At 71.5% G+C, this 225,964-nt stretch carries 213 protein-coding genes, 2 tRNA genes and 1 riboswitch (2 of these 216 cut by a window edge); of the genes, 72 read left to right on the top strand and 143 right to left on the bottom strand.

Annotated features, from left to right (window positions below):
- The 3 genes from ACFYZ3_RS07010 to ACFYZ3_RS07000 form a co-directional block, all read left to right on the top strand.
- Positions 1 to 301, top strand: partial view of a protein kinase gene (locus ACFYZ3_RS07010; RefSeq protein ID WP_388514460.1) — the end only. The gene continues 1,088 nt to the left of window position 1, outside the view; 301 of the gene's 1,389 nt are visible here — the last part of the coding sequence; the start codon falls outside the window, past its left edge; it ends in the stop codon at positions 299 to 301.
- A 150-nt stretch (positions 302 to 451) separates the two neighbouring features.
- Entirely contained in the window at positions 452 to 829 is a 378-nt protein-coding gene (locus ACFYZ3_RS07005) for a peptidase inhibitor family I36 protein (protein ID WP_388514458.1), read from the top strand.
- A gap of 4 nt (positions 830 to 833) precedes the next feature.
- Positions 834 to 1,742 (top strand): hypothetical protein, encoded by a 909-nt coding sequence (locus ACFYZ3_RS07000; protein ID WP_388514457.1) that lies wholly within the window; start codon positions 834 to 836, stop codon positions 1,740 to 1,742.
- Positions 1,743 to 1,789: 47 nt separating this feature from the next.
- Here ACFYZ3_RS07000 and purH read toward each other — a convergent pair whose 3' ends face one another.
- Both purH and purN read right to left on the bottom strand, forming a co-directional pair.
- Entirely contained in the window at positions 1,790 to 3,361 is a 1,572-nt protein-coding gene (gene purH, locus ACFYZ3_RS06995) for a bifunctional phosphoribosylaminoimidazolecarboxamide formyltransferase/IMP cyclohydrolase (protein ID WP_388514456.1), read from the bottom strand.
- A complete protein-coding gene (gene purN, locus ACFYZ3_RS06990) occupies positions 3,358 to 4,005 on the bottom strand; it encodes a phosphoribosylglycinamide formyltransferase (protein ID WP_388514454.1) in 648 nt (215 codons plus the stop codon). Before purN ends, purH begins: the two co-directional genes overlap by 4 nt.
- Positions 4,006 to 4,300: 295 nt before the next feature.
- On the opposite strand from purN, the gene ACFYZ3_RS06985 reads away from it, so the two are divergent.
- The gene (locus ACFYZ3_RS06985; RefSeq protein ID WP_388514453.1) at positions 4,301 to 5,098 is read left to right on the top strand and encodes a hypothetical protein; all 798 of its coding nucleotides are present in this window, start codon (positions 4,301 to 4,303) and stop codon (positions 5,096 to 5,098) included.
- Between the two features lie 121 nt (positions 5,099 to 5,219).
- On the opposite strand, the gene ACFYZ3_RS06980 is transcribed toward ACFYZ3_RS06985, so the two are convergent.
- The gene (locus ACFYZ3_RS06980; protein WP_388514452.1) at positions 5,220 to 6,872 is read right to left on the bottom strand and encodes a DUF6350 family protein; all 1,653 of its coding nucleotides are present in this window, start codon (positions 6,870 to 6,872) and stop codon (positions 5,220 to 5,222) included.
- Positions 6,873 to 6,968: 96 nt separating this feature from the next.
- On the opposite strand from ACFYZ3_RS06980, the gene ACFYZ3_RS06975 reads away from it, so the two are divergent.
- A complete protein-coding gene (locus tag ACFYZ3_RS06975; protein WP_388514451.1) occupies positions 6,969 to 8,081 on the top strand; it encodes a helix-turn-helix domain-containing protein in 1,113 nt (370 codons plus the stop codon).
- A gap of 111 nt (positions 8,082 to 8,192) precedes the next feature.
- On the opposite strand, the gene sucD is transcribed toward ACFYZ3_RS06975, so the two are convergent.
- The 6 genes from sucD to ACFYZ3_RS06945 all read right to left on the bottom strand — a co-directional run bounded on the left by sucD (position 8,193) and on the right by ACFYZ3_RS06945 (position 17,090).
- Positions 8,193 to 9,077, bottom strand: a complete 885-nt coding sequence (gene sucD / locus ACFYZ3_RS06970) for a succinate--CoA ligase subunit alpha (protein ID WP_003974163.1) — start codon at positions 9,075 to 9,077, stop codon at positions 8,193 to 8,195.
- Positions 9,078 to 9,105: 28 nt separating this feature from the next.
- On the bottom strand, positions 9,106 to 10,290 hold the full coding sequence (sucC, locus tag ACFYZ3_RS06965) for an ADP-forming succinate--CoA ligase subunit beta (RefSeq protein ID WP_030145559.1): 1,185 nt from the start codon (positions 10,288 to 10,290) through the stop codon (positions 9,106 to 9,108).
- Between the two features lie 718 nt (positions 10,291 to 11,008).
- Positions 11,009 to 11,983 carry a hypothetical protein gene (locus ACFYZ3_RS06960; RefSeq protein ID WP_388514449.1) on the bottom strand — a complete coding sequence of 325 codons (975 nt, stop codon included), beginning with the start codon at positions 11,981 to 11,983 and terminating at the stop codon, positions 11,009 to 11,011.
- Positions 11,984 to 12,153: 170 nt separating this feature from the next.
- Positions 12,154 to 13,398: a VWA domain-containing protein gene (locus ACFYZ3_RS06955; protein WP_388514447.1), complete on the bottom strand. Its 1,245-nt coding sequence runs from the start codon at positions 13,396 to 13,398 to the stop codon at positions 12,154 to 12,156.
- Positions 13,395 to 15,866, bottom strand: a complete 2,472-nt coding sequence (locus ACFYZ3_RS06950; protein WP_388514446.1) for a DUF5682 family protein — start codon at positions 15,864 to 15,866, stop codon at positions 13,395 to 13,397. The genes ACFYZ3_RS06955 and ACFYZ3_RS06950 overlap by 4 nt, the downstream gene beginning before the upstream one ends.
- Before the next feature lie 102 nt (positions 15,867 to 15,968).
- On the bottom strand, positions 15,969 to 17,090 hold the full coding sequence (locus tag ACFYZ3_RS06945) for an AAA family ATPase (RefSeq protein ID WP_388514445.1): 1,122 nt from the start codon (positions 17,088 to 17,090) through the stop codon (positions 15,969 to 15,971).
- An 83-nt stretch (positions 17,091 to 17,173) separates the two neighbouring features.
- On the opposite strand from ACFYZ3_RS06945, the gene ACFYZ3_RS06940 reads away from it, so the two are divergent.
- Positions 17,174 to 18,313, top strand: a complete 1,140-nt coding sequence (locus ACFYZ3_RS06940; RefSeq protein ID WP_388514444.1) for a hypothetical protein — start codon at positions 17,174 to 17,176, stop codon at positions 18,311 to 18,313.
- 35 nt (positions 18,314 to 18,348) lie between these two features.
- Positions 18,349 to 20,136 (top strand): DUF5691 domain-containing protein, encoded by a 1,788-nt coding sequence (locus ACFYZ3_RS06935; RefSeq protein ID WP_388514442.1) that lies wholly within the window; start codon positions 18,349 to 18,351, stop codon positions 20,134 to 20,136.
- Between the two features lie 28 nt (positions 20,137 to 20,164).
- Here the strand turns inward: ACFYZ3_RS06935 and ACFYZ3_RS06930 are convergent, their stop codons facing one another.
- Positions 20,165 to 20,581 carry a cobalamin B12-binding domain-containing protein gene (locus ACFYZ3_RS06930; protein ID WP_003974171.1) on the bottom strand — a complete coding sequence of 139 codons (417 nt, stop codon included), beginning with the start codon at positions 20,579 to 20,581 and terminating at the stop codon, positions 20,165 to 20,167.
- A 395-nt stretch (positions 20,582 to 20,976) separates the two neighbouring features.
- Between ACFYZ3_RS06930 and ACFYZ3_RS06925 the strand changes: the two genes are divergently transcribed.
- Together ACFYZ3_RS06925 and ACFYZ3_RS06920 are read left to right on the top strand one after the other, a co-directional pair.
- Entirely contained in the window at positions 20,977 to 21,972 is a 996-nt protein-coding gene (locus ACFYZ3_RS06925) for an esterase/lipase family protein (RefSeq protein WP_388514440.1), read from the top strand.
- Between the two features lie 196 nt (positions 21,973 to 22,168).
- The gene (locus ACFYZ3_RS06920; RefSeq protein ID WP_388514439.1) at positions 22,169 to 23,686 is read left to right on the top strand and encodes a M23 family metallopeptidase; all 1,518 of its coding nucleotides are present in this window, start codon (positions 22,169 to 22,171) and stop codon (positions 23,684 to 23,686) included.
- Positions 23,687 to 23,758: 72 nt separating this feature from the next.
- Here ACFYZ3_RS06920 and pcrA read toward each other — a convergent pair whose 3' ends face one another.
- Positions 23,759 to 26,248: a DNA helicase PcrA gene (pcrA, locus tag ACFYZ3_RS06915; protein ID WP_388514438.1), complete on the bottom strand. Its 2,490-nt coding sequence runs from the start codon at positions 26,246 to 26,248 to the stop codon at positions 23,759 to 23,761.
- Between the two features lie 255 nt (positions 26,249 to 26,503).
- Positions 26,504 to 26,688: riboswitch (cyclic di-AMP (ydaO/yuaA leader) on the top strand.
- 6 nt (positions 26,689 to 26,694) lie between these two features.
- Between pcrA and ACFYZ3_RS06910 the strand changes: the two genes are divergently transcribed.
- A complete protein-coding gene (locus ACFYZ3_RS06910) occupies positions 26,695 to 27,879 on the top strand; it encodes an NlpC/P60 family protein (RefSeq protein WP_388514437.1) in 1,185 nt (394 codons plus the stop codon).
- Between the two features lie 26 nt (positions 27,880 to 27,905).
- The gene (locus ACFYZ3_RS06905; RefSeq protein WP_388514436.1) at positions 27,906 to 28,922 is read left to right on the top strand and encodes a tellurite resistance/C4-dicarboxylate transporter family protein; all 1,017 of its coding nucleotides are present in this window, start codon (positions 27,906 to 27,908) and stop codon (positions 28,920 to 28,922) included.
- Here ACFYZ3_RS06905 and ACFYZ3_RS06900 read toward each other — a convergent pair.
- Positions 28,900 to 29,253, bottom strand: a complete 354-nt coding sequence (locus tag ACFYZ3_RS06900; RefSeq protein ID WP_388514434.1) for a hypothetical protein — start codon at positions 29,251 to 29,253, stop codon at positions 28,900 to 28,902. The genes ACFYZ3_RS06905 and ACFYZ3_RS06900 overlap by 23 nt on opposite strands.
- A gap of 308 nt (positions 29,254 to 29,561) precedes the next feature.
- Between ACFYZ3_RS06900 and ACFYZ3_RS06895 the strand changes: the two genes are divergently transcribed.
- Both ACFYZ3_RS06895 and ACFYZ3_RS06890 read left to right on the top strand, forming a co-directional pair.
- Entirely contained in the window at positions 29,562 to 30,602 is a 1,041-nt protein-coding gene (locus ACFYZ3_RS06895) for an NlpC/P60 family protein (RefSeq protein ID WP_388514432.1), read from the top strand.
- A gap of 100 nt (positions 30,603 to 30,702) precedes the next feature.
- Complete coding sequence (locus ACFYZ3_RS06890) at positions 30,703 to 31,137, top strand: hypothetical protein (RefSeq protein WP_388514430.1); 435 nt, start codon at positions 30,703 to 30,705, stop codon at positions 31,135 to 31,137.
- 136 nt (positions 31,138 to 31,273) lie between these two features.
- Here the strand turns inward: ACFYZ3_RS06890 and ACFYZ3_RS06885 are convergent, their stop codons facing one another.
- Together ACFYZ3_RS06885 and ACFYZ3_RS06880 are read right to left on the bottom strand one after the other, a co-directional pair.
- Complete coding sequence (locus ACFYZ3_RS06885; RefSeq protein ID WP_388514428.1) at positions 31,274 to 32,020, bottom strand: LuxR C-terminal-related transcriptional regulator; 747 nt, start codon at positions 32,018 to 32,020, stop codon at positions 31,274 to 31,276.
- Entirely contained in the window at positions 32,017 to 33,309 is a 1,293-nt protein-coding gene (locus tag ACFYZ3_RS06880; RefSeq protein ID WP_356855080.1) for a PspC domain-containing protein, read from the bottom strand. The genes ACFYZ3_RS06885 and ACFYZ3_RS06880 overlap by 4 nt, the downstream gene beginning before the upstream one ends.
- A 190-nt stretch (positions 33,310 to 33,499) precedes the next feature.
- On the opposite strand from ACFYZ3_RS06880, the gene ACFYZ3_RS06875 reads away from it, so the two are divergent.
- Positions 33,500 to 34,912: a PspC domain-containing protein gene (locus ACFYZ3_RS06875; RefSeq protein ID WP_388514426.1), complete on the top strand. Its 1,413-nt coding sequence runs from the start codon at positions 33,500 to 33,502 to the stop codon at positions 34,910 to 34,912.
- Positions 34,899 to 35,123 carry a hypothetical protein gene (locus ACFYZ3_RS06870; RefSeq protein ID WP_388514424.1) on the top strand — a complete coding sequence of 75 codons (225 nt, stop codon included), beginning with the start codon at positions 34,899 to 34,901 and terminating at the stop codon, positions 35,121 to 35,123. The genes ACFYZ3_RS06875 and ACFYZ3_RS06870 overlap by 14 nt, the downstream gene beginning before the upstream one ends.
- Here ACFYZ3_RS06870 and ACFYZ3_RS06865 read toward each other — a convergent pair.
- From ACFYZ3_RS06865 to ACFYZ3_RS06855, 3 genes are all read right to left on the bottom strand, one after another.
- A complete protein-coding gene (locus tag ACFYZ3_RS06865; protein WP_388514422.1) occupies positions 35,120 to 35,647 on the bottom strand; it encodes a DoxX family membrane protein in 528 nt (175 codons plus the stop codon). The genes ACFYZ3_RS06870 and ACFYZ3_RS06865 overlap by 4 nt on opposite strands.
- A gap of 137 nt (positions 35,648 to 35,784) precedes the next feature.
- Entirely contained in the window at positions 35,785 to 37,080 is a 1,296-nt protein-coding gene (locus ACFYZ3_RS06860) for a hypothetical protein (protein WP_388514420.1), read from the bottom strand.
- Between the two features lie 161 nt (positions 37,081 to 37,241).
- Entirely contained in the window at positions 37,242 to 38,045 is an 804-nt protein-coding gene (locus ACFYZ3_RS06855) for a class II aldolase/adducin family protein (protein WP_388514418.1), read from the bottom strand.
- Positions 38,046 to 38,172: 127 nt separating this feature from the next.
- Here ACFYZ3_RS06855 and ACFYZ3_RS06850 point away from each other — a divergent pair, with 127 nt between their 5' ends.
- The gene (locus ACFYZ3_RS06850; protein WP_388514417.1) at positions 38,173 to 38,664 is read left to right on the top strand and encodes a pyridoxamine 5'-phosphate oxidase family protein; all 492 of its coding nucleotides are present in this window, start codon (positions 38,173 to 38,175) and stop codon (positions 38,662 to 38,664) included.
- A gap of 3 nt (positions 38,665 to 38,667) precedes the next feature.
- On the opposite strand, the gene guaA is transcribed toward ACFYZ3_RS06850, so the two are convergent.
- Entirely contained in the window at positions 38,668 to 40,248 is a 1,581-nt protein-coding gene (gene guaA, locus ACFYZ3_RS06845; RefSeq protein WP_388514416.1) for a glutamine-hydrolyzing GMP synthase, read from the bottom strand.
- A 343-nt stretch (positions 40,249 to 40,591) separates the two neighbouring features.
- Between guaA and ACFYZ3_RS06840 the strand changes: the two genes are divergently transcribed.
- Positions 40,592 to 40,879, top strand: a complete 288-nt coding sequence (locus ACFYZ3_RS06840; protein WP_162495231.1) for a chorismate mutase — start codon at positions 40,592 to 40,594, stop codon at positions 40,877 to 40,879.
- A 347-nt stretch (positions 40,880 to 41,226) separates the two neighbouring features.
- Here the strand turns inward: ACFYZ3_RS06840 and ACFYZ3_RS06835 are convergent, their stop codons facing one another.
- Positions 41,227 to 41,628, bottom strand: a complete 402-nt coding sequence (locus ACFYZ3_RS06835) for a hypothetical protein (protein WP_388514415.1) — start codon at positions 41,626 to 41,628, stop codon at positions 41,227 to 41,229.
- Here ACFYZ3_RS06835 and ACFYZ3_RS06830 point away from each other — a divergent pair.
- The gene (locus ACFYZ3_RS06830; protein WP_388514414.1) at positions 41,615 to 42,274 is read left to right on the top strand and encodes an LAETG motif-containing sortase-dependent surface protein; all 660 of its coding nucleotides are present in this window, start codon (positions 41,615 to 41,617) and stop codon (positions 42,272 to 42,274) included. The two genes, ACFYZ3_RS06835 and ACFYZ3_RS06830, sit on opposite strands and share 14 nt — an antisense overlap.
- A 118-nt stretch (positions 42,275 to 42,392) precedes the next feature.
- Here the strand turns inward: ACFYZ3_RS06830 and ACFYZ3_RS06825 are convergent, their stop codons facing one another.
- The 8 genes from ACFYZ3_RS06825 to ACFYZ3_RS06790 form a co-directional block, all read right to left on the bottom strand.
- Positions 42,393 to 44,246, bottom strand: coding sequence for a GMC oxidoreductase (locus tag ACFYZ3_RS06825; RefSeq protein ID WP_388514412.1), 1,854 nt, complete (start codon positions 44,244 to 44,246; stop codon positions 42,393 to 42,395).
- A 48-nt stretch (positions 44,247 to 44,294) separates the two neighbouring features.
- Complete coding sequence (locus ACFYZ3_RS06820; protein ID WP_388514411.1) at positions 44,295 to 45,908, bottom strand: succinic semialdehyde dehydrogenase; 1,614 nt, start codon at positions 45,906 to 45,908, stop codon at positions 44,295 to 44,297.
- A gap of 139 nt (positions 45,909 to 46,047) precedes the next feature.
- Entirely contained in the window at positions 46,048 to 47,772 is a 1,725-nt protein-coding gene (locus tag ACFYZ3_RS06815; RefSeq protein ID WP_388514410.1) for a serine/threonine-protein kinase, read from the bottom strand.
- Positions 47,773 to 47,864: 92 nt separating this feature from the next.
- Positions 47,865 to 48,968 (bottom strand): serine/threonine-protein kinase, encoded by a 1,104-nt coding sequence (locus ACFYZ3_RS06810; RefSeq protein ID WP_388514856.1) that lies wholly within the window; start codon positions 48,966 to 48,968, stop codon positions 47,865 to 47,867.
- A 92-nt stretch (positions 48,969 to 49,060) separates the two neighbouring features.
- Positions 49,061 to 50,881, bottom strand: a complete 1,821-nt coding sequence (locus tag ACFYZ3_RS06805) for a serine/threonine-protein kinase (RefSeq protein WP_388514408.1) — start codon at positions 50,879 to 50,881, stop codon at positions 49,061 to 49,063.
- A gap of 145 nt (positions 50,882 to 51,026) precedes the next feature.
- Positions 51,027 to 53,834: a protein kinase gene (locus ACFYZ3_RS06800; protein WP_388514406.1), complete on the bottom strand. Its 2,808-nt coding sequence runs from the start codon at positions 53,832 to 53,834 to the stop codon at positions 51,027 to 51,029.
- A 173-nt stretch (positions 53,835 to 54,007) separates the two neighbouring features.
- Positions 54,008 to 56,149, bottom strand: coding sequence for a protein kinase (locus ACFYZ3_RS06795; protein WP_388514855.1), 2,142 nt, complete (start codon positions 56,147 to 56,149; stop codon positions 54,008 to 54,010).
- A 100-nt stretch (positions 56,150 to 56,249) separates the two neighbouring features.
- The gene (locus tag ACFYZ3_RS06790; RefSeq protein WP_388514404.1) at positions 56,250 to 57,956 is read right to left on the bottom strand and encodes a glycerol-3-phosphate dehydrogenase/oxidase; all 1,707 of its coding nucleotides are present in this window, start codon (positions 57,954 to 57,956) and stop codon (positions 56,250 to 56,252) included.
- A 302-nt stretch (positions 57,957 to 58,258) separates the two neighbouring features.
- On the opposite strand from ACFYZ3_RS06790, the gene ACFYZ3_RS06785 reads away from it, so the two are divergent.
- On the top strand, positions 58,259 to 59,476 hold the full coding sequence (locus ACFYZ3_RS06785) for a nucleotide sugar dehydrogenase (protein WP_003974201.1): 1,218 nt from the start codon (positions 58,259 to 58,261) through the stop codon (positions 59,474 to 59,476).
- A gap of 547 nt (positions 59,477 to 60,023) precedes the next feature.
- Here ACFYZ3_RS06785 and ACFYZ3_RS06780 read toward each other — a convergent pair.
- The 4 genes from ACFYZ3_RS06780 to ACFYZ3_RS06765 all read right to left on the bottom strand — a co-directional run bounded on the left by ACFYZ3_RS06780 (position 60,024) and on the right by ACFYZ3_RS06765 (position 64,396).
- Positions 60,024 to 61,148 (bottom strand): GuaB3 family IMP dehydrogenase-related protein, encoded by a 1,125-nt coding sequence (locus ACFYZ3_RS06780; protein ID WP_052839813.1) that lies wholly within the window; start codon positions 61,146 to 61,148, stop codon positions 60,024 to 60,026.
- A gap of 124 nt (positions 61,149 to 61,272) precedes the next feature.
- On the bottom strand, positions 61,273 to 62,778 hold the full coding sequence (guaB, locus tag ACFYZ3_RS06775) for an IMP dehydrogenase (protein WP_361010404.1): 1,506 nt from the start codon (positions 62,776 to 62,778) through the stop codon (positions 61,273 to 61,275).
- A gap of 139 nt (positions 62,779 to 62,917) precedes the next feature.
- Complete coding sequence (locus tag ACFYZ3_RS06770) at positions 62,918 to 63,505, bottom strand: sigma-70 family RNA polymerase sigma factor (RefSeq protein WP_003974204.1); 588 nt, start codon at positions 63,503 to 63,505, stop codon at positions 62,918 to 62,920.
- A gap of 279 nt (positions 63,506 to 63,784) precedes the next feature.
- The gene (locus ACFYZ3_RS06765) at positions 63,785 to 64,396 is read right to left on the bottom strand and encodes a response regulator transcription factor (protein WP_003948568.1); all 612 of its coding nucleotides are present in this window, start codon (positions 64,394 to 64,396) and stop codon (positions 63,785 to 63,787) included.
- 381 nt (positions 64,397 to 64,777) lie between these two features.
- Here ACFYZ3_RS06765 and ACFYZ3_RS06760 point away from each other — a divergent pair, with 381 nt between their 5' ends.
- Positions 64,778 to 65,116 carry a WhiB family transcriptional regulator gene (locus ACFYZ3_RS06760; RefSeq protein ID WP_029394253.1) on the top strand — a complete coding sequence of 113 codons (339 nt, stop codon included), beginning with the start codon at positions 64,778 to 64,780 and terminating at the stop codon, positions 65,114 to 65,116.
- Between the two features lie 68 nt (positions 65,117 to 65,184).
- On the opposite strand, the gene ACFYZ3_RS06755 is transcribed toward ACFYZ3_RS06760, so the two are convergent.
- On the bottom strand, positions 65,185 to 66,105 hold the full coding sequence (locus ACFYZ3_RS06755) for a LysR family transcriptional regulator (RefSeq protein ID WP_388514401.1): 921 nt from the start codon (positions 66,103 to 66,105) through the stop codon (positions 65,185 to 65,187).
- Positions 66,106 to 66,201: 96 nt separating this feature from the next.
- On the opposite strand from ACFYZ3_RS06755, the gene ACFYZ3_RS06750 reads away from it, so the two are divergent.
- The 3 genes from ACFYZ3_RS06750 to ACFYZ3_RS06740 all read left to right on the top strand — a co-directional run bounded on the left by ACFYZ3_RS06750 (position 66,202) and on the right by ACFYZ3_RS06740 (position 69,729).
- On the top strand, positions 66,202 to 66,915 hold the full coding sequence (locus ACFYZ3_RS06750; RefSeq protein WP_388514853.1) for an MOSC domain-containing protein: 714 nt from the start codon (positions 66,202 to 66,204) through the stop codon (positions 66,913 to 66,915).
- 9 nt (positions 66,916 to 66,924) lie between these two features.
- Positions 66,925 to 67,698 (top strand): SDR family NAD(P)-dependent oxidoreductase, encoded by a 774-nt coding sequence (locus ACFYZ3_RS06745; RefSeq protein ID WP_388514399.1) that lies wholly within the window; start codon positions 66,925 to 66,927, stop codon positions 67,696 to 67,698.
- Positions 67,699 to 68,628: 930 nt separating this feature from the next.
- Entirely contained in the window at positions 68,629 to 69,729 is a 1,101-nt protein-coding gene (locus tag ACFYZ3_RS06740) for a hypothetical protein (RefSeq protein WP_388514397.1), read from the top strand.
- 158 nt (positions 69,730 to 69,887) lie between these two features.
- Here the strand turns inward: ACFYZ3_RS06740 and ACFYZ3_RS06735 are convergent, their stop codons facing one another.
- The 5 genes from ACFYZ3_RS06735 to ACFYZ3_RS06715 form a co-directional block, all read right to left on the bottom strand.
- Positions 69,888 to 70,199 (bottom strand): cold-shock protein, encoded by a 312-nt coding sequence (locus ACFYZ3_RS06735; protein ID WP_388514395.1) that lies wholly within the window; start codon positions 70,197 to 70,199, stop codon positions 69,888 to 69,890.
- A gap of 113 nt (positions 70,200 to 70,312) precedes the next feature.
- Positions 70,313 to 71,938, bottom strand: a complete 1,626-nt coding sequence (gene groL / locus ACFYZ3_RS06730) for a chaperonin GroEL (protein WP_388514393.1) — start codon at positions 71,936 to 71,938, stop codon at positions 70,313 to 70,315.
- A gap of 120 nt (positions 71,939 to 72,058) precedes the next feature.
- Positions 72,059 to 72,367 carry a co-chaperone GroES gene (gene groES, locus ACFYZ3_RS06725; protein ID WP_003974211.1) on the bottom strand — a complete coding sequence of 103 codons (309 nt, stop codon included), beginning with the start codon at positions 72,365 to 72,367 and terminating at the stop codon, positions 72,059 to 72,061.
- 364 nt (positions 72,368 to 72,731) lie between these two features.
- The gene (locus tag ACFYZ3_RS06720) at positions 72,732 to 73,481 is read right to left on the bottom strand and encodes a polysaccharide deacetylase family protein (protein WP_388514391.1); all 750 of its coding nucleotides are present in this window, start codon (positions 73,479 to 73,481) and stop codon (positions 72,732 to 72,734) included.
- Positions 73,478 to 74,413 (bottom strand): polysaccharide deacetylase family protein, encoded by a 936-nt coding sequence (locus tag ACFYZ3_RS06715; RefSeq protein ID WP_388514390.1) that lies wholly within the window; start codon positions 74,411 to 74,413, stop codon positions 73,478 to 73,480. Before ACFYZ3_RS06715 ends, ACFYZ3_RS06720 begins: the two co-directional genes overlap by 4 nt.
- Positions 74,414 to 74,503: 90 nt before the next feature.
- Here ACFYZ3_RS06715 and ACFYZ3_RS06710 point away from each other — a divergent pair, with 90 nt between their 5' ends.
- On the top strand, positions 74,504 to 75,694 hold the full coding sequence (locus ACFYZ3_RS06710; protein WP_388514389.1) for a methyltransferase domain-containing protein: 1,191 nt from the start codon (positions 74,504 to 74,506) through the stop codon (positions 75,692 to 75,694).
- Here ACFYZ3_RS06710 and ACFYZ3_RS06705 read toward each other — a convergent pair.
- From ACFYZ3_RS06705 to tsaB, 8 genes are all read right to left on the bottom strand, one after another.
- Positions 75,691 to 76,950 (bottom strand): RNA polymerase sigma factor, encoded by a 1,260-nt coding sequence (locus tag ACFYZ3_RS06705; protein ID WP_388514388.1) that lies wholly within the window; start codon positions 76,948 to 76,950, stop codon positions 75,691 to 75,693. The genes ACFYZ3_RS06710 and ACFYZ3_RS06705 overlap by 4 nt on opposite strands.
- Before the next feature lie 71 nt (positions 76,951 to 77,021).
- A complete protein-coding gene (locus ACFYZ3_RS06700) occupies positions 77,022 to 77,378 on the bottom strand; it encodes a YciI family protein (protein WP_361010312.1) in 357 nt (118 codons plus the stop codon).
- Positions 77,379 to 77,497: 119 nt separating this feature from the next.
- Positions 77,498 to 78,523, bottom strand: a complete 1,026-nt coding sequence (locus ACFYZ3_RS06695; RefSeq protein WP_388514387.1) for an LCP family protein — start codon at positions 78,521 to 78,523, stop codon at positions 77,498 to 77,500.
- Positions 78,524 to 78,661: 138 nt separating this feature from the next.
- Positions 78,662 to 79,729 carry a LacI family DNA-binding transcriptional regulator gene (locus ACFYZ3_RS06690; RefSeq protein WP_388514386.1) on the bottom strand — a complete coding sequence of 356 codons (1,068 nt, stop codon included), beginning with the start codon at positions 79,727 to 79,729 and terminating at the stop codon, positions 78,662 to 78,664.
- 83 nt (positions 79,730 to 79,812) lie between these two features.
- Positions 79,813 to 80,112, bottom strand: coding sequence for a hypothetical protein (locus ACFYZ3_RS06685; protein WP_388514384.1), 300 nt, complete (start codon positions 80,110 to 80,112; stop codon positions 79,813 to 79,815).
- Positions 80,109 to 81,239 carry a tRNA (adenosine(37)-N6)-threonylcarbamoyltransferase complex transferase subunit TsaD gene (tsaD, locus tag ACFYZ3_RS06680; RefSeq protein WP_388514382.1) on the bottom strand — a complete coding sequence of 377 codons (1,131 nt, stop codon included), beginning with the start codon at positions 81,237 to 81,239 and terminating at the stop codon, positions 80,109 to 80,111. Before tsaD ends, ACFYZ3_RS06685 begins: the two co-directional genes overlap by 4 nt.
- Positions 81,232 to 81,765 carry a ribosomal protein S18-alanine N-acetyltransferase gene (gene rimI / locus ACFYZ3_RS06675; RefSeq protein WP_388514381.1) on the bottom strand — a complete coding sequence of 178 codons (534 nt, stop codon included), beginning with the start codon at positions 81,763 to 81,765 and terminating at the stop codon, positions 81,232 to 81,234. Before rimI ends, tsaD begins: the two co-directional genes overlap by 8 nt.
- Positions 81,762 to 82,415 (bottom strand): tRNA (adenosine(37)-N6)-threonylcarbamoyltransferase complex dimerization subunit type 1 TsaB, encoded by a 654-nt coding sequence (gene tsaB, locus ACFYZ3_RS06670; protein ID WP_388514380.1) that lies wholly within the window; start codon positions 82,413 to 82,415, stop codon positions 81,762 to 81,764. The genes rimI and tsaB overlap by 4 nt, the downstream gene beginning before the upstream one ends.
- A 194-nt stretch (positions 82,416 to 82,609) precedes the next feature.
- Between tsaB and ACFYZ3_RS06665 the strand changes: the two genes are divergently transcribed.
- Positions 82,610 to 83,164 (top strand): hypothetical protein, encoded by a 555-nt coding sequence (locus ACFYZ3_RS06665; RefSeq protein ID WP_388514379.1) that lies wholly within the window; start codon positions 82,610 to 82,612, stop codon positions 83,162 to 83,164.
- 67 nt (positions 83,165 to 83,231) lie between these two features.
- Here the strand turns inward: ACFYZ3_RS06665 and ACFYZ3_RS06660 are convergent, their stop codons facing one another.
- From ACFYZ3_RS06660 to alr, 4 genes are all read right to left on the bottom strand, one after another.
- Positions 83,232 to 83,441 carry a hypothetical protein gene (locus ACFYZ3_RS06660; protein WP_361010293.1) on the bottom strand — a complete coding sequence of 70 codons (210 nt, stop codon included), beginning with the start codon at positions 83,439 to 83,441 and terminating at the stop codon, positions 83,232 to 83,234.
- A gap of 146 nt (positions 83,442 to 83,587) precedes the next feature.
- Positions 83,588 to 84,148, bottom strand: a complete 561-nt coding sequence (tsaE, locus tag ACFYZ3_RS06655; protein ID WP_388514378.1) for a tRNA (adenosine(37)-N6)-threonylcarbamoyltransferase complex ATPase subunit type 1 TsaE — start codon at positions 84,146 to 84,148, stop codon at positions 83,588 to 83,590.
- A complete protein-coding gene (locus ACFYZ3_RS06650) occupies positions 84,114 to 85,373 on the bottom strand; it encodes an alpha/beta fold hydrolase (protein WP_388514377.1) in 1,260 nt (419 codons plus the stop codon). The genes tsaE and ACFYZ3_RS06650 overlap by 35 nt, the downstream gene beginning before the upstream one ends.
- 103 nt (positions 85,374 to 85,476) lie before the next feature.
- Complete coding sequence (gene alr / locus ACFYZ3_RS06645; RefSeq protein WP_388514376.1) at positions 85,477 to 86,652, bottom strand: alanine racemase; 1,176 nt, start codon at positions 86,650 to 86,652, stop codon at positions 85,477 to 85,479.
- A gap of 177 nt (positions 86,653 to 86,829) precedes the next feature.
- On the opposite strand from alr, the gene ACFYZ3_RS06640 reads away from it, so the two are divergent.
- Complete coding sequence (locus ACFYZ3_RS06640) at positions 86,830 to 87,201, top strand: holo-ACP synthase (protein WP_388514375.1); 372 nt, start codon at positions 86,830 to 86,832, stop codon at positions 87,199 to 87,201.
- Between the two features lie 22 nt (positions 87,202 to 87,223).
- Here ACFYZ3_RS06640 and ACFYZ3_RS06635 read toward each other — a convergent pair whose 3' ends face one another.
- On the bottom strand, positions 87,224 to 87,832 hold the full coding sequence (locus ACFYZ3_RS06635; protein WP_388514373.1) for a helix-turn-helix domain-containing protein: 609 nt from the start codon (positions 87,830 to 87,832) through the stop codon (positions 87,224 to 87,226).
- A 79-nt stretch (positions 87,833 to 87,911) separates the two neighbouring features.
- Here ACFYZ3_RS06635 and ACFYZ3_RS06630 point away from each other — a divergent pair, with 79 nt between their 5' ends.
- Both ACFYZ3_RS06630 and ACFYZ3_RS06625 read left to right on the top strand, forming a co-directional pair.
- Positions 87,912 to 89,369, top strand: a complete 1,458-nt coding sequence (locus ACFYZ3_RS06630) for an NAD(P)H-hydrate dehydratase (RefSeq protein WP_388514371.1) — start codon at positions 87,912 to 87,914, stop codon at positions 89,367 to 89,369.
- Positions 89,370 to 89,410: 41 nt separating this feature from the next.
- Positions 89,411 to 89,983: an ASCH domain-containing protein gene (locus ACFYZ3_RS06625; RefSeq protein ID WP_388514370.1), complete on the top strand. Its 573-nt coding sequence runs from the start codon at positions 89,411 to 89,413 to the stop codon at positions 89,981 to 89,983.
- A 15-nt stretch (positions 89,984 to 89,998) separates the two neighbouring features.
- On the opposite strand, the gene glmS is transcribed toward ACFYZ3_RS06625, so the two are convergent.
- Positions 89,999 to 91,846, bottom strand: coding sequence for a glutamine--fructose-6-phosphate transaminase (isomerizing) (gene glmS, locus ACFYZ3_RS06620; RefSeq protein ID WP_388514368.1), 1,848 nt, complete (start codon positions 91,844 to 91,846; stop codon positions 89,999 to 90,001).
- 114 nt (positions 91,847 to 91,960) lie between these two features.
- Positions 91,961 to 92,767 carry a hypothetical protein gene (locus ACFYZ3_RS06615; protein ID WP_388514366.1) on the bottom strand — a complete coding sequence of 269 codons (807 nt, stop codon included), beginning with the start codon at positions 92,765 to 92,767 and terminating at the stop codon, positions 91,961 to 91,963.
- Positions 92,768 to 93,027: 260 nt separating this feature from the next.
- Between ACFYZ3_RS06615 and coaA the strand changes: the two genes are divergently transcribed.
- Both coaA and ACFYZ3_RS06605 read left to right on the top strand, forming a co-directional pair.
- Entirely contained in the window at positions 93,028 to 94,017 is a 990-nt protein-coding gene (coaA, locus tag ACFYZ3_RS06610; protein ID WP_388514365.1) for a type I pantothenate kinase, read from the top strand.
- 98 nt (positions 94,018 to 94,115) lie between these two features.
- Positions 94,116 to 95,057 carry a DUF389 domain-containing protein gene (locus ACFYZ3_RS06605; protein ID WP_388514364.1) on the top strand — a complete coding sequence of 314 codons (942 nt, stop codon included), beginning with the start codon at positions 94,116 to 94,118 and terminating at the stop codon, positions 95,055 to 95,057.
- A gap of 104 nt (positions 95,058 to 95,161) precedes the next feature.
- Here the strand turns inward: ACFYZ3_RS06605 and glmM are convergent, their stop codons facing one another.
- From glmM to ACFYZ3_RS06585, 4 genes are all read right to left on the bottom strand, one after another.
- A complete protein-coding gene (gene glmM / locus ACFYZ3_RS06600) occupies positions 95,162 to 96,520 on the bottom strand; it encodes a phosphoglucosamine mutase (RefSeq protein ID WP_361010263.1) in 1,359 nt (452 codons plus the stop codon).
- A 224-nt stretch (positions 96,521 to 96,744) separates the two neighbouring features.
- Positions 96,745 to 97,257, bottom strand: coding sequence for a 30S ribosomal protein S9 (gene rpsI, locus ACFYZ3_RS06595; protein WP_003974238.1), 513 nt, complete (start codon positions 97,255 to 97,257; stop codon positions 96,745 to 96,747).
- Between the two features lie 42 nt (positions 97,258 to 97,299).
- Complete coding sequence (gene rplM / locus ACFYZ3_RS06590) at positions 97,300 to 97,743, bottom strand: 50S ribosomal protein L13 (RefSeq protein WP_003974239.1); 444 nt, start codon at positions 97,741 to 97,743, stop codon at positions 97,300 to 97,302.
- 207 nt (positions 97,744 to 97,950) lie between these two features.
- The gene (locus ACFYZ3_RS06585; RefSeq protein ID WP_388514362.1) at positions 97,951 to 99,156 is read right to left on the bottom strand and encodes a glycosyltransferase family 87 protein; all 1,206 of its coding nucleotides are present in this window, start codon (positions 99,154 to 99,156) and stop codon (positions 97,951 to 97,953) included.
- 74 nt (positions 99,157 to 99,230) lie between these two features.
- Between ACFYZ3_RS06585 and ACFYZ3_RS06580 the strand changes: the two genes are divergently transcribed.
- Complete coding sequence (locus ACFYZ3_RS06580; RefSeq protein ID WP_388514361.1) at positions 99,231 to 100,142, top strand: hypothetical protein; 912 nt, start codon at positions 99,231 to 99,233, stop codon at positions 100,140 to 100,142.
- Positions 100,143 to 100,160: 18 nt separating this feature from the next.
- On the opposite strand, the gene truA is transcribed toward ACFYZ3_RS06580, so the two are convergent.
- The 37 genes from truA to ACFYZ3_RS06395 form a co-directional block, all read right to left on the bottom strand.
- On the bottom strand, positions 100,161 to 101,015 hold the full coding sequence (gene truA / locus ACFYZ3_RS06575; protein ID WP_388514359.1) for a tRNA pseudouridine(38-40) synthase TruA: 855 nt from the start codon (positions 101,013 to 101,015) through the stop codon (positions 100,161 to 100,163).
- A 140-nt stretch (positions 101,016 to 101,155) separates the two neighbouring features.
- Entirely contained in the window at positions 101,156 to 101,659 is a 504-nt protein-coding gene (gene rplQ / locus ACFYZ3_RS06570; protein WP_356855184.1) for a 50S ribosomal protein L17, read from the bottom strand.
- 169 nt (positions 101,660 to 101,828) lie between these two features.
- Positions 101,829 to 102,851: a DNA-directed RNA polymerase subunit alpha gene (locus ACFYZ3_RS06565; protein WP_003966937.1), complete on the bottom strand. Its 1,023-nt coding sequence runs from the start codon at positions 102,849 to 102,851 to the stop codon at positions 101,829 to 101,831.
- Positions 102,852 to 102,982: 131 nt separating this feature from the next.
- The gene (rpsK, locus tag ACFYZ3_RS06560; RefSeq protein ID WP_003948617.1) at positions 102,983 to 103,387 is read right to left on the bottom strand and encodes a 30S ribosomal protein S11; all 405 of its coding nucleotides are present in this window, start codon (positions 103,385 to 103,387) and stop codon (positions 102,983 to 102,985) included.
- Positions 103,388 to 103,454: 67 nt separating this feature from the next.
- Positions 103,455 to 103,835: a 30S ribosomal protein S13 gene (rpsM, locus tag ACFYZ3_RS06555; RefSeq protein WP_003974244.1), complete on the bottom strand. Its 381-nt coding sequence runs from the start codon at positions 103,833 to 103,835 to the stop codon at positions 103,455 to 103,457.
- 188 nt (positions 103,836 to 104,023) lie between these two features.
- Positions 104,024 to 104,137, bottom strand: a complete 114-nt coding sequence (gene rpmJ / locus ACFYZ3_RS06550) for a 50S ribosomal protein L36 (protein WP_003974245.1) — start codon at positions 104,135 to 104,137, stop codon at positions 104,024 to 104,026.
- Positions 104,138 to 104,205: 68 nt separating this feature from the next.
- Positions 104,206 to 104,427, bottom strand: a complete 222-nt coding sequence (gene infA, locus ACFYZ3_RS06545; RefSeq protein ID WP_003948620.1) for a translation initiation factor IF-1 — start codon at positions 104,425 to 104,427, stop codon at positions 104,206 to 104,208.
- 141 nt (positions 104,428 to 104,568) lie between these two features.
- Positions 104,569 to 105,405, bottom strand: coding sequence for a type I methionyl aminopeptidase (gene map, locus ACFYZ3_RS06540; RefSeq protein ID WP_361010247.1), 837 nt, complete (start codon positions 105,403 to 105,405; stop codon positions 104,569 to 104,571).
- Positions 105,406 to 105,563: 158 nt separating this feature from the next.
- Positions 105,564 to 106,217, bottom strand: a complete 654-nt coding sequence (locus ACFYZ3_RS06535; RefSeq protein WP_356716835.1) for an adenylate kinase — start codon at positions 106,215 to 106,217, stop codon at positions 105,564 to 105,566.
- A complete protein-coding gene (secY, locus tag ACFYZ3_RS06530; protein WP_003974248.1) occupies positions 106,217 to 107,530 on the bottom strand; it encodes a preprotein translocase subunit SecY in 1,314 nt (437 codons plus the stop codon). The genes ACFYZ3_RS06535 and secY overlap by 1 nt, the downstream gene beginning before the upstream one ends.
- Before the next feature lie 256 nt (positions 107,531 to 107,786).
- Positions 107,787 to 108,242: a 50S ribosomal protein L15 gene (rplO, locus tag ACFYZ3_RS06525; RefSeq protein ID WP_043381011.1), complete on the bottom strand. Its 456-nt coding sequence runs from the start codon at positions 108,240 to 108,242 to the stop codon at positions 107,787 to 107,789.
- A gap of 2 nt (positions 108,243 to 108,244) precedes the next feature.
- Positions 108,245 to 108,427, bottom strand: a complete 183-nt coding sequence (gene rpmD, locus ACFYZ3_RS06520) for a 50S ribosomal protein L30 (protein WP_003974250.1) — start codon at positions 108,425 to 108,427, stop codon at positions 108,245 to 108,247.
- 2 nt (positions 108,428 to 108,429) lie between these two features.
- Positions 108,430 to 109,035: a 30S ribosomal protein S5 gene (gene rpsE / locus ACFYZ3_RS06515; RefSeq protein WP_003974251.1), complete on the bottom strand. Its 606-nt coding sequence runs from the start codon at positions 109,033 to 109,035 to the stop codon at positions 108,430 to 108,432.
- 43 nt (positions 109,036 to 109,078) lie between these two features.
- Positions 109,079 to 109,462, bottom strand: coding sequence for a 50S ribosomal protein L18 (rplR, locus tag ACFYZ3_RS06510; protein WP_003974252.1), 384 nt, complete (start codon positions 109,460 to 109,462; stop codon positions 109,079 to 109,081).
- Positions 109,463 to 109,465: 3 nt separating this feature from the next.
- A complete protein-coding gene (rplF, locus tag ACFYZ3_RS06505) occupies positions 109,466 to 110,005 on the bottom strand; it encodes a 50S ribosomal protein L6 (RefSeq protein WP_003974253.1) in 540 nt (179 codons plus the stop codon).
- Positions 110,006 to 110,029: 24 nt separating this feature from the next.
- The gene (gene rpsH, locus ACFYZ3_RS06500; protein ID WP_026248232.1) at positions 110,030 to 110,428 is read right to left on the bottom strand and encodes a 30S ribosomal protein S8; all 399 of its coding nucleotides are present in this window, start codon (positions 110,426 to 110,428) and stop codon (positions 110,030 to 110,032) included.
- A 209-nt stretch (positions 110,429 to 110,637) separates the two neighbouring features.
- On the bottom strand, positions 110,638 to 110,823 hold the full coding sequence (locus ACFYZ3_RS06495; protein ID WP_003948630.1) for a type Z 30S ribosomal protein S14: 186 nt from the start codon (positions 110,821 to 110,823) through the stop codon (positions 110,638 to 110,640).
- A gap of 5 nt (positions 110,824 to 110,828) precedes the next feature.
- Positions 110,829 to 111,386, bottom strand: coding sequence for a 50S ribosomal protein L5 (gene rplE / locus ACFYZ3_RS06490; protein ID WP_388514355.1), 558 nt, complete (start codon positions 111,384 to 111,386; stop codon positions 110,829 to 110,831).
- Positions 111,386 to 111,709 (bottom strand): 50S ribosomal protein L24, encoded by a 324-nt coding sequence (rplX, locus tag ACFYZ3_RS06485; RefSeq protein WP_003974256.1) that lies wholly within the window; start codon positions 111,707 to 111,709, stop codon positions 111,386 to 111,388. The genes rplE and rplX overlap by 1 nt, the downstream gene beginning before the upstream one ends.
- A gap of 2 nt (positions 111,710 to 111,711) precedes the next feature.
- Positions 111,712 to 112,080 carry a 50S ribosomal protein L14 gene (gene rplN / locus ACFYZ3_RS06480; RefSeq protein ID WP_003974257.1) on the bottom strand — a complete coding sequence of 123 codons (369 nt, stop codon included), beginning with the start codon at positions 112,078 to 112,080 and terminating at the stop codon, positions 111,712 to 111,714.
- Between the two features lie 107 nt (positions 112,081 to 112,187).
- A complete protein-coding gene (gene rpsQ, locus ACFYZ3_RS06475; protein WP_003974258.1) occupies positions 112,188 to 112,475 on the bottom strand; it encodes a 30S ribosomal protein S17 in 288 nt (95 codons plus the stop codon).
- Positions 112,475 to 112,699, bottom strand: coding sequence for a 50S ribosomal protein L29 (gene rpmC, locus ACFYZ3_RS06470; protein ID WP_003974259.1), 225 nt, complete (start codon positions 112,697 to 112,699; stop codon positions 112,475 to 112,477). The genes rpsQ and rpmC overlap by 1 nt, the downstream gene beginning before the upstream one ends.
- Positions 112,699 to 113,118, bottom strand: a complete 420-nt coding sequence (gene rplP, locus ACFYZ3_RS06465; RefSeq protein ID WP_007443989.1) for a 50S ribosomal protein L16 — start codon at positions 113,116 to 113,118, stop codon at positions 112,699 to 112,701. Before rplP ends, rpmC begins: the two co-directional genes overlap by 1 nt.
- Positions 113,119 to 113,123: 5 nt before the next feature.
- Positions 113,124 to 113,954, bottom strand: coding sequence for a 30S ribosomal protein S3 (rpsC, locus tag ACFYZ3_RS06460; RefSeq protein ID WP_115743721.1), 831 nt, complete (start codon positions 113,952 to 113,954; stop codon positions 113,124 to 113,126).
- Complete coding sequence (gene rplV / locus ACFYZ3_RS06455) at positions 113,954 to 114,301, bottom strand: 50S ribosomal protein L22 (protein ID WP_003974262.1); 348 nt, start codon at positions 114,299 to 114,301, stop codon at positions 113,954 to 113,956. The genes rpsC and rplV overlap by 1 nt, the downstream gene beginning before the upstream one ends.
- 44 nt (positions 114,302 to 114,345) lie before the next feature.
- The gene (rpsS, locus tag ACFYZ3_RS06450; protein ID WP_003948639.1) at positions 114,346 to 114,627 is read right to left on the bottom strand and encodes a 30S ribosomal protein S19; all 282 of its coding nucleotides are present in this window, start codon (positions 114,625 to 114,627) and stop codon (positions 114,346 to 114,348) included.
- 12 nt (positions 114,628 to 114,639) lie between these two features.
- A complete protein-coding gene (rplB, locus tag ACFYZ3_RS06445; protein WP_030400225.1) occupies positions 114,640 to 115,476 on the bottom strand; it encodes a 50S ribosomal protein L2 in 837 nt (278 codons plus the stop codon).
- A gap of 40 nt (positions 115,477 to 115,516) precedes the next feature.
- Complete coding sequence (gene rplW, locus ACFYZ3_RS06440; RefSeq protein WP_007443985.1) at positions 115,517 to 115,936, bottom strand: 50S ribosomal protein L23; 420 nt, start codon at positions 115,934 to 115,936, stop codon at positions 115,517 to 115,519.
- Positions 115,936 to 116,595, bottom strand: coding sequence for a 50S ribosomal protein L4 (gene rplD, locus ACFYZ3_RS06435; RefSeq protein WP_127894806.1), 660 nt, complete (start codon positions 116,593 to 116,595; stop codon positions 115,936 to 115,938). The genes rplW and rplD overlap by 1 nt, the downstream gene beginning before the upstream one ends.
- Positions 116,596 to 116,602: 7 nt before the next feature.
- A complete protein-coding gene (gene rplC, locus ACFYZ3_RS06430; RefSeq protein WP_007443982.1) occupies positions 116,603 to 117,247 on the bottom strand; it encodes a 50S ribosomal protein L3 in 645 nt (214 codons plus the stop codon).
- 17 nt (positions 117,248 to 117,264) lie between these two features.
- Positions 117,265 to 117,573, bottom strand: a complete 309-nt coding sequence (gene rpsJ, locus ACFYZ3_RS06425) for a 30S ribosomal protein S10 (RefSeq protein ID WP_003948644.1) — start codon at positions 117,571 to 117,573, stop codon at positions 117,265 to 117,267.
- Between the two features lie 441 nt (positions 117,574 to 118,014).
- Positions 118,015 to 118,602 (bottom strand): hypothetical protein, encoded by a 588-nt coding sequence (locus ACFYZ3_RS06420; protein WP_388514351.1) that lies wholly within the window; start codon positions 118,600 to 118,602, stop codon positions 118,015 to 118,017.
- Between the two features lies 1 nt (position 118,603).
- Complete coding sequence (locus tag ACFYZ3_RS06415) at positions 118,604 to 119,212, bottom strand: hypothetical protein (protein WP_388514350.1); 609 nt, start codon at positions 119,210 to 119,212, stop codon at positions 118,604 to 118,606.
- Entirely contained in the window at positions 119,212 to 123,741 is a 4,530-nt protein-coding gene (locus tag ACFYZ3_RS06410) for a DUF6531 domain-containing protein (protein ID WP_388514349.1), read from the bottom strand. Before ACFYZ3_RS06410 ends, ACFYZ3_RS06415 begins: the two co-directional genes overlap by 1 nt.
- 167 nt (positions 123,742 to 123,908) lie before the next feature.
- Complete coding sequence (locus tag ACFYZ3_RS06405) at positions 123,909 to 124,376, bottom strand: hypothetical protein (RefSeq protein ID WP_388514347.1); 468 nt, start codon at positions 124,374 to 124,376, stop codon at positions 123,909 to 123,911.
- Entirely contained in the window at positions 124,373 to 125,020 is a 648-nt protein-coding gene (locus ACFYZ3_RS06400) for a hypothetical protein (protein ID WP_388514346.1), read from the bottom strand. The genes ACFYZ3_RS06405 and ACFYZ3_RS06400 overlap by 4 nt, the downstream gene beginning before the upstream one ends.
- A 94-nt stretch (positions 125,021 to 125,114) precedes the next feature.
- Positions 125,115 to 126,293 (bottom strand): acyltransferase family protein, encoded by a 1,179-nt coding sequence (locus ACFYZ3_RS06395; protein ID WP_388514344.1) that lies wholly within the window; start codon positions 126,291 to 126,293, stop codon positions 125,115 to 125,117.
- 597 nt (positions 126,294 to 126,890) lie between these two features.
- Here ACFYZ3_RS06395 and ACFYZ3_RS06390 point away from each other — a divergent pair.
- Positions 126,891 to 127,247, top strand: a complete 357-nt coding sequence (locus ACFYZ3_RS06390; protein ID WP_388514343.1) for a MerR family transcriptional regulator — start codon at positions 126,891 to 126,893, stop codon at positions 127,245 to 127,247.
- Between the two features lie 50 nt (positions 127,248 to 127,297).
- A complete protein-coding gene (locus ACFYZ3_RS06385; protein WP_109034227.1) occupies positions 127,298 to 127,657 on the top strand; it encodes a hypothetical protein in 360 nt (119 codons plus the stop codon).
- 36 nt (positions 127,658 to 127,693) lie between these two features.
- On the opposite strand, the gene ACFYZ3_RS06380 is transcribed toward ACFYZ3_RS06385, so the two are convergent.
- From ACFYZ3_RS06380 to ACFYZ3_RS06360, 5 genes are all read right to left on the bottom strand, one after another.
- Positions 127,694 to 128,005, bottom strand: a complete 312-nt coding sequence (locus ACFYZ3_RS06380) for a CBS domain-containing protein (protein WP_388514341.1) — start codon at positions 128,003 to 128,005, stop codon at positions 127,694 to 127,696.
- 244 nt (positions 128,006 to 128,249) lie between these two features.
- On the bottom strand, positions 128,250 to 128,453 hold the full coding sequence (locus tag ACFYZ3_RS06375; RefSeq protein WP_030039020.1) for a cold-shock protein: 204 nt from the start codon (positions 128,451 to 128,453) through the stop codon (positions 128,250 to 128,252).
- A gap of 275 nt (positions 128,454 to 128,728) precedes the next feature.
- Positions 128,729 to 130,087, bottom strand: coding sequence for an NADP-specific glutamate dehydrogenase (gdhA, locus tag ACFYZ3_RS06370; protein ID WP_388514339.1), 1,359 nt, complete (start codon positions 130,085 to 130,087; stop codon positions 128,729 to 128,731).
- A gap of 174 nt (positions 130,088 to 130,261) precedes the next feature.
- Positions 130,262 to 130,471, bottom strand: a complete 210-nt coding sequence (locus tag ACFYZ3_RS06365) for a 4-oxalocrotonate tautomerase family protein (RefSeq protein ID WP_388514338.1) — start codon at positions 130,469 to 130,471, stop codon at positions 130,262 to 130,264.
- A gap of 1 nt (position 130,472) precedes the next feature.
- Positions 130,473 to 131,231: an SDR family oxidoreductase gene (locus tag ACFYZ3_RS06360; RefSeq protein WP_388514336.1), complete on the bottom strand. Its 759-nt coding sequence runs from the start codon at positions 131,229 to 131,231 to the stop codon at positions 130,473 to 130,475.
- Positions 131,232 to 131,317: 86 nt separating this feature from the next.
- Here ACFYZ3_RS06360 and ACFYZ3_RS06355 point away from each other — a divergent pair, with 86 nt between their 5' ends.
- The gene (locus ACFYZ3_RS06355) at positions 131,318 to 132,217 is read left to right on the top strand and encodes a helix-turn-helix transcriptional regulator (protein ID WP_388514334.1); all 900 of its coding nucleotides are present in this window, start codon (positions 131,318 to 131,320) and stop codon (positions 132,215 to 132,217) included.
- Here the strand turns inward: ACFYZ3_RS06355 and ACFYZ3_RS06350 are convergent.
- The gene (locus tag ACFYZ3_RS06350; protein WP_388514332.1) at positions 132,168 to 132,365 is read right to left on the bottom strand and encodes a DUF397 domain-containing protein; all 198 of its coding nucleotides are present in this window, start codon (positions 132,363 to 132,365) and stop codon (positions 132,168 to 132,170) included. The two genes, ACFYZ3_RS06355 and ACFYZ3_RS06350, sit on opposite strands and share 50 nt — an antisense overlap.
- Complete coding sequence (locus ACFYZ3_RS06345; RefSeq protein WP_388514331.1) at positions 132,362 to 133,210, bottom strand: helix-turn-helix domain-containing protein; 849 nt, start codon at positions 133,208 to 133,210, stop codon at positions 132,362 to 132,364. The genes ACFYZ3_RS06350 and ACFYZ3_RS06345 overlap by 4 nt, the downstream gene beginning before the upstream one ends.
- A gap of 112 nt (positions 133,211 to 133,322) precedes the next feature.
- On the opposite strand from ACFYZ3_RS06345, the gene ACFYZ3_RS06340 reads away from it, so the two are divergent.
- The 4 genes from ACFYZ3_RS06340 to ACFYZ3_RS06325 all read left to right on the top strand — a co-directional run bounded on the left by ACFYZ3_RS06340 (position 133,323) and on the right by ACFYZ3_RS06325 (position 135,588).
- Positions 133,323 to 133,757, top strand: coding sequence for an ATP-binding protein (locus ACFYZ3_RS06340; RefSeq protein WP_388514330.1), 435 nt, complete (start codon positions 133,323 to 133,325; stop codon positions 133,755 to 133,757).
- A 249-nt stretch (positions 133,758 to 134,006) separates the two neighbouring features.
- A complete protein-coding gene (locus tag ACFYZ3_RS06335) occupies positions 134,007 to 134,900 on the top strand; it encodes a helix-turn-helix domain-containing protein (protein ID WP_388514329.1) in 894 nt (297 codons plus the stop codon).
- Positions 134,901 to 134,986: 86 nt separating this feature from the next.
- Positions 134,987 to 135,334 (top strand): hypothetical protein, encoded by a 348-nt coding sequence (locus tag ACFYZ3_RS06330; RefSeq protein WP_361010198.1) that lies wholly within the window; start codon positions 134,987 to 134,989, stop codon positions 135,332 to 135,334.
- On the top strand, positions 135,331 to 135,588 hold the full coding sequence (locus tag ACFYZ3_RS06325; RefSeq protein WP_361010196.1) for a hypothetical protein: 258 nt from the start codon (positions 135,331 to 135,333) through the stop codon (positions 135,586 to 135,588). The genes ACFYZ3_RS06330 and ACFYZ3_RS06325 overlap by 4 nt, the downstream gene beginning before the upstream one ends.
- A gap of 23 nt (positions 135,589 to 135,611) precedes the next feature.
- On the opposite strand, the gene ACFYZ3_RS06320 is transcribed toward ACFYZ3_RS06325, so the two are convergent.
- Positions 135,612 to 136,004, bottom strand: coding sequence for a VOC family protein (locus ACFYZ3_RS06320; protein ID WP_388514328.1), 393 nt, complete (start codon positions 136,002 to 136,004; stop codon positions 135,612 to 135,614).
- Between the two features lie 74 nt (positions 136,005 to 136,078).
- Here ACFYZ3_RS06320 and ACFYZ3_RS06315 point away from each other — a divergent pair, with 74 nt between their 5' ends.
- The 3 genes from ACFYZ3_RS06315 to ACFYZ3_RS06305 all read left to right on the top strand — a co-directional run bounded on the left by ACFYZ3_RS06315 (position 136,079) and on the right by ACFYZ3_RS06305 (position 139,594).
- Entirely contained in the window at positions 136,079 to 137,044 is a 966-nt protein-coding gene (locus ACFYZ3_RS06315; protein ID WP_388514327.1) for a helix-turn-helix transcriptional regulator, read from the top strand.
- 64 nt (positions 137,045 to 137,108) lie between these two features.
- The gene (locus tag ACFYZ3_RS06310; RefSeq protein WP_388514326.1) at positions 137,109 to 138,056 is read left to right on the top strand and encodes a LysR family transcriptional regulator; all 948 of its coding nucleotides are present in this window, start codon (positions 137,109 to 137,111) and stop codon (positions 138,054 to 138,056) included.
- 167 nt (positions 138,057 to 138,223) lie between these two features.
- Positions 138,224 to 139,594, top strand: coding sequence for an alpha-lytic protease prodomain-containing protein (locus ACFYZ3_RS06305; protein ID WP_388514324.1), 1,371 nt, complete (start codon positions 138,224 to 138,226; stop codon positions 139,592 to 139,594).
- Positions 139,595 to 139,678: 84 nt separating this feature from the next.
- Here the strand turns inward: ACFYZ3_RS06305 and ACFYZ3_RS06300 are convergent, their stop codons facing one another.
- The 3 genes from ACFYZ3_RS06300 to ACFYZ3_RS06290 all read right to left on the bottom strand — a co-directional run bounded on the left by ACFYZ3_RS06300 (position 139,679) and on the right by ACFYZ3_RS06290 (position 142,897).
- Positions 139,679 to 140,818, bottom strand: coding sequence for a hypothetical protein (locus ACFYZ3_RS06300; protein ID WP_388514322.1), 1,140 nt, complete (start codon positions 140,816 to 140,818; stop codon positions 139,679 to 139,681).
- Positions 140,819 to 140,966: 148 nt separating this feature from the next.
- Complete coding sequence (locus ACFYZ3_RS06295) at positions 140,967 to 141,599, bottom strand: response regulator (protein WP_388514851.1); 633 nt, start codon at positions 141,597 to 141,599, stop codon at positions 140,967 to 140,969.
- Positions 141,599 to 142,897 (bottom strand): sensor domain-containing protein, encoded by a 1,299-nt coding sequence (locus ACFYZ3_RS06290; RefSeq protein WP_388514321.1) that lies wholly within the window; start codon positions 142,895 to 142,897, stop codon positions 141,599 to 141,601. The genes ACFYZ3_RS06295 and ACFYZ3_RS06290 overlap by 1 nt, the downstream gene beginning before the upstream one ends.
- Before the next feature lie 180 nt (positions 142,898 to 143,077).
- Between ACFYZ3_RS06290 and ACFYZ3_RS06285 the strand changes: the two genes are divergently transcribed.
- The 3 genes from ACFYZ3_RS06285 (at position 143,078) to ACFYZ3_RS06275 (ending at position 149,496) form a co-directional block, all read left to right on the top strand.
- On the top strand, positions 143,078 to 143,818 hold the full coding sequence (locus tag ACFYZ3_RS06285) for an ABC transporter ATP-binding protein (RefSeq protein ID WP_388514320.1): 741 nt from the start codon (positions 143,078 to 143,080) through the stop codon (positions 143,816 to 143,818).
- A 46-nt stretch (positions 143,819 to 143,864) separates the two neighbouring features.
- Positions 143,865 to 146,363: an ABC transporter permease gene (locus ACFYZ3_RS06280; RefSeq protein ID WP_388514318.1), complete on the top strand. Its 2,499-nt coding sequence runs from the start codon at positions 143,865 to 143,867 to the stop codon at positions 146,361 to 146,363.
- A 202-nt stretch (positions 146,364 to 146,565) separates the two neighbouring features.
- Positions 146,566 to 149,496, top strand: a complete 2,931-nt coding sequence (locus ACFYZ3_RS06275) for a BTAD domain-containing putative transcriptional regulator (RefSeq protein WP_388514317.1) — start codon at positions 146,566 to 146,568, stop codon at positions 149,494 to 149,496.
- 93 nt (positions 149,497 to 149,589) lie between these two features.
- Here ACFYZ3_RS06275 and ACFYZ3_RS06270 read toward each other — a convergent pair whose 3' ends face one another.
- From ACFYZ3_RS06270 to ACFYZ3_RS06245, 6 genes are all read right to left on the bottom strand, one after another.
- Positions 149,590 to 150,855 (bottom strand): trypsin-like serine protease, encoded by a 1,266-nt coding sequence (locus ACFYZ3_RS06270; protein WP_388514315.1) that lies wholly within the window; start codon positions 150,853 to 150,855, stop codon positions 149,590 to 149,592.
- A 247-nt stretch (positions 150,856 to 151,102) separates the two neighbouring features.
- Positions 151,103 to 152,296 carry an elongation factor Tu gene (gene tuf, locus ACFYZ3_RS06265; protein ID WP_011029795.1) on the bottom strand — a complete coding sequence of 398 codons (1,194 nt, stop codon included), beginning with the start codon at positions 152,294 to 152,296 and terminating at the stop codon, positions 151,103 to 151,105.
- A gap of 173 nt (positions 152,297 to 152,469) precedes the next feature.
- On the bottom strand, positions 152,470 to 154,596 hold the full coding sequence (gene fusA / locus ACFYZ3_RS06260; RefSeq protein ID WP_388514313.1) for an elongation factor G: 2,127 nt from the start codon (positions 154,594 to 154,596) through the stop codon (positions 152,470 to 152,472).
- A 39-nt stretch (positions 154,597 to 154,635) separates the two neighbouring features.
- Positions 154,636 to 155,106 (bottom strand): 30S ribosomal protein S7, encoded by a 471-nt coding sequence (gene rpsG / locus ACFYZ3_RS06255; protein ID WP_003974303.1) that lies wholly within the window; start codon positions 155,104 to 155,106, stop codon positions 154,636 to 154,638.
- Between the two features lie 2 nt (positions 155,107 to 155,108).
- The gene (rpsL, locus tag ACFYZ3_RS06250; RefSeq protein ID WP_003948652.1) at positions 155,109 to 155,480 is read right to left on the bottom strand and encodes a 30S ribosomal protein S12; all 372 of its coding nucleotides are present in this window, start codon (positions 155,478 to 155,480) and stop codon (positions 155,109 to 155,111) included.
- Between the two features lie 254 nt (positions 155,481 to 155,734).
- Positions 155,735 to 156,760, bottom strand: coding sequence for a glycosyltransferase family 2 protein (locus ACFYZ3_RS06245; RefSeq protein WP_388514312.1), 1,026 nt, complete (start codon positions 156,758 to 156,760; stop codon positions 155,735 to 155,737).
- Between the two features lie 91 nt (positions 156,761 to 156,851).
- Here ACFYZ3_RS06245 and ACFYZ3_RS06240 point away from each other — a divergent pair, with 91 nt between their 5' ends.
- Entirely contained in the window at positions 156,852 to 158,156 is a 1,305-nt protein-coding gene (locus ACFYZ3_RS06240; RefSeq protein ID WP_388514311.1) for a hypothetical protein, read from the top strand.
- Positions 158,157 to 158,172: 16 nt separating this feature from the next.
- Here ACFYZ3_RS06240 and ACFYZ3_RS06235 read toward each other — a convergent pair whose 3' ends face one another.
- From ACFYZ3_RS06235 to ACFYZ3_RS06180, 12 genes are all read right to left on the bottom strand, one after another.
- Positions 158,173 to 158,742, bottom strand: a complete 570-nt coding sequence (locus ACFYZ3_RS06235) for a hypothetical protein (RefSeq protein WP_388514310.1) — start codon at positions 158,740 to 158,742, stop codon at positions 158,173 to 158,175.
- A gap of 121 nt (positions 158,743 to 158,863) precedes the next feature.
- Complete coding sequence (locus tag ACFYZ3_RS06230; protein ID WP_361010142.1) at positions 158,864 to 162,763, bottom strand: DNA-directed RNA polymerase subunit beta'; 3,900 nt, start codon at positions 162,761 to 162,763, stop codon at positions 158,864 to 158,866.
- A 97-nt stretch (positions 162,764 to 162,860) separates the two neighbouring features.
- Complete coding sequence (gene rpoB, locus ACFYZ3_RS06225) at positions 162,861 to 166,346, bottom strand: DNA-directed RNA polymerase subunit beta (protein WP_361010139.1); 3,486 nt, start codon at positions 166,344 to 166,346, stop codon at positions 162,861 to 162,863.
- Between the two features lie 590 nt (positions 166,347 to 166,936).
- Complete coding sequence (gene rplL, locus ACFYZ3_RS06220; RefSeq protein ID WP_388514309.1) at positions 166,937 to 167,320, bottom strand: 50S ribosomal protein L7/L12; 384 nt, start codon at positions 167,318 to 167,320, stop codon at positions 166,937 to 166,939.
- 117 nt (positions 167,321 to 167,437) lie between these two features.
- Positions 167,438 to 167,968 carry a 50S ribosomal protein L10 gene (gene rplJ / locus ACFYZ3_RS06215; RefSeq protein WP_003974311.1) on the bottom strand — a complete coding sequence of 177 codons (531 nt, stop codon included), beginning with the start codon at positions 167,966 to 167,968 and terminating at the stop codon, positions 167,438 to 167,440.
- Between the two features lie 319 nt (positions 167,969 to 168,287).
- Entirely contained in the window at positions 168,288 to 169,136 is an 849-nt protein-coding gene (locus tag ACFYZ3_RS06210) for a DUF1396 domain-containing protein (protein WP_361010134.1), read from the bottom strand.
- Positions 169,137 to 169,290: 154 nt separating this feature from the next.
- Positions 169,291 to 170,148 carry a hypothetical protein gene (locus ACFYZ3_RS06205; protein ID WP_388514307.1) on the bottom strand — a complete coding sequence of 286 codons (858 nt, stop codon included), beginning with the start codon at positions 170,146 to 170,148 and terminating at the stop codon, positions 169,291 to 169,293.
- Positions 170,149 to 170,319: 171 nt separating this feature from the next.
- Positions 170,320 to 171,045 carry a 50S ribosomal protein L1 gene (rplA, locus tag ACFYZ3_RS06200; RefSeq protein ID WP_003974314.1) on the bottom strand — a complete coding sequence of 242 codons (726 nt, stop codon included), beginning with the start codon at positions 171,043 to 171,045 and terminating at the stop codon, positions 170,320 to 170,322.
- A gap of 108 nt (positions 171,046 to 171,153) precedes the next feature.
- Positions 171,154 to 171,588, bottom strand: coding sequence for a 50S ribosomal protein L11 (gene rplK, locus ACFYZ3_RS06195; RefSeq protein ID WP_003974315.1), 435 nt, complete (start codon positions 171,586 to 171,588; stop codon positions 171,154 to 171,156).
- A 187-nt stretch (positions 171,589 to 171,775) separates the two neighbouring features.
- Entirely contained in the window at positions 171,776 to 172,681 is a 906-nt protein-coding gene (gene nusG / locus ACFYZ3_RS06190; protein WP_388514304.1) for a transcription termination/antitermination protein NusG, read from the bottom strand.
- 80 nt (positions 172,682 to 172,761) lie between these two features.
- On the bottom strand, positions 172,762 to 173,049 hold the full coding sequence (secE, locus tag ACFYZ3_RS06185) for a preprotein translocase subunit SecE (RefSeq protein ID WP_007443916.1): 288 nt from the start codon (positions 173,047 to 173,049) through the stop codon (positions 172,762 to 172,764).
- 108 nt (positions 173,050 to 173,157) lie between these two features.
- Positions 173,158 to 173,230, bottom strand: a tRNA-Trp gene (locus tag ACFYZ3_RS06180).
- 239 nt (positions 173,231 to 173,469) lie between these two features.
- Between ACFYZ3_RS06180 and ACFYZ3_RS06175 the strand changes: the two genes are divergently transcribed.
- A complete protein-coding gene (locus ACFYZ3_RS06175; protein ID WP_388514302.1) occupies positions 173,470 to 174,696 on the top strand; it encodes a pyridoxal phosphate-dependent aminotransferase in 1,227 nt (408 codons plus the stop codon).
- A 124-nt stretch (positions 174,697 to 174,820) separates the two neighbouring features.
- Entirely contained in the window at positions 174,821 to 175,852 is a 1,032-nt protein-coding gene (locus ACFYZ3_RS06170) for an adenosine deaminase (protein ID WP_388514300.1), read from the top strand.
- A 541-nt stretch (positions 175,853 to 176,393) separates the two neighbouring features.
- Here the strand turns inward: ACFYZ3_RS06170 and ACFYZ3_RS06165 are convergent.
- Entirely contained in the window at positions 176,394 to 176,927 is a 534-nt protein-coding gene (locus ACFYZ3_RS06165) for an NUDIX hydrolase (RefSeq protein WP_388514299.1), read from the bottom strand.
- A 31-nt stretch (positions 176,928 to 176,958) separates the two neighbouring features.
- The gene (locus ACFYZ3_RS06160; RefSeq protein ID WP_388514298.1) at positions 176,959 to 177,852 is read right to left on the bottom strand and encodes a DMT family transporter; all 894 of its coding nucleotides are present in this window, start codon (positions 177,850 to 177,852) and stop codon (positions 176,959 to 176,961) included.
- A gap of 300 nt (positions 177,853 to 178,152) precedes the next feature.
- On the opposite strand from ACFYZ3_RS06160, the gene ACFYZ3_RS06155 reads away from it, so the two are divergent.
- Together ACFYZ3_RS06155 and ACFYZ3_RS06150 are read left to right on the top strand one after the other, a co-directional pair.
- Positions 178,153 to 179,103: a hypothetical protein gene (locus ACFYZ3_RS06155; RefSeq protein WP_388514297.1), complete on the top strand. Its 951-nt coding sequence runs from the start codon at positions 178,153 to 178,155 to the stop codon at positions 179,101 to 179,103.
- 55 nt (positions 179,104 to 179,158) lie between these two features.
- Positions 179,159 to 180,697, top strand: a complete 1,539-nt coding sequence (locus tag ACFYZ3_RS06150; RefSeq protein ID WP_388514295.1) for an APC family permease — start codon at positions 179,159 to 179,161, stop codon at positions 180,695 to 180,697.
- 75 nt (positions 180,698 to 180,772) lie between these two features.
- Here ACFYZ3_RS06150 and ACFYZ3_RS06145 read toward each other — a convergent pair whose 3' ends face one another.
- The 4 genes from ACFYZ3_RS06145 to ACFYZ3_RS06130 form a co-directional block, all read right to left on the bottom strand.
- Complete coding sequence (locus tag ACFYZ3_RS06145; RefSeq protein WP_388514294.1) at positions 180,773 to 181,849, bottom strand: L-idonate 5-dehydrogenase; 1,077 nt, start codon at positions 181,847 to 181,849, stop codon at positions 180,773 to 180,775.
- Positions 181,846 to 182,607: an SDR family oxidoreductase gene (locus ACFYZ3_RS06140; RefSeq protein ID WP_356868253.1), complete on the bottom strand. Its 762-nt coding sequence runs from the start codon at positions 182,605 to 182,607 to the stop codon at positions 181,846 to 181,848. The genes ACFYZ3_RS06145 and ACFYZ3_RS06140 overlap by 4 nt, the downstream gene beginning before the upstream one ends.
- Before the next feature lie 57 nt (positions 182,608 to 182,664).
- Positions 182,665 to 184,062, bottom strand: a complete 1,398-nt coding sequence (locus tag ACFYZ3_RS06135) for a GntP family permease (protein ID WP_388514293.1) — start codon at positions 184,060 to 184,062, stop codon at positions 182,665 to 182,667.
- A 93-nt stretch (positions 184,063 to 184,155) separates the two neighbouring features.
- Entirely contained in the window at positions 184,156 to 184,683 is a 528-nt protein-coding gene (locus ACFYZ3_RS06130) for a gluconokinase (RefSeq protein ID WP_356868257.1), read from the bottom strand.
- Positions 184,684 to 184,820: 137 nt separating this feature from the next.
- Here ACFYZ3_RS06130 and ACFYZ3_RS06125 point away from each other — a divergent pair, with 137 nt between their 5' ends.
- Positions 184,821 to 185,522: a FadR/GntR family transcriptional regulator gene (locus tag ACFYZ3_RS06125; RefSeq protein ID WP_361010460.1), complete on the top strand. Its 702-nt coding sequence runs from the start codon at positions 184,821 to 184,823 to the stop codon at positions 185,520 to 185,522.
- Positions 185,523 to 185,557: 35 nt separating this feature from the next.
- Here ACFYZ3_RS06125 and ACFYZ3_RS06120 read toward each other — a convergent pair whose 3' ends face one another.
- Together ACFYZ3_RS06120 and ACFYZ3_RS06115 are read right to left on the bottom strand one after the other, a co-directional pair.
- The gene (locus ACFYZ3_RS06120) at positions 185,558 to 185,932 is read right to left on the bottom strand and encodes a YchJ family protein (RefSeq protein WP_388514290.1); all 375 of its coding nucleotides are present in this window, start codon (positions 185,930 to 185,932) and stop codon (positions 185,558 to 185,560) included.
- Between the two features lie 81 nt (positions 185,933 to 186,013).
- Positions 186,014 to 186,101 (bottom strand) — tRNA-Leu (locus tag ACFYZ3_RS06115).
- 149 nt (positions 186,102 to 186,250) lie between these two features.
- On the opposite strand from ACFYZ3_RS06115, the gene ACFYZ3_RS06110 reads away from it, so the two are divergent.
- The 3 genes from ACFYZ3_RS06110 (at position 186,251) to chpC (ending at position 188,879) form a co-directional block, all read left to right on the top strand.
- Positions 186,251 to 187,582 carry a M20/M25/M40 family metallo-hydrolase gene (locus ACFYZ3_RS06110; RefSeq protein ID WP_361010466.1) on the top strand — a complete coding sequence of 444 codons (1,332 nt, stop codon included), beginning with the start codon at positions 186,251 to 186,253 and terminating at the stop codon, positions 187,580 to 187,582.
- 132 nt (positions 187,583 to 187,714) lie between these two features.
- Entirely contained in the window at positions 187,715 to 187,948 is a 234-nt protein-coding gene (gene chpH, locus ACFYZ3_RS06105) for a chaplin ChpH (protein ID WP_003977150.1), read from the top strand.
- 178 nt (positions 187,949 to 188,126) lie between these two features.
- Positions 188,127 to 188,879, top strand: coding sequence for an LAXTG-anchored chaplin ChpC (gene chpC / locus ACFYZ3_RS06100; protein ID WP_388514289.1), 753 nt, complete (start codon positions 188,127 to 188,129; stop codon positions 188,877 to 188,879).
- 63 nt (positions 188,880 to 188,942) lie between these two features.
- Here the strand turns inward: chpC and ACFYZ3_RS06095 are convergent, their stop codons facing one another.
- Positions 188,943 to 189,131, bottom strand: a complete 189-nt coding sequence (locus ACFYZ3_RS06095) for a DUF5703 family protein (protein ID WP_003977152.1) — start codon at positions 189,129 to 189,131, stop codon at positions 188,943 to 188,945.
- Between the two features lie 47 nt (positions 189,132 to 189,178).
- Between ACFYZ3_RS06095 and ACFYZ3_RS06090 the strand changes: the two genes are divergently transcribed.
- Positions 189,179 to 189,976, top strand: coding sequence for a hypothetical protein (locus tag ACFYZ3_RS06090; protein ID WP_388514287.1), 798 nt, complete (start codon positions 189,179 to 189,181; stop codon positions 189,974 to 189,976).
- Between the two features lie 46 nt (positions 189,977 to 190,022).
- On the opposite strand, the gene ACFYZ3_RS06085 is transcribed toward ACFYZ3_RS06090, so the two are convergent.
- Positions 190,023 to 192,332, bottom strand: a complete 2,310-nt coding sequence (locus ACFYZ3_RS06085; RefSeq protein WP_388514286.1) for a helix-hairpin-helix domain-containing protein — start codon at positions 192,330 to 192,332, stop codon at positions 190,023 to 190,025.
- Complete coding sequence (locus tag ACFYZ3_RS06080) at positions 192,329 to 193,315, bottom strand: aldo/keto reductase (protein WP_388514285.1); 987 nt, start codon at positions 193,313 to 193,315, stop codon at positions 192,329 to 192,331. The genes ACFYZ3_RS06085 and ACFYZ3_RS06080 overlap by 4 nt, the downstream gene beginning before the upstream one ends.
- 113 nt (positions 193,316 to 193,428) lie before the next feature.
- Here ACFYZ3_RS06080 and ACFYZ3_RS06075 point away from each other — a divergent pair, with 113 nt between their 5' ends.
- Positions 193,429 to 194,484, top strand: a complete 1,056-nt coding sequence (locus tag ACFYZ3_RS06075) for an LLM class F420-dependent oxidoreductase (RefSeq protein WP_388514284.1) — start codon at positions 193,429 to 193,431, stop codon at positions 194,482 to 194,484.
- 235 nt (positions 194,485 to 194,719) lie between these two features.
- On the top strand, positions 194,720 to 195,508 hold the full coding sequence (locus ACFYZ3_RS06070; RefSeq protein WP_388514283.1) for a ferritin-like domain-containing protein: 789 nt from the start codon (positions 194,720 to 194,722) through the stop codon (positions 195,506 to 195,508).
- A gap of 11 nt (positions 195,509 to 195,519) precedes the next feature.
- Here the strand turns inward: ACFYZ3_RS06070 and corA are convergent, their stop codons facing one another.
- Complete coding sequence (corA, locus tag ACFYZ3_RS06065) at positions 195,520 to 196,515, bottom strand: magnesium/cobalt transporter CorA (RefSeq protein ID WP_388514281.1); 996 nt, start codon at positions 196,513 to 196,515, stop codon at positions 195,520 to 195,522.
- A gap of 61 nt (positions 196,516 to 196,576) precedes the next feature.
- Between corA and ACFYZ3_RS06060 the strand changes: the two genes are divergently transcribed.
- The 4 genes from ACFYZ3_RS06060 to mshC all read left to right on the top strand — a co-directional run bounded on the left by ACFYZ3_RS06060 (position 196,577) and on the right by mshC (position 200,065).
- The gene (locus ACFYZ3_RS06060; RefSeq protein ID WP_102932497.1) at positions 196,577 to 197,263 is read left to right on the top strand and encodes a histidine phosphatase family protein; all 687 of its coding nucleotides are present in this window, start codon (positions 196,577 to 196,579) and stop codon (positions 197,261 to 197,263) included.
- Positions 197,264 to 197,348: 85 nt separating this feature from the next.
- Positions 197,349 to 197,939 (top strand): DUF3090 domain-containing protein, encoded by a 591-nt coding sequence (locus ACFYZ3_RS06055; protein ID WP_007447870.1) that lies wholly within the window; start codon positions 197,349 to 197,351, stop codon positions 197,937 to 197,939.
- Positions 197,903 to 198,733 (top strand): SCO1664 family protein, encoded by an 831-nt coding sequence (locus tag ACFYZ3_RS06050; RefSeq protein ID WP_388514279.1) that lies wholly within the window; start codon positions 197,903 to 197,905, stop codon positions 198,731 to 198,733. The genes ACFYZ3_RS06055 and ACFYZ3_RS06050 overlap by 37 nt, the downstream gene beginning before the upstream one ends.
- A gap of 102 nt (positions 198,734 to 198,835) precedes the next feature.
- Positions 198,836 to 200,065: a cysteine--1-D-myo-inosityl 2-amino-2-deoxy-alpha-D-glucopyranoside ligase gene (gene mshC / locus ACFYZ3_RS06045; protein ID WP_388514277.1), complete on the top strand. Its 1,230-nt coding sequence runs from the start codon at positions 198,836 to 198,838 to the stop codon at positions 200,063 to 200,065.
- 258 nt (positions 200,066 to 200,323) lie between these two features.
- Here the strand turns inward: mshC and parJ are convergent, their stop codons facing one another.
- The 5 genes from parJ to ACFYZ3_RS06020 all read right to left on the bottom strand — a co-directional run bounded on the left by parJ (position 200,324) and on the right by ACFYZ3_RS06020 (position 206,634).
- Positions 200,324 to 201,322, bottom strand: coding sequence for a filament polymerization regulator ParJ (gene parJ, locus ACFYZ3_RS06040; protein ID WP_361010496.1), 999 nt, complete (start codon positions 201,320 to 201,322; stop codon positions 200,324 to 200,326).
- A gap of 151 nt (positions 201,323 to 201,473) precedes the next feature.
- On the bottom strand, positions 201,474 to 203,090 hold the full coding sequence (locus ACFYZ3_RS06035) for a glycerol-3-phosphate dehydrogenase/oxidase (RefSeq protein WP_361010498.1): 1,617 nt from the start codon (positions 203,088 to 203,090) through the stop codon (positions 201,474 to 201,476).
- A gap of 8 nt (positions 203,091 to 203,098) precedes the next feature.
- Positions 203,099 to 204,637, bottom strand: a complete 1,539-nt coding sequence (gene glpK / locus ACFYZ3_RS06030; RefSeq protein WP_388514274.1) for a glycerol kinase GlpK — start codon at positions 204,635 to 204,637, stop codon at positions 203,099 to 203,101.
- A 90-nt stretch (positions 204,638 to 204,727) separates the two neighbouring features.
- Positions 204,728 to 205,522: an MIP/aquaporin family protein gene (locus tag ACFYZ3_RS06025; RefSeq protein ID WP_153180633.1), complete on the bottom strand. Its 795-nt coding sequence runs from the start codon at positions 205,520 to 205,522 to the stop codon at positions 204,728 to 204,730.
- Between the two features lie 347 nt (positions 205,523 to 205,869).
- Entirely contained in the window at positions 205,870 to 206,634 is a 765-nt protein-coding gene (locus ACFYZ3_RS06020) for an IclR family transcriptional regulator (protein ID WP_003977167.1), read from the bottom strand.
- Between the two features lie 402 nt (positions 206,635 to 207,036).
- On the opposite strand from ACFYZ3_RS06020, the gene metH reads away from it, so the two are divergent.
- The 3 genes from metH (at position 207,037) to ACFYZ3_RS06005 (ending at position 213,424) form a co-directional block, all read left to right on the top strand.
- Positions 207,037 to 210,549 carry a methionine synthase gene (metH, locus tag ACFYZ3_RS06015; protein WP_388514273.1) on the top strand — a complete coding sequence of 1,171 codons (3,513 nt, stop codon included), beginning with the start codon at positions 207,037 to 207,039 and terminating at the stop codon, positions 210,547 to 210,549.
- Positions 210,550 to 210,674: 125 nt separating this feature from the next.
- A complete protein-coding gene (locus ACFYZ3_RS06010) occupies positions 210,675 to 211,376 on the top strand; it encodes an HAD family hydrolase (protein ID WP_388514272.1) in 702 nt (233 codons plus the stop codon).
- Positions 211,377 to 211,819: 443 nt separating this feature from the next.
- Positions 211,820 to 213,424 (top strand): ABC transporter substrate-binding protein, encoded by a 1,605-nt coding sequence (locus ACFYZ3_RS06005; protein WP_388514270.1) that lies wholly within the window; start codon positions 211,820 to 211,822, stop codon positions 213,422 to 213,424.
- Between the two features lie 103 nt (positions 213,425 to 213,527).
- Here the strand turns inward: ACFYZ3_RS06005 and ACFYZ3_RS06000 are convergent, their stop codons facing one another.
- Positions 213,528 to 214,199 carry a response regulator transcription factor gene (locus ACFYZ3_RS06000; RefSeq protein ID WP_003977171.1) on the bottom strand — a complete coding sequence of 224 codons (672 nt, stop codon included), beginning with the start codon at positions 214,197 to 214,199 and terminating at the stop codon, positions 213,528 to 213,530.
- 16 nt (positions 214,200 to 214,215) lie between these two features.
- Positions 214,216 to 215,205 carry a RecB family exonuclease gene (locus tag ACFYZ3_RS05995; protein ID WP_388514269.1) on the bottom strand — a complete coding sequence of 330 codons (990 nt, stop codon included), beginning with the start codon at positions 215,203 to 215,205 and terminating at the stop codon, positions 214,216 to 214,218.
- A 171-nt stretch (positions 215,206 to 215,376) separates the two neighbouring features.
- On the opposite strand from ACFYZ3_RS05995, the gene ACFYZ3_RS05990 reads away from it, so the two are divergent.
- The 3 genes from ACFYZ3_RS05990 (at position 215,377) to ACFYZ3_RS05980 (ending at position 218,892) form a co-directional block, all read left to right on the top strand.
- Positions 215,377 to 217,119, top strand: a complete 1,743-nt coding sequence (locus ACFYZ3_RS05990) for a site-2 protease family protein (RefSeq protein WP_388514268.1) — start codon at positions 215,377 to 215,379, stop codon at positions 217,117 to 217,119.
- 58 nt (positions 217,120 to 217,177) lie between these two features.
- The gene (locus tag ACFYZ3_RS05985) at positions 217,178 to 218,080 is read left to right on the top strand and encodes a tRNA (adenine-N1)-methyltransferase (RefSeq protein WP_388514267.1); all 903 of its coding nucleotides are present in this window, start codon (positions 217,178 to 217,180) and stop codon (positions 218,078 to 218,080) included.
- A 221-nt stretch (positions 218,081 to 218,301) separates the two neighbouring features.
- On the top strand, positions 218,302 to 218,892 hold the full coding sequence (locus tag ACFYZ3_RS05980; RefSeq protein WP_388514266.1) for a hypothetical protein: 591 nt from the start codon (positions 218,302 to 218,304) through the stop codon (positions 218,890 to 218,892).
- 74 nt (positions 218,893 to 218,966) lie between these two features.
- Here the strand turns inward: ACFYZ3_RS05980 and ACFYZ3_RS05975 are convergent, their stop codons facing one another.
- Positions 218,967 to 219,272: a ferredoxin gene (locus ACFYZ3_RS05975; RefSeq protein ID WP_388514265.1), complete on the bottom strand. Its 306-nt coding sequence runs from the start codon at positions 219,270 to 219,272 to the stop codon at positions 218,967 to 218,969.
- A 245-nt stretch (positions 219,273 to 219,517) separates the two neighbouring features.
- Here ACFYZ3_RS05975 and arc point away from each other — a divergent pair, with 245 nt between their 5' ends.
- The 6 genes from arc to prcA all read left to right on the top strand — a co-directional run bounded on the left by arc (position 219,518) and on the right by prcA (position 225,682).
- Complete coding sequence (gene arc, locus ACFYZ3_RS05970) at positions 219,518 to 221,284, top strand: proteasome ATPase (RefSeq protein WP_127893094.1); 1,767 nt, start codon at positions 219,518 to 219,520, stop codon at positions 221,282 to 221,284.
- Between the two features lie 232 nt (positions 221,285 to 221,516).
- On the top strand, positions 221,517 to 223,028 hold the full coding sequence (gene dop / locus ACFYZ3_RS05965; RefSeq protein ID WP_345742412.1) for a depupylase/deamidase Dop: 1,512 nt from the start codon (positions 221,517 to 221,519) through the stop codon (positions 223,026 to 223,028).
- 178 nt (positions 223,029 to 223,206) lie between these two features.
- A complete protein-coding gene (locus ACFYZ3_RS05960) occupies positions 223,207 to 223,425 on the top strand; it encodes a ubiquitin-like protein Pup (RefSeq protein WP_043374843.1) in 219 nt (72 codons plus the stop codon).
- A gap of 33 nt (positions 223,426 to 223,458) precedes the next feature.
- Positions 223,459 to 224,052, top strand: a complete 594-nt coding sequence (locus ACFYZ3_RS05955; RefSeq protein ID WP_388514264.1) for an endonuclease VII domain-containing protein — start codon at positions 223,459 to 223,461, stop codon at positions 224,050 to 224,052.
- Positions 224,004 to 224,849, top strand: a complete 846-nt coding sequence (gene prcB, locus ACFYZ3_RS05950; RefSeq protein ID WP_003977182.1) for a proteasome subunit beta — start codon at positions 224,004 to 224,006, stop codon at positions 224,847 to 224,849. The genes ACFYZ3_RS05955 and prcB overlap by 49 nt, the downstream gene beginning before the upstream one ends.
- Before the next feature lie 62 nt (positions 224,850 to 224,911).
- Positions 224,912 to 225,682 (top strand): proteasome subunit alpha, encoded by a 771-nt coding sequence (gene prcA, locus ACFYZ3_RS05945; protein ID WP_388514262.1) that lies wholly within the window; start codon positions 224,912 to 224,914, stop codon positions 225,680 to 225,682.
- A gap of 37 nt (positions 225,683 to 225,719) precedes the next feature.
- On the opposite strand, the gene ACFYZ3_RS05940 is transcribed toward prcA, so the two are convergent.
- Positions 225,720 to 225,964, bottom strand: partial view of a LacI family DNA-binding transcriptional regulator gene (locus ACFYZ3_RS05940; RefSeq protein ID WP_388514260.1) — the 3' portion only. It continues 766 nt past the right edge of the window; 245 of the gene's 1,011 nt are visible here — the last part of the coding sequence; its start codon lies beyond the right edge, outside the window; the stop codon is at positions 225,720 to 225,722.

The raw sequence follows: 225,964 nt of genomic DNA, 5'->3' as shown, positions 1-225,964 counted from the left end.
ACCCAACGGCGCGGGCAAGATGTGCAGTTGGGAGAAGGACGACGCGGACTGGCTGTCAGGGACGGACACCTGCATGTGGACACGGGACCGGCCGGTGGAGTCCATCTTCAACAACAGCAGTGACGACTCGACAGGACTCGGCGCCGTGGCGTACTTCCGGGGCCGCGACTTCACCCCGGTCGGCGAGGACGTCACCCGGAAGAACTCCCGGAACCGCACCGGCTGCACCTCCCAGCGCAACCAGGGGAACCTGGCGGGTACGTACGCCCCCCTGTCCCACAAGTGGATCGCACGCTGCTGACACGAGGCGCCGGACGCGCTTGAGCAGGGGCGTTGCGGCGAAACGGCCTGGTGCGAAGTCCGACCCTGCAAGGTTCGAGGTACCGCGGGTCCGTCCCCACGACCAGAGTGATGGCTGCGCATCCAGTACGTCACAAGGGGAGGACATCGCATGATCAAGAAGAGGATCGCGGCCGTGCTCGGTGCGGCGGCGCTCGCGGGACTGGGCATCGCCGCCACCGCCACGCCGGCCAGCGCGGCGTGGACCGACTGCAGCTCTGGGGCGCTGTGCGCGTACCTGGGAGACAACGGCGCGGGCGACCCGGGCGAGGTGTTCGGGAACAACACGAACCTGCTCCAGTACAACAAGTTCAACAACGCGGAGTCGGTCTACAACAACGGCAACGACTGCAACGTCCGCGTCTACAACGGAACGAGCTATTCAGGCAGCTCCTTCCTCCTGCTGCGCGGTTACGTCATCAGCAACCTCGACACCTACCGCGACGGCATCTTCGCCGACGACCTCGCGTCCAACCGCTGGGTCTGCTGACGCCATGCGCAGACTGCTGTGGCTGACCGCCGCAGCCCTCCTCGCCGCCGGGTGCTCCACGTCCCCCGGCGGCGAGGCCGCGGCGGAGAAGCGGCCCGATCCCCGCCCGCTGGGCGGCGCGCTCCACTTCACCGCGTCCGATGCTGCCGCACTGCACGAGGCCGAGGAGCGGGAAGTACGCAGGTGCATGGTGGCCCGCGGGTTCGACTACGACCCGATTCCGGTCGGCGACGTGCAGCGACGTGCAGCCACCAGCCCGTACGGCCTGCTGGCCCCGGGCCGGGCGGGCCAGGACGGCTACGGCCTGACCGTGGAGCGACTGCGGAAGCCGCCGGCCGACCCGAACGCCCAGCGGGTGTCGGCGCTGGCCGAGCGTGACCGCCGCGCGTGGGAGGGGGCACTCAAGGGAGCGGCAGACGGGCCGCGCGAGATGATCGAGTTGCCGGACGGGCCGACCGTGTCGGTGTCCACCGACTCCTGCGTGTCCGCCGCGCGCCGCGCACTGTACGGCACTTCCTGGGAACGGAATCACTACACCTTGCAGAGCCTTCGCAACACCATTGTGAAAGACACGCTCGACCACCCCCTCGTGAAGGCGGCCGAGCGGAAGTGGGCCGCGTGCATGCGGGACGAGGGCTTCCGTTACGAGCACCGCGAGGACCCGCTCAAGGCGCTGAAGAAGCGTCTCGACGCCGCCGGCTCGGACGCGGCCGCCCTGCGCGCCACTGGACGCGAGGAGCTGAAGACCGCCGTGCGGGACGCCGTGTGCCAGGCCGAGGCCGGGCTCGCCGGAGAGATCTCCCGGGCGCAGAAGCGGGTGGAGAAGGCGCTGCCGCCCGCGCGCACCTCCCGGCTGGAGGAGTTCCGTGCGGCACGGGAGAGCGCGTTGCGGCGGGCGGGAGAACCCGCGTGAGGGCGGGCGCCCCGGTGCCGCGCACCGGGGCGCCCTCACCTGCCGCGTCAGTGGAAGAAGTGCCGCGTCCCCGTGAAGTACATCGTCACGCCGGCCTTCTTCGCCGCCTCGACGACCAGTTCGTCGCGGACCGAGCCGCCGGGCTGGACCACGGCCTTCACACCGGCTCCGGTGAGGATCTCCAGGCCGTCCGGGAAGGGGAAGAAGGCGTCGGAGGCCGCGTACGCCCCCTGCGCCCGCTCGGCGCCGGCCCGCTCCACCGCGAGCTTCGCGGAGTCGACGCGGTTGACCTGGCCCATGCCGACGCCGACGGAGGCGCCGTCCTTGGCGAGGAGGATCGCGTTGGACTTGACGGCCCGGCACGCCTTCCAGGCGAAGGCCAGCTCGGCCAGCTCCGCCTCGGACAGCGCCTCGCCGGTGGCCAGGGTCCAGGTGGCGGGGTCGTCGCCCTCGGCCTGGAGGCGGTCGGTGACCTGGAGGAGGGCGCCGCCGTCGATGGGCTTGACCTCGACCGGGGCGGCGGGGGCCTCGGGGGCGCGCAGGACGCGGATGTTCTTCTTCTTGGTGAGGGCTTCGAGGGCGCCGTCCTCGTAGTCCGGCGCGACGATGACCTCGGTGAAGATCTCGGCGACCCGCTCGGCCATCTCCTTGGAGACCGGGCGGTTGACGGCGATCACGCCGCCGTACGCGGAGACCGGGTCGCACTCGTGCGCCTTGCGGTGCGCCTCGGCGACGTCCGCGCCGACCGCGATGCCGCACGGGTTGGCGTGCTTGATGATCGCGACGCAGGGCTCGGTGTGGTCGTACGCGGCACGGCGGGCGGCGTCCGTGTCGGTGTAGTTGTTGTACGACATCTCCTTGCCGTGCAGCTGCTCGGCCTGGGCGAGGCCCCCGCCCTCGGGGGAGGTGTAGAGCGCGGCGGGCTGGTGCGGGTTCTCGCCGTAGCGCAGGGTGTGGGCGCGCTCGTAGGTGGCGCCGAGGAAGTCCGGGAAGCCCGACTCGTCGACGGGGGCGTACTCGGCGGCGAACCAGGAGGCGACGGCCACGTCGTACGCGGCGGTGTGCTGGAATGCCTCGGCGGCCAGGCGCTTGCGGGCGGCCAGGTCGAAGCCGCCGTCCTTGACCGCGGAGAGCACGTCGGCGTACCGGGCGGGGCTGGTGACGACCGCGACGGAGGGGTGGTTCTTGGCGGCGGCGCGCACCATGGAGGGGCCGCCGATGTCGATCTGCTCGACGCACTCGTCGGCCGTGGCGCCCGAGGCGACGGTCTCGCGGAACGGGTAGAGGTTGACCACGACCAGGTCGAACGGCGCCACGCCCAGCTCGTCGAGCTGCTGGCGGTGGCTCTCCAGACGCAGGTCGGCGAGGATGCCGGCGTGGACCTTGGGGTGCAGGGTCTTGACCCGGCCGTCCAGGCACTCGGGGAAGCCGGTCAGCTCCTCGACCTTGGTGACGGGGACACCGGCGGCGGCGATCCGCCCGGCGGTGGACCCGGTGGAGACCAGCTCGACGCCGGCCTCGTGCAGCCCGCGCGCGAGCTCTTCCAGCCCGGTCTTGTCGTAGACGCTGACGAGTGCGCGACGGATGGCCCGCTTGTTGCTTCCGGCGGTGGCGGTCACTGGATAACTACCTTTCGTCCCTCAATGCGATAGCCGTTGCGGGCGAGCCGCCCCACGACATCGACGAGCAGCTTTCGCTCGACTTCCTTGATGCGCTCGTGCAGAGCGGCACCTTCGTCTTCGTAGTCCTCGTCCCGGACCTCGACCACGCCCTGCGCGATGATCGGCCCGGTGTCGACGCCGTCGTCGACGAAGTGGACGGTGCAGCCGGTGACCCTGGCGCCGTACGCGAGCGCGTCCCGCACACCGTGGGCCCCCGGGAAGCTGGGGAGGAGGGCGGGGTGGGTGTTGACGAACCGCCCGCCGAACCGCGCGAGGAACTCCTTCCCCACGATCTTCATGAACCCGGCCGAGACGACGAGGTCCGGCTCGTGGGCCGCGACGGCCTCGGCGAGCGCCGCGTCCCACTCCTCACGGGTCCCGTAGTCCTTGACCCTGCGGACGAAGGCCGGCACCCCGGCCCGCTCGGCGCGGGCGAGCCCCTCGATGCCGTCGCGGTCGGCGCCGACCGCGACGATCTCGGCACCGTAGGCCTCGGCCCCGGTGGCGGCGATCTCGTCGAGGAGCGCCTGGAGGTTGGTGCCGGATCCGGAGACCAGCACGACGAGGCGCTTGGCTCGCCGGTCCACGGGCTTGGCGGCCACGGTGGGGGCCTTTCTCGGGAAAACGGATCTGTTTGTACGGTCGTACGAATGCTTCGCGCCCCGGGATACGGGGAAGTCTACGAAGCGGCCGACCGTCAGCAACGATACCGGCACACCGGACGGCCCCCTCGGGACGGGGGCGCGGCCGGAAGGTAGCGTCTGCGTGGAGCCGGAGCGGGAACGCGGCCCGTGCGTCGGGCGTTCACCAGACGTACCGACCAGTTCGCCCCCTCCACCAGCTCGCCCGTTCCACCAGCCGCCCGTTCATCGTCGCCAAGGGGAAGACGCTCAGTTGATGCCGGACCGCAGCCTGCGACTGCTCACACTCCCCCAGCAGTCGGCGCAGCCAGGGGAGCGCAGCACCGTGTTGCTGCGGGAGCGCCCCTCGACACCGCCCGACACCCCTTCGGACCGGAGGAACGGCGGCGAGCGGGACGGCTCCACCGACCAGGACAATCCGTTCGCACCGCCCCCGGAGGGCACGCCGGACAGCCCGTGGCAGCCGCGGCACCCGTCGGGCGACGGCGACTCCCAGGGCGCTTCCGGCTCCCAGGGCGAGGGCGGCCGTTCCCCCTGGGGCGGCCAGTGGAGCGACCGGCAGCCCGGCCGGTCCCCCGGCGGCTTCGGCGAGCGGCCCAGCGGTACGGGCGGCCCCGAGGGGTCGGGCAGCGGCCCGGGCCCGCGCTGGGACCCGACGGACCCCGCCCAGCGGCGTGCCCGTTACGCCCTGCTGAGCGGCATGTGGGCGCTGTTCTTCGCCCTCTTCACCTGGCCGTACGTGGCTCTGCTGCTCGGCGCTCTGGCCCTGTACTGGGGCATCAGCGCGCTGCGCGCCAAGCCCCGGTCCGCCGCCGACCCGGACACTCCCGCCCCGCCCGCCGAGCAGACCGGCCGCCCGCAGCGCACCGCCGCGATCAGCGGCCTGGTCACGTCGTCCCTGGCCATCCTCCTGGTCGCCGCGTCCTTCGGCGCCCAGCTGATCTACAGCGACTACTACACCTGTCGCGAGGACGCCCTGACCAACGCGGCGGAGCAGTCCTGCGAGCGCCACCTGCCGGAGCAGCTCCGCCCGCTGCTGGGCTCGGAGGACTGAGCTCTTCCAGCCCGTCCGGCGCTTGAGGACGAGGCCCGTTCGGGGCCGAAAGCGGGGGCCTGGGGGCGCAGCCCCCCGGGACGGGAAGGGAAGGGGCGGCGGGGGCGAGGAAACCCCTCCGTCACCGAGGCGACTCCCCAGGCCGGTCGGCCGGCAGCAGGTCATACGCACCCCCGCCGTCGCCGTCGTACAACCCGAACGGCACCGCGTCCACGTCCTCATCCACGGCCGCCCCGGCCCCGGCCTCCGTATCCTTCGTCGCCCCCCGCCTCCACCACCGCCCCACGGACGGCACCGGAACCCGCACCCACCGCCGCCGACGCCCACCTCCGTCGGCCGCCTCCTCGGCCCCGGACGCCTCCACCACCGCCTCCCGCGCGGCAGCGCTCCGCGCCCGCCATGCCCGCGCCACCACGGCCACCGGCACCGCCACCGCCCCGATCCACGCCAGCGTCGCGCCCCCGGCCTGCCACCAGACCGGCCCGAACCGGGCGAGCGCGGCGCTGCCCAGCGGCCCGCCGGCGAACGCGGCCAGCAGGGCGACGAGGACCGCACACAGCACGGCCGCCACGAGGGCGGCGGCAGCGGTCCGCCGCCACGACCACACCCCGGCGGCCGGGCCCGCTCCCCGCTCCTTCGGCTCACCCGCCGTGGCCGCCCGCGCCGTGAACCACCCCACCACCGCCCCCGCCAGCAACGGCACCGCCCCGGCCGCCCAGTGCAGCGGCGTTCCGGGCCCCACGTCGGGCACCGCCGCCAGCAGCGGGAACGGCGGCAGCAGCGGTGCGGGAGCGGAGGCGGTGGGGGCCACGACATGCCCCGCCCCGAGGACGAAGCCGGGGCCGAGGGCGTACACCGCCGCCCACACCGCCGCGTTCGGCACCAGCGTCAGACAGAGCAGCAGTACGGCGAGCCTCCCCGACCATCCCTCGGTCAGCCGCAGGAACGCCTCACCCGCGGCCTGCGAGTGCCACACGAGCGACACCGCGAGCAGCAGCGCGCCACCCCCGACGAGCACCGCCGCACCGGCGCCCGCGGCGCGCGTGGCGGCGCCCAGGCGCGCGTCCGGCTCCACCATCAGCTCCCGCAGCTTCCGGGGCAGCACGCGCAGCGCGCGTCCCACGGGCCCGCCCGGCCGGCCGAACGCCGTCCACACCCCGGCGCCCGCCGCTCCCATGGCGACCAGCGGCAGACACACCGCCGCCCACCACGACGAGGGCCGCAGCGCGCCGCCCTGCGCGTACAGGACGACGGGCCCGGCGACGGCGAGGTAGCCGAGCACGACCCCGGTCCAGGCCACGCGCGCGGAGACGGGCGGCGGCCCGGTGTCGGGGGCGCCCGCCAGCCACGCCGGGCGCGCCCCGGGCCCCGCCTTCGGAGCCGCCCCGACGGCCACGCCCACACCGTCCCCGGGGTCCGTGGCGTCCCGGGCGGCGCGGTGCAGCAGCCACACCGGCAGGAGGAGGAACAGCAACGGGGTGACGCCGACGGGCGCGGGGGTGCCGGAGAGCGTGTCGGCGCGCACCAGTTCGGCCCCGTGCGCCAGCACCCACAGCGCCGCGGCGACGTGCAGGGCGCCGCCGGGCCCGCTGTCGGGGTACGGCGAACTGATCCAGAGCAGCGTCACGAGCGCGGCGCACGCCGCCAGCCCCAGCACGGCGGCGACCACGCCGCCCAGGAGGCCGGCGGCCAGTCCGGGCGACCGGTCCCGCCACCGGGTGCGCAGCAGGGAGAGCGGGGCTGGACGAGCGGTCGTCTGGATCACGCCCGCCATGCTCCCAACGACACGCGCTTTCCGTTCGTAACGAGCCAAGTCCCGTTGTGTCGCTCAATATATGTTTATGTACTTTTTCGTACGAAGGGGTGTCCTGTGACACGCAGCCCCGCAACCCCCCTCCCTCCTCCCAAGGAACGCCGACGTCTGCGTGAGTCCGCCGCACTGACACAGCCTCAGCTCGCGACCCGGGTGGGCGTCACCCCGGGGACGGTCCGTGCGTGGGAGAGCGGCCGTACGACTCCGCGAGGCCGGAAACGGGAGGCGTACGCGAAGTTGCTGAAGACGCTGGCCGAGGAAGAGGCGGCACGGGCATCAGAACCGGAGCCGCAGCTCCAGCCCCAGCCGGAGCCCCAGCCGGAGCCCCAGCCGGAGCCCGATGTGGCGCCCGCGCCGGCACCCGAGCCCGCGGCACTGACCCCCGCTCAGGCCTTCGACGCGCTGTACGCCTTCGGCGCCCCCGCCCTCGTACGGCAGACCTTCCTGCTGACCGGCCGGCGCGAGCAGGCCCGCGAGTCGGTGGAGCGGGCCTTCCAGGCCGCCTGGGAGCACTGGCCCGAGGTGGCCCGCGACCGGGACCCGGTGGGCTGGGTGCGGGCGACGGCGTACGAGTACGCGCTGTCGCCCTGGCAGCGGTTCCGGCCGCGGCACCGGCACCCGGAGCCGCCGCCCGCCGACCCCGGCGACCGCACGCTGCTCAACACCCTGCTCAGGCTCCCCGCGAGACACCGCCGCACGCTCGTGCTGTACGACGGTGTGGGTCTGGACCTGCCCGAGACGGCGGCGGAGACGGAGGCGAGCACTCCCGCGGCGGCGAACCGGCTGCTGCACGCCCGCGAGGCCGTCGCCGCCCGGCTGCCCGCGCTGGCCGACCCGCGGGTGCTGCACCGGAGGCTGGCCGAGCTGGCGTCGAACGAGCGGCTGCGGGCGGCCGAGCCCCCGACCGTACGCCGGGGCGGCGAACGCCGGGCGCGGTTGCGGACCCGGGCCGCGATCGCGTTCACCGTCGCCCTCGTCGGGGCCACGGCCCTGACCGTGATCACGGCGCCCACGCACTACGAACCGCCCGTGTCACCCGGGCAGGCGGTGCGCGGTGTGCCGCACCGGGTGGCGCCGGGGGCACTGTCGGACGAGGAGCTGGAACTGCGGCAGAAGCTGCGGGACCAGGTGCAGGACGGCCCGGAACGGCTGCTGCCGAGGCTCGAATGAGGGGGTCCGCCCGGCGGGCCGGCGCCCGGAACGCCGAGTGGCCCGCCCCCTGGGAACAGAGGGCGGGCCACTCGGTGTGCGACAGGCACCGGGCCGTCGTACGAGGCGGCGTCAGCCGGCCAGGATGGCGCGGGCGAGCTTCGCCGTCTCGGTCGGCGTCTTGCCGACCTTGACGCCGGCGGCCTCCAGGGCCTCCTTCTTCGCCTGGGCGGTGCCGGACGAACCGGAGACGATGGCGCCGGCGTGGCCCATGGTCTTGCCCTCGGGCGCGGTGAAGCCCGCGACGTAGCCGACGACCGGCTTGGTCACGTTCTTCGAGATGTACTCGGCCGCACGCTCCTCGGCGTCGCCGCCGATCTCGCCGATCATGACGATCAGGTCGGTCTCGGGGTCGGCCTCGAACGCGGCGAGCGCGTCGATGTGCGTGGTGCCGATGATCGGGTCGCCACCGATGCCGACGGCGGTCGAGAAGCCGATGTCACGCAGCTCGTACATCATCTGGTACGTCAGCGTGCCGGACTTCGAGACCAGGCCGATGCGGCCCGGCTTGGTGATGTCGCCCGGGATGATGCCGACGTTGGACTGGCCCGGGGTGATGATGCCGGGGCAGTTCGGGCCGATGATGCGGGTCTTGTTGCCCTTCTTGCCGGCGTAGGACCAGAAGGCGGCCGAGTCGTGCACGGCGATGCCCTCGGTGATGACGACGGCCAGCGGGATCTCGGCGTCGATGGCCTCGACGACGGCGTCCTTGGTGAACTTCTCCGGCACGAAGATGACGGAGACGTTGGCGCCGGTCTTCTCGATGGCCTCCTTGACGGTGCCGAAGACCGGTACCTCGTTGCCGTCGAAGTCCACGGAGGTGCCCGCCTTGCGCGGGTTCACGCCGCCCACGACCTCGGTGCCGTCACCCAGCATGAGCTTGGTGTGCTTCATGCCGGTGGCACCGGTCATGCCCTGGACGATGACCTTGCTGTCCTTGTTGAGCCAGATAGCCATGGTGTGTTGGTGTCCTCGTCCTGAGTGCTTACTTGGCGGCGGCGTGAGCCAGCTCGGCGGCCTTGTCGGCCGCGCCGTCCATGGTGTCGACGCGCTGGACCAGCGGGTGGTTGGCGTCGGTGAGGATCTTGCGGCCCAGCTCGGCGTTGTTGCCGTCGAGGCGGACGACGAGCGGCTTCTCGACCTTCTCGCCGCGGTCCTCCAGGAGCTTCAGCGCCTGGACGATGCCGTTGGCGACCTCGTCGCAGGCGGTGATGCCGCCGAAGACGTTGACGAAGACGGAGCGGACGTCCGGGTCGCCGAGGATGATCTCCAGGCCGTTCGCCATGACCTGGGCGGAGGCGCCGCCACCGATGTCCAGGAAGTTGGCGGGCTTGACGTTGCCGTGCGCCTCACCGGCGTAGGCGACGACGTCCAGGGTGCTCATGACGAGACCCGCGCCGTTGCCGATGATGCCGACTTCGCCGTCGAGCTTGACGTAGTTGAGGTTCTTCTCCTTGGCGGCGGCCTCGAGCGGGTTGGCCGCGGCCTTGTCGTGGAGGGCCTCGAAGTCGGGGTGACGGAACTCGGCGTTGTCGTCCAGCGACACCTTGCCGTCGAGGGCGATGACGTCGCCGGAGACGACCTTGGCCAGCGGGTTGACCTCGACCAGGAGGGCGTCCTCCTTGATGAAGGTGTCCCAGAGCTTGACCAGGATGTCGGCGACCTTGTCGGCGACCTCGGCCGGGAACTTCGCGGCCTCGACGATCTCGCGCGCCTTCTCGGGCGTCACGCCGTCGATCGCGTCGATCGGGGTCTTGGCGACGGCCTCCGGACGGGTGGCCGCCACCTCCTCGATCTCCATGCCGCCCTCGACGGAGGCGATGGAGAGGAAGGTGCGGTTGGCACGGTCGAGGAGGAAGGAGACGTAGTACTCCTCGACGATCTCGGGGGCGGTCTCGGCGATCATCACCTTGTGGACCGTGTGGCCCTTGATGTCCATCCCGAGGATGTCCGTCGCGCGGGCGACGGCCTCGTCCGCCGAGGCTGCCAGCTTCACGCCACCGGCCTTGCCGCGGCCACCGACCTTCACCTGGGCCTTGACGACGGACTTGCCGCCCAGACGCTCGGTGATCTCGCGCGCCGCCTCAGGCGTGTCGATGACTTCACCGGCCAGCACCGGTACATCGTGCTTGGCGAAGAGGTCCCTCGCCTGGTACTCGAACAGGTCCACGCGCTTCCGTCCCTATCAGTGATCTCGCGGTTCGTTGGATGCGTGGGCGTGCCGCGAAGGGCAACGTGACGTCCGCTGTGAGTCACAAGGGGGGCGCACACGGTGTCCGAGCGCGCGGCATGTCCGTCTCGCAGGTTATCGCCGCTTGCGGAGGGTCTCTAAATCGTGGGTCACACCTGAGCGGTGATGCCTGTCACATGATGCCGTGCTCACTGGCACGCGGTGCCGTGCGTGAGGCGGACACGGGGGCGTTCCGCACACCGGTGAAGGGCCTCACCGGGCTGGGGTTGACCCGGTGAGGCCCAGGGGCTCCCGGCGGGCCGCACGGGTGCGGTCCACCGGGGTGCGGTCCGGCTGATCCCCACCCCAATGGGGACCAGCCGGACCGGACCGCGGGGTTTCGGCCGGACGGAGGCCGACGGCTTTCGGCCGTCCGGGGCCTGCCGCCCCGCGGAGTCTGTGTCCGCCGCGCACCCGGGCTCGGGCCGCGGTCGCCGTCGGCCCGTGGGAGACGGACGCACCCGTGGATGGCGGACGCGGGTGGCGTACGCACGGCGAGCAGGCCTCACGGCCGGTGCGGCGGACGCGACGCGGGTGGAGGGTGCGACGCACGTGACGTGTATGACCTGTGACGCGCGCAGCGGGTGCTACGGATGCGGCGGGTGCGGCGGATGCGTGGCAACCGCCGCGGTACTTACGCGGCGAAGGGCGCGGCGTTCTAGGCGGGAGAGACGGGAACGGCCCGGTACGGCTCCCGGACCCCGGCCGCGTGACCTCGCTCCTCGATGCCGGGCACGAGCCGGAACGTGATCCGGTGCAGCGGGGTGACCGCGCGGGCGTCCCCGTGACGCGGCGTTCCCTGGTCGGCGCCGGACGCGGTACCGAGCGCGCCGTCGGGGTCGCCGGTGGGCGCGGGGCGGGCGGGGGCGTACCCGGTGTGCGCGGTCCCGGCCGGGTGGGTGCGTGCGTCTGCGGTGGGCGCCGCTCCGGTGCCGGGTTCCGGCCCGTAGCCGACGACGCGTACCGGGCCTCCGGCTCCTTCGGCGGGCCGGGAGTCGGTGGTGTCGGCCGGGGCTGCCTCGCTGCCGGAGGCGTCGGCCACGGCCGGGGCGGGCTCGGCCCGAGGATCCGGGACGGCCGACGACGACCGACCGGAACCATCGGTGAGGCCTGGCACGGCACCGCCCGGGTCAGGCGGGTCTGTCGGGTCCGACGGGTCTGTCGGGTCGGACAGGTCTGTCAGGTCGGACAGGTCTGCCAGGTCGGGGAGCACCCGCAGCGGCGGCACCTCGGTCCGCAGGGCCGCCTGGGCGCCCTCGACCCCCTCGGTCACCGTCTCCACCGCGGCACCGACCGGTCGGGCCACCCGGTCCTGCACGGCCCGGACGACTTTCTCGGACCCGGGGCGCAGGCCCGGAAGCACCGCGCCGGGGCGTCCCTCCGAGACGGCCTCGACGTCCGGGACGGAACCGGCGTCCAGCCGGCTCTGCGCCCGCGCGGCAATGCCGAGGACGTGGCCGACCGTGTCCTTCGAAGTTCCCGTCGCTCCGTCGGCCGCCTGTGCCCGGCCGCCGCAGAGCAGCCCGAGGAGGAACAGCCCGCCCGCCAGCAGTGCCACGTGCAGCGCACGCCGCCCGGCCGCCGTGCGCAGGACGCGCAGAGCGGCACCGGGCAGGACTGCTGACCAGATCAAGAGGGGGAGCTTCCTCCCGTGCGGCGGAACGGGCCGCGCGTCGAACAACGCATCGACACGCCGCGCGATACTCGCACGGGGATCCGGAGGTTGCGCAAGCCCCATCCCCCCGACGGCCCGTCATATCCGTTTTGTACGCGGGAATCGGGTCACCCCGGATCGACAAATCGTCACCCGGCATCCGGTATCGGCAGGGGCCGCCCCTCGATCGCCGCCGCCATCACCTCGGGGAAGAGATCGGGCGTGCAGGCGAAGGCCGGTGCGCCGAGCGCCGCCAGGCCCGCCGCGTGGTCCCGGTCGTACGTGGGCGTGCCCTCGTCGGACAGGGCCAGCAGTGTCACGAACCGCACCCCCGCCGCCTGCATCGCCGCGACCCGCTTGAGCATCTCGTCGCGTATGCCGCCCTCGTACAGGTCGCTGATCAGCACGACCACCGTGTCCGCGGGCCGGGCGATCCGCGACTGGCAGTACGCCAGCGCGCGGTTGATGTCCGTACCGCCGCCGAGTCGCGTGCCGAAGAGGACGTCGACCGGATCGTCGAGCTGATCGGTGAGGTCGACGACCGCCGTGTCGAAGACGACCAGCCGGGTGTCGAGCGCGCGCATGGACGCCAGCACCGCGCCGAACACGGAGGCGTACACGAGGGAAGCCGCCATCGACCCGGACTGGTCGACGCACAGGACGATCTCCTTCTTCACCGAACGGGACGCCCGCCCGTAGCCGACGAGCCGCTCCGGCACGACCGTGCGGTGCTCCGGCAGGTAGTGCTTGAGGTTGGCCCCGATCGTGCGGTTCCAGTCGATGTCGTGGGGGCGGGGCCGGCCGGTGCGGGCGCTGCGGTCCAGGGCGCCGGACAGGGTGGCACGGGTGCGGGTGACGAGGCGCTTCTCCAGGTCCTCGACGACCTTGCGCACGACGGCCCGTGCCGTCTCCTTCGTCGTGTCCGGCATCGCCTTGTTCAGGGACAGCAGGGTGCCGACGAGGTGTACGTCGGCCTCCACGGCATCGAGCATCTCCGGCTCCAGCAGGAGGGTGGCCAGCCCGAGCCGGTCGATCGCGTCCCGCTGCATCACCTGGACCACGGAGGACGGGAAATAGGTCCGGATGTCCCCCAGCCAGCGCGCCACGGCCGGTGCGGAGGCCCCGAGCCCCGCCGCACGGTCCCGGCCCGCCCGTGACGCGCCCCCTCTTCCGTACAGCGCGGTGAGTGCCCCGTCCATCGCGGCGTCCCGTCCGGAGAGCACGTGGCCGGTGCCGTCGGCAGGGTCACCGCCGAGTACGAGGCGCCACCGCCGCAGCCGCTCCTGTGCCGCGTCGGCGCCCACCGGCTCGCTCACCGTCACGCGTCCGGCCGCGGGCGCCGTCGTGGGCGCCGTCGTGCGGCCGGTCGTGTCTCCGGTCCTGTCTCGGGTCATGTGTCCGCCCCCACCAGGTCGTTGTCGTCCGGTGCCGGGTGCCGGCCCAGCAGCAGCCGGACCACCGGCAGCACCGCGTCGGCCCGCGCGGTGTCGAGGCCCGCCGCGAAGCCCGGTATGCCGGAACCGGCCGTCGTCACACTCCCCCGCGCCTCCGGTCCGCGCCTGACCAGCTCGCCGAGGCTGCGGCGCACTCCCGGCTCGTAGGCGGAGAAGGTACGGCGCAGCAAGGGCAGTACGTCCGTGAACGCGTCCACGGGCACGCCGGTCAGCCAGGTGTCGACCAGGGCCAGCAGCCGCTCGTCGTGCAGGAGGAGCATGCCGCCGCCCGAGCCGCCGCCGACGAAGCCCTCGATCCAGGCCGCCGCGTCCGCCGGTGGCGTCCCCGGGGACAGCACCAGGCCCATGAGCCGCGCCGCCTCGTCCGGTGCCAGCTCGCCGTCGTCCAGCAGGAGCCGTACGGCACGCCCGCGGACGACGCCGGGCACCGTGTCCCGGGCGGAAAGTGTCTTCAGCACGGCTCGCCAGCGGGGGCGCAGGTCGCCGCGGCCCGGCGCGGGGGCGTCACCGAGCAGGCCCACGGCCGTGTGCACGGCGTCCACGTGCCGGCGCATCTCCTCGGCCGCGTCGGCGTCCAGTGCGGCACAGGCCGCGGGCAGGCCGACGAAGACGCGCTCGGCGAGCCCCGCGGCCACCTCCGCCAGGGCGCCGGTGTCCGTGCCGCGCACGTCGCCGTAGCGCAACGAGCGGACGAGGGCCGGCAGGGCCTGGGCGAGGTGGCCGACGTCCGTGTCGAGTGCGGCCCGGTCGGCGAGTATCCGCATCACCGGCGCGAGCGCGTCCGGCAGTTCGGCCAGCAGGCAGCGTTCGGCGAGCGCGGTGACGTCGGCGAGGTCCCGTGCGGTGACGGCGTCCGCCTCGGCCCTGGCGGTCGCGGCGGACAGCACGGTCGTGCCCCACACTCCGGCCTCGGCCACCCGCACCGACAGCTCCGGCTCCCACCGCAGCCGCCAGGTCTCCCGGAACGTGCCCGTGCTGCGCGACGCGGCCGGCTCGCCCCAGCCGACACCGAGCAGCCGCAGCCGGTGCAGCAGTGTGCTGCGCCCGGCGTCGGTCTCCTTGCGCAGGTCCAGCTCCAGCTCCCGCTCCGGCGCCTCGGGCCGCAGCCGCAGCCGCCGCTGGGCCCGGGCGAGGTCCCGCTGCAACGGCACCGCGGGCGCTCCCGCCGGCACCTCCCCCAGCACGTCCCCGACCACCAGGCGGTCGTGGATCAGCGCCAGTGGCACGTCCGAGCCGTCGCACATCACCGCCCGCACCGCGTCCGTCGTCTCGGTCAGCCCGGGCAGCGGGCGTCCGCGGAGCACCGCGAGCGTCTCGGCCAGCCGCGTCGCCTCGATGACGTGCGCCGGGGAGACGAGCCTGTCCTCCTCCCGCAGCAGACCGGCCACCTTGGCCAGCCAGCGCTCGACGGGCCGGTCGACCGCGGCGAACAGGTGTCCGTACCAGCCGGGTGACTCGATCCCCGCCCCGTACCCACCGGCCCGGGACAGTCTGCGATGGGTCCAGGGCACCCAGGTCATGTCCACCTTGGTCCTGGGAAGCCCCTTCAGCAGGGCCCGGTCGGCGGCGACGGGGGCCTTGCGTCGCAGCGCGGGCACGTGCCACGCCCCGCAGACCACGGCCACGCCCTCGGCGAACTCCCGTCGCGCCGCCCGGACCTGGAGCCGCATGTGGGCCTCCCGCACGAGGTCCCGTACGTCACCGCCATCCCCCTCCCGGCCCCGCCCGCCGTCCCCCTCGTCGTCCGCCTTGCCGTCCGCCTCGCCGTCCGCCTGCGTCTCGCGCAGCGCCGTCATCGCCTCCTCCAGCGCCGTGAAGGGTGCGAGCGCGTCCCCCGCTCCCCCACCCCGGTGCTCGATCACGTCCTCCCACCAGCGCTCGGGGTCGTCGTGCCCGGCGGCCGCGGCGAGGGCGGCGAGCGGATCGCCCCGGACGTCGGCGGGTGCGGTACCGGGCCGGCCGGGCGGATCCTGGCCGTCCGCGTGGCCGTCCGCATCGACGTCCGCGTGGCCGTCCGGTGCCCGCCACGCCAGCGTGTGCGTGGCCGGGAGGTCGATGAAGCGGGCCGGGACGTCGTGCTCCAGGGCCCAGCGGACGGCGACCCATTCCGGGGAGAACTCGGCCAGCGGCCAGAACGCCGAGCGGCCCGGCTCGTCCACGGCGTGGGCGAGGAGCGCGACCGGCGGCCGCATGTCCTCGTCGGCGGCCAGCGGGATCAGGGCGTCGGCCTCGGGCGGTCCTTCGATCAGCACGACCCCCGGCCGGGTCGCCTCCAGCGCGGCCCGCACCGCCCGGGCCGACCCCGGCCCGTGGTGGCGTACCCCGAGCAGCAGCGGCCTGCCGCCGGGCTCCCCGGCGCCGCCCGGCCCACCGGGCCCGCCGCTCCCGGCCCGGTCAGCGCCCGTCACACCGGCCCCCTCGCCTGCGGGACCGGCTCGAGTCCCCGTCGGCACCCGTGGTGCCGGTCACCGCCGCATCCGCCCCGCCTCGCGTCCGCATCCCCGTGCCGTTCACGCGGTCACCTCGCGGCAGGCCCGGTAGAAGTCCCGCCAGCCCTCGCGCTCGCGCACGACCGTCTCGAGGTACTCCTGCCAGACGACGCGGTCGGCGCCCGGGTCGCGGACGACCGCGCCGAGGACGCCGGCGGCCACGTCGCCGGGGCGCAGCACCCCGTCGCCGAAGTGGGCGGACAGCGCCAGGCCTCCGGTGACGACGGAGATGGCCTCGGCCGTGGACAGCGTGCCGCTGGGCGACTTGACCTTCGTACGGCCGTCGCTCGTCAGCCCGTCGCGCAGCTCGCGGAAGACGGTGACCACGCGTCGGATCTCGTCGGTGCCGTCGGGCACCGACGGCAGGTCGAGGGAGCGGCCGATCTGGTCGACGCGGCGGGTGACGATGTCGACCTCGGCCTCGGCGCTCTCCGGCAGCGGCAGTACGACGGTGTTGAAGCGGCGGCGCAGGGCGCTGGACAGGTCGTTGATTCCGCGGTCGCGGTCGTTGGCGGTGGCGATCAGGTTGAAGCCGCGTACCGCCTGCACCTCCTCGCCGAGCTCCGGTATCGGCAGGGTCTTCTCCGACAGGAGCGTGATCAGGGAGTCCTGCACGTCGGCCGGGATGCGGGTCAGCTCCTCGACCCGGACGGTCGCGCCCTCCGTCATCCCCCGCATGACCGGGCTGGGCACGAGGGCGTCCCGGCTGGGGCCGTGGGCGAGGAGCCGCGCGTAGTTCCAGCCGTAGCGGATCGCCTCCTCGGGGGTGCCGGCCGTGCCCTGCACCAGCAGGGTCGAGTCGCCGCTGACGGCCGCGGCGAGGTGCTCGGACACCCAGGTCTTCGCGGTGCCGGGCACGCCGAGCAGGAGCAGGGCGCGGTCGGTGGCGAGCGTGGTGACGGCGACCTCGACGACGCGGCGCGGGCCCACGTACTTCGGGGTGATCACCGTGCCGTCGGGCAGGGTGCCGCCGAGCAGGTAGGTGGCGACGGCCCACGGCGACAGCTTCCAGCGGGCCGGACGCGGACGGTCGTCCTGCCCGGCCAGCGAGGCCAGTTCGGCAGCGAACGCGTGCTCGGCGTGCGGCCGCAACACCTGCCGCGGCACTTCGGCCCCGGACGTCCGTTCAACGAATGCAGGCATGGCCGATTCCCCCTCCAGCTAGGCCGGTCCGATCTGTCATCCACGGTGCACCACGCCACTGACAATCGCTCTGACCTGCGGAAATGGTCTCGGAAGGGCCATTGTCAGTGGGGGGATCTACCTTCGATGGCATGACTCGGCACGGGGTGCGCCGGGGTGGGGAGTCGCGACGAGGGGGCGGTGTGGGGACAGCGGTGCGAGGGCCGGGCGGGGACGGCGGGCGCGGGCACGCGGAGGAGGGGACCGCGGGCCCGTCCGCTCCCGCGGCCACGTCCGATCCCGAGGCGGCGCGGCGCCGGGCGGAGCGGCGGGCCGAGCGGGTCACCGCGGGCGCGACAGAGCTGGAGCAGCGGCTCGCGGACCTCCTGCGCACCGGCCTGGCGGGCGCCGAACGGGCGGGGTACGGGCTGTGGGAGGAGACCGCGGCCCGCATGGTGGACGCCCAGGCGCCGGGGCTGGCCTCGCGCGTGCGGGAGCTGGGCGCCATACCGTCGTCGGGCCCGGGCTGGCCGGTGCGGCTGCTCGAGGAGTGCGCCCTGCTCCACCTGCTCGACCGGGGCTGGCTGGGCCGCGGGCGACTGCCGGACGGCCTGGCGGCGACGGTCCGTTCCCGTGTGGGCCTGCCCACGTCCGCCACAGGCCCTCCGGAGCGGGACCACTGGCTGGTCCTCGCGCAGTACGACACCGCGGACGCCCGGCTGACGACCCGTCGCGTCTGGTTGTACGGCGCGGAGTCGGACCGCACGGCGCTGCTCCTCTCCTACGGCGCCGCGGGCCGGGCGCCCGAGCTGACGCTGCCGGTGGGGGCGGTGCTGGACGCCGAGATCTCCGCGTATCCGGATGCGGGGCGGCAACGAGCGGCTCTCGGCCGCCGGTTCGCGCCCCCCGAGCCCGGGCGGATACGCCCGGCGGGGGTGACGACCTCGCAGGCGGCCGTCCGGTACGGCGAGGCCCTCCGCGACGACCCGTGGCTGGACTCGGTGCCGGTGGTCCTGGAGCGGGTGGTGCCCGTACCGGACGGCGACGGCTGGCAACTGGCGGACGCCGACGGGGACACGGCTCTGCCGCTCGCCGGGGCGACCGGCAGCCAACCGGGGTTGTGGCGGCTGGTCGCGCTGGCGGGCGGTGCGCCCGTCACGGTCTTCGGCGAGTGCGGCCACCGGGGCTTCACGCCGCTGACGGCCTGGCCGGCCGGACCGGGCCCTGCGGTGCCGCTGTGCTGACCCGTCCCAGGCGTTTCGAATCGGAGGCGAACGACATGACCAGGACGCCCGCCCCCACGGACACGTCCGCCCCGGCGTCGGCCGCCCCGCCGACGCACCTCGCGGAGGACGGGACGGGCACCGGCCCCCGGGCCGACGCCGAGCCCCGGCCCGGGGCGGACACCGACACCGTTCCCGGGACCGCCGCCCCTTCGACCGCCACCACCGGTCCCGGCTCCGAAACGGGACCCGGGCCCGGCGTGTGGGAGGCGCTGGTCACCTCGGCGCTGCTGGGTACGGACCGGCGTACGCCACCGGGTGGCGAGCGCGGGCCGGGTGCCGCGGCCGCGTTGCTCGACGCGGCGGCCGCGGAGACCGTCCGCCGCCGCGCCGGACTGCGACCGGCCCGTGCGGCCCGGCGCCCCGAGCCCGCACCCGAGGACCCCCGCCCGCCGTTGCCGGCCGCCGCCGCCCGTCGGCTCACGACGCTGCTCGCCGACCGCCCCGGCGCGGCGGGCGGCGGCCGCAGAGGCAGCGCGCCCGATCTGATGGAGCTGCTGCCCCAGTGGCTGGCGACGGCGAACGCCCGTGGTTTCGCGGCGCCGCCCCAGGCGCTTCCGGCGCTGCTGGACGCGGCCCGGGGCCGTACGGACCTGCGGCCGGCGGCGCTGACGTTCGCGGGGCCCCGGGCCCTGTGGCTGGCCCGGCTGAATCCGGACTGGCGGTTCGCCCTGCGCGCGACGTCCGGTGCAGGGACCGCCCTCCCGGGTTCCGATGCCACGGAGCGAGTGCGCGGGCTCTGGGACGAGGGCCTGTTCGCCGAACGGGTCGCCCTCCTGGCGTCCCTGCGCGCCCGCGACCCGGCCGGTGCCCGCGAGCTGCTGGCGTCGACCTGGGCGACCGAGCGGGCCGAGGACCGGCTGATGTTCCTCGACTCGCTGCGGACGGGGCTGGAGGCGGCGGACGAGCCGTTCCTGGAGCAGGCGCTGGCCGACCGCAGCCGCAACGTACGGGCCACGGCGGCGGAGTTGCTGTCGGCGCTGCCGCACTCGGCGCTGGCCGCGCGGATGGCGGCGCGGGCCGCGACGTGCGTGTCCCTCGACCGCACCCTCACCCCGCCGGCGATCGCCGTAGAGGCGCCGCACGAGTGCGACGCGGGCATGGAGCGGGACGGCGTGGTGGCCAAGCCGCCGGCCGGGCGGGGAGAACGGTCGTGGTGGTTCGGCCAGTTGGTGGAGGCGGCCCCGCTGGCCACCTGGCCGACGCGGCTGGCGGGACGCACGGCCGAGGAGATCGTGGCCCTGCCCGTGTCCGACGGCTGGCAGAGCGAGCTGCACGCGGCCTGGTGCCGTGCGGCCGTACGGCAGCGCGACGGCGTGTGGGCGAGGGCACTGCTCGGCGCGCCCACGGCACCGGAGGCGGGTGGTCCGGGTGCGGTCTCCCTGGCCGAGCGGGCCAAACTGCTCGGCACCCTGAGCGCCGGTGAACGCGCCGAGTGGGTCGCCGGGTTCATCGCGACGCACGGGCTGTCCGAGGCGTTCCAGCTGCTCGGCATGTGCGGGGTCCCGTGGGCCACGCCGCTCGGCCGGGCGGTGGTCGACGCGCTCAACATCGCCCGGGACGCCGGGAGCTACCCGTGGAGCTTCAGCGGCGTCATGGGCCTGGCCGAACGCTGCCTCGATCCCTCGGAGGCGGGCCGGCTCGACGGCCTGCTGGCGATACCGGACGAGCCGGAGGACGCCTCGCCGGGGGCCGGCGGGTACTGGGCGGAGGCGTTCCAGCGGCTCGTCACCACGTTGCGCCTGCGGGCGGCGATGGCCGGGGAACTCGGGGCGGGGTCATGAGCCACCACCCCGTGAACCACCACCGGGCCTACGCTCCCGCGGGCTCCCGCACGTTCGCCCGGACCCAGTCCACGATGGACGCCGTGGTGGCGCCGGGCGTGAAGATCTCCGCGACGCCCTTCTCCTTCAGCGGGGCGATGTCCGCCTCGGGGATGATCCCGCCGCCGAAGACCAGGATGTCCGCGGCGTCCCGCTCCCGGAGCAGCTCGATCACGGCGGCGAAGAGCGTGTTGTGCGCACCGGAGAGGATGGACAGCCCGATCGCGTCGGCGTCCTCCTGGATCGCGGTGTCGACGATCTGCTCGGGCGTCTGGTGGAGCCCGGTGTAGATCACCTCCATACCGGCGTCACGCAGGGCCCGCGCGATCACCTTGGCCCCGCGATCGTGGCCGTCGAGCCCCGGCTTGGCCACCACCACGCGGATCGGACCGGCTGCCACACCCATCACTGCCTCCATGAAGCGACTACATCCATCCGTACCGACAAGTACCGCACACTTCACGTCCTCGCGGCGCGGATCCCCGCACCACAGCGTCCGGGGGAAGTGAACGAACGTTATCGCCAGCATCCCGCAACCGGCAGTTTCGCGGTGGATACAGAGGGGGAAATCACACGGTGGGACACGTTCGCCCGGCACCGCTCCAGGGCCCGGCGGCAACACGCGCACGGGGAGCCGTGAGCCACACAGACCTCATCAGACCCACCGGCCTCTGATACGGCATGCCGAAACACGGGTAGGCATAAACCTCGCAAACAGCACCAGTCACTGGTGTCACGGCGCTCCACGAGGGCACACGGGGGACAGAGGCGTCCCTGCGCGTGCCGACAGGAGGTCGGCCCATGAAGGTCACCACGGCAGCACTGCCCCTTCTCCCGCTCTTCCAGCGTCTCCTGCCCGGGCTCCCGGGACTCCCCGGTCTGCAAGGGCTCCCCAGCCTTCCAGGACTCCCCGCGGTCCCGGGACTGCCGGAGCTGGCAAGCCTTCCGGGCCGGCTGACCGGCCTCTCCCTGACCCTGCTCAAGGCCAGCGCCCTGGAGGCCGCGATCCTGGCCGGGCACCTCCTCCTCTACCCCTCGGGGATCATTCAGGAGCGCCACCCGGTCCAGGCCCTGCGCCCGACGAGCGCCCAGGACCCCCAGCCGTCGCCTCCGCCCCCGAGGCTCCCGGCCCCGGCCAGCCCCCCGGTCGTGCTGCTGCACGGCTTCATCGACAACCGCTCGGTCTTCCTGCTGCTGCGGCGCAGCCTGGCCCAGCACGGCAGGCACGAGATCGAGTCGCTGAACTACTCCCCCCTGACCTGCGACATCCGTACCGCCGCCGAGCTGCTCGGACGGCACATCGAGGAGATCTGCGAGCGGACGGGCAGCGAGCAGGTCGACGTCGTCGGGCACAGCCTGGGCGGGCTGATCGCGCGCTACTACGTGCAGCGCCTCGGCGGAGACCTCCGCGTGCGCACGCTGGTGACGCTCGGTACCCCGCACACCGGCACCAAGGTGGTCCCGCTGGCGAACGCGCACCCGATCGTGCGCCAGATGCGCCCCGGATCGGCGGTGATCGAGGAGCTGGCCCGCCCGGCGCCCGGCTGCCACACCCGGTTCGTCAGCTTCTGGAGCGATCTGGACCGCGTGATGGACCCGCTGGAGACGGCCTGCCTCGACCACCCCGACCTGAGCGTGCAGAACGTACGGGTGAGCGGCATCGGCCATCTCGCCCTGCCCGTGCACCCCGCCGTGGCCACGGGGATCCGGCAGGCACTCGACACCGCCGGACCGGAGACAGCGGGGCAAACGGACGGGGAACCGGGCAAACGATCCGGCGGGCTGACCGTCGCCTGAGAACGAAGCAACCCGTTCGGACTCGAACAATTCTCGAACACAAAGCCAAACTCGTGCCCGCCGTCCCCCAAAACACGGCCGATTGCCCGTTTCCTTCGCTCGCGAAACCTGACGAAGATTGTCGTGCCCGTATACCGCCGGGTACAGTCGCCGCACTGCTCTGGCAGCCCCTGTTGTCGAGGCGAAAGAGAAGTTGGTGAACGACCGTCACCCGTCGGGGACAAGGACCACCCCGGCTCCGGCTTCCGACGCCGCTTCGGCGCAGTACGCGTCGTACGGCACGGGGGAGGCCCAGTACGGCGACCTCACCACGTTCGGCGGCTACGCCTCCACCGGTTTTTCCACCGGCACCGCCGACACCTCGGCCTTCGACGCGGACCCCCTCTTCGGCAGCATGCCGGGCCACTACACCGGCGCCCACGAGGCGACGGGTTCGTACGACGCCACCCAGTGGTCCACCGGCGGCGAGCAGGCCCTGCACTACGACGCGTACGCGGCCCAGCACCACGCCGCCTACGACACCGGCGCCTACGACACGACGACGTGGACGTCCGGATACCAGCAGCACGAGCCCGTACCGCCGCACGGCACGGGTGCCGAGGCCACCGGGCAGTGGGACACCGGCGCCTGGAGCCACCCGGACCAGTCCGGCGCTCCGGCCGACGCGACCCAGCAGTGGGACTGGGGCACGCAGACCTTCGACACCGGCGCCTACGACGCCACGCAGTGGAACGCGGGCCACGCGGCCCCCGACGCCGTCGAGGACCCGGCCCGCCCGGCCGAGCACCCCGCACCTGACGACCTCGCACCCGTCGACCACGGCACCGAACCGGCCCCGTACGACGGCGAGTTGGCCGCCACCGGCGAACTCCCCGCCGTGACCGCCCTGCTGGACGACCAGGAAGAGGTCACGCCGGCCGCGCGGATCCCGGCCGCCCGCACCGGCTCCCGCGCCGGGGCGCGCTCCCGTCGCCGCCAGCCCGCCAAGCGCTCCGCGCTGCTGACCATCGCCGTGCCGTCGGCCTGTGTGATGAGTGTCGCCGGTATCGCGGCCGCCTCCGTCGGCAGTCTGACCGGCGACGAGGGCACGGAGAGCGCGGCGTCCGCGCCGGACCCGGGCAACGCCGAGGCCGCGCCGGTGAAACCGTCCGCCGCCAACAACAAGCTGGACACCCAGCTCACCAGCCTGGCCGCCGGGGCCGACGACTTCGCCGACCGCGCCAGCCGGACCCAGGAGCGCATCGACCTCAAGGCCCAGCAGGCCGCCGAGAAGAAACGGGCGGCACAGGAGGCGGCCCGCAAGGAGCGGCTGCGCCCCAAGTTCGCGCTCCCGGTGGCACAGCACGGCCTCAGCGCGTACTACGGGCAGGCCGGCATCAACTGGATGTCCGTCCACACCGGCATCGACTTCCCCGTGTCGTACGGGACGAAGGTGATGGCGGCGACCGACGGCACCGTGCGGACGCAGTACAACAGCGCGTACGGCAACATGATGATCGTGACCGCGAAGGACGGCACGGAGACGTGGTACTGCCACCTCTCCAGCTACCAGGTGCCCTCGGGTACGACCGTGAAGGCGGGCGACGCGATCGCGTTCTCCGGCAACTCGGGCAACTCGACCGGTCCGCACCTGCACTTCGAGGTGCGCCCCGCCGGCGGTTCGTCGATCGACCCGCTTCCCTGGCTGCGCAGCCACGGCATCAGCCCGACGTGACGCCGTAACGTCTCAGCAGCACGGGCCCGGCCGGGCCCGGGTCGAATCCCGGGCCCACCGCCCTCACCGCCGCTAGAGCTTCTCCACCGGCGCGTACCGCAGCAGCAGCCGCTTCGGCTTGGTGTCCCCGAAGTCGATCGTCGCCTCGGCGTTCGACCCGGTGCCCTTGACGCCGACCACCGTGCCGAGTCCGAACTGGTCGTGCGTGACGCGGTCGCCGACCGCCAGCGAGACCGTGGGCTGCTCGGCGCCGGCCGACCTGCGGGTGGCGAAGCCGGACGCGCCCGACGCCGACGAGCGGGAACGGGACGAGGACAGCGAGGCCGCCACGCCCGAGACCGGCGCGGAGGGCGCGGGGCCGTTCGCCCCGGTCCGCTTCCACTCCAGGTGGGGTGCCGGGATCTCCTCCAGGAACCGCGAGGGCGGGTTGTACGACGGCTGGCCCCAGGCGCTGCGCAGCGTCGACCGGGTCAGGTAGAGGCGCTCACGCGCGCGCGTGATGCCGACGTAGGCGAGGCGGCGTTCCTCCTCCAACTCCTTGGCCTGGCCGAGGGCGCGCATGTGCGGGAACACGCCGTCCTCCATGCCGGTGAGGAAGACGACCGGGAACTCCAGGCCCTTGGCGGTGTGGAGGGTCATCAGGGTGACGACGCCGTCGCCGTCCTCCTCGTCGGGGATCTGGTCGGAGTCCGCGACGAGCGCGACCTTCTCCAGGAAGTCGGCCAGGGTCCCGGCCTCCTCGCCCTCGGCCCGCTCCTGCTCGAACTCCAGGGCGACGGCCGCGAGTTCCTGGAGGTTCTCGATACGGGTCTCGTCCTGCGGGTCGGTGGAGGCCTGCAACTCCGCCAGGTACCCGGTGCGTTCGAGGATCGCCTCCAGGACGGTCGCCGGTCCGGCGCCGGACTCGACGATCGTACGGAGGTCCTCCATGAGCGTGTTGAACCGCTTGACGGCGTTCGCGGAGCGCGCGGCCATGCCGTACGCCTCGTCGACACGCCTCAGCGCCTGCGGGAAGCTGATCTTCTCGCGCTGGGAGAGGGCGTCGATCATCGCTTCCGCGCGGTCGCCGATGCCGCGCTTGGGGACGTTGAGGATGCGGCGCAGCGGCACCGAGTCCTCCGGGTTGGCCAGCACCCGCAGGTAGGCCAGGACGTCCCGGACCTCCTTGCGCTCGTAGAAGCGGACGCCGCCGACGACCTTGTAGGGCAGGCCGGTGCGGATGAAGACCTCTTCGAAGACACGGGACTGGGCGTTGGTCCGGTAGAACACCGCGACGTCGCCTGCCTTGGCCTCGCCCGCATCGGTGAGACGGTCTATCTCGTCGGCGACGAACTGCGCCTCGTCGTGCTCGGTGTCGGCGACGTACCCGGTGATCCGGGCGCCGCTGCCCTGGTTGGTCCACAGGTTCTTGGGGCGGCGGGACTCGTTGCGCTCGATGACCGCGTTGGCGGCGCTGAGGATGGTCTGCGTGGAGCGGTAGTTCTGCTCGAGCAGGATCGTCGTCGCGTCCGGGTAGTCCTCCTCGAACTGGAGGATGTTGCGGATGGTGGCGCCGCGGAACGCGTAGATCGACTGGTCGGCGTCGCCCACCACGCACAGCTCGGCGGGCGGCACCTCGGCCTCGGGCGGCACGTCGACGGGGTGCTCCGAGGGCACGCCGACCAGCTCGCGCACCAGGGCGTACTGCGCGTGGTTGGTGTCCTGGTACTCGTCGACCAGGACGTGCCGGAAGCGGCGGCGGTAGTGCTCGGCGACGTCCGGGAAGGCGCGCAGCAGGTTGACCGTCGTCATGATCAGGTCGTCGAAGTCGAGGGCGTTGGCCTCGCGCAGCCGCGACTGGTACATCGCGTAGGCCTGGGCCAGCGTCTTCTCGAAGCCGTCGGCGGCCTGGGCGGCGAAGTCCTCCTCGTCGATCAGCTCGTTCTTCAGATTGCTGATCTTCGCGCTGAACGACTTCGGCGGGAAGCGCTTGGGGTCCAGGTCCAGGTCGCGGCAGACCAGCGCCATGAGCCGCTTGGAGTCGGCGGCATCGTAGATCGAGAACGACGAGGTGAAGCCGAGCTTCTTCGACTCGCGGCGCAGGATGCGGACGCACGCGCTGTGGAAGGTCATCACCCACATGGCGTTGGCGCGCGGGCCGACGAGCTGCTCGACGCGCTCCTTCATCTCGCCCGCGGCCTTGTTGGTGAAGGTGATCGCGAGGATCTGGCCCGGGTGGACGTTCCGCTCGGCCAGCAGGTGGGCGATGCGGTGGGTCAGCACGCGGGTCTTGCCGGAACCGGCACCGGCCACGATGAGCAGCGGGGAGCCGGAGTGGACGACGGCGGCGCGCTGGTTCTCGTTCAGCCCCTCCAGGAGCGCCGCGGCGTCCAGGGCGGGGCGCGGGGCGCCGTCCCGGTAGTGGGTGTCCCGCTCCGGGGGCGCGTCGAACTTCCCGCCGAACAGATCGTGCGGAACCGGCTCCGGTCCGTGATCGTCCTCGGGCGGCGGCGGGGGTTCCTCCTCGTGACCCCGGGGGGTCTGGAGGCTCGCCAGGAAGCTGTCGTCAAAGAGGCTGCTCATCGCTCTCCGAGTCTAGGGCGCCCCACCGACAACCCGGTGCCACCCCGGAAAATGCCCCCCACCCTCTCGGCGCGGGCACGCCCTGCGACCAGCGGAACCACGAAGAGTGACGCTCGCGACCGCCCCGGAGGCACCCGAACGAAAGGTCACGAAAATGTATCGGGCATATCACCCACCAACCTTCACAGCGGCCACACGAGTTGGCTACGGTGCGGGGCAGGCCGCTCGACCCCCTCCGGCGAACCTCGCCGGTCCGCGCGGCCTCCGCCGAGTCCGGCCTGCCCGCACGGCACCGGAGCCGGGGACCCACCGAGACCTTGGGGTGAATCGGCCGCACCGCCCTCGACTGCACGAAGAGGGCGGGCCGCCGTAGGGCAACCCTTCCGAACCACCGCCCGAACCCGACAGCTAACCCGGTAGGCGGAGCACTGGAAGGAGTCGCCTCCTTGGCGTCGCACCGCAAGTCGCGCCCCACCGGTACCCGCGTCGCGGGCATACGGACCCCGGCCCTCGCCACCGCGGCCCTCACCTCCGTCGCGCTGCTGTCCCAGACGGCGAACGCCACGCCGTCGGACGACCGGCCGACCCTGGAGGAGGTCGAGAAGAAGGTCGACGACCTCTACCGCCAGGCCGGGTCGGCGACCGAGAAGTACAACGCGGCCAAGGAGAAGACCACCAAGCAGCGCAAGAAGGTCGACGGCCTCCTCGACGACGTCGCCCGGCGCACCCAGAAGCTCAACGACGCGCGCGAGGAGCTGGGTTCCTTCGCCTCCGCCCAGTACCGCACGGGCGCCTCGGTCCCGGAGACCGCGACGCTGCTGCTCGCGGACTCGCCGCAGGACTACTTCGACCAGAACCAGCTGATGAACCGGCTCACCGGCCGGCAGAAGACCGCCGTCGACGACTACGTCACGCAGCAGTCCGAGACGATGAAGAAGCGCCGGGAGGCCACCGAGAGCCTCGAGACGCTCACCGAGTCGCAGACCGACCTGAAGACGGCCAAGTCGACCGTCCAGAAGAAACTCGCCACCGCGCGGGAGTTGCTCTCGGAACTGACCGCCGAGGAGAAGGCCCGGCTCGCGGCGATCGAGAGGAAGAAGCAGGAGGAGTCCGAGCGCAAGGCCGCCGAGCTGGCGAAGCAGCAGGCGGCCCAGGAGGAGGCCGAGCGCAAGCGCCGGGAGGAGGCCGCCCAGCAGCAGGAGAGCGGTTCCGGATCCGGCGGCACCGGCTCTTCCGAGTCGTCGGACTCGTCGACGCCGGGCACCTCGACCGGCACCAAGGCCGACAAGGCCATCGCCTTCGCCCGCGCGCAGATCGGCAAGCCGTACGTCTGGGGCGCCACGGGCCCCGGTTCCTACGACTGCTCGGGCCTCACCCAGGCCGCCTGGAAGGCCGCCGGCGTGACGCTGCCGCGCGTCACCTACGACCAGGTCAACGCGGGCACCACCGTCTCCGTCTCCCAGGCGCAACCCGGTGACCTGGTCTTCTTCTACGACGACATCAGCCACGTCGGCCTGTACATCGGCGACGGCATGATGATCCACGCCCCGAAGCCGGGCGCGTACGTCCGCGAGGAGTCGATCTTCTACGACGGCGAGTCCTCGATCTACAGCGTGGTGCGCCCGGGCTGATCGGCGCGGTATTTAGCATCGGGCGCATGTCATCGGCCACCCATACCTCCGCGCTGCGCGCCTGGTGGGCGCAGCGTCCACCGGCGGCCGGGGCCGCGGTGATGGCGACCGGCATCGTGTCGGTCGCCCTGCATCTGACGGGCCGCGAGGTCCTGTCCCGGATCGCCCTGGTCCTGGCGTGCGCGGCCTGGCTGATACTGGCGGCGAACTTCGTCTACCTGCTGCTGGCCGACCGGGTGCAGTGGGTGAAGCGGGCGGGGACGCCGGGGGCGCTCACCGCCGTCGCCGCGACGACCGTGCTCGGCACCCGTTTCTCCCTGCTCGGCTGGTCGCTCCTGGCGGCGGTGCTGCTGGCGCTGGCGGCCCTGTTGTGGCCGTGGCTGCTGTTCCTGGTGGTGCGGCACTGGGGGCGGCGGATGCCCGGGGCGGTGTTCCTGGGCTGCGTGGCCACGGAGGGGCTCACCGTGCTCGCCGCCACGCTGGCCGCGGCCACCTCGACGCCGTGGCTGGCGCACGCGGCGCTGGTGCCGTTCTGGCTGGGGATCGTGCTCTACCTGATCGCGCTGTTCCGCTTCGACCTGCGACAGGTGGCCCGGGGCTCCGGGGACCACTGGGTGGCGGGCGGCGCGCTCGCCATCTCGGCGCTCGCCGGTGCCAAGCTGCTCGCGGCGGCCGGGACCGGCATGTACCTGTGGAACGCCGACGACCAGGCCGTCCTGCACGACGTGACCGTCTTCCTGCTCACGCTCGACCTCGCCTGGTACGCCGTGCTGCTGGCCGCCGAGATCGCCTGGCCCCGCCCGCGCTACGACGTGCGCCGCTGGTCGACCGTCTTCCCGCTCGGCATGACGGCGGCGGCGACGCTGTCGGTGGCCGCCGTCGTCGACGTCCCGTGGCTGGACGCGCCCGGCCGGGCGCTGCTGTGGATCGCGGTGGCCGGATGGCTGGCGGTCGCTGTAGGGGCGGTCGGCCGGGCCCGGGCCGGGCTGCGGTCCGCGGGCGAGGGCTCCGGGGCGACCGTCAGGTCCACAGCACCGCGATGAAGACGTTCACCACCGTCAGCGCGCCCACCAGGCCGAACAGCGGCTTGTCCACCTTCTCGTCGTCGCGCTTCACGTAGACGAGGCCCAGGATCACGATCAGTACGGCGAGCTTCACCCCGATCTTGACGTTGTCCACGGAGTAGTCCTGGGCCTGGTTGAGACCGACCAGGACGGCACCGGTGACCAGCATCGTCAGCGCGCCGTGCAGCATCGCGGGGGTGAACCGGGCCTCGCCCCGGCCCATCGCCTTCATCTGGGTCAGGAAGCCGCCGAGGAGCGCGGCGATACCGACGATGTGCAGGCCGACGAAGAGGTGGATGAGTACGTCCATGAGGCCGGAGCCTAATGAGGGGCCTGACCCGCACGGACACCGGGCCGCCCCGACCCTCCCATAACAGCTCACGTCCCCCACCCGCCCCCGGTCCGGCATATCGGTCATCACCCTGCGTGAAGGCGCCGGGCCTCGGAGGCCGTGGCGATCACATACGGTCGCCGTCTGATCCCCTACCGCCACTTCCGCGCATCCCGTCACCGGACCGTTACCGACGCGCCTAGCGTCCTGGCCCAGGCAGCCGGAACGGACCGGGGCCGGTCCGGCGCCGGCCGGAGTCGAGTCGTACGGAAGGACGTGGATCGCAGGTGGGAACGCACCGCAGGCCGCGACAGCGCGCGAAGGGCGGGAGCAGGGCCCGTACGGCGGCCACGATCACCCTCGCGGGCGCCGCCACCGCGACGGGGCTGGGCGGGACCGGACACGCCGACCCGCAGCCGACGGCGGCCCAGGTCAGGGCCAAGGTGGACAAGCTCTACCAGGAGGCCGAGGTGGCCACGGAGAAGTACAACGGCGCGAAGGAGAAGGCCGACGCCGCCGAACGCCGCCTGGAGGAACTGCGGGACGAGGCCGCCCGCAAGGAGGACGGGCTGAACTCGGCGCGGGAGGCACTGGGTTCGGCCGCGGCGGCGCAGTACCGTAGCGGCGGTCTCGACCCGGCGCTGCAGCTCGCGCTCTCCTCCGACCCGGACCGGTATCTGGACGGCGCCGCGTTCGTCGAGCGCGCGGGCAGCCGGCAGCACGCCACCGTGGGCCGCGTGCGCAAGGAACTCCGCGACGTCGAGCGACTGCGCGGCGCCGCCCGCGTCGAGGCGGCCTCGCTGAAGTCGCGCCGGGCCGAGCTGAAACGTCACCGCGAGACCGTCACCGGCAAGCTGGAGAAGGCCCGCCGCCTGCTGTCCCGGCTGACCGCCGAGGAACGCGCCGGCGTCGGCGACCGGGCCTCTCGCTCGGCGCCGGGTCCACGGGAGGGCCTGTCCGCCTCGTCCCAGGCCCCCAACTCCCGCGCCGCCGCAGCCGTCGCCTACGCCTACCAGAAGCTCGGCAGCCCCTACGTGTGGGGCGCGACCGGCCCGAACGCCTTCGACTGCTCGGGCCTCACCCAGGCCGCCTACCGCGCCGCCGGCGTCTCCCTCCCCCGCACCACCTACGCCCAGATCGACGCGGGCCGCCGCGTCTCACGCTCCGAACTCCTCCCCGGCGACCTGGTCTTCTTCTACTCGGGCATCAGCCACGTCGGCATCTACGTCGGCAACGGCCGCATGATCCACGCCCCGAACCCGTCGGCTCCGGTCCGCGTCGCACCGGTCGACGAGATGCCGTTCGCGGGGGCGACGCGGGTGGCATGACGCTCCGGCCGCGCGCCGATCCCGCGGGGAGGCGCGCGGTCGCGGCAGCGGGCACGCCGATAATCTGACGGCTTCGACGCACCTCCCGGGGGGGATCCACATGTCGTCGTCGCCGTCCCTGAAAACGCGTCCTGACCTCGCCACCCCGCTGCTGATGATCGCGGTCGGCTTCTACAACCGTGCCGTCTACGGCCCCGAGCGGCGGGGCCACGAGGCGTACCGGATGGTGCTGCTGGGCGTGCCGGTCGTGGGGCTCGCCCAGATGCTGGGGGGCGAACGCGTCGGCTTCTGGCAGATCGCCGGTGCGGTTCTGTGCGTGGTGGCGGCCGCCGGGGTCGTGGTGTGGACGGTCCGGACGATCGGGGCACGCGGCGCGTTCTGGCTCATGGCACCCGCCCGCCTGTCGGCGTTGGGCCCGGACTCGGAGTCGCGGCGACTGTCGGCCACGCAGAACACGGCGTTCCTGACGGCGAACGTGGTGGGCGGGTGCACCGGCACGTGGGTGGCCCGGGTCACGGACGGCTTGTTGTCCTGAACCCGAGGCTCGAGCTCGGGCGTCGGAACGGGCGTACGCGACGAACGCCGTCCAGACCACTCCGGCGACCGCGCAACGGGGGCTTGGGGGAGCGCACTTCGACAGATCGCCGTCGAGCAGCGCGGTCACCCCGGCATCAGACCAGCCGCCGTGCCGTCGCCCACCGGGTCAGCTCGTGCCGGTTGGACAGCTGGAGTTTGCGCAGGACCGCGGAGACGTGGGACTCGACGGTCTTCACCGAGATGTAGAGCTGCTTGGCGATCTCCTTGTACGCGTAGCCGCGGGCGATCAGGCGCAGTACCTCGCGCTCGCGCTGGGTGAGACGGTCGAGGTCCTCGTCGACCGGCGGGGCGTCGGTGGAGGCGAACGCGTCGAGGACGAAGCCGGCCAGGCGCGGGGAGAAGACGGCGTCGCCCTCCTGGACCCGGAAGACCGAGTCGACCAGGTCGGTGCCGGTGATGGTCTTGGTGACGTAGCCCCGGGCGCCGCCGCGGATCACCCCGATCACGTCCTCCGCCGCGTCCGAGACGGACAGGGCGAGGAAGCGGACGGGCCGCTCGGCGTCGCTCATCAGGGGTGCGCAGCGGCGCAGCACCTCGACCCCGCCACCGCCGGGGAGGTGGACGTCGAGGAGCACGACCTCGGGGCGGGTCGCGGTGATGACCGTGACGGCCTGGTCGACGTCGGCGGCCTCGCCGACGACCTCGACCCCGGTCACGTCCGTCTGGCCGATCTCGGCCTGGACGCCGGTGCGGAACATGCGGTGGTCGTCGACGAGCACCACGCGCACGCGGCGCTCCCCCGCGCCGCCACTGGCCGGCTGTGCGGGCTCGGCCGCCTCGCCCGCTCCCGCCGTTCCGTTCGCCTCGGTCGGGTCGCTCATGACGTCTTCTCCGCCCTCTCCATTTCCAGTTCGACCTCCGTGCCGCCGTCCGGCACCGCGCGCAGCCGCGCCGTGCCGCCGTTGCGCTCCATGCGGCCGATGATCGATTCTCTGACGCCCATGCGGTCGGCGGGTATCGAGTCGAGGTCGAAGCCGGGGCCGCGGTCGCGGACGGACACGAAGACCGTCCTGCCCTCGACTTCGGCGTAGACCTGTACGGCGCCGCCCTCGCCACCGTACTTGGCCGCGTTCACCATCGCTTCGCGCGCGGCCTGCATCTGTGCGCTGATCCGCTCGTCGAGCGGGCAGTCGCCGACGACGACCACCTCCAGAGGAACGCCGTGCTTGTCCTCGACCTCCGCGGCGTTGCGCTTCACGGCCTCGGCGAGGGTGGTGGGCTCGTCGTCCTCGTCCTTGCCGTTGCCCTCGGGTTTGTAGAGCCAGGAGCGCAGGTCCCGCTCCTGGGCCCGGGCCAGGCGGCGCACCTCGCCCGCGTTCTCCGCGTTGCGCTGGATCAGGGTCAGGGTGTGCAGCACCGAGTCGTGGACGTGTGCGGCGACCTCGGCGCGCTCCTGCGCGCGGATGCGCATCAGCCGCTCCTCGGAGAGGTCCTGCGTCATCCGCACCAGGTAGGGACCGGCGAGGAGGGTTATGCCGACGAGGACGGCCAGGGCCGCCTGCAGGACGGAGCCGAGGTGGGCGGCGGATCCCTGGAGGACGAAGATGCCGGTGACACCGGCCGTCACCAGCAGGACGCCCCCCACCGAACGCAGCAGGGTGACCGTGCGGCGATGGCGTCCCACCTCGGCCCAGCGGGCCCGGCGCGCGTTGTCCGCCTGGCGCCAGACGAGGGCGACGCCGGCGCCGACGAGCACGGTCGGCCAGAGATAGGCCTTGGCGCCGCCGCCCAGGTCGACGTTGCCCACGAAGACCAGGGCGACGACGACCATGAGGAGCAGGGCGACCATCTGCCCCTTGTCCGGCTTGCGGGCGACGAGTCTGCGGCGGCCGTCCGGCGCGGTCTCGGAGGTGACGAGGGACGGCGGCTTCTGCGCCTCCACTCCCCCGACGCCCAGCGGCACGAAGAACCAGAAGGCCGCGTACAGCAGCGCACCCAGGCCGTCGGCCATGAAAAGGCCGACGAAGGCGAACCGGACCCAGACGACGGGCAGCCCGAGATGCCCGGCGAGCCCCCGCGCCACCCCACCGAGCCAGCGTCCGTCGCTGCTCCGGTAGAGCTTGCGCGGCGGCCGCGGTTCGACGACGGGTGCTGCTGCGGCTTCCGGCATGACACCGATGGTCACACGGGTGCGGGAGGCGGAGCATCAGGGTCGTTCCCCCAATCACCCCTGATCTTCGGACCGCGGGAGACCTTGGGGGTGTCGAACACCACCCGGGCCCGGAGTCAGGGCCGATATCAGGGTCCGACCAGGGTCGAACCGGCTGCCGTCACGGCGCCGCGCCCGTCACCATGGACCCATGACCGATCACGAGCACGCCGCGACGGGTCCGGGACCCGGCTCCGGCCCGCACCCCCCGCCGGGCGCCGGGCCGCAGGATGCCGCGCCCGCCGCGGATGCCGGTGCGGCCGGCCCGGGCGCCGTCGGCGGCACGGACGGCCCCGGGCCGCCGCACCGGTTCCGGCGCGACCGGCGGCACAAGGCGCTGGCCGGAGTGTGCGCCGGCCTCGGGCGGCAGTGCGACCTGGACCCGGTGATCTTCCGGATCACGCTCGCGGTCCTCTCCGCGACCGGCGGCATCGGCCTGATCTTCTACGGCTTCGCCTGGCTCTTCGTCCCCTACGACGACGAGGAGGAGAACGAGGTGCGCAAGCTGCTGACCGGCCGGGTCGACGGCCACGCGCTGGCGGCGGTGCTCTTCGCCCTGGTCGGCTGCGGCGTCTTCCTCACCATGCTGCACAACGGCGGGGTGCTGACCTTCGCCGTCGTCCTCTCCCTGCTCCTCGCGGGCGCCGGGTACTGGTCGCGGCACCGCAGGGCCCCCGAGCCGGACCCGCTGTCGGCGCAGGCCGTCGCGGACGCCCCGCCGGAGGCGAAGGCACCGCCGATCATGTACACCTGGCCCTCCTGGTGGCGCGACCCCATCGTCAAGGACGGCACCCACGACGGCGGTACGGGCTACATGTGGGGCCCGCCGGACTCCGCGGAGCGTGACATCGCGGCGGCCGTCAACATCGGCCGGGGCATCCCGGGGCGCGGCGACCGCGCCACCGCGGGCGACCGGCGCTCCCGGTCCCCGCAGACCCTCGGCATCGGCGGCTGGGTGTTCCTCCTCGCCACGCTCGCCGGCTTCCTCGGGACCCGGCTGACCTGGGACGACCACCCGCTCGGCACGAGTCTGCAGACCGGACTGGCGTGCGCGCTGGCCGTCTTCGGCCTCGGTATCGCCGTCAGTGCCTTCCTCGGGCGCACGGGAGCCGGTTCGATCTTCCTGGCCGTCATCACGGCGGGCCTGCTGGCCGGATCGGCCGCCGTCCCGGACGACGTCGGCACCGAATGGGTCCGGACCACCTGGAAGCCCGTGGTGGCGGCCGACGTACGCGACCAGTACGACCTCGGCACGGGCAGCGGCACCCTCGACCTGTCCCGCCTCGACCTGGCCCGCGGGCAGACGGTGACCACCCGGGCCGACGTGGGCCTGGGCCGAATACGGGTCGTCGTGCCGCCGGACGTGACCGTGCGGCTGTACGTCGAGGTGGGCGTGGGCGACATCCAGCTGCCCGGCGACGACAAGAAGGACGTGGACGTGGCACCGGGCAAGCGCGAGGAGATCACCCTGTCCCCCACCGTGGGCGGCAAGGATTCCGGCACGCTCGACCTCGACCTCCAGGTCGGCGTGGGCCAGGCGGAGGTGTCCCGTGCTGCGTCATAGGTTCCAGCCCGGACGCCTGGTGGCCGGTGTCTTCCTGATGCTGGCCGGCGTCCTCTACGCGGGCGACGCGGGCGGCCTCTGGCAGACGCCGTGGTTCGTGGTGATCCCCGTCGTCAATGGCGGGCTCTGCCTGGCGGGCGTGGTCGGCATGGTGGCCCGGTCCGCGCACCGGCGCCGCGCGGAGCTCCACGCGGCGCCGGACAGGCCCTAGCGGTACCCGCCCGTCCGTCGCCTGCGCCGGGTACGCAGTACGGCGTCCAGTGACAGCAGCGGGGCGCCCGCGAGGACGAGGGGGAGCCAGGCCATCAGATAGGCGAGATCGTTGCCGTAGTAGTAGGGGTCGGAGGCCCAGCTGACGGTCAGCCACAGGCTGAGCGAGATCAGCGCACCGCCCAGCGCCGCCAGGCGCGTGAGCAGCCCGAGCAGGGTGCCGATGCCGACGGCCAGCTCGCCCAGGGCGATGGCGTAGCCGAAGCCGGGCGGGTTCTTCAGGGCGAGGTCGACCAGGGCGGGGACGGCCGAGGAGTCGCGGACGGTACGCATCATGTCGCCGACGGAACCGGCGCCGGAGTCCTTCATGAAGGCGCTGTCGGTGAGCTTGTCCAGACCGGCGTAGACGAAGGTGACACCGAGGAAGATCCGCAGGGGCAGCAGGGCGTACCGGGCGGCGTTGTCCCGCCAGTCGCCCCCGCCCCCGGGTGAGATGTGCGCATCCGTCCGCATACCGTGCGTCATCACTGCCAGCCGCCTCTCGCCGCGCGTGCCCAGACCCCCCACCAGACCATACGTACGGCACGCCGGTCCGGCTCAGCCTCGCGACCGTTTTCTCGTCATCGGCCCCGAGCGGTTGCCGGCCGGGGGCGGACGAGGCGTCAGTCCGTCACGTCGATCGCGTACCGGTTGGTCTCCACACCCGCGCCCGTGACCACCTGGACGTCCACCCGCCCTGGTTCCACGTCCGCCGGGACGGGGACCGTCAGCAGGTCGTCCGTGGGGTTGCTGAAGCCGCCCGTCACCGGCACCAGGGGGACGTGGACGTTGACCGCGCCGATGCGGACGACCATGCGGGACAGCCGGTCCGCCCGCTGGGCACCCGGCGGCACGAAGCCCGCCCCGCGGATCTCGATGTCGTCGCCCGTGCGGATCGGCGCGTCCAGGTCACCGGCCTCGCGCGCCCGGACCACGGAAAGGATCACCGGCCGGCCGCCCTCGGCGTACTTCCCGGCCACGTAGGTCGCCGCCGACACCAGCACCACCACGGCGAGGCCCCACGGGAGGTCCGGCAGTTGCTCCGGGCGCCGGGCCAGCCGTACCGCCGCGAACACCAGGGCCACGGTGCTGATCACGACGTACTGGATGTCGGCGAAGGTCCCGCGGCCCGCGTCGTCCGTCAGCAGGTCGGAGGCGCGCGGCCGGTCGGCCCGCACCTTCTGCAACCGCTGTCCCAGCACCCTGAGGCCGACCACCCGCCGCACCAGGACCGCGATCCCGCAGACCACCGCGAGCACGGTCACCGCGCCGGTGCCGCGGCCGAGTTCGAGGCCCGAGATCAGCGCGTCCCGCCGGTCGTGCCCCGAGGCGACGGCCAGCTGCCCGGCGAGCACCAGCACCGCGTAGGCGACGAAGAGGACCCAGGCGGCCGCCACGGCACGGGAGGTGGACAGGCGGTTGTCCTCGCCGATGACCGGGGCCAGCGCGCCGCCCCGGGCCCGGTGGAACCAGGACGCCGCCGTCAGCGCGCCGCCCACCACGAGCGCGGCCGCGAGTCCGGCGGTGCGGGCGGCGGACCAGCCGGTGCCGACCACGGTGAGCGACTGCCCGAGCAGCAGCAGGACGACCGCCGCCCACACGACGGCCGCCGTACGCCGGCCCAGCGCCGCGAGCCACGCGTCGCCCTCGGCGCGGCCGCGTTCGGCGACGGCCTCCGCGGACTGGGTCAGTTCCTCCGAGACCCACTGGCGGGAGGCCGAGGCCGAGTGGGCCACCGCGGCGGGCAGCCCCTGCCCGGCCGCGAACTCGTCCCGCCGCAGCAGGAACGCGGCGACCGCCCGGCGGTGCCCCTCGCGGGCGCCGTGCGGACAGTCCCCGCAGGTGCAGCCACCACCGTGCGCCGCCTCGTACGCGTCCCTGTCCGAGCCGCTCCCGCGTCTCGCCTCCTGCACCGCCACGCCCGACGCCCGCCTTCCCGCACCCGCTAAGTCCCTTGGAACGACAGCGAATTGTGCCGTATCCCGGCCCGCGCCCGCGCGCTGCCCCGCCCAACGTCTGCTCAGCGCGGGTGATGCGCGGATCACCGTGTTGACGCCGCCCCGAGCCGCCTCGGAGGCGGTCAGTCGAACAGGTCCGGTTCGCGGCGGGTGACCTCCTGCCACAAGGGCTGGTAGTTGATCCACGCCACCAGGTCGCCGCCGAGCTGTTCCCGGGTCGCCACGGCCTGCCGGTGGCCGATCGGCACCGGCCGCCCCGCCGCCTTCGCCAGCAGCTGCACCTGGCAGGACCGCTCCAGGGACAGGAACCACCAGGCCGCCGCGTCCACGGAGTCGCCGACCGTCAGCAGCCCGTGGTTGCGCAGCACGAGCGCCTTGCCGGAGCCGAGCACCCGTGCGATGCGCCGCCCCTCCTCGGCGTCGACGGCGACGCCCGAGTAGGAGTCGTACAGGGCGTGGTCCTCGTAGAAGGCGCAGCTCTCCTGGGTGATCGGTTCGAGCGGCTCGCCGAGGGCCGACAGCGCGCGCCCGTGCACCGAGTGGCAGTGGGCGACCGCGACGACGTCCGGACGGGCGGCGTGGACCTGGGAGTGCACCGTGAAGGCGGCCTGATTGACGTGGTGACCGCCCTCCACCACCTGCCCCTCGGAGTTGACCAGCACCAGATCGCTCACCCTGATGTGGGCGAAGGCCACGCCGAACGGATTGACCCAGAAGCAGTCGGTGTACTCGGGGTCGCGGGCCGTGATGTGACCGGAGACCCCGTCCTCGAACCCGTACCGCCCGAAGAGGCGCAGCGCGCAGGCGAGCCGCTCCTTGCGATGGAGGCGTTCGTCCTCGACCGAGTCGTGCCGCGGCGGCATCGCGAACCGCAGCCGGTCGGTGGGCAGCGGCGGGGGCTCGGCGGCCCCGGGCGTCCCGTGCATGTGTTCTCTGTCCTTCGGCGCCGGATGTGCCCTACGTGCCGGAAGTTACCGGCGGTGCGGCCTGGAGGACAGGTTCGGGGACCAATACGCGACAGAGGATGTCGGTTTTGGCGTTCACACTCGGTGCATGACTTCAGGCACTCCTGTGAACTGGGCCGGTTTCGCCGCCGCGGAACCCGCACTGGCCGACACCGTCGAGGCGCGCTTCGGCGCGTACACGCACCACGTCCTCGCCACCCTGCGCAAGGACGGCGCGCCCCGCACCACCGGCCTGGAGGTGCGTTTCCTCACCGGCGAGCTGTGGTTCGGCATGATGCCGGACTCGCTGAAGGCGCTCGACCTGCGCCGCGACCCGCGCTTCGCACTTCAGGCGAACCCCGGGGAGGGCACCGGCATGGGCAGCGGGGACGTGCGGATCGCCGGCCGGGCGATCGAGGTCGAGGACGGGGACGGGAAGACCAAGGCCGGGTACGTGAAAGAGGTGGAACCGCCGGAGCCGTTCCACCTCTTCCGCACCGAGCTGACGGAGGTCGTGCGCACCCGCGTCGAGGACGACAGGTACCTCGTCGTCGAGATCTGGCAGCCGGGAAAGCCCCTGCGCACCGTCAGGCGCGTTTGAGCCTCACTCCCACTCGATCGTCCCCGGCGGCTTGGAGGTCACGTCGAGGACGACGCGGTTGACGTCCTTGACCTCGTTGGTGATCCGGGTCGAGATCTTGGCGAGCACCTCGTACGGCAGCCGGGACCAGTCGGCCGTCATGGCGTCCTCGGAGGAGACCGGGCGCAGGACGATCGGGTGGCCGTAGGTGCGGCCGTCGCCCTGGACGCCGACGGAGCGGACGTCCGCGAGCAGCACCACCGGGCACTGCCAGATGTCGCGGTCGAGGCCGGCCGCGGTCAGCTCCTCGCGGGCGATGGCGTCGGCCTCGCGGAGCAGGTCCAGCCGCTCCTTGGTGACCTCGCCGACGATGCGGATACCGAGCCCGGGGCCGGGGAACGGCTGGCGCTGGACGATCTCGTCCGGCAGGCCCAGCTCCTGGCCGACCATCCGGACCTCGTCCTTGAACAGCTGGCGCAGCGGCTCGACCAGCTCGAACTCGATGTCGTCGGGGAGGCCGCCCACGTTGTGGTGGGACTTGATGTTGGCGGTGCCGGTGCCGCCGCCGGACTCGACGACGTCCGGGTAGAGCGTGCCCTGAACGAGGAAGGCGACCTCCGGGCCGTCCTCCTGCATGATCTCCAGCTGGGCCTGCTCGAAGACCCGGATGAACTCGCGGCCGATGATCTTCCGCTTCTCCTCGGGGTCGGACACCCCGGCGAGCGCCTTGAGGAACCGCTCCTCGGCGTCCACGACCTTCAGCTGCACGCCGGTCGCGGCGACGAAGTCCTTCTCGACCTGCTCGGTCTCGCCCTTGCGCATCAGGCCGTGGTCGACGTAGACGCAGGTCAGCTGGGAGCCGATGGCCTTCTGGACGAGGGCGGCGGCGACCGCGGAGTCCACGCCGCCGGACAGCCCGCAGATGGCGCGCTTGTCGCCGACCTGCGCGCGGATGGCCGCGACCTGCTCCTCGATGACGTTGCCCGTGGTCCAGTCGGGGCTCAGGCCCGCACCCCGGTACAGGAAGTGCTCCAGCACCTGCTGCCCGTGCGTGGAGTGCATGACCTCGGGGTGGTACTGGACGCCGTAGAGCTTCTTCTCGTCGTTCTCGAAGGCGGCGACCGGGACGACGTCCGTGGAGCCGGTGACGGTGAAGCCCTCGGGGGCGGCGGAGCAGGCGTCGCCGTGCGACATCCACACCGACTGCTCGGCCGGGGTGCCCTCGAAGAGGGTGGAGGACGGCTTGGAGACGGCCAGCTCGGTGCGGCCGTACTCGCGGGCGCCGGAGTTGTCGACGGTGCCGCCGAGGGTCTGCGCCATCAGCTGGAAGCCGTAGCACATGCCGAAGACGGGGACGCCGGCCTCGAACAGGGAGCGGTCGAGGGTGGGGGCGCCCGGCTCGTACACCGAGGAGGGTCCGCCCGAGAGGATGATGGCCGCCGGGTTCTTGGCGAGGATCTCCTCGACCGGCATGGAGCTCGGCACGATCTCGCTGTAGACCCGCGCCTCGCGGACACGACGGGCGATGAGCTGGGCGTACTGCGCGCCGAAGTCGACGACCAGGACGGTGTCGGGGGCGGCGGCAGCGGGAGTCGCTGATGACACGGGGTGCCTTCCGGCGGTCGGGCGGGGGGCTTGTGCCCCCGATTCTACCGAGCTGGGCAGGTACCCCCGACCTCGCCGTCGCCCCCGCTCCAGTCCCCCGGGCGTCCCACCATGCGAACCGGCTTGGACACCGGCCGCGGCCGGGGCATACTGGGCCCATGCTCAAGCACCAGACGTTCCTGTTTACCTATGGCAACCGGCCCACCGGCTGCCATGGTCGTGCTGCTTGAGCAACTGACAAGCGACTTCCCAGGCGCCCCGGGCCGACAAGGTCCGGGGCGCCTGGCGTTTGCGGACCGTGCCGGTCCGGGGTGCCGCCACCCTTCGGCGAGGAGCCACCGACATGACCGTCACCGCAGCAGACAAGACCGGCGCCCGTACCCCCGAGGCCGCCGACGTGATCACCGGCGCCCGGGAGCGGATCGACGCTCTGGACGACCGGATCATCGGGCTGATCCAGGAACGGATGGCCGTCTCCGCCGTCATCCAGGAGGCGCGGATCACCTCCGGCGGCCGGCGTGTGAACCTCTCCCGCGAGATGGAGGTGCTGGACCACTACCGGGAGGCGCTGGGCAAGCCGGGCACGGCGCTGGCGATGACGATGCTGGAGCTGTGTCGCGGACGCGTGTGAGGGCCGCGGCGCCGCCGTGGGGCTCGTATCTGAGTTCGGTCCCCTTCTCACCCGTACGGCGCGTGACCGGCACGCGAGCGGCTTCGTTGGTCCCGGTGTCCGTGTCAGCCAGGGGCGGGCCCGAAAGAACCACGCGTGGCTCGCTGGAGCGATGAGACGTACGGATCATGCCGTGCGTCGTGGGACCTCGCTCCAGGAAGTGACCGGACGGCAGGGGACAGCAGCCCGGTCACCCAAGAGAACGGCCGGCTCCGGGGACGCCCGGGGCCGGCCGACGGGACGGGTAGTGACACAGGACACATAAGGATTCTGTGAATACGGAGACAACCATTCACAGGTTCCAGTGATCAAACGGGCATGAAGCTTCGTCGCGCCCTGGCCGCAGCCGCCGCCACGGCAGTGATCTCCCCCGTCGCGCTGCTCGCGGCCCCGGCCGCCTCCGCGACCGGCAGTACATCGCCGACCCCGTCCGCCTCGTCGGACGGTTCACCGTCCCAGGGCGGGCCGACGAGCGGGACCTCGCCCGCCCCGAGCGACTCCACGAGCCCGTCCACCAGTTCCTCCGCCTCCCCGGCCTCTCCGGCCTCTCCGAGCACGTCGGGCGCGGGCACCCCCGCCCCCGACGGCACGCAGACCACCACGGCCGCCCCCGCGAACCCCTCGCCGAGCACCTCCGAGCCGGAGCCGAGCACCTCCGAGCCGGAGGAGACCGCGAGCCCGGACCCCGAGCCGTCCGTGTGCGAGGACACCAAGGTCGACGTCGGCATCGAGGGCCTGCCCGGCGAGATCGCGGCGGGCAGCGGCTGGCACGAGTTCTCGCTGAACGTGGCGAACGACTCCGGCTCCACTCTGCAGAACCTCGCGTACCTGGCCGGCGCCTCCGCCGACCGCGACGGCGAAGAGCTGTTCGAGAGCGAGAAGGTCCGTCTCCAGGCCTGGAACCCCGAGGACAGGGCCTGGATGGACCTCGACGAACTCGGCTACGCGGTGGGCTACGTCGGTGACACCGACGAGCTGGAGCCCGACTACGAGGTCGTCATCCCGATGCGGATCGACGTGCGGGCCGATGCGCCCGTCGGCACCGGCTTCACGCTCGGCGCGACGATCTACGGCGACGCGGACGGCGAGTGCACCGGCTTCGGCGACGTCGCCTACAGGTTCCGGATCGTGGCCCCCGGCACGGACACGGACGGCACCCGGCCGCAGGAGGGCGGGAAGGCGCCCGTGACCGTCCGGAAACCGGCCGCCGACACCCCGGAGGTCACCGGGCGCCTCGCCGCGACCGGCTCCAGCTCGGCGCTGCCGGTGATCGGCCTCGTCGGCGGGCTCGCCGTGGTGGTCGGCGGCGGCGCGGTGTTCGTGGTCCGGCGGCGCAAGGCCGGCTCGGACGCCTGACGCCCACGCTCGCGAGAGCGGCGTGACACAGGCTGGGTGAGGGGGACCCGCGCTCGGAGGGGGGCGCGGGTCCCCTCCGCCTTCTCATGCCCGGGCAGCGGCCGCTCCTCCGTGGCCGCTACTTCTTCGGCGGCACCGTCGGCATCTCCACGAACGGCAGACGCAGCGCGCCGAAGGCCTGCTCCGGGACGGCCGGCGACCGGGGCGCGACGGCGGCCACCCGCTCGTACCCGGCGCCCTGCGCGGGGCGCGGGTCGCTCTCGCCCTTGTTGGGCCAGTACGACATGGCGCGCTCGGCCTGCGCCGTGATGGTCAGGGACGGATTGACGCCGAGGTTGGCCGAGACGGCGGCGCCGTCGACGACCGAGATGCCGGGGTGGCCGTAGAGGCGGTGGTAGGGGTCTATGACGCCGGTCTCGCGGGAGGCGCCGATCGGGCAGCCGCCGAGGAAGTGGGCGGTGAGCGGGGTGCCCATCAGCTCGCCGACGTTGGAGCCGGCGAAGCCGTTGATCTCGGCGGCGAGTGCGGAGGCGCCCTCGGTGGCGGCCTTGATCTGCTTGGGGTTGGGCGAGCCGTGGCCCTGGCGTGCGGTGAGCAGGCCCTTGCCGACGCCCGTCGGTTTCAGGTGCGTGGTCAGGGAGTTGTCCAGGGACTGCATGACCAGGCCGATGATGGTCCGCTCCGACCATTTGCGGTTGGAGAGCGAACGCAGGACCAGCAGCGGGTGCTTGGCCGCGTGACCGAGGAAGCCCAGGACGCGCGAGGCGCCCGAGGCGGTCTGCCCGGCGTAGGGGACCTGGAGGATGGACAGGCCGCCCATCGAGTTGGATCCCTTGCCGTAACGGACCGGCTCGATGTGGGTGTTGGCGTCCGGGTGGATGGAGGACGTGATGGCCACACCGCGCGTGAAGTCGGCCCGTGGCTCGCCGGTGGCACTGCGGTAGCGCCGGTCGTCGGTCTGGGCGCCGACCAGTGCCTCGGAGTTGGTGCGGGTCAGCTCGCCGAGCTTGTCGGACAAGTAGGGCAGTTGTCCGCCCGCCTTCATGCGGTGCAGCAGGGTCTGGGTGCCGTAGGTGCCGGCGGCTATGACGACGCGGCGAGCGGTGAAGGTGCGGCCCGCGTCCTTGTTCCCGCGCTTCCCGCCCTTCCCGCCCTTTCCGCCCCTCTTGCGGTCGGTGGGGAGCGTGGCGATCGCGAAGCCGCCGCGCGAGTCGTCCGTGACGGAGACGGCCGTGGTCATCGGGTGGACGACGGCCCCGGCCTTCTCGGCGAGGTAGAGGTAGTTCTCGTTGAGGGTGTTCTTCGCGCCGTGCCGGCAGCCGGTCATGCACTCGCCGCACTCGTTGCACGCCTTGCGGTCGGGGCCCGCGCCACCGAAGTACGGGTCGGGCACCCGCTCGCCCGGCCCGGCCTTCGCGGTGCCGTCGGCGTCCTCGCCGTCCCCGAAGAAGACGCCGACCGGGGCCATGTGGAAGCTGTCGCCGCAGCCCATCTTCTCGGCGGCGGCCTTCAGGTGCACGTCGGAGGGGGTCATCGTCGGGTTGAGACGGACCCCGAGCATGCGCCGGGCCTGGTCGTAGTACGGCGTCAGTTCCTCGTGCCAGTCGGTGATGCCCCGCCACTGGGGATCGTCGAAGAAGGGCTTCGGCGGCACGTACAGGGTGTTGGCGTAGTTGAGCGAGCCGCCGCCGACCCCGGCTCCTGCCAGGACCATGACATTCCCGAGCAGGTGGATGCGCTGGATGCCGAACATGCCGAGCTTCGGCGCCCAGAGGTAGTTCTTCAGGTCCCAGGAGTTCCTGGGCAGCGACTCCCGGGTGAAACGCCGGCCGGCCTCCAGGACGCCGACGCGGTAGCCCTTCTCGGTGAGGCGGAGGGCGGAGACGGAGCCGCCGAAGCCGGATCCCACGACGAGGACGTCGTAGTCGTACCCGTTCTCGTCCCGGGTCTGGACGGAGTTCTCCTGCGACACGTGCTCTCCTCGTTGAGAACGGACGGTGGTGGGCGTCGGTCGGGTCGGTCAGCGGAAGCGGAACGCCTTCATCAGGCGCAGGCTCCGGCTCATGAACGCCGCGTACTTCTCGTCGTCCATGCCGAGCGAGGGCGCCATCGGCAGCAGCCGCTGGTGGGCGACCGTCTGGGCCTCGGTGTACTTGAGGATGCCCTCGGAACCGTGCCGGCGGCCGAGGCCGGAGTCCTTCATGCCGCCCATCGGGGACTGGACGCTGCCGTAGGCGGGCGCGTACCCCTCGTTGATGTTGACGGTGCCGGTGCGCAGCCGGGCGGCGACCTCGCGGCCGCGCCGGGCGTCCTTCGTCCAGACCGAGGAGTTCAGGCCGTACGGCGTCGAGTTGGCGTGCTCGACGGCCTCGTCCTCGGTGGTGAAGCGGTAGACGGAGACGACCGGGCCGAAGGTCTCCTCGGCGCACACCGTCATGGGGGCGGTGACGCCGTCGAGGATGGTCGGCTCGTAGAAGTACGGGCCGATGTCCGGGCGGGCGACCCCGCCGGCGACGAGCTTCGCGCCCCGCTCCACGGCATCCGCGACGTGCGCCTTCACGGTCTCCAGCTGCCGCTCCCCCACCAGCGAGCCCATGTCGGCGCCGTAGGAGAGGGAGGTGCCGAGCCGCATGGCCTTGGTGCGGGCGGCGAAGCGCTCCAGGAAGGCGTCGGCGACGGACGCGTGGACGTAGAGCCGCTCGATGGAGATGCAGAGCTGGCCGGCCGAGGAGAAGCAGGCGCGGACGGCGCCCGCCGCGGCCTTGTCGATGTCGGCGTCCTGAAGGACCAGCATGGCGTTCTTGCCGCCGAGTTCCAGGGAGACGCCGACCAGGCGGGCGGCGGCTCCCTGGGCGACCTCGCGGCCGGTGCGGGTGGAGCCGGTGAAGGAGACGTAGTCGGCGTGCTTGACGACCTCGGGGCCGACGACCGGGCCCTCGCCGAGGACGACCTGGAAGACCTCGGCGGGCAGCCCGGCCTCGATGAGCAGGTCACGGGCCCACAGGGCGGTCAGGCAGGTCTCGGTGTCGGGCTTCATCACGACGGCGTTGCCCGCGACGAAGGCGGGGAGCGCGTCGCCGACGGACAGCTCCAGCGGGTAGTTCCAGGGGGCGATCTGGCCGACGACGCCGCGCGGGTGGCGCAGCTCGGTGACCTTGGTGAGGGTCGGTACGGCGCCGGTGTGCCGCTTGGGGCGCAGGTAGGCGGGGGCCTTGCGGCCGTAGTGCCGGGCGGCGACGGCGACGGCCTGGACCTCCTCGTGGGCGTGCAGGCGGGCCTTGCCGGTCTCCAGCTGGATGAGGTCGAGGACCTCGGCCTGGCGCGCGAGGACCAGGTCGTGGAAGCGCAGCAGGACCGCGGCACGCTCCCGCACCGGTACCTGTGCCCACACGGCCTGGGCGGCGCGGGCCCGCTCGAAGGCCGCGGCCACGTCCTCGGGCGTCGCCTCGGGCAGGTCGGCCAGCTTTTCGCCGGTGAACGGGGTGTGGTTGGCGGTGCGGCCGGAGCCGGCCACGCCCTTGGTGAGCTGGGCGACCAGCTCGGGCGTGACCACGTCGGCAGCCGTGCGGGCGCCCTCCGGGGTGGGGGCGAGGGGGTTCGTGCCGGTGAGTTCCGGGGCCTGCGCGTCCGTCATGAGCCGCAGGGTATGACGCCGGGCGGGCTTTGTGTACCCGTCGGTAATGGGGATTCACCACGATTCACCGAGTGCTCACACAACGCCAGTGATCGCTGGCAACAAACCCGCTGATCAGGGCGTTGTGCGAGCGGGGCGCTCAGGTGCCGTCGATGTCCAGATTGGCGACGGCCGTCCCGGCCACCTCACGCCCCCGCTCGGTGAAGTCGCCCTTGCCCGGATAGCTGACGGTGAGCTTGTACATGTCGCCCGCGGACGTCCGGTAGTAGAAGATCCGCAGTTCGCGCGGGCGGGGATGCTGGCTGTCGGTGGTGGTGTAGACGACGGTGTTCTCGGCCGACTTCTCACCCCGGTACTCGGTCTCCTTGGGGTCGGTCTTCGGGCTCTCGGGCGGCATGGAGAGCTCGTACTCCCCGCTCTCCTTGAACTTCCCGTCGTCGTCGTACATCTCGGCGGCCGCGGACCCGGCGATGTTGCCGCCGGTGTCCTCCGCCTTCTTGTCCAGGGTCAGGCCGATCCAGACGGCGCCGCTCTCGTCGGTGTAGGTGACCCAGTGCTGGCCGGCCTCGTCGGGAACGGTGCGCTTGTAGCCCTCGGGCACCGCCAGGGTCGCGGCGAGCTGCTTCTCGTGCGGGGTCTCCCAACCGTCGGGCAGCGGCCCCGCGAAGGGGTCCGCGAGCACCAGGTACGCGGCCACCGCCGCCGCGACGACCACCGCACCGAGCGTGACCCACGCGTTGCGGCCCAGCCGGACGCTCCAGCGGGACACGGGCGCCGCGCCCGGCTCCTCGGGGCCGTCGAGCCGGACCACCTGGGTGGGCTGCGGCGCGGGCGGGTTCGCGGCGGCGTCCAGCAGGGCGCGGACCCGGGCGGCGTCCGGGCGGCGCGCGGGGTCCTTCGCCAGCAGGCCCGTGATCACCTCGGCCAGCGGGCCCTGCGCGGAGGCGGGCGGCGCGGGCGTGGCGTTGAGCACCGACTGGAGCGTGGCGGGGGTGTTGCTGCGGCGGAACGGCGACACGCCCTCCGTGGCGGCGTACAGCACCACGCCCAGCGACCACAGGTCGCTCGCCGGGCCGGGGCGCTGGCCCAGCACCCGCTCCGGGGCGATGTACTCGGGCGAGCCGACGAAGCCGCCGGTGTCGGTCAGGCTGGTCTCACCCTCGATCTGGGCGATGCCGAAGTCGGTGAGGACGACCCGGTCGTACCGGCCGAGCAGGACGTTGTCCGGCTTCACGTCCCGGTGCAGGACACCGGCGGCGTGCGCGGCCTCCAGCGCGCCGAGCACCTCCAGGCCGATCCGGGCCGCCTCGCGGGCGCTCAGGGTGCCCTCCTGGAGGGCGTCGCCGAGCGAGCGTCCGCGCACGAGTTCCATCACGATCCACGGCTGGTCGTCCACGACCGCCACGTCGTGCACGTCGACCACCGCGGGGTGGTCGAGCCGGGCGGCGGCGCGCGCCTCGCGGCGCATCCGCTCGAAGGCGTTGTCCCGTTCGCGTTCGGGAAGGTGGTCGGGGACGCGGGGCTCCTTGACGGCGACCTCGCGGTCGACGGTCTCGTCCTTGGCCCGCCAGACCGTGCCCATGCCGCCGTGCCCGAGCTTCGCGATCAGCCGGTAGCGGCCGGCGATCAGCCGCCCGGCACCCGGGTCCGGGGCGGCGGCCTCAGGAGCGGGCGACGGGGCCGGCGGAGGAGCCGCCGGAGGAGTGGACGAGGGGGTCTGCGACCGCGGCGGTACGACCTGGGTCGGTGCCGCGTACGGATTGCCGGGATGCGGATGCGGCACCGCGGCCGGCCGGTTCGGCGGTTGCAGGTCAAAACTCGTCGGCTCGTCCGCCCCACTGCGGGGCCCCCCGTTGCTGCTCATGGGTCCATCCATATCGCGCCGGACGTGACCCTTTCCACCGCGGATGCCCGGCGGTCACAGACCCGTGACGCACGATGCCGCTTATCTCCCGTTTAGGTGGCGTTGCCGGAACCGGACACGGCCGGAGACGCGGGCTCCGTCGTCGTCGGCGGCGGTGTCGACGTCGGCGTGGCGGGCACCGAACTGGTCGGCGTACCGCCCCCGTCGTCGCCTCCGTCGGCGAACAGCGCGGCCGCCGTGACGCCCGCGCCCGCCGCCGCGACGACCAGCAGCACCGCTGTCAGCACGCTCCGCTTCACGCTCCGCCGCGCGCGCAGGGGCCGGCCGGTGGCGGCCTCCTCCGGTGTCACGGGCGTACGACCCGTGCTCAGGAAGGCGCGCAGCATCCGCTGGGCCGACGCCGCGTCCAGGCGCCGTCGCGGATCGCGTTGCAGCAGGCCCCGTACGACCGGGAGGAGCGGTCCGGCCTGCGCGGGCGGGCGGATCTCCTCGGTGACCACGGCATGCAGGACACCGCCCAGCGAGTCCCGGTGGAAGGGGGACGCGCCGCTGAGGACCGCGCACAGCAGCACGCCCAGCGACCACAGGTCGGACTCGGGCCCCGTGCCGGCCCCGGACATCCGCTCCGGCGCGGTGTACTCGGGGGAACCGACGAACGAACCGCTCTCGGTGAGCGTGGTGGCGCCCGCGACCTGGGCCACCCCGAAGTCGGTGAGGACGACCCGGCCGTCGTCGGCGACCAGCACGTTCGACGGCTTCACGTCCCGGTGCAGGATCCCGGACGCGTGGGCCGTGTCCAGGGCGTCGAGCAGGGCGACGCCGATGCGGGCCGCCTCGACGGCGTCCACCGGACCGCGCGCGAGGACGCGGTCGGCGAGCGAACCGCCGTCGACCAGTTCCATGACCATGTACGCGCGTTCGTCGTCCTCGACCACGTCGTGCACGACGATGACGTGCGGATGCCGCAGCTGCGCGACCGCGCGGGCCTCGCGCAGGGTGCGCTCACGGCGCCGTCGGGCCTCGGCCGCGGAGAGGGTCTCGTCGAGGGGGAGGGCCTTCACGGCCACTTCGCGGGCGAGCAGTTGGTCGGTGGCCCGCCACACGATGCCCATGCCGCCGTGGCCGAGCCGCTCATGGAGCCGGTAACGGCCCGCGATGACACGCCCGCCCGCCCCCTCGGTCACCATGCGTCCCATCATGCCCCACCGGACGCACCGGCTCCGGGCCGCTGTCACACGGGTGGCCGACAACCGACGGGTGTGCGGACGGTGTCGCGACGGGGGGCGGCTCAGCCGGTCTTCTCCTGCCAGCTCTGCAGCACCGCCTTGAACCGCCGTTGCGTGGTAGGCCAGTCGCCCGCCGGTCCCGTCATGTTGAGGGCGTACTCGACGCCGTCGCGGGACATGTACATCTGCGACACGGCGCGGCGCGGGCCGGGGAACTCGGTGTCCTTCGCCAGCGCGGTCCAGGTGTACTCCCAGCGGGCGCTGTCGCGGTCGCGGTAGCCGGCGCGTTCGAGCTTGACGCGCCGGTAGTCGACGAGCCGCTGGAGCAGTTGGGCGTCCAGGTCCTGCTGGTGGGCGTACGGGTCGTTGTAGTCGGGAGCGGTGTCGACGGATATGCGCAGGACGTGTCTGCCGCCGTCGGGGGTGTAGTCGATCTGCCGGAGTTCGCCGCTGTCGCCGTCGAAGTCCCTCCGCTGCCAGTTCTCGGGCAGGTAGAGGCTGAAACCCAGCGGGTCGTCGCGGCGTGTCCAGTCGGCCGGGACGGATCCACCGGGGCCCTTGCCGGTCGTGGCGGAGGCGGAGGGGGAGGGAGCGGCCGAACCGGTCGGCCCCTGGGTGGGGTCGGCGCCGGCCGACGAGCCGCCCTCGTCGCGCTGTTGCAGCACCACGGCGGTACCCGCGCCGATCAGCGCGGCGACGGCGACGACCAGGGCGAGTGTGCGCATGCGGACCCGCCGTGCGCGTGCGGGAGCGGCGCCGCCCGCCGCCGGGGCCGGCGCGTAGCCCGGCGCGGCGTGCCCGCCCCGGGGGTGTCCGGTCGGCCCGGGGCCGACCGCCGTGGGGCCGGTCGTCGGCGGGTACGGCGTGGCGCCGGTCCCGCCGGCCTGCTGGTACGGCGTGGCGCCCGCTCCGCCGGCCTGCTGGTACGGCGTGGCGCCCGTCCCGCCCGCCTGCTGGTACGGCGTGGCACCGCTCCCGCCGGCCGGCATCCCCTGTACGGCCGTGTCGCCCGCGCGCGGCGGCCCCGCGTACTGGGTGGTCGGCACATAGGCCTGGGCCGCGTCCGGGCGTCGGCCCTCGGCCGCCTGGGCGAGCAGGTGCTCGGCCTCGGTCGCGTCGGGCCGCTCGGCCGGGTCCTTGCGCAGCAGGGCGCTGATGACGGGCGCGAGCGCACCGGCGTACCGGGGCTCGGTGGCCTCCTCCTCGACGACCGCCTGCATGGTGGTCAGCGGTGAGGTGCGGCGGAACGGCGATCTGCCCTCCACCGCCGTGTACAGCGTCGCGCCGAGTGCCCACAGGTCGGAGGAGGGCCCGGGGTCGTGGCCGCGGACGCGCTCGGGCGCGAGGTAGTCGACGGAGCCGACGACCTCTCCGGTCCTGGTGATGGTGGAATCGCCCTCGATCTGCGCGATGCCGAAGTCCGTGAGCAGGACCCGGCCGTCGTCGGCGAGCAGCACGTTGCCCGGTTTGACGTCGCGGTGCAGTACCCCGGCGGTGTGCGCGGCGCGCAGGGCGCGCAGCACCCACAGGCCGATACGGGCCGCCTCCCGCGGGTCGACCCGCTCCTCCTCCTTGACGGCGTCGGCCAGCGAGCGGCCCTCGACCAACTCCATCACGATCCACGGCCGGCCGTCGTGTTCGAGTACGTCGTGCACGGTGACGACGGCCGAGTGGTTGATCCGCGCGGCCGCGCGCGCCTCGCCCCGAGTGCGTGCCAGGAGGATGGCCTGGTCGCTCTCGGAGACGTAGAGCGCGGCGGTCAACTCCTTGATGGCGACGGTCCGGTGCAGCACCTCGTCGTGAGCGCGCCACACCCGGCCCATGCCGCCGCTGCCGATGGCTTCCCCGAGCCGGTAGCGTCCCGCGACGAGCCGGCCCTGCATCTGATTCACGTTGCCCCGCAATGGTCTTGTCAGGGCCAGACTAGGGACCGGCCCCCGCCCGGGGAACGGGTGGGGTGGCACGGAAACCGCTCTGTGACGGTTGTCGCTTTCCGTGACAGGAGGCAACCATCGGGCCGAACTGCGTTCAGTGCGTGTACTGGTAGGTGGCCGAGGCCTGTTCGAACAGCCGGGTCACCTCGTCACGCTCCGACTCCGGGCCGCGGACCTGCACCACGTGGTAGCGGCCGTCGATGAGGATGGCGACGTTGCGCACGTACAGCTCGCCGCCGGCGCCGGTCCAGGTGAACTGCCCCTCCGCCATGGTCCGTCCGCCGACCTCGATGGTCTTCAGGCCGCTGGAGGTGGCCCAGCTGGAGGCCCGGTACGAGGCCAACTCGGGCTCGCTGTCGCGCTGGTAGGTCATCGGGTCGTCGCCGAACTCCGAGGCGCGGTCGCGGCCCGGCACGACGATCAGCTCGAAGTCGCCCTTGCCGTAGACGACCTGACCGCTGCCGTTGCGGGGCGTGCGGTTCCAGCCCTCGGCGACGGCGACGCGGAAGCCCTCGGCGTCCTTGCGCAGGATGAATCCGTCGGCGACGTTGGACTGGGGCTCGGTGGAGCCGCCGGACGTCCGCGAGGCGTCGGGGTCGGGCTCCGGGGAGGTCCGGTCCGGCCGGGGCTCGCCGTCGGCGTCCGGTGACTTCGCGGGGGGTGCCTGACTCGCCTCGCCGGCGGCGCCGGTGCGGTCGGCGGCCCCGGCCCCGCTCGTGTCGCTCTTCGGCATGAAGAACATGGCGTAGGCGACCGCCCCGGCCATCGCCAGCAGTATCAGCAGGAGCAGGGTGCGGCCGAGGCTGCGTGGCGAGCGCTCGGTCTCCGCCCTGCCCCGCTTGTGCCGCCCGTGGTGCGCGGGCAGTCCGGCGCGTCGCCTGCGCACCAGCTCGCCGCGGCGGCGCACGATGGGCAGCCGGCCGGTCTCGACGGGGGGCGCCGAGATGACGTGCAGACCGGCCTCCGGCTCGGGCGCGGACCGGACGAGTGAGCGCAGCCAGCCGCTCAATTCCTCGAAGTCGATGCGCTCGGTGGGGTCCTGACGCAGCAGCGACTCCACGACCGGCCTGAGCGGCCCGCACTCCTCGGCGAACGCGGGCGGCTCCGCGCACACGATCTGCACCAGCTCGGCGGTCGACTCCTCCGGGTAGGGCGCGTGCCCCTGTACGGCACGGAAGAGCAGCGCGCCCAGGGCCCACAGGTCGGTGGCGGGGCCGATGGGCGCGGCCAGCTGCCAGTTCTCGTGCACGGGTCCGGCCTGTTCCGGCGCCCAGCGCTCGGTCACGGGCCCGACCACGGCCATGCGTGTCTGCCGGGCCCGCTCGGCGGCGAGCGCGGTGGCCGGACCTCGCCGTCCCGCTGCCCGGCCGGCCAGGTCGTCCCAGCCCGCGGCGGGCCCGGAGGCGGTCTCCGGCCACGGGGCGGCGGGGCCCGCGGTGTCCTCCGGCCGCGCGCCGGGCCGGGCCCGTCCTGTCGCCGGGCCGGTACCGGCCGCCGGTTCCCCGGCCGGGCGGGGGGCGGGGAACGCCGGGTCGCCCGTGGGACGTGCGGCGGAGGAGGCCGGGTCACCGGGGGTACGGGGCGTGGCGCCGTGCCAGGCGGTGGTGCGTACGCCGTAGGGGTCCGTGATCTGCCCCGGCGGCACGGCGGTACCCGAGGAGGCGGGGTCGCCGACGCTCTCCTCGTCCCATGGTGCGCCGGACGCGGCGTCGGGCCCTATGGCATACGGAGCCTGGCCGGAACCGGCGGCGAAGGCCGCCCGGCCGCTTCCCGGGCCGGGCCGGGCGCCGCCGGGCGCGGTGCCGTGCGGCGACCGGCCGTCGGCATCGCCGTCGCCGTCGCCGTCGTCGTACGAGGAGCCGGGACCGGCGGCGAGGCCCGGGCGTCCGCCGCTCGTGCCGGGGCCACCGGCCCGGGTGGCGTCGTCAGGGGCGGGGCGGGCGCCCGGCAGGGCCGCGCGGCCGCTCTGGGCCTCCTGGACGCGGGCCGCGGCCCTGGCTCCGGCGCGGTAGGCGGCGATCGCGCCGGCCCGGGCGGCGCGGGCGTCCGCGGCGGCGTCGAGCGAGGCGGGTGCGAGTCCGGCGGGGGCGGCGCCCGGCACCGGGGTCCCGGGCACCGGGAGACCGCCGACGCCCCGCGCCTCGATGGCGGCCCGCCGGGCGGCCTCCGGGTCGGCGTCCCCCGGGCCGAAGACCCCCGCGCGGGGGACGCCGCCGCCCGCACCGGAGGCTGCGTCGGGCTCGGGCGCGCCGCCCGGCTCGCCGCCGGGCGGCGGGGGCACCGGGTCGTACCCGCACAGCGCTTCCTCCGCCGCCCCGACCGCCAGGCCGGTCAGCATGACCCGCCCGTCGTCGCAGACGAGCACGGTGCGCGCGGTGATGTTGCGGTGCACCCAGCCGTACGAGTGCAGCACCCGCAGCGCCAGGAGGACGTCGGAGGCCACCTCGGCCGCCCGGTACGGCGTCAGGGTCTGTTCGGTGAGCAGCGCGGCCAGCGGCCTCGCGGCCACCAGCTCGCTGACGATCCACAGCGAGCCGCCCTCGGCGAAGACGTCGAAGACCTGGTCCAGGCGCGGATGGTCGGGCACCGCCGCCGCGGCCTGCGCGGCCTCGACGGCGCGCCGCACCACCGGGTCGGCCGGACGCCTGGGTCCGCCGCCCGCGGCCGGGGGCCGCCTGCCGGGGTGCCGGACACCGCCGTCCCGGGCGGTGAAGCCGTCGGGCAGACCCTCCGCGTCGAGCACCTCGGCCTCGACGACCTCGGGCAACGGCACCTGGCGGACCAGGACTTCCTGGCCGCTGTAGGTGTCGAAGGCCCGGGTCTCGGTGAGTTCGTACTCGTCGGACGGCGGCAGGGGCAGGCGGTAGCGGTCGGCGAGTACCCGTCCCGCGTAGTCGTCCACGTCGCCACCCCCGGCAGCCGTCGGTCAATTCCGTTCGCCCGGCGGGCCGTTCCGGCTGCGTACGGTCCGCAACCACTCACGATACGTGCCGGAGGCAACCCGCAATGAGCTGATGCCAGATCTCGGGCGGCTCAAACCCGGGTCCCGTCGCCGCGGGTCCCGGGTCCCTCCGCTCAGGACTTGGGTTCGAAGGTCTTCGACAGGGTCCGCCAGGTGTCCCGGCGCAGATCGTCGCCCCAGTCGGCGGCCTTCGCGGTGTACATGAGCGCGTAGCCCTGGTGGTCGTTGACGACGAACCCGCGGTCGATGGTGCGGTACTTGGTGCCGCCGTCGGTGTAGGTGAACTCCCAGTCGGCCGCGTTCCAGCCCCGGTAGCCCACCTTCTCTATGCGGACCTTCTGGTAGTTCGAGCGGACCATGTACTGCTCCTGGCTCTTCCAGTCCGCGACGGGGTCGTCCTTGGGCGTGGAGGTCCAGGCGACCAGCAGCTTCTGCCCGCGGGGCCCGGTGAACCGGTCGCCCGAGGAGCCCTTGGAGGCGAACTTCCAGCCCTCGGGCAGTCCGATGCGGTAGCCCTGGCCGCCCTGGTGGGTGGCGGCCACGTCCTCGTCGTCGTCGGACTTCCCGGCGTCCTCCGGCTCGCCGTCGGTCTTGCCGGACGCGCTCGCTCCGGTGTCCGGGGCGCCGGTCGGGTCCCCGTTCGTGGCGGGGTCGGAGGCGGAGCCGTCGGTCCCCGTGCCGCTCTCCCCGTCCTGCTTGGTGTCGCCGCTCGCGCCGGCGGAGGCCACGGCCTTGCCGCCGCTGCCGCCCTCGGCGCCCTTCTCGTCGTCGCCACCGCCGAGCGTGAGCGCCAGCACGGTGCCGAGCACGGCCAGCGCCACGACCACCGCGATGATGATCAGCGTCCGGCGCGGCACCACGTCGGTGAGCGGGGCCCGGGGCACGGGCCGGGCGGGCAGGTCCGGCGGCGGTACGACGGGCCAGCCGGAGCTCCGCGCCTTCCCCGCCGCGTTCGCCGCACCGGCCCCCGTGCCGACGTCACCGGGGCGCGTGCCCGCACTCGCGCCCGCGCCAGGTCCCGAGGCCGATCCCGCCCTCGGCGCCGGCGGGGCGGCGGCGGCCGTTCCGGTGGACCCGTGGGCGGTGGACCCGTAGGCAGGGGACCCGTGGGCAGGAGACCCATGGGCAGGGGACCCGTGGGCGGTGGGCGTCCCCGCGGCTCCCGCCGCGTTCCGGCCGCCGTCCCCGGGCTTGGCCCGCGAGGCGGCCGCGGCGCCCGCCGCACCGGCCCCGACGGCGGCCTTGCGTACGGAACGCAGCGCTCCGCGGAGCTTCTCCCCGGCCTCCTCGCCCAGCTTGCCGCCGGAGCCCTGGGCACCGCCGCGACGCCTGCGCCCGTCCGGCTGCGGGGGCAGCGGCACGACCTTGGTGGCGTCGGCCGGTTCGTCCCCGGCCGCCTGCTCCGGGGCGTGGATGACCTTGTTGAGCATCGCGCGGGCGCCCGCGTCGTCGAGCCGCTGGTCGGGGTCCTTGGTGAGCAGCCCGTAGATGACGTCCCGCAGCGGGCCGGCGTTCTTCGGCTCCTCCAGGTTCTCCGTCATCACCGCGGTGAGCGTCGCGATGGCCGAGCCCCGGTCGTAGGGCGGGGTGCCCTCGACGGCGGCGTACAGCAGTCCGCCCAGCGACCACAGGTCGGCGGCCGGGCCCGGCTTGTGGCCGCGGGCGCGCTCGGGGGAGATGTAGGAGGGGGCGCCGACGAGCATGCCGGTGGAGGTGATGGAGGGGTCGCCCTCGACCTGGGCGATGCCGAAGTCGGTGAGCACGACCCGGCCGTCCTCGGCGATCAGCACGTTCGACGGCTTCACGTCGCGGTGCAGGATGCCCTCGCGGTGCGCCGAGCGCAGCACGTCCAGGACCGCGAGGCCGACCTCGGCGGCGCGCCGGGGCTCCAGCAGTCCGTCCTCACGGATGGCCTCGGCGAGCGACTTGCCCTCGACCAGTTCCATCACGATCCACGGCCGGTCGTCCTCCTCGACCACGTCGTAGACGGTGACCGCGCTGTTGTTGCGGATCCGCGCGATCGCCTTGGCCTCGCGCAGCGTGCGCGTGATCAGGCGCCGCTTCTCCTCCTCGTCGATGTTCCCCGGGAACCGCAGCTCCTTGACGGCGACCGTGCGTCCGAGGGTCTCGTCCTCCGCCCGCCACACCGTCCCCATGCCGCCGCGGCCGAGCACGTCTCCCAGCCGGTACCGCCCGGCGAGGAGACGTGCGCTCTTGTCCGTACGGGATGTCCCCGCCCGCTCCGCCTCCGACATGCGTCCCCTCATGCAACCCGCCCTGACAGAGCCTTCATTGTCCCTCACCCGACAAGTGCTCTACGCCCAGGGTGCCCGCAGGGTTCCCTCCCCGCCCTCCTTACCGCGCCGCGATGTCCGGCGCCCCCAGCCGCGCCGCGTCGGCCGTCAGGTCGTCGGGCTGGCGCTGCGACTCCCGCTCGGCCTCGACCCGCTTCTCGTAGTGCTCGACCTCCCGCTCGACCTGGCCCTTGTCCCAGCCGAGCACCGGCGCCATCAGCTCGGCGGCCTCGCGGGCGCAGCGGGTGCCCCGGTCGAAGGTCTCGATGGAGATGCGGGTGCGCCGGGTGAGCACGTCGTCCAGGTGCCGCGCGCCCTCGTGCGAGGCGGCGTAGACGACTTCGGCGCGCAGGTAGTCGTCGGCGCCGGTGAGGGGCTCGCCCAGGGAGGGGTCGGCGGCGACGAGTTCGAGCAGTTCCTCCGTCAGCGAGCCGTAGCGGTTGAGGAGATGCTCGACGCGTACGACGTGCAGTCCGGTGCGGGCGGCGATCCGGGCCCGCGCGTTCCACTGCGCGTGGTAGCCCTCGGCGCCCAGCAGCGGGGTCTCCTCGGTGACGCAGTCGGCGACCCGCAGGTCCAGCCCGTGCACGGCCTCGTCCACGGCGTCCTTGGCCATCACCCGGTACGTCGTGTACTTGCCGCCCGCCACGACGACCAGGCCGGGCACCGGGTGGGCGACGGTGTGCTCGCGCGACAGCTTGCTGGTGGCGTCCGACTCGCCGGCCAGCAGCGGGCGCAGTCCGGCGTACACGCCCTCGACGTCGTCGCGGGTGAGCGGCACCGACAGCACCGAGTTGACGTGTTCCAGCAGGTAGTCGATGTCTGCGCTGGACGCGGCCGGGTGGGCCTTGTCGAGGTCCCAGTCGGTGTCCGTGGTGCCGATGATCCAGTGCCGCCCCCAGGGGATGACGAACAGCACGGACTTCTCGGTGCGCAGGATCAGGCCGGTGCTGGAGTGGATGCGGTCCTTGGGCACGACCAGGTGGATGCCCTTGGAGGCCCGCACGTGGAACTGGCCGCGCTCGCCCACCATCGCCTGGGTGTCGTCGGTCCACACCCCGGTCGCGTTCACCACCTGCTTGGCGCGGACCTCGTACTCGCCGCCCGCCTCGACGTCCTGCACCCGCGCGCCGACCACCCGTTCGCCCTCGCGCAGGAAGGAGGTGACCCGCGCACGGTTGGCCACCTTGGCGCCGTACGCCGCCGCGGTGCGCACCAGCGTGGCCACGAAGCGGGCGTCGTCCATCTGGGCGTCGTAGTACTGCAACGCACCGACCAGCGCGTCCTTCTTCAGGGCGGGCGCCACGCGCAGGGCGTGACGGCGGCTCAGGTGCCGGTGCAGCGGCAGGCCGCGCCCGTGCCCGCGGGCCATGGACATGGCGTCGTAGAGCGCGACGCCCGATCCGGCATACAGCCGCTCCCAACCCTTGTGCTGGAGCGGATACAGGAACGGCACCGGCTTCACCAGGTGCGGCGCCAGCCGTTCGAGCAGCAGTCCGCGCTCCTTCAGCGCCTCCCGCACGAGCACGAAGTCGAGCATCTCCAGATAGCGCAGGCCGCCGTGGATCAGCTTGCTGGACCGGCTGGAGGTGCCCGAGGCCCAGTCCCGCGCCTCGACCAGGCCGACGGACAGGCCTCGCGTCACGGCGTCGAGCGCGGTGCCCGCACCGACCACACCGGCGCCCACCACCAGCACGTCGAGCTCGCGCTCGGCCATGGCCGCGAGTGACTCGGCGCGCTGCGCCGGCCCAAGGGTCGCTGTCCTCACTGCTGCCTCCCGCTGTCGGTCGCGTCGGCCGCACCCGTCGGGCGAGCCCCGTTCCTGGTACCCACCATGCCCAGATTCTGACCGGCCTGCCCGACTTCGGCAGCCGCAGGCCCCAACCTGTGGACAACTTGCCCACCGGCCCGTACCGGCAGGCGGCGCGCCGTCGACACTCGCCGAAACTCCGCAGATCAATACCGCAAATCGGTCATATTTACTCCTAGTCTGACGTTGTGCTCGCCCGTCCTGTCCACCGGGCTTGCGCACCTGTCCCGCTTCGGCTACTGGGAAGGACGGCCCACGCCATGCCCGCAGATCTCGCCGTCATCGGACTCGGCCCGTACGGCCTGCCGCTGGCCCAGGCCGCCGTCGCCGCCGGCATCCCCACCCTCGGCTACCGCACAGGACCCGAGGCCGACCCGCTCACCCCCGCCGAGGTGCGCCGGATGCTCGCCACGGGCTTCCGCACCCCGACCGGACCGGCCGGACCGGCCGAGCTGGGCCGGGTCCGCACCGCCGTCATCTGCGCGCCCACCCCGCCGGGCGCGGACGGCGGCCTGGACCTCACCCAGGTGGAGGCCGCGGCCCGCACCCTCGCCGCCCACATGCGCCCGCACACCACCGTCATCCTGGAGTCGCCGGTACGGCCCGGGACGACGGAGGACTTCCTGCGCCCGCTCCTGGAGCAGGGCTCCGGGCTGCGCGCCGGCCGCGACTTCCACCTCGCCTACTCCCCCAGCCGCGTGGACCCCGGCAACCGCGACTTCACCCCGGCCAACACGCCGAAGGTCATCGGCGGCCTCACCCCCGCCTGCACCGAGTCGGCCGCGGCCTTCTACAGCCGCCTCACGGACAAGGTGGTCCGCGCGCGGGGCCCGCGGGAGGCGGAGACGGTGCAGCTCCTGGAGACCAACTTCCGGCACGTGAACATCGCCCTGGTCAACGAGATGGCAGTGCTCTGCGACGATCTAGGCGTCGACCTGTGGGACGTCCTGCGCTGCGCGGAGACCAAGCCCTTCGGCTTCCACGCCTTCCGCCCCGGCCCCGGCGTCGGCGGCCACTCCGTCGCCCAGGACCTGACCGGCCGGGCCCCGCACAGCCTGCGCATGGTGGAGCTGGCCCAGCAGGTCAACGCCCAGATGCCCCGTTACGTCGTCCAGCGCGCCGCCGCCCTCCTCAACGAGCACGGCAAGTCCGCACGCGGCGCCCGCATCCTCCTGCTCGGCGTCACCTACAAGGCCGACCTCGCCGACCAGCAGGCCACCCCGGCCGAGGAGATCGCGACCCGCCTGATGTCCATGGGCGCCGCCGTGAGCTACCACGACCCGCACATCCCGTCCTGGAACGTCGCCGACCGCCCCGTCCCCCGCGCCGACTCCCTCTACGAGGCCGCCGCCGACGCCGACCTCACGATCCTCCTCCAGCAGCACCGCACGTACGACCTCCAGGGCCTGTCGGTCAAGGCCCAGCTCCTCCTGGACACCCGGGGGGCCACACCGACGGGGGCGGCGCACCGGTTGTGAGGCGGGGGCGCACGGGGGTGACCGTGCCACGGGGGTGGTGGTGAGAGGGCGGCTGCGCCGGTACGGTGGGGGAGCAGGTGGAGCCCACCGCAGTGGGTCTGCGGCAGGCTCCAAGAAGTGATCGGAGTGTCCGCCCCTAGTTCTCGTGGGGGCGGCCGCTCACTTCCCGTAAATCCGCAGGATCCACCTCCTCCGGAACTTCACCATCCGCAGACGGATCCGGTCCCAGCGGGTGGGCTTGCGGTGACGGCCCATGGCGCGCCCCCTTCCACGATGCCGCCCATATCCCGGTGAGGCGGTCCGTCTGGAATTCGGGCCGGGCCCCGAGGAGCGGGGTCCGGAACGGTTCCTTGGAAGGGGGCGCCCCAAAGAACGGGGTCGCCGAGCAGGGACATTACCGATCCGGCACGGCCCTCCCCGGCGTATTCGTCCCGAACACCACCGCACGCCCCCGTGCCGCGTCTCGCGCCCCCTCAAGAGCCCCCGAGCACGCGAAAGGGGCCGGTCACCCACCAGGTGACCGGCCCCTTCACGTGCCGTAGCGCGGCTACCGCCGGTGCTGCGAGTCCGCGACCGTGACCTCGACGCGCTGGAACTCCTTCAGCTCGCTGTAGCCGGTGGTGGCCATGGCTCGGCGCAGGGCGCCGAAGAAGTTCATCGAGCCGTCGGGGTTGCGGGACGGGCCGGTGAGGATCTCCTCGATGGTGCCGACCGTGCCGAGGTCGACCTTCTTTCCGCGCGGCAGCTCCTCGTTGACGGCCTCCATGCCCCAGTGGTTGCCCTTGCCCGGCGCGTCGGTGGCGCGGGCCAGCGGGGAGCCCATCATCACGGAGTCGGCGCCGCAGGCGATGGCCTTGGGCAGGTCGCCGGACCAGCCGACGCCGCCGTCGGCGATGACGTGCACGTACCGGCCGCCGGACTCGTCCATGTAGTCCCGGCGGGCCGCGGCCACGTCGGCGACCGCGGTGGCCATGGGCACCTGGATGCCCAGCACGTTGCGCGTGGTGTGGGCGGCGCCGCCGCCGAAGCCGACCAGGACGCCCGCGGCGCCGGTGCGCATCAGGTGGAGCGCGGCGGTGTAGGTGGCGCAGCCGCCGACGATCACCGGGACGTCGAGTTCGTAGATGAACTGCTTCAGGTTCAGCGGCTCGTGCGAGCCGGAGACGTGCTCCGCGGAGACGGTGGTGCCGCGGATGACGAAGATGTCGACGCCCGCGTCCACGACGGCCTTGGAGAACTGGGCGGTGCGCTGCGGGGAGAGCGCGGCGGCGGTGACCACGCCCGAGTCGCGCACCTCCTTGATGCGCTGCCCGATCAGCTCCTCCTTGATGGGAGCCGCGTAGATCTCCTGGAGGCGGCGGGTCGCGTTGTCGGTGTCCAGCTCGGCGATCTCGTCGAGCAGCGGCTGCGGGTCCTCGTGCCGGGTCCACAGCCCTTCCAGGTTGAGGACGCCGAGGCCGCCCAGCTCGCCGATGCGGATGGCGGTGGCCGGGGAGACGACCGAGTCCATGGGAGCGGCCAGGAACGGCAGCTCGAAGCGGTAGGCGTCGATCTGCCAGGCGATCGAGACCTCCTTCGGGTCCCGCGTACGGCGGCTGGGGACGACGGCGATGTCGTCGAAGGCGTACGCCCGGCGGCCGCGCTTGCCGCGCCCGATCTCGATCTCAGTCACGTCTGTGGCCTTTCCCTGATGCGTTGCAGCGCCTTCCAGTATCCCCGACGGGTACGCCGGGGCACCGCAGAGGGCGGCCCCGGATGCTCCGGAGCCGCCCTCGGGAGGCTGCTGCCTGCTGTGCTTACTTGCTGCGGCTGTAGTTCGGCGCCTCGACCGTCATCTGGATGTCGTGCGGGTGGCTCTCCTTGAGGCCCGCGGAGGTGATCCGGACGAAGCGGCCCTTGGACTCCATCTCCTCGATGGTGGCGGCGCCCACGTAGCCCATGGTCTGGCGCAGGCCGCCGACGAGCTGGTGCAGGACGTTGGCCAGCGGACCCCGGTAGGGGACCTGGCCCTCGATGCCCTCGGGCACGAGCTTGTCGTCGGAGGCGACCTCGGCCTGGAAGTAGCGGTCCTTCGAGTACGAGCGGCCCTGGCCGCGGGACTGCATGGCGCCCAGCGAGCCCATGCCGCGGTAGGACTTGAACTGCTTGCCGTTGATGAACTGCAGCTCGCCCGGCGACTCCTCGCAGCCCGCCAGCAGGCTGCCCAGCATCACGGTGTCGGCGCCGGCGGCGAGCGCCTTGCCGATGTCGCCGGAGTACTGGAGGCCGCCGTCGCCGATCAGGGGCACCCCGGCGGCGCGGGCGGCGAGCGAGGCCTCGTAGATCGCGGTGACCTGCGGGACGCCGATGCCGGCGACGACGCGGGTGGTGCAGATGGAGCCGGGGCCGACGCCGACCTTGATGCCGTCCACGCCCGCGTCGATCAGGGCCTGGGCACCGTCGCGGGTGGCGACGTTGCCGCCGACGACGTCGATGCCGACGCTCGACTTGATCTTCGACATCCAGCTCAGCGCGTTGCTGTTGTGGCCGTGCGAGGTGTCCACGACGAGGAAGTCCACCCCGGCCTCGGCGAGTGCCTGGGCGCGGTCGAGGGCCTCGGGGCTGGCGCCGACGGCGGCGCCGACGAGCAGGCGGCCGTCCGCGTCCTTGGCGGCGTGGGGGTACTGCTCGGCCTTGACGAAGTCCTTGACCGTGATCAGGCCCTTGAGGACGCCGTCGCCGTCGACCAGCGGCAGCTTCTCGATCTTGTGGCGGCGCAGCAGCTCCATGGCGTCCACGCCGGAGATGCCGACCTGGCCGGTGACCAGCGGCATCGGCGTCATCACCTCGCGCACCTGCCGGGTGCGGTCGGTCTCGAAGGCCATGTCGCGGTTGGTGACGATGCCGAGCAGCTTGCCCGCGCCGTCGGTGACCGGGACGCCGCTGATGCGGAACTTGGCGCACAGGGCGTCGGCCTCGCCGAGGGTGGCGTCCGGGTGGATGGTGATGGGGTTGGCCACCATGCCCGACTCGGAGCGCTTCACCAGGTCGACCTGGTTGGCCTGGTCCTCGATGGACAGGTTGCGGTGCAGGACGCCGACGCCGCCCTGGCGGGCCATGGAGATGGCCATCCGGGACTCGGTCACCTTGTCCATGGCCGCGGAGAGCAGCGGGATGTTGACCCGCACGTTGCGGGAGATGCGGGACGAGGTGTCGACCGCGTTCGGAAGCACCGCGGAGGCGCCCGGCAGCAGCAGCACGTCGTCGTAGGTCAGCCCGAGTGTCGCGAATTTCTCGGGCACTCCGTCGACGTTGGCAGTCATGACACCTTCCCCAAATGGCCTTGATCGGTGCGGATGTCCATGCTAACGGGAAGTGGACGTGGCTCATTCCACGATCAAGGAAGCGTGCGACCTTCGTGCTTTTGTACGAGAGGGGCCGCCGCACGGGTGGTCGCCCGGACTACTGCTCCGCCAGCGCCCGCAGCCGGCTCAGCGCCCGGTGCTGGGCGACCCGCACGGCACCCGGTGACATTCCCAACATCTGTCCGGTCTCCTCGGCCGTGAGCCCGACCGCGATGCGCAGCAGGAGCAGCTCGCGCTGGTTCTCGGGCAGGTTGGCCAGCAGTTTCTTGGCCCAGGCGGCGTCGCTGTTGAGCAGCGCCCGCTCCTCGGGGCCCAGGGAGTCGTCCGGCCGCTCGGGCATCTCGTCGGACGGGACGGCCGTCGAGCCGGGGTGGCGCATCGCGGCGCGCTGGAGGTCGGCGACCTTGTGGGCGGCGATGGCGAAGACGAACGCCTCGAAGGGGCGTCCGGTGTCCTTGTAGCGCGGCAGCGCGAGCAGCACCGCGACGCAGACCTCCTGGGCGAGGTCCTCGACGAAGTGCCGGGCGTCGCCGGGCAGCCGGGACAGGCGCGTGCGGCAGTAGCGCAGCGCCAGGGGGTGGACATGGGCGAGCAGGTCGTGCGTGGCCTGCTCGTCCCCGTCCACGGCGCGGTGGACGAGCCCACCGACCGTCCCCTGGTCCGGGGGCGCATCGTCGTCACGCATCGGTCCATGGTGCCTTGCGGCCGTCCGATCCGTGGCTCCGTGCCCGTTGTTGTGCACCGAAGCGTTATGAGCAGGTGCGCCGGAACTCATCCCCTGCGCCCTCCCCTTCCGCTCGACCGACTCGTCCCCGAGGAACTCCACACCTCAAGGATGCGTCATCCGCGGCGAAACGAGCAGCGGGCACCCGGCGGGGCGCCTTGTCACCCCCGCCCACCTCGCGATAAGCGGGGATCGTCACGTCCCCGACGGGCCCTTTCGGACTCCCTCGCACGGGGGCGCCTAGCGGACCAGGCCCCACCGGAAGCCGAGCGCCACGGCGTGTGCCCGGTCCGAGGCGCCGAGCTTCTTGAAGAGCCGACGGGCGTGGGTCTTGACGGTGTCCTCGGAGAGGAACAGCTCGCGGCCGATCTCCGCGTTGGAGCGGCCGTGACTCATGCCCTCCAGGACCTGGATCTCCCGCGCGGTGAGCGTGGGCGCGGCACCCATCTCGGCCGAGCGCAGCCGGCGCGGGGCGAGCCGCCAGGTCGGGTCGGCCAGGGCCTGGGTCACGGTGGCGCGCAGCTCGGCGCGCGAGGCGTCCTTGTGCAGATAGCCACGTGCGCCGGCGGCGACCGCGAGGGCCACGCCGTCCAGGTCCTCGGCGACGGTGAGCATGATGATGCGCGCGCCGGGGTCGGCGGACAGCAGCCGCCGTACGGTCTCGACGCCGCCCAGGCCGGGCATGCGCACGTCCATCAGAATCAGGTCCGAGCGGTCGGCACCCCAGCGGCGGAGGACCTCCTCGCCGTTGGCGGCCGTCGTCACGCGCTCGACGCCGGGCACGGTCGCGACCGCGCGGCGGAGCGCCTCTCGGGCAAGCGGGGAGTCGTCGCAGACGAGGACGGAAGTCATGGCCGTCCTCCGCAGCTGATGCGCGTCACGTTGAGCCTCCAGGCTGGTACGAAATCGTCACCTGTGCGGTCGACCGTCCCGGACGCCCGCCCGAGCACTTGTTCCTTCAACCGCCTCCGCACTCTCAACGATGGTCACTCGAAAGAGTTACGGGGCTGTGTGTCGTCTTCGGCACTCTACGTGAGGGGGCGGCCACGCAGCAGACGTGCGGGCGGGACCCGCGCCGTTTCATCACAAGCGGTGCCCCATTCAGCCGCTTTTCTTCCACTTCGCTGGTGTCTGAGGCTAGATTCGCAATGAGTCATATTTTCATCTCCTTAGATCGTAGTTGTACGGTCGTGGACACCGTATCCACCCAGAACGGCTACAAGGGGTCACGCAATGGCAGATTTCTCCCGCCTTCCCGGACCGAACGCGGACCTGTGGGACTGGCAGCTCCTGGCTGCGTGCCGCGGGGTGGACAGCTCGCTCTTCTTCCATCCGGAAGGTGAACGCGGTGCGGCACGGAGTGCTCGCGAGAACTCGGCCAAGGAGGTCTGCATGAGGTGCCCGGTCCGCGCCGAGTGCGCGGCGCACGCGCTGGCGGTGCGCGAGCCGTACGGCGTCTGGGGCGGGCTGACCGAGGACGAGCGCGAAGAACTCATGGGACGGGCCCGCAACCGCCTGGTGGCGGCGACGGCATCGGCGTCGGCCGGCGGGGAGGCGGCCGCCCCTCACTGAAGGAACGTTTCTCTGGAAGGACTCGACGGCAAGCCCCCAAGGACCCCGGCAGGACTCCGCCGACGCGGTCAGCGCCGCGCCGACTGGCGCGCCCCCGCCCGGGCCAGCTCGTCCAGGGTGGCCGTCACCGCCGGCACCTGCGCCAGGTCGGGCAGTGTGAGCGCGACGATCTCCCGCCGCACGGCCGGCTCCAGCGTGACCGTACGCACGCCCCGCGGCCGTACGGACTCGACGGCGAGCTGGGGCAGTACGGCCACGCCGAGGCCCGCGCCGACCAGGCCGACCACCGCCGGGTAGTCGTCGGTCGCGAAGTCGATGCGCGGAGTGAAACCGGCCCCCTCGCACACCTCGACCAACTGGCCGCGACAGCGCGGGCAGCCCGCGATCCAGGACTCCCGGGCCAGCTCCCCGATCGCCACGGATCCGACCCCTTCCGCACGGGCGAGCCGGTGCCCCTCGGGGACCAGCGCCACCAGCCGGTCGGTCAGCAGCGGCCGTACGACGAGGTCGTCCCACTCCTCGGCACCGGCCGCACCCTCGTAGCGGAAGGCGAGCGCCACGTCGCAGTCGCCCTCGCGCAGCAGCTCGACGGACTTCGGCGGCTCGGACTCCTCCAGGAAGACCCGGGTGCCGGGGTGCGCGGCGCGCAGCGCGGCCAGGGCGGTCGGTACGAGCGTGGAGCTGCCGCTGGGGAAGGAGACCAGCCGGACCCGCCCGGCGCGCAGCCCGGCGATCGCGGCGACCTCCTCCTCGGCCGCGGTGAGCCCGGCGATGATCCCGGCGGCGTGCCGCACCAGCGCCTCTCCGGCCTGGGTCAGCCGCATCTCACGCCCGGTGCGCACGAGCAGGGGGGTGCCGACGGAGGACTCCAGGGCCTTCATCTGCTGGCTGACGGCGGGCTGGGTGCAGCCCAGCTCGCGCCCCGCGGCGGAGAAGGAACCGGTGGATGCCACGGCGCGCAGCACGCGGAGATGACGGGCCTCGATCACACCCCCGAGGATAAGCGACCCTTTGACCGGACCACGAATAATGCGTCGCCGCTTTGACCTCGCATGACCTACCGTTCCGTCATGCACCTTTCCGCCATGAGGCTCCTGTCCGTCAACCTGGGACGCGCGAATGCGGTGCCGTACACGGACCAGCCCGAGGGCGTCACCGGCATCGACAAGCGGCCGACCGACGGGCCCGTGCGGGTCGCGGCGCCCGGGTCGCAGGGTTTCGGGGCGAGCGGCCTGGCCGGCGACACCGTCTGCGACACGCGTCACCACGGCGGCCCCGACCAGGCGGTCTACGCGATGGCGCGCGAGGACCTGGACGACTGGGAGGGCACACTGGGCCGCGAGCTGGCGAACGGCTCGTTCGGCGAGAACCTCACCACCACGGGACTGGACCTCGCCGGGGCCCTCATCGGCGAGCGCTGGCGGATCGGTCCCGAGCTGCTCCTCGAGGTGACGTCCGGGCGCATCCCCTGCCGCACCTTCCAGGGCCACATGGGTGAACAGCGCTGGGTGAAGCGCTTCACGGAGAAGGGCGCGCCGGGCGCCTACTTCCGCGTCCTCGAAGCCGGTGAGATCCGTGCGGGCGATCCGGTGCGGATCGTGCACCGGCCCGCGCACGAGGTGACGGTGGCCCTGCAGTTCCGGGCGGTGACGACCCAGCGGGACCTGCTCCCCCGGCTGCTCGCGGCGGGCGACGCGCTGCATCCGGAGGCACTGGCGTCGGCGCGGAAGTACGTGGAGCAGTACGGCGCCGGAGCGAAGCGGACGGGCTCGGTCCGCAGTCCTCGCCCCGCGCCCTAACCTTGCGCCATGACAACGGCATTGATTACGGGCTCGACGGCGGGCCTCGGCGCCGCGTTCGCGCGGCGGCTGGCGGCCGACGGACACGACCTGGTGCTGGTGGCCCGTGACACCAAGCGGCTGCGCGAGCAGGCCACGGAGCTGCACGACCGGCACGGCATCGAGGCGGAGGTGCTGACGGCGGACCTGTCGGCGGACGCCGGCATCGACGCGGTGGCGGCCCGGCTGTCCGACCGCAAGAACCCCGTCGACCTGCTGATCAACAACGCCGGTTTCGGCAACAAGGGCCGTTTCCTCGACGTCCCCATGGCCGACGAGCTGACCATGCTCAAGGTGCACTGCGAGGCGGTGCTCCGGCTGACCTCCGCGGCGGTGGCGGGCATGCGGGAGCGCGGCCGCGGCGGCGTCGTCAACGTGGCCTCGGTCGCCGCCTTCGTCCCGCGCGGCACCTACGGCGCCTCCAAGGCCTGGGTCGTCCAGTTCACCCAGGGCGTGGCCAAGGACCTGGCCGGCAGCGGCGTACGCCTGATGGCCCTCGCCCCCGGCTTCGTCCGCACCGAGTTCCACCAGCGCGCCGGCATGGGCACGGACAACATCCCGAACTGGATGTGGCTCGACGCGGACAAGGTCGTCGCCGCGGCCCTCGCGGACCTCTCCCGCGGCAAGTCCCTGTCGATCCCCGACCCCCGCTACAAGACCCTGATGGGCGCGGCGAAGCTGGTGCCGCGGGGGCTGCTGGGCGGGATCACGTCGCGGACGGGGCGCAGGTACGGCCCGCAGTAGCGCGGTAGGGGGCCAGGCCCGGTGAGGACCTCTCCTGACCGAAACGACGGCGCGGTGACCTTGCGCCGCCTCATATCGGCGGCGGGGGTGGCGCAATGATTGATCACAAGGACTTCATGCACTGACTCTGTTCACGAGTTTCGACAGCCATTGTTCAGCGCTCCGGGAGGCGTCGGCACCGCGCCGTGCTCGATGGCCGAGAGGGATGACAGCGCCCGGTCGGTGACGCTTCAGTCCTTCCGGCGGGTGGCGACGGCGTCATCGCCGAAGGACGCGGCGAGTGCCCGTGCGATCAAGCCGCCCGCTGGGTCACTGGGCAGATCCTCGACGCGAGCGGTGGCCTGTTCCTCGGTCCACGCCTCTGACCGACGAAGACTTGGCGAGGGCAGCGCATCGCGTAACTCCGCCCCGCGTTCCGGCTCCGCGGCATCCGGCCACGGAGTTCGCGCAGGAACTCGTTCGGCGGACCGACTCGGCCGGACCCCGCGCTGCCCGCTGCGGACTCTGGGTCACCCAACAGCACGCCTCCAGGGTGCCCTTGAACGAGGGCGCCTGGAGTTCGTCCCCGCCCCCTTGCTCGTCGTCCACACACTGCAGGGCGGTCGCTGCGTAGAACGGACCACGGCGCTCCCGGGTACGACCACTCACCCGAACGTGTGGTCCATGCCCGTCCGCCTCTGGCGAGGTGCCGCTGCGACTTAGCGTCGGGTGGCTGCGCCCGCAGCGGGCGGGAGGTCGCAGGTTCGGCGAGGGAGAGGACGGCATCACGTGAACGCGGGCACTGGTGACGGGGGCGGACTGTTCGTCGACGGCGCCGACGGGGAGCGTACGGACAGGGGAAAGGCGGGCCGAGGCCTGAGGGCGGCGCCCGGTGGGGGGACGGTGCTGTTCTCCGACGCTCCGGGCGGTGGGAGTGGGGCTCCGTCGGCGGTGCCCACTTCCGGCGGTCCCGGCGCCGTCGGGGTCGCCGAATCCGGGGCCCCCTCCGTCCCGCGCGCCCGGTCCACCCCGCGCCCCCGGCCCGGCGGCGTTCCTGCCAGGTCCCGCAAGGCGGGGCGATGGGCGAAGGTCGCGCAGCGGATCGTGCCGGACGACCTCCAGCCCGAGGTGCTGCGCGTGGAGCTGACCGAGCTCGGGGACGCGTTCCGCGCGTACCAGCGGCGGCCCGAGCCGGACCTCGCCGTGCTGGCCGAACTCCACGAGCGCAAGGCCCGCGCCTTCGCGTTGTGGGCCGACGTCACCGGCGACACCTCCCTGCGGGAGGAGGCGGACCGGGCCGCGGCGGCGGCGCGGACCACCCGGGAGATGGACGCCAACCGGCACGGCGTCCCGGTGGGCGGGGGCGGGCCGGTGGTCGAGCGGTTGCTGACCCGGGGCCAGGGCGTCCACGTCCGCAGTGTGCTGGAGCACGTCCGGGCCGACTCCCCGTTCCCCGAGGCCGAGGCACGGCTCGCGGTGCTGATGCTCACCCTGCGGGCCGCGCGTGCGGGTACCGGGAACGTCACCGGGCAGGACCTCAGCGGCTGGTTGCAGGGCGACGCCGAGCGGGTGCTCCAGGCGCTGGCCGACGCGGGCTGGCTGCTGCTGCCGGAGGACGTCACCGCCGACGACGCGCTGATGTCCCGGCCCGAGGAACCCACCCAGGTCACGGTGCCCACGCTGATTCCCACCCAGCCCCGCCCCTTCTTCTTCGGCAAGGTCACGCGGGCGCGGCTGTCGGGGTGGGCGCAGAAGGTGGTGGGCGACCGGAAGCTGCGGAAGAAGAAGGCGGGGGCCGCCACACGGCTCCTCGCCGTGTACACCGCGGCCCACAGCCGTCCCGACGGGCGCCTCGGAGGTGCCGGCGAGGACGGCGACGGGCTCGCGCTGGACACGGTGGCCTCCTTCTGCGGCCTGCGGCCCGAGGAGGTCGCCGAGCACGCCGGACTGCTGGTCGCCGCGGGCTGGCTCGAGGAGGAGGTCGACACCTCCGGGGAGCGGCTGCGGGGGCGGCTCGCCGAGCGGGTGCTGCCGCTGAGCGGGCTGCTGTGACGGCCCCCGGGTGACGCGGCACCGGTCGCGTCCTTCATCTCCCGGCAGCGCGACCTGTCCCAGCTGGAGTACCTCAACGAGCGGTTCGAGATCGTCGTCCTGGAGGACCGCAACCTGCCGGAGATCATCAAGGAGCGGGTGCCGAAGCCGCTGCCCGGTCAGGAGTCGAAGTCGATGTCCGGACCGGACGCGTAGCCCGGCCCGTCCGCTTCGTCCGGACGGTGGTGCGTGGCCGTCTTCGGCCGGACGCACACGGCGCGCCAGTGGTACTCGTCCTGCTCGGCCCGCTCGGCCGAGAACACGACACCCTGGCCTGCGGTCAGTTCGCGAAAGCCCTCGGCCTCGATCATCGAGAAATGCGCCCAGACCCGCTCCGGAAGGGCGTCGGACGCGAGTACGCCCCAACCCTCTTCGCTGTGCCACTCCAGCACACGGCCGGTGAACACCTCGCCGGACGGGATTTCTGGCATGTTTCCCCCTTGCTCATGACACATCACCGCGTCTCGCCACTGGCGTATGCGCCGGTGGAACGGGAAGGGCCCGGCATCCACCAGGATGCCGGGCCCTTCTACGAGCGTGTCGCTCAGTGGGCGTGGCCGTGGCCGTGGCCCCCGGCGGCCGGCTCTTCCTCTTCCTTCTTCTCGACGACCAGGGTCTCGGTCGTGAGCAGGAGGGAGGCGATGGAGGCGGCGTTCTCCAGGGCGGAGCGGGTGACCTTCACCGGGTCGATGACGCCGGCCTTGACCAGGTCGCCGTACTCGCCGGTGGCGGCGTTGAAGCCCTGGCCCTTGTCGAGCTCGGCGACCTTGGAGGTGATGACGTAGCCCTCCAGGCCGGCGTTCTCGGCGATCCAGCGCAGCGGCTCGACGGCGGCGCGGCGGACGACCGCGACACCGGTGGCCTCGTCGCCGGTCTTGCCGAGGTTGCCCTCGAGGACCTTGACGGCGTGGACCAGCGCGGAGCCACCACCGGAGACGATGCCCTCCTCGACCGCGGCGCGGGTCGCGGAGATGGCGTCCTCCAGACGGTGCTTGCGCTCCTTCAGCTCCACCTCGGTGGCGGCGCCGACCTTGATCACGCACACGCCGCCGGCCAGCTTCGCGAGGCGCTCCTGGAGCTTCTCGCGGTCCCAGTCGGAGTCCGTGTTCTCGATCTCGGCCTTGATCTGGGCGATGCGGCCCTGGACCTCGTCGCGCTTGCCGGCACCGTCGACGATCGTGGTGTCGTCCTTGGTGACGGTGATGCGGCGGGCGGTGCCGAGCACCTCGAGGCCGACCTGGTCGAGCTTGAGGCCGACCTCCTCGGAGATCACCGTGGCGCCGGTGAGGACGGCCATGTCCTGCAGCATCGCCTTGCGGCGGTCGCCGAAGCCGGGGGCCTTGACGGCCACCGCGTTGAAGGTGCCGCGGATCTTGTTGACGACGAGGGTGGAGAGCGCCTCGCCCTCCAGGTCCTCGGCGATGATCAGCAGCGGCTTGGAGGCGTTGGCCTGGATGACCTTCTCCAGCAGCGGCAGCAGGTCCGCGATGGAGGAGATCTTGCCCTGGTTGATCAGGATGTACGGGTCGTCGAGGACGGCCTCCATGCGCTCCTGGTCCGTCACGAAGTACGGAGACAGGTAGCCCTTGTCGAAGGCCATGCCCTCGGTGAAGTCCAGCTCCAGACCGAAGGTGTTGGACTCCTCGACGGTGATGACACCGTCCTTGCCGACCTTGTCCATCGCCTCGGCGATCAGCTCGCCGACCTGCTGGTCCTGGGCGGACAGCGCGGCCACGGCGGCGATGTCGGACTTCTCGTCGATCGGGCGGGCGGTGGCGAGGAGGTCTTCCGACACGGCGGCGACGGCCGCGTCGATGCCCTTCTTCAGCAGGGCCGGGGAGGCACCGGCGGCGACGTTCTTCAGGCCCTCGCGCACGAGCGCCTGGGCGAGCACGGTGGCGGTGGTGGTGCCGTCACCCGCGATGTCGTTGGTCTTGGTCGCCACCTCCTTCACCAGCTGGGCGCCGAGGTTCTCGTAGGGGTCCTCGACCTCGACCTCGCGGGCGATGGTGACGCCGTCGTTGGTGATGGTGGGGGCGCCGAACTTCTTGTCGATGACGACGTTGCGGCCCTTGGGACCGATCGTCACCTTCACGGTGTCGGCGAGCTTGTTGACGCCGCGCTCGAGGGCGCGACGGGCGTCCTCGTCGAACTTCAGGATCTTCGCCATGGGAGCGTGAGCCCTCTTCCGGAAATCTTGGGGTTATACGGCAACTGCGCCCCCGACGCCCGGCTTTTTAAGGTCGCGGGAGCCAGGGGCGCAGCTGGAAAGCAAGGTGCTTCGGGTGAACTACTTCTCGACGATCGCGAGCACGTCGCGGGCCGAGAGGACGAGGTACTCCTCGCCGTTGTACTTCACCTCGGTGCCGCCGTACTTGCTGTAGAGCACGACGTCGCCGACGCTGACGTCGAGCGGAAGACGGTTGCCGTCCTCGAAGCGGCCCGGGCCCACGGCCAGGACGACGCCCTCCTGGGGCTTCTCCTTGGCGGTGTCCGGAATGACCAGGCCCGAAGCCGTGGTCTGCTCGGCGTCGAGCGGCTGGACCACGATGCGGTCCTCGAGCGGCTTGATGGCAACCTTGGAGCTGGTGGTCGTCACGATCCGACCTCCCCCTTCGGAGATCTCACGGGGTTAACTGTCTGAGGTGGCGACCAGGTGGATCCGTCGTCGCGGGTGCCGGACCTGCCCGTCGCGTAGTTGGCACTCTCCAGTGGGGAGTGCCAGAGCCGAGCCTATGACTGCGATTAGCACTCGGTCAAGCGGAGTGCCAATGCCGGCGGCGCGTCGGCGGGGTTTTCGGGTGAACGCCGGTTTGTGGAGGCACCCTGCGTGGGTGTGGGCGTCGCTGGGGGCTGCCGCCCCCAGGCCCCCGCTTCGGCCCTGAACGGGCCTCGTCCTCAAACGCCGGACGGGCTGGATGATGCCGGCCTGGGTCGAAAGGTCACCGGTCTGCGGCAAGAAGTCAGACGTAGTCCTCCAAGTCGCCCACCCTCAGCCCCTGCTCCTCGGCCGTCTCCAGCAGACGTTCCGTGCGGGCCGTCAGGTTCGTGGCCGTCGGGTGGTCCGGGTCCACGGCGATGATGTCGCCGGGGTGGAGGCGGTGGTCGCCGCGGGTGTAGGTGAGGGCGCCGTCGGTGTCGAGGGTGGCGCGCCACAGGACCAGGGCCGTGATGCCGCAGTCGGCGGCGGCGCGCAGGGTCGTGGTGTCGTACGTGCCGTGCGGCGGACGGAAGAGGCGGGCGCGGACGCCGAAGCGGGACCTGAGCTTGGTCTGCTGGCCGCAGATCTCGGCGCGCTGGCCGGCGTAGGGCAGGCCGCGCAGGGAGCGGTGGTCGAGGGTGTGGTTCTGCAGGCTCGCGCCGAACGGGCGCAGCCGGGCGAGGTCGCCGTACGCCGGTCCGGCGACGGTGTCAGTGAGGAACAGGGTGACCGGGAGCCGCCGTTCGCGGACCAGGGCGGCGAAGGCGGGGTCGCGTTCGGCGCTGTCGTCGTAGGTGAGGAAGACGACCGGGTCGTCGGTGCGCACGTGGTCCACGACGGGCGGCAGGCGACGGCCCCGGTCGGCGTCCTGCGCGGGGTCCCCGGCCGCCGCCGCGTGTTCGGCGGGTGCGGCGGCGCTCCGGTCGCAGCCGGTGAGCGGGAGCAGCAGGAGCAGGGGGAGCAGGAGGGCGGCCGGGGCGGCGCCGGCCGGGCGGGACCGCCCTCGCCTCACAGGTAGTCCTCCAGGCGGGCCACCGCGTACCCGTCGGCGGTGATCCGGTCCAGGAAGCGGCGGACCATGTCGGTCATGGTGCCGTCCCAGTCGTTCTCGCCCCGGAAGTGGGTGAGGACGATGTCGCCGGGGTGCAGGTCCTGGTCCCACTCGCGGTACTCCCAGTGGTCGACGTACACCTCCTCGCTCCAGATCGGGGCGTACTTGATCCCGCAGGACTTGGCGGCACGCAGGGTGTCGCGGTTGTAGTTGCCGTACGGCGGGCGGAAGAGGGTGGGGCGCTTGCCGTAGTGCTTCTCCATCACGTCCTGCATGCCGCAGATCTCCCGCTTCTGGTCCTCGTAGGAGAGCCCGGGGAGGTAGGGGTGGCTCAGGGTGTGGTTGTTGAGGGTGATGCCGCGGGCCTGCATCTTCTTGAAGTAGCCGTAGTCGTCCTTGATCTCCTCGTCGGTGAGGAAGACGGTGTACGGGATCTTCAGCTCGCTCATCATCTTCAGGAACGCCGGGTCCTTCTCGGCGCCGTCGTCGATGGTGAGGAAGACGATCTTCTCCTTGGTGGGGACGGTGGTGAAGACCGGCGGAAGGCCGTCCTCCTCCTGGCCGTCGACCTCGAAGCCCTCGCGGGCCTTGATCTCCGGCTTCTTCGCGGGGGGTACGGGGGCCGCCAGCGGGACCTTCTTCAGGTCCCAGCGCTTGGCGGCGGCGGCCAGGGCGGCCCGGGCCTCGCGCGCCTCGGCCGCGCCGTCGACCGCGCGTGCGGGGGGCGCCTTCGGGGCCTGCTGGCCGGAGGCGCCGCGCACCCCCTGCCCGTCGTCCTGAGCGCAGCCGGCGGCGAGGGCGGCTACGGCGACGACGAGGACGGCGGTGGCACGGGGGGCCCGGGACACGCGACGCGACGCCCGACTTTTATCATTTTGTACGACTTCTCGCATGGTGCCGGATCCTCGCAGTCCCCGGCCGCCGGACCCGGCCCGACACCGCGCCGGAGGCACACCATCCACCGACTGGCCCACAATGACCCGGTGAACGACCTCGACTTCCTCCTGACCCCCGAAGGCCGCGCGCTCCTCGACGAGGTGCGCGACACCGACCCCGCCCGGGAGTTGGCGGTCGCGACCCGGCTGCGGCGCACGCATCCCGCCGAGCTGGTGTCGGCGGCGCTCGGGCAGGCGCGGCTGCGGCAGCGGGCGGTGGCGAAGTTCGGGGCCGAGGACGCCGGGCGGATGTTCTTCACGCCCAACGGGGTCGAGCAGTCGACGCGGGCGAGCGTGGCGGCGTACCGGGCGGAGTGCCTCCAGGCGCTCGGGGTGCGGTCCGTCGCCGACCTGTGCTGCGGGATCGGCGGCGACGCGATCGCGTTCGCCCGTGCCGGGATCCGGGTCCTCGCCGTCGACCACGACCCGGTCACCACCGCGGCGGCCCGTGCCAACGCCGACGCGCTCGGTCTCGCCGGCCTGATCGAGGTGCGGGAGGCCGATGTGACGGAGGTGGACACGGCCGGGTACGACGCCGTGTTCGTCGACCCCGCCCGGCGTTCCTCCAAACGCGGCCGGATCTTCGACCCGGAGGCGTACTCCCCGCCCCTGTCCTGGGCCGTGTCCGCCGCGCTCGGGGCGCCGCTCGGCCTGCTGAAGATCGCGCCCGGCATTCCGCACGAGGCGATCCCCCCGGAGGCGACGGCCGAGTGGGTTTCGGACGGCGGGGACGTCAAGGAGGCCGTGCTGTGGTTCGGCCCGGACGTGACGCCGGGGGCGCGGCGGGCGACGCTGCTGCCCGCCATGGCGGGGATCTACGTGACACCCGAGACCATGCTCCCGGACCCCGGGGCGCGGCCGGTCGGGAGGTACCTGTACGAGCCGGACGGCGCCGTTATCCGCGCCCACCTGGTCGCCGAGGTGGCCGACGACCTGGACGGCGGGCTGATCGACCCGACCATCGCCTACGTCACCGCCGACGAAGCGCACAGCACGCCGTACGCCACCGCCTACGAGATCACCGACCAGCTCCCGTTCAACGTCAAGAAGCTGAAGGCGCTGCTGCGGGAGCGCGGGGTCGGCACGCTGACGGTGAAGAAGCGGGGCTCGGCGGTCGAGCCGGAGGAGCTGCGGAGGAAGGTCAGGCCGCAGGGGCCGAACGCCGCGACCGTGTTCCTGACGCGGGTCGCGGGGGCGCCGACGATGCTGATCGGGCACCCCGTCCGCCAGGACGGCTAGAGGGCGTCCGTCTCCCGCGCGCGGCGCCGCAGGAGCGCGCGTTCGCGTGCGTTGCGGGTCAGGGAGGCGGCCCGTTCGAACTCCTCGCGGGCCTCCGCCGTGCGGTCCAGGCGGAGCAGGAGGTCGCCCCGGACGCTGGGGAGCAGGTGGTAGTCGCGCAGGGCCGGTTCCGCGGCGAGGGCGTCGACGAGGGCCAGGGCGGGGGCCGGGCCCTCGGCCATCGAGACGGCGACGGCGCGGTTGAGTTCGACGACCGGGGACGGGGCACGGGCCGCGAGCAGGCCGTAGAGCGTGGCGATGCGGGGCCAGTCGGTCTCCTCGTAGGTGAGGGCCGTCGCATGGCAGGCGGCGATCGCGGCCTGGAGGGCGTACGGGCCCGGCCCCGCGGCGCCGGTGGTCGCGTGGGCGTGGCCGAGAGCGGTGACGCCGCGGGCGATGAGCAGGCGGCTCCAGCGGTGGCGGTTCTGGTCCTTCAGCAGCACCGGCTCGCCGTCGGGGGCGGTGCGGGCGGCGGTGCGGGAGGACTGGAACTCCAGCAGCGCGGTCAGGCCGTGGACCTCGGGCTCCTTCGGCATCAGGGCGGACAGCACGCGGGCCAGGCGCAGGGCGTCCTCGCACAGGGCGGGGCGGAGCCAGTCGTCGCCCGCGGTGGCCGCGTAGCCCTCGTTGAAGATCAGGTAGATGACCTCCAGGACCGAGCCGAGGCGGGCGGCGCGGTCCGGTCCGTACGGCACCTCGAAGGCGACGTTCTTCCTGGCCAGCGTGCGTTTGGCGCGGACGATGCGCTGGGCGACGGTCGGTTCGGGCACGAGGCGGGCGCGGGCGATCTCGGGCGTGGTCAGGCCGCCGAGCAGGCGGAGGGTGAGGGCGATGCGGGCCTCGGCGGACAGCACCGGGTGGCAGGCGGTGAAGATCAGCCGCAGCAGGTCGTCGTCGATGTCCTCGGGGTCGGCGGGCTCCTCGGGCGGGGGCGCCGAGGCGGGCAGGTCCCGGCCGATCTCCGCGAGCTTGCGGGCGTAGGTCTCCCGGCGCCGGATCAGGTCGACGGCGCGGCGGCGGGCGGTGGTCATGAGCCAGGCGCCCGGGTTGTCGGGCACCCCGTCCCTCGGCCACTGCTCCAGGGCGGCGACCAGGGCGTCCTGGGTGAGTTCCTCGGCGATGCCGACGTCCCGGACGAGCCGGGCGACCCCGGCGATCACGCGGGGCGACTCGAGCCGGAAGACGGTTTCGAAGGCTGCGGTGGGCTGCGGCTGCACAGCCCACCATGCAACACCCTCGGGCGGCCGGGGCAAAACGGGACCGGACCGCCCTCCGCGGGCTCAGCCTCTCAGCCCTCCATCAGCTCGCGCACCTCGCAGGTCACCGTCCAGTACTCCTCGTGCACCTTCAGGAACCGCTTGGTCCACTCGACCGCCTCGGCCCGGTCCTTGGCCTGGAGCAGGGAGTAGCCGCCGATGACCTCCTTGGTCTCGGTGAAGGGCCCGTCGGTGACGGAGAGCTGTCCGCCCTCGTAGTGGACGCGGGTGCCCTCGCTGGTCGGGGTCAGGCCGGCCGTGTCCAGCAGGACGCCGGCCTTGGTCATCTCCTCCATCAGCTTCTCCATCCGCTGGATCAGCTCGGGGCTGGGGCCGCCGGAGAGGGCGTCGGACTCCTCGATGCGGATGAGGGACAGGTAGCGGGGCATGGTGACTCCTCGGACGGTTCGGCAGCCGGGCTTCTCCCGGCCTCTCACCCTTGCGTCGAACGGGCCGGCCGCGGATCGACACACGCCGGAAAGATTTCCGGGACCTCTGTCGGCGCATCTCAGCGCAGCGATTCCCACAGCTCGGCGGCGTCCGGCTGGTCGGCCACCACCCGGTTGGGGTCCGAGGGGGCGGGCAGCACCGGCATCGTCAGCGTGCGTACGTCGTCCGCGGCGAGGTCCCCGAGGCTGCGGCCCAGGTTCGTCAGCTCGCCCAGCGAGTCCAGGCCGGTGTCGGTGGTGAGGCTGCCGGTGAGAGCGTCGGCGACCTGGTAGAGGCGGGCGGGGTCGGTGAGCAGGTCGGTGGCGGAGATCTGCTCGAGGAGCGCCTTGACGAGCTTGTGCTGGAGCTCTATCCGGGCGAGGTCGCTGCCGCCGGCCAGCCCGTACCGGGTGCGGGCCAGGCCGAGGGCCTCGGTGCCGTCGAGGTGGTGGGTGCCGGCGTCCAGGTGCAGGTGGCTCTTGTCGTCGTCGATGTCCACGTCCGTGGTGACGGTGACCCCGCCGAGCGCGTCCACGAGGTCGGCGAAGCCGGAGAAGTCGACCTCGACGTAGTGGTCCATGCGCACGCCGGTGAGCGACTCGACGGTCTTCACGGCGCAGACCGGCCCGCCCAGTTCGTAGGCGGTGTTGAACATCGCGCCGCTCGCCGCCCTGGTCGTACCGCCGGACGGCAGCGGGCAGGAGGGGCGCTCGACGAGGGTGTCGCGCGGGATGCTGACGACGGTGGCGGCGGTGCGGCCCGCGTCGAGGTGGACGACCATGGCCGTGTCCGAGCGGGCTCCCCCGCTGTCGCCGCCGCCCAGCTCCTGGTTCTCCTCGCCGCTGCGCGAGTCGGAGCCGAGGACGAGGATGTTGAGGGCGCCGGTGGGCACCGGGGAGGCGGAGGGGACGGTGACCGGTCGAGCGGGGCGGTCGTCTCCGAGCGCGCCGTTGATGTCGACGCTTTTGATGTTGCCGTTCAGGTGCCAGTAGGCCCAGCCCGCCGCACCGGCGCCGAGCAGCAGGGAACCGGCCAGGGCCAGGCCGGCCACCCTCAGCCCCTTCCGGCGGCCGCCCCGTCCGTCCTGTCCGCCCCGCGCCGCCATGCGTCAGCCCCCGCCCTGCCAGTCCCGTCCGCGTCCCCACCCGGATGCCCCACCGGAAGGAACATAAGTCCGAATTATTGAAACTGGAACAGGTGGGTCGGGCTTCTGCGGAAATTCTCAGACTGCGGGCTTATCCGCTCATCCCGTCACGGCCCGGCCCTCTTGGGGCGGCGCCGTGCTGCTGCGCACCTCCAGGCTGGTGGCCAGCTCCACGCGGGTCGCCGTCGAGGAACCGTCGTCCCGCCCGAGGTCCAGGACCAGCCGGGCCGCCGCCTCGGCCATCTCCATCAGCGGCTGCCGTACGGTCGTCAGCGGCGGCCCCACCCAGCGGGCCACCGGCAGGTCGTCGAACCCGACCACGCTCAGGTCGTGCGGGATGCGCAGCCCCAGCTCACGCGCCGCCTCGTACAGGCCGAGCGCCTGGAGGTCGTTGCCGGCGAAGACGGCGGTCGGGCGGTCCGGGCGGCGCAGCAGTTCGAGACCCTGCCGGTAGCCGGCCTCGTGGTGGAAGTCGCCGGTCACGATCAGGCCGGGGTCGACCGGCAGCCCCGCCGTCTCCAGGGCGGCCCGGTAGCCGTCGATGCGGGCGCGGCTGCACATCATGCGGGTGGGTCCACTGATGGCGCCGATGCGGGTGTGGCCGAGGTCGACCAGGTGCCGGGTGGCGGCGAGGCCGCCCTGCCAGTTGGTGGCGCCGATGGACGGCACGTCGGCGCCGGGGTCGCCGGCCGGGTCCATCACCACGAACGGGATGGAGCGGCTGGTGAGCAGGGCGCGCTGGGACTCGTCGAGGCCGGACAGGACGAGGATCACGCCGTGCGGGCGGCGGGCGGCGACCTGGTCGGCCCAGGTCCGGCCGGGCGTGAGGCGGCCCGCGCTCTCGGAGAGCACGACGCTGAGCCCCGTGTCCCGGGCCACGTTCTCCACGCCCCGGATGACCTCCATCGCCCAGGCGCTCTCCAGCTCGTGGAAGACCAGGTCGATCAGGGGCGAGCGGGTGGACTCGGCCCGCCTGCGCCGATAGCCGTGGACGCGCAGCAGCTCCTCGACGCGGGCCCGGGTCGACGGGGCGACGTCGGCGCGGCCGTTGAGCACCTTCGAAACAGTCGGTGCCGACACACCGGCCTCACGCGCGATCTCGGCGAGGGTCGCGGTCTGAGCGGACCGCTTTTGCGTCCGGGTTTCAGCGGGCTGCGGGGATGTCATGGCGGCGATCGTAACCCCATCAGGCCGCTTGACGAAGGGCCGGCGAACCGAGGCCCATCGGAACATTCGACGTCAGTGCCGAATCATTCGACCAGACCGTCGGCACTCCGGGCCGATTCGACCGGCTCGGCCGACTCGACCGACTCGAACCGCCAGCGGTGCACCGCCCGCGTCACCAGGTTCTCGTCCGGTTCGGGCAGTTCCGGGAGTCCGGCGTCGTACGCGGCGTCCCACCAGGTGATGACGAGGACACGGTCCTGCGGCGCGCGCAGGGTCTCCCGGCGCAGCGGCCGCCGGGGCAGCTCCTGCCGCCGCGCCCAGGCCAGCAGCTCCCCGCCCCGGCCGGGCACGGCCCGCGCCTCCCACATCAGCGCGACGGTCACGAGTAGAGGTTCTCCTTGCTGACCTCGTGCACGTGGTCGTGGTCGTGGTCGTGGCCGTGGCCGTGCGGGTGGCCCTGCCCCGGCACGTGCGGCTCCGTCACCGGCAGGGAGGAGTCCGCGGAGAGGTCCCAGTCGGAGGCGGCCCGGTTCCGGGCGACCATCTCGGCGCCGAGGGCCGCGACCATCGCGCCGTTGTCCGTGCACAGCTTGGGGCGCGGCACCCGCAGCCGGATCCCGGCCGCGTCGCAGCGCTCCTGGGCCAGCGCCCGCAGCCGCGAGTTGGCGGCCACGCCACCGCCGATCATCAGGTGGTCGACGCCCTCGTCCTTGCAGGCCCGCACCGCCTTGCGGGTCAGCACGTCCACGACCGCCTCCTGGAAGGAGGCCGACACGTCGCGCACCGGCACCTCCTCCCCCGCCGCCCGCTTGGCCTCGATCCAGCGGGCCACGGCCGTCTTGAGACCGGAGAAGGAGAAGTCGTACGCCGCGTCGCGCGGGCCGGTCAGCCCGCGCGGGAAGGCGATCGCCTCCGGGTCGCCCTCGCGCGCGTACCGGTCGATGACCGGACCGCCCGGGAAGCCCAGGTTCAGCACGCGGGCGATCTTGTCGAAGGCCTCGCCGGCCGCGTCGTCGATGGTCGCGCCGAGGGGGCGGACGTCCGAGGTGATGTCCGTGGACAGGAGCAGGGAGGAGTGCCCGCCGGAGACCAGCAGCGCCATCGTCGGCTCGGGCAGCGCACCGTGTTCGAGCTGGTCGACGCAGATGTGCGAGGCGAGGTGGTTGACGCCGTACAGGGGCTTGCCGAGCGCGTAGGCGTACGCCTTCGCCGCCGAGACGCCCACCAGCAGCGCGCCCGCGAGGCCGGGTCCGGCGGTGACGGCGATGCCGTCGAGGTCGCGCGCGCTCACCCCCGCCTCCTTGAGGGCGCGGTCGATGGTCGGCACCATCGCCTCCAGGTGGGCGCGGCTGGCCACCTCCGGCACGACGCCGCCGAAGCGGGCGTGCTCGTCGACGCTGGACGCGACGGCGTCGGCCAGCAGGGTGGTGCCGCGCACGACACCGACACCGGTCTCGTCGCAGGAGGTCTCGATCCCCAGGACGAGAGGCTCGTCGCGTGAGTCAGCCATGGTTCTCGGTTCCTCGTTCGGTTCCCGGTACGGAGGTGGACGGGTCGGTCAGGCGCATCACCAGGGCGTCCACGTTCCCCGGCTGGTAGTAGCCGCGTCTGAAGCCGATGGGCTCGAAGCCGAAGCGCTCGTACAGCCGCTGGGCCCGAGTGTTGTCCACCCGGCATTCCAGCAGCACCTCGGTGCACTCGAAGTCGGTCGCCGCGTGCAGCAGCTCGGTCAGCAGCCGCGCGCCGAGGCCGGTGCCCCAGTGGTCGCGGGCGACGGCGATGGTCTGCACGTCGGCCTGCTCGCCGGAGGTGACCAGGCCCGCGTAGCCGACGACGTGGGCGTCCTCCTCGGCGACCAGGTAGCGCCGGGTCGCCCCGGGCCCGCGCGCGTGGGCCAGCTCGGACCAGAACATCCCGCGCGACCAGGCGTCCTCCGGGAACAGCTCACGCTCCATGCGCAGCACGGGGTCGATGTCCCACCAGCGCATCTCGCGCAGCACGGCGGGTACGGACTCGGCGGTGGCTGGCTCGGTCACTTCGGGGTGACCACCTTGTAGTTCTTGGGGACCTGAGCGTCGGGCCGGCGCAGGTACAGCGGCCGGGGCGCGGGCAGCTCCTCGCCCGCCGCCAGCTTCTCGGCGGCCAGCCGGGCCAGGGCGGCGGCGGACACGTGCTCCGGCTCGTGCGCCCGGGGGAAGGTGTCCGGGTAGAGCAGCGCGCCCGCGCCGACGGCCGGGAGCCCGGCCACCTGCTCGGCGATGTCGGCGGGCCGGTCCACGGCGGGGTCGGTGAGCCGGGTGCGGGAGTCGGCGTACCGCGCCCAGTAGACCTCCTTGCGGCGGGCGTCGGTCGCCACCACGAAGGGGCCCGCCAGGTCGGCGGCGAACGCGAGGCCGTCCAGGGTGCACACGCCGTGCACGGGCACGCCGAGCGCGAGCCCGAAGGCGTCCGCGGTCATCAGGCCGACCCGCAGCCCCGTGTACGGGCCGGGGCCGGTGCCGGCGACGACGGCGGTGACGGCGTCGAGCCGCAGGCCGGCCTCCGCGAGCACCCGGTCCACGGCGGGCAGCAGCAGCTCACCGTGCCGGCGTGCGTCGACCTGGCTCGACGAGGCGATGACGTCCGTACCGTCGTGCAGCGCGACGGTCACGGCGGGCGTGGCGGTATCCAGAGCGAGCAAGAGCACGCAAACAGCCTACGGCGCCGCGGAGCCCGTGTCGGACGCCCTGTGGACAACCCGGGGGCTCCCGCCCGGTCCGGGCCGGGCACTCCGTGTCGCACACCGCGGTCACGTGCTCACGTACTGCTACCGTCGCCCGGGGGTGGGGCACGCGGGACGTACGCGCAGGACACACGAGTACGACGACGAGGTGGTCGCCAGTGGCAAGCAGCAGCGCCGGAATCGTCACCGGCCTCATCACGGCGGCCCTCGTGACCATCGGCGTCCTGGCCCACCAGGCCTCCGTCAGCGTCCCCGCCGACCTCGGCAGGACCCACGCGACCGCCAGCCCGGCCCCGGGCGCCGCCAAGGCGCCGCGCGACCGGCGGCACCCCGACGCGCTGCCCGCCATGTCCGGACGGGGTGAACGGGTGGTGTACTCGGTGGACGACGACCGCGTGTGGCTGGTCGGCCCGGGGAACAAGGTGCGGCGCACCTTCGGGGTCACGCCCAGCACGGTCGATCCGGCACCGGGCGCCTACACGGTCACGTCCCGGTCCAACCGGATCACCGGGTCCGACGGCGTCCCGGTCGAGCACGTGGTGCGCTTCACCGGCGCCGAGGGCGTGGCCATCGGGTTCAGCGCGGCGGTCGACGGCTCGACGGCCGCGCCCGACCCGGACCGGCCCACCGGCGGCATCCGCGAGTCGCGCGCGGACGGCGACGCGATGTGGAAGTTCGCGACGATCGGACGGCAGGTCGTCGTCGTCCCCTGACGGCCCGCGGGCCTCCGGCTCCGGCACCGGCACCGGCACCGGCACCGGCACCGGCACCGGCCGAGCGTCAGGCGGCCTCGCGGTGGCCCCGGTCGTCGCGGTGGCCCTGCTGGTCGCGGACCGGCCGGCGGGTCTCGGGTTCGGGGGCGCGCGGCGGCGTCGAGACCGCCGTCGCGGCGGCGCAGGAGGCGAGCAGGTCACGCATCGACACCCCGGCGGGCGCGGGCGGCTGATGGCTCGGACGGCCCTGCGGCTGGGCCTGGGACACGGACGACATGGACGCCTCCTGAAGCTCGGGGGCGGGCGCAGTAAGGCATGCCTAACTACGAGCCGAGTACCATGTGACCACGCGCAAGACCCGGAACGCAATCTTTTGCCGACGCTTTGTCGGAAAATCCGGCGGGAGGTGTGCGCCGGGGCGGCTCAGCCGGCGAGGACGCTCACGTCGGCCGTGGCCCACCGCTCGCCCAGGCCGGTCACCGTCACGTGCCGCACCTCGTCCGTGGTGTCGCCGACGGCCCGGTCGATCCGGAGCCGCAACCGGTCCTCGGTCAGCTCCTCGACCTTGCCCTCGCCCCACTCGACCACGATCACCGAGTCGGACAGGGACACGTCGAGGTCGAGGTCCTCCATCTCGTCGAGGCCGCCGGACAGCCGGTAGGCGTCCACGTGGACGAGCGGCGGCCCCTCACCGAGCGAGGGGTGCACGCGGGCGATCACGAAGGTCGGGGAGGTCACGGCGCCCCGCACGCCGAGCCCCTCGCCGAGACCGCGGGTCAGCGTCGTCTTGCCCGCGCCCAGCTCCCCGCTGAGCATCACCAGGTCACCGGCGCGCAGCAGCTTGGCGAGCCTGCGGCCCAGTTCCCGCATCTGCTCGGGCGAGGTGACGGTGATCTCGACGCCCGGGGACGAGCTGTCGGGGGACGCTGCGGAGGAGGGACCGGAGGGCTCAGCCGGGCCCTGCGCTGCTGCTGGTGCTTCCATAGCCGTCCACGGTAGCCGCTGCGGGCACGGCGCCCGCGCGGGCGAGCAGGTCGGCGAGGCGGTCGGTGACCAGCTCGGGATGTTCCAGCATCACCAGGTGCCCGGCGTCGGGGACCAGCACCAGCTCCGCGTCCGGCAGCAGGTCGGCGATCGCCTCGCTGTGCTCGCTGGGCGTCACCAGGTCCCGCACCCCGGCCAGGACCAGCACCGGAAGGCCGGCGAAGTGGGCGAGGGCCTCGGTCTTGTCGTGGTCGTTGAAGGCCGGGTAGTACTCGGCGACGACGTCGATCGGCGTCGACTCGATCATCCGCTCGGCGAACCGGGCCACGGCCGGGTCGACGTCCCGGGACGCGAACGAGTACCGCTTGATGATCCCGGCGAACAGGTCCGCCGTCGCCCGCCGCCCCCGCTCCACCAGCTCGGCCCGCTGCCCGAGCGCCTTGAGCACACCCGGCAGCACCCGCCGCACCGCGTTGACCCCGGCCACCGGCAGCCCGAAGTTGACCTCGCCGAGCCGCCCGGACGACGTGCCGACGAGGGCGACGCCGACGACGCGCTCGCGGACCAGGTCGGGAAAGGCGTCGGCCAGCGCCATCACGGTCATGCCGCCCATGGAGTGGCCGACCAGCACGATCGGGCCCTCGGGAGCGGCCGCGTCGATGACGGCCTTGAGGTCGCGGCCCAGCTCCTCGATGCTGACCGGCCGGTCGTCCCGCGTCTGGGCCACGCCCCGCCCGGACCGGCCGTGGCTGCGCTGGTCCCAGTAGACGGTGCGGACGACGCCCCTGAGGGCCGCCCGCTGGAAGTGCCAGGAGTCCTGGTTGAGGCAGTATCCGTGGCTGAAGACGACGGTGACGGGTGCGGGCGCCTTGCGACCGAACAGCCGCCTGCGGCGCGGGGCGGGGTCGGCCCCGGCCTCCGGGTCGAGGTCGTCGACCTCGTAGTACAGCTCGGTGCCGTCCTCGGCGTACGCCTTGCCCGGCGTACCGCGCAGTCCGCCGTAGGGGCCCGTCGAGTCGAGGGCGAGGCGGGCCTTCTGGCGCATCCCGCGGCCGACGGTGAGCCGTTCTATCGCCACTCCGGCCGCGGCGCCCGCCGCGACCACGCCTATCGCGACCCCGGCGATGCCGGTCGCCCGGCGCCAGCCGCCGGCGGCGGCCTCGCCGGCGGCCTCCGTGGCGGAGGCGACGGCCGCCGCGACGGCCTCCGCGTTGCTCTCGCTCACGTGCACCGCTCCTCTTCGCCTTCGCCGGGCCGTGCGGACACCCGCCGGCCGCTGATTCACCTGAACGCGCGTGCCCGCGCGCGTCACTTTGCCGACGGGGGCGTCACTCGTTGACGTAGACGCGCGGGACGCGGCTTCCGATCCGGGTGACGATCTCGTACGCGATGGTGCCCGCCGCCTGGGCCCAGTCCTCGGCGGTGGGCTCGCCGCGGTCGCCCGGTCCGAACAGCACCGCCTCGGCGCCCGGCTCGGGCCGGTCCCCGCCCAGGTCGACGACGAACTGGTCCATCGCGATCCGCCCCGCGACCGTGCGCCACTTGCCGTCGACCAGCACGGGGCCGCTGGAGGAGGCGTGCCGGGGAATGCCGTCCGCGTAGCCGAGCGGGACGAGGCCGAGGGTGGTCTCGCCGGGGGTGGTGTAGTGGTGCCCGTAGCTGACGCCGTGGCCGCCGGGGACCTGCTTGACCAGGGCCAGCGAGGCGGCCAGCGTCATCACCGGGCGCAGCCCGAAGTCGGCCGGGGTGCCGATCTCGGGGCTGGGCGAGACGCCGTACATCGCGATGCCGGGCCGTACGAGGTCGAAGTGGGCGTCGGGCAGGGTGAGGGTGGCCGGCGAGTTGGCGATGTGCCGCACCTCGGGGCGCAGGCCCTGCCGCTCGGCGTAGGCCGTCATCTCCCGGAAACGGGTGAGCTGCGCGGCGATGGAGGGGTGGCCGGGCTCGTCGGCGCAGGCGAAGTGGGACCAGAGCCCGGTGACCCGCAGCAGCCCTTCCGCTTCGGCCCGCAGCGCGGCCCCGACCAGTTCCTCCCAGTCCGCGCCGGGCTGGCAGCCGCCCCGGCCGAGCCCGGTGTCGGCCTTGAGCTGGACCCGCGCGGGCACCCCGGCCGCCCGTGCCGCCTCGACGACTTCCGCCATGGCCCACATGGCGCCGACGGACACGTCGAGACGGGCCTCGACCGCCTCCCGCCAGGGCCCGCCGGGCGTCCACAGCCAGCACATGATCCGTACGTCGTCCGGCAGTGCGGGCTCCGCCGCCCGCAGGGCGAGGGCCTCCTGCGGGGTGGCGGTGCCGAGCCAGGTCGCACCGGCCGCGACGGCCGCGCGGGCGCAGGGAAGCGCGCCGTGGCCGTAGGCGTCCGCCTTGACGACGGCCATGAGAGCCGCCCCGGGGGCCCGTTCGCGCAGTGCGCGTACGTTGGCCCGCAGGGCGGCCAGGTCGATCTCGGCCCGGGCGCGCAGTACCGCGTCCGCGTCCCGCCGAGCAGTTGTCTCGCTCATCGTGCCCCCAGTCTCTCAGAGCACCCGGCCGCCCCGGCCGCACGGCGCCTGGCGGTGGTTGGGGCCCGTCCGGCGGATCATGCCGCAGACGCGGGGTCCGGCACGCGCATCTGCGCCGTTGAGGTACCGCTTCGTTCCTGCGACCTGATCCGCCGGGCAGGCCCTAGGGTTCCCGGCATGAGCATCATCGGGGTCGGGATCGACGTGGCCGAGGTCGAGCGGTTCGGGGCTGCGCTGGAGCGCACACCGGCCCTGGCGGGGCGGCTGTTCCGTGAGAGCGAGTTGCTGCTGCCCGGCGGGGAGCGCCGGGGTGTGGCCTCGCTCGCCGCCCGTTTCGCGGCGAAGGAGGCGCTGGCCAAGGCGCTGGGCGCACCGGCGGGGCTGCTGTGGACGGACGCGGAGGTGTACGTCGAGGAGAGCGGGCAGCCGCGGCTGCGGGTCTCGGGGACGGTGGCGGCGCGGGCGGCGGAGCTGGGCGTGGCGTCGTGGCACGTGTCGCTGAGCCACGACGCGGGGATCGCGTCGGCGGTGGTGATCGCGGAGGGGTAGCCCCCCGGGTCGGCCCTCGGGGTCAGTCGGCGGTCGGCCGGACCCGGATGTGCATGCGCTCGCCCTGCGCGCCGTACAGGGCGATCCACTCGACGGGCTGGTCCCCGGCGTTGGCGATGCCGTGCGGGACGCGGGTGTCGAACTCCGCCGTCTCCCCGGCCGTCAGGACGAGGTCGTGCTCGCCGAGGGCGAGGAGCAGGCGGCCGGAGAGCACGTAGAGCCACTCGTGGCCCTCGTGCGCCCCCTGTTCGGGGCGCGGTGTCCACTCGGTCCGCGGAACGGCCGGGGTGGGGAGGATCTGCTTGTAGGCGTGCAGCCCGTCGTTGGGGTTCCGGGTGAGCGGGACCCACGTCTGTCCGTGCCGGGTGAAGGGGCGGGGATGGACGCGGGGGTCGCCGGTGCGCGAGCCGACGAGTTCGTCCAGGGGCAGCCGGTGGGCCCGGGCCAGCGGCAGCAGGTGCCGCAGCCCCGGCTCGCGCTGCCCCGACTCCAGCCGGGACAGGGTGCTCACGGAGATGCCGGTGGCGGCGGCGAGCCGGGCCAGCGTGAGCCCGCGGGCCTGGCGGATGGCGCGCAGGCGGGCTCCGAGCGAGGTCATCACCTGTGCCGTCTCGTCGTCGCCGCCGCTCATGGGACCACTGTCCCCCATCGCGGATTCCGGGAAGCGGCGGGCCGTGCGTGTTCCCGGCGTACGGGGAAGACTCGACGGCATGCGGACTGCGTACAGCGTGGAAACGGTCAGGAACGCCGAACGGGAGCTGATGGCACGGCTGCCGGAGGGGGCGCTGATGCAACGGGCCGCGGCCGGACTGGCCGCCGCCTGTGCCCAGGTGCTGGTCCGGGTGGCCGGGCGGGTCTACGGCAGCCGGGTGGTGCTGCTGGTCGGCAGCGGCGACAACGGCGGCGACGCCCTGTACGCGGGCGCGCGGCTGGCCCGGCGGGGCGCGGGCGTGACGGCGGTGCTGCTCGCGCCGGAGCGGGCGCACGGCGGCGGACTGACGGCGCTGCGGCGCGCGGGCGGACGGATTGCCGAAGGCGCGGCTTCCGGTTCCGCCGAGGAGTTGATCGCGCGGGCCGACCTCGTCCTCGACGGCATCGTCGGGATCGGCGGCGGGGGCGGGCTGCGCAAGGAGGCGGTACCGCTGGCGGACGCGGCCGCGCGGTCCCGGGCCGCCGTCGTCGCCGTCGACCTGCCGAGCGGGGTGGACGCGGACACGGGCCGGGTGCGGGGGGACGTGGTCAGGGCCGACCTGACGGTGACGTTCGGGACGCACAAGCCGGGGCTGCTGATCGATCCGGCGCGGGAGTACGCGGGTTCGGTGCGGCTGGTGGACATCGGTCTGCCGCTGCCCGGCGAGGCGGCCGAGCTGGAGGCGTTGCAGCATCCGGACGTGGCCCGGCTGCTGCCGGTCCCGGCGGGCGAGAGCGACAAGTACCGGCGCGGGGTCGTGGGCATCGCCGCCGGGTCGGCCCGCTATCCCGGCGCGGCCGTACTCGCCGTCGCGGGCGCGCTGCGGGGCGGGGCCGGGGCGGTGCGGTACGTCGGTCCGGCGGGGGACGCGGTGATCGCCCGCTTCCCGGAGACGCTCGTGTCCGACCAGGGGCCGGAGCGGGCCGGGCGGGTGCAGGCGTGGGTGGTCGGACCGGGCGCCGGTGACGACGCGGCGACGGTGGCTCAGGTGCTGGCGGCGGAGGTACCGGTGCTGATCGACGCGGACGGCCTGCGGCTGGCCGACGCGGACGCGGTACGGGCGCGCACGGCACCGACGCTGATGACCCCGCACGCCGGGGAGGCGGCGGCGCTGCTCGGGGTGGGCCGGGAGGAGGTCGAGTCGGCCCGGCTGGCCTCGGTGCGCGAGCTGGCGGCGCGGTACGGGGCGACTGTGCTGCTGAAGGGCTCGACGACCCTGGTGGCCAGTGCGAAGGGCGGTCCCGTCCGGGTCAACGCGACGGGGACGTCGTGGCTCGCCACGGCCGGGAGCGGGGACGTGCTGTCCGGCCTGGCGGGGTCGCTGCTCGCGGCGGGCCTGTCGGCGGTGGACGCGGGGAGCGTGGGCGCGTACCTGCACGGTCTGGCGGGCCGCTTCGCGGCCCAGGGTGCCCCGGCGGGGGCGCACGATGTGGCGGCGGCGATCCCGCGGGCCTGGCGGGATGTACGCGGGGACTGAACCGGCACTTTGGGCGTGGGCCGCGCCGGTACGGTGCCCACATGGCCCTCGAACCGGACCCGCCCCCCTCGTTCCCGACTCCCTCGGCCCCGACCCCCTCTTCCCCGACACCCTCTTCCCCGACCCCCTCTTCCCCGAGCCCCTCTTCCCCGAGCCCTTCCTTCCCGGCCCCGTCCCTCCCCGACCTCGGCTCGCTCCCCAGGGCCGAGTTCGGCTTCCCGGGCCCCCTGCGCGACCGGCTCGTCGCGGCGGTCCTGGACGGCTCGAAGACCGCCACGACCGGACTGGTCGCCGACTACGAGCACGAGGGCGAACCGCTGCCCGAGGCCGGTCGCCGCGAGGTGGTGGTCGACTCGCGCGAACTCCCCGTCGCCGTCATCGAGGTGACGGAGGTGCGTGTCGTCCCACTGGCCGAGGTGGACCTCGCCCACGCGGTCGACGAGGGCGAGGGGGACACGAGCGTGGCCGAGTGGCGGGCGGGCCACGAGCGGTTCTGGCACGGTGCGGAGATGCGCGCGGCGCTCGGCGACCCGGAGTTCACGGTGGACGACGCGACACCGGTGGTCCTGGAACGCTTCCGGGTCGTCACCGTGCTGCCCGTCACCGGCCGCTGAGGAGGCGTCGCGGACCTACTCCACCGTCACCGACTTCGCCAGGTTCCGCGGCTGGTCCACCTCGTTGCCGCGGGCCGTGGCCAGTTCGCAGGCGAAGACCTGCAACGGCACCGTGGCCACCAGGGGTTGCAGCAGCGTCGGGGTGGCCGGGATCCGGACGAGGTGGTCGGCGTAGGGGACGACCGCCTCGTCGCCCTCCTCGGCGATGACGATGGTGCGGGCGCCGCGGGCGCGGATCTCCTGGATGTTGGACACGATCTTGTCGTGCAGGATCGAGCGGCCGCGCGGGGACGGCACCACGACCACGACCGGCAGGTCCTCCTCGATCAGCGCGATCGGCCCGTGCTTCAGCTCGCCCGCCGCGAAGCCCTCGGCGTGCATGTACGCCAGCTCCTTGAGCTTGAGGGCGCCTTCCAGGGCGACGGGGTGGCCGACGTGCCGGCCGAGGAAGAGCACCGTGTTCTTGTGGGCCAGGGAGCGGGCCAGCTCGCGCACCGGGTCCATGGTCCCCAGGACCCGTTCGACCGCGCCGGAGACGCCGGACAGGTCGCGGACGACGTCGCCGATCTCGTCGCCGTACTTCGTGCCGCGCACCTGGCCGAGGTAGAGGGCGACCAGGTAGCAGGCCACGAGCTGGGTGAGGAAGGCCTTGGTGGAGGCGACGGCGACCTCGGGGCCCGCGTGGGTGTAGAGCACGGCGTCGGACTCGCGGGGAATCGTCGAGCCGTTGGTGTTGCAGATCGCGAGGACCCTGGCGCCCTGTTCGCGGGCGTGGCGCAGGGCCATGAGGGTGTCCATGGTCTCGCCGGACTGGGAGATCGCGACGACCAGGGTCTGCTGGTCGAGGATCGGGTCGCGGTAGCGGAACTCGCTGGCCAGCTCCACCTCGCAGGGGATCCGCGTCCAGTGCTCGATGGCGTACTTGGCGATCAGCCCCGCATGGTACGCCGTGCCGCAGGCGATGACGACGACCTTGTCGACCTCCCGCAGCACCTCCGGCGGGATGTGTACCTCGTCCAGGCTCAGCGTGCCGGAGCCGTCGATGCGGCCGAGGAGGGTGTCGGCGACGGCCTTCGGCTGCTCGGCGATCTCCTTGAGCATGAAGGAGGCGTAGCCGGCCTTCTCGGCGGCCGAGGCGTCCCAGTCGACGTGGTAGGAGCGGACGTCCGCCGGGGTGCCGTCGAAGGCGGTGACCCGCACGCCGTCCCGGCGCAGCTCGACGACCTGGTCCTGGCCCAGTTCGACGGCGTCCCGGGTGTGGGCGATGAAGGCCGCGACGTCCGAGGCGAGGAAGTACTCGCCCTCCCCCACGCCCACCACGAGCGGCGAGTTGCGGCGCGCGCCCACCACCACGTCCGGCGCGTCCGCGTGCACCGCGACCAGCGTGAACGCGCCCTCCAGCCGCCGGCACACCAGCCGCATCGCCTCGGCGAGGTCGGCGCAGGCCGAGTACTCCTCGGCGAGCAGGTGGGCGACGACCTCGGTGTCGGTCTCGGAGGGCAGTTCGTGGCCGCGCTCCGTCAGCTCGGCCCGCAGCGGCGCGAAGTTCTCGATGATGCCGTTGTGGACCACGGCCACCCGGCCCGCGTTGTCGAGGTGCGGGTGGGCGTTGGCGTCTGTGGGGCCGCCGTGGGTGGCCCAGCGGGTGTGGCCGATGCCGGTGGCGGCGGACGGCAGCGGGTGTTCGGACAGTTCCTTGTCGAGGTTGACGAGCTTGCCGGCCCGCTTGGCGGTGGCGAGGCCGCCGTCCGCGAGCACGGCGACGCCCGCCGAGTCGTATCCCCGGTATTCGAGCCGCTTCAGTCCGGCCATCACGACATCGAGTGCCGACTGAGGCCCTACGTATCCCACGATTCCGCACATAAGCGGCAGCCTACGAGCAGGATCGACCGCGCGGCGGCCGCAAAGCGGGCATCCTGTGCCCGATATCGGAAATTCCCACCGGGGTACGAACGCCGTCCGCCGTCTCCCGGCCCGTCAGCCGAGCTTGGCGACCTGCGCGTCGACGACCTCGGAGGGGACCTCGAATTCCGCGCCGGTCATCATCGAGGAGAGGTTGACGGCGCCGAAGGTGGCGAGGGTGGCGCCCTTGCGGACCACGACGAGCTTCATGAGCCCACTGCTGTCCCCGCCGGTGGCCACACCGAGGTTGACGGTGAGCCCCTCGTCACCGGCCTTGAGGCGGCCCAGGCCGCTCACCTCGGTGACCCGCATCTTGTCGCTGCCCACGGTGGTGTCGAAGCCGCCCGCGCACTTCTCGGCGGCCGTCTTCAGGCCCGCCATCGCCTGCTCGGCGCCGCCGTCCGCGTAGGAGGCGACGTTCAGCAGGATCTTGTTCACGTCGATATCGGTCATCTCCTGGCCGTCCGGGCCCTTGCTCTCGGAGGGCGCCTCCGTCTGTCCCTGCCAGGAACGCTGCACGTTGGCCGCCGGCTCGCCCTGGGCCACCGCACCCTGGACATAGACGAGCGGCAGACAGGCCTTGTCGCTCGTGGAGACCTGGTCCTTGGCCACCTGGTCGTCCGCCGACAGCTCGGTGGCGACCTCGCCGTTCTTGACGTCGGCCTGGGCGAGGGCGACCTTCTCCAGCTCGGCGGCGGTCAGCGTCTTGCCCGCCGGTGCGGACGCCGCGGCACCCTCCGCCGGTGCGGACTGCTCCGTCTTGGCCGTCTCCTCGGCGGCCGCTCCGTCGTCGTCGGACGACCCGCCGCAGGCGGTGGCGAGCAGGGCCAGGGCGGTGGCGGAGGCGGCGAGGGCGGTACGGCGGACAGCGGTCGGACTCACGGCGGCACTCTTTCGTCGGTTCACTTCAGGGGATGTCGACTCGCGTCGGAATCTGTCGAGTCACGTCGAGGCCGGTGATGAGATCCGGTCGACTTTGCCCGCACCATACCTACGACATTCGCACGTACGATCGATAACCGGCCATCCGAAACCCGACCGTGATCCAGACCGGTCCCGCCGGGGCCCAGCGGGCCACGGCGGACCGGCCGACGTGACACAGCCCACCTGCCGCCCCGTTCGTACTCCGTTAACAATGGACTGTGATCTCTCCGGTCCCCTCGATTCCCCGGAGCGCCCACCGGCAGCGGCCGGAGGCGACTCCCTACGTCGACCTCACCCGCCCCGAGTGGAGCGCGCTGCGCGACAAGACGCCGCTGCCACTGACCGCCGAGGAGGTCGAGAAGCTGCGCGGCCTCGGCGACGTCATCGACCTGGACGAGGTGCGGGACATCTACCTCCCGCTGTCCCGGCTCCTCAACCTCTACGTCGGCGCCACCGACGGCCTGCGCGGCGCGCTGAACACGTTCCTCGGCGAGCAGGGCTCCCAGTCCGGCACCCCCTTCGTCATAGGGGTCGCGGGCTCGGTCGCGGTCGGCAAGTCCACCGTCGCCCGCCTGCTCCAGGCGCTGCTCTCCCGCTGGCCCGAGCACCCGCGCGTGGAACTGGTCACCACCGACGGCTTCCTGCTGCCGACACGGGAGCTGGAGACGCGCGGCCTGATGTCGCGGAAAGGTTTCCCCGAGTCGTACGACCGCCGTGCGCTCACCCGGTTCGTCGCCGACATCAAGGCGGGCAAGGCGGAGGTGACCGCCCCCGTCTACTCCCACCTCATCTACGACATCGTGCCGGACCAGCGGCTCGTGGTCCGCCGCCCCGACATCCTGATCGTCGAGGGCCTGAACGTGCTCCAGCCCGCGCTGCCCGGCAAGGACGGCCGCACCAGGGTCGGACTCGCCGACTACTTCGACTTCAGCGTGTACGTCGACGCGCGCACCGAGGACATCGAGCGCTGGTACCTCAACCGCTTCCGCAAGCTGCGCGCGACCGCCTTCCAGAACCCGTCCTCGTACTTCCGCAAGTACACGCAGGTGTCGGAGGAGGAGGCCCTCGACTACGCCCGCACCACCTGGCGGACCATCAACAAGCCCAATCTGGTGGAGAACGTGGCCCCCACCCGGGGCCGGGCCACCCTGGTGCTGCGCAAGGGCCCCGACCACAAGGTCCAGCGCCTGAGCCTGCGCAAGCTGTGAGGCGGGCGACACATGCGGGGCGGGCGACACATGCGGGGCGGGCGACGCATGTGGGGCGGGCTGGGCACGTGGGCCCGGCGGCGCGATAGAAATACCGGATGCTGCATCTGCGCCTGATCACTCCGGCCGACCGCACCGACGAGGTGGTCCGCCTGATCGACCGTACGGTCGGCACAACCCACCTCGTCGTTCTGCCGGGCGCCGCCCGCGAACCCGAGGGCGACGTCGTCATGTGCGACGTGGCCCGCGAAGCCGGGGACGAACTCATCAACGGCCTGCGGGCGTTGGGCATCGACAGCTGCGGCGCCATCACCGCCGAGAACATCGACCTGTCGTTGTCCGAGCGCGCCGACCAGGCGGAGCGGGACGCACCCGGCGAGGCCGCCGACGCGGTGCTGTGGGAGCAGTTGGAGGAGGCGACGCACGAGGAGTCGACGCTCTCCATCACCTACGTCGCCTTCATCACCCTCGCCACGATGATCGCCGCCTGCGGTGTCGTCCTCGACAACGCGATCCTGATCGTGGGCGCGATGGCGGTCGGCCCGGAGTTCGGCCCGCTGGCCGGGATCTGCACGGCGATCGTCCAGCGGGCCCCGCGGCTCGCCCTGCGCTCGGCGATCGCCCTGCTGGTGGGCTTCGCCGTGGCGATGGCGGTGACGGTGGGCTTCAGCTGGATCATGGCCGCCCTCGACCTCTTCAGCGAGGGCAAGCTGGAGGGCGACCGCCCCAACACCGGCTTCGTCTACGCCCCCGACGCCTTCTCCTTCGTGGTGGCGGTCCTCGCCGGCATCGCGGGCACGCTGTCCCTGACCTCGGCGAAGTCCGGCGCCCTGGTGGGCGTCGCCATCTCCGTCACCACGGTCCCGGCGGCAGCGAACGCCGCCGTCGCCCTGAGCTTCGGCGACACCAACCAGACAGTGGGCTCCACCGAACAACTCCTGCTCAACCTGGCAGGCATCGTGGTCGCCGGAACCCTCACCTTGCTGGCGCAGAAGGCATTGTGGTCAACCCAACGACGCCGGATGAGCAAGCCAACCTAGGGGCGCGGGGCTCTGCTGATCTGCGGCTCCGCCGCGCGGGCGCGACCAGCCACGACGAACCCGCATCACACAGCACCCCCCCACCCCGAACCCGGCCCCGAAAACTAACCGAGCGCAGACTTCACCGAATCGGCCAACCGCCCCGCCACAGACCGAGCCTGCTCAATATCGGCGGCCTCCACCATCACCCGCACAAGAGGCTCCGTCCCGGAGGGACGCAACAGCACCCGCCCGGTGCTGCCAAGCTCCCGCTCGGCCTCGGCCACGGCGGTCGCCAGCTCGGCGGAGCTGGTCACCCGCGACTTGTCCACGTCCGGCACATTGACCAGCACCTGCGGCAGCCGCTCCATCACGGACGCGAGGTCCCGCAGCGTACGCCCGGTCTGCGCGACCCGTGCCGCCAGCATCAGGCCGGTCAGCGTGCCGTCACCCGTGGTGGCGTGGTCGAGGATGATGACGTGGCCGGACTGCTCGCCGCCGAGGGCGTAGCCGTGCTCCTTCATCTCCTCCAGGACGTACCGGTCGCCGACCCCGGTCTGCACGAACCGGATGCCCTCGCGCTCCATGGCGAGCTTGAAGCCCAGGTTGGACATGACGGTCGCCACGACGGTGTCCGAGCGCAGCGCCTCGCGCTCCCGCATCGCCAGGGAGAGCACGGCGAGGATCTGGTCGCCGTCGACCTCCGCGCCGGTGTGGTCCACGGCCAGGCAGCGGTCGGCGTCGCCGTCGTGGGCGATGCCGAGGTCGGCGCCGTGCTCGACGACGGCGGCCTTGAGCAGGTCGAGGTGGGTGGAGCCGCAGCCGTCGTTGATGTTGAGGCCGTCGGGCACCGCGCCGATGGTGACCAGTTCGGCACCGGCCCGCGCGAACGCCTCCGGGGAGACCCGGGAGGCCGCGCCGTGCGCCTCGTCGAGGACGATCTTCAGTCCGTCGAGGCGGTTCGGCAGGACACCGACGAGGTGGGCGACGTACTGGTCGAGCCCCTCGTCGTAGTCGCGGACGCGGCCGACACCGGCGCCGGTCGGGCGGTCCCAGGGGGCGCCGGTGCGGTGGTCGGCGTAGACGGCCTCGATGCGGTCCTCCAGCTCGTCGGCGAGCTTGTGGCCGCCGCGGGCGAAGAACTTGATGCCGTTGTCGGGCATGGCGTTGTGGCTGGCGGACAGCATCACGCCGAGGTCGGCGCCGAGCGCGCCGGTGAGGTGGGCCACCGCGGGCGTCGGCAGCACGCCGACCCGCAGCACGTCCACACCGGCGCTGGCGAGGCCCGCGACCACCGCGGCCTCCAGGAACTCCCCGGAGGCACGTGGGTCCCGGCCGACCACCGCGGTCGCCCGGTGCCCGGCGAAGGTGCCCGCCTCGGCCAGTACGTGCGCCGCGGCGACGGAGAGGCCCAGCGCCAGCTCGGCCGTCAGATCCGCGTTGGCGACGCCGCGCACGCCGTCCGTGCCGAAGAGTCGTCCCACTTGTCCTCCTGAGGAAACGTCAGATCCGGAAGCGGCTGCCCTGAGTGCGGCCCACGCAGTCGGCTCCCGAAGGCCCGGGCACGCATCGCCCGACCATCGATCACATAAGCCTTAGAACGTCTTGTGCCGTTATACGCCCAACGGCAGGGATAAACGAATGCCCCGGCAGCACAGTGGCGTGCCGCCGGGGCGTTCGGAGTACAGCCGGTACCAGCCGGTACGACTTAGCGCTTGCTGTACTGCGGGGCCTTGCGGGCCTTCTTCAGACCGGCCTTCTTGCGCTCGACCGCACGGTCGTCACGCTTGAGGTAACCGGCCTTCTTGAGCGCGCCGCGGTTGTTGTCCACGTCGGCCTCGTTCAGCGCGCGGGCGACACCGAGACGGAGCGCACCGGCCTGACCGGAGACGCCGCCGCCGGAGATGCGGGCGATGACGTCGTAGCGGTTGTCGAGCTCGAGCACCTTGAAGGGCTCGTTGACTTCCTGCTGGTGCACCTTGTTCGGGAAGTAGTCCTCGAGCGTGCGCCCGTTGACCTTCCACTTGCCGGTGCCCGGGACGATCCGGACGCGGGCGATGGCGTTCTTGCGACGGCCCAGACCGGCGGCCGGCTGGGGCTCGCCGAACGCGGAGGCCATGGACTCCGAGGTGTACTCGCCCTCGACGGGCACCTCGGACTCGGTGGTGTAGCTGTCGATGTCGATCTCTTCGAGCGGCTGCTCGGGAGTGGTCTCGGCCACGATGCTCCTCAGATTCTCTTCAGTCTTAAAGGGTGGCCGGGACTACTGCGCGACCTGGGTGATCTCGAACGGCTGCGGCTGCTGCGCGCCGTGCGGGTGCTGGTCACCCTTGTAGACCTTCAGCTTCGAGAGCATCTGACGGCCCAGGGAGTTCTTCGGGAGCATGCCCTTGATGGCCTTCTCGACGGCCTTCTCCGGGTTCTTGTCCAGGAGCTCGTCGTAGCGCACGGAGCGCAGACCGCCCGGGTAGCCGGAGTGGCGGTACGCCATCTTCTGGGTCCGCTTGTTGCCGGAGAGGTGCACCTTGTCGGCGTTGATGATGATGACGAAGTCACCGGTGTCGACGTGGGGCGCGTAGATCGGCTTGTGCTTGCCGCGCAGGATGCTGGCCGCAGTGGTGGCCAGACGACCCAGGACGACGTCCTGGGCGTCGATGACGTGCCACTGGCGCGTCACATCGCCGGGCTTGGGGCTGTACGTACGCACGGTTCGTAGCCTTCGCTTCTTCAGTGAGTGGTCCTGACATGGTCACCGAAGACGATCACGACAGCCCTGACCGCACCGCGGTGACGCATACCGCGTGCAGGTCGCTGGTCATCGGTCCCGGTGGACCGGTGTAAGGGCCCCTCACGTGAGAATGAGCAAGCCAATACACATACGACTGTGCAGAATACCCGGGCCCCGGCGGCCGGGTCAAAACGGGGCCGCCGGGGCGCGCTCCGGCTCCGGCGCACGCCCCGGGGGCACCCGCTCTCCGGCGCCCGCCGGACCGGTCCGGGCCTGCCGGGCGACCGTCACGGCCAGGACGCACAGCGTGAACGCGTCCCGGAAGGCACGCCGCCGCTCCCCCTCCAGCCAGGGCCAGGTCAGGCCGGGTGCCTGGGGCACCAGGGCGATCCAGAACCACACCCCGCGGGCCACCGACCCGGCGTACGGCAGCCCGGCAAGCAGCAGCGGCAGGGCGACCAGGAGGTAGTGGTCGTAGGACGGCCGGGAGACGAGGAACGCCGAGAGCATCAGTCCCGCCCCGGTCTCCGCGAGCCGCAGCGGACCGGGGTCGGCACGGCGCCAGCGCCGGTACGCGCAGAGCACCCCGGCCGAGGCCGCCGCCACCGCGAGCCCCTGCGCGAACGCCGGCGGCACCCCGAGCCGGGGCAGCACGGCCGCCGGGGAGGCCTCGTAGAGCCGTACGAAGCCGTCGTCGCCGTGCAGCAGGAAGGGCAGGGTGCGGGTGAAGAAACCCGCCGGGTCGGGCATCGCCAGCGCCGCCGCGGCGGAGGCCAGCGCGGGCACCAGGACGGCCGCGAGCAGCGCCCGCCACCGCCCGGCGAAGAGGAAGAGCAGGACGACGGGCGCGAGCAGCGGCTTGAGCGCCACGGCCGCCCCGATGACGACCCCCGCCCCCGTCCAGCGCCCCCGGCTCGCCAGCAGCAGGGCCAGCGGCAGCGCCACCGTCGCGGTCACCGTCCAGTTGCCGAGCCGCACCAGGTGCCCGAACGGCGCGAAGCCCAGCGCGAGCCCGGTCAGCCCGAGGACCGCGAGCCTGCTGCCCAGCGGCACCCGGTGCAGGCGCAGCGCACAGGCCCAGGCCAGCGTCAGCAGGACGGTCACCGCGCAGGGCACCAGGACCCGCAGCACGGCCCCGGGCAGCAGCGCCTGCGGGACGGCGGCCAGGACGGCGCTCGGCAGGTAGAGGAAGTGCGGGTCGTCGTAGGGGGAGCCACCGGCCAGCCAGGTGCGGGCGGCCCGCACGACGATCGAGTTGTCCATGCCGCCGTCCGAGGTCGTCCGTGCCGCGTGCGCGGCGGACGCCGCCAGCACCGTCACGAGCACCGCCCACGGATGCCTTCCCGCCGGCCGCACCAACCACCCGGAGATGTCGCTTTTGCCCGTCCGCATGCACGGAACGCTAGGCCCTGCCGCCCCCAAGTCCCGGCACCAGCACGCCCTTCGGCCCGTCTAAGATGCGCCCCATGAGCTTTGGGCAGGGGGGACCTCAGTCACAGTGGGATCCCTGGACACCGCAATCGCAGCAGCAGCCGCAGCCGCCGCAGTCCCAGCAGCCCTGGAACAGCGGGAACAGTGACAACACGCCGGACTGGGCTGCCCTCGCCGAGGCCTCCGAGGCCCGTGCCAAGCGGCGCCGGCTGTTCTTCATCGGCGGCGGCGCGCTGGCCACCGTGGCCATAGCCAGTGCCGTCGCGGTGGCCGTGGTCTCGGCGAACGGCTCGGACCAGGCCTCCGACGGCCCCTCCTCGCAGCTCCCCTCGACGGCGGACATACCCAGCTCGACGGCCACCGAGCCGTCCTTCGCCCCGACCAGCGCCCCGCCGCCGCTGGACCCGAAGGACTTCGTCTCCAGCGTCAAGAAGGACAAGGCCCCGCTCAGCCCGGACCTGCTCTTCCCGGGGACCCAGCTGACCATGGGCGAGACGGTCTACAAGAAGGGCCCGACGGCCGACACCCGCACCTGCGGCTCCGCCGTCCAGGGCACCCTGCCGAAGGTCCTCGACGCCAACAAGTGCACGCGCCTGCTCCGCGTCACCTACACCAAGGGCGACACCGCCGTGACGGTCGGCGTGGCCGTCTTCGACACCGAGGCGCAGGCCGCGAAGGCCAAGAAGGACGCCGACAAGAAGAGCATCGTGCGCTCCCTGTCCGGCGGCGGCGTGAAGTCCTTCTGCACCGGCGCCGTCTGCCGCTCCACCACCAACTCCTACGGCCGTTACGCCTACTTCACGGTCGCCGGGTTCACCGGCGCCAAGGACGTCACGGAGAAGTCCACCGGCGTGTTCCGGGCCGGTGACGACCTGGCCGAGTTCGCCTTCCGGCAGATCCGCCGACGCGGTGAGGCCCAGGCGTCTGCGGCGGCGGAGGCGGGCTGACGCCCGCCTCCCGCCCCGTCAGCAGCAGCCGGTGCCCGGCAGCGACCGCTTGTTGCGCGCCTCCTTGTTCCGGGCGGCCAGCAGCTCGTCGGCCGGGTAACCGACCTCCTCCAGCGTCAGCCCGTGCGGCCGTACGACGTGCACGGCCGAGTCCCGTACGCCCGCGGCGAGCACCTTGGCCGGCCACTCGGGCCCGCGGTGCCCGTCGCCGACGAACAGCAGCGCCCCGATCAGCGAGCGCACCATGTTGTGGCAGAAGGCGTCGGCCCGCACGGTGGCGGTGACGATCCCGTCCCCGCCCCGCACCAGGCTCAGCTCCTGGAGCGTGCGGATGGTCGTGGCCCCCTCCCGCTTCTTGCAGTAGGCGGCGAAGTCGTGCTCGCCCAGCAGTCCGCGGGCGGCCGCGTTCATGGCATCGACGTCGAGCGGCCAGTCGTGCCACAGCACGTGTCCGCGCAGCAGCGGGTCGACGCCGCCCGGATTGTCGGTGACCCGGTAGGCGTAGCGCCGCCAGACCGCCGAGAAACGGGCGTTGAAGCCACTGGGCGCCTCCCGCAGCGCCCAGACCCGCACGTCCCTGGGCAGCCGCCCCGCGAGCCGCTTGAGCAGCTTCACGTGGTGCTCGGCCCACACCTCGCGCGGCAGATCGACATGGGCGACCTGCCCCCGGGCGTGCACACCCGCGTCGGTCCGTCCGGCGACCGTCAGCTCGTACGTCTCCCGCGACCGCGTGACCGTCCGCAGCGCGTCCTCGATCTCCCCCTGCACGGTCCGCCGCCCCCCGGCCTGCTTGGCCCACCCGGAGAACTCGCTCCCGTCATAGGAGAGATCCAGCCGCACCCGCACAAACCCGGCCTCAACTTCGTCACTCACCCAGAGATCCTCTCACCCACACGAAAGCGGGCCCGCTCCTCGAAAGGAACGGACCCGCAATCACCCTCAAGGGGCGCGGGGAACTGCGCGAACAACCACAACGAAGCCGCAGCCGCAATCGCACAGCCCCCGGCAGACGCTTACGCGTCCTTGGACTCCTCGGCCGCAGCCTCGTCGTCGCCCTTGGTCGTGTCGACCTTGGTCTCGACGGCCTCGGTGCCCTCGGCGTCCTTGGCGGCACGCTTGGTCGCGGCCTCGGCCTCACCCGTGGCCTCCTGCGCCACGGTCAGCGCCTCGACCAGCTCGATGACGGCCATGGGCGCGTTGTCGCCACGACGGTTACCGATCTTGGTGATCCGGGTGTAGCCACCGGGACGGTTCTCGTAGCGCGGGCCGATCTCGGTGAAGAGCGTGTGGACGATGCTCTTGTCCGTGATCACCTGGAGCACCTGACGGCGGTTGTGAAGGTCGCCCTTCTTCGCCTTGGTGACCAGACGCTCGGCGTACGGACGCAGCTTGCGCGCCTTCGCCTCGGTGGTCGTGATCCTGCCGTGCTCGAAGAGCGACTTCGCGAGGTTCGCGAGGAGCAGCTTCTCGTGCGCGGCGCTGCCGCCCAGACGGGCACCCTTGGTGGGCTTCGGCATGATGTTTCTCCTAGGTGTCTGCCCCGGCCGTATCAGGTACCGGAGTCAGTATCCGAGCGGGCGGTCGCCCGTCGGAGATCCGGGGCGCCTTTGCAAGCGCCCCGGAGGGTCCGCGCCCTAAAGGGGCGCGGGGAACTGCGCGACCAGCCACTACGGACCGGCAGCCGAATCAGTACTGCTCGGTCTCCACGAAACCGGCATCCGCGTCGTCGTCGGCGCCGAAGGCGTCCGCGGCGGCGGTCGGGTCGAATCCGGGCGGGCTGTCCTTGAGCGCGAGGCCCATGCCGGCCAGCTTCGCCTTGACCTCGTCGATCGACTTCGCACCGAAGTTGCGGATGTCGAGCAGGTCGGCCTCGGAACGGGCCACGAGCTCACCCACGGAGTGGATGCCCTCGCGCTTGAGGCAGTTGTACGACCGAACGGTGAGCTCGAGCTCCTCGATCGGCAGCGCCAGGTCGGCGGCGAGCGCGGCGTCCGTCGGGGACGGACCCATGTCGATGCCCTCGGCGTCGATGTTCAGCTCGCGGGCGAGACCGAACAGCTCGACCAGGGTCTTACCGGCGGAGGCCATGGCGTCACGCGGACGCATCGCCTGCTTGGTCTCGACGTCGACGATCAGCTTGTCGAAGTCGGTGCGCTGCTCGACACGCGTGGCCTCGACCTTGTACGTGACCTTGAGAACCGGCGAGTAGATGGAGTCGACCGGGATACGGCCGATCTCCTGGCCCACCTGCTTGTTCTGCACGGCGGAGACGTAGCCGCGACCGCGCTCGACGGTCAGCTCCATCTCCAGCTTGCCCTTGCCGTTGAGCGTGGCGAGGACGAGGTCGGGGTTGTGCACCTCGACACCGGCCGGGGGCGCGATGTCGGCGGCGGTGACCAGACCCGGGCCCTGCTTGCGCAGGTACATCACGACGGGCTCGTCGTGCTCCGAGGAGACGACCAGCTGCTTGATGTTGAGGATCAGGTCGGTGACGTCCTCCTTGACGCCCGGCACGGTGGTGAACTCGTGCAGGACACCGTCGATGCGGATGCTGGTGACAGCAGCACCGGGAATCGACGACAGGAGGGTGCGGCGCAGGGAGTTGCCGAGGGTGTAACCGAAGCCCGGCTCCAGCGGCTCGATGACGAACCGGGAGCGGAACTCGTCGACGACCTCTTCGGTCAACGAGGGACGCTGAGCGATCAGCATGTGGTGATCCTTCAGTCAGGGGCGCCCGCTATTTGACGCCCGACTAGTACTGCAAGGGTACGGGCGATACGACCCGAAAGAGCCGTACCGCCCGGAAAACCCTGGTGAAGCGATGTCGCGGTGAAGCGAGATCAGACGCGACGACGCTTCGGCGGACGGCAGCCGTTGTGCGGGGTCGGCGTGACGTCCTGGATGGAGCCGACCTCGAGGCCGGTCGCCTGCAGGGAGCGGATGGCGGTCTCACGACCGGAACCCGGGCCCTTGACGAAGACGTCGACCTTGCGCATGCCGTGCTCCTGCGCGCGACGGGCAGCCGACTCGGCGGCCATCTGCGCGGCGAACGGCGTGGACTTCCGGGAGCCCTTGAAGCCGACGTGGCCGGCGGAGGCCCAGGAGATCACGTTGCCGGTCGGGTCCGTGATGGACACGATCGTGTTGTTGAACGTGCTCTTGATGTGCGCGTGGCCGTGAGCGACGTTCTTCTTTTCCTTGCGGCGCACCTTCTTGGCAGCGCCCTGACGTCCCTTGGGGGGCATGTCGTTCTCCTACGGGAGGTGGTCGGTCCTACAGCGAAGACCGCTGGACGGCGAAGTCCGCTGCGGACTACTTCTTGCCCGGCTTCTTCTTGCCGGCGATGGCGCGACGCGGGCCCTTGCGGGTGCGGGCGTTCGTGCTGGTGCGCTGACCGCGGACGGGCAGGCCACGACGGTGACGCAGACCCTGGTACGTGCCGATCTCGACCTTGCGGCGGATGTCGGCCTGCACCTCGCGACGGAGGTCACCCTCGGTCTTGATGTTGTTGTCGACGTACTCGCGGATCGCGACGAGCTGCTCCTCGGAGAGGTCCCGAACACGGGTGTTCGGGTCCACGCCGGTGGCGGCGAGCGTCTGCTGCGAGAGGGTCCGGCCGATGCCGAACACGTAGGTGAGGGCGATCTCGACGCGCTTTTCGCGCGGGATGTCAACACCGGAAACGCGTGCCATTCAATGGCTCCAGTTGATTGTCGGAGGTCTTCCACAGAACCGGTCCCCGGCCGCCGTATGAGGTACGTATCGGGTCCCCGGCCTCCGAACCGGGGGTGTCGGACGCCTGGGCGCCCGGGTCCTGCGTATGAACATGTTCAGCTCGCGTCGCGCGAAGTCATGCGAATCGCGGAGGGAACGGTCAGGCTTCAGCCCTGGCGCTGCTTGTGGCGCGGGTTGTCGCAGATGACCATGACCCGACCGTGACGGCGGATCACCCTGCACTTGTCGCAGATCTTCTTGACGCTCGGCTTGACCTTCATGGGTGTGAGGTTCTCCGGGTCAGTTGCCGGCGGACCCGCGCGCGGAGCACGCAGGACGTGGGCAAGATCTACTTGTACCGGTAGACGATCCGGCCACGCGTCAGGTCGTACGGAGACAGCTCCACCACGACCCGGTCGTCAGGGAGGATGCGGATGTAGTGCATACGCATCTTGCCGCTGATGTGTGCCAGGACCTGGTGGCCGTTCTGGAGCTCCACCTTGAACATGGCGTTCGGAAGAGACTCGACGACAGTGCCTTCGATCTCGATGGCACCTTGCTTCTTGGCCACGCTTCGCCCTTCGAATCGACTACCTTGATCGACTCATCGCACAACCCACAAGACATGGGGGTGCACGGGAGCCGACGAGTCAGTCTACGTCAGCAAACCCGGAAAGGCGAAACGAGGAAGTCTGCCCCGGATGCGAGATCGTTATGCAAGGGGGTCGGGCGCCGCCGTGATCCCCAGCTCGGCCAGCTTCGCCCTGCCCCCGTCGGGGGCCGTGAGGACCAGCGGGCCCTGTTCCGTCAGGGCCACCGAGTGCTCCCAGTGGGAGGACCAGGTGCCGTCCGTGGTGATGACCGTCCACTCGTCGGAGAGGACCTCGGTGCGGGGGGTGCCGAGGGAGACCATCGGCTCGATGGCGAGGCAGAAGCCGGGGACGAGCTTCGGGCCCTTGCCGCGGCGGCGGTCGACGTAGTTCAGCAGGTGCGGGTCCATGTGCATCTCGGTGCCGATGCCGTGGCCGCCGTAGTCCTCGATGATCCCGTACTTGCCGCCACCGGGCTTGGGCTGGCGGCGGATGTAGGTCTCGATGGCGCGCGAGACGTCCACCAGGCGGTTGCCCTGCTTCATGGCGGCGATACCCGCCCACATCGACTCCTCGGTCACCCGGGACAGCTCGACCAGCTCCGGGGAGTGACCGGAGCCGACGAAGGCCGTGTAGGCGGCGTCGCCGTGCCAGCCGTCGATGATCGCGCCGCAGTCGATGGAGATGACGTCGCCGTCCTTGAGCACCACGTCGTCGGACGGGATGCCGTGGACGACGACCTCGTTCACCGAGGTGCAGATGGTGGCGGGGAAGCCGCCGTACCCCAGGAAGTTCGGCTTGGCGTCGTGCTCGGCGAGGACCTTGCGGGCGACCTGGTCCAGGTCCTTGGTCGTCGCGCCGGGCACGGCGGCCTCGCGCGTGGCCGCGTGGATGGCGGCGACGACCAGCCCCGCCTCGCGCATCCTGGCGATCTGCTCGGGGTTCTTGATCTGCACCATGAGGGCTGCGGCCTTTCTGGACTGGACCGGAGAAGGGAAGGACGTGGAGGGAAGGACGGACGGGGACGCGGTTCCACGATACGGGGCGCGGCCGCCCCACCCCACAGCACAGCCGCGGCCCCCTGAGCGAGGGACCGCGGCTGGAGCCGGGCGGAGTACTACTGGTCGCGCTTGAGCGCCTCCAGCGCACGGCGGGTGACCTCGTCCACGGACCCCGTCGCGGCGATGGTGGCGACCAGGCCCTGCGACTTGTAGTAGTCGATGATCGGCTCGGTCTGCGTGTGGTAGACCTCGAGCCGCTTGCGGACCGTCTCCTCGGAGTCGTCGTCCCGCTGGTACAGCTCGCCGCCGCAGACGTCGCAGACGCCTTCCTTCTTCGGCGGCGTGTACGTCACGTGGAAGACGTGCGCGGAGTCGTTGCGGCAGACGCGCCGGCCGGCGATCCGCTTGACGACCTCGTCCTCCGGGGCCTCCAGGTCCAGCACCGCGTCGAGCTTCATGTCCTCGGTCTCGAGCAGCTCGTCCAGCGCCTCGGCCTGGGAGACGTTGCGCGGGAAGCCGTCCAGCAGGAAGCCGCCCTCGGCGTCGGGCTGCTCCATGCGGTCCTTCGCCATGGCGATGGTGACCTCGTCCGGCACGAGATTGCCGGCGTCCATGTAGGACTTCGCGAGCTTGCCCAGTTCGGTCTGCTGGCTGATGTTCGCGCGGAACAGGTCACCCGTGGAGATGTGCGGAATGTGCAGCGTCTCGGCAAGGCGGGTGGCCTGCGTTCCCTTTCCGGCACCCGGAGGCCCGACGAGGACGATTCGCATCAGCGGAGGAACCCTTCGTAATTGCGCTGCTGGAGCTGGCTCTCGATCTGCTTCACCGTCTCGAGACCGACACCCACGATGATCAGGATGCTGGTGCCACCGAACGGGAAGTTCTGGTTTGCCCCGAAACCAGCCAACGCCATTGTCGGGACGAGAGCGATCAGACCCAAGTACAGCGAACCCGGCCAGGTGATCCGGTTGAGTACGTAGCTCAGATACTCAGCGGTCGGTCGGCCAGCCCGGATGCCCGGGATGAAGCCACCATACTTCTTCATGTTGTCCGCGACTTCCTCGGGGTTGAACGAGATGGCCACGTAGAAGAAGGCGAAGAAGACGATCAGGAAGAAGTACAGGATGATGTGCGGCGTCGCCGCGGTGTCCGCGAGGTTCTTCGTGATCCAGGTGGCCCAGCCCGCCGTCGAGTTCGAGAACTGGACGATCAGAGCCGGGATGTAGAGCAGCGACGAGGCGAAGATGACGGGGATGACACCCGCCTGGTTCACCTTGAGCGGGATGTACGTCGAGGTACCGCCGTAGGAGCGGCGGCCGATCATGCGCTTCGCGTACTGCACGGGGATCCGGCGCTGGGCCTGCTCCACGAAGACCACCAGGCCGACCATGACCAGGCCGACGAGGATGACCGTGCCGAACTCGATCCAGCCGTCGGCCAGCTCGCCCTGCTTCTTGATGGCCCACAGGGCGGAGGGGAAGGTCGCGGCGATCGAGATGAACATCAGGATCGACATGCCGTTGCCGATGCCGCGGTCGGTGATCAGCTCACCGAGCCACATGACGACACAGGTACCGGCGGTCATGCAGATGACCATGACGACGGTGGTGAAGATCGCCTGGTCGGGCACGATCTGACCGGCGACGGTGCAGCCGGAGAAGAGGGCGCCGCTGCGAGCGGTGGCCACCAGGCCGGTGCCCTGGAGGATGGCGAGCGCGACGGTCAGGTAGCGGGTGTACTGCGTGATCTTCGCCGTACCGGCCTGGCCCTCCTTCTTGAGGGCTTCCAGGCGCGGGATCACGACGGTCAGCAGCTGCAGAATGATGCTCGCCGTGATGTACGGCATGATGCCGAGCGCGAAGACCGTGATCTGCAGCAGGGCGCCACCGCTGAACATGTTGACCAGGCCGAAGAGGCCCTGGTTGCCGGACGCCTGGTCCACGCACTCCTGGACGTTCTTGTAGTCGACGCCTGGAATGGGGATGTGGGTACCGAGTCGGTACACCACGATGATGCCGAGCGTGAAGAGCAGCTTCTTGCGCAGGTCGGGCGTCTTGAACGCCCGGGCGAACGCGGTGAGCACGGTGCCTCCTGCGACCCCCGCGCTACTGCGTCAAGGGTGACGGTCTTGAGGTTCGACTGACGACTGATAAGTGGACGGCTAAGGGAGTAACGCTGAACCGCCGCCAAGAGTGCCTCATGTGACGCACCCGTGAAAGAGGGCAGCGCAGGCCACCTTACCGGCGGAGGCACTCCCCTAGGAACGACCAACCGGGGATACCCCTTTTGTGGGGCATCCCCGGTCGGGATCGCTCAAGTCATCGAGACGCCTGAAGGGTTCAGACGAGCTCGGTGACGGTACCGCCGGCGGCGGTGATCTTCTCCTTGGCGGAGCCGGAGACGGCGTCGACCGTCACCTGCAGCGCCACGGAGATCTCGCCCTGGCCGAGGACCTTGACGAGGCTGTTCTTGCGAACGGCACCCTTGGCCACGAGGCCCTCGACGGTGACCTCGCCACCCTCGGGGTACAGCGCGGCCAGCTTGTCGAGGTTCACGACCTGGAACTCGGTCTTGAACGGGTTCTTGAAGCCCTTCAGCTTCGGAAGACGCATGTGGAGGGGCATCTGGCCACCCTCGAAGCGCTCCGGAACCTGGTAACGGGCCTTCGTACCCTTCGTACCACGACCGGCCGTCTTACCCTTCGACGCCTCACCACGACCCACACGGGTCTTGGCGGTCTTGGCGCCCGGGGCGGGACGGAGGTTGTGGATCTTGAGCGGGTTCTGCTCACCCATGATCAGTCGACCTCCTCGACCGTCACGAGGTGGCGGACGGTGTGCACCATGCCGCGGAACTCGGGGCGGTCCTCCTTGACGACCTGCGTGTTGATCCCCTTGAGACCAAGGGAGCGCAGGGTGTCACGGTGGTTCTGCTTGCTGCCGATGTAGGACTTGACCTGCGTAATCTTGAGCTGCGCCATGATTACGCACCCGCCCCGGCACGCGCACGGAGAAGGGCCGCGGGGGCGACGTCCTCGAGCGGCAGACCACGGCGGGCCGCGATCTCCTCGGGACGCTGCAGGCCCTTGAGGGCCTCCACGGTCGCGTGCACGATGTTGATCTGGTTGTCGGAGCCGAGCGACTTCGACAGCACGTCGTGGATACCGGCGCACTCGAGCACGGCGCGCACCGGGCCACCGGCGATAACGCCGGTACCGGGGGACGCGGGCTTGAGCAGCACGACGCCGGCAGCCTTCTCACCCTGGATGGGGTGCGGGATGGTGCCCTGGATGCGGGGGACCTTGAAGAAGTGCTTCTTGGCCTCCTCAACACCCTTGGCGATGGCGGCCGGCACCTCCTTGGCCTTGCCGTATCCGACACCCACGGTGCCGTCACCGTCGCCCACCACGACCAGCGCGGTGAAGCTGAAGCGACGACCACCCTTCACAACCTTGGCGACGCGGTTGATCGCGACGACGCGCTCAACGTAAGCGGTCTTCTCGGCGGCACCTGCGCCACCGTCACGGCCCTTCCGGTCCCGCCGCTCGCCGCCACCGGCACCGCTGCCGCGGCGCTGGGGTCCAGCCATTGGAATTACCTCTCTCTGTTTCCGCTAGCGTTACGGAACCGGCTCAGAACTTCAGTCCGGCTTCGCGGGCGGCGTCCGCCAGGGCGGCGATGCGCCCGGCGTACTGGTTACCACCACGGTCGAACACGACGGCCTCGACACCGGCAGCCTTGGCGCGCTCGGCGACCAGGGCGCCGACCTGCTTGGCCTGCGCGGACTTGTCGGCCTCGCCACCACGGATCGAGGTGTCCAGGGTGGACGCCGACGCCAGGGTGTGACCCTTGATGTCGTCGATCACCTGGGCCACGATGTGGCGGTTCGAGCGGGTAACGACCAGACGGGGACGCTCCGCCGTACCCGAGAGATTCTTGCGAATCCGGATGTGGCGGCGCTTGATCGCGGCGCGCTTGTAGGCGTCGCCCTTGAGGATCTTCTGTCCGTATGCCATGGCTTACTTACCCGCCTTTCCGACCTTGCGGCGGATGACTTCGCCCTCGTACTTGACGCCCTTGGCCTTGTACGGGTCGGGCTTGCGCAGCTTGCGGATGTTGGCCGCAACCTCGCCGACCTTCTGCTTGTCGATGCCCTCGACCGAGAAGTGGGTCGGGTTCTCCACCTTGAAGGTGATTCCCTCGGGGGCCTCGACCAGGATCGGGTGGCTGTAGCCGAGGGAGAACTCCAGGTTCGAACCCTTGGCGAGCACGCGGTAACCGACACCGCTGATCTCGAGCTTCTTCACGTAACCCTGGGTCACGCCGGTGATCATGTTCGCCACCAGCGTGCGGGACAGGCCGTGCAGGGCCTTGCTCTGACGCTCGTCGTTGGGGCGGGTGACGTTCAGCACGCCGTCCTCACCCTTGGCGATGTCGATCGGCGCCACGACGGTGTGGGTCAGCGAGCCCTTGGGGCCCTTGACCGAAACCGTACGGCCGTCGATGGTGACGTCCACGCCGGCGGGAACCGCGATGGGGAGCTTGCCGATGCGCGACATAGCTGTTTCCTCCGTTCCCTTCCGTTACCAGACGTAGGCGAGGACTTCTCCGCCTACGCCCTTCTTGCCGGCCTGCTTGTCGGTGAGGAGCCCGTGGGACGTGGAGATGATCGCCACGCCGAGGCCACCCAGCACCTTGGGCAGGTTGGTGGACTTCGCGTACACCCGGAGACCGGGCTTGGAGATCCGCTTGATGCCCGCGATGGAGCGCTCACGGTTCGGGCCGAACTTCAGCTCGAGGACGAGGTTCTTGCCGACCTCGGCGTCCTCGGTCTTCCAGCCCGTGATGAAGCCCTCCTGCTGGAGGATCTCCGCGATGTGAGACTTGATCTTGGACGCCGGCATCGTCACAGAGTCGTGGTACGCCGAGTTCGCGTTCCGCAGACGCGTAAGCATGTCTGCGATCGGATCAGTCATGGTCATGAATTGGCCTTCGGCCTCTCTCGCCGGGGTTTCCTGGTGCGCCATCCCTCTCCCCGATCCGAGACGGGACGGGTGCGGCGCGGTGGACCTACGGCGTAGTAAGTCGTACGGGCGGCAGACGCCCAACCCCGCAAGCCTAAGGCATGCGCGGGCGGGCTTCTGCCGACCCAGTTGCTTACCGAGAGTCTGAATAACCCGGAATTACCGGATTACCAGGAGCTCTTGGTCACGCCCGGCAGCTCGCCACGGTGAGCCATCTCACGAAGGCACACGCGGCACAGGCCGAACTTGCGGTAGACGGAGTGCGGACGGCCGCAGCGCTGGCAGCGCGTGTAGCCGCGGACACCGAACTTGGGCTTGCGAGCAGCCTTGGCAATCAGAGCCTTCTTCGCCATCTCGCTCACGCCTCCTTGAAGGGGAAGCCGAGGTGACGAAGGAGCGCGCGGCCCTCAGCGTCGTTGGTCGCCGTGGTCACCACGGTGATGTCCATACCCCGGGTGCGGTCGATCTTGTCCTGGTCGATCTCGTGGAACATGACCTGCTCCGTGAGACCGAAGGTGTAGTTGCCACGGCCGTCGAACTGCTTGGGGGACAGGCCGCGGAAGTCGCGGATACGCGGCAGCGCCAGCGACAGGGTGCGGTCCAGGAACTCCCACATGCGGTCGCCACGGAGCGTGACGTGGGCACCGATCGGCTGACCCTCACGCAGCTTGAACTGCGCGATGGACTTGCGGGCCTTGGTGACGGCCGGCTTCTGACCGGTGATGGTGGTCAGGTCGCGGATCGCGCCCTCGATCAGCTTCGAGTCACGGGCGGCGTCGCCGACACCCATGTTGACCACGATCTTCACGAGGCCGGGGATCTGCATGACGTTCTCGTAGGAGAACTCCTCACGCAGCTTGCCCGCGATCTCCTCGCGGTACTTCGTCTTGAGACGCGGAATGGTGGTGGTAGCCATCAGATGTCCTCACCCGTCCGCTTGGCAACGCGAACCTTGTTGCCCTCGTCGTCGAAGCGGTAACCGACGCGCGTGACGACCTTGTTGCCGTCCTTCTCCACGACCAGCTGAACGTTGGAGACGTGGATCGGGGCCTCGGTGGTCACGATGCCGCCGGCCTGCGAACCGCGAGCGGTCGGACCGGCCTTGGTGTGCTTCTTGACCCGGTTGACACCCTCGACCAGGACGCGGTCCTCACGGGGGAAGGCCGCGATGACCTTGCCCTGCTTGCCCTTGTCCTTACCGGTGATGACCTGGACCAGGTCGCCCTTCTTGATCTTCATGCTCACAGCACCTCCGGCGCGAGGGAGATGATCTTCATGAACTTCTTCTCGCGCAGCTCACGGCCCACCGGGCCGAAGATACGGGTGCCACGAGGGTCGCCGTCGTTCTTCAGAATGACGGCGGCGTTCTCGTCGAAGCGGATGTACGAGCCGTCGGGACGGCGGCGCTCCTTGACGGTGCGAACGATGACCGCCTTGACGACGTCACCCTTCTTCACGTTGCCACCGGGGATCGCGTCCTTGACGGTGGCGACGATGACGTCACCGATACCCGCGTAGCGGCGGCCCGAGCCACCGAGCACACGGATGGTCAGGATTTCCTTCGCACCCGTGTTGTCGGCGACACGCAGCCGCGACTCCTGCTGGATCACGTCTATCTCCTGAATGTCTGCCGGTTCCCCGGGAGTCGGTCACCTTGGTGAACGACTCCCGGAGCCTGGCGGAACTGTCCTGCGAGGAATGCCCCGCAGGAGATTTCTTACTTGGCCTTCTCGAGGACCTCGACGACGCGCCAGCGCTTCGTCGCGGACAGCGGCCGGGTCTCCATGAGGAGGACACGGTCGCCGACGCCCGCGGCGTTCTGCTCGTCGTGAGCCTTGAGCTTCTCGGTACGGCGGATGACCTTGCCGTACAGGGCGTGGGTCACGCGGTCCTCGACGGCGACGACGACGGTCTTGTCCATCTTGTCGCTGACGACCAGACCCTGACGGGTCTTGCGGAAGCCGCGCGCGGCCTTCGTCTCTTCAGTCACGTTGCTCTCGCTCATCAGGCGCTCTCCACCGTCTCGATGCCCAGCTCGCGCTCACGCATCAGGGTGTAGATCCGGGCGATGTCCTTACGGACGGCCTTGAGCCGACCGTGGTTCTCGAGCTGGCCCGTCGCCGCCTGGAAGCGGAGGTTGAACAGCTCTTCCTTGGCCTCGCGGAGCTTCGCCAGAAGCTCCTCGTTGCCCAGCTCGCGCAGCTCGGACGCCTTGGTACCGGCCGACATCACGCTTCACCTGCCTCGCGCTTGACGATCCGGCACTTCATCGGCAGCTTGTGGGCCGCACGGGTCAGCGCCTCACGGGCGATCTTCTCGTTGGGGTAGGACAGCTCGAACATGACCCGGCCCGGGTGCACGTTCGCGATCCACCACTCGGGAGAACCCTTACCGGAACCCATGCGGGTCTCGGCCGGCTTCTTCGTGAGCGGGCGGTCCGGGTAGATGTTGATCCAGACCTTGCCGCCACGCTTGATGTGGCGGGTCATCGCGATACGGGCGGCCTCGATCTGGCGGTTGGTCACGTACGCCGGCGTGAGGGCCTGGATGCCGTACTCGCCGAACGCAACCGTGGTACCGCCCTTGGCCATGCCGCGGCGCTTCGGGTGGTGCTGCTTGCGGTGCTTGACCCTACGGGGGATCAGCATGACGGTCAGGCCTCCGTTCCGGTGCTCTCAGCCGGAGCGGCAGCGGCGGGCGCGTCGGCCTTGGGGGCCTCGGCGGCCGGAGCCGACTGCTGCTGCGGCTTGCGCCCACGACGCTCGCCACCGCGGCCACCGCGGGCCGGGCGGTCGGCGCCGCCACGGGCCGGGCGGTTGCCGGCACGGGCGGCGGCGTTCTCGGCGCGGACCTCGGCGATGTTCTTGACGTCGCCCTTGTAGATCCAGACCTTCACACCGATGCGGCCGAAGGTCGTCTTGGCCTCGAAGAAGCCGTAGTCCACGTTCGCGCGGAGCGTGTGCAGGGGCACACGGCCCTCGCGGTAGAACTCCGAGCGGGACATCTCGGCGCCGCCGAGGCGGCCACCGCACTGGATCTTGATGCCCTTGGCGCCGGCCTTCATCGTGCCCTGCATGCTCTTGCGCATGGCGCGACGGAAGGAGACGCGGGAGGAGAGCTGCTCGGCGACGGCCTGGGCAACCAGCTGAGCGTCGGTCTCGGGGCTCTTGACCTCGAGGATGTTCAGCTGGACCTGCTTGCCGGTGAGCTTCTCGAGCTGACCGCGGATCTTGTCGGCCTCCGCACCGCGGCGGCCGATGACGATGCCCGGACGAGCCGTGTGGATGTCCACGCGGACGCGGTCACGGGTGCGCTCGATCTCGACCTTGGAGATGCCGGCGCGCTCCATGCCGGACGTCAGCATCCGACGGATGGCGACGTCTTCCTTGACGTAGTCCTTGTACAGCTTGTCGGCGTACCAACGCGACTTGAAGTCGGTCGTGACACCGAGCCGGAACCCGTGCGGGTTTACCTTCTGGCCCATTACCGGGTTCCTTCCTTGCTGCTGACGACCACGGTGATGTGGCTGGTCCGCTTGCGGATCCGGTAGGCGCGGCCCTGGGCACGCGGACGGAACCGCTTCAGGGTCGGGCCCTCGTCGACGTACGCCTCGGAAATGAAGAGGCTGTCGGCGTCGGTGTGGTCGTAGTTGTGCGCGGCGTTGGCGATGGCGCTGTCCAGCACCTTGCCGACCGGCACGCTCGCGGCCTGCGGGGCGAAACGCAGGACCGCCTGAGCCTCCGTGGCATCCATGCCACGGATGAGGTCCACCACGCGGCGGGCCTTCATGGGCGTGACGCGGATGTACCGCGCCTGGGCCCTGGCTTCCATGGTTGTCCCTTCAGTGTTTGTCATGATCTCTCACACCCCGCTGACTAGCGGCGCTTCGACTTCCGGTCGTCCTTGACGTGACCCCGGAAGGTGCGCGTCGGCGAGAACTCGCCGAGCTTGTGGCCGACCATGGACTCGGTGACAAACACCGGGATGTGGGTCTTGCCGTTGTGCACCGCGATCGTGTGGCCGAGCATCGCCGGGACGATCATCGAGCGACGGGACCAGGTCTTGATGACGTTCTTGGTACCGGCTTCGTTCTGGACGTCCACCTTCTTGATCAGGTGGTCGTCGACGAAGGGTCCCTTCTTCAAGCTACGAGGCATCTCAACCCGTCCTTAGCGCTTCTTGTTCGTCTTGCGGCGGCGGACGATGTACTTGTTCGACGCCTTCTTGGGCGAACGAGTACGGCCTTCCTTCTTGCCCCAGGGGGACACCGGGTGGCGACCACCCGAGGTACGGCCTTCGCCACCACCGTGCGGGTGGTCCACCGGGTTCATGACCACACCACGCACGGTCGGGCGAACGCCCAGCCAGCGCTTACGGCCCGCCTTGCCCCAGTTGATGTTGCTCTGCTCGGCGTTGCCGACCTCGCCGACCGTGGCGCGGCAGCGCTGGTCGACCAGGCGGATCTCTCCGGACGGCATGCGCAGGTGGGCCATCGAGCCCTCCTTCGCGAGCAGCTGCACGGAGGCACCGGCGGAGCGGGCGAACTTGGCGCCGCCACCGGGACGGAGCTCGATCGCGTGGATCGTGGTACCGACCGGGATGTTGCGGAGCGCCAGGTTGTTGCCCGGCTTGATGTCGGCCCCGGGACCGTTCTCGACGCGGTCGCCCTGCTGCAGGTTGCGCGGGGCGAGGATGTAGCGCTTCTCGCCGTCGGCGTAGTGCAGCAGCGCGATGCGCGCGGTGCGGTTGGGGTCGTACTCGATGTGCGCGACCTTCGCCGGCACGCCGTCCTTGTCGTGCCGACGGAAGTCGATGACACGGTAGGCGCGCTTGTGTCCGCCACCCTGGTGGCGAACGGTCACACGACCGGCGTTGTTACGGCCGCCCTTGCTGTGCAGCGGGCGGACCAGCGACTTCTCCGGCGTGGACCGCGTGACCTCGACGAAGTCGGCGACGCTGGAGCCACGACGGCCCGGCGTAGTCGGCTTGTACTTGCGGATTCCCATTTCTCAGTCCTCGTCCGATTCCGGACGATCCGGACCTCCGTCAGGAGGTCGGACCGCCGAAGATGTCGATACGGTCGCCCTCGGCGAGGGTCACGATCGCGCGCTTGCTGTCGGCACGCTTGCCGAAGCCCGTGCGGGTCCGCTTCCGCTTGCCCTGGCGGTTGATCGTGTTGACCCCGGTGACCTTGACCGAGAAGACCGCCTGGACGGCCTCCTTGATCTGGGTCTTGTTGGAGCCCGGCGCGACGATGAACGTGTACTTGTTCTCGTCGAGGAGCGCGTAGCTCTTCTCGGACACGACCGGCTTCAGCAGCACGTCACGGGGGTCCGTGAAGGCCTTGCTGGCCGGGGTGACGACGGTGTTCTTGCCCTCGGCCTCGTGGCGGCGCGCCTTGGCGACGCGCGCGGCCTTGGCGGCCTTGGCCGCCTTGGAGGCGATGCTCGGGTGACGCGTAGCCATCAGGCTTCGCTCCCTTCGGTGTCAGCGGCCTTGTTGGGGCCAGACACGAAGGACTCGAAAGCGGCCTGGGTGAAGACCACGTCGTCCGAGACGAGAACGTCGTACGTGTTCAGCTGGCCCGGCTCCAGGATGTGGATCTGGGGCAGGTTGCGGGCGGACAGCCACGCGGCCTCGTCGGCGCGGTCGACGACCAGGAGCAGGTTCTTGCGCTCCGAGATCTTGCCGAACAGCGTCCGGGCGGCCTTCGTGGACGGGGTCTCGCCCTCGATGACGCCGGTGACGACGTGGATGCGGTCGTGGCGGGCCCGGTCGGTGAGGGCGTGGCGCAGGGCCGCGGCCTTCATCTTCTTCGGGGTCCGCTGCGAGTAGTCACGCGGCTGCGGGCCGTGGACGACGCCACCGCCGGCGAACTGCGGCGCACGGGTCGAACCCTGGCGGGCGCGGCCGGTGCCCTTCTGGCGGTACGGCTTCTTGCCGCCACCGCGGACCTCGCCGCGACGCTTGGTCTTGTGCGTGCCCTGGCGGGCAGCGGCGTTCTGCGCGACGACGACCTGGTGGATCAGCGGGATGCTGATCTTCTCCACGCCGAAGATCTCCGCGGGGAGCTCGACGCTTCCGGTCTTCTCGCCGGCAGGCGAAAGGATGTCAACAGTGCTCATCGGTACCTCAGGCCCCCTTGGCCGCGGTGCGGACCAGGACGAGGCCGCCGTTCGGACCGGGAACCGCGCCCTTGATGAGCAGCAGACCCTTCTCCGCGTCAACGGCGTGGACGGTCAGGTTCTGGGTGGTGACCCGCTCGTTGCCCATGCGGCCCGCCATGCGGAGGCCCTTGAACACGCGGCCCGGAGTGGCGCAGCCACCGATGGAGCCCGGGGAGCGGTGCTTGCGCTGGGTGCCGTGTCCGGCGCCGAGGCCCTTGAAGTTGTGACGCTTCATGACACCGGCGAAGCCCTTGCCCTTGCTCTTGCCGGTGACGTCGACCTTCACGCCGGACTCGAAGACCTCGGCGCTGACTTCCTGACCGAGGGTGTACTCGGAGGCGTCGGCGGTACGGATCTCGACGAGGTGACGGCGGGGGGTGACGTCGGCCTTGGCGAAGTGGCCCTTGAGGGGCTTGTTCACCTTGCGCGGGTCGATCTCGCCGAACGCGATCTGGACGGACTCGTAGCCGTCGACGTCGTTCGTGCGGACCTGGGTGACGACATTGGGGCCGGCCTTGACGACGGTGACCGGAACAACACGGTTGTTCTCGTCCCACACCTGCGTCATGCCGAGCTTCTCGCCCAGGATGCCCTTGATCTGCTTAGCCATTCTCAGATCACCGGCCTTCAGAGCTTGATCTCGATGTCGACACCGGCCGGGAGGTCGAGTCGCATCAGAGAGTCAACGGTCTTGGGGGTCGGGTCGAGGATGTCGATCAGGCGCTTGTGCGTGCGCATCTCGAAGTGCTCGCGCGAGTCCTTGTACTTGTGCGGCGACTTGATGACGCAGTACACGTTCTTCTCAGTGGGCAGCGGCACCGGGCCCGCGACCGACGCACCAGTGCGAGTCACCGTCTCGACGATCTTCTTCGCCGAAGAGTCGATGACCTCGTGGTCGTAGGCCTTGAGCCGGATGCGGATCTTCTGTCCCGCCATGGCTACTCAGTAGTCCTGTCTCTCGTAACGCTCTGGACCCGGTGGCCCTTGTCCATTCCGCTCCCCCTCCGACCCACGCGGTCGGGCGTGTCGCACCCTCGCTGACATGGATGTCCCTCTTCGGGACTTCCCTGCATGGGAGTGCGGACCCTTCCGGAACCGCGGGCCGGGGGCGAGAGGCCCACCGGGTGCCTGGCCTGCACCCCGCTGACGCTTCCCGGAAGATTCCCGTACGTCCGCCCCTGAGCAGGGACGACGAGTACTGTGGGACTCGCTTCCGGTCCCCCCGGCGGGAGGCGCGCAGCATCGGCACTCGACCGAGCAACCCCGCTAGTCTGCCATACGAGGCGCGGGGCTGGCCAATCGGGCCGGAGAGAATACCCCGGGGGTGACGGAGATCAAACCCAGGCCCTTGCGGATGCGTCTCCTCCATCGGGCACCTCAGGTGCGGTGGTGCTCCAGGAAGCCGTCGATCGCGCCCGGCGGGTTGGCAGCCTCGGTGGCCTCCAGCTCCCAGCCAGGGCGGTCCATGTCGAAGAGGACGACGGGCAGCGACCTGCCGAACACTCGACGCAGGCAGCCGTCGGCGTGCAGGCTGCGGGCGGCGGCGGTGCAGACGACGTCGAACTCGCGCACGAGCAGATCGCCACGCTCCTCGTCCCCGTCCCCGTCCCCGTCCTCCTCGTACCAGAGTCCCGTGGCCTCGGCCTCGGCCAGGTGGAGAACGCTGCCGGTCCGGTCCTCGGGAACGTGGCCGACTCTCCCGAACCCCTCCAGCGGCCAGTACGCGTACTCCCACGCGGCCGTTCCCTCGTGCGAGCACTCGTGGGCCAGCACCCGGCGGACCTCGCGCCGCGTGTTGTGGCCGACGGCCACGTAGGGGAACCGGGGGTCCTGGTCGACGTGATCGACGCGGAGGGACACGACGTAGATGTCGGAACGGAGCCCGGCCGGAAACGCTTCGACCAGGTGCCGCACGCCGCGGACGACGTGCTCCCGGAAGCCCGAGGCGGCCGTTTCCGCGGGCATGTCAGAAGCCCCACGGATCGGGGTGGGGCACGGCTGCACGCTCCTCCGACCAGATGAGGCGGGCTTCCAGGTCCGCGCCCAGGATCTCCCGGAGACGGTCGACGGCCCACCCGGTCCACTGCACGGCTCCCGGGAACTCCGGCACCCGGAAGGCGGGCAGCCCGGCGGGTACGGCTTCGGGGAGGAAGACCGTCGTCTTCATCTGGCCCGTGCCCTTCTTCGGCTTGGACGACCGGCGCCGATCGACACAGTCGACGACCTTCTCCGCCAGGAGCAGGAGGTAGTCGGGCTCGGCATCCGGGTCGCTGCCTTCCGGGAAGACCGGAAGGTACCGTCCCGCCGTCGACAACTCGTCCGCGAGGAGCGCGGCGACACGACGGCTGAAGACGGGGGCTCCGGGATACGCGCAAGGGAACTCCGCCGGTCGCAGCCGCGGATTGCCGACCCATTCCGCGCCGAACGACTCCGGCAGGTCCGCGCGGTCCCCGGTGCGCAGCCAGCGGATCAGCCCGCGGTGGGCGTACTCCTCCAGGGACAGGGCCCGGAAGTCTCCCAGGCTCGGCATCAGACGGTAGACCGCGAGGGGCCCACCGAGGCGGTCAGTGGTCATCACGCCGTCCAGACCGCGCCGGGGCCCGGTGCACCGGTGGCGAGCTCACCCTCGACCTGGCGGCCGATGCCGCGCAACTCCCGACGGAGCTGGGCACGGATGGCGCGGACACCCATTCCCTGGTCCACGCCGTCACGCACGACCTGCTCGAGGTGTTGGTTGACGCGGCGCAGGAAGGGTTCGCGGTGGGTGTAGTTGTGGGGGGACGGGTGACGGAGCGGGATTCCGTTGGCTGCGTCGTTGACATCGACTCCATACCTCTCCAGCAGTGCACGGCTGCGGGCTCCGGGTACCCAGTGACCCGCGTTGCCTCCGGACGGAACGATATGGGCGGCGGCGTGGCCGCGCGGCACCCGGCGGCCCTCACGCCTCATGTTTCTCCGCAGTCGCCGTGCGTTCTGCCGACACGTGAGAAGACCCAGGTAGTCGATCCAGAGCAGCGGGTTGAGGGTGTAACGGTACGGATTCGGGCCGGCCTCGGTCCCCAAGGGATCGGGGCTGATATAGGCCGCTGTCGCCGGGTCGTAGTGCCGGAAGTAGTTGTAGTGGAGCCCTGTCTCCTCGTCGAAGTACTGCCCGGGAAAGCGAAGCGGCGTGTACGCCGTGGCCTCCGGGTCGGGGGCGGTGAGTCCCCAGAGTGTGGCCTTGGAGCACCACACGAGGTCGCCCTCTTCGGAGACGAGCTCGGTCGGCGTACCGACGAGGTCGGTGACGACGGCGAAGAACCGTTCGTCGACGACTTTCTGAGGGGCGTGGGCCAGTGTGGTGCGTTCGGTCTGCGCGACGGGGCGCACTCCTTCGCGGTCCCAGGTGAGTGAGTGCTCCTCCGGGCCGTCGTGCGTGCGCGTGCTCTGCTCCACCAGGTGCGGGCCGTCCCAGGTGAAGCGGGTCTCCTCCACCACCGTTGTTCCGTCGGTGTCCATGCGGAACTTCGCGACGCGGCGCCCGAGGGGGTCGTAGCGGTAGCGCCACAGCGTCCCGTCGGGCGTGAGTACGGAGGTCAGGCGGTCCTCGGCGTCCCAGGTGTAGCGCCAGATGTCGGGTTTGCGGGAGAGCCGGGTCCTACGGCGCACGGTCACGCGGCCCGCCGCGTCGTACTCGTAGCGGACCGTACCGGCTCGCGAGACCCGGTGACCCGAGTGTTCGCGCCCCCCGCGCTCTTCCGGCGCCGGCTGTCCCTCGGGCCACGAGGCCCAGGTCTGGTTTCCCGTCTCGTCGTACGCGTAGGTCTCGGTCCAGTCCGGCGCACGAACGGCCGTGACCCGTCCCACCGTGTCGACGTCGAACGTACGGCGCCCTGCGCCCTGTTCGTCCAGCGCCGTCACGCAGCCGTCGGCCCGGTAGGTGTACGTCTGCTGCCTGAGCGGCCTGGCGGACGGCGCGCCGGACAGGGTCTGGCCCGTGAGTCGGTCCTCGGTGTCCCAGGACTGCCCGAGGAGGAGGCCGGACCGGCCCAGCCGCCGCGTGGTCTCCCGTCCCGCGGCGTCGTACGACGAGACCAGGGCCCGTCCGGAGGCGGTCAGCCTGGTGCGGTTGCCCGCAGCGTCGTAGTCGTACCGGGTGGTGACTCCGCTCGGCGTCGTACGGAGCGTCGGCCGGCCGAGCTCGTCGTACGCCGTCGTGGTCGCGCGCCCGTCGATCGCTTCCCTCGTGATGCGTCCGGCGGTGTCGTAGACGTAGCTGAGCGTGGCGTCGGCACCGGTGGCACTGAGGAGCCGGCCGGCGGCGTCGTGGGAGAAGACGGTCGTGGCCGAGTCGTCGACCTTCTTCTCCACCTGGTTGCCCACGCTGTCGTAGCAAAAGGCCGTCGTCTGGCCGAGCGGGTTGGTACGGCTGAGCAGTTGCCCGGCCGCGTCGTACGCGTACGTCACCGTCCGGCCGTCGAAGTCGGTCTCCGCGACTGGTCGGCCCGCCGCATCGTGCACGTAGTCCCAGGTGGCTCCGCGCGGACCACCGACCTGGACGAGGCGCAGCTCGGTGTCGTGCACGAAGTCGTACCGGGCTCCGTCGGGTGTCGTCCGGGACGTCAGCAGGTCGAACGGGCCATAGGTGTAACGGGTGACCTGACCCAGCGCGTCGGTGTGAGTGACGCAGTTTCCCTCGCCGTCGTAGGTCCAGTGTTCACCGCTGCCGTCCGGGTCGCGCCGGGACGCCTCATGGCCCTCGACGGTCCAGGTCGTCGCGGTCGTGGCACCCAGCGGATCAGTGACAGTGGCGCTCCGGCCGAAGGTGTCGTAGGTGTAGTACCAGACGGCTCCGAGCGGGTCCGTCGCGGACAGTGGCTGCCCGGCCGCGTTGTTGGTGAAGGACTGCACCGCGCCCAGTTGGTCGGTGAGAGAGGTGAGGGCACCGGTCCTGTCCCGAGTGAACGCCACGGTGGCGCCGTCGGGTTGGGTCACGGCCGTGCAGTTGCCCCGGTCGTCCCACTCCTGGCGGAACACTGCCCCGTCGTAGCCGGTCAGCTCGACGAGAAGGTTGAGCTCGTTGTACCGCGCCGTGGAGGTGGAGCCGTCGGGAAGGTGGACGGCCTCGAGGTTCCCGGCCGTATCCCACTCCATCCGGGTGGTGCGGCCCAACGCATCCGTACGGGCGACGAGTTGGTCGCGTCGGCTCCATTCCTGCCGGACCACGTGCCCCAGCGGGTCCGTCTCGGCGACCATCTGGTAGGCATCGTTGAACTGGTAGACCGTGGTGTGGCCCAACGAGTCGACAGCGGTGGTGCGGTGTGCCTCGTCGTCGTAGGTGAACGTGTAGTCCAGGAACCCCTCGGTGCCTTGGCCTGCGGTGCAGCGTCCGGCGTCGTCGTAGGCGAAGCGGTACCAACCTCCGTTCCGGTCCTCCCAGCGCGTCAGGCGGCGGCGCTCGTCGTAGCTGAAGCACAGGGGGAGGCCCGAGGAGTTGGTGACCGAGGCGAGGTTGCCGGCCGGGTCGTAGCCGTAGCGGACCAGAACGGGCCGGTCCGGGTCGCTGTCCAGGCACAAAGCCGTGATCCTGCCGCTCTCGCAGGTCACGCCGATGCGGTATCCGCCGTGGTGTGCGATGGCCTCCGGAGTGCCGTCGGCCCTGTACGAGACCGTGATCGTGTTGTCGTTGCGGTCTCTGACCGCCGTGAGCGGCAGTTCGGCGGGTGGGCTCTGCGACAGTGGCCGGAAGGCCATGGTCCGCCCGTCCTCGGGCCGGTGCACGGTGATCTCGCCCTCGGAAGTGCCGTCCCAGGCCATGGGCCATGCCGGGCCCTCGACCGGCAGCACGGGCAGGTCGGGCTCCGGCACCGGGTAAGTGAGGATCATTCCGTCCTCGGTCACGTAGCGCACCCCGGTCGGGTCGAGGGCGAGACGCTGGTCGAGTGTCGTGGTCCAACTCCGCCCCAGCAGCCGCCCTCCCCGGGTGCCGGTGCGGTAGTGCCGTTCGAAGAGCAGCGGCAACATCCCGTCCAACGACACATCCGTCGCGGACATCACCATTTCGCCGGTGGCCATGTCGACCGGGTCGCCGCGCGTCAGTAGCTTCTTCATCTGCCGACCGAGCGACCGGGCGCTTCTGCCCAGCCCCTTCACGCCGAGAGCCATGCCTTTGAGCCCGGTCTTTCCCAGTGCCTTCGCTCCCTTGGCGAGTCCGCCGAGGGTGGTGAGCCCCTTCATGCCGGGTATGCAGTCCAGCGCGGCCAGTCCCACGTCCCACAGGGACGCTTGCCCCTTACTGTATTTGTAGAGCGTGTCGGCTAGGACGACGAGGGCGGCGACGAGGACGATCGCGCCGAGGATCGGCCCGCCGATGATCATCGCGACGATGCCGACGACCGCGACGACGACCTTGCAGACCGCGACGATCGAGTCCCAGTTGTCGGAGAACCAGTCGCCGACGTCCTCCCACCAGGACCGGTTCTGGATACCGGCGTCGGACGCCTCGTCGATCTTGCCCTTGGCCTCCCGCGCCGCGTCGTCACGCATCTTGCGCGCGTCCTCGGCCATCTTCTTCGCCGCGTCCAGCGCACCCTGCGCGGAGTCGACGGCCGACTGCGCGTTGGTCTGCGCGGTCCTGGCGTGCTGCGCGTCACGGGTGGCGGCACGCACCTTCGCCTCGTCCGGCTTGTCCCCGTCCGACTTGCTGCCCGTCGGATCGTCCTTGTACTTGTCCGCCTCCTTCGACGCCCGGGTCACCCACGAGTCCGCCGAGGACAACTTCGACTGCGCCGAGGCCAGGTCCTGGCGGGCCTCCCGCGCCTTGACCAGGGCCTTGTCCGCCAGGGCCTGCGCCCGCTCCAGCTTCGGCCAGAAGTCCGCGAGCGCGTCGCCGCACATCCCGTACGACTTCTCCAGCTTCTTGAGGTTCTTGGGGACCCCGGAGAACTCCTCCTTGAAGACCGTCGCCGACTTCCCCGCCCACTCCGCGAGCGTCGACTCCCCCGCCATCCCCTTCACCAGACGCAACGCCTCCGAGACGTCGTCGGCGAAGTCGTGCAACGTCTTCGCGAGCGTCCGCACCCGCTGCGGATCCCCCGGGGTCGGGTCCTTGTCCAGGTCCAGCACATGCCAGTCACTCGGCCTGTGGCCCACCATTCCGCAACCCCCGTCGGCTCACACGCCGCACCAGCGACCACCCGTACGCACACGTGAACCTACAAGGCACCGCAGTTCGAAGAAAGATGGCTCCGCAGGGCAAGACACCGTGGTGCGCCCGCGTGGACGCCGCGGGATCAGCGTCTGCGCATCGCCTTCCAGGCGTCGCTCGCCGCGTAGGCGAGGCTCAGCCGCCACGCGTCCAGCTTGTTCCGCACCGTTGAGGCGACGCGCCAGCACTTCAGCCACGTCGGCAGTCGTCGGAAGGGTACGAAGGTCAGGGTGTCGTCGATGGCGTTCACGGCGATGCTCCTGCGGCCCGGGCCTGCCGCCCGCAGTGCGGCGTACAACTCCGGCGTCAGCGTGCCGTTGAGACGGGCCGCCGTCCCCGCCGCGGTGAAGGCGAAGCCTCGCTGGGCGATGTCCGGGAGTTGCATCGCCCTGACGATCCGGGGTGACGCCTCCTCCAGCGAGCAGTTGAAGGCGAGTCCGATGGCCGCCGTGCCGAGGCTGCGCTCGCCGCGCGCGAAAGCGGCGTCCCACTCCGCCGGGTCGTCGAGAGCCAGCAGCCGTTCGCCGGTCCGCCAGTCCCAGTCCTTCGTCACCCCGCGAACCGGAACGTCGACGTGATCGCGTCGAAGATGTCGAAGAAGGAGTCCGCGAGGTCGAGGACCTGGCTGCTGCCCGCGACCAGGGCGACCTTGCCCTCCTGGCCGGGGACCGGGATGTACGTCTGCATGAGCACGGCGCGGACCGTGCGGTTCAGGGCGTCGTCCGGGACCGGGATGTCCTCGACGCCCTGAGTGCGGGCGGCGGGGCCCACGCCGGGGATGTCGACCGTGGTGACCTTGCGCCAGGAGTCGCCCGGCTTCTTCGCCTCCTTGACGGCGAGTTGGGCGGCGATGGCGGCCGGGTCGGTGGGGAGAGGGGCGCCGGAGGGCGTGCGGCCGCCGATCAGGGAGACCGTGACCGAGCCCGTGATCGGGGTGTCGCCGCCGAAGCTCTCGGCCATGCAGCCGCAGTACAGCGCGCCCGACTTCCACGCGTCGGAGGCCGCCTTCTGGAGGAAGGTGACATAGGCGGCGCGGGAGGGCTTCAGCTCCGGGTGTCGGCGTATGCGGTCGTCGACCATGCGGCGGATGGAGTCGTCCCGCGACTCCGGGCGTACGTCGAACTCCCACCAGGATTCCGGGACCTTGATCCGGAAACCGCCCCGCTCGACGGTCAGTGCCTCCGTGTACCGGGCCATGTCGTGCGCGGCCTCCCCGTGCGTCGTCGTCGTTCGATCCGATGTTCCGACATGGTCCCACCGACCGGGAGGCCGGTCATCGGTCACCGCCGTCTCAGGGGCGGTTGTCCGCGTTGCGCAGCCGGGCGAAGGAAGTGTTCAGGCCGTGCTTCAGCAGGCGGGACAGCGGGCGTTCCACGAAGCGGTGGATCAGGTAGCTCAGGAGCAGGAAGCCCGTGACGAGTACGGCGATCAGCAGGCGGGCGTCCATCGTGTCGCGGAGGCGGGCGATGAGGGCCGTGCCGGCCGCGTAGTGGACCAGGTAGAGGGGGTAGGTCATGGCGCCCGCCGTGACGAGCCACTTCCAGCGGATCCGGTCGGTGTACCCGAGCGCCACGGCGACCATGAAGAGCAGGAAGACCGTGAAGATCGCCACGCTGCCGCGCCAGCCGGAGACGCGTTCGACGTCCTCGATGCGGTTGCCCAGCTCCAGCTGGCCCATCAGCCACGCCATGGCGAGGATGCCCCACAGGAGCAGGTCCTGGCCGAAGCGGTGCATGAGGTAGAGGGCGAGGCCGGCGATGAAGTACCAGGCGCCGTCCGGGTTGGCGACCAGTTCGAGCAGCGGCAGGCGGGCGGCCGGCGCGAGCATCGCGACCGCGCCCCACACGCAGCAGAAGACCACGACCCTGCGGTACGTCAGGCCCATGGCGACGACGACCAGGAAGAGCAGGTAGAAGCGCAGTTCGGACCAGAGGGTCCAGTAGACGCCGTCGACGTTGGGGACGCCGGAGCCGGACTGGAGCATGGTCAGGTTGAGCAGCACCTCGCGCAGCCGGAGGCGCTCCCACACGCCGGGGACGGCGATCAGTACGGCCGTGGTGAACAGGACCGCGAACCAGTACGCCGGGTAGAGCCGGATCACCCGGGAGACGAAGAACTGGCGCGGGGTGCGGCCCCAGCACGACATGCAGATCACGAAGCCGCTGATGACGAAGAAGATCTCGACGCCTATCCAGCCGTAGGAGGCGAGGCGGAACACCGTGGGCATGATCTCGGAGACCGGGCGGTCCCAGATCGGGTTGCCGGGGCGGTCGGCGCGCCAGGTCCCGGCGTAGTGGTGCGCGGCCACCATCAGCGCGGCCAGCAGGCGGATGCCGTCGATGACGTACAGCCGGCCGCCCGCCCGCCTGTGCCCCGCGGGCTTCGGGTCCGGCGGGGTGACGACGAGCGGGGGGAGCGGTTGTCTCAGCCGGACCTCCGCCCGCTCGGGCACCGATGTTCCGTTGTCCACTGCACGCACCATTCGAACAGACAAGAACAGTGCGCACGCGAACGGTAGGGGGTTCGGCAAGCCGCCGCCCGGACTCCGTGGTGTGTTCCCGGGCTGTTCGCCTCCGGTTCAGCCGGCGCCCCCGGGGGCGCCGGTCAGCCGGTGAGCCGGTCTTGGCCACCGGAACACGCAAGTGGACCCGTTACAGAAAGTCGCTCACTCGCATGGAGCAAAAACTGTAGTGGCCGATGTAGACATGCGGGCGTCGTTGAGGTTAGTGTTCTGTTGTAGCCAAGAAGTCAGCAAGGCGCGGCAGAGACGAACTGCCCGTCGGCAACACACAGAACGAGGACACACAGGTACGGCAGAGAGAAGGAGGAGGACGCCATCAGGATCGCCCGGGCGAGAAGGTTCTCACCGGGTACCGCAGGCCCCGGAACGGAAGGTGGTCCCACGGTCACGCATCCGCGATCCCTCAACTGCCCGTCCCTTCTGAAGGGGCGGCGCGGAATCAGAAGGTCGGCACAGTAGGCCGACAGATGGTGTTACAAATCCCTCGGGGCCTTGGTGCCGTTCGGCACCAAGGCCCCTCGACGCATTCCCCGAACAGAGGTGCAGATGACCGCAGGTACACCGCTCGACCGGATCGACGACGACGACTACCCCGCGTACACCATGGGACGAGCCGCCGAGATGCTCGGCACCACGCCCGCCTTCCTGCGGGCCCTCGGTGAAGCCCGGCTGATCACCCCGCTGCGCTCGGAGGGCGGCCATCGCCGCTACTCCCGCTATCAGCTGCGGATCGCCGCTCGCGCCCGCGAGATGGTCGACCAGGGGACTGCCATCGAGGCAGCCTGCCGCATCATCATCCTGGAGGACCAGCTCGAAGAGGCCCAGCGCATCAACGAGGAACTGCGACGCGGTGGCGCCGAAGCCCCGGGCGACGGGTCCGGGAGCGGCCGTCCCTCACGGTAGGGCAAGGCGGCCTCTCCACCAGGGCGGAGCAGCGGATAAAATCGGTCCTCATGTCGAAGCCTGACGAGCTGCTCATTGACATCGCTGCTCTCGTGGAGTCCGGACAGAGCAGCCGGATGTCCTTGACCGTGGTCACCCACGGTGCTGTCATCACCGGTCGCCTGGCCCCCGAGAGGGTGTGGAGGCAGAGGGTTTCGGAAGTGCTGACGGACTCCGCCGACCTGGGCGACTTCTCCGCCGTCTTCGAGGCCCCCGCGAAGCATGACGGACCGCCCACGCATCTGCACTTCCACGTCGCCCGGATCCTCCAGGGCACGATGGGGATCCCGGAGACGGGCGGGATGTACCGCGTGGCGCTGGAGGACGTCAGTGCCTGGACCGTGGGCGACTTCAGCTACTCCGACCACTGAGGCCGCTTCCCGGCGACCCGCCGTGGCGGGGGCGGTTCAGCGGGCGAGGACGGGGGCGCCCAGGGCGTTGCCGAGTTCGTCGGTGATGTCGCGCAGGCGGACCCGGTCCGTGTACGCGGAACCGTTGCGTACGGCGGTCAGCCGGGTCCGGGTGACCAGGCCGGTGTACTGGCCGTCCTGGTCGCAGACGACGAGGTGACCCGTGCGGGCGGCGGCCATGACGGACAACGCCACCTCGACCGTCATGTCGTCCCAGACCTGGGGTCCGGCCGCGTCCACGGCGTCGGCAACCGTCCCGTGCACGGCGTTGGTGCCCGTCGAGCGGGGACACGTCTGGAGCAGCGTCACGAAGTTCCTCCTGCAAAGATGGGACGGCATTGCGCGGCACATACCAGGGAATTTCCGCAGCGCAGAGCGCGTGGAGAATTGCACGAGAATGCCGAATGAGCGGGAATCCGTGTTCTTGGAACTGCGAATTCCTCGCAGTGGTCCCACGGGCTGGAGCAGCTGCGAAACGTATATGCAGCTGGGGCCCGCACCCCGAGGGATGCGGGCCCCAGCTGCAAAGTGTGCGCCGGATGACGCGCCGACGTCAGGCGAGGACGATGTTCTCGGCCGTCGGGCCCTTCTGGCCCTGCGCGATGTCGAAGCTCACCTTCTGGCCTTCGAGCAGCTCGCGGAAGCCCTGGGCGGCGATGTTCGAGTAGTGGGCGAACACGTCCGCGCCGCCACCGTCCTGCTCGATGAAGCCGAAGCCCTTTTCCGCGTTGAACCACTTCACGGTGCCAGTAGCCATGTCTTGTCTCCTTTGGGGCAGTGCGCCGGCGTCCGCACTGTACGAACGCCGTGTCGCCGTGATGATCACCCCGCCGGAAAAACCGGTGTCAAATTCGGGAACCACAACTGCAACTGAAATCGACAGTAGCACGTCGCAGCGGTCTTTGTGCGCCGAGTAATTCCATTCCGTTCGCGGCTGTAAGAAAACTGCCCGTGCCCTCCGTGAAAACTTCGCCTCGCGAGTGCAGATATAAGGGTGGCGGGCCCCCCGGTCCGTCCGGTCCGTCGGGTCCGTCAGATGACGCCCTGGGCCAGCATCGCGTCGGCCACGCGCTCGAAGCCGGCGATGTTCGCGCCGGTGACGTAGTCGCCGGGGGCGTCGTACCGCTCGGCCGTCTCGTGGCAGGTGGTGTGGATGCTGGTCATGATGTCCGCCAGCTCCTCCTCGACCCGCGCCGCCGTCCACGACGTACGGGCGTGGTTCTGCGCCATCTCCAGGGCGCTGACCGCGACGCCGCCCGCGTTGGCCGCCTTGCCGGGGCCGAAGGCGACGCCGGCCTGCTGGAGCAGGTGGACGGCCTCGGGGGTGGTCGGCATGTTCGCGCCCTCGGAGACCGCCTTCACGCCGTTGCGGACAAGGGTGGCGGCGGCGTTCTCGTCCAGCTCGTTCTGCGTGGCGGACGGGAGGGCCAGGTCGGCCGGAACGTCCCAGACGCTGCCGCCGGGCACGAAGCGGGCCGAGGCACCCCGGCGCTCGGCGTACGCGTCGACGCGGCCGCGCTCGACCTCCTTGATCTGCTTCAGCAGGTCGAGGTCGATGCCCTTCTCGTCGACGACGTAGCCGGAGGAGTCCGAGCAGGTGACGGCGTTGGCGCCGAGGGCGGTCAGCTTCTCGATGGTGTAGATCGCCACGTTGCCGGAGCCGGAGACGACCGCGGTCTGGCCTTCCAGGTCCTCGCCGCGCTCGCGCAGCATCGCCGCCGCGAACAGGACGTTGCCGTAGCCGGTCGCCTCCGGGCGGATCAGCGAGCCGCCCCAGCCCTGGCCCTTGCCGGTGAGGACGCCGGCCTCCCAGCGGTTGGTGATCCGGCGGTACTGGCCGAAGAGGTAGCCGATCTCGCGGCCGCCGACGCCGATGTCCCCCGCCGGGACGTCCGTGTGCTCGCCGATGTGCCGGTACAGCTCCGTCATGAAGGACTGGCAGAACCGCATGACCTCCGCGTCGCTGCGCCCGTGCGGGTCGAAGTCGCTGCCGCCCTTGCCGCCGCCGATACCGAGGCCGGTCAGCGCGTTCTTGAAGATCTGCTCGAAGCCCAGGAACTTGATGACGCCCAGGTTCACGGACGGGTGGAAGCGCAGACCGCCCTTGTACGGGCCCAGCGCGCTGTTGAACTCGACGCGGAAGCCCCGGTTGACGCGGACGCGGCCCTGGTCGTCCTGCCACGGCACCCGGAACATCACCTGCCGCTCCGGCTCGACCAGCCGCTCGATGAGGCCCGGCTCGGCATACTCGGGGCGGGCCGCGACGACCGGCGCCAGGGTCTCCAGGACCTCGTGGGCCGCCTGGTGGAACTCGGGCTGGGCCGGGTTGCGGTGCTCGATCTCGGTGAGCAGGTGGTCGAGGGTGGTCTGCGTCTCGCTTCGCGTCGTCACAGGGGCCCTTTCTGGCACGGCGGGCACCGGTCGCATGCAGCGACCGGTGGGAGGCGCTCGGCGCCGTTGCCGCGCGCGGGACACTTAAGTGTTACGCGCATGTAAACCCCGTGGCCAGCACCCGATCACTGGATGAGACGAAGGCCTCCCGGCAACGTCGGCCTCCCGGCGACGCTACCCCTCCCCGTTCAGCATCGCGGCGGTCAGGACATTGCCCGCGACGCCCCAGCCTCCGTCCGGGACCTCGTCGACCAGGACGACGGTGGTCGGGCGGGCGCGCTCCCCGTAGATCTCCGCGTAGAGGTCGGTGGTGCGTTCGACGATCTTCCGCTTGTCCTCCGCCGAGAGCGTGCCCGCGGGGACCTTGAAGTGGGCGAAAGGCATGTCAGATCATTCCTCCGTTGGCGCGCAGAATCTGGCCGTTCACCCAGTGCCCGGCGGGGCTGCCGAGGAAGGCGACCACGGCCGCGATGTCGTCCGGTGTGCCCAGCCGCTCCAGCGGCGGCGTCTTCGCGAGCCTCTCCACCTGCTCGGGCGTCTTGCCGTCGAGGAACAGGTCGGTGGCCGTCGGCCCGGGGGCGACCGTGTTCACGGTGATGTCCCGCCCGCGCAGTTCCCGCGCCAGGATCATCGTCATGGCCTCCACGGCGCCCTTGCTCGCCGCGTAGGCGCCGTACGTGGGGAACTGCGTGCCGACGACGGACGTCGAGAACCCGATGAAGGCGCCCCCGGCGCGCAGTCGCCGTGCCGCCTGCTGGGCGACGACGAAGGTGCCGCGGATGTTGGTGCGGTGCATGGCGTCCAGCGCCGCCAGGTCCAGGTCGGCGATCGGCGACAGCGTCATCCGCCCGGCCGCGTTCACGACCACGTCGACACCGCCGTACTCCTCCTCCGCGCGGTCGAACAGGGCGGCGACCTCCTTCTCCTCCGCCACGTCCGCCTGTACGGCGATCGCCCGTCCGCCGGCCCCGGTGACGGCCGCCACCGTCTCGTCGGCGGCAGCGGCGCCGCGGGCGTAGTTCACGACGACGGCCAGTCCGTCCTCGGCGAGCTTCTGTGCGACGGCACGGCCGATGCCGCGGGATCCGCCGGTGACGACGGCGACGCGTTCGCCGGTGGTCTGTTGCTTCGTGTGCGTGGTCATGGCTCCACGATGCGCCCGGTCGGGCGGCGCAGCCAGGGGATGCCATCCCCTGGGTCAGCGGCCCGGCCCGGCGCAGAATAGACCGTATGAGCGCTGTGAAGTACGCCGAGCTGGGAGCGTTCCTGCGGTCGCGGCGGGAGCGGATCCGCCCGGCCGACGTCGGACTCCCCGCCGGACCGCGCCGCCGGGTGCCGGGGCTGCGCCGCGAGGAGGTGGCCCACCTCGCCGGGGCGTCCGTGGACTACTACAACGAGCTGGAGCGCGGCGCCGGGTCCCAGCCCTCCGAGCAGATGATCGCCGCGCTGGCCCGTGCGCTGCGGCTGTCCGCCGACGAGCGGGACTACCTGTACCGGCTCGCCGACCGGCCGGTTCCCGTCCAGGGCGGGCCCGCCTCGCACGTGCACCCCGGCATGCTGGACCTGCTCGGGCGGATGACCTCGACCCCGGCACAGGTGATCACCGACCTGCACGTCACCCTCGTACAGAATCCGCTGGCCGTGGCGCTGCTCGGGGACCAGTCCGGCTACCGGGGGCCCCGCGCCAGCTTCGTCCACCGGTGGTTCACCGAGCCGGAGGCCCGGCTGCTGTATCCCGAGGCCGACCACGCGTACCAGTCCCGTTCCTTCGTCGCCGATCTGCGGGCCGCCGCCGCCCGGCGGGACGCGAAGGACACGGAGGCCGGCTCGATGATCCGTACGCTGCTCGGTGTCTCCCCCGAGTTCGCCGCGCTGTGGGCCGACCACGAGGTGGCGTTCCGGCGCGACGACCGGAAACGGCTGGTCCACCCGGCGGTCGGCCTGATCGAGGTCAACTGCCTCAACCTCTTCAGCGAGGACGGCCGCCAGCGGCTCCTGTGGTTCACCCCGGCCGTGGGGACCGACAGCGCGGGGCTGCTGGAGCTGCTGTCGGTCGTCGGCACGCAGGAGGTCAGCGAGGTCAGCGCTGCGACGCGTACGGCAGGAAGCTCGCCCAGGCGGCAGGGGTGAGGGTGAGGCGGGGGCCGTCGGTGTCGGTGGTCTTGGAGTCGCGGACGTGGACGGTGGCGGGGGTGAGGGCCAGTTCGACGCAGGAGTTGCCGTCCGTACCGCTGCTGTAGGTGCTCTTGAACCAGACCAGTTCGGTCTCGCGGGTCATGTCTCTCCCAGCAGTTTTTCGATGAAGGCAAGCGATGCTCTCGGTGGGAGAGCCTGCGCCCGGATGGTGCCATACCGCAGCTCAAGGATGCGCAGCTCCCTGGGCTCAGCAGTCGGCCGACCGTTGAACGCACCATCACTACGTCCCACTGCCGTGCCGTCCGGGAACTTCAACAGCTCGATCTTGCCGTCCACACCCGGGTGGGCATCAGTGCTCGTCGGCATCACTTGAAGCGAGACGTGGTTCAACGACCCCACCTCCAACAGGCGTTCGAGCTGCTGTTGCTGCACCATTGTGCCCCCTACCGGCCGTCGCAACGGCGCCTCTTCCAGGACGAAGTGGATCGACGGGGCCGGTTCACGTTCGAAGACCGACTGCCGAGCCATGCGGGCTGCCACCATGCGCTGAACGTCGTCTGCGGAGTACGGGGGCTGGGCCGCTTCCATCAGCGCGCGAGCGTGATCCGGCGTCTGCAGGAGTCCATGGACGCTGTTGCACTCGTAGATGCCGATCTCAACCGCCTTCCCCTCCAACTTCCCCAGCTCCCGCACCTTCTTCGGGTACCGGACCTTCTTCACGTCCTCCCAGGCCGCCGAGAGAAGCCCACCGGCCTCCAGTACCTCGTCCGCCCTGTCCAGGTACTCCTGTCGGGGAATCCGCTTGCCGCCCTCGACCTTGTAGACGAGGTCCTCCCCGTACCCGACCGCCACTCCGAAGTCGCCGGCCCGCATACCCGCCGCCTCCCGGCGGAGCTTCAACTGCCGTCCCACCGTGGTGATGACCGCGACTCCCCACTCGTCGTCGGGGTCGACCTCCCACCCCGACTCGTCCGTCTCGACCGCCATCCTCCGCCCCTTCCCCGACAGCGCCGACACCACTGGACAAGCGCCGGACAGTCACCGTACGTACCCGCTGAGTCACTTCTCACGGTACGCACACGCCGCCACGCTGAGTGACGTGAATCAGGAATCCACCACCGAACTCGCCGCGTCCGTCCGCAATTTCAGCGTGCAACTGTCGCCCACCCCACGAGGCGCCCGCCTCGCCCGCCTGCTCGCGACCGAGCAGCTCCGCGCCTGGGGTCTGGCCCTGGACCCGGCACGCCTCCTCGTCGCCGAGCTGGCCAACAACGCGGCGGACCACGGACGCGTCCCCGGCCGCGATTTCCGACTCACCCTGTACGTCGTGGGCGACATCCTCCGCGTCGAGGTCACCGACACGCGGGGCCAGGAACTCCCCGCCCCTCAAAAGCCGGCCTCCGACGCCGAATCCGGCCGGGGTCTGCTGCTGGTCGAGGCGTTGGCGCACCGCTGGGGAGTGACCGAGGGCCGCTTCCCGCGCAAGACCGTGTGGGCCGAACTGCGCTGTACGCCACCGGAACCCACGTTCTGAGGTTCCGGTGCCGTCGGTGCCCTACCAAGAGAAAGAAACCGGGGGAAATGACCCCACCAAGCCCCACCCCTCCCGCCCGAGGCGCGTCGTCACTCGGGTGGGTGAACATCACCGGCTGAGCTGGATTTCGGGGCCCTCAACTCCCCTACTCTCAGCGCAAACAACCGAAAAGACTTCGGCCCCCGCTGGGACTGGCATCCCGGTGCGAGGGCCTACCACCAAGGAAGCAAGGAAAAGGAAACCTTCCCGATGGGTACCCAAAACCCTAGCGCGCCCCCGCGCGCCGAGTCAGCCCTCGCCGACAATCCGACCCGTACGCGTCGCCACGGCGGCGGCATCACCCACGAGAACACCCGCCACACCACCCGCTTCGTGGTGATCGGCAACCACCTGGTCCAGCACAAGGAGCTGTCGCTCCTCGCGATCGGCCTCGGCTGCCACCTCCAGTCGCTGCCCACCGGCGCGGGCGCCGACATCAAGTCGCTCGCCGCCCGCTTCCCGGAGGGGCCGACCCGTATCGCTGCCGCCCTGCGCGAACTGGAGGCCCACGGCTACCTGCGCCGCGAGCGCCACCGCACGGAGACCGGCCGGATCGTCACCCGCACGGTTTCCTGCAACCAGCCGCACGCGAGCCGCCGCGAACCGGCCGACACGGGGTGCCCACCCGCGAAACGCACGCCTCTGCCCCCGCGCCGTACGGGACACAAGGCGCTCCCCGCCGTACCGCAGCCGAGCAGCACCGCCCCCGCGCTGCTCCAGACGGCCCTCGACCTCCTCGCCACCCTGCGCCGCCACGACCCCCGGCTGCTGCTCTCGGCGACGGACACGGCCCACCTGGTCCCAGGGGTCGCCGCCTGGCTGGAGCGCGACGTCACCCCCGGCGCCGTACGCCACGCCCTGACCACCGGCCTCCCGGACGAGCCACTGCACCGCCCGGCCGCCCTCCTCGCCCACCGCCTCACCGACCGGCTGCCACCACCGCCCCCGTTCCGCACGCCGTCGGCCGCCGTACCGCCACCGCGCCACCCACTCCAGAACTGCGAAGGCTGCGACCGCGGCTTCCGGGCCCCCGGGACCGAATCCCATTGCCGCGACTGCCGTGAGTCCAGGTGCCCCACCCCGTCAGCCTCGTCCCGACCGTGAACAGGACCCTCAGCGCCGTGTCCGCAACCTCCCGCCCCTGCCCTCCCGGGCGACTAACCTGGCCAGTGCACTCCCGGGAGGACACCATGAGCACCCAGGCCGACCACGGGAACGAGCTGATTCCCCGCCCCGAACAGACGCCGGACGCCCTGCGGGCCGCGCTCGTCGTCGTCGCCCCCGGCCGCCTCACGGAGATGCAGCGGTCGAAGGATGAGGCTTTCGCCAAGGCCGTCGAGTGGGAGTCCCTCAGCCCGGTGCGCAGCTGGGTCCTGGCCTGGGCAAGGGACATCGAGATCGCCCGGCGCCCCGACCTTACGGCGCGCCACGCCCACGCCAAGAGCAAGCTGGAGGACGAGGACCCGACAGTGGCGCAGGAAGCACTGCGGGAGCTCAATGACGTCCTCAGCGAGGCGATGAAGGCCGTGCGCACTTGAGCTGGTGCTGGGAGTACGCCTTCGGCGCGGAGGAAGCCGCGCGCACTGTTCCGCGGGTCTTTCTGATCGGGGTGGAGGCCAAGGCCGACGAACTGGTCAGAGCGGCGGAGGCGCTCTACGTACACGGCCGGGGGCACGAAGGCGCCGACGTGAAGGGCGGCGACGTCATCGTCCCCGGCGGAATGTTCACGTACCAAGTCGTCGTGCGACGTGAGCGCGTCTTCGTCGTGCAGATCGTCTACCTGGGCTTCTGAACGGAGGGGCGAGTCGCCCGCCCTCACGCCACCGTGGACACGCAGAACGGATGGCCCGCCGGGTCCAGCAGCACTCGCCAGCGGTCCGGTGAAGGCTGGAAGTCGGGCTTGGTCGCGCCCAGGGCGAGCAGGCGGGCCTCCCCCGTGTCCAGGTCGTCGACGCCGACGTCGATGTGGGCCTGCTTCTCCTGGTCGGTGCCCGGCCAGGTCGGCGGGCGGTAGTCGGTCAGACGGCAGAAGCCGAGGCCGGGGGCGCCGTCCTTGCCGCCGAGGAGGTAGAAGTCGTCGGTGTTGAAGGCGACGGGGAGGTCGAGGGCCTCGCCCCAGAAGCGGGCCAGCGCGGCGGGGTCGGAGCAGTCGAAGGTGACGGCCGAGTAGCGGAAGGTCGGTGCCGGGGTGTTCTGCGTTGTCGTCATGGGAGAGACCGTAGGACGTGACCAGGACAGGTTCGGTCCTGGTCGGCACCGGATGCGTGGAAGACTTCGGGACCGTGCTCAGTACTTCCGCCCGGCTGCTGCGCCTGGTCTCCCTGCTCGCCGTCCGTCCCGCCTGGACCTGCGGTGAGCTGGCCGAGCGGATGGAGGTCACGGAGCGGACCGTGCGGCGGGACGTGGCGCGGCTGCGGGAACTGGGGTACGCCGTCGACTCCGACCCGGGGCCGTGGGGCGGGTACCGGCTGCGGCCGGGGACGCGTACGCCGCCGTTGATCCTCGACGACGAGGAGGCCCTCGCCGTGGCCGTCGGACTGCGGGAGGCCGCGCTGAGCGGGGCGCTCGGCGGGGACCAGGCGGCGTTGTCGGCGCTGCTGAAGCTGCGGCAGGTGCTGCCCAAGCGGCTGGGCGACCGGCTCGGGGACATGGATGCCGCGTTCGTACAGACGCCGAGGGCCGGGGAACCGCAGGTCGCGGCGGGAATGCTGCTGGAGCTGGCGGCCGCGTGCCGGCGGGGCGAACGGGCCCGGATGGCGTACCGGGACTGGGGAGGGCGGGCCAGTGTGCGGGACGTCGACCCGTACCGGCTCGTGCACACCGGGCGGCGTTGGTACTTCGTGGCACGGGATGTCGAGCGGGGCGAGTGGCGGACGTTCCGGGCGGACCGGGTCGAGCGGGTGCAGCCGACCGGGCGGCCCGTCGAGTTCACCGAACCGCTGCCCGATCCGGCGCTGCTCGTGTCCCGCGCGAGCGCGACCGGGCCGTACGCCGTGCTGGCCACCGTCCGCCTGCCGGTGCCCATGGAGCAGGCGCTGCGGTCCGTTCCCGCCACGGTCGGGCTGCACCGGGCCGACGGGCCGGACGCCACGGTCGTCGAGATCGGCGGGTCGAGCGCGGAGGGGCTGGCCCGGTATCTGTTCAGCCTCGCCACGCCGTTGCGCGTGCTGGCACCGGACTCCGTGCGCGAGGCGCTGCTGCGCCGGACCCGGGAGCTGCTCGCGGCGAACGGCGACACAAGTACTTGAAGTTTCCTCCAGAGGTCCGTACCAACCTCTTGCCCCCGCTCTCGCCGCGTCGCAAGCTCCCCTCATGGAGCTGGAGTTGCGGCATCTCAAGACGGTCCGGGCCATCGCCGACGCCGGCAGCCTCACCAGGGCGGCGACGGCTCTCGGTCTCGCGCAGCCCGCGTTGAGCGCACAGCTCAAGCGGATCGAACGAGCCCTGGGCGGCGCGCTGTTCGTGCGTGGCCGGCACGGAGTGCGGGCCACCGCGCTGGGCGAACTGGTGCTGGAACGGAGCCGGATCGTGCTGCCCGCGGTGACCGAGTTGCAGCAGGAGGCGGCCCGGTTCGCCCGGGCGCCGCGCACGGCGGAGCGGCTGCGGATCGGCGGCACCCACGGGCCCTTACTGGGCGCCCTCCTCGACCGGCTGGCCGGTGTGGCGCCGGACGCCCGGATGACGACCTGCACCTCCTGGTCCGAGCGGGAGCTGGCCGGGCAGCTCGCCGAGGGGCGGCTGGACTTCGCGCTGGCCGGGACCTGCGGCACCGCGTCGCCGCCCCCGGGTGAGGGGCTGGTGTGGCGGGAGGTCGCCGTCGACCCGGTGTTCGTCATGATGACCGAGGACCACCCGCTGGCCCACCGCGCGGAGGTGGACCTGACCGCGCTGGCCGACGAGGAGTGGGCGTGCGTACCCGGCGACGGCTGCTTCGGCGACTGCTTCACCGCGTCGTGCGCCCGGGCCGGTTTCACCCCGCGCCGCATGTACGAGACGGACACCGCGTCCCTCGTGCACCTGGTGCAGGTGGGGCGGGCGGTCGGGCTGTGCCGGGCGACCTTCCCGACCACCCCCCAGATCGTGACCCGTCCGCTGGCCGACACCCCGCTGACCTGGCGGCACCTGCTCGGCTGGCACGCGGCGACGCAGCGGCAGGACACCGCCGCGGCGGTGCTCTCGCAGGCAAGGATGGCGCACGCGGGCGTGGCGGCCAACAGCGACAGCTACACGGAGTGGATGTCGGCCCACCGGGTTCCGTGACGCCGGGTTGCTCAACACCCGGTTCCGTAACACCGGGTTGTGTAACCCCCAGTTCCGTAACACCCGGTTCCATAACGCCGGGCAGAGGGACGGCTGACCTCTTATGCCGGCCGGTCGCTCCTCCCTACGGTTTCGGCACCTCCCCACCGAGACCGAGGAGATCCCCCATGCACCACCGACACCGACATCACAGAGCCGTGGGTGCCGCCGTCGCCGCGACCGCGGCCCTGCTCGTGGCCGGGCTCAGCGGCTCCGCGAGCGCCGGGACGGCACCCGCCGACTCCGCACCCACCGCCGCCGAGACCCTGCGCACCGACGCCGCGCCCCCCGCTCTCCTCAAGGCCATGCAGCGGGACCTCGGCCTCGACCGCCGGCAGGCGGAGCGCCGCCTCGTCAACGAGGCCGAGGCGGGCGCCACGGCGGGCCGGCTGCGGGCCGCGCTCGGCGGCGACTTCGCGGGCGCGTGGGTGCGCGGTGCCGAGTCCGGCACCCTGACCGTGGCGACGACCGACGCGGGCGACGTCGCCGCGATCGAGGCGCGGGGCGCCGAGGCGAAGGTCGTGCGCCACTCGCTCGCCGACCTGGACACGGCCAAGGCCCGCCTGGACAAGGCGGCGGCCGGTGTGAACACCGCCGACGCGCCCGTCTGGTACGTGGACACACGCACCAACTCCGTCGTCGTCGAGGCGATACGCCCGGCCGCGGCGCGTTCGCTGCTGACGGCGGCCGGTGTCGACCGGTCCCTCGCCCGCGTGAAGAGCCGCACCGAGCGGCCCCGCACCTTCTACGACCTGCGCGGCGGCGAGGCGTACTACATCAACAACAGCAGCCGCTGCTCGATCGGCTTCCCGGTCACCAAGGGCACCCAGCAGGGCTTCGCCACCGCGGGCCACTGCGGCCGGGCCGGATCCAGCACCACGGGCGCCAACCGGGTGGCCCAGGGCACCTTCCAGGGTTCGATCTTCCCGGGTCGCGACATGGCGTGGGTGGCCACCAACTCCAGTTGGACGGCGACCCCGTACGTGCTCGGCGCCGGTGGGCAGAACGTCCAGGTCACCGGTTCCACTGCTTCCCCGGTCGGCGCGTCCGTGTGCCGGTCCGGCTCCACGACCGGCTGGCACTGCGGCACCGTCACGCAGCTGAACACCAGCGTCACCTACCAGGAAGGCACCATCTCCCCGGTCACCAAGACCACGGTGTGCGCGGAGCCCGGTGACTCCGGCGGCTCCTACATCTCCGGCAGCCAGGCGCAGGGCGTCACCTCGGGCGGCTCGGGCGACTGCCGCACCGGCGGCGAGACCTTCTTCCAGCCGATCAACGCGCTGCTCCAGAACTACGGGCTCACGCTCAAGACCACCGGCGGCGACGACGGCGGCGAGGAGCCCGGCGAGCCCGGCGGCACCTGGGCGGCCGGCACCGTCTACCAGCCGGGCGACACCGTGACCTACGGCGGCGCCACCTTCCGCTGCCTCCAGGGCCACCAGGCCTACGCGGGCTGGGAGCCGCCGAACGTTCCGGCGCTGTGGCAGCGAGTGTGACACCCCACTGACCCCCACAGGGGACAACGGGGGACGGGTCCGGGCGTGCGTGAGGGAGAGCGCCCGGGCCCGGTCACGTCCGGGTCAGGTACGGGTGACCTGGCCGCAGCCTCCCGAATCCGAGCCGGTGAGGGGGCGGCTGCGGTCGTAGGGGTCGGTGAGGGGGCCGGTGGGCCGCGCCCCGCCGGGACCGTCGTCGTCGGGGAAGCCGGGGTGCAGGTAGCCGTCGTAGACGTCGCAGTCGGTGTTGCCGTACTCGGAGAAGTACTTCTCCACCAGGAGCTTGCCCTCGGTCACGTGCCACTTCGCCGGGTCGTTCAGGGTCAGGGTGAGCACGCGGCGGATGATCGTGCGGGCGACCGGCCCGTCGGCGTCGTCGGCCCGGACCAGCGGGTAGACGAAGGTGTAGTCCGCGTTGACCTTCACCACGCCCGGTTCGCCCGCGGCGAGCGTCATGCGGCCACGGACCTTCACGACGTCACCGGCCAGGCGGGTCTCGGCCGGGTCGAAGCGGGTGAAAAGCCGGAGCGGGTCGTGGTCGGCGTCCGGGTCGCTCAGTGAGCGGCGCAGCTTGGGCAGCAGCTCCGGCTGCTTCGGGTCGAGCACGTCCAGCGCCTCGTCCGGCCGTTCCCCGCGCAGTACGGCGGGGTCCAGGTTGGCGGCGACCAGGAGTTCCTTGGTGCGGCGCAGCGCGAACGCCACGTCGTCCTTGCTCATGCCGGACAGCGGCTTCGCCGCCGGGACCTCGATGGCGTCGGCGCCCTCGGCCCACCGCTCGGCGGGCGAGCCGCGGAACGGGTGCTCGCGCGTGGCCCGCTCGGCCCCGGCCGCCTCCCCGGGGGCGCCGGTCGGCCGCGCCGACTCGGCCGCCAGGGTCGGCGACGCGGAGGCGTCGTCCCCGCCGGGCAGCCGGTCCAGGACCAGGGAGGGCCGAACGGCGACGAGGGCGAGCGCGGCCAGCGCCACCACGCCGACCACCGCGCCCACCAGGCGCCGACGGCCGCGGGCGTCGCCCTTCGGGTTGCCCTGCGGGGCCCGCCAGGGCGTCGGCTCCGCCTCCTCGCGCAACCGCCGGGCCACCATCCGCGCCCGGGCCGACGGCTCCTTGGGCGCTGAGCGACCACCACCCTCGGCGGCCTCCCGCAGGAACGCCTCCAACTGCTCGTCGGAGATCGAGGGGGCCTGGTCGTCGTCGGAACGGTCTGGGGGCGGGACGGAACTCACGGGCTCACTTTCTGCCTCGGTGCGGGGGCGTCGACGGTGATCCATCCTGCCGCCGAGTGAAGGAGGAGTGCCGTTCCGTGCGGAACTTGTGACCGAACCCGTACACCTTCGCTCGACCCGCGCCACCGCTGCGCGTCGCCGGACCGCGTCAGCCCCGCAGATACGTCAGCACCGCCAGCACCCTGCGGTGCGTCTCGGTCGCCGGGGGCAGGTCGAGCTTGGCGAGGATGTTGCCGATGTGCTTGCCCACGGCCGCCTCGGAGACGACGAGTTCGCGGGCGACGGCCGCGTTGGACCTGCCCTCCGCGATCAGGGCGAGCACCTCCCGCTCGCGCGGGCTGAGCCGCTCCAGCGGGTCCCGGCGGCGGCGCAGCAACTGGCGTACCACCTCCGGGTCGACGACCGTGCCGCCGTTCGCGACCTCGGCCAGCGCGTCGACGAACTCCTCGACCTGGCCGACGCGGTCCTTGAGCAGATAGCCGACGCCGGTGCCGTCGCCGGAGTCCAGCAACTCGGCCGCGTAGGCCCGTTGCACGTACTGGCTGAGGACCAGGACGGGCAGGGCGGGCCGCTCCTCGCGCAGGCGTACGGCCGCGTGCAAACCCTCGTCCTGGAAGCCGGGCGGCATGCGCACGTCGGTGACGACGATGTCCGGGGCGTGCTCCGTGACCGCGGCGACGAGTGCGTCCGCGTCGCCGACGGCCGCGACGACCTCGTGGCCGAAGCGGGCCAGCAGGCCGGTCAGGCCGTCCCGCAGCAGCACGCTGTCCTCGGCGAGCACTACGCGAAGCGTTCGGTCCACTCGCAAGGAATCTCCACGCTCAGCAGGGTCGGTCCGCCCGGCGGGCTGGACAGGGAGAGTCTGCCATCCAGGACCGACACCCGGTCGGCGAGTCCGGTCAGCCCGCTGCCCGCCGCGGCGTCGGCCCCGCCCCGGCCGTCGTCGCGGACGCGGAGGAGGAGCCGTCCGTCGCGGTGGCCGCCGGTCACCTCCGCGCGGTCGGCGCCGCTGTGCCTGCCGATGTTGGCGAGGGCCTCGCAGACCACGAAGTAGGCGGCGGCCTCCACCGCCCGGGGTAGCCGTCCGGGCAGCTCCAGGGCGACGTCGACGGGGACGGCGGAGCGGTCGGCGGCGTCGGCGACCGCCGCGGGCAGGCCGTAGTCGGCGAGGACCTTGGGGTGGATGCCGTGGATCAGCTCGCGCAGTTCCTCCAGGGCCCTGCCCGCCTCCCCGTGCGCCTTGGCCAGCTGGTCGGCCAGCGGTCCCGGCGGCGCGTCCAGGCGGGCCAGGCCGAGGGCCATCGTCAGGGCGACCAGGCGCTGCTGGGCGCCGTCGTGCAGGTCGCGTTCGATGCGGCGCCGCTCGGCCTCGAAGGCGTCCACCAACCGGGCCCGTGAGCGGGTGAGTTCGACGACTCTGGCCTCCGGGTCACCCTCGCCGCCCGGGGCGGCCACGAGGACGCGGGCCAGCTCGGCCCGTACGCCCGCGGCCAGGCCCAGCGCGTAGCCGCCCAGGGCGAGGAGCAGCAGGCCGAGCGCGGCGACGCCGGACGCGGCCGGCCAGGTGGTGACCGTCCACTGCTTGAGGACCTTCGCCTCCTCTCCCCCGCCGGCCGTGGCCATCACCAGCGGGGTGGCGGCCAGATGGAGCGGTGCCGCCAGGGCGAGGGCGACGGCCAGGGCGTCCAGCGGCCACAGGAGAAGGGCGAACAGCAGCGCGTGGCCCAGTTCCCGCCAGGTCGCCCGCTCGCGCAGCCGGGTGATCAGCCAGGGCCACGGCCCGGTGGCGGGCGGCTGCCGCACGGGCCGGGCGGGGGCGGGGGCGCGGTCGATCAGGCGCAGCCGGTGCCGCTCCAGGCGGGCCAGGGGGATGCCGGCGAGGGCGGTGAGCAGCAGCAGCGGCAGTCCCACCAGCACGACGGTCAGGGCGCCCCCCACGACGAGGGCGACCGCGAGCCCCACCAGGGTCGCGGCGCCGGCCGCCGCCCCGGTCACCAGGTAGGCGGTCGCCCGCCACGGCCAGGCGGAGAGCAGATAGCGGCGGGCGGACAGGGCCTGCCACAGGTCGCGAGAGCGCATGCGGCTCACCGTAGGACCGCGACGTGCGGCGCGGCCATCGGCCCAGGCGGAGCAACGGGGGTGGGGCAGGCCATACCCCGGCTCTAGCCCCTGCCGCACTGCGCCGGTGCCGCCCCGCACGGTTTCGTTGGCGCACCGGGCACCCCATCGAACAGCTCGGACATCGGGAAGTGGAGACTGATGACCAGCGACGACGCGATCCGACTGAGTTCCGTAAGCAGACGGTACGGCGCGGGCGACAGCACCGTGACCGCCCTCGACGACGTGTCCCTCTCCTTCCGCCGCGGCAGCTTCACCGCCGTCATGGGCCCCTCGGGTTCGGGCAAGTCGACACTGCTCCAGTGCGCCGCCGGACTGGACCGGCCCACGTCGGGATCGGTCGTCGTCGGCGGCACGGAGCTGACGGGGCTGAGCCGGCGGCGGCTGACCCTGCTGCGCCGGGAACGCGTCGGCTTCGTCTTCCAGGCGTTCAACCTGCTGCCGTCGCTGACCGCCGCGCAGAACGTGGCGCTCCCGCTGCGGCTGGCCGGGCGCCGCCCGCCGCGGGGCCGGGTGCGCGAGGCGCTGCGCGAGGTCGGTCTGGCCGACCGCGCCCGGCACCGGCCGACCGAGCTGTCCGGCGGCCAGCAGCAGCGCGTCGCCCTGGCCCGCGCGCTGATCACCCGCCCCGAGGTGCTGTTCGCCGACGAGCCGACGGGGGCGCTGGACTCGCGCGCCGGCCGCGAGGTCCTGACCCTGCTGCGCGCCATGGCCGACGGCGAGGGCCGGACGGTCGTCATGGTCACCCACGACCCGGTCGCCGCCTCCTACGCCGACCGGGTGCTCTTCCTCGTCGACGGCCGGGTCCACGACGAACTGACCGGCTCGGGGGCGGACGGCATCGCCGCCCGCATGACCCGCCTGGAGGCCGCGCCGTGCTGAACCCGCGCCGACGCCACCCGCCCGTCCGTGCCGACCGGAGGACCCCGTGCTGACCGTCGCCCTGTGCACGCTGCGCACCCGTTGGGCCGCCTTCACCGGGAGCTTCGTCGCGTTGGCGCTGGGGGTCGCGCTGCTGGCCGTGACGGGCCAGGCCCTGGCGGCCTCGCTGGACGCGCCCGACCGGGCGCCGGAACGGTTCGCCGCGGCGCCGGTGGTGGTCCGGGGGCAGGACACCCTGCGGGTGCCGACGCCCTCCGGTGACCGTACGGCGGAGCCGGCGCGGCCGCGTGCCGTGCCCGCCGCGGTCGTGGCCCGGCTGGAGCGGCTCGGCGGCGTCGTCGAGGACCGGTCCTTCCCGGTGCGCGTGAGGGGCGGTCGCGGGCCCGGCGGGCTGGTCGGCCACCCCTGGTCCACCGCCGCGTTCGCCCCGTACCGGATCGACGCCGGCCGTGCGCCCCGCGCCGCCGACGAGGTCGTCGTCACCGGCGGCTGGGCCGCGCCGGGCGAGCGGGTGCGCACGGACCGGGGCACCCTGCGGGTCGTGGGGACCGCACCCGGCCTCGGCTTCGAGGACGCCGTCTTCTTCACCGACGCACGGGCCGCCGAACTCGCCCCGCTCAGTGCGCAGGTGGTGGTGGACGCGGAGGCTTCCGCCGTACGGGACGCGGTGCGGGACGCCGTACGGGACTCGGTGCCGGGCAGCGCGGGAGTCCGGGTGCTCACCGGTGCCGAGCGGCGGTACGCGGACGCCGACCCGCACCGGGACGAGGAGGCGCTGACCGCGCTCAACGCGCTGTTCGGCACGGCCGGCGGCGTCTGCGCCTTCGTGTCGGTGTTCGTCGTGTCCTCCACCTTCGCCTTCGCGGTCGCCCAGCGCCGCCGGGAGTTCGGGCTGCTGCGCACCGCGGGCGCGACGCCGGGGCAGCTGCGGCGGACGGTGCTCGCCGAGGCCGCGGTGGTCGGCGTACTCGCCTCCGGCACGGGCTGCGTGCTGGGCGCGTACGGGGCGCCGCCGCTGACGCGCCGGGTCGTCGGCGCGGGTCTCGCCCCGGCCTGGTTCACCCTCGGCGACCACACCTGGCCGTATCACCTCGCCTTCTGGACCGGGCTCCTGGTCGCCCTGTGCGGGGCGGTCGCCGCCTCCTGGCGGGCGGGGCGCACCAGCCCCGTCGAAGCGCTGCGGGAGGCGGCGGCGGACACCGGGGCGACGACCCGGGGACGGCGGCTGTCCGGGCTGGCGCTGCTGCTGACCGCGCTGGTGACGCTCGCCCTCGCCCTCGCGGAGGACCCCGGCGACCTGCTGCACCGCAAGACCTACGTCACCCGGCCGATGCTGCTGATCACCGCGGCCGCGCTGCTCGCGCCGGTCGCGGTGCGCCCGCTGACGCGGCTGCTCACCCGGCTGCCGGCCCGCCTGCCGGGCGCCACGGGCCTGCTGGTCCGGGAGAACGCCGCGGCCGGTGTCCGCCGCACCGCGGCCCTCGCGGCGCCCGTGCTGGTCACGGTCGCGCTCACGGGCTCCCTGCTCGGCGCCGTCGCGACGCTGGACGCGGCGAAGGCCGCCGAGATCCGGGCACGGACCACCGCGGCCTTCGTGGTCGCGGCGCCGTCCGGCGCGGGCTTCGACCCGGCGACGCTGAACCGCCTGCGCGCGGTCCCCGGGGCACGGATCTCCCCGAGCGCGGCGGGCGATGTGTACGTCCTGGAGGACGGCGTGGCCCTCGTCCGATCCGAGGCGCGCGCCGTCGACGACCCCGGGGCCCTCGCGGCGACCGCCCGGCTCCCGGTGGTGGCGGGCCGGGTCGCCGACCTCGACGACCGCTCGATCGTCGTGAACGAGGAGTGGCAGGAGCACACGGTCGGCCGGAGCGTGCGGGTCTGGCTCGGGGACGGCACCGAGCGGGTGCTGCGCATCGCCGCCGTGATGGAGACCGGCACCGGTGACAACGGCGTCTACGTCACCGCGGCCAACGCGGCCGGCGCCCCCGTCGACCGGGTGGACGTCGCGCTCGCCGACGGCGCCGGCCCGGACGCGGTGGCCGCCGGGCTGCGGGCGGCGGTGGCGCCGTCCGGCGGGCGGGTGTCGAGCGGGCATGCGTGGGCCGAGGCGGCGTCCTCGGGCTCTGGGGGCTCTGGGGGCTCTGGGGGCGCGACGCGGGCCGGTCTCCTCCTGGTCCTCGGCATCGCGCTGCTCTACACCGGGATCTCGGTGGTCAACACCGTGCTGATGGCGGCGCCCGCCCGGGCCCGCGAGCAGGCGGTCCTGCGCCTCGCCGGGGCCACCGACGGGCAGGTGCTGCGCCTGGTGGCCGCCGAGTCCCTGACGGTGGTCGCGGTCGGCGCCCTGCTGGGCCTGGCCGTCGCCGGACTCGACCTGGCCGGGATGTGGGCGGCGCTCGCCCTTCTCTCGGTGCCCGCCCCTGCGGTACTGCCGTGGGCGGCCGCCGGCACGGCCGCGGGCGTCTGCGCGGTGCTCGCGACCACCGCGTCGCTCGTCCCGGCCGCGGTGGCGCTGCGACGGCGCGGCGGGCACCCCGGCGGGTGACACGGCGGAGCGGGCGGTGCGGGCGCAGCACGGCGGGAGCGGCGAGGGAAAGCGTGGAGAGACGAACACTCGGCGAACGCCGTCCGGCCATCTAGTTTCCCCCCGCGTTTCGGCATACGCGCCGAGGCCCGGGGACAGGAAAGGCAGTAATCGAACGGACGGTCGCTCCCGGCGTGGCGCGGGGAGTGTTGGGGGGGAATGCGTGGTCGGGGAATCACCGGGAGCGGTCCCGGACGGAGAGCGCCCCTGCCTCACCCTTCTCGGGCCGCTCCAGGTGCGCGGACCCGACGGCCCGCTCCACGTGACGCCGGGACGTCAGCAGGTCATCCTCGCCGCCCTGCTCCTGCGCGCCGGCCAGGTGGTCGGCACGGACCACCTGGTGGATCTCCTGTGGGGCGACACCCCGCCGAAAACGGCTCGCGCGCAGGTGCAGATCTGCGTCTCCCGGCTGCGCACACTCCTCGGCCGGGCGGCCCGCCCGGCGACCATCGCGACCCGGCCCTCCGGCTACGTCCTCACCACGGAGCCCGGCAACGTGGACGCCGCACTCTTCACCGCCCTCGTGGCCGAGGCCAGACGGCTCGGCCGGGAGGGCCGCCGGGAGGAGGCGGTGACCCGGCTGCGCACGGCCGCGGCGCTCTGGCAGGGCGACTGCCTCAGCGGCCTGGACAACCACCGGCTGGCCCACCGGACCCGTCACCTGGACGAGGAGCGGCTGGCGGCCACGGAACTCCGTGTCCAGCTGGAACTGGAACTCGACCGGCACGAAGACCTGGCCGGGGAACTGGAGGTGCTCGTCGGCGAGCACCCGCTGCGGGAGAGGCTGCGGGGGCAGCTGATGACCGCCCTGTACCGCTCCGGGAGACGGGCCGACGCCCTGCGGACCTACCGCCGGGGCCGGGACCTGCTGATCCGGGAACTGGGGCTGGAGCCCGGGGCCGAGCTCAGGGGACTGGAGGCCGCCGTCCTGGCCGACCGCCTCTCCCCCGGCGCCGCGCCCGGCATCCCCGCCGGGAGCGCCGCGCCACCCGCGCCGCGACCGCCGGACGCCGCCTCGGACCTGTCCGGACCCGGCCCCGTGGTCCCTCGTCAGCTTCCCGCCGACGTACCCGACTTCGTGGTCGGACCGGGTCGTCCGACCGAGCTGGAAGCCGTCCTGACGGGCGGCGACAGGACGGCGGGCGACGACAGGACGGTGAGCGACGACAGGACGGCGAGCCACGGGACGGGGAGGAACGGGGGGCCGGTCGTGATCACCGGCAGGCCGGGAACCGGCAAGTCGGCCACGGCCGTGCGCCTGGCCCACCGGCTGGCCGCGACGGCCTTCCCCGACGGCCAGCTCTACTGCGACCTGCGCGGCACCACCGCCTCCCCCGCGACTCCCACGGAGGTGCTCGGCCGGTTCCTGCGGGCGCTCGGCGTACCCGGCGAGCTGATTCCCGAGTCCCCGGACGAGCGCGCCGAGTCGTACCGCACGCGGGTCGCCTCCCGCCGCATCCTGGTCGTGCTGGACGACGCGGCGGACGAGGGGCAGGTCCTGCCGCTGCTGCCCGGCGGCGGCCCGTGCCGGGTCCTCGTCACGAGCCGGTCCGGGCTGACGGCACTGCCCGGCGCGCACCGGGTCGAAGTCGACCTCCTGGACGAGGAGGGCGCGCTGGAGCTGCTGGCCCGTGTGGTGGGCCGGTCACGGGTGGACCGGGAACGGCCGGCGGCCGAGGCGCTCGTCCGCACGGTGGGGCGGCTCCCCCTCGCGCTGCGCATCGTCGCCGCGCGGCTGGCGGCCCGCCCCCACTGGACGCTGGCCTCCATGGTCCACCGGCTGGCCGACGAACGGCGCCGCCTCGACGAGCTGGCCCACGGCGGACTCACCGTGCGGGGCAGCCTGTCGCCGACGTACGACGCACTGGAGGAGAAGGACCGGCGACTGCTGCGGCTGCTCAGCATGGCCCGGACCCCCACCCTGCCCGGCTGGCTGGCCGGGGCCCTCGCCGACGACCGCCGCCCGTGCCTCACCGACCTGTTCGACCCCCTGGTCGGCGCCGGTCTGCTGGACGTCGCCGGGGTGGACGGCGCGGGCGACTTCCAGTACCGGTTCCACGAGCTCACCCGCGTCTACGCCGGGGAGCTGCTCGCCGCCCAGGACGGCACGGGGTTGCGCGGCGCGGCCCTGGCCCGGATGGCCGGCGGATGGCTGCACCTGGCGCAGGAGGCACACCGCCGGGTGCACGGCGGCGACTTCGCGGTGCTGCATGGCGACGCCCCCCGCTGGTCCCCGCCGAAGCCGTACGTGGACCGGCTGCTGACCGACCCCGTGGCCTGGCTGGACGCGGAACGCGGCGCCCTGTGCCGGATGGTGGAGCACGCGGCGGACGAGGGGCTGCACGACCTGAGCTGGGACCTGGCGACCACCCTGGTCACCCTGTTCGAGGTGCGCGGCCACCACGACCTGTGGGAGCGCACCCACCTGCGGGCGCTGGAGGCCGTGACCCGGGCCGGAAACCTGCGCGGCACCGCGGCGGTGCGCGCCGGTCTCGGGTCGCTCCACCTGCGCCGGGGGCAGGCCGCCTCGGCCCGGAACCTCCTGGAGTCGGCGCTGGGCCTCTTCCTGGTCTGCGACGATCCCCGGGGCCGGGCCCTGTGCCGCCGGGACCTCGCGCTCCTCGCCCGGCGGGAGGGCGACCACGCCACCGCCGGGCAGCTGTACGCGCGGGCCATGGAGGACTTCGCGGCGTGCGACGACCCGGTGGGCCGGGCCGACGTGCTCACCCAGAGCACCCATGTCCTGCTGCACGAGGGCCGCGAGGACGCCGCACGGCGGCAGCTGGACGAGGCGTCCGGGATCTACGCGTCGCTCGGCCACACGATCGGCCGGGCCCGGACCCTGCGCCGGTCGGGCCAGCTGCTGCTGGAGCGGGGGGACGCGGAGCAGGCGCTGGCCGCCCTCACCGAGGCGCTGGAGATGTGCCGCGGTTCCGGCGACGTCGTCGGGGCCGGACACCTGCTGCACGACGTGGGCCGTGCCCTCACCGCCCTCGGCCGGACCCGTACGGCGCGGGAACACCACAAGCGGGAACACGACGAGCGGGATCACCACGAGCGGGAACCGGCGGCCCGGGGCGGATCACGCACCTGAGCGCCGACGCCGGCCCCGGGGAGGCCGGGGGCGGGGGGCGGGGCCCGGACGCGTCGCGGCGTCCGGGCCCATGTTCCGTTTGGACGGCCCGGGTCAGCCCAGCGGCAGCGGAGCCGGGGCGGCCGGGTCCGAACCCACGACCTGGTAGTTGTCGGCGTGCGTCAGCGAGAAGCGCTCCCAGCCGGCGACGCTGTCGCTGCGGGCCCGCAGCAGACCCTCGTCCTGCCCGGTGAAGTTGGCCTCCACCGTGACGTACTTGCCGGTGAGCTCCGACTTCAGCGCGTATCCCAGGCTCCCCTGGGGCACCAGGGTGAACATCTCCCAGCTGTAGGGGCTTTCGGTGCGGGCGCGGAGCATGCCCGTGTGGTCGCCGGTCATGTTCTTCTCGACGCTGACGTAGCGGCCGTTGGCCTCGGAACGCAGCGCCACGGTCGTACCGCCGTCACGGGTGTGCAGGGTGAACTGCTCCCAGCCGTACTTGGTGTCACTGCGCGCCCGCAGCTTGCCCGCCTGGTCGCCGGTGGCGTTCACCTCGGTCGACACGTACTTGCCGTTCACGTTCGACTTCAGGGCCCAGCGGGCGACGTGGGCGCCGATCCAGGACGTGATGTCGTCGAGCCGGGTGCCGACGGCGTCGGTGCTCGTCACGCTCTCGTCCGTGCCGAAGCAGCCGCCCTGCGCGGAGCGGCTGCTGACCGCGACCAGCTCGGCGCCCCGGCCGGTCTCGCGCAGGACCGGACCGCCGGCGTCACCGGCACAGACCGCGGCGCCGTCCTGGCCGGTGATGCCGACCTCGGCCGCACCGACCGTCCCCGTGGTGAAGTCGCCGCCGTGCGGGGCCAGGGGCGCCCAGGCGTCGGCGGTACGGCCGTAGCCGGTGACCCGGAGTTCCTCGCCCGCCACCGGGGCCGAGGAGGCCAGCGCGACCGGGGTGACGTTGGTGATCCGCGAGGAGAGCCTGGCCAGGACCAGGTCGCGGCCGGGGTGCGGAACGAGTTCGACGACGTCGCGGACCGCACCCGCGGTGCCGGTCAGATCGGCCCGGCCGACGGTGGCGGTGGTCGCCGACCGGGGCGCACCGGCCGGCACGTCCAGGCTCACGGCCGGGTCCTCGGCGAAGCAGCTGGCGGCGGTGAGCAGCCACTGCGACTCGACCAGGGTGCCCGAGCAGCCGCGGGTGCCGTCGCCGATGTCGAGGCGGGCGGTGAAGGCGTAGGCGGTCTCGCCGGCCGGCGGCGCGGACGGGTCGGGGATCTCGGTGACGGGGGTCCCGCTCACCGCACCCGCGGGGGTCGCGAGCGGACCGGCGGCCAGGACGGCGGCCAGCAGGCCGAGAAGAACAGGTCTGGTACGTCGCATGAGTCTTCCTCGGACGGGGACCGACGGGGCCGGCCCGGCGGGTGCGCTTGGGGAACCGGCGCCCCATGATCCGCCGGGAACCGTCCACCGGACGATCACGGCGCCAACTCCGCGCCTTCACGGCCGCCACCCGAGCGGCGGCCGGACCGGGCCGCACATGACGAAAGGGCCCGTACGACCGAAGTCGTACGGGCCCTTTCAGGCATCAGCCCATGTCAGGTCGGGTCGACCGACAAGCAAGCGGAGCTTACTTGTTGATCTTGGTGACCTGGCCGGCGCCCACGGTCCGGCCACCCTCGCGGATGGCGAACTTCAGGCCCTCTTCCATGGCGACGGGCTGGATGAGCTCCACCTTCATCTCGGTGTTGTCACCCGGCATGACCATCTCGGTGCCCTCGGGGAGGGTCACGACGCCGGTCACGTCCGTCGTACGGAAGTAGAACTGCGGACGGTAGTTGTTGAAGAAGGGAGTGTGACGGCCACCCTCGTCCTTCGACAGGATGTAGGCCTGGGCCTCGAACTCGGTGTGCGGGGTGACCGAGCCCGGCTTGATGATGACCTGGCCGCGCTCGACGTCCTCGCGCTTGATGCCGCGAAGCAGCAGACCGACGTTCTCACCGGCCTGGCCCTCGTCGAGGAGCTTGCGGAACATCTCGATGCCGGTGACCGTGGTGGTGGTCTTCTCGGTCTTGATGCCGATGATGTCGACGGTCTCGTTGACCTTGAGGACACCACGCTCGATGCGGCCGGTGACGACCGTACCGCGACCGGTGATGGTGAAGACGTCCTCGATCGGCATCAGGAACGGCTTGTCGACGTCGCGCTCGGGCTCCGGGATGGCCTCGTCCACGGCCTTCATGAGCTCGAGGACCGAGTTGCCCCACTCCTTGTCGCCCTCGAGGGCCTTCAGAGCGGAGACCTTGACGACGGGAACGTCGTCGCCCGGGAACTCGTACTCGGAGAGGAGCTCACGCACCTCGAGCTCGACGAGCTCCAGGATCTCCTCGTCGTCCACCATGTCGGCCTTGTTCAGGGCGACCACGATGTACGGAACGCCGACCTGGCGGGCCAGGAGCACGTGCTCCTTGGTCTGCGGCATCGGGCCGTCGGTGGCGGCGACCACGAGGATGGCGCCGTCCATCTGCGCGGCACCCGTGATCATGTTCTTGATGTAGTCGGCGTGACCGGGGCAGTCGACGTGGGCGTAGTGACGCGCCTCGGTCTGGTACTCGACGTGCGCGATCGAGATGGTGATACCGCGCTGGCGCTCCTCGGGAGCCTTGTCGATCTGGTCGAACGCCGACGCCTCGTTGATGTCCGGGTACGCGTCGTGCAGCACCTTGGTAATGGCGGCCGTGAGGGTCGTCTTACCGTGGTCGATGTGACCGATGGTGCCGATGTTGACGTGCGGCTTAGTCCGCTCGAACTTCGCCTTCGCCACTGGGGTCCTCCTGTGGAGTGGTTCTGTACGCCTTACTCATCGGCGCCAGGTGATCTTTGCTGGAAAGCCCGGGTGCCGGGGGCATTCCACCGGGTTCGCGGCGGAATGCCCCATGCAGGCTCCGGGGTCAAGCCTAAAGCGTGTTCACGGGGTCCGTTGAACGGAGTAGCCCGTTACTCGCCCTTGGCCTTCGCGATGATCTCCTCGGCGACGTTCCGGGGAACCTCGGCGTAGGAGTCGAACTGCATCGAGTAGCTTGCGCGACCCGACGTCTTGCTGCGGAGGTCTCCGACGTAGCCGAACATCTCCGACAGCGGCACGAGGCCCTTCACGACGCGGGCACCCATCCGCTCCTCCATGGCCTGGATCTGGCCACGGCGGGAGTTGATGTCACCGATGACGTCGCCCATGTAGTCCTCGGGCGTGGTGACCTCGACGGCCATCATCGGCTCGAGGAGCACGGGCGAAGCCTTGCGCGCGGCCTCCTTGAAGGCCTGCGAACCGGCGATCTTGAAGGCGAGCTCGGAGGAGTCGACCTCGTGGTAGCCACCGTCGATGAGCGTGACGCGGACGCCCGTCATCTCGTAGCCGGCCAGAATGCCGAACTGCATGGCCTCCTGGGCACCGGCGTCCACCGAAGGGATGTACTCCTTCGGGATGCGGCCACCGGTCACCTTGTTCACGAACTCGTACGAGGCGTCGCCGCCCTCGATCGGCTCGATCGCGATCTGCACCTTGGCGAACTGACCGGTACCACCGGTCTGCTTCTTGTGGGTGTAGTCCACGCGCTCGACGGCCTTGCGGATCGTCTCACGGTAGGCAACCTGGGGCTTGCCGACGTTGGCCTCGACCTTGAACTCACGGCGCATGCGGTCGACCAGCACCTCGAGGTGCAGCTCGCCCATACCACCGATGATGGTCTGGCCGGTCTCCTCGTTGGTGTGGACCTGGAAGGACGGGTCCTCCTCGGCCAGGCGCTGGATCGCGACGCCGAGCTTCTCCTGGTCGCCCTTCGACTTGGGCTCGATGGCGACCTGGATGACCGGCGCCGGGAAGTCCATGGACTCCAGGATGACCGGGTTCTTGTCGTCGGACAGCGTCTCACCGGTGGTGGTCTGCTTCAGGCCCATGACGGCGACGATGTCACCGGCGCCCACCGACTCGATCTCCTCACGCTTGTTGGCGTGCATACGGTAGATCTTGCCGATGCGCTCCTTGCGGCCCTTGACGGAGTTCAGCACCGCGGTGCCGGACACCAGGCGGCCGGAGTACACCCGGACGAAGGTGAGCTTGCCGAGGTGCGGGTCGCTCATGATCTTGAAGGCGAGCGCGGCGAGCGGCTCCTCCTCCGACGGCTTGCGCTTGACGACGACCTCGGGGTCCTTGACGTCGTGGCCCTCGATGGCCTCGACGTCGAGCGGGGTCGGCAGGTAGCGCACGACCGCGTCGAGCAGGGGCTGGACGCCCTTGTTCTTGAACGCGGTGCCGCAGAACACCGGGGTGACCGTGGTGTCGCTGGACTTGCCGGAGGCGATGGTGATGCGACGGATCGCGGCGTACAGCTGCTCCTCGGTGGGCTCCTGGCCCTCCAGGAACAGCTCCATGACCTCTTCGTCGTTCTCCGCGACGGCCTCGACCAGCTTGCCGCGCCACTCCTCGGCGGCCTCGGTGTGCGTGGCCGGGATGTCGACGGTGTCGTACATCTCGCCCTTGGCCGCGTCGGCGGACCACACGAGCGCCTTCATGCGGACCAGGTCCACGACGCCCTTGAAGTCGGCCTCGGCACCGATCGGGAGCTGCATGACCAGCGGCTGGGCACCCAGACGGTCCGAGATCATCTCCACGCAGCGGTGGAACTCGGCGCCGGTACGGTCCAGCTTGTTGACGAAGCAGATACGCGGCACGCCGTAACGGTCGGCCTGACGCCACACCGTCTCGGACTGCGGCTCGACACCGGCGACACCGTCGAACACGGTCACGGCACCGTCGAGCACGCGCAGGGAACGCTCCACCTCGACGGTGAAGTCGACGTGCCCCGGGGTGTCGATGATGTTGATCGTGTAGTCGTTGTCCTCGAGCGGCCAGTGACAGGTGGTCGCAGCAGACGTGATCGTGATGCCACGCTCCTGCTCCTGCTCCATCCAGTCCATCGTGGCGGCGCCGTCGTGGACCTCACCGATCTTGTACGAAACGCCGGTGTAGAACAGGATCCGCTCGGTGGTGGTCGTCTTGCCCGCGTCGATGTGGGCCATGATCCCGATGTTGCGGACCTTGGCCAGGTCAAGTGAAGTGGTAGCCATAAGGCTTCAGTCTTCTCTCGGTCTCGATGTGGGTAGCGACTACCAGCGGTAGTGCGCGAAGGCCTTGTTGGACTCGGCCATCTTGTGCGTGTCCTCGCGCTTCTTCACAGCGGCACCCAGGCCGTTGGAGGCGTCGAGGAGCTCGTTGAGCAGACGCTCGGTCATGGTCTTCTCGCGACGGGCGCGGGAGTAACCGACCAGCCAGCGCAGGGCGAGCGTGTTCGCACGGCCCGGCTTGACCTCGATCGGGACCTGGTAGGTCGCGCCACCGACACGGCGGGACTTGACCTCGAGGGTCGGCTTGATGTTCTCGAGAGCGCGCTTGAGCGTGATGACCGGGTCGTTGCCGGTCTTCTCGCGCAGACCCTCCATGGCGCCGTAGACGATGCGCTCGGCGGTGGAGCGCTTGCCGTTCAGCAGCACCTTGTTGATCAGGGAGGTCACCAGAGGAGAACCGTAGACCGGGTCGATGATGACCGGGCGCTTCGGGGCGGGGCCCTTACGAGGCATTCTTACTTCTCCTTCTTGGCGCCGTAGCGGCTGCGGGCCTGCTTGCGGTTCTTCACACCCTGGGTGTCAAGCGAACCGCGGATGATCTTGTAGCGAACACCCGGCAGGTCCTTCACACGGCCGCCGCGCACGAGCACGATGGAGTGCTCCTGCAGGTTGTGCCCCTCACCCGGAATGTAAGCGGTGACCTCGATCCCACTGGTCAGACGCACACGCGCGACCTTACGCAGGGCCGAGTTCGGCTTCTTCGGGGTGGTCGTGAACACACGCGTGCAGACGCCGCGACGCTGGGGCGAACCCTCGAGTGCGGGCGTCTTGTTCTTCTCGACCTTGTCCTGCCGGCCCTTCCGGACCAGCTGCTGGATCGTAGGCACTACTTCTCCGGTTTCTGTGTGCCGAATGGTGAAGCTAACCTGGAACGTCACCGACCCACGCGGTCGGGTGTGTCGAAGCCGCGAACTCCGGCCGCGAGGCGGAAGGAGACGCGAAATGCGGTGGCCACACACGGCCCCGGTGCGGCTGTAGACACGCACGAGGGCCAGGGCACACCCCAGGCACAAGGTCTGAGCGTACCTAGCGCATTCGCTGCGGTCAAAACAAATGGGCGACACCGGCATCGCCGCCCGGTTCATTCCACTTTGTCCTGTTCGGCGAGCGTGTCGGCGGAGCCGGGCGCGGGGCCGGGCGCGGGTACCGTCGCCGCCGTGTCGTGGCGGACGAAATACGTCGGCCGGTTCTGCACCGCCGTGTATATGCGCCCGACATACTCACCGAGCAGGCCGACACAGACCAGCTGTACGGCGCCGATGAAGACGATGCCGGTGAACAGCGAGGTCCAGCCGGGCACCGTGCGGCCCAGGGCGAACGCGGTCAGCGTGTAGACCAGCAGTCCCAGGCAGACCACGAAGGCGCCGGCGCCCAGCCAGGTGGCGATGCGCAGCGGGGCCGCGGAGAAGCCGGTGACGCTGTCCACCGCCAGGCGGATCATCCGGCCCAGCGGGTACTTCGTGCGGCCCGCGGTACGCGGCGCGCGCTCGTACGTCACCTGCCCGCTCGGGAAGCCCAGCCAGGGCACCAGCAGCCGGTACACCCGCTGCTGGTCGGGCAGGGCCTTGAGGGCCTCCACGGCGGCCCGGCTGAGCAGCCGGAAGTCGCCCGCCTGGGCGGGGACCGACGGGCCCGCCAGACGCCGCATCAGCCGGTAGTACACCCCCGCCGACCACCGCTTGAACCCGGAGTCGCTGCTGCGGTCGGCGCGCACGCCGTAGACGATGTCGAGGCCCTCCGCGCGGGCCAGCGCCAGCATGTCGCGGATCTTCTCCGGCGGGTCCTGGAGGTCGGCGTCCAGGCTGACCACGTAGGCGCCGCGGGCCCGGTCGAGCCCTGCCGTGAGGGCCGCCTGGTGGCCGGAGTTGCGCCGCAGCGCGACCACGCGCAGTTCCGGCCAGCCCAGCCGGAAGGCGTCCAGCAGCTCCGCCGTGCGGTCGCCGCTGCCGTCGTCGACGGCGACGACCTCGTGCGGGACGCCCAGCTCGGTGAGGACCGGGCGGAGCCTGGTGACCAGCGCGGGCAGGACGTCTTCCTCGTTGAACATCGGAATGACGACCGACAGCACGACCGGTCCGTGCTGTTCCGCGTCCCGTCCCTCGGGCACCGCGCCTCCCTCCTCATGACCTTGAGTACAGATGTGCGACTCTTGTGCGATCTTATGGCAGCAATTGACGGTTGAGGGTGGCCCGAGGGGGATGACAGCCATGGACACGGCTGCCGACGACACGGTGACCGACGGGCCGGACGGTACCGGCGAACGGCCGGCCGGCGGCGAGGGGGCGGCACGCTCCTGGCGGAGCCGACTCCCCGGCCTCCCGCCCGGCGCCCGGCCCTACCTCGCCCCGCTGGCGCTCTACGGCGTCACGAAACTCGTCGGCCTCGGGGTCTTCGCCACCCTCCTCACCCACGCCGGGGACTTCCGGGGCAAGAACCCCCGCTTCGGCGGCGGCGCCCACTGGTGGGACGTGCTGGCCACCTGGGACGGCTGGTGGTACCTCCAGGTCGCCGAGCACGGCTACAGCCCCGCCCTGGTCCGGCTGGACTCGGACGGCCTGTTCACGGTCCAGCAGAACTCGGTCGCGTTCTTCCCGCTCTACCCGGCGCTCATCCGCATGGTCTCGGAGTCCACCGGCCTCGGCCTGTACGGCTCCGGGATCCTGGTCTCCGTCGTCTCCTCGTTCATCGCGGCGGCGGGGATCTACGCGGTGATCTCGCTGCTCGCGGGAGCGCGGGCGGGCACCGTCGCGGCCGGTCTGTGGGCGGTGGCGCCGGGCGCGGGCGTCGAGTGGGCGGTGTACTCCGAGTCCCTGTTCGTCGCCATCGCCGCCTGGACCTGCTACGCCGTGATGAAGGGCCGCTGGGTGGCCGCGGGCCTGCTGGCCTTCACCGCCGGCCTGAACCGCCCCACGTCCGCCGTCCTCATAGGCGCCGTGGGGCTCGCCGCGCTGGTGACGCTGGCCCGCCCCGCGTCCCGGCGCGAGCACGGCGTACGCGGCCCGGTGTACGCGATGCTCGTCGCGCCGCTCGGCCTGCTCTCCTACATCGCCTGGGTCGGCTGGAGCACCGGTGAGGCCACGGCCTACTTCACCCTCCAGCGCGAGGGCTGGGCGCACTTCTTCGACTACGGCGCCTACACCTGGGACGTGCTGCGCAACCTCGCGGTGGGCCGCGGCGACTACCCCTTCGCCTTCTCCACCCCGGACCTGCTCTCCCTCCAGCTGGTCCTGGCGCTGCCCTTCCTCATCGCCCTGATGGTGCGCAAGAGGCCCCCGCTGGTCCTGGTCGCGTACACCCTGGCGACCATCGTCACGGTCCTGGGCACCCAGCAGATGTTCGGCAACACCATGCGCTACCTGCTCCCCGCCTTCCCCCTCCTCCTGGCCCCGGCCGCGGCCCTGAGCCGCCTGAAGCTGCCGAGCCTGATCGTCTTCTTCACCACGGCCTCGATCGCCTCCGGCTGGTACGCCCACTACGTCATCTTCGAACTGGGCGTGCCGTAGGAGAGCCGCGGGGCGGTCAGACCAGCGCCGCCCCGCCGACACAGCCGAGCACCGCGCCCGTCAGGCTCAGCGCGAGAAGTACGTTGCGGGCGCCCTCCTGCGCGGGCCCCGACGCCGGCACCGGACCACCGCGGTCCAGCCGCACCCCCCACAGCAGCAGCGCGGCACCCCACCTGCCGAACAGCCAACGCCCGTACAGCGCGCCGAGCAGACCGCCGAGCAGCACTCCTACGACCGCCATGACGATCCGGCTCCGGGAGTCGTCGGCGAAGAACACTGCGGACCACAGGAAGCGGACGCCGAGGACCGCGCCCAGCACGAAGGGCACGGCGGCGGCCGGCATGGGTCCTCGGACGCCCTCCCGCCACAGGTGGACGAGCAGCGCCAGCACGGCGAGCGCCGCCACCCACGGCCCCGCCAGCCCGTACCCGGTGCCCTCCGGACACGGCACGCCGATCCGCGGACCGCAGTTCGAGGCCCGACCGGCGAAGTCCCACAGGAACGCGGCGAAGCTGCTCGCCCCGCCCCAGACCAGCAGGTTGAGGACGAGGACCGCGATTCCGGCGGCCGGCAGATTGTTCGGCACTTCTCTTTTGTCAGGCACATTCCCCCCCAGGTGCTTCGCACTCTAGCCCCAGGGCGGCGGCACGCCGAAGGGCGGCCACCCGCTCGGGGTGACCGCCCTTCGGTCGTATCAAGCTGCCCGCTTACTGGTTGTACGGACCGTAGTCGTAGTCCTCCAGCGGAACGGCCTGGCCGGAGCCCGTGCCGAACGGCGAGTAGTCGATGTCGTCGTAGCCGACGGCCGAGTACATCGCGGCCTTGGCCTCCTCGGTCGGCTCGACCCGGATGTTGCGGTAGCGGGACAGGCCCGTACCGGCCGGGATGAGCTTACCGATGATGACGTTCTCCTTGAGGCCGATGAGGCTGTCGGACTTGGCGTTGATCGCCGCGTCCGTCAGGACTCGGGTCGTCTCCTGGAAGGAGGCGGCCGACAGCCAGGATTCCGTCGCCAGCGAGGCCTTGGTGATACCCATCAGCTGCGGACGACCGGAGGCCGGGTGACCGCCCTCCTGGACCACACGACGGTTCTCGGTCTCGAACTTGGTCCGCTCGACCAGCTCGCCGGGCAGCAGCTCGGCGTCGCCGGACTCGATGATCGTCACGCGGCGCAGCATCTGCCGGATGATGATCTCGATGTGCTTGTCGTGGATCGACACGCCCTGCGAGTTGTAGACCTTCTGGACCTCGCCGACCAGGTGGACCTGGACGGCACGCTGACCCAGGATGCGCAGCACGTCGTGCGGGTTGGTGGCACCCACGGTGAGCTTCTGGCCCACCTCGACGTGGTCGCCCTCGCCCACCAGCAGACGGGCACGCTTCGAGATCGGGAACGCCGTCTCGTCGCTGCCGTCGTCGGGGGTGACGACGATCTTCTTGGTCTTCTCGGTCTCCTCGATCCGGACGCGGCCGGAGGCCTCGGAGATCGGGGCGACACCCTTCGGGGTACGGGCCTCGAAGAGCTCGACGACACGCGGCAGACCCTGCGTGATGTCGTCACCGGCCACACCACCGGTGTGGAAGGTACGCATCGTCAGCTGGGTGCCGGGCTCACCGATGGACTGGGCGGCGATGATGCCGACCGCCTCACCGATGTCGACCAGCTTGCCGGTGGCCAGCGAGCGGCCGTAGCACATGGCGCAGGTGCCGACCTGCGACTCACAGGTCAGGATCGAGCGGGTCTTGACCTCCTCGACGCCGTGGGCGACCAGGGCGTCGATCAGGACGTCACCGAGGTCGACGTTGGCCGGCGCGATCACCTTGCCGTCGATGACGACGTCCTCGGCGAGCATGCGGGCGTACACGCTGGTCTCGACGTCCTCGGCCTTGCGCAGCGTGCCGTCCGCGTCGCGCGTGGCGATCGGCAGCTTGAGACCGCGCTCGGTGCCGCAGTCCTCCTCGCGAATGATGACGTCCTGGGAGACGTCGACCAGACGACGCGTGAGGTAACCCGAGTCGGCGGTACGCAGAGCGGTGTCCGCCAGACCCTTACGGGCACCGTGCGTGGAGATGAAGTACTCCAGCACGGACAGGCCCTCACGGAAGGAGGCCTTGATGGGACGCGGGATCGTCTCGTTCTTCGCGTTCGACACCAGACCACGCATACCGGCGATCTGACGCATCTGCATCATGTTGCCTCGTGCGCCCGAGTTCACCATCATGAAGATCGGGTTGGTCTTCGGGAAGTTGTCGTTCATCGCCTCGGCGACCTCGTTGGTCGCCTTGGTCCAGATCGCGATGAGCTCCTGCGTGCGCTCGTCCTTGGTGATCAGACCGCGCTCGTACTGCTTCTGGACCTTCTCGTCCTGTGCCTCGTAGCCCTTGACGATCTCCTTCTTCGCCTCGGGAACGACGACGTCGGAGATGGCCACGGTGACGCCGGAACGGGTCGCCCAGAAGAAGCCGGCCGCCTTCAGGTTGTCGAGCGTCGCCGCCACGATGACCTTCGGGTAGCGCTCGGCGAGGTCGTTGACGATCTCGGAGAGCTGCTTCTTGCCGACCTCGTAGTCGACGAACGGGTAGTCCTCGGGCAGCAGCTCGTTGAAGAGCGCGCGGCCCAGCGTGGTCTTCAGGGTGAAGGTGTCACCCTGCTGCCACTCCGGCTCACCCTCCTCGCGGGCCGGGGGCTCCCAGCCGCGGGGCGGGATGGTGCCCACCGGGAAGCGGATGTCGACCTTCGACTGGAGCGACAGGTCGCCCGCGTCGAACGCCATGATCGCCTCGGCGGAGGACCCGAAGGAGCGGCCCTCGCCCTTGAGGTCGCGGCCCTCGCCGTCGGTGGTGAGGAAGAACAGACCGAGGACCATGTCCTGGGTCGGCATCGTCACGGGACGGCCGTCGGCCGGCTTGAGGATGTTGTTCGAGGACAGCATCAGGATGCGGGCCTCGGCCTGCGCCTCCGCGGACAGCGGCAGGTGCACGGCCATCTGGTCACCGTCGAAGTCCGCGTTGAACGCGGTGCAGACGAGCGGGTGGATCTGGATGGCCTTGCCCTCGACCAGCTGCGGCTCGAAGGCCTGGATGCCGAGGCGGTGCAGGGTGGGCGCACGGTTCAGCAGAACCGGGTGCTCCGCGATGACCTCTTCCAGCACGTCGTACACGACCGTGCGGCCGCGCTCGACCATGCGCTTGGCGCTCTTGATGTTCTGCGCGTGGTTCAGGTCGACCAGGCGCTTCATCACGAACGGCTTGAAGAGCTCCAGCGCCATGGCCTTGGGCAGACCGCACTGGTGCAGCTTCAGCTGCGGACCGACGACGATGACGGAACGCGCCGAGTAGTCGACTCGCTTGCCGAGCAGGTTCTGACGGAAGCGGCCCTGCTTGCCCTTGAGCATGTCGGACAGCGACTTCAGCGGACGGTTGCCGGGGCCCGTCACCGGGCGGCCACGACGGCCGTTGTCGAAGAGCGCGTCGACGGCCTCCTGGAGCATGCGCTTCTCGTTGTTCACGATGATCTCGGGCGCGCCGAGGTCGAGAAGCCGCTTCAGGCGGTTGTTGCGGTTGATCACGCGGCGGTACAGGTCGTTCAGGTCGGAGGTCGCGAAGCGGCCACCGTCCAGCTGCACCATCGGACGCAGGTCCGGCGGGATGACCGGCACGCAGTCCAGCACCATGCCCTTGGGGCTGTTGCTGGTCTGCAGGAACGCGGAGACGACCTTGAGGCGCTTGAGCGCACGGGTCTTCTTCTGGCCCTTGCCGGTGCGGATGATCTCGCGGAGGCGCTCGGCCTCCTCGTCGAGGTCGAAGGACTCCAGGCGCTTCTGGAGCGCGGCGGCGCCCATCGAGCCGTCGAAGTAGGTGCCGAAGCGGTCGCGCAGCTCGCGGTAGAGCAGCTCGTCGCCCTCCAGGTCCTGGACCTTGAGGTTCTTGAACCGGTTCCACACCTCGTCGAGGCGGTCGATCTCGCGCTGCGCACGGTCGCGCAGCTGCTTCATCTCACGCTCGGCACCCTCGCGCACCTTGCGGCGCACGTCGGCCTTGGCGCCCTCGGCCTCCAGCTCGGCCAGGTCGGTCTCGAGCTTCTTGGCGCGGGCCTCCAGGTCGGAGTCGCGGCGCTGCTCGATCTGCTGGCGCTCGACGGAGACGTGGGCCTCCAGCGAGGGCAGGTCGCGGGTGCGGCGCTCCTCGTCCACGAAGGTGATCATGTACGCGGCGAAGTAGATGACCTTCTCGAGGTCCTTCGGCGCCAGGTCCAGCAGGTAGCCCAGGCGCGACGGGACGCCCTTGAAGTACCAGATGTGGGTGACGGGAGCGGCCAGCTCGATGTGGCCCATCCGCTCACGGCGCACCTTGGCGCGAGTGACCTCGACGCCGCAGCGCTCACAGATGATGCCCTTGAAGCGGACGCGCTTGTACTTGCCGCAGTAGCACTCCCAGTCCCGGGTCGGACCGAAGATCTTCTCGCAGAAGAGTCCGTCCTTCTCGGGCTTGAGGGTGCGGTAGTTGATGGTCTCGGGCTTCTTGACCTCGCCGTGGCTCCACTGACGGATGTCGTCAGCGGTGGCCAGACCGATCCGGAGCTCGTCGAAGAAGTTGACGTCGAGCACTATGCGTCAATCCCTCTCAGGGTTGTAAGTCTGTGGTCTGAAACGGGGGTCGCGGGATCGGCGGGGCCTGTGGATGACAGGCCCCGCCTGACTCCCGTCAGACCTCTTCGACGCTGCTCGGCTCGCGCCGCGACAGGTCGATGCCGAGCTCCTCCGCTGCGCGGAAGACGTCCTCGTCGGTGTCACGCATCTCGATGGACATGCCGTCCGAGGACAGCACCTCCACGTTGAGGCACAGGGACTGCATCTCCTTGATGAGCACCTTGAAGGACTCGGGGATGCCGGGCTCAGGGATGTTCTCGCCCTTGACGATGGCCTCGTAGACCTTCACGCGGCCGGTCACGTCGTCGGACTTGATGGTCAGCAGCTCCTGGAGGGCGTACGCGGCGCCGTAAGCCTCCAGCGCCCACACCTCCATCTCACCGAAGCGCTGGCCACCGAACTGGGCCTTACCACCCAGCGGCTGCTGGGTGATCATCGAGTACGGGCCGGTCGACCGGGCGTGCAGCTTGTCGTCGACCAGGTGGTGGAGCTTGAGGATGTACATGTAGCCGACCGAGATCGGCTCCGGGAACGGCTCACCGCTGCGGCCGTCGAACAGCCGCGCCTTGCCGGACGGGAGCACCATGCGCTCGCCGTCGCGGTTCGGGATGGTGTGCTGGAGCAGGCCGGCCAGCTCGTCCTCGCGCGCACCGTCGAAGACCGGGGTGGCGACGTTGGTGCCGGGCTCGACCTTGTCGGCGCCGATCACCTGGAGGCGCTGCGCCCACTCCTCCGCGAGGCCGGAGACGTCCCAGCCGCGGCTGGCGAGCCAGCCGAGGTGGATCTCCAGGACCTGCCCCGGGTTCATTCGGGACGGGACACCCAGCGGGTTCAGGATGATGTCGACGGGCGTGCCGTCCTCCAGGAACGGCATGTCCTCGATCGGGTTGATCTTGGAGATGACGCCCTTGTTGCCGTGCCGGCCGGCGAGCTTGTCACCGTCCGTGATCTTGCGCTTCTGCGCCACGTAGACACGAACCAGCTGGTTCACGCCCGGCGGCAGCTCGTCGCCCTCTTCACGGTCGAAGACGCGGACGCCGATGACCTTGCCGATCTCGCCGTGCGGGACCTTCAGCGAGGTGTCGCGGACCTCACGGGCCTTCTCACCGAAGATCGCGCGGAGCAGGCGCTCCTCCGGCGTCAGCTCGGTCTCGCCCTTCGGCGTGACCTTGCCGACCAGGATGTCGCCGGCGACGACCTCGGCACCGATGCGGATGATGCCGCGCTCGTCGAGGTCGGCGAGGACCTCCTCGGAGACGTTCGGGATGTCCCGGGTGATCTCCTCGGGGCCGAGCTTGGTGTCACGGGCGTCGACCTCGTGCTCCTCGATGTGGATCGAGGAGAGGACGTCGTCCTGCACGAGGCGCTGCGACAGGATGATCGCGTCCTCGTAGTTGTGACCCTCCCACGGCATGAACGCGACCAGCAGGTTCTTGCCGAGCGCCATCTCGCCGTTCTCGGTGGCCGGACCGTCGGCCAGGACCTGGCCCTCGATGACCCGGTCGCCCTCGGCGACGATGACCTTCTGGTTGACCGAGGTGCCCTGGTTGGACCGGGAGAACTTGGCCAGGCGGTACGTGATGTACGTGCCGTCGTCGTTGGTCGTGGTGATGTAGTCCGCGGAGACCTCCTGGACCACACCCGCCTTCTCGGCCTTGACCACGTCACCGGCGTCGGCGGCGGAGCGGTACTCCATGCCGGTGCCGACGAGCGGGGACTCGCTCTTGATGAGCGGCACGGCCTGACGCATCATGTTCGCGCCCATGAGGGCACGGTTGGCGTCGTCGTGCTCGAGGAACGGGATCATCGCGGTCGCGACCGACACCATCTGGCGCGGCGAGACGTCCATGTAGTCGACGTCGTCACCGGGGACGTAGTCGACCTCGCCGCCACGACGGCGGACCAGGACGCGGGCCTCGGAGAAGCGCATGTCGTCGTTGAGCGTGGCGTTGGCCTGCGCGATGACGAAGCGGTCCTCCTCGTCGGCGGTCAGGTAGTCCACGTCGTCCGTGACCTGGCCCTCGACGACCTTGCGGTAAGGCGTCTCGATGAAACCGAACGGGTTGATGCGGCCGTACGAGGCGAGCGAGCCGATCAGACCGATGTTCGGGCCTTCGGGCGTCTCGATCGGGCACATGCGGCCGTAGTGCGACGGGTGGACGTCGCGGACCTCGAAGCCGGCCCGCTCACGGGAGAGACCACCCGGGCCGAGGGCGTTCAGACGACGCTTGTGCGTCAGCCCCGACAGCGGGTTGTTCTGGTCCATGAACTGGGACAGCTGGCTGGTGCCGAAGAACTCCTTGATGGAGGCGACGACCGGCCGGATGTTGATCAGGGTCTGCGGCGTGATCGCCTCGACGTCCTGGGTGGTCATGCGCTCGCGCACGACGCGCTCCATACGGGCGAGACCCGTACGGACCTGGTTCTGGATCAGCTCGCCGACGTTGCGGATGCGGCGGTTGCCGAAGTGGTCGATGTCGTCGGTCTCGACGACGATCTCCCGGCCCGACTCGCCGACCGTCTCGGTCTCACCGGCGTGCAGCTTCACCAGGTACTTGATGGTGGCGATGACGTCGTCGGTGGTGAGCACGCCGGCGTCCAGCGGCTCCTCCGCGCCGAGCTTCTTGTTCACCTTGTAGCGGCCGACCTTGGCGAGGTCGTAGCGCTTCGGGTTGAAGTAGAGGTTCTCGAGCAGCGTCTGCGCGGCCTCACGCGTGGGGGGCTCGCCCGGACGCAGCTTGCGGTAGATGTCGAGCAGCGCGTCGTCCTGGCCCTGGGTGTGGTCCTTCTCCAGGGTGGCGCGCATGGACTCGTACTCGCCGAACTCCTCGAGGATCTGCTCGGTGGTCCAGCCGAGGGCCTTGAGGAGGACGGTCACGGACTGCTTGCGCTTGCGGTCGATGCGCACACCGACCATGTCGCGCTTGTCGATCTCCATCTCCAGCCAGGCACCCCGGGACGGGATGATCTTGGCGGAGAAGATGTCCTTGTCGGACGTCTTGTCGATGGAGGAGTCGAAGTAGACACCCGGCGAACGGACCAGCTGCGACACGACGACACGCTCGGTGCCGTTGATGACGAAGGTGCCCTTGTTGGTCATGAGCGGGAAGTCGCCCATGAAGACCGTCTGGGACTTGATCTCGCCGGTCTCGTTGTTGGTGAACTCGGCGGTGACGAAGAGCGGGGCCGCGTACGTGAAGTCGCGGTCCTTGCACTCGTCGATGCTGTTCTTGGGGGGCTCGAAGCGGTGGTCGCGGAACGTCAGCGACATCGACCCGGAGAAGTCCTCGATCGGCGAGATCTCCTCGAAGATCTCTTCCAGGCCGGACTTGGTGGGGACGTCCTGACCGGACTCCAGAGCCGACTCGACGCGAGCCTTCCAGGCGTCGTTGCCGAGGAGCCAGTCGAAGCTCTCGGTTTGCAGCGCGAGAAGGTTCGGAACCTCGAGGGGCTCCTTGATCTTTGCAAAGGAGATGCGCAGCGGGGCGGTGCTGGCAGCGTTGTTCGTATTCGCGGTCGAGGCATTGCGCGAGGCGGCCAAGAGGGGGTCCTTCCGAGGGCTCGGACTCACTACGCGCGTACCGGCCCCTCTTCCGTGCACGGAGACAGGGGGTGCCTGATGTGGCTAAAGAGCCAGGTCGGGCATGCTCTGGTCGTCAGTGCTCGGGCGAGGGCAGACCCCTGGTGACGGGCAGGGGGCAGCTAACAGGCAGCGCAAAGGGTCAGTGTAGCCACTTGGCACACTGATGTCCAGTGCGGTTCTCGGGGACCGTGTTCGCTCCTCGTTGTTCTCACCACCTGTGCGGCAAGGCCTCGCCCTCAACGCACCCAGATACTGCCCTCTTCGCCGTCGATCCATGCCTCGGATTCGGATCCTTGTGACGACGCCCTGAGAATTGCGCGCTGCGTGCGGTTCGTCAAGGCCCCCCTTGCCCAAACCGGTTGTCGCCAGGGGGCTCTCAGGGCCCCGGCGACGGCACGACGAAGATCACCCTACTCTTCACCGTCACACGTGCAAGGCGACCGCCGCCGGACCCCGGATACGCCGAAGAGCGACCACCCGGATGGATGATCGCTCTTCGGTGCTACGGCGTTACAGACCCTGACGGATCCGTGGATGCCGGTGCGGTCTTACTTGACCTCGACGGAGGCGCCGGCGCCCTCGAGGGACTCCTTGGCCTTGTCCGCGGCGTCCTTGGCGACCTTCTCGAGGACGGGCTTCGGGGCGCCGTCCACGAGGTCCTTGGCCTCCTTCAGACCCAGGGAGGTCAGCTCGCGCACGACCTTGATGACCTGGATCTTCTTGTCGCCGGCACCCGTGAGGATGACGTCGAACTCGTCCTGCTCGGCAGCGGCCTCGACCGGGGTGCCCGGGGCGGCGGGGCCGGCCACGGCGACCGCGGCGGCGGCGGTGACGTCGAACTTCTCCTCGAAGGCCTTCACGAACTCGGAGAGCTCGATGAGGGTCATCTCCTCGAACTGGGCGAGCAGGTCGTCCTGGCTGAGCTTCGCCATGATGGCGGTCCTTCCACTAATTCGGCAGGTGCCGGATGTACGGGGTGTGGCGGGCGTACGTCGGCCCGCTGCGATCCGCGCCGCGCTCAGGCGGCCCGGACCAGAAAGCGAGCCGAGTTACTCGGCACCGCCCTGCTCGTCCTGCTTGGCACGGAGCGCGTCCACGGTGCGGACGAGCTTCGAGGGAAGCGCCTGGAAGAGCTGAGCAGTCTGGGACTGCTTGCCCTTGAAGGCACCCGCCAGCTTGGAGAGCAGAACCTCGCGGGACTCGAGGTCCGCAAGCTTCTTGATCTCGTCGGCGGACATCGCCTTGCCGTCAAGGACACCGCCCTTGATGACGAGATTCGGGTTGTCCTTGGCGAAGTCGCGCAGACCCTTCGCCGACTCCACCGGGTCACCGGTGACGAAGGCAACGGCCGTCGGACCAGCGAAGAGCTGGTCGTCGAGCGTGATCCCGGCCTCGTTGGCCGCAATCTTGGTCAGCGTGTTCTTCACCACGGCGTACTGGGCGTTCTCACCGAGCGACCGGCGCAGCGTCTTGAGCTGCGCCACGGTGAGACCGCGGTACTCGGTCAGCACGGCGGCATTGGAGCTGCGGAACTTGTCCGTCAGCTCGGCAACCGCGGCAGCCTTTTCGGGCGTCGCCATAGAGCCTCGGCCTCCTTCCGGGTGATTCGGACCGCGCGGACCCGAAGGAGGACTGGGGAAAACGAAACGCCCCGGCGCAGGCGCACGGGGCGTGGCTCGACCGTTCGTCATCCGCACGGGGCGGGGACTTCCGGGAGCTCATCCACAGTCACCTGCGCGGGTCGTCCGCAGTTCAGCGGATCCTTCGGCCACCGTGTCCTCTTTCGAACACACGGCAACGACCAGCGGTCTTTGGCTTCTGTGGAAGCGTACGTGAACGGGGCAGTGTCAAGCAAATCCGCCCCCGCGGCGACCGGAGCGGGGCCGGGCGCGCGGCGCCTCAGCCCTGCTGGCTCTCCTTCATCATCTCGGCCAGGTCGGCGACCTCACCGGCCGGAGGGGCGGTGACCTTCACGGGCTCGTTGACGCCGAGGAAGGTGATGGTCATGTCCAGCGGGCCCTTCTTGGCGTCGCCGCGCATGCGGAACTGCTTGGTCTGGTCGTCGCCGTCGACCCACATGTCCATCGTGAGCTTGTCGACGCCCATCTTCTCGTACTGCTCGAGGCTCTTCTGGCGCTTGTCCCGGGTGGCCTTGTCCTCGTCCCCGAGGGACTTCTCCAGGTCGGCGAGGGAGACCGTGCCCTTGTAGTGGGTGGTCTTCACGCCCTCGACGGTCTCGGTGCCGACCTTCTCGACGTCCTTGGCCCCGGTGAGGAAGGTGGACTCGGTGGCCGGGTTCTTGTCGGCCTGGGAGGCGCCGCCCAGCTGGTTCAGCTCGTCGCCGGCGCCCATCGCGGCCAGGTCGAACTTGATCCAGCTCTTGCCGTCCATCTCCTTGGCCGCCTCGGGGCCGCCGCCGATGTACATGGCCTTGTCGACGAGCCGGATCTCCGCGGTCCCCTCGGCGCCCTGGTCGAGCGCCGTCATCTTCATGCTCATCGCGAGCGTCGGCTTGATCTGCATCTCGGCCTCGGCCTTGACCCGGCCCTCCTCGGGGACCTTGCCGGTCATGCGGTAGTGGAGGGAGTTGATCGCCTCCGTGTTCTTCGCCGCCTTGGCGACGGCGGCCGCGGGCGTCATCTCCGGGGACTCGGAGGCCTTGTCCTCCTTGGCACAGCCCACCGCCCCGGCGGCGAGCAGCAGTGCGGCGAGTCCGGCGCCCACGGGCACACGTACGGAAGTCTTCATCGATATCCCCCCACGGGACTCAAGGTGACACAGGAGCGTGAAGGCGTGCAGGGCACAGGAGTCGCACCGCCGCTCCACAGCATGCGTTTGTGACAAGGACGCGAGCGTAGCCGAATCGGTTCGAACGATCTTGTGATTTCTCCGCCGGCGGGCTTCAGCGCCCCTGTGACGCCAGCAGTTCCTTGAAGTCCGCCGTGTCCGCGGCCGGCGGGCGTTCGGCCGAGACCCTGACGCCGTAGTCGCTGTAGTACGCGGTCTGGGTCAGCTCCCCGGTCTTCGTGCGGCCTCGCTCGACCTTCTTGACCAGCAGGTCCCGGTCGTCGACCCAGATGTCGACGGTCTGGGCCGTGTCCCCGCCCACCGTGCCGGACCAGTGCGTGGTGCGCCGGCCGCGCGTCGTCTCCTCGCCCACCCTGCGCACGTCCTCGGCCGTCAGCAGGAGTTTCACGGCCTGGTTGGGCGTGGTGTTGCGCATCTGGTCGGCGAATCCGGCGCCCGCGCCGCCGCCGAGGTCCTCCAGGTCCTCGTACACGTACTTGATCCAGTGCCGGCCGCCCACCCGCTCGGCGAACTCGTCGCCCATCCTGGCGTAGTAGGCGTCGGGCAGGTACCGGGCCTCCATCGCGGTGGTGCCGAGGCGGCGCATGGTCTCGGCGGTCGTGCCGCCGGTGTAGGTGATCGTCAGGGTGCCGGTGAGGCCGTCGTCCCAGCCGAGGGCGCCCGCGGCCTCCAGGGACAGCTCGCGGCCCATCACGGTCGTGGACTCCACCCGCGCCGAAGCCGCCCGCCCGGTGGCCCGCTCGACCGCCCGCAGGGCGTCCGCCGAGGGTCCGGTGAGGGCCGGGGCGCGGGAGGAGGCCGGAGCGGAGACGGACGGCCGGGCCGAGCCGGTGGGGCCGGTGGAATCGCCGGAGTCGTCGGAACCCCCGGCGCCGGTGCACGCGGTGACGCACGCCAGCGCGGCCGACACCGCGACCGAGACGACCGTACGGCGTGCCGTCGTGCCCGTCATCCGCCCACCCCTTGCGCCCCGTACGGCTCCTGCGCCCCGTGCGCGGTCCGTTGCCCGCACGCTAACCCAGGGCGCCGGAAAAGGGGACGGGCCAAAAGGGACGGGCCAAAGGGGACGGGCCCCGCACCTCGGAAGGTGCGGGGCCCGTGAACCGGTGGGCGAGCTGCTCGCTCAGACCGCGGCCGGGTCCTCCTCGACGAGGAGGTTGCGGGTGCGGTTGGAGTCGAGCGGGATGCCCGGGCCCATCGTGGTGCTGAGGGCGGCCTTCTTGATGTAGCGGCCCTTGGCGGCGGACGGCTTCAGACGGAGGATCTCCTCCAGCGCCGCGCCGTAGTTCTCCACCAGCTTGGTGTCGTCGAACGACGTCTTGCCGATGATGAAGTGCAGGTTCGAGTGCTTGTCGACGCGGAACTCGATCTTGCCGCCCTTGATGTCGTTGACAGCCTTGGCGACGTCCGGGGTCACGGTGCCGGTCTTGGGGTTCGGCATGAGACCACGGGGACCGAGCACGCGGCCGAGGCGGCCGACCTTGCCCATGAGGTCCGGGGTGGCGACGACGGCGTCGAAGTCCAGACGGCCCTTCGACACCTCGTCGATCAGTTCGTCGGAGCCGACGATGTCGGCGCCCGCGGCGGTCGCGGCCTCGGCACGGTCACCGGTCGCGAAGACCAGGACCCGGGCGGTCTTACCGGTGCCGTGCGGGAGGTTCACGGTGCCACGGACCATCTGGTCGGCCTTGCGCGGGTCGACACCCAGGCGGAAGGCGACCTCGACGGTGCCGTCGAACTTGCTCGTGGAGGTCTCCTTGGCGAGACGGACGGCCTCGAGCGGGGCGTAGAGCTTGTCCCGGTCGATCTTGGCGTCCGCAGCGCGGAGAGACTTGCTGCGCTTGCTCACTACTGCTCCTGGTGGCTTCTGAGGAGTCGTGGTGCGGGCCGAGCAGGCCCTACCACACTGTCCTGACCTTGCGGCTACCGCCGCGTGGCTGGCTTACGGGGGTGGAGGTCAGCCCTCGACCGTGACGCCCATGGAACGGGCGGTACCGGCGATGATCTTCTCCGCCTGGTCCAGGTCGTTGGCGTTGAGGTCGGGCATCTTGGTGGTGGCGATCTCACGGACCTGGTCACGCGTGATCTTCGCGACCTTGGTCTTGTGCGGCTCGCCGGAGCCCTTCTCCACGCCCGCGGCCTTGAGGATCATCTTGGCGGCCGGTGGCGTCTTGGTGATGAAGGTGAAGGAACGGTCCTCGTAGACCGTGATCTCCACCGGGATGACCCAGCCGCGCTGCGACTCGGTCGCGGCGTTGTAGGCCTTGCAGAACTCCATGATGTTGACGCCGTGCTGACCCAGCGCGGGGCCGACCGGCGGGGCCGGGTTCGCGGCACCGGCCTGGATCTGGAGCTTGATGAGCCCCGTGACCTTCTTCTTCTTGGGAGGCATAGCTCTCCGGGTCCTTTCGATTCGGGTCCTGCCCGCGTTCGGGAGCTACCCGGACACAGGCATACCGCACAACGATAACGGGTATGGATGCGCGGCCAAAAACCGAGCAGGTCAGACGCCGCGCGAGCGGGCGCCTGACCTGGTCGGAAGCAGTACGTCCAGAGGAGTGCGGAGTACCGGTGGGGTACTAGTTCTTCTGGATCTGGTCGAAGCTCAGCTCGACCGGGGTCTCGCGGCCGAAGATCTCGACGAGGCCCTTGACCTTCTTCGAGTCGGCGTTGATCTCGTTGATCGTGGCCTGGAGGGTGGCGAAGGGGCCGTCGGTGACGGTGACCGAGTCGCCGACCTCGAAGTCCAGCACCTGGACCTCGACCTTGCGCTGCGGCGCCGGCTTGCCCTCGGCCTCGGCGGCCTCGCGGGCGGCCTTCTCCTCGGCCTCCGGGGCGAGCATCTTGACGATCTCGTCCAGGGTCAGCGGGTACGGGTCGTAGGCGTTGCCGACGAAGCCGGTGACGCCAGGGGTGTTGCGGACGACGCCCCAGGACTCGTTGGTGAGGTCCATGCGCACCAGGACGTAACCGGGCAGCTTGTTCTGCCGGATCGTCTTGCGGTCGCCGTTCTTGATCTGGACGACCTCTTCCTGCGGCACCTCGGCCTGGAAGATGTAGTCCTCGACGTTGAGCGAGACGGCGCGCTGCTCGAGGTTGGTCTTCACGCGGTTCTCGTAACCGGCGTAGGTGTGGATGACGTACCACTCGCCGGGCAGGACGCGCAGCTCCTGACGGAGCTTCTCGATCGGGTCGAGCTCGGGCTCCTCGGCCTCGGGCTCCTCCTCGGACTCCTCAGACTCCTCGGCGTCCGCCGCGTCGGCGTCGGCCTCGGTGGCCTCCGCGTCGGTCGCCTCGGCGGTCTCGTCCTCGTCCGCCTCCGCTTCCGTCGCGTCCTCGTCCGTCTCCGCGACGACCGTGTCGTCGGCAGCCTCGGCCTCGGCGGAGGCCTCGGTGTCCTCGTTGTCGGCGCCCTCGACGGTGCCGAGCTCGTCCTCGACGGACTCGACCGGCTCGATGGCGTCGTTCACGTTCGGGTCAGACACTGTGGCTGCTTCTTCCTGGATACATAGGGGTGGAACACGCGAAAGGGGCGCCGGGTACCTCGGCGCCCTTCGCTCTCGACTCAGCCGAAGACGTACTTGGCGGCGTGAGAGAAGCCATAGTCAATCAGAGTCACCAGGCCGATCATGATGACCACGAAGATGATCACCACGGTGGTGTACGTCGTCAGCTGGTTGCGACTGGGCCAGACGACCTTGCGCAGCTCCGCGACGATCTGGCGGTAGAAGAGCGCGAGCCGCTTCAGCGGGCCCTTCTTGCCTCGCTTGCCGCCTTTGCGGGACTTCTTCTTGGAGTCCGGCGCCTCGTCCTGGGCATCAGGCATGTCGATGGAGCCCACGGCGTCCGTCACTCGTCCTCACCTGATTCCGGGTCGTGGCCGTGCCGCGCCCGGTTGGAGCCGCACGGCGGTGCATTGCTGTACGTACATGCGCACACATCCTGGCGATGGTGTGTGTAGCAGGGCCGGAGGGACTTGAACCCCCAACCGCTGGTTTTGGAGACCAGTGCTCTACCAATTGAGCTACGACCCTTTGTTCGTCCCCCAACGTACCGCATCCGCCCGGATGCTTGGTGTGCACCGGGTGATCGCGGACCGCTGAAGGCCAACGAGGTGAGAGTGTACGTGCTCACGGGCCGGGCGTCGAACAGAAAGCGTGTCCGGACTGATGTTCAGGCCGGGGACCGGACTGGCGTTCAGGTCCTGGACCGGTCCGGTTCAGTCCGTGAAACCCCTGTGCCCGTGAGGTTTCCGGTCTGGAACGATGGGGTCATGAGCGCTGCAACCCCTCCCACCGAGCGCCGGGTCTCCGCCCGAGTCGGCGCGATCTCCGAGTCCGCGACCCTCGCCGTGGACGCCAAGGCCAAGGCCCTCAAGGCCGCTGGACGTCCCGTGATCGGCTTCGGCGCGGGTGAGCCCGACTTCCCGACGCCGGACTACATCGTCGAGGCCGCCGTCGAGGCGTGCAAGAACCCGAAGTTCCACCGCTACACGCCGGCCGGCGGGCTGCCCGAGCTGAAGGCCGCCATCGCCGCGAAGACGCTGCGCGACTCCGGCTACGAGGTCGACCCGTCGCAGATCCTCATCACCAACGGCGGCAAGCAGGCCATCTACGAGGCGTTCGCCGCGATCCTCGACCCGGGCGACGAGGTCATCGTCCCGGCGCCGTACTGGACGACGTACCCGGAGTCGATCCGGCTGGCCGGCGGTGTGCCCGTCGACGTCGTCGCCGACGAGACGACCGGCTACCGGGTGACGGTGGAGCAGCTGGAGGCGGCGCGCACCGAGAAGACCAAGGTCGTCCTCTTCGTGTCGCCGTCGAACCCGACGGGGGCGGTGTACAGCGAGGCCGAGACCGAGGCGATCGGCCGCTGGGCCGTCGAGCACGGACTGTGGGTGCTGACCGACGAGATCTACGAGCACCTCGTCTACGGCGACACCGTGTCCGTGTCCCTGCCGGCGCTGCTGCCCGAGCTGCGCGACAAGTGCATCGTGGTCAACGGCGTGGCGAAGACGTACGCGATGACCGGCTGGCGGGTCGGGTGGGTCATCGGCCCGAAGGACGTCGTCAAGGCCGCGACCAACCTCCAGTCGCACGCCACGTCCAACGTGGCCAACGTGTCCCAGGCGGCGGCGCTGGCCGCGGTCTCCGGCGACCTGGACGCCGTGTCGAAGATGCGGGAGGCCTTCGACCGGCGCCGCCAGACGATCGTGCGGATGCTCAACGAGATCGACGGTGTGCTGTGCCCCGAGCCGAAGGGCGCGTTCTACGCCTACCCGTCGGTGAAGGCGCTGCTCGGCAAGGAGATCCGCGGCAAGCGTCCGCAGGACTCGGTCGAGCTGGCCGCGCTCATCCTGGAGGAGGCCGAGGTCGCGGTGGTGCCGGGTGAGGCGTTCGGCACGCCGGGGTACCTGCGGCTGTCGTACGCGCTCGGGGACGAGGACCTCGTCGAGGGCGTGAGCCGGATCCAGAAGCTGCTGGCGGAGGCGCGGGACTGAGCCTCCCTCCGCCCACGGGGCCACACCTCGACGTCGAGGTGTGGCCCCTGTTTCTTTGTGCGAGCAAGACCACGTACGGGGAAAGTGCTGTCGTGCCGGGCGTGTCGTGCGGCAGGATCACTGGATGGAGCGTGTACGTGATGTCTCTGAACTGCCCAAGGCCCATCTCCACCTGCACTTCACCGGGTCGATGCGGCCCACCACCCTGCTGGAACTGGCCGACAGGCACGGGGTGCGGCTGCCCGAGACGCTGACCGAGGCCTTGAGCCGCGGGGAGTCGCCGAAACTGCGGGCTACGGACGAGCGGGGCTGGTTCCGCTTCCAGCGGCTGTACGACGCGGCGCGGTCGTGCCTGCAGACGCCGGAGGACATCCAGCGGCTGGTGCGGGAGGCCGCGGAGGAGGATCTGCGGGACGGGTCGGGGTGGCTGGAGATCCAGGTCGATCCGACGTCGTACGCGCCTCGGCTGGGTGGGCTGATCCCGGCGCTGGAGATCATCCTGGACGCGGTGGAGACGACCGTGCGGGACACCGGGATCGGGATGCGGGTGCTGGTCGCCGCGAACCGGATGAAGCATCCGCTGGACGCGCGGACGCTGGCGCGGCTGGCGGTGCGGTACGCGGAGCGGGGGGTGGTCGGGTTCGGGCTGTCCAACGACGAACGGCGCGGGATGGCGCGGGACTTCGACCGGGCGTTCGCGATCGCGCGGGACGGGGGGCTGCTGAGCGCGCCGCACGGGGGTGAGCTGACCGGTCCGGCGTCGGTGCGGGACTGCCTGGACGACCTGGAGGCGGACCGGATCGGGCACGGTGTGCGGGCGGCGGAGGATCCCCGGCTGCTGAAGCGGCTGGCGGACCGGCAGGTGACGTGCGAGGTGTGTCCGGCGTCGAACGTCGCGCTGGGCGTGTACGAGAAGCCGGAGGACGTGCCGCTGCGGAGGCTGTTCGAGGCGGGGGTGCCGATGGCGCTGGGCGCGGACGATCCGCTGCTGTTCGGGTCGCGGCTGGCCGCCCAGTACGAGATCGCGCGCGAGCACCACGGGTTCACGGACGGGGAGCTGGCGGAGCTGGCGCGGCAGTCGGTGCGGGGGTCGGCGGCGCCCGAGGACGTGAAGGGGCGGCTGCTGGCGGGGGTGGACGACTGGCTTGCGGCGTAGGCGGTGGACGCGGGTGCCTGCGGCGGCCTGTGCGGGTTCGGTGGGGGTGCGCGTGGCGCGGTGCGTGCGGTGGTGGGTCGGGGCCGCGCCGGGGGGTGTCCGTCCTCGGAACGGCGCGAAATCGGTTCCTTGAAGAGGCTCGGGGCGTTGACGCGCCAACCGCTGCGGGCGGACACCCCCCGACACGTCCCCTCACCGCCGTACGCGGCTTTCCCCGCCAACGCTCCGCGTCCCGCTCCTCGCCGTACGCGGCTTTCCCCGCCAACGCTATCGGCAGTCCCCGCCCCCGCCACCGCCGCTGCGGCCAGTCGCCACGCCGCTCCGCAACTGCGGGCAGTCGTGCCGCTGGGGCGGCACGGGTGGGCGGTGGGGGTACCTCCCAGGCCGTTCAGGCACTGGGGGAGGCACCCCGCTACGCCGGGCCGCGTCACCCACCCGCGCCCACACCCCGGCACCCCGCGTCACCCACCCGCGCCCACACCCACCCCGGGTGTCGGTCACGCGCCGGGTCACGCGACCCGCCCCGCGCCCGCACCCCGGGTCACGTGACCGACCCCGCCCCACTCGCCCCCCGCCAAGCCCGCAGCCGCGCATACGCCGACAAACCGTCCGGCACGAACTCCCACTCCCCGAGCCGCCCCTCCAGCTCCGCCTCCGGCAGGAACCCGTGCCACGCCACTTCCTCCACCTGAGGAGACACCGCCCCCGCCACCCGCACCTCGTACACCGCCGACCACCACGTCCGCCCGGCCCCGTCGTCGTACAGGAACTTGAACAGGAACTCCGGCCGCGGCAGTCCGCTCACCCCCAGTTCCTCCTCCGCCTCCCGCAGCGCCGCGTCGTCGTAGGGCTCGCCCGCACCGACCACCCCGCCGACGAACATGTCGTACAGCGCGGGAAACACCAGCTTCGTCGCTGTGCGGCGGTGGACGAAGACCCGTCCCTCGGGGTCCCGGGCCCAGACGAACACGCACCGGTGCCGCAGGCCCTGCGCGTACGCATCGCCCCGCCGGGCCTGCCCGACGACGCGGTCGTTCTCGTCGACGATGTCGAGGATCTCGTCAGCAGAGCTCATGTGCCCATCCAAGCAGCAGGCGCCGCAGGCCTCAGCTCCGCTCCAGTGCCCGTTCGCGCCCGCTCTCGCCCGTGCCCTGCGGCATGGCCGGGTGCAGGCCCAGCAGGACGATGCCCCCCACGACCGCCGCGAGGCCGGCCGCCTGCCAGGCGAGCGCTCCGGCGTCGGTGTGCAGCCGGTCGCCGAGGAAACCCACCCCGCAGGCGATGCCCGCGAGCGGCTGGGCCGCCGTCAGCGCGGGCAGCGACCTGCGCAGGGGCGCCGTCTCGAAGGCGCTCTGGACCAGGACCAGGCCGGTGATCCCGAGCACCACCACGGCGTACGGCTGCCAGCCCGTCAGCAGTTCCGCGAGGCCGCCCGCCGAGAAGCGCCGGCCGCTGACCCGGGTCAGCGCGTCCTGCACGCCGTAGAGCAGGCCGGCGGCCAGGGCCAGCAGGGTCGGGCCCCAGGTCAGCCGCAGGCGGCCGGCGCACAGCGTGAGCAGGAGGGCCAGGCCCAGCATCACGCCGACGATCAGCCAGTGCCGCAGCGGGTCGGTCACCGCACTGCCCCCGCGCGGCTCGCCCGCCAGGATGAACGCGGTCACCCCGCCCGCGAGCAGCGCCAGACCGGCCCAGCCCTGCCGGCCCAGCGGCTGCCGGGTCTGGATGCGGGAGAGGGCGAGGGCGAAGAGGAGGTTCGTCGCCAGGAGGGGTTCGACGAGGGTCAGTTCGCCGCCGCCCAGCGCGAGCGCGCCCAGCACCATGCCGGCCACCATCAGGCCCATGCCGGCCAGCCAGCGCGGTACCCGCATCAAGTCGAGCAGGAGGCGGGGCGAGAGGAAGTCGCCCAGGGGGGCGCGCTGGGCCGCGTTCTGCTGGAGGACGAAGCCGAAACCCAGACAGCACGCGGCGCACACGGCGAGGACCAGGACGAGAACCGACACGCTGCGTACCTCGATCGTCAGTCGGGTCACGGGGGCGTCGGGGACGACTCTAGTGCGGGTGGGCGGCGGGTGCGGGGTGAGTGGCGCATTCGGAGCTGCGGCGGGCGTCCGGGGTGGTGTCAAGGGACTGTTCGGTGGGCAAGTGCCCCTGCCGTCACGCTAGTTGACGCGTGTAACAGGCTGATTCCTCTTGACGTCAAGCATTGGCTGCCGGTTTGCTGTGCGTGATCAGTTCATGGCAATCCGGTCATGGCAGTCCGGCTACGACGACCTACCGCGTCGCGTGAGGAAGTTCCCGCGGTGTCCCCACCCCCGCCTCCCCTCGGCCGCGGCCGCAAACGCGCGGCCCAGGCCTTCGACGAGGCCCTCGACGACGCCGAACTCGTCGCCACACGTGCCGCGTTGGCTCAGGGGCGCTGGCAGTCGGTCCGCTCGCTGCTCGTCCACACGGGTGACGACTGGGACCGCCGGGGCCACCGGGTGGCCGCACTCGCCAAGGAGTCCCACTGCGCCCCCTGGGCCCGCGAGTGGCTGCTCGCCGAGCCCGACTCCGCCGACGCGTCGGTACTGCTCGCCCACGCCCTGGTGCACCGCGCCCTGCGGGGGAAGGAGAAGCCGGACCGGGCCCGCGAGGCGTGCCGGGCCGCTGCCGCGCTCGTGCCGGACGACCCCACGCCCTGGCTCGGGCTCCTCGTGCTGGAACGCTCCCTGGGCGCCGACGAGGACGTCATCCGGGTCTTCGACGAGGTGCGCGGACGGTACGCCGACCACCACCACGCCCACCACCTGATGGTGGCGCGGCTCGCCGAGCGCGGCGGCGACGGCGGCCCCGACCCGCTGCACGAGGTGTACGACTTCGCCAACTGGGCCGCCGAGCAGGCGCCCGCCGACTCTCCGCTGGCCATCCTCCCGGTCGTCGCGCACGCCGAGCGCTACCGCGTGCTGGCCGCCGCGGGCCACGAGTCCCCCGACCCGCGCGCCTCCGGACACTGGGTCGGCCGGCGCGCCCGGCTGGTGATGAAGGCGGCCTTCGACTGGTGGCTGGAGTGGGAGCAGGACGGCCATCCGCGCCGGCTGATCGACCTCAACTTCCTCGCCCACGCCAAGTCCTGCGAGGGCCGCGGCGCCGAGGCCGCGGCCCTGTTCCACCGCATCGGCGAGCACGCCACGCCGGCCCCGTGGTCGTACCCGGACCGCGACCCGTTCGCCGCCTTCCGTGCCGCCCGCGCGGGCGCGCTCGGCACGGCCTGACCGCCCCGACGCACACCACCCACCCGAAAGCCATGAGAGAGAAGGACGTCCTGCGATGACCACGGGCAGTTCGAGCACGAGCAGTTCCGCGAGCGGTGGCGCCATCAGCACCTTCAAGGGCGAGGAGCGCGCGCTGCGCGCCGACCGGCTGGGCACGGGAGGGCTGCTCCTGTCCGTGCTCGCCGCCACCGCCCCGCTGATGGTGGTCGCGGGCGTCATGCCCACCACCTTCGCGGTCATGGGCATCGTCGGGCAGCCCCTGCTCTTCGTGGTGCTGGGCGTGGTGCTGATCCTGTTCAGCATCGGGTACGCCGAGATGAGCCGGCACGTCCACAACGCGGGCGCCTTCTACGCCTACATCTCCCGCGGACTCGGCGGCACCGCCGGCGCGGGCGCGGCCCTGGTCGCGCTGGTCGCCTACAACGCCCTCCAGGTCGGCATCTACGGCATCTTCGGCTTCGAGGTCTCCGGCCTGCTCTCCACCTACGCCGACCTCGACGTGGCCTGGTGGATCCCGGCCCTGCTGGCGGTGCTCGCCGTCGGCGCGCTGGGCTGGCTGAAGATCGACGTCAACGCGCGCGTACTGGGCGTACTGCTGCTCATCGAGGTCGTGCTCGTGGTGGTGTTCGACATCGCCGCCGTCACCGACCCGGGGGCCCAGGGGCTGTCGCTGCACGCCTTCAACCCGGACACCCTCAGCGGCGCCGGGGTGGGCACCGCGCTCTGCTTCTGCATCGCCGCCTTCCTCGGCTTCGAGCAGGCGCCCGTGTACGCCGAGGAGACCAGCCGGCCCCACGTGCTCGTTCCACGTGTCATGTTCCTGGCGGTCGGCGGCGTCGCCGTGTTCTTCGCGCTGAGCAGCTGGGCCCTGACCGTGGCCACCGGCCCCGACAAGATCGTCGGCACCGCGCAGGAGCAGAGCGCCGGACTGCTGTTCTTCCTGACCGAGTCACGGCTCGGCGACACCTTCACCGACGTGCTGCACGTCCTGTTCGTGACCGGCATGTTCGCCGCGCTGCTGAGTTTCCACAACGTCGTCGCCCGGTACGCGTTCGCCATGGGGCGCGAGGGGCTGCTGCCCGCCGCCTTCGGGCGGACCAGCGGCACCAGCGGCGCCCCCGGTACCGGCTCGCTGCTCCAGACCGCCGTGTCCGCGGTCGTCGTCATCGGCTTCGCGATCGCCGACGACAAGCCGAACGGCGACCCGACCGAGCCCGTACTTCACCTGTTCACCTGGGGCGGCAACATCGGGGCCCTCGGCGTGATCGTGCTGATGGCCGCCGCCTCGTTCTCCGTCGTGGCCTTCTTCGTCCGGCGCGGCGCCGCCGGGGCCCAGGGCGTACGCCTGGTCACCTCCACCGTCGCGGGCATCGCCCTGCTGGTGATCGCCGGGTACACGGTCAAGGACTTCGACGTCCTCGTCGGCGCGGGACCCGGCTCCGCCCTGAGCTGGGTGCTGCCCGGCATCATCGGCCTGGCCGCGGTCGCCGGCGTGGTGCAGGGCCTCGTCCTGCGCTCCCGGGCGCCCGAACGCCACGCCCGCATCGGCCAGGGCAACGAGGCGTTCCAGCTGGACAAGGCCGCGTCCTCCTGACGCGGGCGGGCGCGGGGAAACGCCCCGGACCCGACGCCTCCGGGCCCCGGCCGCCTGCGGGGTGCGCTTGCCGACTCAGGCGGCGGCCGGGGCCGTGCCGAAGTCCAGCAGCACCTTGCAGGACCGGCTCCGGTCCGCGGCCAGTTCGAACGCCGACGCCGCGTCGCGCACCGGGACCACCGCGCTGACCAGCGCGTCGAACGCGGGTTCGGCCGCGAGCAGGCGCAGCGCGTCGTCGAACTCGCCGTCGAAGCGGAACGCCCCGCGCAGCTCGATCTCCCGGCTCACCAGCAGGTTCCCGGCGAAGGGGCTCTGTCCCGGGGGCAGCATGCCGAGCTGTACGACCACACCGCCGCGCCGTACCAGCCGCAGGCAGGCGTCCAGGCCCGCGGCCACCCCGGAGGCCTCGACGGCGGTGTCCACTTCCACCGGCCAACCGGCGTCGTCCGGGTCGTCGGCCCGCACGAGGGTGTCGGCCCCGGCGGCCCGCGCGTACTCCAGGGCCGCGGGCAGCAGATCCGTCACGCTCACGTGTGCCGCGCCCGCAGCCTTCGCCGCCGCGACCACCAGGCAGCCGATCGGCCCGGCGCCGGTGACCAGCACGTGCCGGCCGGCCAGGTCACCGGCGCGGCGTACGGCGTGCAGCGCGACGGAGAGCGGCTCGGCGAGGGCTGCGCGGCGCGGGTCCAGCCCGGCCGGGAGCGGGCGCAGCTGCCCGGCGGGGACCACGATCCGCGCCGCGAAGCCGCCCTGGACGTGCGGGAAGCGGGCCGCGCTGCCCAGGTAGCGGGTGTCCCGGCAGACATTGCGCCGCCCGTCCACGCACTCCGGGCAGACCCCGCACGGGGTCGCCGGGTGCACCGCGACGGACGTACCGGCCGCCGGACCCGGCGTGTCCGGGGAGCCGTACGCCACGACCGTCCCGACCACCTCGTGCCCGAGCAGCATCGGCTCCCGCAGGTGGAAGTCGCCGACCCCGCCGTGCCGCCAGTAGTGCAGGTCCGAGCCGCACACCCCGCCGTAGCGGACGGCGACCAGCGCCTCGCCCGGACCGGGCAGCGGGGCCGGTACGTCCTCCACCCGCAGGTCGCCCGCGCCGTGGATCACACAGCCCGGGACGAGGATCTCTTCGGTCCTCTCCGCGGCGCTCACAGGACGCTCGTCATTCCGCCGTCGACGTACAGGATCTGTCCGCCGACGAAGTCCGCGGCCGGCGAGGCGAGGAACAGCAGCCCGCCCACCAGGTCCTCCGTACGGCCCCAGCGGCCCGCCGGGGTGCGCCCGCGCACCCAGGTGCTGAACTTCTCGTCCTCGACGAGCGGCCGGGTCAGCTCGGTCTCGATGTAACCGGGGCCGAGACCGTTGACCTGGACGCCGTAGGGGCCCCAGTCGGCGCACATGCCCTTGGTGAGCATCTTCAGCGCGCCCTTGGTGGCCGCGTAGGGCGCGATGCCCGGGCGGACCACCTCGCTCTGCAACGAGCAGATGTTCACGATCTTGCCGTGGCCGCGTTCCGTCATCCGGCGCGCGGCCTCCCGGCCCACCAGGAAGGCGCTGGTGAGGTTGGTGTCCAGGATGCGGTGCCAGTCCGCGTCCGCGAACTCCAGCAGGGGCGCCCGCAGCTGCATCCCGGCGTTGTTGACCAGGATGTCGAGCGGGCCCACCCGCTCCTCGACCTCCGCGATCCCGGCGGTGACGGACGGGCCGTCGGTGACGTCGAACACCGCCGTGTGGACCTCGCCGGGGAGCCCGGCGGCGGCCTTCGCGAGGCGGTCGCCGTCGCGTCCGTTGAGGATCACCCGGCAGCCGGCCTCCGCCAGGCCCCGGGCCAGCGCCAGCCCGATGCCCCGGCTGGAGCCGGTCACCAGGGCGGTGCGCCCGCCGATGTCGAAGAGGGGATGGGCCGTCATCGTCGTACTCCAGTTCCTGCTGGTCCTGCTGTTCCTGCCTGCTGGTGCGTGGTGCGGCTATATGACCAGGGACAACAGCAGGACCAGGGCACCGGCGACCACCGAGATGATCGTCTCCATGACGGACCAGGTCTTGATGGTCTGACCCACGTTCAGTCCGAAGTACTCCTTCACCAGCCAGAAGCCGGCGTCGTTGACGTGACTGAAGAAGAGCGAACCGGCGCCGATGGCCAGGACCAGCAGCGCGGCGTGCGTGGTCGACATGTCGGCCGCCAGCGGTGCGACCAGACCGGCCGCCGAGACGGTCGCCACCGTCGCCGAACCGGTCGCCAGCCGGATCACCACCGCGATCAGCCAGGCCAGCAGCAGCGCCGGAATCGACCAGTCCTTGGAGATCTCCAGGATCATCTGGCCCACACCGGAGTCGATCAGCGTCTGCTTGAAGCCGCCGCCCGCGCCGACGATCAGGAGGATGCCGGCGATGGGCGCCAGCCCCTTCTCGACCAGGCCGGAGAGACGGTCCTTGCCGAACCCGGCGGGCCGCAGCAGCGTGAAGATGCCGACGATCACGGAGACCAGCAGGGCGATCAGCGGGTTGCCGATGACGTCGAAGGCGCGCTGCACGCCGTTCTCCGGGTCGTCGACGATGATGTCGACCAGCGCCTTGAGCAGCATCAGCACGACCGGCAGCAGGATCGTGGTCAGGGTGGCACCGAAGCTCGGACGCTTGTCCAGCTGCTCGGAGGCGCGCTGCGGGATCATGCGGTCGGGGGCGGGGACGTCCACCCAGCGGGCCGCGTACTTCGAGAAGACCGGACCGGCGATGATCACGGTGGGGATCGCGATCAGCACGCCCAGCGCCAGGGTCACCCCGAGGTTGGCGTCCACCGCGTCGATGGCGACCAGCGGACCGGGGTGCGGCGGGACCAGGCCGTGCATCACGGACAGACCGGCCAGCGCCGGGATGCCGATCCGCATCAGCGAGTAGTTGCCGCGCTTGGCGACCATCAGGACGACCGGGATCAGCAGCACGATGCCGACCTCGAAGAACAGCGGCAGTCCGATGACCGAGGCGATCAGCACCATCGTCCACGGCATGGAACGGGGCGTGGCCTTCGCCAGGATGGTGTCGACGATCTGGTCGGCGCCGCCGGAGTCGGCGAGCATCTTGCCGAGGATCGCGCCGAGGGCGATCAGGACGCCGACACCCGCGACGGTGGAGCCGAGCCCGGCGGTGAAGCTGGTGATGACCTTGTCCAGCGGTGCACCGGCGAACGCGCCGAGCGCCAGCGACCCGATGGTCAGCGACAGGAAGGCATGCAGCTTGAACTTGGTGATGAGCAGGACGATGACGGCGATGCCCAGGAGCACGGCGATGCCGAGCTGGGCGTGGCCCGCCGAGGTGATCGGCTCGACGGGGTCCGCTGCCAGCATCTCGACGCTGAGTCTGGTCACGGTGGTTCCCTTGCGGTGATGGGGATTCGGGGGAGTGCGGGGCCGTGCGCGCGGAGGGCGGCACGACCCCGGGGGAGGTGGGGGGTGCGGGGGTTACTGGACCGGCTCGGGGAGGTCCTTCAGGGCGTCGATCGCCCGTTCGGTGATCTCCTCGGGGGTGCCGGCGACGTCCACCGCGACTCCCGCCTCGTCCGGCTGCAGCGGCTGGAGCGTGGCGAACTGGGAGTCGAGCAGGGCCGTCGGCATGAAGTGGCCCTGCCGGTGCGACATCCGGTCCTCGATCAGCTCACGGCTGCCCGTGAGATGTACGAAGACGACACCGGGAGCGGCGGCCCGCAGCCGGTCGCGGTACGACCGCTTCAGCGCCGAACTGCTCACCACCCCACCGAGCCCGGCACGCCCGTGCGCCCAGCCGCCGATGGCGTCCAGCCAGGGCCAGCGGTCCTCGTCGGTGAGCGGGGTGCCGGCCGTCATCTTGGCGATGTTGGCCGGAGGGTGGAAGTCGTCGCCCTCGGCGTAGGGAACGCCGAGCCGGGCCGCGAGCAGGGGACCGATGGTGGTCTTCCCGGTGCCCGCGACGCCCATGACCACGACCACGTGGGGGGTGTGCAGTTGCTGCATCGCACTCTCGCTGTCTGCTGTCTTCGTCGACACCTGATGTCGACGTAACTGAAACGCATTAGGTACGACGACTTCAAGAGTCTGTGACATATAAGTCTGACTTTTTATTCCGGTGACGTGCCCCGTACGCTGAGTGCATGAGCACACCGGGCCGGGGGCTGCACGGCCGCGTACTGGACACCCTCGGCCCCGCGATCACCGCGGGCGAATACCCCGCGGGCAGCGTTCTGCGCACGGACGAGCTGGCTCAGCGCTTCGAGGTCTCGCGCTCCGTGATGCGGGAAGCGGTCCGGGTGCTCGAGTCCATGCACCTCGTCGAGTCGCGCCGCCGCGTGGGCGTCACCGTCCTGCCCGAGTGCGAGTGGAACGTCTACGACCCGCAGGTCATCCGCTGGCGCCTGGCCGGCTCCGAACGCCCCCGGCAACTGCGCTCCCTGACCGTGCTGAGGTCGGCCGTCGAACCGGTCGCGGCGGGCCTGGCCGCACGGCACGCCACGGCGGAGCAGTGCGCCGAGCTGACCGAGTGCGCGCTCGGCATGGTCGCCAACTCACGCGGGCACCGGCTCGAGGAGTACCTCTTCCACGACGTGGCCTTCCACCGCGTCGTCCTCACCGCCTCCGGCAACGAGATGTTCGCCCGCCTCGGCGGCGTCGTCGCCGAGGTCCTTGCCGGGCGTACGCACCACGACGTGATGTTCGAGGACCCCGACCCGGCCGCCGTCACCCTGCACGTCCAGGTCGCCGAGGCGGTCCGCGCCCGTGACGCCGAGCGCGCGGAGCGGCTGACCCGGGAGATCACGGAAGGGGCCCTCCAGGAGCTGGACATCCTGGCGCCCTGAGCGCCGGGGCGTGCCGGGGGGGAGGGGGAGCGGCGTCAGTCGAGGAACTCGCCGTCCACGTACACCCACGCCCCGTCCACCCGCTCGAACCGGCTCCGCTCGTGCAGCGAACCGCCGCGGTAGGACGCCCGGAACGTCACGGTCCCGGTGGTGTGGAAGGCGGAGCCCTCGCTCGTGCCCAGGATCTCCAGACCGGTCCACCGCATGACCGGGTCCAGGTCGAGGCGCGCGGGCCGCGTGCGGGGGTGCCAGGTGCGCCGCAGGTAGCCCGCGTCCAGGCGCACGAAGGCGCTGTAGCGCGAGCGCATCAGGGCCTCGGCGGTCGGGGCGGCGGCGGTCCCGGCGTGGAAACGGCCGCAGCACTTCTCGTACGGCTCGGACCGCCCGCAGGGGCAGAGAGGGGTGGTCATGGCGACCACTGTAGAGCGGCCACCGTAGCGGAAGAGCAGCGGGAGGAAAGCAAAAAACCCCTGCTCAGCAGGGGTTTCAGCTGGTGTCCGAGGGGGGACTTGAACCCCCACGCCCGATAAAGGGCACTAGCACCTCAAGCTAGCGCGTCTGCCATTCCGCCACCCGGACAAGGTGTCTGTCGCGCGGGGTGTTCCCCTCGGCGACGACGTAAACATTACCAGGCTTTCCGGGGTGGCCGATCACCCCCTTCTTGGGTCCGGACGGCTCAGGGAGGAGGATGAGGGGGACCCACCAGCAGTGACAGCGGGAGGAACCACGTGAGCGACTCGGGCACGGGCACGGCCAGGAGCGTCACCGGCGAGGACGAGGTCGTCGACCTCTGCCGCGAGCTGATCCGGATCGACACCAGCAACTACGGCGACCACTCGGGGCCGGGCGAGCGCAAGGCCGCCGAGTACGTCGCCGAGAAGCTCGCCGAGGTGGGACTCGAACCGAAGATCTTCGAGTCCCACCCCGGCCGCGCCTCCACGGTGGCCCGGATCGAGGGCGAGGACCCGTCCCGGCCCGCGCTGCTCATCCACGGCCACACCGACGTCGTCCCGGCCAACGCGGACGACTGGACGCACCACCCCTTCTCCGGGGAGGTCGCCGACGGGTGCGTGTGGGGGCGCGGCGCCGTCGACATGAAGGACATGGACGCGATGACCCTCGCGGTCGTCCGCGACCGGCTGCGCAGCGGGCGCAAGCCCCCGCGGGACATCGTGCTGGCGTTCCTCGCCGACGAGGAGGCCGGCGGCACCTACGGCGCCCGGCACCTCGTCGACCACCACCCCGACCTCTTCGAGGGCGTCACCGAGGCGATCAGCGAGGTGGGCGGCTTCTCCTTCACCGTGAACGAGCAGCGCCGCCTGTACCTGATCCAGACGGCCGAGAAGGGTATCCACTGGATGAAGCTGACGGTGGCCGGCACCGCGGGGCACGGGTCGATGATCCACCGGGACAACGCCATCACCGAGCTGTCGGAGGCCGTCGCGCGTCTGGGCAGGCACAAGTTCCCGGTCCGCGTCACCAAGACCACCCGGGCCTTCCTCGACGAGCTGGGCGACGCCCTCGGCACCGACCTCGACCCGGAGAACATGGAGGGCACGCTCGCCAAGCTCGGCGGCATCGCCAAGCTCATCGGCGCCACCCTGAGCAACACCGCCAACCCGACCCAGCTGGGGGCGGGCTACAAGGTCAACGTCATCCCCGGCGAGGCCACCGCGCACATCGACGGGCGCTACCTGCCCGGCTACGAGGAGGAGTTCCTCGCCGACGTCGACCGCATCCTCGGACCGCACGTGCGGCGCGAGGACGTGCACGCCAACAAGGCCGTCGAGACCACCTTCGACGGAGCGCTGGTCGACGCGATGCAGTCCGCCCTGGTGGCCGAGGACCCGGCCGCGAAGGCGGTGCCCTACATGCTCTCCGGCGGCACGGACGCCAAGTCCTTCGACGAACTCGGCATCCGGGGCTTCGGCTTCGCGCCGCTCAAGCTGCCGCCGGAGCTGGACTTCGCGGGCATGTTCCACGGCGTGGACGAGCGGGTGCCGGTGGAGGGACTCCAGTTCGGCGTGCGGGTGCTCGACCGCTTCATCGACGCGTCCTGAATTCGCCCGTGCGTGCGGGAGGTGACCGGGGCGAGTGAATGCGCTCATAAGCTCGTAGCCTCATTACTCCCTCCTCGTTACAGGTGATGCGATCGGCAAATTTGAGATCGCGTTTGCCAACTAGGAGGAACAATGCTCAAGAAGGTCGTCGCCGCCGCGGCAGCCACCGGTGGTCTGGTTCTCGCGGGCGCGGGCATGGCCGTCGCCGACTCCGGTGCCCAGGGTGCCGCCGTGCACTCGCCCGGCGTCCTTTCCGGCAACGTCGTTCAGGTTCCCGTGCACGTGCCGGTGAACGTGTGCGGCAACACGATCTCCGTGATCGGTCTGCTGAACCCCGCCTTCGGCAACGTCTGCATCAACAAGTGACGTTGTGCCTCGCCCCGTGAGGATCTGATTCCGCCGGCCCCGGAGTGCACGCCATGCGCTCCGGGGCCGACGGCCTTTCGGGGGACATTCGAGGCAGGGGGGCGACGGCAGCGCCGGAATTCCGGCACGCTCGGCATTCTCGGTACCACGGGACCAGGACAAGGCAGGGATTCAGGAAATGCGACAGGCTACCCGCAAGGGCCTGATGACGATGGCGGCGGCCACCGGCGTGATCGCCGCCGCGGGCGGCACCGCCCACGCGGACTCGGGTGCGCACGGCTCGAGTTCCGGTTCGCCCGGCGTGCTGTCGGGCAACACGGTGCAGGCCCCGGTGCACGTGCCGGTGAACGTCTGCGGCAACACGGTGGACGTGGTCGGCGTCCTCAATCCGGCGATGGGCAACGCGTGCGCCAACCAGGGCGGCGGTGCCTCCGGCGGACACGGCGGACACGGCGACTCGGGAGGTGGGGGCGGGTCGCACGGCGGCTCCCACGCGGGCGGTCACGCCACGGACTCGCCGGGCGTCGGCTCCGGCAACCACGTCGAGGTGCCGATCGACGTGCCGGTGAACGTGTGCGGCAACAGCATCGACGTCGTCGGTGCCCTCAACCCGACCACCGGCAACGACTGCGGCAACGGAGGCGGCGGGGACCACTCGACGCCCCCGGGCGACCACGAGACGCCTCCCGGAGAGCCGCACAACCCCGACAACCCCGACACCCCGGACAAGCCGTCGGGGCCGGACGACGAGACGCCGGGCGACTCCACGGACGGCAACGAGCCGGGCGCCCAGACCGTCGACCAGCCCCGCGGCGCCGCGGCGCTCGCCGAGACCGGCAGCGACCTGCCGCTGGGCCTCGCCCTGCCGGTGGGCGCCGGCGCCCTGCTCGCGGGCACGGTGCTCTACCGCAAGGCGCGCGCCTCGGCGTGAGACGGGCGCGTGGCGCACGCAGCGGGCACCGCACCGGCGGGGCCCGCTCCGGGTGCGCCTCCGTCACCAGGTGGCGCGCACCTGGCGGATGATCCGCCGCCGCAACCGCACCTTGCGGCTGCCGTCGCGCAGGAGCGTCAGGCGGTACAACTCCCAGTGTCCGTACTCGGCATGGTCCGTCAGCTGACGTGCCGCCTCCTTGCGGGTGACCCCGCGCGGTAGGTACACATCGACAAATTCGTATTCCGGCATCGAATCTATTGTGCGGGCTGGGGCCCGGTACGGATAGCGTCTGCACTATGTCTGATGCTGCGCAGCCCACCGCTGCCGAGGTACGCGCCGCCGCCGAGGCGGTCAAGACCGCGCTCGACCGCCACCTTGCCGCGGTCGAACGCCGGTCGGGAGAAGAAGACCCGGCCGTCTACGACGCGTTCAACGAGCTGGCCGCGGCCGCGGAGGCGTACGACGAACTGCTCTACGACCGGTACGACGAGGTCACTCCCTTCGAGATCCCCGGGGAGGACACGCTGCCCCCGTACACGGGCCCCGAGGAACCCAGTGCGCTGAGCGTCCTGATCCGCCGCGACTACGCCGTGGCCGAGCCGCAGCGGCTGATGGCCCAGGCCCGACGGGTCGAGGCGGCGGACGAGGACGCGCCGGACGTCGAGGCCTCGGGCACGGTGCACGGAGCCCTCGGCCTCCTCTTCGGCGAGTTCGAGCCGGACGAGATCGCCTCCCGGCACAAGGAGTTCGGGCTGGAGGAGGGCGACTCCACGCTCTGGGTGACGGCCGCGGACGAGAGCGCCGACCCCGGCGAGTGGCTGGAGGCCCCGTTCGAGGAGGTCGACCCGGAGCGGGTGGTCTGCCGATTCGACGTCAGCACGGTCTTCGACGAGGAGCTCGACGACGACATCGACGACATCGACGACATTGAGGACATTGAGGACATCGAGCATGACGAAGACGGCGACGAGGAGGATGGCGAGGACGGCGACCTGACGGAGCTGGACGGCGACCTCGACACGGATCTCGACACGGACCTGGACACGGATCTGGACGAGGACGACGAGCCCGCCCGCCTGGAGGCGGAGCGCTGAGAAGCGCGACCGCGACTCCCGGCGCGAGGGGCACCGCCGGGCGGCGTCAGCCGGCGGCCGGGGTCTGCGGTGCGAGAAGCACCGGCAGGCGGGTCGTGCGCGGTTTGGCCGGGACCTCTGCCACGGCGCGGGGGAGTGCCTGCTCGACGCCGTGCACCACGGACAGGTGCCGGGCGGCCCGGCCGAACGCCGTGTAGATCCAGGGGCGGCTGAGGACCGGCACGGCGTCGCCGGGCAGCACCACGACCACCGCGGGCCAGCGGCCGCCCAGTGCCTGGTGGGCGGTCAGCGCCCAGCCGTGCCGTACGGACCCTTCCACCCGGTCCCTGGGTACGACCACGGTCTCGCCCGCGCACGACAGACGCAGTCCGTCGGCGTCTGCGCCGACCACCCGGCCCGGCAGCACCCGGCCGGGCGCGGGGGTGTGGACGACCCGGTCGCCGGGGTCGAAGCCGCCGAAGCGGCCGGGGCCGGGGTTGAGCCGTTCCTTCAGCGCGGCGTTGAGCGCCCGCGTGCCCACGGCACCGCCGTGGCCCGGCGTGATGACCTGGGTCTCCTCGGCCGGGACGCCGATCGCACGCGGCACCGAGTCCGCCACGAGCTGGACGGTGCGGTGCACGGCCTCGCCCGCGTCCCGCACCGGCACGATCACGACCTCCTTGCCGGGCGCCTCCACCTGGCTCAGCTCGCCGATGCCGATGCCGGAGACCAGCTCGCCGAGCGGACCGGGGTCCGGACGCCGCGAGGCGATCTGGGGGCAGACCCGTGCCGCCAGCAGGTCCGCGAAGACCCGCCCGGGGCCCACGGACCAGAGCACCGCCGGGTCCCCGGCCAGTACCAGCCGGGCCCCGTCCGGCAGCGACTCCGCGAGCAGCGCACCCGCCTCGACGTCGAGCTGCGGCGCGTCGAGCACGACGAGCAGATCGAGGTCCAGCGCCCCGTCGGCGTCCCGACCCGGTCCCTCCGCGCCGGTCAGCAGCCCGGTCACGGTGACGGCGGCGGGAGCGGCCGGACCCGGGGAGGGCGGCTCGTCCGGCGGATCGCCCAGCAGGGCGGCGAAGCGGTCGCGGCCGAGCGGTCCCGGCGCGGCGGCCCAGGCCCGCAGGCCCAGGTCGTGCGCCGCGTGCAGCAGGGCGGCGGGCTCGGCCAGGGACGCCTCGCCGCCGGTGTGCAGGACCAGCCCGTGGGCGGCGACGGCCCGGATCAGTTCGGCGGCGGAGCCCTGTGCGGAGGCGGCGGCCCGCTCCCAGTCCGCCGCGGACCCGTCCTGCTTGGGCGTCGAGTTGACCAGCCGGGCCAGACCGTCGGCGAGGCTCTCCTCGGCCAGCGCGTACCGCTCCAGACCGATCAGCACCCGGACGGGGCGGTCCTCGGCCTCCGCGCCCTCCTCGTCCGCCCGGTCCGCACCCGCCGCGCCGCTCGCCGCGGGCTCCCGGTGCGCGCCGGTCTCCTCCAGGGCGTCCTGGAAGGCGAGTGCCTCGCCCTCGGCGAGCGTGCTCTGCACGGCGGCGTCGGGATCCGGCACGCCCCGCTGGGCCAGCGTGGCCACGAGCCGCGGCAGCTCCAGCGCCGTGTGCCCGGCCAGGGCCGCCTGCTCCAGGAGCCAGACGGTGACGGCACGGCCGCGCCGCTCGTCGTCCGGGCCGCACTCGGCACCGAGCAGCGCCCGGGCGAACCCGTCGGCCTGCTCCGGGCGCACCCCGCCGACCCTGAGCAGCTGCCAGGGGTCCGCACGCAGCGCCTCCTCCGCGCCCTCACCGAGGAGCGCGGCCGTCTGCGGCGCGAGCGCTTCGGGTGCGCCGCCCTCGGCCAGGACGCGCCGCACCGTCTGCACGGTCTGTGGCGCCGGTCCCGCGGAACCGGCGGACGCGGCGGCCGGCTCGGCGGGCGTCGGCCGGGGCCGTCCCGCCGGCTCCGGTGCGGGGCGGCGCGTGGGTTCGGGGGCTCCGAAGACGGCGGCCGCCGGCTTCTCACCGCTCTCCACCGCGCGTACGGCGGCGAGCAGGTCGGCCGCCGTGCCGCTGAGCTTGCCCCCGGCGTCGACCGGTCCCTGCTTCTCGGCCTTCCGCCGCTCGATCCGCTCCCGCTCGGCCCGCTGCGCGGCCAGTTCTGCCTCGGCCTCGGACACCTGCGCGGCCGCCTCGCTCCCGCCCCCGGCGTCCGGTCCCTGTCCGGCGGGCTCCACCGGCCGCGTGCCGGAGCCGGCCCCGTCGTCGGCCGTCTCCGGCTCGCCTTCCGGCCGGACGGTCTCCCCGGCGGCCTCCGACGCGGGCGCCGCCGCGGTGCCCGGGGTCTCCGGCCCGGCGTCCACGGCGTCCGTGGTGTCCTCGGTGACGGGCTCGGGCTCCGTGCTCACAGCGTGCTCCAGTCGTGATCGGGATAGCGGTGCACCGGCGCCGACACGTCGTCGAGCGCCCGGCAGATCTCGTCAGGAAGACTAAGGGTCTCCACTGACAACGCCGCCGTGAGCTGCTGCGCGTTGCGCGGACCGATGATCGGGGCGACCACCCCGGGCCGGTCGCGGACCCAGGCCAGCGCGACCTGGAGGGGCGTCACCGCCAGCCCGTCCGCCGCCGTCGCCACCGCGTCCACGATGTGCCCGGCCGTGGCGTCGAGGTAGGGCTCCACGAACGGGGCCAGATGGTCCGAGGCACCCCGCGAGTCCGGCGGGGTCGCGTCCTTGCGGTACTTGCCCGTGAGCACCCCGCGGCCCAGCGGCGACGAGGGCAGCAGGCCGATGCCCAGGTCCTGGGCGGCCGGCAGCACCTCCCGCTCCACGCCCCGCTGGAGCAGCGAGTACTCCATCTGGGTGCTCGCCACCCGGTTGCGGACCCCGGGCGCCGACAGCTGCCAGGTCGCCGCCTTGGCCAGCTGCCAGCCGCAGAAGTTGGAGACCCCCGCGTAGCGCGCCCGGCCGCTGCTGACCGCCACGTCGAGGGCGTGCAGCGTCTCCTCCAGCGGTGTGTGCGGGTCGTAGGCGTGCAGGTGCCACACGTCGACGTGGTCCGTGCCCAGACGGGCGAGGGAGGCGTCCAGCGCGGAGAGCAGATGGGCACGCGAACCGTCGAACCGGCGGTCGGGATCCGGAACGCTGCCGGCCTTCGTCGAGATCACCAGGTCCCGGCGCGGCACCAGGCCCTCCATGAGGCGGCCGAGCAGATACTCCGACTCGCCGTCGCCGTAGACGTCCGCGGTGTCGACGAGCGTCCCGCCCGCCTCCCAGAAGGTCTTCAAGAGGTCCGCGGCGTCGTGCTCGTCCGTGTCCCGGCCCCAGGTCAGGGTGCCGAGACCGATGCGGGACACGCGCAGGCCGGTGCGGCCGAGATGCCTCTGCTCCATGAACGCCGACATTACTGGCCACGGCTTGCGCTGTGGGGGCCTGTGGACAACCGATTTCCGCGCGCTAAGGTCGGGGCACCAGCCACGTTACTGATGGGTAAGGGGAATCGGCCATGCAGCTCGGTATCAACCTCGGCTACTGGGGTGCCGGAATGGACGCGGACAACCTGGCCGTCGCCCAGGAGGCCGACCGGCTCGGATACGCCGTGTGCTGGGCCGCAGAGGCCTACGGCTCCGACGCGGCCACCGTGCTGACCTGGGTCGCCGCCCAGACCGAGCGCATCGACGTGGGCTCGGCCATCTTCCAGATCCCGGCCCGCCAGCCCGCGATGACCGCGATGACCGCCGCGACCCTGGACTCCCTCTCCAAGGGCCGCTTCCGACTCGGCCTCGGCGTGTCGGGACCGCAGGTCTCCGAGGGCTGGTACGGCGTCAAGTTCGACAAGCCGCTCGCCCGCACCCGCGAGTACGTCGAGATCGTGCGCAAGGCGATGACCCGGGAGCGGCTGTCCTACGAGGGGCAGCACTGGACGCTGCCCCTGCCCGACGGCCCCGGCAAGCCCATCAAGCTGACCGTGCACCCGCAGCGCGAGCACATCCCGCTGTACATCGCGGCGATCGGCCCGAAGAACCTGGAGCAGACCGGCGAGATCGCCGACGGCGCCCTGCTCATCTTCCCCTCCGCCGACCACCTGGAGGAGACCGCCGTCAAGCACCTGCGCGCCGGACGCGAGAAGGCCGGCAGGACCCTCGACGGATTCGACGTCTGCCCGACCCTGCCGCTCGCCCTCGGCGACGACAAGGACGTCCCCTCCCTCGCCGACACCTTCCGGCCCTACACCGCGCTCTACGTCGGCGGCATGGGCAGCCGCAAGCAGAACTTCTACAACCAGCTCGCCCAGCGCATGGGCTACGAGCGCGAGGCCGCCGAGATCCAGGACAAGTACCTGTCCGGCGACAAGCAGGGCGCCGCCGACGCCGTCCCGCACGAGCTGATCGACCAGACGACCCTGCTCGGCTCCGTCGACCGCATCGCCGACCGGATGAAGGCCTACGCCGCGGCCGGCGTCACCACCCTCACCCTCGCCCCCGCGGGCTTCACCCTGGACGAGCGGCTCGCCGCCCTCCGCGCCGGCACCGAGGCCCTGGAGCGCGCCGGACTGGCGTAGCACCGCGGGGAAGTTCTGCGGCCGTGGTGGGGGCTCGGGGGTCTTCCCCGCCACGGCCGTCACGAGGAACAACGCGCCGACGCGCGCGGGGTTACGCCTCCGTGCGCGCCCGGCGTCCTTCTTTCGGCGGAGTTGTCCGCCGCACCTGTTGCCGCGCCCCCTGTCCCGCATTTGACTCGTGCTTCGCGGAGTGTGCGGAACCTGCGGTCCACGCAGCGGCAGAGAGGTGCCACCGATGCTTTCGGCCAAGAGCCTTTTCCAGGAGATCCTCGACAACGACGAGTCGTACCGTCTCTTCTGCTCCATCGCGGCCAGCGGCGAGTCCCAGGGCGGCTGGGAGAACGCGCGCATCGCGGCGCTGGTGCCCGAGAGCGAACGCGCCCTCGCCCCCAAGATCGCCCGGCACGGCGCCGACGAGGACAAGCACGGCCGGATCTTCAACGCCCTGCTGAAGAAGCGCGGCCTCGAACCCGTCGAGGTACCGCCCGAGACCGACTACACGATGCTCCTGGAGCGGCACGGCATCGGCCTGGCCCACGAGCAGCTCAAGGCCGACCAGCCGCTCACGGTGCGGGACATCATCACCTACCTCGCCCACAGCAGGGTCACCGAGCAGCGGGCGGCCGAGCAGATGGCGATGCTCCTCAAGTACTTCGCGGACCACCCGGAACTCGGCCGGGCCGTCCGGATGATCTCGGCCGACGAGGACAACCACCTCGCCTACGCCCACGAGGAACTGCTGCGCTACGCCGCCGCCGGACACGGCCCGTACATCCGGCGCAGCCTGCGCGAGTGCGCGCTCGCCGAGATCCGGGTCCACCGGGACGTCAGCCTCGCGGTGATGGCCCACATGGGACGCCTCCTCGGCTGGTCGCGCGCCAGGTCGGCGCTGCTCGCGGCGGGCATCCACGCGATGTACGCCGCCGAGCGGCTGGCCGGCTGGCGCCGCATGGTGACCCTGCGGACGCCCGAACGGCGCGACGCGCTCGGCGGAGCCGCCGCCGCGGCCCCCGAGGTCGCCTGAGGGCCCGGCCCCTACAACCAGCCCCGGTGCTTGAACTGCCGGTACAGCAGCAGCTCCAGTACGGCCATCAGCGCGATCACCGCCGGGTAGCCCCACACCCAGTGCAGCTCCGGCATGTGGTCGAAGTTCATGCCGTAGATCCCCGCCACCATGGTGGGGACCGCGGCCATGGCCGCCCACGCCGAGATCTTCCGCATGTCGTCGTTCTGCCGGACGCTCGTCTGCGCCAGGTGTGCCGACAGGATGTCCGAGACCAGCCGGTCCAGGCTCTCCACCGACTCGTTCACGCGCGTGAGGTGGTCGCTCACGTCCCGGAAGAACGGCCGCGCCCGGTCGTTCACGAACGGCACGCCGCCGCCGTACACCCCGGTACCCGCCAGCCGGGCCAGCGGCGGCGCGAGCGGACCCGTCGCCCGGCGGAACTCCAGCACCTGCCGCTTGAAGGTGTAGATCCGCGACGCGGTGTGCCGGGAGCCGCCGCCGTCCGGAGAGAAGACCTCCGCCTCCAGCTCCTCCAGGTCGGTCTGGAGCTCGACCGCCACGTCCAGGTAGTGGTCGACGGTGGCGTCCGCGATCGCGTACAGCACCGCGGTGGGACCCTTGCCGAGCAGTTCCGGTTCGTGCTCCAGCCGCTGTCGTACGGCCTTGAGCGGGGAGCCCTCGCCGTGCCGGACGACGACCGCGAAGGCGTCGCCCAGGAAGATCATGAGTTCGCCGGTGGAGACGGCGTCGCTGTCCGGCTCGTACACCACCGGCTTGAGGACGGCGAAGAGCGAGTCGTCGTACACCTCCAGCTTGGGCCGCTGATGCGCCTTGAGAGCGTCCTCCACCGCCAGCGGATGCAGCCCGAACTCCTGGCTGACCAGGTCGAACTCCTTCTCCGTCGGCTCGTGCAGGCCGATCCAGACGAACCCGCCCGCTCCCCGCGCCTCACCGAGCGCGTCGGAGAAGTCCTCGGGCCCGTCCGTGCGGTGCCCGTCCCGGTAGATGGCGCAGTCGACGATCACCGAACCCATTCTCCCCTCGCCCCGGCGCCCCTGTACCGCGCCGTACGCCTACCCTGGCCGCATGCCCACGCTGATCCTGGTTAGGCACGGACGTTCCACCGCCAACACCGAGGGGCTGCTCGCCGGCTGGACGCCCGGCGTCGCCCTCGACGAACGCGGCGCCGCGCAGGCCGCCGCGCTCCCCGGGCGGCTCGCCGGCCTGCCGCTCTCCGAGATCGTCACCAGCCCCCTGCAACGCTGCCAGGAGACCCTCCGGCCGCTCCTCGACGCCCGGCCCGAACTGCGGGCCCACACCGACGAACGGATCGGGGAGTGCCACTACGGCGACTGGTCCGGCCGCAAGCTCGCCGAACTCAAGGACGAACCCCTGATGGAGGTGGTGCAGGCGCACCCCTCCGCCGCGGCCTTCCCCGGCGGCGAGTCGATGCGCGCCATGCAGACCCGCGCCGCCGAGGCGGTACGCGAGTGGAACGCGCGCGTGGAGCGCGACCACGGCCCCGACGCCGTCTACCTCATGTGCTCCCACGGCGACATCATCAAGTCCCTCGTCGCCGAGGCACTCGGCCTCCACCTCGACCTCTTCCAGCGGATCTCCGTCGAGCCCTGCTCGGTCACCGCGATCCGCTACACCCGGCTGCGCCCCTTCCTGGTCCGCCTCGGCGACACGGGAGACTTCGCCTCCCTGGCCCCGCGCGAGGAGCCGTCCGGTGACGAGGCCCCGGTCGGGGGTGGTGCGGGCGCACCGTGATCGTCCGCCGCAGTAGGGTGAACCGGTCGCGGCAGTGCCCCCGATCCCGATCTTCCGCTTTCCCCGACTTCCATGGAGACAGGACGTGTCCCGTCAGGTGTTCCTCTACGACCAACCGGAACGTTTCGTGGCCGGTACGGTCGGGCTGCCCGGGCGCCGTACGTTCTTCCTCCAGGCCACCGCAGGCTCCCGGGTGACCAGCGTGGCCCTGGAGAAGACCCAGGTCGCCGCCCTCGCCGAACGCATGGACGAGCTTCTGGACGAGGTCGTACGGCGCAGCGGCGGCAGCACCGTCGTCCCCGCCACGGCCCCCACCGGGCCCGCCGACACGGCGCCGCTGGACACCCCCGTCGAGGAGGAGTTCAGGGTCGGCACCATGGCGCTGGCCTGGGACGGCGAGGACCAGCGCATGATCGTCGAGGCGCAGGCCCTCGTGGAGCTGGACGCCGAGTCCGAGGAGGACCTGGCGGAGGCCGAGGAGCGGCTCCTCCAGGACGAGGAGAACGGCCCGCCGATGCTCCGGGTCCGCCTCACCGGCGCGCAGGCCAGGGCCTTCGCCAAGCGCGCCCTCGACGTCGTCAACGCCGGGCGGCCGCCGTGCCCGCTGTGCAGCCTCCCGCTCGACCCGGAAGGACACGTATGTCCGCGCCAGAACGGATACCGCCGCGGAGCGTGACCACCGACGCGGCGGCGGCCGAACTGCTCGCCCTGGGCGAACTGACCGTGCGCGGACGCATCCGTGACGCCTCCAACGCGGCCCTGTACTGCACAGTGACGCACGAGGGGCGCGAGGCGGCCTGCGTCTACAAGCCGGTCGCCGGGGAGCGACCGCTGTGGGACTTCCCCGACGGCACCCTCGCCCAGCGCGAGGTCGCCGCCTACGAGGTCTCCGAGGCCACCGGCTGGGGCCTGGTCCCGCCCACCGTGCTGCGCGAGGGCCCGTACGGCGAGGGCATGGTCCAGCTGTGGATCGAGACCGTGCCGGAGACGGAACTGCTCGCCCTGGTGGACGAGGAGGAACCCGGCCCCGGCTGGAAGGGCATCGCCCTCGCCGAGGTCGGCGAGGGCCGCACCGCGCTGCTCGTCCACGCCGACGACGAACGGCTGCGCCGGCTCGCCGTACTCGACGCCGTGATCAACAACGCCGACCGCAAGGGCGGCCACCTGCTGCCCGCGGCGGGGGAGCGGCTGTACGGCATCGACCACGGGGTCACCTTCAACGCCGAGAACAAGCTGCGCACCCTGCTGTGGGGCTGGGCGGGCGACCCGCTCACCGCAGAGGCCCTGGCGGTGCTCGACGCCCTCAGACAGGCGCTGAAGGACGGCGGCACCCTGGCCCTCCGGCTCGGCGCGCTCATCACCCCCGCCGAACTCGACGCCACGCGCGCGCGGGTCGACGCCCTGCTGGCCTCCGGCAAGCACCCCGAACCGAGTGGCGAGTGGCCGGCCATCCCCTGGCCGCCCGTGTAGACAGCCGATCGCACACCGGCCGGTGGTGCGCAAGAGCGCCTTACCGGCCATCCGGCCCGGTCCGGTTCGTGTACGGAACACCCGTCCGGTTAGGCTCATGACATGCATGCCTGGCCCGCTTCCGAGGTCCCCGCCCTGCCTGGTCAGGGCCGCGACCTGAGGATCCACGACACCGCGACCGGCGGCCTCGTCACCCTCGACCCCGGTCCCGTCGCCCGTATCTACGTCTGCGGCATCACGCCGTACGACGCCACCCACATGGGTCACGCGGCGACCTACAACGCGTTCGACCTCGTGCAGCGCGTGTGGCTCGACACCAAGCGGCAGGTCCACTACGTCCAGAACGTCACCGACGTGGACGACCCGCTCCTGGAGCGGGCCGTGCGCGACGGGGTCGACTGGACCGCCCTCGCCGAGCAGGAGACCGCCCTCTTCCGCGAGGACATGACGGCGCTGCGGATGCTCCCGCCCCAGCACTACATAGGCGCCGTCGAGGCCATACCCGGCATCGTCCCGCTCGTCGAGCGGCTGCGTGACGCCGGCGCGGCCTACGAGTTGGAGGGCGACGTCTACTTCTCCGTCGAGGCGGACCCGCACTTCGGCGGCGTCTCCCACCTCGACGCCGCCACCATGCGGCTGCTCTCCGCCGAGCGCGGCGGCGACCCCGACCGGCCCGGCAAGAAGAACCCGCTCGACCCGATGCTGTGGATGGCCGCCCGCGAGGGCGAGCCCAGCTGGGACGGCGGCACCCTCGGTCGCGGGCGCCCCGGCTGGCACATCGAGTGCGTCGCCATCGCCCTCGACCACCTCGGCATGGGCTTCGACGTCCAGGGCGGCGGCTCCGACCTGGCCTTCCCGCACCACGAGATGGGCGCCTCGCACGCCCAGGCCCTCACCGGCGAGTTCCCCATGGCCAAGGCGTACGTGCACGCCGGAATGGTCGGTCTCGACGGCGAGAAGATGTCCAAGTCCAAGGGCAACCTGGTCTTCGTGTCGCAGCTGCGCCGCGAGGGCGTCGATCCGGCCGCCATCCGGCTCACGCTGCTCGCCCACCACTACCGCTCCGACTGGGAGTGGACCGACCAGGTTCTCGAGGACGCCCTCGAACGCCTCGACCGCTGGCGCGCCGCCGTCTCCCGCCCCGACGGCCCGCCCGCCGAGGCCCTGGTGGCGCAGATCCGCGAGGCCCTCGCGAACGACCTGGACTCCCCGGCCGCCCTGGCGGCGGTCGACCGCTGGGCCGCCCTTCAGCAGGCGACCGGCGGAACGGACATCGGCGCCCCGGGCGTGGTCTCCCGCGCGGTGGACGCCCTGCTGGGCGTGGCCCTGTAGAAGCTCCGTCGCCCCAGCTGTGGGCAGTCGTGCCTCCCCCCAGTGCCTGAACGGCCTGGGAGGTACCCCCAGGGCGGCACGGGTGGGCACAGCGGCACCTGGCAAGCGCCGGTTCGCATCCCCCGCAGCGACCCCGGCCGAAACGACTGAGGGCCGAACGACTGAGGGCCGAACGACTGAGGGCCGAACGACTGAAGGCCGAAACGACTGAGGGGCGCTCCCACCAGGGAAGCGCCCCTCACCCACATCCGATCGGGCTCAGTCCTCCGAGGACTCCTCGTCGTCCCCGCCCGCCTTCGGCGGCCGCGGCGGCCGAGTCCGCCCGCTCGGGTTGTCCCGCAGGAACGGCGTGCCGGTCGGCCCGTCGCCCCCGTCCGCCGTGGCATGCCCACCAGGGCCCCCGGGACCCGGCCCGGACCCGTCCCTGCGCCGCAGATACCGCTCGAACTCCCGCGCGATGGCCTCGCCCGACGCCTCCGGCAGCTCCGCCGTGTCCCGGGCCTCCTCCAGTGACTGCACGTACTCGGCGACCTCGGTGTCCTCCGCGGCCAACTGGTCCACGCCCACCTGCCAGGCACGCGCGTCCTCGGGCAGCTCGCCCAGCGGCACCCGCACGCCGATCAGGTCCTCCAGCCGGTTCAGCAGGGCCAGCGTGGCCTTCGGGTTCGGCGGCTGCGAGACGTAGTGCGGCACCGCCGCCCACAGCGACACCGCCGGCACGCCCGCATGCGTGCACGCCTCCTGGAGAATGCCGACGATGCCCGTGGGCCCCTCGTACTTGGTCTCCTCCAGGTCCATGCGCCGCGCCAGGTCGGCGTCCGACGTGGTCCCGCTGATCGGGACCGGACGGGTGTGCGGCGTGTCGCCCAGCAGGGCGCCCAGGACGACCACCAGCTCGACGCCCAGCTCGTGGGCGAAGCCGAGCAGCTCGTTGCAGAACGAGCGCCAGCGCATGGACGGTTCGATGCCGCGGACGAGTACGAGGTCGCGCGGTTTGTCGCCGCCGACCCGGACCACCGACAGCCTGGTCGTCGGCCAGGTGATCTTGCGGACGCCGTCCTCCATGAACACCGTGGGACGGTTGACCTGGAAGTCGTAGTAGTCCTCGGCGTCCAGCGCCGCGAACACCTCGCCCTTCCACTCCCTGTCGAGATGCGCGACCGCGGTGGAGGCGGCGTCACCGGCATCGTTCCAGCCCTCGAACGCGGCCACCATGACCGGGTCGACCAGCTCGGGAACCCCCTCGAGCTCGATCACCCAGCGCCTCCTTCCGACGTGCCCTCGCGTACCCCCCAACCTTACGGCGTGCCGAGGGGCCGCCCGCAGCCCCTGTGCACGGGGCAGTGAACGGATCACTGCCCCGTCCCCGGGGTCCGGACACCCGCCGCGCGGTGCGGAAACGCGGGCCCTACTTCTTGTCCAGCACGTCCTGGACCTGCGCGCGGACGTCGTCCGTGGCCAGGCCGCGGATCGTCAGCGTCGTACGGCGGCGCAGCACGTCGTCCGCCGTCTCGGCCCACTCGTTGTCCCGGGCCCACACGACCTGCGCCCAGATCTCGGGGGCGTCCGGGTGGACGCGCTGCCCCAGCTCGGGGCTCTCGTTGGCGAGCCGGGCGATGTCGAAGGCGAGCGAGCCGTAGTGCGTGGCCAGGTGCCTGGCGGTGTCGGCCGCCATGCGCGGGCCGGGCGCCGAACCGTCCACCAGCAGCCGGTGGGCGACCGCGCGCGGGTTGGCGACGCCGGGCAGCGGCAGCTTCTTCGGCAGCGAAGCGATCGGCTCGAAGTCGTCGCCCAGCGGGTGGCCCGGCAGCGCCTCCAGCTTCTTCATCACCGTACGGCCGATGTGGCGGAAGGTGGTCCACTTGCCGCCGGCGACGGACAGCATGCCGCCCCGGCCCTCGGTCACCACCGTCTCCCGCTTGGCCTTCGCCGTGTCGCCGGGACCGCCCGGCAGCACGCGCAGCCCCGCGAAGGAGTACGTGATGAGGTCCCGGTCGAGCTGCTGGTCGCGGATGGAGAACGCGGCCTCGTCCAGGATCTGGGCTATGTCCTTGTCGTTGACCGCGACGTCCGCCGGGTCGCCCTCGAACTCCTCGTCGGTGGTGCCGAGCAGCAGCATGTCCTCCCAGGGGAGGGCGAAGGTGATCCGGTACTTGTCGATCGGGGTGGCCAGCGCGGCCTTCCACGGTGCGGTGCGCTTGAGCACCAGGTGCGCGCCCTTGGACAGGCGGATCGACGGCGCCGCGGCCGGGTCCTCCATGCGGCGCAGGTGGTCGACCCACGGGCCGGTGGCGTTGAGCACCAGCCGGGCGTTCACCCCGAACTCGTCGCCGGACAGCCGGTCCTTCAGCTCCGCGCCGGTCACCCGGCCGTTGGTGAAGCGCAGGCCCGTCACCTCGGCGTGGTTGAGGACCACCGCGCCGGACTCGACCGCCGCGCGGACGGTCATCAGCGCCATGCGGGCGTCGTTCATCTGGTCGTCGCCGTACACGGCCACGGCCTTCAGGTTGTCGGTGCGCAGCTCGGGCACGTCCTGCGCGGCCTTGGCCGGGGAGAGCAGGTGGCCGACGCCGTCGCCGAAGGCGGACAGCGCCGAGTACGCGAAGACGCCGGCCCCGAGCTTCGCCGCGCCGTGCGGCCCGCCCTTGTACACGGGGAGGTAGAAGGTGAGCGGGTTCGCCAGGTGGGGGGCCACCTGGCGGGAGACCGCACGGCGTTCGAAGTGGTTCTCCGCCACCAGCTTCACCGCGCCGGTCTGCAGGTAGCGCAGTCCGCCGTGGAGCAGCTTGGAGGAGGCTGAGGAGGTGGCGCCGGCGAAGTCACCGGCGTCGACCACGGCCACCCTGAGGCCGGACTGCGCGGCGTGCCAGGCGGTGGAGATGCCCAGGATGCCGCCGCCGATCACGAGAAGGTCGTACGACGCCTTGGAGAGCTGCTCCCGGGTCTCGGCCCGGCTCGGGTTGGAGCCGGAGGCCGGGTGCGTACCCAGGGCAGGCACGGACTGCAGGGTGGACTGAGTGGTCATGGTGGTTCTTACTCCTCGTCCTCGAGCCAGCCCATGGTCCGCTCGACGGCCTTGAGCCAGCTCTTGTACTCACGGTCGCGGGTGTCCGCGTCCATGCGGGGGGTCCACTCGGCGGCCCGCCGCCAGTTGGCGCGCAGGTCGTCGGTGCTGTTCCAGAAGCCGACGGCGAGACCGGCGGCGTAGGCGGCGCCGAGGCAGGTGGTCTCGGCGACCATCGGGCGCACCACGGGGGCGTCCACGAAGTCGGCGAGGGTCTGCATCAGCAGGTTGTTGGAGGTCATGCCGCCGTCGACCTTGAGGGCGGTCAGCTCCACGCCGGAGTCCTTCGTCATGGCGTCCGCGATCTCCCGCGTCTGCCAGGCGGTGGCCTCCAGGACGGCGCGCGCGAGGTGCGCCTTGGTCACGTACCGGGTGAGGCCGGCGATCACACCGCGGGCGTCGGAGCGCCAGTACGGGGCGAACAGGCCGGAGAAGGCCGGCACGAAGTAGGCGCCGCCGTTGTCCTCGACGGTCAGGGCGAGGGTCTCGATCTCGGCGGCGGTGGAGATCAGGCCCATCTGGTCGCGCATCCACTGCACCAGCGAACCGGTGACGGCGATCGAGCCCTCCAGGGCGTAGACCGTGTCCTGGTCGCCGATCTTGTAGCCGACGGTGGTGAGCAGGCCCGAGTAGGAGTTGATGAGCTTGTCACCGGTGTTCATCACCATGAAGGTGCCGGTGCCGTACGTCGACTTCGTCTCGCCCTCGGAGAAGCAGGTCTGGCCGAACAGGGCCGCCTGCTGGTCGCCGAGCGCGGAGGCGACCGGGATGCCGCCGAGCAGCTCGCCGAGGCGGCCGCCGGTGATCTCGCCGTACACCTCGGCGGAGGAGCGGATCTCGGGGAGCATCTGCATCGGCACGCCGATCGACTCGGCGATCTTCTCGTCCCACGCCATGGTGTGCAGGTTCATCAGCATGGTGCGGGAGGCGTTGGTGACGTCGGTGACGTGCTTGCCGCCGTTCACCCCGCCGGTCAGGTTCCAGATGACCCAGGTGTCCATGGTGCCGAAGAGCAGGTCGCCCGCCTCGGCGCGGTCGCGCAGACCGTCGACGTTGTCGAGCAGCCAGCGGGCCTTGGGGCCCGCGAAGTAGGAGGCCAGGGGCAGGCCGGTCTCGCGGCGGAAGCGGTCCTGGCCGACGTTGCGGCCGAGCTCCTTGCACAGGGCGTCGGTGCGGGTGTCCTGCCAGACGATGGCGTTGTGGACGGGCTCACCGGTGTTCTTGTCCCAGACGAGGGTGGTCTCGCGCTGGTTGGTGATGCCGATGGCCTTGATGTCGTCGCGGGTGATGCCGGCCTTCTCGACGGCTCCGGCGACGACCTCCTGGACGTTGGTCCAGATCTCGGTGGCGTCGTGCTCGACCCAGCCCGGCTTGGGGAAGATCTGCTCGTGCTCCTTCTGGTCGACGGAGACGATGCGCCCGTCGCGGTCGAAGACGATGCAGCGCGAGGAGGTGGTGCCCTGGTCGATCGCGGCGATGAAGGGGCCTGCGGTGTGGGAGTCGGTCACTGTGTACTCCTGGGGTTCCGTGGTGGGTGGCGGTGGCCGGTGTGTACGGCGCGTGGTCTGCGGCTCGATGATCGCCGAGCGGGGGCCCGCTCAGGCGAACGCGACGTTGTAGACACCTCCGGCGATCGCACCGCCGATCAGCGGACCGACGACCGGGATCCAGGCGTAGGACCAGTCGGAGCCGCCCTTGTTGGGCAGGGGCAGCAGGGCGTGCACGATGCGCGGGCCGAGGTCGCGGACCGGGTTGATCGCGTATCCCGTCGGGCCGCCGAGCGACAGGCCGATGGAGACCACGACGAAGCCGGTGATCAGGGCGCCCAGGATGCCGAGGCCGTTGCCCTCGTCGTTCAGGCCCTGGGTGAGGATGGCGAGCAGCAGCACGAAGGTGCCGATGATCTCGGTGGCGAGGTTCTGGACCGTGTGCCGGATCTCGGGGCCGGTGGAGAAGACGCCCAGGACCGGGCCGGCGCCCTTCTCCTGCGCCTCGACGGACTTGGCCGTCGTGTCCTGCGCGCCGGGGCCGCCGACGATCTCGCGGTCGGTGAGGTGGGCCTGGAACTGGCCGTAGTAGGCGATCCAGACCAGGACCGCGCCGATCATGGCGCCGAGGAGCTGACCCGCGAAGTAGGTCGGGGTGTTGCTCCAGTCGCCGTCCTTGATCGCGATGCCGACGGTCACGGCCGGGTTGAGGTGGGCGCCGGAGAGCGGACCCGATATGTACGCCGCCGTCATGACCGCGAAACCCCACCCGAAGGCGATGGCGAGCCAGCCGGCGTTGCGGGCCTTGGAGGCCTTGAGCGTGACGGCGGCACACACGCCGCCGCCGAGCAGGATGAGCAGGGCGGTACCGATGGTCTCGCCGATGAAGATGTCGGAGCTGGACACCCGCGACTCCTTTGTCCTTCGTCCAGGGAAAGCCGAACCCCGGGTCCCTCCGGGTGTTCCGGCGCCCTCGGTGTGAGAGCGATGGCGGCCCTTGGCACTGTGGACACTCTAACGCGTATTGCCGGTAGGTGTTCGACAATGCCGACCGATGGACGCGAGTCTCGTTCGACGTCACGCGCGCGTCAAGAGCTGTGTTATCGAAAGCACGATCGTTATTGATCGTCGTGGGCTATCGATCTCCCGCCCGGCCGTCCCGCGGGAACACCGAAGGCCGGAACACCTTCGGTGTCCCGGCCCCGTGTCGGCCCGTGTCGGCCCGTGTCGGCTCGCGCCGGCCCGTGGGTGCCCTAGAACCGCCCGGCACCCAGGTCCCGCGACACCGCGCGGGCGCAGTCCCGCACCGCCGCGACCAGCTCGGGCCGCAGCTCGCCCTCCCGGCACAGCCGCTCCACGGCCCCGGTGATGCCGACCGCGCCGACCGGCATCCGCCGGCGGTCGTGGATGGGGGCGGCGATGGAGGCGATGCCCTCCCAGGTCTCCTCGACGTCGGCGGCGTACCCACGCGCGCGCGTGATGTCCAGGACGTGCTCGAAGCTGTCCGGCTCGCACACGGTCCGGTCCGTGAACGCCTTGCGGTCGGCCTCCAGCGCCTCGCTGTGCGCGACCGGGTCGTACGCCGACAGCACCTTGCCGAGCGCCGTGGAGTGCAGCGGCTGCATGGCCCCGATCTCCAGGACCTGCCGGCTGTCGTCGGGCCGGAAGACGTGGTGCACGATCAGGACGCCCTGCTGGTGCAGGACCCCGAGGTGGACGCTCTCGCCGCTGGAGCGGGCCAGGTCGTCGGTCCACACCAGGGCGCGGGCCCGCAGTTCGTGCACGTCAAGGTAGGTCGTGCCCAGGCGCAGCAGCTCGGCGCCCAGCTGGTAGCGCCCGGAGGCGTCGTCCTGCTCCACGAACCCCTCCTGCTGGAGGGTGCGCAGGATGCCGTGCGCGGTGCCTTTGGCCAGACCCAGCGACGAGGCGATGTCCGACAGGCCGAGCCGCCGCTCGCCGCCCGCGAGCAGGCGCAGCATGGCGGCCGCCCGCTCGAGCGACTGGATGTTCCGTGCCATCGACGTACTGCCTCCGTCCCCTTCGACTGCCGACCTCGGCGTCGCTGACGTCGTTCGGCAATGCCGAACACTACCGGTCCATGCCGACCTCCCGCCAATGGTCGGCGGGCAACTGTTGCACTTCGGCCACCTCCCGGTGACCGCGGACTTCCGCACGAGTCGCGTGCACCGCGCACGCGCACCGGGCGCGGATCACCGCCGGAGCGGGACGTTCCGGGCAGGGGAAGCTCGTCCGTTCGGCGGGTATTCGCCCCGCCATCCTCGTCCGTCTCGTGGACGCCCTGACCATCGGCCTCCGGTCCCGGCTACCCTGACGGCGTGCGTTCTCCCCGGGGACGTCCGCGACGGGCGGCACCGGGCAGAGGCAAAGCCGACAGCCGTCGCATCCTAGGGAGCCCTTTCATGGCCTCGTCGCCATCCACCCCGCCCGCCGACACCCGCACCCGCGTGTCCGCCCTCCGAGAGGCCCTCGCCACCCGCGTGGTGGTCGCCGACGGCGCCATGGGCACCATGCTCCAGGCCCAGAACCCCACGCTGGACGACTTCCAGCAGCTGGAGGGGTGCAACGAGGTCCTGAACCTGACCCGCCCCGACATCGTGCGTTCGGTGCACGAGGAGTACTTCGCGGCGGGTGTCGACTGCGTCGAGACCAACACCTTCGGCGCCAACCACTCCGCCCTCGGCGAGTACGACATCCCCGAGCGCGTCCACGAACTGTCCGAGGCCGGCGCACGCGTCGCCCGCGAGGTCGCCGACGAGTTCGGCGCCCGCGACGGCCGGCAGCGCTGGGTGCTGGGCTCCATGGGCCCCGGCACCAAGCTCCCCACCCTCGGCCACGCCCCGTACACCGTCCTGCGCGACGCCTACCAGCGCAACGCCGAGGGCCTGGTCGCGGGCGGCGCGGACGCACTGCTGGTGGAGACCACGCAGGACCTGCTCCAGACCAAGGCCTCCGTGCTCGGCGCCCGGCGCGCCCTGGACGCCCTGGGCCTCGACCTGCCGCTCATCGTGTCCGTCACCGTCGAGACCACCGGCACCATGCTGCTCGGCTCGGAGATCGGCGCCGCGCTCACCGCGCTGGAGCCGCTCGGCATCGACATGATCGGCCTGAACTGCGCCACCGGACCCGCCGAGATGAGCGAGCACCTGCGCTACCTCGCCCGGCACTCCCGCATCCCGCTGACCTGCATGCCCAACGCCGGTCTGCCCGTCCTCGGCAAGGACGGCGCCCACTACCCGCTGACCGCCCCCGAGCTGGCCGACGCGCACGAGACCTTCGTCCGCGAGTACGGCCTGTCCCTGGTCGGCGGCTGCTGCGGCACGACCCCCGAGCACCTGCGCCAGGTCGTCGAGCGGGTCCGGGACACCGCCCCCACCGCACGCGACCCGCGCCCCGAGCCCGGCGCCGCCTCGCTCTACCAGACCGTGCCCTTCCGCCAGGACACCTCCTACCTGGCCATCGGCGAGCGCACCAATGCCAACGGTTCGAAGAAGTTCCGCGAGGCCATGCTGGACGGCCGCTGGGACGACTGCGTCGAGATGGCCCGCGACCAGATCCGCGAAGGCGCGCACATGCTCGACCTCTGCGTCGACTACGTCGGCCGGGACGGCGTCGCCGACATGGAGGAACTGGCCGGACGGTTCGCCACCGCCTCCACGCTGCCGATCGTGCTGGACTCCACCGAGGTCGACGTCATCCGGGCCGGCCTGGAGAAGCTCGGCGGCCGCGCGGTGATCAACTCGGTCAACTACGAGGACGGCGCCGGCCCCGAGTCCCGGTTCGCGCGCGTCACGAAGCTCGCGCGCGAGCACGGCGCCGCGCTGATCGCGCTGACCATCGACGAGGTGGGACAGGCCCGCACCGCCGAGAAGAAGGTCGAGATCGCCGAACGGCTCATCGACGACCTCACCGGCAACTGGGGCATCCACGAGTCCGACATCCTCGTCGACTGCCTGACCTTCACCATCTGCACCGGCCAGGAGGAGTCCCGGGGGGACGGCCTGGCCACCATCGAGGGCATCCGGGAACTCAAGCGGCGCCACCCGGACGTGCAGACCACGCTCGGCCTGTCGAACATCTCCTTCGGCCTCAACCCGGCCGCCCGCATCCTGCTCAACTCCGTCTTCCTCGACGAATGCGTCAAGGCAGGCCTGGACTCGGCCATCGTGCACGCGAGCAAGATCCTGCCGATCGCCCGCTTCGACGAGGAGCAGGTCACCACCGCCCTCGACCTGATCTACGACCGCCGCCGCGAGGGCTACGATCCCCTGCAAAAGCTCATGGAGCTCTTCGAGGGTGCCACCGCCAAGTCGCTGAAGGCCTCCAAGGCCGAGGAGCTGGCCGCCCTCCCGCTGGAGGAACGCCTCAAGCGCCGCATCATCGACGGCGAGAAGAACGGCCTGGAGCAGGACCTGGACGAGGCCCTCCGGGAGCGTCCGGCGCTCGACATCGTCAACGACACCCTGCTCGACGGCATGAAGGTCGTCGGCGAGCTGTTCGGCTCCGGTCAGATGCAGCTGCCGTTCGTGCTCCAGTCCGCCGAGGTCATGAAGACCGCGGTGGCCCACCTGGAGCCGCACATGGAGAAGACCGACGACGACGGCAAGGGCACCATCGTGCTGGCCACGGTCCGCGGCGACGTCCACGACATCGGCAAGAACCTCGTCGACATCATCCTGTCCAACAACGGCTACAACGTCGTCAACCTCGGCATCAAGCAGCCCGTCTCCGCGATCCTGGAGGCCGCCGACGAGCACAGGGCCGACGTCATCGGCATGTCCGGTCTCCTCGTCAAGTCCACGGTGATCATGAAGGAGAACCTGGAGGAGCTCAACCAGCGCAAGCTGGCCGCCGACTACCCCGTCATCCTCGGCGGCGCCGCCCTCACCAGGGCCTACGTCGAACAGGACCTCCACGAGATCTACGACGGCGAGGTCCGCTACGCCCGCGACGCCTTCGAAGGCCTGCGCCTGATGGACGCCCTCATCGGCATCAAACGCGGCGTACCCGGCGCCAAGCTGCCGGAACTGAAGCAGCGCCGCGTGCGGGCCGCCACCGTCGAGATCGACGAGCGTCCCGAGGAAGGGCACGTCCGCTCCGACGTCGCCACCGACAACCCGGTGCCCACGCCGCCCTTCCGCGGCACCCGCGTCGTCAAGGGCATCCAGCTCAAGGAGTACGCCTCCTGGCTCGACGAGGGCGCCCTCTTCAAGGGCCAGTGGGGCCTCAAGCAGGCCCGCACCGGCGAGGGACCCTCCTACGAGGAACTCGTCGAGTCCGAGGGCCGGCCGCGGCTGCGCGGTCTCCTCGACCGGCTCCAGACGGACAATTTGCTGGAGGCGGCCGTCGTCTACGGCTACTTCCCCTGCGTCTCCAAGGACGACGACCTGATCGTCCTCGACGACGACGGCAACGAACGCACCCGCTTCACCTTCCCCCGCCAGCGCCGCGGCCGGCGCCTGTGCCTGGCCGACTTCTTCCGCCCGGAGGAGTCCGGCGAGATCGACGTCGTCGGCTTCCAGGTCGTCACCGTCGGCTCCCGCATCGGCGAGGAGACGGCCCGGATGTTCGAGGCCAACGCCTACCGCGACTACCTCGAACTGCACGGCCTGTCCGTACAGCTCGCCGAGGCCCTCGCCGAGTACTGGCACGCGCGCGTACGCTCCGAACTCGGCTTCGCCGGGGAGGACCCGGCCGAGATGGAGGACATGTTCGCCCTGAAGTACCGGGGCGCCCGCTTCTCCCTCGGCTACGGAGCCTGCCCCGACCTGGAGGACCGCGCCAAGATCGCCGCCCTCCTCGAGCCGGAGCGCATCGGCGTCCACCTCTCCGAGGAGTTCCAGCTCCACCCCGAGCAGTCCACCGACGCCATCGTCATCCACCACCCGGAGGCCAAGTACTTCAACGCCCGCTGAGGCCCCGCAGGGCCTCCCGGGTCTCACCAGGCGTTCGCGCCCCGCACGACGTACACTGGTCGGTCCACCGCAGGCCGGCTCCCTTCGTGGGAGCCGGCCTGATCGTCCCTCAAGGAGGTACGTGGATGACCAGCACGGTCCCCGCGCTCGGAACCCGTACGGCCGAGGGCTCCGCCCTGCAGGCGGTGCTCCTCGACATGGACGGCACCCTGGTGGACACCGAGGGCTTCTGGTGGGACGTCGAGCTGGAGGTCTTCGCCTCCCTCGGCCACACCCTGGACGACTCCTGGCGCCACGTCGTGGTCGGCGGCCCCATGACCCGCAGCGCGGGCTTCCTCATCGAGGCCACCGGCGCCGACATCACCCTCGCCGAGCTCAGCGTCCTGCTCAACGACGGCTTCGAGCAGCGCATCGGCCGTGACCTGCCGCTCATGCCCGGCGCCGCCCGGCTGCTCGCCGAGCTGTCCGCGCACGAGATCCCCACGGCCCTGGTCTCCGCCTCGCACCGCCGCATCATCGACCGCGTACTCACCTCGCTCGGTCCCCAGCACTTCGCCCTGACCGTCGCCGGGGACGAGGTGCCGCGCACCAAGCCGCACCCCGACCCCTACCTGGCCGCCGCGGCCGGACTCGGCGTGGACCCGGCCCGGTGCGCCGTCGTGGAGGACACCGCGACCGGTGTCGCCGCCGCGGAGTCCGCCGGCTGCCACGTCGTGGCGGTGCCCTCGGTCGCCCCCATCACCCCGGCCGCCCGGCGCACGGTGGTCGCCTCCCTGGAAGAGGTCGACCTGACATTTCTGCGCGGTCTGATGACCCGAATGCACTAGCCGTTCACCAAGCGTGCGGCGGCGTTGGCGCGGCAATTCCGGGAAGGGCCGCGCGGCGCGACCCGACGGATGTTCACCGACCATTTCCACCGCCCCGGATGGCCGAATTCCAGCAGCGGCGGCCGAAGACCAGCTGTGATGTTCGCCACGCGAACAGGGGTCGACAGCGGGGATCAGGTGTGCTGCTTCCGGCCTGGCGAACGTTGTCGAGGAGCCTTTGTGTCCTGATTGGTGAAACCCTGCACGAATCCTTCCACTGTCGGGTTTTCGGTGTGTCCACACCCGGTTTCGCTCCGTGATGAGCCCTCAACTCCGGTGGCTGCGAGGACCCGTGCGGGCGCGGACTAATCTCGTCGCGAGAACATCGGCCACTACCCCCGTGATCCGCCGCGACACCCCTGCATGCCGGATACACGGACCGACAGCTCTGGAGAAACTCGAGCATGAACCGCAAGACTTTGGTGCTGCCGGCCGTCGTCGGCCTGCTCGCGCCGGTGCTCGCCGCCTGCGGAGGATCGGACAGCGGCAGCGGCGACGGGGACGCGATCGCGGTCGGCACCACGGACGGGTTCAGCGTCTCGAAAGAGATCACCGCGCCCTTCGACCCGGCGTACGCCTACGACGTCGGTGCCTGGAACATCATGCGCCAGACCTCGCAGACGCTGATGGTGCTGCCCCGCGGTGACGGCGAACCCGTGCCCGAGGCCGCGCAGCAGTGCGGATTCACGGACACCGGCAACGAGCGCTACGCCTGCACCCTGCGAGACGGCCTGCAGTTCGCCAACGGCGACCCCGTCACCGCGGAGGACGTGAAGTACTCCATCGAGCGCGTCCGGAAGATCGACGCCGACACCGAGGTCGCCTCCATCCTCTCCACGGTCGACACCGTCGAGACGAAGGGCGACCGCGAGGTCATCTTCCACCTCAACACCGCCGACGCCACCTTCCCGTTCAAGCTGTCCACACCGGTCGCCGGCATCGTCAACCCGAAGGACTACGAGAAGGACAAGCTGCGTGACGGCTTCGAGCTGACCGGCTCGGGCCCGTACACGATGAAGGCCGAGGTCAAGGGCGAGGAGATGACCAAGGCCGTGTTCACCAAGAACCCCAATTACAAGGGGAGTCTCAAGGTGAACAACGACAAGGTCGAACTCGTGTCCTTCGCCGACGCCGAGACCATGGGCGACGCCATCGACAAGGGCGACATCGACGTGATGACCCGCGCGATGACGCCGGAACAGGTCCAGAGCCTCTCCAAGGCCACGGACGGCGACGTCGACCTCGTCGAGGTGGCCGGTCTCGAAATCCGCTACCTCGCCTTCAACACGGACGCGTCGACGGTCAAGGACAAGGCCGTCCGCACGGCGATGGCCCAGCTCATCAACCGCAGCGAACTCGTCTCCGCGGTCTACGGATCCCAGGCCGAACCGCTGTACTCGATGGTCCCGGCCGGCATCACCGGCCACTCCAACTCGTTCTTCAACAAGTACGGCGACCCCAGCGTCGCCAAGGCGAAGGCGATGCTGGAGGACGCGGACATCACCACGCCGGTCAAGCTGACGCTGGACTACACGACGGACCACTACGGCGCCGCGACCAAGCCGGAGTTCGAGCAGCTCCAGAAGCAGCTGAACGACAGCGGTCTGTTCGACGTCGACATCAAGGGCACGCCCTGGGAGAAGTTCCACAAGGCGGAGCGGGCGCGCGAGTACGACGTCTTCGGCATGGGCTGGTTCCCCGACTTCCCGGACGCGGACAGCTTCATCGCGCCGTTCCTCGACAAGAAGAACACCCTCAACATCCCGTACTCCAACGCGGACATCATCAACAACCTGATCCCCGCCTCCCGCGGCGAGGCCGACCGGCTCTCCGCGGTGGACACCCTCACCGAGATCCAGGACATCACCGCCAAGGACGTCCCGCTGATCCCGCTCTGGCAGGGCAAGCAGTACGTCGCCACCCGCGACGACGTCACCGGCACGGCCTACCTCCTCAACTCCTCCTCCTCGCTCCAGCTGTGGGAGCTGGGCCGGGGCGTGAGCGGCTGACGCCGGCACCGGACAAGCCCGAAGGGCGCCCTCTTCCCGTCCGGAAGAGGGCGCCCTTCGCGTGGTGCACCGGCCGCGGAGCGCGCCCGTGTGCGGAGCGCGGCTACTGCGCGCCGGGACGCACCAGACCGCTCTCGTACGCGTACACCGCCGCCTGCACCCGGTCCCGCAGGCCCAGCTTGGTCAGCACATGCCCCACGTGGGTCTTGACGGTGGTCTCGCTGACGAACAGATCCGCGGCGATCTCCGCGTTGGACAGCCCGCGGGCCACCAGCTTCAGCACCTCGACCTCACGGTCCGTGAGCGTGTGCAGGGTGTCCGGCACCGGCTCGTCCCCGGAGGGCAGGTGCGTGGCGTACTTGTCGAGCAGCCGCCGGGTGATGCTCGGCGCGAGCATCGCCTCGCCGTTCGCCACCACGCGGATCGCCTGCACCAGTTCGTTGGCCGGGGCGTCCTTGAGCAGAAAACCGCTGGCGCCCGCCTTCAGTGCCTCCACCACGTACTCGTCCAGGTCGAAGGTGGTCAGCACCAGCACCTTCGCCGGACCGTCCCGCTCCGGCCCGGTGATCTGCCGGGTCGCCTCCACACCGTCCATCCGCGGCATGCGGATGTCCATCAGCACCACATCGGGCTGCAGCGCCCGCACCTGGTCGAGCGCCTGGAGGCCGTCTCCGGCCTCGCCGACGACCGCGAGGTCCTGCTCCGCCTCCAGAATCATCCGGAAGCCCGTGCGCAGCAGCGGCTGGTCGTCGACCAGTAGGACGCGGATGGCCACGTAAGTCTCCTTCTCGCTAGTCCGGCCCCATTCTGCCCTGCCCGACGGCGCCGGAGTCGGGCGCCCTCACCGGCAGCGGGTAGGGCGGGGGAGTGCCGCCGAACTCCGGACAGTGCGCCTGGTGGTCGCACCAGCCGCACAGCTTCGTGGGACGCGGCCGCCAGTCACCCGTCTCGGTCGCCAGCCGGATCGCCTCCCACAGCGCCAGCAGCTTGCGCTCGACCCGCTCCAGGTCCGCCAGGACGGGGTCGTAGGTGAGCACGTCGCCGCTGCCGAGATAGACCAGCTGGAGGCGCCGCGGGACGACCTTCTTCAGCCGCCACACCACCAGCGCGTAGAACTTCATCTGGAACAGCGCGCCCTCCGCGTACTGCGGCCGGGGCGCCTTGCCCGTCTTGTAGTCGACGATCCGCACCTCGCCGGTGGGGGCCACGTCCACCCGGTCGATGATGCCGCGCAGCCGCAGCCCGGAGTCCAGCTCGGCCTCGACGAACAGCTCCCGCTCGGCGGGCTCCAGCCGGCTCGGGTCCTCCAGGCTGAACCAGCGCTCGACGAGCCGCTCCGCCTCGGAGAGCCACCGCGCCAGCCGCTCGCCCTCCGGGTCGTCCGCGAACAGCTCACCGACCTCCGGCCTGCTCTCCCGCAGCCGGTCCCACTGACCGGGGACCAGTGCCCTCGCCGTCGGCGCGGTGCGCTCGGCCGCCGGGGCGTCGAAGAGCCGCTCCAGCACCGCGTGCACCAGGGTGCCCCTGGTCGCCGCCTCGCTGGGCTTCTCCGGCAGCCGGTCGATGACCCGGAACCGGTACAGCAGCGGGCACTGCATGAAGTCACCGGCCCGGGAGGGCGAGAGCGAGGTGGGCGCTGTCGCCGCAGGTGCGGGCGGGGCGGCCACGACCGCCGTCTCCGGCGCCGGAGTCCCCGGCACCACCGCCGCGTCCGCCACCGCCGCCGCCGGCCGGACTGGTCCGCCGGTGTCCTCCGCGACATCCTCGGTACTCGTCTCCATGCCCCCAGACCTTACGGCCGGCCACTGACAACGACCCAGTCCGCAGGCGTGACCCGTGTGACGGATGGGAAGCAGAGGGGTGCCGGAGCGGAACGGGCGGCGACGGACGCATACCATCGACACGAGACCCTCCCGTCCGCAGGCGGGAGACGCTTCGAACGAGGGGACACCGTGGACGTGAGCGGCGGGAGCGGGCAGCCGCGGTCCGGCAACGACGAGTCGGCCGAGCCCCAGGCACATCCCACGGCCCCGGCCGCCGGTCCCACCGACTCCGCAGACCCGGGACCCACCGGTCCGACGACCACGGGCCCCGAGAAGCGCGGGGCCGAAACCCGGGACTCCGAAACCCCGGGCGCCGAAACCCCGGGCCGCGAGGCCCCTGACTCCCGGACGCCGGATTCGCGGGAGCCGACGCCCCCCGGGCCGGGGGAGGCCCCCGGGGGACACCCCGCCGTACCAGGCGAGCCCGGCCGGGGCGCCCCGGATGCCGTGACCGGGCGGCAACCGGAGCCGAGTGACGGTGGCCGGCGCGACACGGACGCCCGGCCCCCATCGCCGTTGGACGGCGACCGCCCCTCCGAAGCCCCCCAGGCCCCCGAAGCCCCCCACGCCCCCCAGGCCCCCGAAGCCCCAGAGCCCCCCAGGCGCCCCGAACCGGCCGCAGGCCCCCGGCACGCCGCTCACGGCACCGGTGCCCCGCACCACCCCCGCGCCGAGGCCCACACCGAGGGCGCGGGCGGGCCGGGCAAGCCGCCGCAGCGCCGACCGGAACCCGGGGGCGGGCTGCTCATGGGCCGGCCCTTCGGCGTGCCCGTGTACGTCGCCCCCAGCTGGTTCCTGGTCGCCATCCTGATCACCTGGGTGTTCGGCGGCCAGCTCGACCGCGTACTGCCCGAGCTGGGCGCCGCCCGCTACCTGGTCTCCCTCTTCTTCGCCGTCGCCTTCTACGCCTCCGTCCTCGTCCACGAACTCGCCCACACCGTCGCCGCACTCCGCTTCAAGCTCCCCGTCCGCCGCATCCAGCTCCAGTTCTTCGGCGGCGTCTCCGAGATCGAGAAGGAAGCAGAGACCCCCGGCCGCGAATTCGTCCTGGCCTTCGTCGGCCCCCTTCTCTCCCTCGTCCTGTCCGGCGTCTTCTACGCCGCCCTGCTGCCCGTGGAGCCCGACAGCGTCGCCGGCGTGCTGCTGGCCGGCCTGATGGTCTCCAACCTCATCGTGGCCGTCTTCAACCTGCTGCCCGGCCTCCCCCTCGACGGCGGCCGCATGCTCCGCGCCGTCGTCTGGAAGCTCACCGGCAAACCCATGAGCGGAACGATCGCCGCCGCCTGGGTCGGCCGCGCCCTCGCCATCGCCGTACTGATCGGCCTGCCGCTGCTCACCCAGTCCCTCGGCAGCGACGCCGCGGACGACGTCGGCATGGACACCGTCATGGACGCCCTGCTCGCCGCCATCCTCGCCGCGATCATCTGGACCGGCGCCGGAAACAGCCTCCGCATGGCCCGCCTGCGCGAACACCTCCCAGAACTGCGCGCCCGCGCCCTCACCCGCCGCGCGGTCCCCGTCCAGGCCGACACCCCCCTCTCCGAGGCCCTGCGCCGCGCCAACGCCTCCGGCGCCCGCGCCCTGGTCGTCGTCGACGGCGAAGGCACCCCCGCCTCCCTGGTCCGGGAGGCCGCCATCGTCGGCGTACCCGAGCACCGCCGCCCCTGGGTACCGGTCAGCACCCTCGCCCAGGACCTCACCGACGGCATGCGCGTCTCCGCCGAACTGTCCGGGGAGGAACTCCTGGACGCCCTGCGCGCCAACCCGGCCACCGAATACCTCGTCGTCGAGGAGACCGGCGAGATCTACGGCGTCCTGTCCGCGGCCGACGTGGAACGCGCCTTCGTCAAGGCCATGGCCCGCCCCTCCTGAGCACCCCTGCCCCAAAGCGGTGGTCGGAGGCCCGGCCGGGGACCGGTAGGCTGGTCACATGTCCGAACCGACCGGTGCCGCCCGCAGGCGCGGGCCCTTCAAGGTCGGGGACCAGGTTCAGCTGACCGACCCCAAGGGCCGCCACTACACGTTCACGCTCGAGGCCGGGAAGAACTTCCACACCCACAAGGGTTCCTTCCCCCACGACGAACTGATCGGTGCTCCCGAGGGCAGCGTCGTCCGCACCACCGGGAACGTCGCCTACCTCGCGCTGCGCCCCCTGCTCCCCGACTACGTCCTTTCCATGCCCCGAGGGGCAGCCGTCGTCTACCCGAAGGACGCGGGGCAGATCCTCGCCTTCGCCGACATCTTCCCCGGCGCACGCGTCGTGGAGGCCGGTGTGGGCTCCGGCTCCCTCAGCAGCTTCCTGCTGCGCGCCATCGGCGACCACGGCATGCTGCACTCCTACGAGCGCCGCGAGGACTTCGCCGAGATCGCCCAGCAGAACGTCCAGCGCTACTTCGGCGGCCCGCACCCCGCCTGGCAGCTCACCGTCGGCGACCTCCAGGACAACCTGTCCGACACCGACGTCGACCGCGTCATCCTCGACATGCTCGCCCCGTGGGAGTGCCTTGACGTCGTCAAGAAGGCACTCGTGCCCGGCGGCATCCTGTGCTGCTACGTCGCCACCACCACCCAGCTCGCCCGGACCGTCGAGTCCATCCGCGAGATCGGCTGCTTCAACGAGCCGACCTCCTGGGAGACGATGATCCGCAACTGGCACGTGGAGGGCCTCGCCGTCCGTCCCGACCACCGGATGATCGGCCACACCGGCTTCCTGCTCACCGCCCGCCGCCTCGCCGACGGCGTCGAGCCGCCCATGCGCCGCCGCCGCCCCGCCAAGGGTGCCTACGGCGACGACTACGACGGCCCCAACGCCGGCGGAGGCTCCGGCCGCTGAGGCGGCCCCGTGCCGCGTACAACGTACAGACGCCGTGGTGCAGTTCCGGGACATGGCCGGAACCGCACCACGGCGTCGACGCGTTGACGGCGACCACCCGACGGGACGAGAGCCCGCACGGAAATCGGAACGCATACCCACCCCGCCGTTCCCCCGCACTGTGACGTGTGGCACGATGCTGGCCACCCCCACCGGCACAGCCCTCACAGGAGACACTCCTCGTGCAGCACCCCGCCGTTCCGGATCTCTCGCACACCCACACCCGGCCGATCCACTGGGTCGCCACCGCCACGGCCGTCGCGGGCGTGGTCGCCCTGTCCTCGGTCCTCCAGCCCGACGCCGCCACGGCCGCCCAGAGCGCCGACAAGGCCGCGGCCTCCGGACCGAAGAGCGCCCCCGCCCACATCGCGCCGCCCGACCCGGCCACCGTGGCCTTCCCCCTGGAATGCGGCCCCGTCAAGGCCCTGGTGCACAAGAAGGCCTCCGGCGACCTCGACGGCGACGGCCGCCCCGAAACCGTGGCCGCCGTGCACTGCGACGCACCCATGGGCACCCCGCCCGACGGCGTGTACGTCATCACACGGGACACCGACGGCGGCAAGCCCCGAGTCGTGGCCACCCTCGTGGATCCCAAGGACCGCCGCACGGCCACCGAACTCTCGGTGCGCGACGGCGTCGTCCGCGCCAAGCTCCTCGGCTACTCCTCGCCCGACGTGCCCAGTTGCTGCCCCGACGTGACCGACGACGTGAAGTGGCAGTGGAAGAACGGCGCGTTCGTCAGCGACACGCCCTCACAGGCACGCACCGTGTGACCGGCGCCCCCGGGACAGACGGTGTGACGCACCAGACAGCAGTCACGGAACGTACGCGCCAAGTCACATTTTGGTCACTCTGAGTCCGGGCCGTAGACCTCGGCCCTGTCCGAAACGCGACGCACGTGGATGCACTCGCCCGGACACTCCTTCGCCGAGTCCACCACATCCGTGAGAAGCGTCAGCGGCACGGGCGTTGTCGCCCCCGGGGCCTGCAGAAGCTCGTCGTCCGCGCCCTTCACGTAGGCCAGACCGTCGATGTCCAGCTCGAACAACTCGGGCGCGTACTGCGCACAGATGCCGTCGCCGGTACACAGGTCCTGGTCGATCCAGACCTCCAGAGCCTCGCCGTCGACAACGGCCTCCTGCTGCACGCTCATCTCTCCTGCCGTTTCCTGCGCCGAGCCGTTCGGGAATCCGGCCAGCTCTGACGGGTGTTGAACACTTCGACCCTACCCCCGCCGGGGTTCCCCCCACGTTCCGTGGGTATTCCCCTGGCGTGAGGGAGAGCGCAAGGGTGAAGATCGGACACACCCCGACAGTCTTTGTGATCTAGGGGTTTCAATCGACACCCACCCAGGTAGGGTCTGGAAGCGTCCAGCTCCCCTTGGAGGAGGTGAGGACCGTGGCAGCCCACGACGACGACATGAACCGCGGCATCCGCCCGGGACGCGGGTCCGAGGACCCGGCCGGGCAGGTGGCCTACCTTGAGCAGGAGATCGCCGTCCTGCGACGCAAGCTCGCCGAATCTCCGCGACACACGAGAATTCTCGAAGAGCGGATCGTCGAACTGCAGACCAACCTGGCCGGCGTGTCCGCCCAGAACGAACGACTCGCCGGCACACTCCGCGAGGCCCGCGACCAGATCGTGGCCCTCAAGGAAGAAGTCGACCGGCTGGCCCAGCCGCCCGCCGGCTTCGGCGTCTTCCTGCAGGCCAACGAGGACGGCACCGCCGACATCTTCACCGGCGGCCGCAAACTCCGGGTGAACGTCAGCCCGAGCGTCGAGCTCGACGAGCTGAGGCGCGGCCAGGAAGTGATGCTCAACGAAGCACTCAACGTGGTCGAGGCCATGGAGTACGAGAGCGTCGGCGACATCGTCACCCTCAAGGAGATCCTCGAGGACGGCGAGCGCGCCCTGGTACTCGGCCACACCGACGAGGAAAGGGTGGTACGGCTCGCCGAACCCCTGCGCGGACTCACCATCCGCCCCGGCGACGCCCTCCTGCTCGAACCCCGCTCCGGCTATGTCTACGAGGTCGTCCCCAAGAGCGAGGTCGAAGAACTCGTCCTCGAAGAGGTCCCCGACATCGGCTACGAGCAGATCGGTGGCCTCGGCGGACAGATCGAAGCCATCCGCGACGCGGTCGAGCTCCCCTATCTCTACCCCGACCTCTTCCGGGAGCACGAGCTGCGTCCGCCCAAGGGCGTCCTGCTCTACGGGCCCCCCGGATGCGGCAAGACGCTCATCGCCAAGGCCGTCGCCAACTCGCTGGCCAAGAAGGTCGCCGAGGTCACCGGCCAGGCCGCCGGCAAGAGCTTCTTCCTCAACATCAAGGGCCCCGAGCTCCTCAACAAATACGTCGGCGAGACGGAGCGGCAGATCCGCCTCGTCTTCCAGCGGGCCCGCGAGAAGGCCAGCGAGGGCACCCCCGTCATCGTCTTCTTCGACGAGATGGAATCCCTCTTCCGCACCCGCGGCTCCGGCGTCAGCTCGGACGTGGAGAACACCATCGTCCCCCAGCTCCTCGCCGAGATCGACGGCGTGGAAGGCCTGCAGAACGTGGTCGTCATCGGCGCCTCCAACCGCGAGGACATGATCGACCCCGCCATCCTGCGGCCCGGCCGGCTCGACGTGAAGATCAAGATCGAACGTCCGGACGCCGAAGCGGCCAAGGACATCTTCGGCAAGTACCTCACCGAACGCCTCCCCCTCCACTCCGACGACCTCGCGGAGCACGAGAAGGACAAGGCCGCCACCGTCTCCAGCATGATCCAGACCGCGGTGGAACAGATGTACGCCGAATCCGAGGAAAACCGCTTCCTGGAAGTCACCTACGCCAACGGCGACAAGGAAGTCCTCTACTTCAAGGACTTCAATTCCGGCGCCATGATCGAGAACATCGTGGGCCGCGCCAAGAAAATGGCGATCAAGGACTTCCTCGACAAGAACCAGAAGGGACTCCGCGTCTCCCACCTCCTCCAGGCCTGCGTGGACGAGTTCAAGGAGAACGAGGACCTGCCCAACACCACCAACCCCGACGACTGGGCCCGCATCTCCGGAAAGAAGGGCGAACGGATCGTGTACATCCGTACGCTCGTCACCGGAAAACAGGGCGCGGACACCGGACGCTCCATCGACACGGTGGCGAACACCGGTCAGTACCTGTAAAACGCGGGGCGGCTGCGGGTGCCCACACCGGGTACCCGCAGCCGACTGTTTTCCGGAGCCCCGGCTGGAGCAAGGCAATGACGCAAATGATCTCCCCGCCAGCGCAAAGGCGTTCTAGGCTCTTCCATACCGCCGAGTCGCGCAGTGCGGGGACGGGCACCGCACACGCATCGGAGCGCCAGCGGTACTTGAGCGGCGCCCACTACGGGCGCCGCCGGGCAAGGAGGGCCGCATGACCGTACGGCGAGTAATGGGCATCGAGACGGAGTACGGAATCTCCGTCCCCGGCCACCCCAACGCCAATGCCATGCTCACCTCGTCCCAGATCGTCAACGCCTACGCGGCGGCGATGCACCGGGCCCGCCGGGCCCGCTGGGACTTCGAGGAGGAGAACCCGCTCCGGGACGCGCGAGGCTTCGACCTCGCCCGTGAGGCCGCCGACAACAGCCAGCTCACCGACGAGGACATCGGCCTCGCCAACGTCATCCTCACCAACGGAGCACGGCTCTACGTCGACCACGCCCACCCCGAATACAGCGCTCCGGAAGTCACCAACCCGCGCGACGCCGTCCTGTGGGACAAGGCCGGCGAACGCATCATGGCCGAGGCCGCCGAACGCGCCGCCCAGCTGCCCGGCGCCCAGCCCATCCACCTCTACAAGAACAACACCGACAACAAGGGCGCCTCCTACGGCACGCACGAGAACTACCTGATGAAGCGGGAAACCGCCTTCTCGGACATCGTGCGCCACCTGACGCCCTTCTTCGTCTCCCGCCAGGTCTTCACCGGCGCCGGTCGCGTCGGCATCGGCCAGGACGGCCACGAACACGGCTTCCAGCTCAGCCAGCGCGCCGACTACTTCGAGGTCGAGGTCGGTCTGGAGACGACACTCAAGCGCCCCATCATCAACACCCGCGACGAACCGCACGCGGACGCCGAGAAGTGGCGCCGGCTGCACGTGATCATCGGCGACGCGAACCTGTCGGAGATCTCGACCTACCTGAAACTGGGCACGACGGCCCTGGTCCTGTCCATGATCGAAGACGGCTTCATCGCCGTCGACCTCGCCGTCGACCAGCCCGTACGCACCCTCCACCAGGTCTCGCACGACCCCACGCTCAAGCACCTCGTCACCCTGCGCAGCGGCCGCACACTGACCGCCGTCCAGCTCCAGATGGAGTACTACGAGCTGGCCCGCAAATACGTCGAGGAGCGGTACGGCGCGGACGCCGACGACCAGACCAAGGACGTCCTCGGCCGCTGGGAGGACACCCTCAACCGGCTCGAGAACGACCCGATGAGCCTCGCCGGCGAGCTGGACTGGGTCGCCAAGCGGGAGCTCATGGAGGGCTACCGCCGCCGCGACAACCTCGACTGGGACGCCGCCCGGCTGCACCTCGTAGACCTCCAGTACGCCGACGTACGGCCCGACAAGGGCCTCTACAACCGCCTGGTGGACCGCGGCCGCATCAAGCGCCTGCTGGACGAGAACGAGGTCGAGCGGGCCCGTACGAAGCCGCCGGAGGACACCAGGGCCTACTTCCGCGGGCGCTGCCTGGAGCAGTACGCGGACGACGTCGCGGCGGCCTCCTGGGACTCGGTGATCTTCGATCTGCCGGGCCGGGACTCGCTCCAGCGGGTGCCAACCCTGGAACCGCTTCGCGGAACGCGTAATCACGTCAAGGAGCTCCTGGACCGCTGCCGCACGGCGGAAGACCTGGTCAGGGTCCTGGCCGGCGGGTGAGCGACCCGAGCGGGTACCGGGGAGTAAGCAGCCGGACAGGGTGGAATATCCCAGGTCCGGGAACCATGGAGATGGTCCCCGTACGTTGGAGGAAGTGCGGGGCCGATGTCGGACCAGATCTGTAGGGTCTGATCTTGACCGAGCAACTGTGTCGGGCGAACCGAGCGGGGTGAGGGTTATGGCGACCAAGGACACCGGCGGCGGGCAGCAGAAGGCCACGCGGTCCACCGAGGAGGTCGAGGAGCAGGCGCAGGACGCGCAGGCATCCGAGGACCTCAAGGAACGCCAGGAAAAGCTGAACGACGACGTGGACTCCGTCCTGGACGAGATCGATGATGTGCTCGAGGAGAACGCAGAGGATTTCGTTCGCTCATTTGTTCAAAAAGGCGGCGAGTAGCCTTCGAAATGAAGGTTACAGCGGGGGGTTCGCTTGTCGATCGAAGAATCGGGTAGGCGTTGCTCGCGGTGTAAGGACCACAAGCCGCGGGCAGCGTTTGCACGGAACAAGGCGATGCGCGACGGGTTGCAGGCCTACTGCCGAGAGTGCGCTGCGGCCTATCACCAAGAACGCCAGGTGGCCAAGGGGCGCAACGTCCGCCCGCGAGTGGAGGTGCCCGAGGGGCACAAGCTCTGCCGGACGTGCGGAGAGATCAAACTCCACAGCGAGTGGACCCGGAATCGCACAGCTTCCGATGGTCTGGCGACACTCTGCAAGTCCTGCAAAGCGGCGCAGGGCCGAGCAGGCCACCTGAAGCGCCAGTACGGCATCACTGAAGCAGATCGCGATGCCCTGATCGCAAGCCAAGGCGGCGTCTGCTGCATATGTCTTGCCGCCCCCGCCGCACATGTGGATCACTGCCACGAGACGGGTAGGGTCCGTGGCGTACTGTGCTTCAGCTGCAACGCTGCGCTGGGGCAGTTCAAGGACCGGCCCGATGCCATAAGGCGGGCTGCCGCTTACGTGGAAGGAATCGCGTGGAAGCCAACACTCGTAGCACCGGGCGTCTACCAGCTGCCTTCCTGACGCCTGGCTCGTCCTCCTTCATGGACTTCCTCGGTGAGCACCAGCCGGAGATGCTCCCGGGCAACCGGCAGCTGCCGCCGGTGCAGGGCGTCATCGAGGCACCGCACGGCACCACCATCGTGGCGGTCACGTTCCCCGGCGGTGTCGTCCTCGCCGGTGACCGGCGGGCCACCATGGGCAACATGATCGCCCAGCGGGACATCGAGAAGGTCTTCCCGGCCGACGAGTACTCGGCGGTGGGCATCGCCGGCACGGCGGGTCTGGCCGTGGAGATGGTGAAGCTGTTCCAGCTGGAGCTGGAGCACTTCGAGAAGGTCGAGGGCGCGCAGCTGTCCCTGGAGGGCAAGGCGAACCGCCTGTCGACGATGATCCGGTCCAACCTGGGCATGGCGATGCAGGGGCTGGCCGTGGTGCCGCTGTTCGCCGGGTACGACGTGGACCGGGGCAGGGGCCGCATCTTCTCGTACGACGTGACGGGCGGCCGGTCCGAGGAGCGGCACTTCGCGACCACGGGTTCGGGCTCGGTCTTCGCGCGGGGTGCGATGAAGAAGCTGTTCCGTGACGACCTGACCGAGGAGCAGGCGACGACGCTCGTGGTGCAGGCGCTGTACGACGCGGCTGACGACGACTCGGCGACCGGTGGTCCCGATGTCGCCCGCCGGATCTATCCGATCATCACTGTGATCACCGAGGACGGTTTCCGCCGGCTCGGTGAGGACGAGGCCGCGGAGCTGGCCGGCTCGGTGCTGCAGGCCCGGCTGGAGCAGCCCGACGGTCCGCGGGCCGCGCTGCTGTAGCGGGGCGCGGGTCTTCGTTGTCAGGTGGTCCAGTGATTTCGACAGGAAGGGACGGATAACCGGTGTCGACGCCGTTCTATGTATCTCCTCAGCAGGCGATGGCGGACCGGGCGGAGTACGCCCGCAAGGGCATCGCGCGTGGTCGCAGCCTGGTGGTGCTGCAGTACGCCGACGGCATCGTGTTCGTCGGTGAGAATCCGTCCCGTGCGCTGCACAAGTTCAGCGAGATCTACGACCGGATCGGCTTCGCGGCCGCCGGCAAGTACAACGAGTACGAGAACCTGCGGATCGGCGGCGTGCGCTATGCCGACCTGCGGGGTTACACCTACGACCGTGACGACGTGACGGCGCGCGGCCTCGCCAATGTGTACGCCCAGACGCTGGGCACGATCTTCTCCAGCCAGGCCGAGAAGCCGTACGAGGTGGAGCTGGTCGTCGCGGAGGTCGGTGACAGCCCGGAGAACGACCAGATCTACCGGCTGCCGCACGACGGTTCGATCGTGGACGAGCACGGTTCGGTGGCGGTCGGGGGCAACGCGGAGCAGATCAGCGGGTATCTGGACCAGCGGCACCGGGACGGCATGACGCTGGCCGAGGCGCTGAAGCTGGCGGTGCAGGCGCTGTCCCGTGACACCAACGGCAGTGAGCGGGAGATTCCGGCGGAGCGGCTGGAGGTCGCGGTGCTGGACCGGACGCGTCCGCAGCAGCGCAAGTTCAAGCGCATCGTGGGTGGTCAGCTGTCGCGGCTGCTGGAGTCGGGCGCGGCGGCGGGTGCGGCGTCGGCGGAGAGCGAGAGCGAGACAGAGACCGACTCCGGGTCGGACGAGGAGTAGGCGCTCACCGCACCTCCACCTCCACCTCGACCTCACCTCATCGCGGCGGGGCCGTGGAGCCCCGTACGACCAGGCTGACCGGCAGGTCCCCCTTCTCGGGGGGCCTGCCTTCCAGTACCGCCAGCAGTGCGCGCATGCCCCGTTCGCCGAAGGCCTCCGCGTCGAGGCGGACGGTGGTGAGTTCGGGGTCGATGGCGGTGGCGAGGCCGAGGTCGTCGAGGCCGGTGACGGAGAGGTCGTCCGGGACGCGGAGTCCAGCGCGCCGGACGGCCTTGTAGGCGC

This window comes from Streptomyces sp. NPDC001599 (genome assembly GCF_042893535.1).
GTDB lineage: Bacteria > Actinomycetota > Actinomycetes > Streptomycetales > Streptomycetaceae > Streptomyces.
The sequence above is the reverse complement of the archived record's forward strand: the minus strand, read 5'-3'. Positions and strand labels throughout refer to the sequence as shown.

Bases quoted from the DNA above. Each gene is read 5' to 3' on its own strand.
- ACFYZ3_RS07005 (WP_388514458.1), top strand. From the start codon at position 452: ATGATCAAGAAGAGGATCGCGGCCGTGCTCGGTGCGGCGGCGCTCGCG.
- ACFYZ3_RS07000 (WP_388514457.1), top strand. From the start codon at position 834: ATGCGCAGACTGCTGTGGCTGACCGCCGCAGCCCTCCTCGCCGCCGGG.
- ACFYZ3_RS06985 (WP_388514453.1), top strand. From the start codon at position 4,301: ATGCCGGACCGCAGCCTGCGACTGCTCACACTCCCCCAGCAGTCGGCG.
- ACFYZ3_RS06980 (WP_388514452.1), bottom strand. From the start codon at position 6,872: ATGGCGGGCGTGATCCAGACGACCGCTCGTCCAGCCCCGCTCTCCCTG.
- sucD (WP_003974163.1), bottom strand. From the start codon at position 9,077: ATGGCTATCTGGCTCAACAAGGACAGCAAGGTCATCGTCCAGGGCATG.
- ACFYZ3_RS06955 (WP_388514447.1), bottom strand. From the start codon at position 13,398: ATGACCCGAGACAGGACCGGAGACACGACCGGCCGCACGACGGCGCCC.
- ACFYZ3_RS06945 (WP_388514445.1), bottom strand. From the start codon at position 17,090: ATGCCTGCATTCGTTGAACGGACGTCCGGGGCCGAAGTGCCGCGGCAG.
- ACFYZ3_RS06940 (WP_388514444.1), top strand. From the start codon at position 17,174: ATGGTCTCGGAAGGGCCATTGTCAGTGGGGGGATCTACCTTCGATGGC.
- ACFYZ3_RS06935 (WP_388514442.1), top strand. From the start codon at position 18,349: ATGACCAGGACGCCCGCCCCCACGGACACGTCCGCCCCGGCGTCGGCC.
- ACFYZ3_RS06930 (WP_003974171.1), bottom strand. From the start codon at position 20,581: ATGGGTGTGGCAGCCGGTCCGATCCGCGTGGTGGTGGCCAAGCCGGGG.
- ACFYZ3_RS06925 (WP_388514440.1), top strand. From the start codon at position 20,977: ATGAAGGTCACCACGGCAGCACTGCCCCTTCTCCCGCTCTTCCAGCGT.
- pcrA (WP_388514438.1), bottom strand. From the start codon at position 26,248: ATGAGCAGCCTCTTTGACGACAGCTTCCTGGCGAGCCTCCAGACCCCC.
- ACFYZ3_RS06905 (WP_388514436.1), top strand. From the start codon at position 27,906: ATGTCATCGGCCACCCATACCTCCGCGCTGCGCGCCTGGTGGGCGCAG.
- ACFYZ3_RS06900 (WP_388514434.1), bottom strand. From the start codon at position 29,253: ATGGACGTACTCATCCACCTCTTCGTCGGCCTGCACATCGTCGGTATC.
- ACFYZ3_RS06890 (WP_388514430.1), top strand. From the start codon at position 30,703: ATGTCGTCGTCGCCGTCCCTGAAAACGCGTCCTGACCTCGCCACCCCG.
- ACFYZ3_RS06885 (WP_388514428.1), bottom strand. From the start codon at position 32,020: ATGAGCGACCCGACCGAGGCGAACGGAACGGCGGGAGCGGGCGAGGCG.
- ACFYZ3_RS06880 (WP_356855080.1), bottom strand. From the start codon at position 33,309: ATGCCGGAAGCCGCAGCAGCACCCGTCGTCGAACCGCGGCCGCCGCGC.
- ACFYZ3_RS06875 (WP_388514426.1), top strand. From the start codon at position 33,500: ATGACCGATCACGAGCACGCCGCGACGGGTCCGGGACCCGGCTCCGGC.
- ACFYZ3_RS06865 (WP_388514422.1), bottom strand. From the start codon at position 35,647: ATGACGCACGGTATGCGGACGGATGCGCACATCTCACCCGGGGGCGGG.
- ACFYZ3_RS06855 (WP_388514418.1), bottom strand. From the start codon at position 38,045: ATGCACGGGACGCCCGGGGCCGCCGAGCCCCCGCCGCTGCCCACCGAC.
- ACFYZ3_RS06850 (WP_388514417.1), top strand. From the start codon at position 38,173: ATGACTTCAGGCACTCCTGTGAACTGGGCCGGTTTCGCCGCCGCGGAA.
- ACFYZ3_RS06840 (WP_162495231.1), top strand. From the start codon at position 40,592: ATGACCGTCACCGCAGCAGACAAGACCGGCGCCCGTACCCCCGAGGCC.
- ACFYZ3_RS06820 (WP_388514411.1), bottom strand. From the start codon at position 45,908: ATGACGGACGCGCAGGCCCCGGAACTCACCGGCACGAACCCCCTCGCC.
- ACFYZ3_RS06815 (WP_388514410.1), bottom strand. From the start codon at position 47,772: ATGAGCAGCAACGGGGGGCCCCGCAGTGGGGCGGACGAGCCGACGAGT.
- ACFYZ3_RS06810 (WP_388514856.1), bottom strand. From the start codon at position 48,968: ATGGGACGCATGGTGACCGAGGGGGCGGGCGGGCGTGTCATCGCGGGC.
- ACFYZ3_RS06805 (WP_388514408.1), bottom strand. From the start codon at position 50,881: ATGCAGGGCCGGCTCGTCGCGGGACGCTACCGGCTCGGGGAAGCCATC.
- ACFYZ3_RS06795 (WP_388514855.1), bottom strand. From the start codon at position 56,149: ATGTCGGAGGCGGAGCGGGCGGGGACATCCCGTACGGACAAGAGCGCA.
- ACFYZ3_RS06785 (WP_003974201.1), top strand. From the start codon at position 58,259: ATGCCCGCAGATCTCGCCGTCATCGGACTCGGCCCGTACGGCCTGCCG.
- guaB (WP_361010404.1), bottom strand. From the start codon at position 62,778: ATGACTGCCAACGTCGACGGAGTGCCCGAGAAATTCGCGACACTCGGG.
- ACFYZ3_RS06770 (WP_003974204.1), bottom strand. From the start codon at position 63,505: ATGCGTGACGACGATGCGCCCCCGGACCAGGGGACGGTCGGTGGGCTC.
- ACFYZ3_RS06765 (WP_003948568.1), bottom strand. From the start codon at position 64,396: ATGACTTCCGTCCTCGTCTGCGACGACTCCCCGCTTGCCCGAGAGGCG.
- ACFYZ3_RS06760 (WP_029394253.1), top strand. From the start codon at position 64,778: ATGGCAGATTTCTCCCGCCTTCCCGGACCGAACGCGGACCTGTGGGAC.
- ACFYZ3_RS06750 (WP_388514853.1), top strand. From the start codon at position 66,202: ATGAGGCTCCTGTCCGTCAACCTGGGACGCGCGAATGCGGTGCCGTAC.
- ACFYZ3_RS06745 (WP_388514399.1), top strand. From the start codon at position 66,925: ATGACAACGGCATTGATTACGGGCTCGACGGCGGGCCTCGGCGCCGCG.
- ACFYZ3_RS06735 (WP_388514395.1), bottom strand. From the start codon at position 70,199: ATGCCAGAAATCCCGTCCGGCGAGGTGTTCACCGGCCGTGTGCTGGAG.
- groL (WP_388514393.1), bottom strand. From the start codon at position 71,938: ATGGCGAAGATCCTGAAGTTCGACGAGGACGCCCGTCGCGCCCTCGAG.
- ACFYZ3_RS06715 (WP_388514390.1), bottom strand. From the start codon at position 74,413: ATGCGAGAAGTCGTACAAAATGATAAAAGTCGGGCGTCGCGTCGCGTG.
- ACFYZ3_RS06700 (WP_361010312.1), bottom strand. From the start codon at position 77,378: ATGCCCCGCTACCTGTCCCTCATCCGCATCGAGGAGTCCGACGCCCTC.
- ACFYZ3_RS06695 (WP_388514387.1), bottom strand. From the start codon at position 78,523: ATGGCGGCGCGGGGCGGACAGGACGGACGGGGCGGCCGCCGGAAGGGG.
- ACFYZ3_RS06690 (WP_388514386.1), bottom strand. From the start codon at position 79,729: ATGACATCCCCGCAGCCCGCTGAAACCCGGACGCAAAAGCGGTCCGCT.
- tsaD (WP_388514382.1), bottom strand. From the start codon at position 81,239: ATGGCTGACTCACGCGACGAGCCTCTCGTCCTGGGGATCGAGACCTCC.
- ACFYZ3_RS06660 (WP_361010293.1), bottom strand. From the start codon at position 83,441: ATGTCGTCCGTGTCCCAGGCCCAGCCGCAGGGCCGTCCGAGCCATCAG.
- tsaE (WP_388514378.1), bottom strand. From the start codon at position 84,148: ATGGAAGCACCAGCAGCAGCGCAGGGCCCGGCTGAGCCCTCCGGTCCC.
- alr (WP_388514376.1), bottom strand. From the start codon at position 86,652: ATGAGCGAGACAACTGCTCGGCGGGACGCGGACGCGGTACTGCGCGCC.
- ACFYZ3_RS06640 (WP_388514375.1), top strand. From the start codon at position 86,830: ATGAGCATCATCGGGGTCGGGATCGACGTGGCCGAGGTCGAGCGGTTC.
- ACFYZ3_RS06635 (WP_388514373.1), bottom strand. From the start codon at position 87,832: ATGAGCGGCGGCGACGACGAGACGGCACAGGTGATGACCTCGCTCGGA.
- ACFYZ3_RS06630 (WP_388514371.1), top strand. From the start codon at position 87,912: ATGCGGACTGCGTACAGCGTGGAAACGGTCAGGAACGCCGAACGGGAG.
- ACFYZ3_RS06625 (WP_388514370.1), top strand. From the start codon at position 89,411: ATGGCCCTCGAACCGGACCCGCCCCCCTCGTTCCCGACTCCCTCGGCC.
- glmS (WP_388514368.1), bottom strand. From the start codon at position 91,846: ATGTGCGGAATCGTGGGATACGTAGGGCCTCAGTCGGCACTCGATGTC.
- ACFYZ3_RS06605 (WP_388514364.1), top strand. From the start codon at position 94,116: ATGCTGCATCTGCGCCTGATCACTCCGGCCGACCGCACCGACGAGGTG.
- ACFYZ3_RS06585 (WP_388514362.1), bottom strand. From the start codon at position 99,156: ATGCGGACGGGCAAAAGCGACATCTCCGGGTGGTTGGTGCGGCCGGCG.
- ACFYZ3_RS06580 (WP_388514361.1), top strand. From the start codon at position 99,231: ATGAGCTTTGGGCAGGGGGGACCTCAGTCACAGTGGGATCCCTGGACA.
- rplQ (WP_356855184.1), bottom strand. From the start codon at position 101,659: ATGCCGAAGCCCACCAAGGGTGCCCGTCTGGGCGGCAGCGCCGCGCAC.
- ACFYZ3_RS06565 (WP_003966937.1), bottom strand. From the start codon at position 102,851: ATGCTGATCGCTCAGCGTCCCTCGTTGACCGAAGAGGTCGTCGACGAG.
- rpsK (WP_003948617.1), bottom strand. From the start codon at position 103,387: ATGCCCCCCAAGGGACGTCAGGGCGCTGCCAAGAAGGTGCGCCGCAAG.
- rpsM (WP_003974244.1), bottom strand. From the start codon at position 103,835: ATGGCACGCGTTTCCGGTGTTGACATCCCGCGCGAAAAGCGCGTCGAG.
- rpmJ (WP_003974245.1), bottom strand. From the start codon at position 104,137: ATGAAGGTCAAGCCGAGCGTCAAGAAGATCTGCGACAAGTGCAGGGTG.
- map (WP_361010247.1), bottom strand. From the start codon at position 105,405: ATGGTGCAGATCAAGAACCCCGAGCAGATCGCCAGGATGCGCGAGGCG.
- ACFYZ3_RS06535 (WP_356716835.1), bottom strand. From the start codon at position 106,217: ATGCGAATCGTCCTCGTCGGGCCTCCGGGTGCCGGAAAGGGAACGCAG.
- rplO (WP_043381011.1), bottom strand. From the start codon at position 108,242: ATGGGTGAGCAGAACCCGCTCAAGATCCACAACCTCCGTCCCGCCCCG.
- rpmD (WP_003974250.1), bottom strand. From the start codon at position 108,427: ATGGCGCAGCTCAAGATTACGCAGGTCAAGTCCTACATCGGCAGCAAG.
- rpsE (WP_003974251.1), bottom strand. From the start codon at position 109,035: ATGGCTGGACCCCAGCGCCGCGGCAGCGGTGCCGGTGGCGGCGAGCGG.
- rplR (WP_003974252.1), bottom strand. From the start codon at position 109,462: ATGGCATACGGACAGAAGATCCTCAAGGGCGACGCCTACAAGCGCGCC.
- rplF (WP_003974253.1), bottom strand. From the start codon at position 110,005: ATGTCGCGCATCGGCAAGCTCCCCATCGCGGTTCCCGCCGGCGTGGAC.
- rpsH (WP_026248232.1), bottom strand. From the start codon at position 110,428: ATGACCATGACTGATCCGATCGCAGACATGCTTACGCGTCTGCGGAAC.
- ACFYZ3_RS06495 (WP_003948630.1), bottom strand. From the start codon at position 110,823: ATGGCGAAGAAGGCTCTGATTGCCAAGGCTGCTCGCAAGCCCAAGTTC.
- rplE (WP_388514355.1), bottom strand. From the start codon at position 111,386: ATGGCTACCACCACCATTCCGCGTCTCAAGACGAAGTACCGCGAGGAG.
- rplX (WP_003974256.1), bottom strand. From the start codon at position 111,709: ATGAAGATCAAGAAGGGCGACCTGGTCCAGGTCATCACCGGTAAGGAC.
- rpsQ (WP_003974258.1), bottom strand. From the start codon at position 112,475: ATGAGCGAGAGCAACGTGACTGAAGAGACGAAGGCCGCGCGCGGCTTC.
- rpmC (WP_003974259.1), bottom strand. From the start codon at position 112,699: ATGTCGGCCGGTACCAAGGCGTCCGAGCTGCGCGAGCTGGGCAACGAG.
- rplP (WP_007443989.1), bottom strand. From the start codon at position 113,118: ATGCTGATCCCCCGTAGGGTCAAGCACCGCAAGCAGCACCACCCGAAG.
- rpsC (WP_115743721.1), bottom strand. From the start codon at position 113,954: ATGGGCCAGAAGGTAAACCCGCACGGGTTCCGGCTCGGTGTCACGACC.
- rplV (WP_003974262.1), bottom strand. From the start codon at position 114,301: ATGGAAGCCAGGGCCCAGGCGCGGTACATCCGCGTCACGCCCATGAAG.
- rpsS (WP_003948639.1), bottom strand. From the start codon at position 114,627: ATGCCTCGTAGCTTGAAGAAGGGACCCTTCGTCGACGACCACCTGATC.
- rplB (WP_030400225.1), bottom strand. From the start codon at position 115,476: ATGGGAATCCGCAAGTACAAGCCGACTACGCCGGGCCGTCGTGGCTCC.
- rplW (WP_007443985.1), bottom strand. From the start codon at position 115,936: ATGGCTACGCGTCACCCGAGCATCGCCTCCAAGGCGGCCAAGGCCGCC.
- rplD (WP_127894806.1), bottom strand. From the start codon at position 116,595: ATGAGCACTGTTGACATCCTTTCGCCTGCCGGCGAGAAGACCGGAAGC.
- rplC (WP_007443982.1), bottom strand. From the start codon at position 117,247: ATGGCTAAGCAGATCAAGGGCATCCTGGGCGAGAAGCTCGGCATGACG.
- rpsJ (WP_003948644.1), bottom strand. From the start codon at position 117,573: ATGGCGGGACAGAAGATCCGCATCCGGCTCAAGGCCTACGACCACGAG.
- ACFYZ3_RS06420 (WP_388514351.1), bottom strand. From the start codon at position 118,602: ATGCCCGCGGAAACGGCCGCCTCGGGCTTCCGGGAGCACGTCGTCCGC.
- ACFYZ3_RS06415 (WP_388514350.1), bottom strand. From the start codon at position 119,212: ATGACCACTGACCGCCTCGGTGGGCCCCTCGCGGTCTACCGTCTGATG.
- ACFYZ3_RS06400 (WP_388514346.1), bottom strand. From the start codon at position 125,020: ATGGCCCGGTACACGGAGGCACTGACCGTCGAGCGGGGCGGTTTCCGG.
- ACFYZ3_RS06390 (WP_388514343.1), top strand. From the start codon at position 126,891: ATGACCGCAGGTACACCGCTCGACCGGATCGACGACGACGACTACCCC.
- ACFYZ3_RS06385 (WP_109034227.1), top strand. From the start codon at position 127,298: ATGTCGAAGCCTGACGAGCTGCTCATTGACATCGCTGCTCTCGTGGAG.
- ACFYZ3_RS06375 (WP_030039020.1), bottom strand. From the start codon at position 128,453: ATGGCTACTGGCACCGTGAAGTGGTTCAACGCGGAAAAGGGCTTCGGC.
- ACFYZ3_RS06365 (WP_388514338.1), bottom strand. From the start codon at position 130,471: ATGCCTTTCGCCCACTTCAAGGTCCCCGCGGGCACGCTCTCGGCGGAG.
- ACFYZ3_RS06360 (WP_388514336.1), bottom strand. From the start codon at position 131,231: ATGACCACGCACACGAAGCAACAGACCACCGGCGAACGCGTCGCCGTC.
- ACFYZ3_RS06355 (WP_388514334.1), top strand. From the start codon at position 131,318: ATGAGCGCTGTGAAGTACGCCGAGCTGGGAGCGTTCCTGCGGTCGCGG.
- ACFYZ3_RS06350 (WP_388514332.1), bottom strand. From the start codon at position 132,365: ATGACCCGCGAGACCGAACTGGTCTGGTTCAAGAGCACCTACAGCAGC.
- ACFYZ3_RS06345 (WP_388514331.1), bottom strand. From the start codon at position 133,210: ATGGCGGTCGAGACGGACGAGTCGGGGTGGGAGGTCGACCCCGACGAC.
- ACFYZ3_RS06335 (WP_388514329.1), top strand. From the start codon at position 134,007: ATGGGTACCCAAAACCCTAGCGCGCCCCCGCGCGCCGAGTCAGCCCTC.
- ACFYZ3_RS06330 (WP_361010198.1), top strand. From the start codon at position 134,987: ATGAGCACCCAGGCCGACCACGGGAACGAGCTGATTCCCCGCCCCGAA.
- ACFYZ3_RS06320 (WP_388514328.1), bottom strand. From the start codon at position 136,004: ATGACGACAACGCAGAACACCCCGGCACCGACCTTCCGCTACTCGGCC.
- ACFYZ3_RS06310 (WP_388514326.1), top strand. From the start codon at position 137,109: ATGGAGCTGGAGTTGCGGCATCTCAAGACGGTCCGGGCCATCGCCGAC.
- ACFYZ3_RS06305 (WP_388514324.1), top strand. From the start codon at position 138,224: ATGCACCACCGACACCGACATCACAGAGCCGTGGGTGCCGCCGTCGCC.
- ACFYZ3_RS06290 (WP_388514321.1), bottom strand. From the start codon at position 142,897: ATGCGCTCTCGCGACCTGTGGCAGGCCCTGTCCGCCCGCCGCTATCTG.
- ACFYZ3_RS06285 (WP_388514320.1), top strand. From the start codon at position 143,078: ATGACCAGCGACGACGCGATCCGACTGAGTTCCGTAAGCAGACGGTAC.
- ACFYZ3_RS06270 (WP_388514315.1), bottom strand. From the start codon at position 150,855: ATGCGACGTACCAGACCTGTTCTTCTCGGCCTGCTGGCCGCCGTCCTG.
- fusA (WP_388514313.1), bottom strand. From the start codon at position 154,596: ATGGCTACCACTTCACTTGACCTGGCCAAGGTCCGCAACATCGGGATC.
- rpsG (WP_003974303.1), bottom strand. From the start codon at position 155,106: ATGCCTCGTAAGGGCCCCGCCCCGAAGCGCCCGGTCATCATCGACCCG.
- ACFYZ3_RS06240 (WP_388514311.1), top strand. From the start codon at position 156,852: ATGACAGCCATGGACACGGCTGCCGACGACACGGTGACCGACGGGCCG.
- rplL (WP_388514309.1), bottom strand. From the start codon at position 167,320: ATGGCGAAGCTCAGCCAGGACGACCTGCTCGCCCAGTTCGAGGAGATG.
- rplJ (WP_003974311.1), bottom strand. From the start codon at position 167,968: ATGGCGACGCCCGAAAAGGCTGCCGCGGTTGCCGAGCTGACGGACAAG.
- ACFYZ3_RS06210 (WP_361010134.1), bottom strand. From the start codon at position 169,136: ATGAAGACTTCCGTACGTGTGCCCGTGGGCGCCGGACTCGCCGCACTG.
- ACFYZ3_RS06205 (WP_388514307.1), bottom strand. From the start codon at position 170,148: ATGACGGGCACGACGGCACGCCGTACGGTCGTCTCGGTCGCGGTGTCG.
- rplK (WP_003974315.1), bottom strand. From the start codon at position 171,588: ATGCCTCCCAAGAAGAAGAAGGTCACGGGGCTCATCAAGCTCCAGATC.
- ACFYZ3_RS06175 (WP_388514302.1), top strand. From the start codon at position 173,470: ATGAGCGCTGCAACCCCTCCCACCGAGCGCCGGGTCTCCGCCCGAGTC.
- ACFYZ3_RS06170 (WP_388514300.1), top strand. From the start codon at position 174,821: ATGGAGCGTGTACGTGATGTCTCTGAACTGCCCAAGGCCCATCTCCAC.
- ACFYZ3_RS06165 (WP_388514299.1), bottom strand. From the start codon at position 176,927: ATGAGCTCTGCTGACGAGATCCTCGACATCGTCGACGAGAACGACCGC.
- ACFYZ3_RS06150 (WP_388514295.1), top strand. From the start codon at position 179,159: ATGACCACGGGCAGTTCGAGCACGAGCAGTTCCGCGAGCGGTGGCGCC.
- ACFYZ3_RS06140 (WP_356868253.1), bottom strand. From the start codon at position 182,607: ATGACGGCCCATCCCCTCTTCGACATCGGCGGGCGCACCGCCCTGGTG.
- ACFYZ3_RS06130 (WP_356868257.1), bottom strand. From the start codon at position 184,683: ATGCAGCAACTGCACACCCCCCACGTGGTCGTGGTCATGGGCGTCGCG.
- ACFYZ3_RS06125 (WP_361010460.1), top strand. From the start codon at position 184,821: ATGAGCACACCGGGCCGGGGGCTGCACGGCCGCGTACTGGACACCCTC.
- ACFYZ3_RS06120 (WP_388514290.1), bottom strand. From the start codon at position 185,932: ATGACCACCCCTCTCTGCCCCTGCGGGCGGTCCGAGCCGTACGAGAAG.
- chpH (WP_003977150.1), top strand. From the start codon at position 187,715: ATGCTCAAGAAGGTCGTCGCCGCCGCGGCAGCCACCGGTGGTCTGGTT.
- chpC (WP_388514289.1), top strand. From the start codon at position 188,127: ATGCGACAGGCTACCCGCAAGGGCCTGATGACGATGGCGGCGGCCACC.
- ACFYZ3_RS06095 (WP_003977152.1), bottom strand. From the start codon at position 189,131: ATGCCGGAATACGAATTTGTCGATGTGTACCTACCGCGCGGGGTCACC.
- ACFYZ3_RS06090 (WP_388514287.1), top strand. From the start codon at position 189,179: ATGTCTGATGCTGCGCAGCCCACCGCTGCCGAGGTACGCGCCGCCGCC.
- ACFYZ3_RS06080 (WP_388514285.1), bottom strand. From the start codon at position 193,315: ATGGAGCAGAGGCATCTCGGCCGCACCGGCCTGCGCGTGTCCCGCATC.
- ACFYZ3_RS06075 (WP_388514284.1), top strand. From the start codon at position 193,429: ATGCAGCTCGGTATCAACCTCGGCTACTGGGGTGCCGGAATGGACGCG.
- ACFYZ3_RS06070 (WP_388514283.1), top strand. From the start codon at position 194,720: ATGCTTTCGGCCAAGAGCCTTTTCCAGGAGATCCTCGACAACGACGAG.
- ACFYZ3_RS06060 (WP_102932497.1), top strand. From the start codon at position 196,577: ATGCCCACGCTGATCCTGGTTAGGCACGGACGTTCCACCGCCAACACC.
- ACFYZ3_RS06050 (WP_388514279.1), top strand. From the start codon at position 197,903: ATGTCCGCGCCAGAACGGATACCGCCGCGGAGCGTGACCACCGACGCG.
- mshC (WP_388514277.1), top strand. From the start codon at position 198,836: ATGCATGCCTGGCCCGCTTCCGAGGTCCCCGCCCTGCCTGGTCAGGGC.
- ACFYZ3_RS06035 (WP_361010498.1), bottom strand. From the start codon at position 203,090: ATGACCACTCAGTCCACCCTGCAGTCCGTGCCTGCCCTGGGTACGCAC.
- ACFYZ3_RS06020 (WP_003977167.1), bottom strand. From the start codon at position 206,634: ATGGCACGGAACATCCAGTCGCTCGAGCGGGCGGCCGCCATGCTGCGC.
- metH (WP_388514273.1), top strand. From the start codon at position 207,037: ATGGCCTCGTCGCCATCCACCCCGCCCGCCGACACCCGCACCCGCGTG.
- ACFYZ3_RS06010 (WP_388514272.1), top strand. From the start codon at position 210,675: ATGACCAGCACGGTCCCCGCGCTCGGAACCCGTACGGCCGAGGGCTCC.
- ACFYZ3_RS06005 (WP_388514270.1), top strand. From the start codon at position 211,820: ATGAACCGCAAGACTTTGGTGCTGCCGGCCGTCGTCGGCCTGCTCGCG.
- ACFYZ3_RS05995 (WP_388514269.1), bottom strand. From the start codon at position 215,205: ATGGAGACGAGTACCGAGGATGTCGCGGAGGACACCGGCGGACCAGTC.
- ACFYZ3_RS05985 (WP_388514267.1), top strand. From the start codon at position 217,178: ATGTCCGAACCGACCGGTGCCGCCCGCAGGCGCGGGCCCTTCAAGGTC.
- ACFYZ3_RS05975 (WP_388514265.1), bottom strand. From the start codon at position 219,272: ATGAGCGTGCAGCAGGAGGCCGTTGTCGACGGCGAGGCTCTGGAGGTC.
- dop (WP_345742412.1), top strand. From the start codon at position 221,517: ATGACCGTACGGCGAGTAATGGGCATCGAGACGGAGTACGGAATCTCC.
- ACFYZ3_RS05960 (WP_043374843.1), top strand. From the start codon at position 223,207: ATGGCGACCAAGGACACCGGCGGCGGGCAGCAGAAGGCCACGCGGTCC.